Source organism: Pseudomonas chlororaphis subsp. piscium, from assembly GCF_003850345.1.
In the GTDB taxonomy this organism is placed as follows: Bacteria; Pseudomonadota; Gammaproteobacteria; order Pseudomonadales; family Pseudomonadaceae; genus Aquipseudomonas; species Aquipseudomonas piscium.
The window spans coordinates 3601415-3830062 of the sequence record NZ_CP027707.1 but is presented as its reverse complement, the minus strand read 5'-3'; the positions used below and the strand labels follow the sequence as shown (position 1 = coordinate 3830062).

Genomic DNA, 228648 nt, shown 5'->3' with positions numbered 1-228648 from the left:
TTGGCGCGGGGTTGAGCTGGGCGTTTGTAGGATGGCGACTGTCACTGGGTTCTTAGCCGCTAGGAACGCCTACGAAATCAGTTCCGCAATCAAAACCATGACCTGCGTAGACCGTGGGTCCCAGCCTTTCTAAAGAATGGCACTTGCGGAACGGATTTCTCATTAACTTATTGAAAGTATTGAGATTTTATCTGGATTGCAAATCCGCCTACGCCGGTTCGATTCCGACCTCGGCCTCCAAACTGAAAAGCCCGTAGATCAACGATCTACGGGCTTTTTTATTGGTTGGAGGAAATCATCGTTTCCGAATGTTGTGGCTATCGGGCGGGCTTTACGATCACTCTCACGCGCCGATAAATCTTCTTGGTGACGGCTTCTTTCGAGTGCCCACAAGAGGAAGTCCCGTAAGTATCAGTAGCAGTTAGTAGTTGTATTTCTTCCAGGGAATTTGCGAAGGGTGAAGTCCTGCAAGGAATTTGGCCAGATCTGGTCGACCGTGATAGCGGAAGGTTCCCCGAGCATCTTGTGACGCAAGAACAACGGGCACACCTGGAAAGTGTGGCTGGAACGCTTCGCGTGCTGCGTTAGCTGCGCTGGTGGATGAGGTGTGGTGATGCTTGACGATCACCACCGCAAAGGTCTGCCCTTGCTCTCGAATTAACGCACCTTCAAAACTACTCATGCTGACCTCCTAGGCCATAAGCGCGCCGAAATTAGCGCAATCCCAGTCCTTGGGCTTACAGGCAAAGGACCGGGAAATCCATTGTGTGTGGCAGGAGGCTACTATCCGGCGGGATAGGGGCGTTACTGGGGATTCGTACAGGTGGTGTGATCTAATGGTGGTAGTGCAGAACGGCATTTATGATGCTGATCCCCATCTTTCAGGGCGACACCAATTGAGATTTTTCACCGCGCTCATCCCCTTCACAATTCTGGCGATATCGATTGGCCTTGGGTTTTTCAAGGGCAACTGGTTCTTAGAGTTCGGTATGGTCATCGTGGCCATCTCTGCTCTTACCTCAATCGTCTTGGCATACTGCGGCGGGAAGAAAGCAGCCCTGGCAGAGAAAGTGAACTTTGATTCTTATTTGCCCGACATCGATGAGACGGAGTCGCACTCCTTCAAGTTCACAGCAGGAATGATGGGGGGAGATCCACGAAATCCAGCTAAGCATCTTCAAGACCAGATTGATGAAATCAAAAAAGTAGCGGCCATGGATGAGAAGGTCTTTAGGCAAGGCCTTAGATTCGCCGAGTCGCGCATTAATATCTGCTTGGCACAGATCAGGTATCACGAAGAGGTGACGCTCCCCAAAATCCTTGGGCAGGGTTCTGGCGTGATCATCCTTTCGTCTGCCCTCACTATCATCGGATCTGCCTATCTGGCCTTCCCGGTATGGCTGTACAACACCTTCTCATTGGTGGCGAATGTTCTTAGGGGCATGTTTCCAGTGGTTTAACACCCAAGAGCTCAGCCCGCCCGCTGAGCCTTTTTCTGAACTTCTACATCACCTTCAGGCCTCTTGCCTTGGGAAGGGTTACCGGTAATCCATAAACACGGTCATCGCCCCCTTTACCGTTCCCGGTTTGGCGACTGTGTCGGTTCTGATGTAGGACGCCTGCATCGGAATGACAAACGAGCCACCTTCCGCCTTTCTGTATCCATCGAGCGTTATCGAGGTAGCCATGGTTGCTGGAGTGCCCTGGGCGTTTTCGACCCGGATCTTTATGCCGCTCGCGGTCGAACCGCCAGCAAGCGGCAACACCCCTGGCGAGTTCACAATCACGCCGCCAATCGGGTCAAGGGTATAGCCAACCCGGTTATAGCCCTTGGGGCAGTTGTTGATCTGTATCTGGAAACTCTTGGTGCCGGCTGTCGAGCCGACGCGCTCCAGGCGCTGAATCAAGGTCTTGGGTAGCGTTACCGTCTGGCTCGGTACCGAGCAGGTGCCGTCGATAGGGGTGATAGTGCCCTTCAGGTAGATTCGAAAAGCGAAGCCCCCTACTGTTGAGATAGTGTAGTAGTACGGTGAGCCGTGGACGCCCGCAAGGGAGCCGCCTTTATTTTCTCGACCATCGCCGAGTAACTGTACTTCGATTGGCCGCGTGAACGTTTCCCCTGGATATGAACTTCCGTAGGCTCTTCCATTGATCAACAAACGAGTCGATATGCCCGAGACATTCGTGGTGAGTACTGTTGAGTTTGAGGAGGACCCGCCGCCATCTGGGTAGGCGAAAACTTGGGTGACTCTGCAGCTCGATCCACCGCATACCTCCTGCGGAGTCATGTAATGTCGAGCCACTACGGTGCCGTTGACTGTGTTTCTCGGGATCGAAATCTCCTGCCCGAATGCTGTTACATCCGCCTTCGCGGGCGGTGACACGGCGAGGGCTATGAATGCTATTACGCACAGTTGCGGCACGATGAATCTTGCGCTGAAAATTCTTTCTGCTGTGGTCTTCATTGCCTGTTTCTCCCTGATCGACCTTGAATGCAGTTCGTGGGTGAATCGCTCTCACACATCCTTGGCTCCATTCGTTCGGAAATGATTCTTTTGTTGGCTGCAGATCGTTGGCGAAGTGTGTACGTCACCAAGAAGTGATGTTCAGCCGATAACTAGATGTGGGGTTAAGCGACAAACAAAGCGTTCTGATCTTTAACCATGCTCAGCTGGAAATGTTGCTTGAGTGCTGTACAGCTAATCCATCGTCGTTGATGCTTTCGAACTCGATCTTTGTTGCTCCGCCTGGAGCCAAGGAAGAGGCCCCCTCGATCGCGAATGATTGGCTTGAGTAGGGGGGCAGCATTTCTGCGGGAATCGGATAGTTGTTCGAACCGTTCTTGAGGTTCACCGAGCTGAAAGATATGTGAAACGCTGAGTCATTCCTGACTTCCAGGCCCGGCTTACCATCCCTGGGCACCATGCGCCATTGCAACCTGGATGGGGCCTGGCCAACGTCGCCTGGCAAGTCGGCGGGCCGGTAGAACAATTTGATGCGCTGGCGCACGGCAATCTGCAGGATGTTTTCATCCTGCGACTTCTGGGGAACTTCCTGCACGCTCAACCAGAACACCGACTCCCTGTCCGTCGGTAGCCCCGTGCCTTGATACAGAACACGCAACTGCTGCCGAGCGTTTCCGTTCAGACGTTTCAGGGGAGGGGTAATAGCAAAGGGTACGTCCTGATCGGTGCTGGTGCTGAAGGGCTCGATCCAGGACTGGACCATGAAGGAGGTCGACTCATCGTTCAGCATTAAAACGGAAGCTTCCTTCTTCGGCGCAACCAGTACCACTCGGTTTACCCCCAATGAGATGTCGGCATGGGAGGGCACGGCAAACAACGACAGAAAACCAGCAAGCGCCGCACTCACGGCAAGGTACTTTTTCATGAAAATTCTCGAGAAAACTGAAAGAGACATCGATGCGCCTCTTCCTTGTGGAGTGTTCATAAGCCAGTGCGACGGGTTGTGGGACTTTCGCCGCATGTCCTGATAAGTGCCCGGGCATACTAGTGGCGTTGGATTTCCCCAGGTATCAGTCGATTCTTAAAACGCTTCCGGCCCCATCCAGGGGGCATAGGGATAGAAGTGCACAATCGGGGCGAGCTTGCCTTCAGCCGCACATCGTATTTAACGAACCTCTGAAGCTTGGTGCTTTCGACCGAATACAACCCTGGAGAAGCGATTTCGCCGGTTCGGTTCCAACCTCGACCTGCAAACTGAAAAGCCCGTAGATCAGCGATCTACCGGCTTTTTGTTGGTTGCAAGAAAGCATCCTCTAGCCGTTCAGGTTTCTTCAGAATTGTCTTCGAGACATGGGCGACCGCTCTGGATAGAGTTATCCCGCTTGCCCGGCCAGGTGTGTTTACGATGGAATGCTGAACGGCCAACAGCTGGTCAGGGTGGGCACCTATTTCGCTCCTTCGCAGTTTGGCCTATGGCCTGTCCCTTCGACTCCGCTGGCCCATGGGTTCAGTGATCCCACGATCCCTACGCCGGCTGGGCAAAATCTGTCTTCGCCTGTTCGTCCAGCTACAAGCCTTTTAAAATCAGATGGTTACGCTGTTTCTAGTGTGATAGCCTGTTGAAATATCTGGTTTTATCAGTGAAATGCAGATCCGTCTGCGCCGGTTCGATTCTGGCAGTTGCTCCCTCTGATAAAAATAGTTCTGTAGATCGATGATTTACGGAGCCTTTTTGTTTGTGGCCGCGTTCGATATCCAGTCTTGAATTTGACGCCAACGAACTTGCTTCAAGGGTAGGGGATGTATATATTTCACCCCCTTGCCGCAAGGCACTGAAACGGCTCAGGCAATTCAAGCCTTTCAGATTGCAACACCGCGCTACCGCCCGAATGGCGAAACTGGTAGACGCATGGGACTTAAAATCCCCCGCTCGTAAGGGCGTGCCGGTTCGATTCCGGCTTCGGGCACCATCTATCTCAAGGGTTTGCTGGCGAAAGCCGATGCAAACCCTTGTTCGTTTCCGGTCCGCAAATTTGAATCGCAGGTGGCGGTTCGCTTGCTTGGAGCGACTTTCTTGTCTTTCCGATTGCGGATGTATTTCTCTGCCGTTACGACAGGGGAAGAGTGACTAGCGAATTGCAGTGACGCCTGCGCAGTTCCGCAGATAGAAGTAATAAGGACATTAGGTGTTTCGGAAAGTGATTCTGTTGGTGTTGATCAACTGCTTGAGCGGCTGCGCCGCGGTAGCGATGCGCATGGACTACGACCACCCTTGCCCTTACAAGGGCGTGCGCCTGGACTGGTGGTTGGTAGGCACCTCCCATGGAAAACTGATTCCCTTTTTACTGATCGATGCACCGTTTTCCTTGGTGGTCGATACGGTGTTCTTCCCCTTCGAGTATCAGTACAGCTGCAACTTCTGACCTGTTTCGGCGTTCGTCCGTAGAGGGGGTTGTAAGCCCTGTGTCACTCGCCCATAGCCTTGGGTGATGCGCATTAGCCATTAGCACAACAGCCCTAATCGTCTGCTGCCGAGGCCAGGCTTATAGTGCGGATGACCATCCTCGTCAGGATGGCTCTCACAAGAAAGTGCCGACTCGAAAAGGGAGATTCACCATGTCATTCAAGAAAATCGTCTACGCCTCCGCAGTGGTCCTGGCCCTCACCGCCTCGAACGCCCATGCATTCGCCAGAGACTGTAACGACTCGCTGTGGAAGTTCAGCGGCATCGAAGCACTGACCTGCATCTTCTCGGGCCAATGGTAATTCGCCGTTTCCTGGGTTGAAGCTGTCCCAACGACAAGGCTGACTGTGAATTGCTGCGTAATCCGGTCAGCCTTGTCGCTTTTCCATTCGTGCGTATTCATCGCGCTGTTCTCAAATCCAGCCATTCGTCGATGTTTGCCGGCGTTGAGCGGCCTGATAGAGAAGGTTCTGCTGGCTGCTTGATGGGAGGGGGACAGTCGAAGGTCAATCGACTGGCTCCGCAATAAGCGATCTTTCGCTGCAACTTTGTCATCCGAACCAGACTAAAAGAAGCAAAGCGCTGAATCGACCTCACGGCTCGGTTTTATCGCGCCTGTTGGGCAGGGTTTTTCTGTTGAAGCGCGCCGAGATGTCTTGGTAGGTCTCGTTATCGGTTGCAGCCAGAAGTGTCTGACCGTTCTTCAAGGTGGCCAGAAATGTCACCTCGGTATTGTGGCCCGCCAGAAGATAGCCGGCGACGGCTCCCACCGGCCCAAGAAACATGGCGCCAACCACGCCAAGGCCTATGGCGCTCTTCATATTCTTGTTCGAGTCAGTATTTTCGACGGTTAGATCTTTAAACTCGGAGACGAAGAAACTTTTCCCCGTTCGAGGTTTATGGGGTGTTTTAAGCGTGATGGTTCCGCGCAGATACTCCGCGTCCCCCTGGGGGAAGTCACCGGCCAGCACTATGATCTTTGCCATCTGGAAAGGCCCCAAGGCGATCATTTTTAGTGGGCCATTGCGCGCCTTAAGGGGGAGGGCGTCAACGCTCCAACGACGACTGGCGGCACCATTGGTCTATGGCGGGGCGGAAATGGGCATGGACAGGCATGCGCGGCAAGGAAAGGCTGAGACGGCAAGGCTAAAGGCTGTGCTTGAACGGCTTGGCATTCGAGGTTTGGATCCGCCAGCTATCGACAAAAGCAAATATTGAATACCCATAGGCTCAAGTGCTGGCCGGGTGGGTTTGGATGAGCGCGGAACAGCGGATACACTTGCCGCCAGCCGCTAGTGGGCTGGGCGGATGAACCAAGGGAGAGCTTCAGTGATGATTATTCAAAACCCGGCACCCAAACTGTCTTATGCGGAACTTGCCAAGCTGGTTGAGCAGAAGAGGGCGGTAGAGCAGGTCAATCTGCTTGACGCCAAATTGAATCCAGCCTTCCTGACCAAACTTGAGGCCGCGATAGAAAGCGCGGATGTGCAGCAGAACGTTCAGCCGGTTTTCCCTATCGAAGTCTGACCGACCTGGCGCCGGGCGATGCTCGGCCAGATCCGACAACAGTGCTCAGTTTCAAGACAAGGACGAATGATGAGAATTTTTACCGGTGAGTGGGCTCGATGGCTGATGGCGGCTGGTATGGGCCTCTTGGCAATAGCGAGTAGCGCGCAGGCGCAAACGACGCCTCAGGCAGCCCAGGAGATAAAGGGCTTGCTGGACTTTGTCGAGCACAGCCAATGTCAGTTCGTGCGTAATGGCACCGAATACCCAGCCCCTCAGGCACGGCAGCACCTGGAGAAAAAGCTGAACTACCTCGAGGGCAAGAACATGGTGAGCAGCGCAGAGGACTTTATCGACCTCGCCGCCACTAAAAGCAGCATGAGTGGCAAGGCCTATGAGGTGCGCTGCCCTGCGGGCTCGCAACCGGCAAGCAGCTGGTTAAAGGCAGAGTTGCAGAGGCAGCGCCAGCCTCATTGATTCAGTCTTTGGCCAAGAAAGCCCAGCTCGTACGTTGGGCTTTTTGTTTTTTGGGGGGGCAATAAAAAGCCAGGGCTGGCTATACCGTGACGAGTTACATGGATCAGAGCGGGGCGCTGCTCATAAGGTATTCCTGCTGCCCTGTTTGCTCATCCGTCTGCTCGTGGGTCACGACAAAACCTTGTGCCAGGTAAAAGCCGCAACTGGCCGTATTGTCCTTGTATACCGCCAGGCTCAACACCGGGCGCTGTGCCCTGGCATGGGCGAGCAATTGCTTGCCAATCCCCTTGGCCTGGAATTCAGGTGCAACAAACAAAGCGGCAAGCTGGTCGTCGTGCAGCGAATAGAAACCCCGCACTCTGGATTGCCGCTCGATGACATAGGTCTCTGACGCCGGGAGGTACAGGTTGCGCATATTGTCGACTTGCGACTGCCAGAACGAGGCGTCGATAAAATCGTGGGCTTTCAGCGAAGCCTGCAGCCAGATGTCCAGCACGGCATCCATATCTTGCTGTTCAAATCTTCTGATCATTTCTTTTCCGCTTTTCCTGACAACGGGTTGCAGGCTAGAAGCAGACGCCGGCCAGTTCAAGAGCCAACGTATTGAGCGAAGCAGGAATGCGGCGGAGGAGGCGACCGACTGATCCAGGATCAGGCGGTCGCAGTCGGATATCAAGGCTCCACTGACTCAGTACGAATCAGTCAGGAGATGTGTGGGATTTTGTCGATATACGCGATTCGCTCATTGTTGTGGAAGATTTCAACCGCGGTGTAGAGCGCGGAGTTTGGCGGCAGCACCCGGGTGAATTTGACTTGCGTGCAGGTGATCATCTGAATCCATTGCCCTGGCCTTTGGTACAGGTGCAGATCCAGCAGAAGTATTGCCGGGTTGATACCCTGCGGGACTCGTACCGTCAGATAGGCCTTGACCCCAGGGTTGGCGACTTCAATGTCTCCTACTACATGAAGTTCGTCCGGTTTGGGTGGCATGGTGTCCAGCCAGGCATGCCAGTTCGTGCAGTTCGTGATCATTTTTCCGTTCCTTGAGAAATGAAACCCGAAGCTTGAGGTACTGCGGTTTCGCATGGCGCTTCGTGTGCCATCGAATCGAATGCCGGCTGCCCGATCCTCTCTATCCATATCCAAGCGCGGCGCTGAAGAGGTCGGATGAATACGACCGGAAGTCCATGGTTAAAGGTGTAGATGAGGAACGGGACAGGGCATCAGGGTCTGGACGAGCGGTACCCATTGGTTGTAACTGGACTGTCATTTTCCCCTGACTTTTGGCGCATATCGAACCTGATCTTTATTCGTTTGCGTGTCCTTATAGGCCGCTGAAGCACTGGCGTTTTGCCGCGCTCACAAGGAGGTTCCAAGTGATAGCAAAGCTGTTTGTGACGATCGGGATTATCTTCTACGCCGTGGTGGTGCCGGTGCTGGAGATCAATGAGACCCATGTTTTCAACCCGGCCTGGGAACCCCACGCACGGTTGCATGAGGTCTGGCAGCTGTTCACCAATACGGCGATCGGTGCATTCAGCCTGTGGCTGGTGTGGTTGAAGGGCAACCTTCGCTTGTCCAGCCTCCTGACGGTGTTCGTCACGGGCGGCTTCTTGGCGGCTTACGGGCTTCGGCAGTCTTACGGTGGGTCAATGGTGCTCACCGATGGCTCTGAGAAGTTGATCCTGGGCGTCAACCTCGGGCTGTTTGCCTACACCCTGGCAATCCTGCTGGCGGCTATCGCGGTTGTGATTGACCTGCGCAAACGGCCCGAGCGGCTCTGAGCCTGAGCTGAGGCTGATCGGCTGCGTAGAAAGCAGAAGCCCGGACATGGCCGGGCTTCGTTGGATGGGTGCCTGTTCAGCGCGAATAGGGCTTGCCTTCGCGCCCCGCATTTTCGACCGACAACCTGCGTCTGCGTCTTTGCATCCAGCTCCAGAGGGCATGTACAGGATGAATGAACATCGCCAGCACGCACAGCAGCAGGACAATGAAGATGGACATCAGACCGAGACCTTCATGGGAAAACATCGTGGGTTACTCCTGTAGTTCACGTTGTCGGTCCCTGCAGGGTAGGCATTCAGACGCTTCGCTTCATGAAGGTTAGTTAAAGATAGTTTCATCTGCGCCCGAGTCATGAGAGCAAAAGATAGCGGCGCCGGGCTGAGCAGATACTAAAAAGCCCGGCGCCGGGCCGGGCTTTTCATGAAGGGCTGTGCTGACTGGCTGGTGATTTTTAAAACCGACTCAGCTGGAGAGCAAAAAGCGGGGTCTATCGATCGTTTTTGCTCGAAGAGACGCCCGCGTTGCTCAAGCCTTTTGCATTGTGGTCCCCAGGCGTAGTGCTCGAGATTGCCGTCGCCTTCGACAGCCCGCGGGTATCTTTGGAATGAGCCACTCCAGAAGTGGTCGAGCCATGGCCGTTGCTGTCATTACGAATGCTGCCGTAATGGTTGCCATTTTCTCCGAGATTGCGAACCGACTTGCCAGCAGGGTCGCTTTTCAGGCCACCGTTATGGCCTTTGCTGCTAACCCCTCCGGAGTGGCCACCTGCCTGGCCACCATGACCACCACTATTGCCACCGCCATGACCCCCACCGTTACCACCGCCATTTCCGCCACCATGGCCACCACCGTCCTTTGCATAAGCGGACGTCATAGGGAGCAGAGGCGCCGCTGCCAGCATCAGTACGCAGGTCACGGCCGTCACGAGATTCTTTTTCTTTAAAAGCATGATTGCTTCCATAGATGAGGAGAGGTTTGCATGAACTAAGACGCAATCGGCTGTCTATAGTTCGGGTGTCATGACGAATGGCACCACGGCTGGATTCATGCAGAGGATTGCAGAGATGACTACTCGTTCGGTTGTAGCTGTTTTAGCAAGCGTTGCGTTTTTATTCGGCTCGACTGCCTTGTATGCGGACCCAGGGAATGGCAAGGGCAATCCCCATGGCAATCAGGGCGGGCACGGCAATAAAGACAACAAATCCCAGGACTACAAACAGGGCGGACGGTATGACGGACCTCAAGTGGATATCGGCGGTATTCGCGTAATCATCGGCGACAGTCGCGACTACTGGTCACCCGGTCCGGCCCTGCCACCGGGCATTCAGAAAAACCTGGCCCGAGGCAAACCCCTGCCGCCGGGTATCGCGAAAAAACTGGATGGCCGGATGCTGGGTCGGCTGCCGCACTATGACGGCTATGAATGGCAACAGGCCGGTACCGACTTGATCCTGGTGGCCATCGCGACAGGCATCATCTACGAAGTTCTGCACGACGCGCTCGACTGATTCAGTCCGGACCGACTCGCAAGCAAAGCCCGGTGCAAGACCGGGCTTTTGCCTGACACGCAGCTTCCCGTACTCCCGCCAATATTCCCTCCAGCATCCAGGCGCCGGTTCGATTCCGATGCCTTGCTGTTTTCGTTGGCTCAAATACCGGATAACCGCCTTGGCGGTGATTTGCCGAGCGTCCGGCAGCATTCCAGCGCGATCTGATAGTTGAGTGGAGTGTTTCGGAAGTGTCTTAGGGACGCCAATTGGGCGCCGTTCTAAGGTTTCAGCGTTCGCCGTGTGCGCTTTTTCGGCTGACACCGACTGTCGAGCCGACGGCGTTTCGCCCATTGGAAAAGCGCATGGCGACAGGCAGGAGGAGTGGCCTGGGTGGCGGCTCCGGACTGAACCGATCGCATGTTTGCATTCAATTAAAGGAATAAATAATGCCTACTCAAAATGTTGGTAAGTTCTTCGATTTTCGCGCCAGGGTCGCCGCTCCCGTGTGGACTATCGAGCCTGATAATGGCCGGGGTGTGAATGTTGCTGTTGGAGCTTCACGTCGGTGTTCCAGTGGTATGGCGCAGGTGGTCGAGCTGGGGGTGTTGAGCCTTGAAGCGCTACAGGCGGGTGGCAGTTTTCCGCAGCTTTTCAGCATCGAGCTGAACGAAGACAGGCTCAAGGACGCGAAAAAGGTCCAGGTCTACTTTGATGGCATCACCAGCGATGGTGTGATCTTGATGAATGACTATGAAGAGGCTGGCTCCGCACGCAATGTTGGCGTTCAACTGCTGGATAGCGAGGGGAAAGTTCTGCTGCTGGGGCACGAAGGCTGTGTCGAGTACCCGGCGGCACCGGGTTCCAGGTTGTCCTTCGCGGCAAGACTGGTCAGCACCAGCGGGCCTGTGGAAGCCGGTGAGTTTTCCTCGTTTGCCGAGTGCGTGATCCTTTATGCCTGACGGCAGGCAAGTGGTTCACGCAGGCGTTCAATAATGCGGAGAGAGGGGCAGCGGCCCTTTTTTACTGGCGTCAACAAGGTGACGAATCGGCCATATCCTGAAAAAACATGTGGTTATTTAAGGACTTAGGAGATATTTAGGGTAAAAATAACCTCAAAATATATTGTTACATGTTCTCAGGGACGTTAAGATAGCCCCGCGTTCACCTACCACGGTTTATGCATTTTTAGCCCCAAGTGTCCATCAGCTACTTGGGCTTTTTTTTGCCTGAAATTTGCCTTCGGCAATCCTTCTTGTCGCCCGACGCCACTTTGGGCTCCTTCCTAACGGGCTCCAGCAAGGCAAAAAAAAGCCCGCGGGGAGCGGGCCAATAGTTGAATGAGCAGGGTGAAATTTACCCGCCTGGCGCTCGGCTCACAGTGAAAGAAATTTCATCTGGCCGTACCCACCCGCAATCGCCGTCGACTCTGGCCAGCTCCGCTCAATAACCGCCACCCATATCCCCCGTGCCGCTGCCTGGAGCCCTGGCTTTTTGCTGGGCGTGGCTCCACTCGGCGCAGGTGAGGAAGCTGGTGTGATCGACTTTGCCGTTGCCGTCGAAGCTGACATTGAACGGCTGTTTATGGCCGGCCTGGGTCAACACATAGTCGAAGCAGGTCCCGAGTTCCACGGTGCGCGGGGTGACGGACAAGGGTTCGCCGCCGATCTGTCGGACTTGTTCCTGGGTCATGCCGGTCTCGACCTTCGCCACCAGCGGTTGATTGCGGTAGACGTGGGAGTCGCTGGTGCAACCGGCGACAGCTGACAGCAGGGTGAGCATGACGATAAGGATTTTGTTCATGGCAGGGCTCCCGATGGTAGGTGCCGTGAAGAGACGCCTGGGTGCATCAGTTGAAGTAAAGCCGAGCGACGAGGGCGACGAGCAGTATTCGCCAAGGATGGGACGAAGGGAGGGCGGATAGACAAAAAGCCCGCATGGGCGGGCTTTTTGCAGAGGGGGAGCTGATCCGTCAGCTGGGGCCAGTGTGCGCTTGCGCTGTGGCCCTAGCAACGACAGGGCGACGAAACGCAGGCCTCGCTGCGGGCTGATAACGCAGCTCATGATTCAGCTCTGGCAGACCTTCCAAAACGCCATAAGCGCGGTGGAAAAAGACCGCTTGATCGATTGCCATTCGTCAGCTGTTTTGCACCCCGCACCGGAATGGCCCTCTTATTGAAAGAACATTCCATCCTGGTCGGGAGGTATCCATGAATACGAACAGGCCCACAGGCCCGCGTTCATCCGAGCATGCCTCCGGCAAGGACGAACTGGGCTTCGACCCTGACTCTCCGGACCTGGCTGATCCGCAGGTGGACCCCATAGGTCCGGCGAGAGCGCCCAGGGATAACAAACCGGAGAAAGACCCCAAGTCCCGGGCGTATGACCCCCTGGGGAACCTCAAGCCCAAGTGAAACACGGGCAGGGCACTCCGGCCTTGTAGCGATGGATGGAACCCACGCCCGCGCGGACCGGGTGTAAGGTGTTCGCGACAACCTCGGACGATCTCTACCGAAAGGGAGGTGATTATGAGCGTTCCAATGCTGAACAAGATGCACATGAACGGCTATGACGTGGTCAGCGTCAACAGCGGCCCCTGGCGGGTCTGCACCAAGGGCGACCGTCTCGGCTCCTTTGGTACCCGGGAGGAGGCCCTGGCCTATGCGGCAGCCTTGCCGGCCTACCAGGCGAAGGCCAAGAAGGTTGCGCAAGGGGCCAACACCCGATAACCCCATCCACGACCCTGCCCGACAGCCAGGCTTGTTCCCTGGCTGTCGGGTTTTCTTTTGCCCTCAGGCCGGCGACTGGGCCTGGGCGGACTTCCAGCCCTTGAGCTCCTCTGCGATGAAGTGTTGCACCAGGTCGCTGTAGAGCTTTTCGATGGCGTCGGCGCTCAACCCCTCGGCCTGGGCCCATTCCCGGCGTTGCAGGAGCATGGCGCGAAAACGCTCGGGAGCCCGCACGGCGGTTTCCGAGGTCTTGAATTTCGATGCGGCCATGACGTAGCGGAAACGTTCGCCCAGCAGCTGGATGACAGCCTGGTCGAGGCGATCGATTTCGCGGCGGATGTCCTCCATGCCTGCGCATTGATCGGGGGCTCGCGACTGAATGACGTCCATGTGAATACTCCAATTGAGAAAGGATCTGCGGCCATCCGCTGGCGGATTTAATCACGGACAGGCTCGCCCTTGGCATTACCTTGCCGGCCGATGCGGCAACCTCGCGCGGCATGCTGCGCAGAGGGTCTGTTACCATCGCGTTTTTTTGCGACCACGCCCGGGTTCAGGACGCGGTCGCGCCGGTCAAAGGAGAATGCCGTGATTATCACTACCACCCACGCGATCGCGGGGCGAGAAATCGCCGAGTACCTGGATATCGTGAGCGCCGAGTCCGTGCAGGGGATCAACGTCGTACGTGATGTCTTCGCCGGGATGCGCGACTTTTTCGGTGGGCGTTCCCAGACCCTGGAGCGGGCGCTGAAAGAAGCCCGGGTGCAGGCGACCGACGAGATCAAGGAACGTGCCCGCGATATTCGCGCGGATGCGGTGATCGGCCTGGACTACGAGATCAGCATGCCCAGCGGCCGTGGCGGCATGGTGGTGGTTTTTGTCACCGGCACCGCTGTCAGGCTCAAGTAACCGACGTCTTGCCCGCGTCCTGCAGCCCCGCCCCTGTGCGGGGCTTTTTTATGCCCGGCATGACCTGCCAAGTCGTCGTCCGGCCCTTGGCGATCGCCCATAAAAAAGACCCACCGGGGGAGCGGTGGGCCAGTCGGGAGTCTTCAATAAGCGTGAGCCACTTTAGCGAAGCCTTGGCGGGTTCACAGTGAAAGAAATTTCATCATTGTCGGCGAGTGGCTGCACCACCCGATTGTCCAGGGTTTCAGGCGCGGCGGCTGGCGGCGTTGAGCCGGCGGCACTCGCGCACGGCGTCCTCTTCCAGGTCGTAGCCATCGCCGATGAAGCCGTCGGTGCGGGTGTCGGCGATGCGGTACCAGTGGGCGGCGATCGGCGCGCCGTGGGCGGTTTCCCCGGCGCGTCGACCCTGAATGATGATCTTGTTGCAGCGCTTTACGACAAAAATGTCTTCCATGGCGCTTCCCTGGTTGATAGCTGCTCAGAGCAACTATAGAAGCAACTCGGAAATTCGCGCAAAAGCCTGTTCATTGGTCGGCCTCGTCCAGTCTCCAGCCCGCTGCCGTCCATTGCAGCCGGTGGCTGGGCGCCATGGCGGCGAGGAACTCGCGGTCGTGGGACACCACCAGCATCGCGCCGGGGAAATCGCGCAGGGCGCTTTCGAAGGCTTCCACCGATTCCAGGTCCAGGTGGTTGGTCGGCTCGTCCAGGAGCAGCAGCTTGGCTGGCGTGTCGCGCCACAGGGCAATCGCCAGCGCGGCCTTGAGGCGTTCGCCGCCGCTGAGCCGGCCACAGGGCTGGGTCACGCGCTGGGCGTCCAGTTGCAGCCAGGCCAGGCGGCTGCGCAGCAGGCCTTCTTGCAGTGGTCGGTCAAGGGCTCCCAGGTGGTCGAGGATCGAACGCTCGGGATCGAGCAGCGACAGGCGCTGGTCAAGGCAGGCGCTGGCCAGCCGCACCTGGCACTGGCCGCTCAAGGGCTGGGCCTCGCCGGCCAGCATCTTCAGCAGCGTGGATTTTCCGCAGCCATTGGGCCCGCTGACCGCGATGCGCATGGGCCCGGTGACGGTCAGGTCGAGGTAGCTGGAGGCGGCCTCGGGCGGCAGCCAGGGCAATTGCGCTCGCGTCAGGCAGAACACCTGTTGCCCCTGGGGCACCGCGGTGCCAGGCAACGTCACCAGGGTCGGCGCCTCCGGCACCACCCGCGCATAGGCGTCGCGGACCTGTTGATCGAGGTTGTTCTTGTGGCCCTGCTGGCGGTTGCGCACCTGGCCCATGATGTCCCGCGCGGCGCCCTTTATCTTCATCCGTTCGAAGCTGGCGATGTTGGCGGTGTCGGCATAACGCCGGGCACCGGCGGCATGGCGCTGGATGGTGTCGTGCTCGCGTTGCAGGCGCTTCTGTTCGCGGCTGCGCTCGGTGCGGGCGTGTTCCAGGGCGGCCCGCGCCGCGCCGTGCTCGGCTTCACGCTGGGTGCGGAACGCCGCGTAGTTGCCGCCGTAGACTCGCGCGCCCTGAGGCGTGAGTTCGACGATGCGCTGCATCTGCGCCAGTAGCTGACGGTCATGGCTGATCAGCAGCAGTCCGCCGCGCCACTGTTGAAGCTGCGTCAGCAGCCACTGGCGACCGGGTTCGTCGAGGTGGTTGCTGGGCTCGTCGAGTATCAGCAGTTCGGCATCGCTGAGCAGGGCGCCGATCACCGCGATACGTGCCCGTTGCCCGCCGCTGAGGCTGGCGGCCGGATCGTCGAGGCCGACTGTGTCGAGACCGGCCTCGTCCAGTAGGCGGCGCAGGCGTTCGCCAAGGTCCCAGCGCTCGTCCACCTGCGCCAGGTCGGTTATCGAGGCCTGGCCCATGGCGAGGCGAGCGAGGGCGGCCAGGGCCTCAGCGATGCCGGCAATCTGGGCGACGCTCTGGCCCTCCTGCGCCAGATGTTCCTGGGCGACATAGGCCACGCGGGCAAAACGCGTGACGCTGCCCGAGGACGGTGAAAGCTCGCCGGCGATCAGGCGCGCGAGCAGGCTCTTGCCGGTGCCGTTACGTCCGACTATGCCGGTGGGCAAGGCATCGAATGTCAGGTCGAGTGAATCGAACAGGGTTTCGCCATGGGCGAACTGGAATGTCAGCTGGTTCAGGGAAACCAGCGCGGGCAGCCGTGTGACGCGAGTCATCAGCACCTCCGGAAAATGTCGAAAAGGCCAACAAGCGCTGCAAGGCGGCTTGTCGCGAATACATTTTTGGAAGGCTTAGTTGTTCACGTCGGCAATCGTCCGATGACGGGGAAGGGCGGCTAGCCTAACGCGCGGGTGGGCCGGATGACAACCCGCGGCGCGGCTATCGCGAGCAAGCTCGCTCCTACAGATCCAATGCTCGCCCTTGTAGGAGCGAGCTTGCTCGCGAGAAACGCTTGCGCCCGGCGCGCGGCTCAGGCGAGCACGGCCACCGCCTTGATCTGCGCCCAGAGTTGCTGGCCCGGATGCAGTTCCAGCTGGTCGCGGGAATAGCGGGTGATCCGCGCCAGCAGCGGGTTGCCGGCGACATCCAGGCGTACCAGGACATGGGCGGTGTTGTCGGCGGGGATTTCACCGCTGACCGTTACCGGCAGGCGGTTGAGGATGCTGCTGTGTTCGCCGGCCTGCAGGCTGAGGCTGACGTCCCGCGCCTGGACCTTGAAGCGCAGGTGTTTGCCGATGGCCATCGGGGCATGGGCGACCCGTACCCGCAACTGGCTGCCGGGCAGTTGCAGGGCGAGCAACTGGTAGCCGGCGTCGTAGTGGGTGACCTGGCCTTCGATCACCACCCCGGCGTCGTCGCCCAGGGCCAGGGGCAGATCGAGACGGGCCAGGGTTTCGCCGATCGGCCCGCTGGCCAGGGCGCGGCCGTTTTCCAGCAGCACGATATGGTCGGCCAGGCGCGCCACTTCATCCTGGGAATGGCTGACGTACAGCACCGGGATCTCCAGCTCGTCATGCAGGCGTTCGAGGTACGGCAGGATCTCGCTTTTGCGTTTGCTGTCGAGGGCCGCCAAGGGCTCGTCCATCAGCAGCAGCCGCGGGCTGGTGAGCAGCGCGCGGGCAATGCCGATGCGCTGGCGCTCGCCGCCGGACAGGTTGTGCGGATGGCGTTGCAGCAGGTGGCCGATGCCCAGCAGCTCGGTGGCCTGGGCCATGTCCACACGGCGTTGCGCGCGGGGGATGCGCTTGAGACCGAACTCCAGATTAGCCTGCACCGAGAGGTGGGCGAACAGGCTGGCTTCCTGAAACACATAACCCAGGGAGCGTTTGTGCGGTGGCATAAACAGCTGACGTTCGCTGTCCTGCCAGACCTCGTCGTTGATCCGCACCAGGCCCTGTTCGGCCTGCTCCAGGCCGGCGATGCAACGCAGGCAGGTGGTCTTGCCGGAACCGGAGTGCCCGTACAAGGCGGTGACGCCGCGGCCTGGCAGCTCCAGGTCGAGATCGAGGTCGAAGGCTTTGTAACTGCGCTTGAGGCGCACATGGATCGATGCACTCACGACTCAACTCCAGCCAGCGCGGGTTTTGCGGCTGGAGTACAGCGCCAGCAACACCAGGAACGAGAACACCAGCATGGCGGCGGCCAGCCAGTGGGCCTGGGCGTATTCCAGGGCTTCGACGTGGTCGTAGATCTGCACCGAGACCACTCGGGTCTTCTCGGGAATATTGCCGCCGATCATCAGCACCACGCCGAACTCGCCGACGGTGTGGGCGAACCCGAGGATGGCCGCGGTGATGAAGCCCGGCCTGGCCAGCGGCAGGATCACGCTGAAGAAGGTGGCCCAGGGATTGGCGCGCAAGGTCGCCGCCACTTCCAGTGGACGGGTGCCGATCGCGGTAAAGGCGTTCTGCAGCGGCTGCACCACAAAGGGCATGGAATAGATCACCGAGCCGATCACCAGGCCGCTGAAACTGAAGGTCAGGGTACCCAGGCCGAGGGCCTGGGTGAGCTGGCCGATGTAACCGTTGGGGCCGAGGGCGAGCAGCAGGTAGAAGCCGATCACCGTCGGCGGCAGGACCAGGGGCAGGGCGACGATGGCGCCGATCGGCCCCCGCAGCCACGAGCGAGTGCGCGACAGCCATAACGCAATCGGCGTACCGACGATCAGCAGGATCAGGGTCGTCAGCGACGCCAGTTGCAGGGTCAGCCAGATGGCGGAAAAGTCGGCACTCGATAGCGGCATTTAGAGTTGGTAACCGTAGGACTGGATGACGGCCGCGGCTTTCGGTCCCTTGAGGTAGTCAACCAGGGCCTTGGCCGCCGGGTTGTCCTTGCCCTTGTTGAGGATCACCGCGTCTTGTTTGATCGGGTCGTGCATCTCGGCCGGGACTATCCAGGCCGAGCCGCTGCTGACTTTGCCGTCTTTGTAGATCTGCGACAAGGCGACAAAGCCCAGTTCGGCGTTGCCGGTGGAGACGAACTGATAGGCCTGGGTGATGTTCTGGCCTTCGACGATCTTGCCCTTGACCTGGTCGGTCAGGCCCAGCTTGGCCAGGACCTGGGTGGCGGCCAGGCCGTAAGGCGCGGCTTTCGGGTTGGCGATGGACAGGTGCTGGTACTGGTTGTCCTTGAGCACCTGGCCCTTGCTGTCGACGTAGGCATCCTTGGCCGACCACAGCGCCAGGGTGCCGATGGCGTAGGTGAAGCGCGAGCCCTTGACGGTGGCGCCTTCGCTTTCGAGTTTTTCCGGAGTGCTGTCGTCGGCGGCGAGGAAGACTTCGAACGGCGCGCCGTTCTTGATCTGGGTATAGAACTGCCCGGTCGCGCCATAGGCGGCCACCAGCTTGTGCCCGGTGTCTTTCTCGAAATCGGCGGCGATGGCCTGGATCGGCGCGGTGAAGTTGGCGGCGACCGCCACCTGGACTTCATCGGCCTGGGCCGAGCCTAACGCGCAGGCGGCGAGCAAAGCGGCAAGGCAGGTTGGGGCAAAACCTGAGAGACGACGGTTCATGAACAGCTCCATTGGCGAAGGGACGTTGGGCAGTTGGGGGTATTGGAATGGACTGCGCCGGGGGTGGGTGAAACGCTATATACGGAAATATATAGCGAATCGCCAGCGAACGGAACTGTGGCAGGAACTGGAGTGGGAAGCGGGCCGCGAACGAGGTCGCGGCCCTGGGGCTTTTAGCCTCTGTTGAGCTTGGCCAGGGCTTGCTCGGCCAGCGTGCGGGTCAGCTCGAAGGCCGACAGCTCAAGCCCCAGGCGCAGGGCCTGACCGGCCCAGAGGCTGGCGAAGTCGGCGTCGTCCTTGGCGCGCAGCGGCATCAGCGCACCGCCCGCCAGAGGAAAGGCCGGGGCCAGCGGGCTGATTGGGCCGATCTCGCGCATCACCCGGTTGACGATGCCCCGCGCCGGGCGTCCGGTGAACAGGTTGGTCAGGGCGGTTTCGCTTTCCTTGGCGCTGCGCAGGGCATGGTGGTGGGCGGCACTGACCTTGGCTTCCGGGGTGAACAGGTAGGCGGTGCCCAGTTGCACCGCCGAGGCGCCGAGGGCGAAGGCGGCGACTATGCCGCGGGCGTCGCCGATCCCGCCGGCGGCGATCACCGGCACCTGCACCGCATCGACGATCTGCGGCACCAGGGCCATGGTGCCGACCTGGCTGTTGAGGTCCTCGCTGAGGAAAATCGCCCGATGGCCACCGGCCTCGTAACCCATGGCGATGATCGCGTCACAGCCGCGCTGTTCCAGCCAGATCGCTTCATCGACGGTGCTCGCCGACGACAGCACCTTCGCCCCGGTGGCCTTGACCCGCGCGAGCAGGGCCGGCTCCGGCAGGCCGAAGTGAAAGCTGACGATTTCCGGGTGCAACTCCTCCACCAGCTCGCAACTGAGGGCGTCGAAGGGCGCGCGGCTGCTGACCGGAGTTGGCGCATCGAAGTCGGCGCCGAGTTCGCGGTAGTAGGGTTCCAGGGCGTTTTTCCAGCGGGTTTCCCGTTCCGGATCGGGTGTCGGGTTCTGGTGGCAGAAAAAATTCAGGTTCAGCGGCGCGCGGGTCGCCTGGCGAATGCTCTGCACTTCCTGGCGAATCTGCTCGGGGCTGAGCATGGCGCAGGGCAGGGAGCCCAGGCCGCCGGCCTGGGCGGCGGCGATCACCATGGCAGTAGTGGTCGCGCCGGCCATGGGGGCCTGGATGATCGGCAATTCGATGCCCAGCAGGTCGAGAATACGGGTGTCAGGCCATTGGCTCATGTTGAATGATTCTCCGACGTCAAAAAGATAAGGACGGCAACCCGGGGTTTGTATCAGGAGATAGCCGATCAAGGCCAGTCGACTTTGGCCGCCACCTGGGTTGCCAGTGATAACGCTATCGCGGGCAAGCCTCGCTCCTGCAGACAGGACAGGGTGTGGGCGGTCTACGACGAAAAGAGCGTGGATTTTTCCCGCCCGGGCTGGGAAGGTGGGGGCTTTACAAGCTGAAGCTCAAGTTCGCGGCCCGGCCATGGGCCTATCGGGAGGCAGTGATGTTCAAGGGTATTTTGATCGAGAAAGACGACGCCGGTTATCGTGCGGCGCTGCGTGATATTGGCGAAGAGCAACTGCCCGAGGGCAACGTGACGGTGCGGGTGGCCTACAGCACCCTGAACTTCAAGGACGGCCTGGCCATCACCGGCAGCAGCCCGGTGGTGCGCAAGTTTCCCATGGTCCCGGGGATCGATCTGGCGGGCATCGTCGAAGACAGCAGCCACCCGGACTACCAGCCCGGCGACCAGGTGCTGCTCAACGGCTGGGGCGTGGGCGAAGGGCATTGGGGCGGCCTGGCGCAGAAGGCACGGCTGGACGGTGACTGGCTGATTCCCTTGCCCCAGGCGTTCAGCGCGGCCGAGGCCATGGCCATCGGCACGGCCGGGTACACGGCGATGCTCAGCATCCTGGCGCTGGAGCGCCACGGCCTGACGCCGAACCAGGGCGAGGTGCTGGTCACTGGGGCCAATGGCGGGGTCGGCAGCTTTGCCATCGCCCTGTTGGCCCGGCTCGGTTACCGGGTGGTGGCGTCCACCGGACGCACTGCCGAGCAGGACTACCTCAAGCGCCTGGGCGCCAACGAGATCATTGACCGCGCCAGCCTGTCCGCGCCGGGCAAGCCTTTGGCCAAGGAGCGCTGGGCGGCGGTGATCGACTCGGTGGGCAGCCATACCCTGGCCAATGCCTGCGCCAGCACCAAGGCCAATGGCACCGTGGCCGCTTGCGGGCTGGCCCAGGGCATGGATTTCCCGGCGTCGGTGGCGCCCTTCATTCTACGGGGCGTGACCCTGGTCGGGATCAACAGTGTGACCCAGCCCAAGGCCCGGCGAATCGAGGCCTGGCAACGCCTGGCCAGTAATCTGGACCCGGCCCTGTTGCCGTTGATCAGCCATGAGATCGGCCTCAGCGAAGCCATCGTCGCCGCGTCGCGCCTGTTGGCCGGCGAGTTGCGCGGGCGCGTGGTGGTGGATGTGAATCGCTGATACCGTGCGCGCCGGTCACCCAGATAAATGCCAGAAGGAGTGAGAAGCATGGATGTCAAACTGCGAGAGGTTCAGCCTTTCAGCGTTTCGGGCTTGCAGGTGCGTACCTGCAATGCCGACGAGCAACAAGCGGGCAGCGCGCGGATCGGGCCGATGTGGGAACGGTTTTTTGTCGAAGGCCTGTTCGACAGCATCGGCCACCGGCAGTCGGACTCGTTCATCTACGGCGTGTATTCCAACTATGAGTCCGATGCCTCGGGGCACTTCGATGTCACCGCCGGCGTGGCGGTGGGCGAAGGCAATGCCGACTATCCGTTGGTGCAGGTGCAGGGCGGCGAGTACCTGGCGTTCTCCGCCAAGGGGCCGATGCCCGACGTGGTGATCCAGACCTGGGGCCTGGTCTGGGCCTACTTCGAGGACAACCCGCAGGTCCGCCGGCGTTTCGCCACGGACTTCGAGGTGTACACCGGGCCGGAATCGGTGTCGGTGTACATCGGCATTCAAGCCTCGGACGAGCTCTCACGCTCGAGCAACTGACGCTTGCGCTCCACGCCCCAGCGGTAGCCGGACAGGTTGCCGTCGCTGCGCACCACCCGGTGGCACGGGATCACCACCGCCAGGCTGTTGGCGCCACAGGCCTGGGCCACGGCGCGAAAGGATTTCGGCGCGCCGATACGCTGGGCGATCTCGGCGTAGCTGGCGGTGCTGCCCGGCGGAATCTCCTTGAGGGCCAGCCAGACCCGCTCCTGGAACGCCGTGCCTTGCAGGTCCAGCGGCAGGTCGAGGCCAATGGCCGGCGCTTCGATAAACCCCACCACCTTGGCCACCAGTTGCTCGAAATCCTGGTCGGCGCCGATCAGGTTGGCCCGCGGGAATTTGTCCTGCAGATCCTGCACCAGGGCATTGGGATCGTCGCCCAGCAGGATCGCGCAGACCCCACGATTGCTCTGGGCGACCAGGATCGCGCCCAGGGAACACTGGCCGACGGCGAAGCGGATATCGGCGTTCAGGCCGCCGGCGCGGTAGTCGCTGGGTTTCATGCCCAGCAGTTGGTCGGCGGTTTCGTAGAAGCGGCTGTTGGAGTTGAAGCCGGCGTCGTACAGCGCATCGGTCACCGAGTGGCCGTGCTCCAGCTGGCGCCGCACCCGCCGCGAACGGTGGGCGCTGGCGTAGCCTTTCGGGGTCAGCCCGGTGGCGGCCTTGAATACCCGGTGAAAGTGGAAGCTGCTCATGCCGGCTTGCTCGGCCAGCTGTTTCAGGCTGGGCAGCGCTTCGGCCGACTCGATCTGCCGGCACGCGGCCGCTACCAGGCTGGCGTGATGCGCGGCCACCTGGGTCTGGTCGCTGGCGCTGCGTTTGCTTGGCCGGTAACCGGCGGCCTCGGCTTGTTCCGCGGTGTCGAAGAACTCGACATTCTCCGGCCGTGGCAGGCGCGACAGGCTGCTGGGGCGACAGTAGACCCCGGTGGTTTTCACCCCATAGACGAACTGGCCATCGGCGCTCGCATCACGGGCCAGGACGGCGAGCCAGCGGGGATCGCTTGCGGTGGTGGTGGGCTTGGGCTGGACCATGGTCATGGGCTCTATTCGGTGACGGATGTCGCTCAGATTAACCAAGGGCAGGGTGCCTGGCACTCCGAGTCTTGCGCTTGAATTCCCGCGGGATCAACCGGCCCGGCGAAAGGTCAGGTTGATGCGCCGTGGGCCCAGCAGTGGGTGCGTGCCTTCCTTGAGCGGCAACACGCCGTGATAACGCAGACGGTCGACGCCGCCCCAGACCACCACGTCGCCATGCAGCAGCGACACCCGCAACGGGCGATCGCTGCGTCGGTCGCCACCCAGCTGAAACACCGCCGGCAAGCCCAGGGAAACGGAGACGATCGGTGCGTGGTAGTCGCGCTCGTCCTTGTCCTGGTGCAGGGACATGCGGGCGCCGGGCACATAGTGATTGATCAGACAGGCGTCCGGGTCGAACCCGGCAAAACCGGCCTGGGTCGCGGCGGCCTGGGCCAGCTCGCGCAACACCTCGGGCATCGCCGGCCAGGGCTGGCCGCTCTGCGGATCGATGGCGGTATAACGGTAGCCGCTGCGGTCGGTGGTCCAGCCCAGCTGGCCGCAACTGCTCAGGCCCACCGACATGGTGAAGCCGCCCGGGGTGACCATCTGCCGGAACGGCGCGGCGCGCAGCACCCCACGCAGGGCTGGCAGCAGGCGTTCTACCCAGGGCAGGGCGAAGCCGCGAAGCACGAAGGATTGCGGGCCGATCTGCTCGGTACGGGGTGCCTGTTGCAGTTCGGGGTCGCCGAACAGTTCGGCGGTGAAGTTACTGTTACTGGGCATCGTGGAAGATCACTCCTAGCGTATGGCGGCGGCCGCTGTGCAGGCGGCTGACGCCATGGCGCAACGTCACCCGGTAATGGCCGCGCACGCCGGGTACAGGGCGATGATGCACGGCGAAGATCACTGCATCACCCTGCTTCAGACCAATGACCTGCGGCCGCGACTGCATGCGCGGGCGCTGTTCGGTGATGACGAATTCGCCGCCGCTGAAGTCGGTGCCGGGCTGTGACAGCAGGATCGCGACCTGCAGGGGAAATACGTTGTCGCCGTACAGGTCCTGGTGCAGGCAGTTGTAATCCTGCGGGCCGTACTGCAGCAACAAGGGCGTCGGCCGCTGCTGTCCGGTGGCGTGGCAGCGCTGGAGAAAATCCTCGTGTCGGGACGGGTACTGCACGGGGATATTCATCAGCTGGTTCCAGCGGTTGGCCAGCGGAACCAGGCGCGGATAGATCTGGCCACGCAATTCGGCGATCAGACTCGGCAAGGGGTAGGCGAAATACTGATACTCGCCGCGACCGAAACCGTGCCTGGCCATGACCACTCGCGAACGGAACAACTCGCTGTGGGGATACAAACTGCTGAGTTCATGACATTGGTCAGCGCTGAGCAGGTTGCCGATCACGGCGCTGCCGTCCTGGTCGAGCTGCTGCTCGATCGAGGGCCAGTCCAGGCAGGCGAGGCGTTGTTCGAGGGAGGGGGCGGACATGCTGGCGGTTCCCGGAGTAGAGACTGAGGTCCGCTATTCTGGGAAGCGCGCGGGCCGCTTACACTCCGCTGCTTGCGCTCGAATTCGTCACAGAAGCTGGGGCTTACAGCGCCTTGCTCACGCTGACGTCGCTGATGACGTCGTCGGTCTGGCCGTGCAGGGCTTCCAGCGCAGCCTTGGCTTCTTCCTGAGTGCCGTTTTCCAGCTGGGCGAACTCGAAACGGCGTTCGCCGTTGAGTTTGTATTTGATGACGTACTTGGTCGTTTGGGCCACGGTGATACCTGTTTGTCGCGGGCTGGGCGGGGTTCAGCGCAGTTTCGAGCTGGACCGGCGGATGATCTTGATCGAGTGGGTCAGGTTCGGCTTGCGGGTGACGCTGATGGGCCGGCGGTTGACGGTGTCGATGGTGATATTCCAGAAGCCGGTGCTCGGCGCGGTGATCTTGGCCGGGAACTTGTCGAACGCGCCGCCATGATAGGTGTGACGTCCGCCGTTCTTGAAGCTTCGGAAGTTGGCGTCGTTCATCAGGCGGATGTTGCAGACCTGGGAGCATTCGATGACGACGATATCGTCTTCGTTGAGGTGCTCGCGCTGGTGGATAAATTTCATGGGCGCCTCCAGAAGGGCTTTTGCTACAAAATCAAAACGATGGCGCAGTTTATCAGGCCGCGGCCGGCGGCTTTGACAATTTAAAACAGTTATTTGTCGATTATTCAGGATAAATCTGACTGATCCGGAGAAAAATGCCATTTCTGCGGTCGGACGGTCTTTAACGGAGGAAATGTATGAAGTGGGGTGTGTTGATTCTGGCCTTGGCGATCAGTGGTTGTGCGACGGTCTCGGACATTAACCAGACACTGCCCACCCTGAACGTGATTTCAGGGAAGAAGCCGCAGGAGTACGCCAAGTGCGTCAGCGACAAACTGGCTGACAGCCGTGGCCAGTTGCAGATCGAACCGCATAAGGACGGCATGCGCGTTATCGTTCCGCAGAAACTGTCGGCGGGGCCGACCGCGGTGTTCGATATCGAGGAGCGTTCCGGCGGCAGCAGTATCAAGCTGCATGAAAGCATGTCCAACGTGCCCATGCGTCCGGGCGATATTCGCAAGGCGGCGGAGGACTGCATTTCCGGCTGATAGCCGCGCGACTTTTCAACAGCCCGCCCTGGCCCGGATTTTCGTGGCGCAGGCGGGCTTTTTTGTGCCCGATGGCAAAGCAGGCTCGGTGGATTTCGCGTTGTAGCCAAAGGTCTATTGGCCTACTCTTTGTAGGCTTATATAAAATAAGCCTAAGCATATAACTAGAAAAATGGAGTTCGCCATGATCCCTATGGATCGAATACTGCTGAGCAGCCTGATGCTGTTTTTTGTCGCCAGTGCCCAGGCCGTGGATGGGCAGAAAGTGTTTACCCAGGGTGGGGCGCAGCCCGGTGCCACGGCGTGCCTGGCCTGTCATGGTGGTGATGGCCTGGGTTTGGCAGCCGCCGGATTTCCACGTCTGGCGGGATTGTCGGCGGGTTATCTGCGCAAGCAGCTGGAAGATTTTCGCAGTGGCGCGCGCAGCAACCCGGTCATGCAGCCACTGGCCAAGGCCCTGAGCGATGACGAGATCGACGCGGTCAGCCAGACCCTGGCGGCCATGCCGGCGCCCATTCCGGCACCGATCAACCGCAGTTCCGTGGCCGAAGGCGTGGGGGCGAGGTTGGCCCTGCGGGGTGCCTGGGAGCGGCAGGTTCCGGAGTGCGTGATCTGTCACGGACCGGGTGGCGTGGGTGTGGGAGACGCCTTTCCGCCGTTGGCCGGGCAGCCGGCGGCTTATCTGGTCGGGCAATTGAATGCCTGGCGCGACGGCACCCGTCGCAACGACCCGAACGATCTGATGGGACACATCGCCAAGGCCCTGAGCCCCGAGGAAATCGCCGCGGTGGCCGACTACTTCGCCAAGGCCGAAAGCCAGTTGGCCAAGGCCAATAAACAGGAGCCCAAGCCATGAACCGTGATCTTCTATTGGGCTTTTCCCTCGTATTACTGGCGACACAGGCTCATGGCGCTGCAGTCGCCATGGAGGACCAGTCGCAGTTGCGGGAGCCGGCGGTGGAGGCTGCCCATCCTCAGTATTTCCAGCCACCGGCGGAGAGCGAGCTGCCGGACAATGCCTACGGCAAGATGGTCCGCGACGGTTATGCGCTGTTCGTCGATACCAAGCGCCTGGCGCCGAAGTTCGTCGGCAATGGGCTCAATTGCAGCAACTGTCACTTGGATCAAGGGCGATTGGCCAACTCCGCGCCGCTGTGGGGCGCCTATCCGATGTACCCGGCGTACCGTAAGAAGAACAACAAGGTGAACACCTACGCCGAACGCTTGCAGGGCTGCTTCCAGTTCAGCATGAACGGCACGCCGCCGGCCGCCGACAGCTACGAGATCACCGCGCTGTCGGTGTATTCCTATTGGCTGGCGAGCAAGGCGCCGATCGGGGTCGAGTTGCCCGGGCGCGGTTACCCCGAGGTGCCGCCACCAGCCCAGGGCTATGACCTGGCCCGTGGCGAGCAGGTGTACCGGGCGCAATGCGCGGTCTGCCATGGCGATAACGGCCAGGGCCAGAAGGTCGGCGCGGACTATGTCATGCCGCCGCTCTGGGGCAAGGACTCGTACAACTGGGGCGCGGGCATGCACCGGATCAACACGGCCGCGTCCTTTATCAAATACAACATGCCCCTGGGCAAGGCCGGCAGCTTGAGCGACCAGCAGGCCTGGGACGTGGCGGCGTTCGTCAACCGCCATGAGCGGCCGCAGGACCCGCGCCTGGTGGAGGGCTCGATCGAGAAGACCCGGCTCAAGTTCCACGCCAACGACGGGGTCAATCTGTATGGCCAGACGGTAGATGGCGTGCTGATTGGCCAGGGCATCCGATAAACTGTCGGCCATTGTCAAAGATGCCGTCGAAATCCAGGTTTCGGCGGCATCGTTTTTTGGGAGAAAGCATGAAACGCGAAACAGTCCGGGAGAGGCATGCAGAGGGGCATATCTCTGCGACCCATGTGATTCAGAATCCGGCGAATTCCGGGGAATGGATAGTGTTCTTCAAGAAAAGCGCGGGGCGCAGCTACTTTCTTGTGGATGACAACGATGAAGTCGAGTCATTCGACCGGCTGGACGACCTGATCGAGACCATTCGCAACCTGGGCATCAAGTTTGCCGAGATTCATATGTAGGCAGGCCATGAGGGCCGCCTGCTATTTGCAAACCACCACTACGCTGCGGCTTTTGTAGTTGCCGACATCCGCCCCCAGGGTCTTGTCGCTTTCCTTGAGTGACGGCGTGCCATCGGTGCCGATGATTCGATAGCCGGTGCCGGCACAGGAAGCGTCGGCCTTTTCATAGCAGCTGGCCCAGGAGCTGGCTTCGCCGGAGCAATCGATGCTCAGGCCTTGCTCGCCGTTTTCCAGGTAGGTGTCGGAAACGGTGGCGCATCCGGTCAGGGCCAGTACCGCGGTCAGTGCCAGAAACTTGTGCATGGGTGTGGTCGTCGTCGAGAAGTTGAGCCCCGGGGGAGGGCTGGACACCCTTGGCGAGCGTCTGGGACGAGATGCTATAGCGAACTGCCACTGCGGTACAGATCAGCATGAAAAAGCCCTGCGCGGGGCAGGGCTCTTCGGTGCGGGGGCAGTCTCAGGCCTTGGGGCTGCGGCGCGCCGAGGCGTGGCCTGCCGAATCCTCGAACACCGATGCCACTTCGACCGCCATCGCCTCGCTGGCGAAAGGTCCGGCGACGTTTTCGCCCTGGGCACTGACCAGCCACCACTGGCCGTCTTTCAACTGCTTGATCTGGTAACCGTTTACGCTTTTTGTTGCCGACATCTATCTGCCTCGTTGGCGGGGTTCAAGGGCGCCATGATAGCGGGAAACGGGCCACAGCAAGAGTGCGGATCAGGGCTCAAGTGCAGAAAAGTTAAGGCCTTGCGGCCGGATGGCAGTTTACGGCGCGGGCTATCTGTACGATGCTGCGCAGCTATGTTCGCAGCCAGTGCGGAACTATCCGCGGCAATATTTCTCTTAGATGGCAGCGGTTAGCCAGCGCGGCCCATTGTAAGGTGCACGCGGCCTGATTAGACTGCGCCGAAATTCGTACGTACAGCCCTTTTAAGGACTCATATGATCAAGAAATGCTTGTTCCCAGCAGCCGGTTACGGTACTCGCTTCCTGCCAGCGACTAAAGCCATGCCCAAAGAAATGCTGCCGGTGGTGAACAAGCCACTGATCCAGTACGGCGTTGAAGAAGCCCTGGATGCCGGCCTGAACGAAATCTCCATCGTCACCGGTCGCGGCAAGCGCGCCCTGGAAGACCACTTCGACATCAGCTACGAGCTGGAAAACCAGATCAAGGGCACCGACAAGGAAAAATACCTGGTCGGCATCCGCAAGCTGCTGGACGAGTGCTCGTTCTCCTACACCCGCCAGACCGAGATGAAAGGCCTGGGCCACGCGATCCTGACCGGCCGCCCACTGATCGGCGACGAACCGTTCGCCGTGGTCCTGGCGGACGACCTGTGCGTGAACCTGGAAGGCGACGGCGTCCTGACCCAGATGGTCAAGCTGTACAAGCAGTATCGCTGCACCATCGTCGCGATCCAGGAAGTCGACCCGCAGGAAACCAACAAGTACGGGGTGATCGCCGGTGACCTGATCGGTGACGACCTCTACCGCGTGCGCAACATGGTCGAGAAACCGAAGCCGGAAGACGCTCCGTCGAACCTGGCGATCATCGGTCGTTACATCCTGACCCCGGACATCTTCAGCCTGATCGAACAGACCGAGCCAGGCAAAGGCGGCGAGATCCAGATCACTGACGCCCTGATGAAGCAGGCGCAGGACGGTTGCGTGATCGCCTACAAGTTCAAGGGCAAGCGTTTCGACTGCGGTGGCGCCGAAGGCTACATCGAAGCGACCAACTTCTGCTTCGAACACTTCTACAAGACTGGCAAAGCTTACTGATAGCCCGCTTCGTCCTTGTACTGAAAAGCCACCTTCGGGTGGCTTTTTCGTTTTATGCCCTTATGTAAATCCTCTAGCGCTGACCGCATGCGCATCTGCGGTTATGCTGTCAGCCTGCCTGGGAGAGTGAAATGGCCTACGATTTTGATCTTTATGTAATTGGCGCCGGTTCCGGCGGTGTGCGTTCGGCGCGGTTCGCCGCGGGTTTTGGCGCGAAAGTCGCGGTCGCCGAAAGCCGCTATCTGGGCGGTACCTGTGTCAACGTCGGCTGCGTGCCGAAAAAACTGCTGGTGTACGGCGCCCACTTCGCCGAGGACTTCGAGCAGTCCGCGGGCTTCGGATGGAGCCTGGGCGAAGCCGATTTCGACTGGGCCACGTTGATCGCCAACAAGGATCGCGAAATCAATCGCCTGAACGGCATCTATCGCAACCTGCTGGTCAACAGCGGCGTGACCCTGCACGAAGGTCACGCCAGGCTGATCGACCCGCATCAGGTGGAGGTCAATGGCCAGCGCTACACGGCCAAGCACATCCTGATCGCCACCGGCGGCTGGCCGCAGATCCCGGACATTCCGGGGCGCGAACATGCCATCAGCTCCAACGAAGCGTTTTTCCTCAAGGAGCTGCCCAAGCGCATCCTGGTGGTGGGCGGCGGTTATATCGCGGTGGAGTTCGCCGGGATCTTCCACGGCCTGGGCGCGGAGACCAAGCTGCTGTATCGCGGCGAGCTGTTCCTGCGTGGCTTCGATGGCGCAGTGCGCAAGCACTTGCAGGAGGAGTTGACCAAGCGTGGGCTCGACCTGCAGTTCAACGCCGATATCGAGCGCATCGAAAAACAGGCCGATGGCAGCCTGAACGTCACCCTCAAGGATGGGCGCGAGCTGGTCACCGATTGCGTGTTCTACGCCACCGGGCGGCGGCCGATGCTCGACAACCTGGGGCTGGAAAATACCGGGGTGAAGCTCGACAAGCGTGGCTTTATCGAGGTCGATGAGCAGTACCAGAGCGCCGAACCGTCGATCCTGGCGATTGGCGATGTGATCGGTCGTGTGCAGTTGACCCCGGTGGCCCTGGCCGAAGGCATGGCCGTGGCGCGGCGCCTGTTCAAGCCGGAGCAGTATCGTCCGGTGGACTACAACATGATCCCGACCGCGGTGTTCAGCCTGCCGAACATCGGCACCGTCGGCCTCACCGAAGAACAGGCGCGGGAAGCGGGGCACCAGGTGCAGATCTTCGAAAGCCGCTTCCGGCCGATGAAGCTGACCCTGACCGAATGCCAGGAGCGCACGCTGATGAAGCTGGTGGTGGATGCCGACACCGACAAGGTGCTGGGCTGCCATATGGTCGGCCCGGACGCCGGCGAGATCGTCCAGGGCCTGGCGATTGCCTTGAAGGCCGGCGCCACCAAGCGTGACTTCGACGAAACCATCGGGGTGCACCCGACGGCCGCCGAAGAGTTCGTCACCATGCGCACGCCGGTCGCCGGTTAAGCCTGCTCTGGCGGCTCCGGCCGCTGTTCTTCTGCCTCTGGCTCCGCCTCGGTCTTCGCGGCGGCAGCCAGTTGCAGGGCCTCCAGGCTAGCCTCGGCCTTGGCGGCGCGCAGTTCCAGTTGTCGATTGTCCTGCAGCTGTTGCTCCAGGTTCTGCTTGAACTCATGACTCTCCAGCAAGGCGACGCGCAGGCGTTCCTGGAGGAGGGTGTGTTCGCTGTTCAGGCGGCTGGATTGCTCCATCAGCTGGCCAAGCTTGCCGTCAGCCTTCTGTACCTGTTCCTGCGCCTGGCGCAATTCCTTCTGGGTGGCGCGCTGCTCGCTGGTCAGGCGCTCATTGTCGCGGTGCAACTGGGTGATCTCATCCTGGCGTACCAAGGCACTTTGCTGGGCCTGGCGCAGTTCCTGTTGCACTTGCTGCAGTTGGCCTTCATGGCGGCGCTGGTCCTGTTCGCGCTGCTCCTTGACCGCGCTGCGGTAGTGCTCGAGGGCGTCCCGGGCGTGCAGGTGCTTTTCTTCCAGCGAGCGAATCTGCTCGTCCTTGTCTTTCAGGCGCAACTCGAAGTCCGCCAGGGCCTGGTTCAGCCCGGCATTGCGGGTCTGTTCGCTCTGCAGCATGGAGCGGGTCTCCTGCAGCAGGGCGCTTTCGCCGGCCAGGGCTGACGCCTGGGTCTGTAGTTGCTGCCGCAACTGGGCCTGTGCCTGTTCGGCCGCGGCCTGCTGCGCCACCAGTTCCTGGTTCATTTCCTCCACTTGCGCCCGGGCCTGCTCCACCGGCTCCTGGGCCTGTTCGCGCAGGCGTTGGGCCATGCGCTGGACCAGTTCCGTCAGCTCTTCTTCCAGGGCTTCCTGGGGCGCGGCGCGGCGGGCTTCGCTCTGCTCCAGCTCCTTCAGGTAGCGGTGGATGGTGGTTTTCGAGCCGGTATTGCCCATTTCGATGCGCACCGCATCGATGCTGGGGTGTTCGCCGCGGGCGAGGATTGCCGAACGGGCGATTTGCACCACCGCCTTGTTAACGCCGCCACGAGCCATGGAATCTCCTACGATTACGTACTTTTTTACGTGGTATGTATAAAGTGTAATTGTACAATAAAAACAAAGATAAATATTCAAAATATTGACATGGGATATACTGGTATTACCCCGTGTCATAGCCAGGTTGCCCTGTTTCAACCCGCCATTTCCGTACCGCAACACGAGTCGAACACGCCATGAGTGAACTGGATCGTTATCTGCACGCCGCGACGCGTGACAACACCCGGCGCAGTTACCGGGCGGCCATCGAGCATTTCGAGGTGACCTGGGGCGGGTTTCTGCCGGCGACCAGCGACAGCGTGGCGCGTTATCTGGTGGCGTACGCGGGGGAGCTGTCGATCAACACCCTGAAGTTGCGGCTCTCGGCCCTGGCGCAGTGGCACAACAGCCAGGGGTTCGCCGATCCGACCAAGGCCCCGGTGGTGCGCCAGGTGTTCAAGGGCATTCGCGCGCTGCACCCGGCGCAGGAGAAACAGGCCGAGCCCTTGCAGTTGCAGCATCTGGAGCAGGTGGTGGCCTGGCTGGAGCAGGAAGCCGCACAGGCCCGGCTCGATGACAACCAGCCAGCGCTGCTGCGGGCGCGGCGTGACAGTGCGCTGATTCTCCTGGGGTTCTGGCGTGGCTTTCGCAGTGACGAATTGTGCCGGCTACGGATCGAGCATGTGCAGGCGGTGGCGGGCTCCGGCATCAGCCTGTATCTGCCCCGCAGCAAGAGCGATCGCGACAACCTCGGCAAGACCTGGCACACCCCGGCGCTGCGCCGGTTGTGCCCGGTCCAGGCCTATATCGAGTGGATCAACGTCGCCGCCCTGGTACGTGGCCCGGTGTTTCGTGGCATCGACCGCTGGGGCCATCTGAGCGAGGAGGGCCTGCACGCCAACAGCGTGATTCCGTTATTGCGCCAGGCCCTGGAGCGCGCCGGGGTCGCCGCCGAGCAATACACCAGCCACTCCCTGCGCCGCGGTTTTGCCACCTGGGCCCATCGCAGCGGCTGGGACCTCAAGTCGCTGATGAGCTACGTCGGCTGGAAGGACATCAAGTCGGCCATGCGTTACGTTGAGGCCAGCCCGTTTCTCGGCATGGCCCTGACCCAGGAAAAGCCGGTCGGCGAGTAAATACACATTTCTTCTATTAATACTGCGCGCTAATAGCCAAACCTAATCAGCAGCATCAGCTTTGCCAATGAGCCTTGGCTGGGAGCATTGGTTAGGATTCTCCCCATCAAGTTTTCAACCCAAGTTTTTACCCACTGATGGAGAATCACCGATGCCTATCATCAACAGCCAAGTCAAACCGTTCAAAGCAACCGCCTTCAAGAATGGCGAGTTCATCGAAGTGTCGGACGCCACCCTGAAAGGCAAATGGTCCGTCGTGTTCTTCTACCCGGCTGACTTCACCTTCGTTTGCCCAACCGAGCTGGAAGACCTGGCAGACAACTACGCCGAATTCCAGAAACTGGGCGTGGAAATCTACAGCGTTTCGACCGACACCCACTTCGCCCACGCTGCCTGGCACAACACTTCGCCAGCCATCGGCAAGATCCGCTACACCATGATCGGCGACCCGACCCTGGCCATCTCCCGCAACTTCGACGTGCTGATCGAAGAAGCCGGTCTGGCTGACCGTGGCACCTTCGTGATCAACCCTGAAGGCCAGATCAAGATCGTTGAAATCAACGACGGCGGTGTCGGCCGTGACGCTTCCGAGCTGCTGCGCAAGATCAAGGCCGCTCAATACGTCGCTGCCCACCCAGGCGAAGTCTGCCCAGCCAAGTGGAAAGAAGGCGAGGCTACCCTGGCTCCTTCCCTGGACCTGGTCGGCAAGATCTAAGTCTGTGACTCGCTACAGCAGGGCGGATCGCCGCACCTAAGTCAGCTGCACCGCCCTCAAGAACGCCCGGGCGAGATTCGCTCGGGCGTTTTTTTTCGATCTGAATAAAAGGAAATCGCCCGTATGTTGGACGCCAATCTTAAAGCCCAGTTGAAGTCATACCTGGAACGGGTCACCCAGCCGATCGAGATCGTTGCCTCTCTCGACGACGGTGCGAAATCCCAGGAAATGCTCGAATTGCTGAAAGACGTTGCCAGTCTTTCCAGCCAGATTACCTTGCTCGACAACGGTAACGATGTACGTAAACCATCGTTCTTGATCAATCGCCCGGGAAGCGACATCAGCCTGCGTTTCGCCGGTATCCCCATGGGCCACGAATTCACTTCCCTGGTGCTGGCCTTGCTGCAAGTCGGCGGCCACCCCTCGAAAGCCAGTGTCGAAGTGATCGAACAGATCCGCGCCCTCAAGGGCGAGTTCAACTTCGAGACTTACTTCTCGCTGTCCTGCCAGAACTGCCCGGACGTGGTCCAGGCGCTGAACCTGATGGCGGTGCTGAACCCGAACATCCGCCACGTCGCCATCGACGGCGCGCTGTTCCAGGACGAAGTCAACGATCGCAAAATCATGGCGGTCCCCAGTGTCTACCTCAATGGCGTGAACTTCGGCCAGGGCCGCATGGGCCTGGAAGAGATCCTCGGCAAGCTCGACACCGGGGCCATCGAGAAACAGGCGGAAAAAATCAGTGCCAAGGACGCCTTCGACGTGCTGGTGGTCGGCGGTGGCCCGGCCGGTGCTTCGGCGGCGATCTACGCGGCCCGCAAAGGCATCCGCACCGGTGTCGCGGCCGAACGTTTCGGCGGCCAGGTGCTGGACACCATGGCCATCGAGAACTTCATCTCGGTCCAGGAAACCGAAGGGCCGAAACTGGCCAGCGCCCTGGAAGAGCACGTTCGCCAGTACGACGTCGACATCATGAACCTGCAGCGTGCCAGCGCGCTGGTACCGGCCAAGGAAGTCGGCGGCCTGCACGAGGTACGTTTTGAAAGCGGCGCGAGCCTCAAGGCCAAGTCGCTGATCCTGGCCACCGGTGCCCGTTGGCGCGAGATGGGTGTGCCCGGCGAGCAGGAATACAAGGCCAAGGGCGTGTGCTTCTGCCCGCACTGCGACGGTCCGCTGTTCAAGGGCAAGCGCGTGGCGGTGATCGGTGGCGGCAACTCCGGCGTCGAAGCGGCCATCGACCTGGCGGGTATCGTCAGCCACGTGACCCTGCTGGAGTTCGACAGCAAGCTGCGCGCCGATGCCGTGCTGCAACGCAAGCTGTACAGCCTGCCGAACGTCAACGTGATCACCAGCGCGCTGACCAGTGAAGTCAAGGGCGACGGCCAGAAGGTCACCGGCCTGGTGTACAAGGACCGCGATTCGGGCGAGTTCAACACCGTCGACCTGGAAGGGATCTTCGTGCAGATCGGTCTGCTGCCGAACACCGACTGGCTCAAGGGCACTGTCGAGCTGTCGCCCCGTGGCGAGATCATTGTCGATGCCCGTGGCGAGACTTCGCTGCCCGGCGTGTTTGCCGCCGGTGACGTGACCACCGTGCCGTACAAGCAGATCGTGATCGCGGTAGGCGAGGGCGCCAAGGCCTCGCTGAGTGCCTTCGACCACCTGATCCGCACCTCCGCGCCGGCCTGAGCCGACAGCGGAAAAAACAAAACCCCATGAGCCTTGGCTCATGGGGTTTTTTATTTTTCTGTAGGAGCGAAGCTTGCTCGCGATCAACGATGACGCGGTGGGTCAGACAAACCGCGTTATGCCTATCGCGGGCAAGCCTCGCTCCTACAACATTGGGTGTGGGTTACAGCGGTGCAGGCTGGATGATCTCAACCCAGTAGCCATCCGGGTCCTTGATAAAGGCCAGGCTCTTCATGCGACCGTCGTTCAGACGCTTCTGGAAATCGCAGCCCAGGGCTTCGAAACGTTCGCAGGCGGCAACGATATCCGGCACCGAAATGCAGATATGGCCAAAGCCGCGCGGGTCGGTGTTGCCGTTGTGGTAGGCGAAGTTCGCGTCGTGCTCGGTACCGTGGTTGTGGGTCAGCTCGAGGATGCCGGGGATCGACTTCATCCACTCGGTGCGGGCCGCGGCGTCGGCCGGGATCTGCGCCTTGTTCACCAGGGCCAGGAAATACAGGCTGAATTCGGCTTCGGGGAAGTCGCGTTTTTCCACCAGTGAGAAACCCAGGACCCGGGTGTAGAAGTCCAGGGATTTAGTGATGTCCTTGACCCGCAGCATGGTGTGGTTGAACACGAAGTGGGCGGTGGCGGTGTCAGGCTGGGCAGTCACGCCGGGGAAAGTATTGAGTTCGTGCAGGCTCATGGGCCCTCCGGAAAAGAAGTGGGCAAGAATATTCATGCTAATGAGCCCCTTGGCTTGCGGGGCTTCGGGCGTCCTTGCGGTCGGGCAATGATACGCAAGAGCGGCTGGGCGCACCAAACACAAAGCTACGAATCTGTTGCTCGATACTCCTGCCAGCCTCAGACTTCAGGGCTCGTCCCTTACGTGTTCATGACCATGCGCTTATCGTTCAAAACCCTGTGTCTGCTTGCGCCCTGTCTTCTGGTTCCGGCCCTGGCAGAGGCGGCGGACCCGGTGATCACCTGGCCCAGCGGCTGGCAGATCGAAGAGTTGCCGCAGGCAGCGACAGAAGAGCCGGCCAAGGTATTTCGCCAGCGCGCAGTGAAGAACGATGCCGGCGGCACGCCGTTGATGGTCATGGAGTTGACCATGACTCAAGTGGAAAGAGGGCATCAGGTCAATCTGCAAGGAGTCTTGCTGGAGATGCGCAAGTCGGTGCAGAAGGACTTCGGGCGCGGTGGTTATCAAAGTGTGTGTACGCGTATTCACGACACGACATTGAGTCGTCTGGCGGCGCTGGAAACCACTTGCACCATTACCGAGAACGGCCGTCATGTGTTGTCGCAAACACTGGTGGCTGCTGTCGATGGCGATAAGGCCTATGTATTGTCTTATGCCGGACAGGCTGCGGTTTATGCCGAAAGTCAGGAGGAGATCCGCGAGGTGCGAAGTAGCCTGAAACTTTAGTGGAGGGGGGCGATTGTCCTACGTCAATCGGCGCGGTTCGCGCCTTTGAACTAAGTACAAAGTTGTAGGATCAAGCGGGGGGATTGCTACGCAGGTGCAGTTCCGGCTGGGTGTTTATTGCCGCTCAGGCAATCTATGGGTTGCAACTTATTCGATTTCGAAACAAACAACCTTGGCTTAAAGGTAAAGACCCTGCATGGGCAGGGTCTTTTATATACATCGGTTTCTTAACCGCGCAGCCAGGAATCTACAGTGGCGGCGCCGTACTGTTCTTTCCAGGCTTTAAGACCACGATGGTTGCCGCCCTTGGTTTCGATCAGCTCGCCGGTGTGCGGGTTCTGATAAACCTTGACCACGCGGGCACGACGGGTTTTCGGTGCGCCCGAGAGCGGCAGAGCGGATTTGCCCGGATGAGGATCGAGAATGGCGATAATGTCGCGCAGGCTTTTGCCGTAGGTCTTCATCAGGCCCTGGAGCTTTTCCTCGAACTCGATTTCTTTCTTGAGTCCGGCGTCGTTCTTCAGGGATTCCAGCTGGGCGAGCTGTTCTTGAAGGGCCTTTTCTGCTGCACGAAATTCAGCGAGTCTGGACAATATCTTTACTCCAATAGTGTATTTGGCTGATACCAACCGCAAACAAAGCTATAAGCCAAGAGCCTTAGAACGACTCGATTATAATGGCCCACCTGTGAATCTTGTACAGGCATGAAAAATTGTAGTAGTTAATCTGGCGCAAGTAAATCACGTCGTTGTTGATGCACACAATTTGTCATCTTCTGATTCAAATTGGTGCGCGAAACAATTGCCGAGTTCAATAAATTTTCATTAAAAATGGCTATTTAGTGGCGCGCCAATGCTTGTAGGAACTCTTCCCCGGGCATCGGCCTGCCGAATAAGTAGCCCTGCAGGAAGTCGACGCCATGGGCGGCCAGATAGTCCTGTTGTTCCACTGTTTCCACGCCCTCGGCGACTATCCCCAGTTCGAGTTTGCCCGAGAGTTCGATGATGCTGTCGAGTATGTGCCGGGACAGGGCGTCGACACCGATCATGGCCACGAAACTCTGGTCGATCTTCAGATAATCGACATTGAACTTGCGCAAGTAACCCAGGCTTGAATGGCCGGTACCGAAGTCGTCGATGGCGATCATCACCCCCAACTTGTGCAGCTCCTCGAACAGGCTATGGGTGATCGCCGTCGGTTCCACCAGTTCGCGTTCGGTCAGCTCCAGGACCAGTCTCACCTTGCCCGGCGGGAACATGCCGAGAAACTCCCGGCAGTCCTCCAGCAGTTCCAGGTCCTGGCAATGGCTGGCGGTGATGTTGATGCCGATATGAAAGTCGTCGATGAAGGTATGGGCGTGGGGCGCGAGCAACAGGGCGGTCTGCTGCATCAGCGAACGGGTCATGGGCACGATCAGGCCGGAATGCTCGGCGAAGGGAATGAACAGGTCCGGACGCACCAGGCCTTCCCGGGGGTGTTTCCAGCGCATCAGCACTTCGATACCGGCCCACTGTTTAGTGTCGCCACGCACCACGGGCTGGAAGTACGGGATGAACTCCGCCGCTTCCAGGGCGCGTTGCAGTTCATGGCTGGGTGACGACGAGCGCTTTTGCAGCCAGTGGCCAAGGACCGCCGCCAGCACCCCGAAGAAGATCAGCAGGCTGAACAGGGCAGGGTACTGGGACTTCATGTAGAGCCAGATATCGCCCTCGGGGAACCCCGAGTTGACGCTGTAGGGGTAGCGCGAAGAAACCATCTGATAAGGGGCGACCGGGGCTGGTGGCGCGATGGATTGATGGACCTGGCCATCGTCGGCCAGCCAGTAGGGGCCGACTTGCAGCTGCAGCTCGGCAAAACGACTGATCAGGCGCAAAGCGTTGCTCAGGTGATAACCGTCGATGGTAGCCAGGACCGCGCGTTCGCCCTCTTGCAGGCGATAGACCAGCAGCGCGGTGTTGGGCGTGACCGGGTTGCCGTTCATCAACCACAGCTTGCCGTCGACATAGTTGGCCGGGTCCAGCGCGAACGAGGATGGGCCGAGCAGCGAGCTGCAGTAATTGTCATTGCGCCACACCAGATTGGTCGAGCGTACGAACGGGCGGCGGGTCACCTGCTCGCGCAGGGCCAGTTGCCTGAAGTCGTCGCAGGGTTGGCCGACTTGCACCATCAGCGACCGGGCGGCGATGTCGGTGTTGTCGAGCATCAGGTCGAACTGACGGATCGCTTCCTCGGCGGTCTGCTGGCTGCTGTGGATCAGCGCGCGCTCGGCCTGCATATAGAGGATGACCACGCCCAGCAGAACCGGCAGCAAGCCGATCAGCAGGGTCCACAGGTTGCGGGTGGAGCGTTTCAACGGGCCTTTGGCGGTCAATGGCATGGAGGAAAAACCTGTGGCGAAGTGGGGGCCAGAGAACGCTCAACAGCCGGTGGACGGTACGGCGGCATCCGCTCCATGGGCATGATAGACGGCGCCTCCGGGTTGCGCTCAGTCATGGCGATACAGACCCCGCGCCTGCTCGATAAAGGCCAGGGTCGCCGGGGACGCCTGCCGCCGGTCCAGCACCGCCAGCCCTACCTGGCGCCGGACGGGGGGTGATAGTGCCTTGATCAGGTAACGCGGGTCGCTGGCCTCGGGCATCGACAACTGGGCGACCAGGGTCAGGGCATCGCCGCGGGCCACGGTCTCCAGGGTGCTGAGCAGTTGCGAGCTGCGATAGCGGATGTTGGGGCTGAGCCTGGCCGCGAGGAACAGCCGGGAAACCAGCTCGGCGGAACCGGCTTCGGTGAGGATGAACGGGTCGTCGCACAGCTCGGCGAGGCTCACCGAGTCCTTGCTGGCCAGCCCGTGCTGACTGGGGATCAGCGCCACCATCTGGTCTTCCACCAGGGCAAAGCAGTCGAAGCGCTCCTGGGGCAGCACTACAAAACCGACATCGATTCGACGTTCCTCCAGCCATTGCAGCACCTGGCGGTCGGGCCCTTCGTCGATGTGCACCTCGATCCCGGGATGGGCTTGGCGGTAGCGCTGGAGGATCGCCGGAAGCAGTTTCATCGACGAAGTCGGGCCGAACGAGCCGATGCGCAAGGTGCCGCGTTTCATGCCGCGGGCGTCGGCGGCTTCCTGTTCCATGGTGGCGGCCAGGCCAAGGATGGCGCGGGCTCGCAGTAGCAATTGCTGACCAATATCGGTGAGCTCCACCAGTGACTGATGCCGGCGGATCAGCTCGACCCCCAGTTCCTGTTCCAGGGACTTGAGCGCGTGGGATACCGCGGACTGGCTGATTCCCAGGCGGCTGGCGGCGCTGGTGAAGCCGCGCAGTTCGGCCACCAGGGAGAAGATCTGCAATTGGCTCAGGGTCATGAGTAAAAGCTCATTTTACGATGATCGGGCATTAGCCGAAGAATACCCGAACCTTCCTTCAGCCGCGCCTCGAGGCCTTATGAAAACTGTCGATCAAACCTGTGCCGGGCCTTCCGATATGCCGGTGTATTGCAAGCTGGCGGCGGTCACCATGATCTGGGGCGGCACCTTTGTCGCCGGGCGGCTATTGGCGGGTACCTTGGAGCCATTGTTAGCCGCCAGCCTGCGTTTTCTCCTGGCCAGCCTGGCCTTGCTGCTGTTCATGGCGATCGCCCGGATTGCCCTGGTGCGCCCGAGCCTGGCGCAGTTCGCCCAGTTGGCGGTGCTGGGGTTTTTCGGGATCTTTTTCTACAACCTGTGTTTCTTCGAGGGCCTGCAGTCGATCAATGCGTCCCGCGCCTCGCTGATTGTCGCCCTCAATCCGGCGGTGATTGCCCTGGCGTCCTGGGCGCTGTTCAAGGAGCGCTTGAGTGGCGCCAGGCTGTCCGGCATTGTCTTGTGCCTGGGTGGAGCAGGGGTGGTGATCCTCAGCCGCGATCCGGGGGCCTTGTCCAGCGGCCCGGGCAGTTGGCGCGGGGACCTGCTGATTTTCGGCTGTGTGCTGGGCTGGGGTGTCTATTCGTTGTTTTCGCGCAATCTGAACCAGAGCCTGGGCCCGTTGCAGACCGTGACCTATTCGATCCTGCTGGGCACGGCGATGCTCTGGAGCGCCGCGGCCCTGCGCGGCGAGGTGCGGATCGAGGCGCTGGCGAGCCTGGCCCTGGAGCAGGGCCTGAGCCTGCTGTACCTCGGCGTGCTGGGTTCGGCCCTGGCCTATATCTGGTACTACGAAGGCCTGCGAAAGATCGGCGCGACCCGCTCGGGGGTGTTTATCGCGCTCAATCCGCTGACCGCGGTGATCCTCGGCGCGCTGCTGCTGGACGAGCGCCTGAGCCTGGCCATGTGCCTGGGCGGCGGGCTGATCCTGTGGGGCATTTACCAGTGCAACAAACCCCTTGCGAGCCTGGAAAAAAAGCGGATTTTATAGAGAGTGCGGACAAACAGTTTTACGCTGTGTAGAATCTGGTTACGCATACAATAATAAAGTCTTCTGGCAGCAGAAGCCTCGCCCCCCAGCCGGTAAGACAGGGTCGACATGAAGATTCTCGGGTTCCAACTGATTTACGGTGACTTCCTCGCGCGCAGCGTGCGGGGCATCTCTTGCGCGCCACCTGCCTGCCTCAGCATTGCTAGCAACTAACGATCCGTTAATTTCTAAAAGCATGATGAGGCGCCAACCATGGCAGATATCTTCGAAAACCCGATGGGCCTGATGGGCTTTGAATTCATCGAATTCGCATCGCCTACCCCCAACACCCTCGAGCCGATCTTCGAGATCATGGGTTTCACCAAGGTCGCGACCCACAGGTCCAAAGACGTGCACCTGTATCGCCAGGGTGCGATCAACCTGATCCTCAACAACGAGCCCCACAGCGTCGCTTCGTACTTCGCCGCCGAGCACGGTCCGTCCGTGTGCGGCATGGCGTTCCGGGTCAAGGATTCGCAAAAGGCCTACAAGCGCGCCCTGGAGCTGGGTGCCCAGCCGATCCACATTGAAACCGGCCCGATGGAGCTGCATCTGCCGGCGATCAAAGGCATCGGCGGCGCACCGCTGTACCTGATCGACCGCTTCGGCGAAGGCAGCTCGATCTATGACATCGACTTCGTCTACCTCGAAGGCGTCGACCGTCATCCGCAGGGCGCCGGGCTGAAGATCATCGACCACCTGACCCACAACGTGTATCGCGGGCGCATGGCCTACTGGGCCGGCTTCTACGAGAAGCTGTTCAACTTCCGCGAGATCCGTTACTTCGACATCAAGGGCGAATACACCGGCCTGACCTCCAAGGCCATGACCGCGCCCGATGGCATGATCCGCATCCCGCTGAACGAAGAGTCGTCCAAGGGCGCCGGGCAGATCGAAGAGTTCCTGATGCAGTTCAACGGCGAGGGCATCCAGCACGTGGCCTTCCTCACCGACGACCTGGTCAAGACCTGGGATCAGTTGAAGAAGATCGGCATGCGCTTCATGACCGCGCCGCCGGACACCTACTACGAAATGCTCGAAGGCCGCCTGCCGAACCACGGCGAGCCGGTGAACGAGCTGCAGTCGCGGGGCATCCTGCTGGACGGTTCCTCGGAAGAGGGCGACAAGCGCCTGCTGCTGCAGATCTTCTCGGAAACCCTGATGGGCCCGGTGTTCTTCGAATTCATCCAGCGTAAAGGCGACGATGGTTTCGGCGAAGGCAACTTCAAGGCACTGTTCGAATCGATCGAACGCGACCAGGTCCGTCGTGGCGTGCTGTCCACCGACTAAGCCGCGGCCTGCCTGACAATCAAGCCCGGTCGGGGAATTCTCGACCGGGCTTTGTTTTGCCTGTCGGTTGGCGATTGTGAATGTGTTAATGTTCGGCCTTTGTGGCGCCGAGCGTCGCCATCCAGCCCTGTGAACGACCCGCACATGACCAATCCAAGACCTTCCCTGACATTGACCCTGCTTCAGGCCCGCGAAGCGGCCATGGCGTTCTTTCGCCCGTCCCTCAACCAGCACGACCTGACCGAGCAGCAGTGGCGGGTGATCCGCATCCTGCGCCAGAACGGCGAGCTGGAAAGCCATCAGATGGCGAAAATGGCCTGTATCCTGCCGCCGAGCATGACCGGCGTGCTGACCCGCCTGGAGCGCGACGAATACGTCAGCCGGCGCAAATCCCCCGAGGACCAGCGTCGCCTGTTCATCACCCTGACGGAAAAGGGCGAGGCCTGTTTCGAGTCCATGAGCGGCGACATGGAAATCAACTACCAACGCATCCAGCAGCAGTTCGGCGAAGAGAAGATGCAGGCCCTGCTGGCCCTGCTCAACGAGCTGAAGCAAATCAAACCCTGACCCGGATGCTTCTGTAGGAGCGAGGCTTGCCCGCGATGCCGACAACGCGGTGCAACAGGTGATACGCGTCGCATTCATCGCGAGCAAGCTTCGCTCCTACAACAGCAACAGCCGGTTCAGCTTCTGCGCTGGCGCATCAGATGCTTGAACCCCTCGTACACCAGCACCAGCACCGCCAGCCAGATCGGCAGGTAGGTCAGCCATTCCCCGGCCTTGATGCTTTCTCCCAGCAGCAGGGCCACGCCCAGCAGCAACACCGGTTCGACATAGCTCAACAAGCCGAACAGGCTGAAGGGCAGCAGGCGGCTGGCGATGATATAGGCCACCAGCGCCGAGGCACTGATCAACCCCAGCAACGGAATCAGCAGGTACAGCCAGGGGTGCTGATCGACCACGGCAAAACCCTGCTCGCCGCTTTGCACGAACCACAGCGCGATCGGCAGCAGCAGCGCCATATCGAGCCACAGGCCGCCCAGGTTGTCGGCGGCCAGGCGTTTGCGCAGCACGAAATAGACCGGATAACCGATGGCCACCAACAGGGTCGCCCAGGAAAAGCTGCCCACCTGATATAGCTCGTTGAGCACCCCCAGGGTCGCCAGGCCGGCGGCGATCTTCTGTAGCCGCGATAGTTGTTCGCCGTAGACGATGCGCCCGGTCAGGACCATGGTCAGCGGCAGCAGAAAATACCCCAGCGACACATCCAGGCTGTAGCCATTCAACGGCGCCCACATGAACAGCCACAGCTGCACCCCGAGCAGCGCCGCGGACAGTGGCAGCGCCAGCAGCAGAAGCGGTTGGCCCAGCAGTCTCTTGAGGATCGCCCCGACATGCCGCCATTCGCCGCTCAGCAGCATGAACACCGTCATGCATGGCGCGGTGAGCAGCATGCGCCAGCCGAAAATCTCCACCCCGGTCAGGGGCGCCAGCAGGGAGGTGTAGAAATACATGACGGCAAACAGCACCGACGCCAAGACCGATAGAGCAATACCTTTAGACAAGCTGTCCTCGTGTGACCTGAACCAGGCAAATGGGGTGGAAGGAAAAACTGCGGGGAATATAGAGGGTTTGGCGCGAGACGTTTACTCGGATTTAGCGCAGGTTACGGGAAAATATCCCGTTTGCCGCCTCTGGCAGGCAGCGCGACAGCGGGCGGCCCGCGGAAGGGGCCGCCACTGTGGGGGGCATCAGCGTGGCGTGCGTCCGGAGACGAAGTGGCTGACGTCGTTGAAGCCCGGGGTCGAGGCATGCCCCGGGGTGACCAGCGAATCGATGAAGGCTTCATCCTCGGCGCTGATCTTCACGTCCAGCGCCTTGGTGTAGGCGTCCCACTGTGCCTCGGTGCGCGGGCCGACGATCGCCGAGCTGACCGCGGCATTGTTCAGTACCCAGGCGATGGCGAACTCGACCATGCCGACCCCGCGGCCCTGGGTGTACTGCTGGATCTGCTGGGCGATGCGCAGCGACTCGACGCGCCATTCGGTTTCCAGGATGCGTTTGTCCTGGCGCCCGGCGCGGCTGTTGCTGTCGGGGGCGACATCCGGCGCGTACTTGCCGCTGAGCACGCCACGGGCCAGCGGGCTGTAGGGCACCACGCCGAGCCCATAGGCCTGGGCCGCGGTGATCTGTTCGGTCTCGGCCTGGCGGTTGACGATGTTGTACAGCGGCTGGCTGATCACCGGGCGGTCGACGCCAAGCCGGTCGGCGATGCGGATCACCTCGGCGATGCGCCAGCCGCGGTAGTTGGACAGGCCCCAGTAGCGGATCTTGCCCTGGCGCAGCAGGTCGCCGATGGCCGACACCGTGACTTCCAGCGGCGTGTTGTGGTCTTCGCGGTGCAGGTAGTAGATGTCGACGTAATCGGTGCCCAGGCGGGTCAGGCTGGCATCGATGCCGTTGAAGATGTGCTTGCGGCTCAGGCCGCTGCGGTTGGGCACGCCATCGGCGGGACCGAAGCCGACCTTGGTCGCCACCACCCATTGGTCACGCTGGCTGGCGATGGCTTCGCCGACGATTTCCTCGGAACGGCCGTTGGTGTAGACGTCGGCGGTGTCGATGAAGTTGATGCCCTGGTCCCAGGCCTTGTCGATGATGCGCAGGGAATCCTCGGTGCTGGTCTGTTCGCCGAACATCATGGTGCCGAGGGTCAGGGGGGACACGTGCAGCCCGGAATGGCCGAGGATGCGGTAGCTCATGTACGAAATCCTTGTGCGTGAGGTAAGGCCGGCGCGACAGCGGCCAGCGACCGGTCATGGGACGCCCATCAAATACCAGAACGGGCGCGCGGGGCAATCTGAATTATCCCGCCAGCAGCTGGCAGCGGGCCTGCAAAAAGCCTTGCAGCACCTTCACCCGTTCCGAGACCTGCAAACGGTGCGGGCACAGCAGGTTGAGCGGCACGCTTTCGCCTTGCCAATCGCCGAGCAGGGGCACCAGGCGCCCGGCGCGGATGTCGCTGGCCACATCCAGCCAGGCCTTGTAGGCGATGCCATGGCCGGCCAGGGCCCAGCGCCGCGCCACTTCGCCGTCGTCGCTGAGGTAGTCGCCGCGCACCTGGACTTCCTGCACCTCGCCATCCCGGCTGAAGTGCCAGCTGTTGTAGGGGCGGCCGTTGCGCAGGTAGATGAGGGCGCTGTGCTCGCTCAGCTCGGCGGGTGTTTGCGGGGTACCGTGGCGCGCCAGGTAGTCGGGGCTGGCGCAGGCCAGCCGGTGATGCCGGGGCAGGATCGGCAGGGCCACCAGGCTGGAATCGCTGGGTACGCCGAAGCGCAGGGCGACGTCCACGGTCTCGCGGAACAGGTCGCTGTGCCGGTCGTTGAGCAAGAGTTGCAGGCGGATATGCGGGTGTTCGCGCTTGAAGTCGTCCAGCCAGGGCAGCAGCAGGTTGCGCCCGAAGTCCGACGGCGCCGCCAGTTGCAGCACACCGCTGAGCCCCTGGCTCTGTTGCTTCAGGGCCTGTTCGCCCTCCGCCAGGGCCGCCAGCGCCACGCGCACGCTGTCCAGGTAACGCCGGCCTTCTTCGGTGAGGCGCATGCTGCGGGTCGAACGGGCCAGCAGGCGCATGCCCAGGCGAGTCTCCAGGCGCTTGAGGGCGATACTGGCGGCGGCGGGGGTCAGCTCCAGGCTGCGGGCGGCGGCGGAAATGCTGCCGGAGTCGGCGGTGCGGACGAAGACTTCAAGGTCGAGAATCGAGCTCATTGCTAAAAATCCTTTAAAGATCCTTGCGTTTTACCGGGATTTTTCCTCGATTATCAAGCTGTGAATATGCAGTCACTTCCATCGCACAGGGTTAACTCATGAAACCGCTCACTACATTCTTGCCGGATCGCACCGCTGTTATCGGTGGCGGAGGTGTGTCATGACCTGGAATTTTGATCATCTGGCCTTCAACACCTCCGAGGGCGACACCTTGCAGCGGGCCTTCCAGGCCTTGCTCGGGTTGCAGGCCGGACGGCGCCCGCCGTTTCCCTTTCCCGGGCGCTGGTTGTATCAGGACGGGCAGGCGCTGGTGCACGTGATCGAGCAACCGACCTTCGCCGAGACGGCGCTCAGCCATATTGCCTTCAGGACCGAGGAGGATGCCGCGCTGGTATTGCAGCGGGTCCGGGCCAGCGGCCTGCCGCATCAGGTGGCGCAGGTGCCGCAGGACGGCACCTGGCAGATCTTCGTACAGATACCGGGTGGCCTGGTGCTGGAACTGGATGCACCGGCGGGCGCCGACCTGCATCCTGGGTATCGCTATGCGGCGGATGGCGGCGCGCCTGACTGAAGCGCGGCGACCCCGATTGCCGGGGCCGCCGCCGACTCAGGCCGAGTGCAGCTGGTAGCGCACCGCGTAACCGCTCAGGCGTTGGTCCAGGGCCGCGCGGCGGCTCTCATCCAGGTCGGGCACATGGATATCCACCCGTTGCCCGTGGCGCTCGTCGCTGACGGCTTCGACGCGGATGCCCTCGGCAACCTGCCGGACCTCGTCCTCGAACACCCGGCGAATGGCGTCCAGGCGCAGGGCCGGCTTGAAGGTCTTGCCCACGGCCGTCAGGGGGATCTGCTCGAGCAGCCAGACGTCCTTGGGCAGCGCGGCCCGTTCATGGATATGGCGCGCGGCGTGCTCCAGCAGCTCGGCCGGATCGGCGCTGGCGCCGGACTTGAGCTGGATGTACACCACCGGCAGCTCGCCGGCCTTGATGTCCGGCTTGCCCACCGCCGCGGCCATGGCCACGGCCGGGTGGCGGTGCAGGGCTTCTTCGATCATCTGCGGGTCGATGTTGTGGCCGCCGCGGATGATCAGGTCCTTGCTGCGCCCGGTCAGCCAGATGTAGCCGTCCCGGTCGATGCGCCCCAGGTCGCCGGTGTTGAACCAGCCGCCGTCGAGCCACAGGCCCTGGTTCTTGTCGGCCTGCAGATAGCCCTTGAACACCGTCGGCCCGCGCAGGCAGACGTTACCGGGTTCGTCGCTGGCGGCGTCGCGCAGGTAGTGGCCATCGCTGTCGAGCACGGCGATCTTGACCTCGCAGTACGGCAGGCGCAGGCCGATGGAACCGACCCGGCGCTCGCCGTCCCGTGGGTTGCAGCTGGTGGCGCAGGTGCTTTCGGTGAGGCCATAGCCTTCGATGATCTTCAGCCCCGAGCGCGCCTCGAACTGACGGATCAGCTCCACCGGCATCGGCGCGGCGCCGCACACCGCAAAACGCAGGCTGGAGACATCGATCCCATCGTTGGGTACCTGTAGCAAGGCGGCAAAGATGGTCGGCACACCGCTGAAACAACTGATCCGGTAACGCTCCACCAGGTGCCAGAAATCCTTGATCAGCGTCGGGTTGCGGTAGCCCTGGGGCCCGGCCAGCAGCACCCGGGCGCCGCGGTGGAAGGCGGCGAGGCCAGTGAGTATCACCCCGTTGACGTGGAACAGCGGCAGCCCGCAGAGCAGCACGTCGTGGCTGCTGTAATCGCCGTGCAGGCCAATGATCTCGGCCATCGCCACTTCATTGAGGTGGCTGTGGGGCGCCAGTTTCGGCGTGCCGGTGGTGCCGCCGGTGTGGAAGTACGAGGCAATGTCGTCCGGCTGGATCACCCGGCCGCTTTCCAGGTGGTCGGCGGGGCAGGCGGCGAGCAGGGTGTCGAAGTCCAGCACGCCCTCCGGCATCGCCGGGCGCTGGCTCTTGATCGCGCTGCGTTGCGGCTCGGGCAGCAGGTTGGCCAGGTCGATGGTGACTATGGCTTCCAGCTCCGGCAGGCGTTCGCGCAGGTTGGCAACTTTCTGCCAGAGGTCGGTGCCGGGGAAGGGCGCCAGGGTCACCAGCACCGTGGTGCCGGATGCGCGGACCAGTTCGGCGATGTGCTCCGGCTCCAGCAGCGGGTTGATGGCGTTGACGATCCCGGCGGCCTCGCCGCCCCAGATCACGTAATGGGTCTGCGGCAGATTGGGCAGCAGGAAGGACACTGCCTTGCCCGGGCGGATGCCCAGCCGGTGCAGGGCGTTGGCGGTGCGGGTGACCTGGGCGAACAACTCGGCGTAGCTGATGTTCCAGGGCTGGTCCTGGAGGCTGCCCTGGGGCAGGAAGGTCAGGGCGGTGCGCTCGCCGAAACGGCTGGCCGAGCGTTGCAACAGTTCATAGGTGCTGGCGGGAAGATTGCGCTGGGCCAGGGGCTGCTGCTGTTCCAGGGCTTGGATATCGCTCAGGCGGGCGAGGGAGATGGGCGCGGTCATGATCCTGTGGGTCTTCCTTCGGTAAGGTCTGCGAGGGAGTCATCAATCGATCCAGCCAATGGAAAACTGCCGCGGCCGGATGTCTGTCCGATATACCACGGGGGCGCCCGGGCGGGCTGTTGCTTTTTGTAGCGAGGCGGTGACAACCCCGCAGCTTGTCCCAGGAAGCCGGGCCCGCCAGAGGGCAGGCCCGGTGGCAGGCTCGGAGGCGTGGCTCAGCGTTTCAGCGTGCGGGTCATGCGCAGGGCCAGCAGGCTGCCGCTGACGATCACCCCGGCCAGCAGGTACAGCGCGGCATCGGTGGAACCGGTGCTGTCCTTGACCCAGCCGACGATGTAGGGGCTGAGGAAACCGGCCATCTGGCCCATGGAGTTGATCAGCGCCAGGCCACCCGCGGCGGCGCCGGCGCTCAGCAGCGCGGTCGGTACCGGCCAGAACATCGGCAGGCCGGTGAGGGCGCCCATGGTGGCGATGGTCAAGCCGAGGATGGCAATGGTCGGGTTGGCGGCGAAGTTGACCGCGATCACCAGGCCGATGGCGCCCATCAGCATAGGTACCACCAAGTGCCAGCGGCGTTCCTGGCGCAGGTCGGCCGAGCGACCGACCATCAGCATGAACAGCGCCGCCAGCAGATAAGGAATGGCGCTGAGCCAGCCGATCACCAGGTTGTCGCTGAAGCCGAGGTTCTTGATGATCGACGGCAGCCAGAAGTTGATGGCGTACACGCCGCTCTGGATGCAGAAGTAGATCAGGCCGAAGGCCCAGATGGCTGGGTTCTTGAACACCGCCGCCAGGGAATCGCCGGTGGTCCGCGGCTTGCGCGCGGCGTCTTCGGCCTGGTCGGCTTCCAGCAGCGCGCGTTCCTGCGGGCTCAGCCACTTGGCGTGGGCGAAATTGTCATTGAGCAGGAAGTACGCCAGGGCGCCGAGGATCACGGTGGGGATGCCCTGCAGCAGGAACATCCACTGCCAGCCGGCCATGCCGCCCTGGCCCGCGGCGAAGTGGTTGAGGATCCAGCCGGAGAACGGGCTGCCGAGCAGGCCGGAGACCGGGATCGCCGACATGAACAGGGCCATGATGCGGCCGCGGCGGAAGCTCGGGAACCACTGCGAGAGGTACAGCACCACGCCGGGGAAGAAGCCGGCCTCGGCGGCGCCGGTGAACAGGCGCAGAGTGTAGAACTGGGTCGGGGTGGTGACGAACAGCAGGCAGGTCGACAGCGTGCCCCAGGTGATCATCATCAGCGCGATCCAGCGCCGCGGGCCGAATTTGTTCAGCGCCAGGTTGCTCGGCACGCCGCACAGCACGTAGCCGATGAAGAAGATCCCGGCGCCCAGGCCGTAGACGGTTTCGCTGAATTTCAGGGCATCGAGCATCTGCAGCTTGGCAAAGCCGACGTTCACCCGGTCGAGGTAGTTGAACAGGTAGCAGATGAAGATGAAGGGGATCAGGCGCAGGGTGATGCGCTTGTAGACGGCGTTTTTATCGTCATCGGTGGCCAGGGTGGCAGCGGCGCTCTGTGACATGGCGTGTCTCTCTTTATTATGATTTTTTGCGATGCGAGGTTAACGTTGATCGCCCCGAGAGTCTCGGTCACCCCATGGGCCGCTGTCTTTGTGCCGGCGCACAGGGTTTGCCGGCATCCCCTGTGCCGGTGAACAAGCCTTCGCCATCGCACCCGAGCCCGCTTTCTTAGGATCACGCCGCTATGTTCGAACTGGATCACGACCTGGCGCAGGATATCGTCGACCGGACGATGGCCATCCTGCCCTACAACGTCAACGTCATGGACAGCCAGGGTCTGATCCTTGGCAGCGGCGAGCCCGAGCGCATCAACACCCGCCACGAAGGCGCACAGCTGGTGCTGGCCAACGGCCGGGTGGTGGAGATCGACGCGCAGACCGCCAAGCACCTCAAGGGCGTGCAGCCGGGGATCAACCTGCCGCTGCTGCACGACCAGCGGCTGATCGGCGTGCTGGGCATCACCGGCGAGCCGGAACTGCTGCGCACCTATGCCGAGCTGGTGCGCATGACCGCCGAGATGTTGGTGGGCCAGCGTCACCAGCAGGCCGAACAGCAATGGCGCCGCCAGCGTTGCGACGACCTGCTGGCGCTGCTGCTCAGCGACAGTGGGGATTCGCCGCGGCTGGTGGACGAGGCGCAGCAGATGGGCCTCAAGCCGCAGCTGCCACGTACGCCTTATCTGTTCGAGCTGGGCCCGGAGCAAGGGGCGGGGCAGACCGTCGAGGCCTTGAGTGCCTGGCTGATGTCCCGTTACCCGGACAGCTGGTGCGTCAGCTCGGCCAAGTCCTCGTTGCTGTGGTGCCGGCCGGCGACCCTGAGCGTCGACAACCCGCGGCTGCTGGAAAAGCTCGACAGCCTGGGCTGGAACATCCTGCGCATCGCCGTGGGCGGCCAGGCCGACGGACTGGCAGGGCTGCGCCGCTGCTACCGGCGGGTCGGCGACTTGCTCGCCTATGGCCGTGACGTGCTGCCCCAATCGCGGCTGCTGACCCTCAATCGTTTCCGTTTGCCGGTGATGCTCTGGCGCCACCGCAATGACGATGCCCTGGACGAGTTGCTCAGCCCCTTGCGCAAGGTCATCGCCAAGGACAGCAATGGCCAGCTGCTGGCGACCCTGCGCAGCTGGTGCGACCACGACGGCCAGAGCCAGGCCTGCGCCGACGCCCTGGGCATCCACCGCAACAGCCTGCGCTACCGCATGGAGCGCATCGCCGAACTCAGCGGCGTCGACCCGCTCAAGCTCGACGGCATGCTGGCGCTGTACCTGGGGGTGCAGCTGTTGCCGCAGACCGACGCACCCGCCACCACGGCTTAAGCGATCCCCACGCGATTCTGTAGGAGCGAGGCTTGCCCGCGATGGCCACACCGCGGTGAGCCTGATACACCGCGGCGCCTTGATCGCGGGCAAGCCTCGCTCCTACAGGGCTGCGTCTGGCACCTATGATTGTGACAATGAACAATAAAGCCGCCCCACACTTGTGCAGCCGACCGGGGTCAAGGTCGCGGCCAACTGGCAGCATGGGCGCCATAAGAACCGGAGATAGCCCATGAAAATCATTATCGCCCCCGACTCCTTCAAGGACAGCCTGAGTGCCTCTGGCGTGGCCAGCGCCATCGCCGACGGGCTGGCGCGGGTGTGGCCGGACGCGCAGCTGATCCAGTGCCCAATGGCGGACGGCGGCGAGGGCACGGTGGAGTCGATCCTCGACGCCTGCGAGGGCCAGTTGCGCACCACCCGGGTCCAGGGGCCGCTGGGGGTGCCGGTGGACGCGCGCTGGGGCTGGCTGCCGCAGAGCCAGACCGCGATCATCGAAATGGCCGAGGCCAGCGGCCTGCAACTGGTGCCGCCAGGCCAGCGCGATGCCTGCACCAGCAGCACCATTGGCACCGGCGAGTTGATCCGCGCGGCCCTGGATGCCGGCGCGCAGCGGGTGATCCTGGCCATCGGCGGCAGCGCCACCAACGACGCCGGCAGCGGTGCCTTGCAGGCGCTGGGCGTGCGCCTGCTGGATCGCGATGGCCAGGCCTTGCCCTTGGGCGGCCTGGCCCTGGCACAGGTGGCGCGGGTCGACCTGAGTAACCTCGATCCACGGTTGGCCGAGGTGCGGTTCGAGATCGCCGCCGACGTCAACAATCCTCTCTGTGGTCCTCACGGCGCCTCGGCGATTTTCGGCCCGCAGAAGGGCGCGTCGCCACAGCAGGTCGAACAGCTGGACCGCGCCCTCGGCCAGTTCGCCGACCAGGCCGCCCAGGTGCTGGACAAGGACGTGCGCGACGAGCCGGGCAGCGGTGCCGCCGGCGGCCTGGGGTTCGCCGCCAAGGCGTTCCTTGGGGCGCGGTTTCGTCCAGGAGTGGAAGTGGTGGCCGAGCTGGTGGGGCTGGCCGAGGCCGTGCAGGGCGCGGACCTGGTGATTACCGGCGAAGGTCGCTTCGACGCCCAGACCCTGCGTGGCAAGACCCCCTTTGGCGTGGCGCGTATAGCCAAGCAGCACAATGTGCCGGTGATCGTGATCGCCGGGACCCTGGGCGAAGGCTACGAGCAGATATATGAGCACGGCGTGGATGCGGCCTTTGCCCTGGCCTCCGGCCCCATGACCCTGGAGCAGGCCTGCGCCGAGGCACCGCGCTTGCTGCGGGACAGGGCGGCGGACATCGCCCGGGTCTGGCGCCTGGCGGCACGCCAGGGCTGACGTCATCGCGGGCAATCGAGCGTCGACCGGCCGCTCCTACAGGATTGCGTCCTCCCCATTTCGCGGATCGACACAGGCTTCTGTAGGAGCGAGGCTTGCCCGCGATCAGCTCTACCTGACACCCCGCGCCGTCAGGGATCGCCCACAGAACTTCAGTAAACCCCACCACCCGAGGTAGGCGCCGCCACCTCCTTGTACTGCCCCAACAACCCCTGCAACCCCTTCATCAGCACCGTGGTATCCACCCCCACGGCGACGAAGTTCGCCCCCAGCTCGATATAGCGCTGCGCCAATGTGCGGTCGGCGCTGAGGATCCCGGCCGCCTTGCCGGCCTTGCGGATCCGCGCGATGGCGCCCTCGATCGCCGCGACCACCTCGGGATGTCCCGGGTTGCCGCGATGGCCCATGGACGCCGAGAGGTCGGCCGGGCCGATAAACACACCATCGACCCCCTCCAGGGCGGCGATGGCATCCAGGTTGGCCAGGCCTTCGAGGTTCTCGATCTGCACCAGCAGGCACATCTGCTCGTCGGCCTGGTCCAGGTAACCGGGAATGCTGTTCCAGCGCGAGGCCCGGGCCAGGGCGCTGCCGACGCCGCGAATGCCTGCCGGTGGATAACGCATGGCGCGCACCAATTGCCGCGCCTGCTCGACGCTCTCGACCATGGGAATCAGCAGCGTCTGGGCGCCGATATCCAGCAGTTGCTTGATCAGCGCGGTGTCGCCCACCGGCGGGCGGATGATGCCTTGCACCGGGTAGGGGGCGATGGCCTGCAACTGGCCAAGCAGGCTGTTGAGGTCGTTGGGCGCGTGTTCGCCGTCCAGCAGCAGCCAGTCGAAACCGGCGTTGGCCGCCAGCTCCGCGCAATAGGCATTGGCCAGGCCCAGCCACAGACCAATCTGCGGCGCGTCTTGGCGCAGGCGTTGCTTGAAATGGTTGATCGGCAGTTGCATGAGCGTCCTCCTCAGACAAAACGGCAGGCGATGCTGCCGAGTTGATCGTAGTCGACATGGAAGGTATCGCCGGGGCGGGCCGCCACCGGGCGGGTGAAGGAACCGCCGAGGATGATCTGCCCGGCTTCCAGGCCGACGTCGTAGGCCGCCAGCTTGTTGGCCAGCCAGGCAACGCCCTTGGCCGGGTGGTTGAGTACTGCGGCGGATACCCCGGATTCCTCGATCACCCCATTGCGGTACAGCACCGCCGGCACCTTGCGCAGGTCGATATCGCCAGGGCGCACCGCGCGGCCGCCCATGACCACCCCGGCGTTGGCGGCGTTGTCGGAAATGGTGTCGAACACCTTGCGCGTGACCTGGGTCCGCGGGTCGACCTGCTGGATGCGCGCGTCGATGATCTCCAGGGCCGGAATCACCCACTCGGTGGCGTCGAGCACATCGAACAGCGTGCAGTTCGGGCCCTTGAGCGGCTTGCCGAGGATGAACGCCAGCTCCACCTCGACCCGCGGCACGATAAAGCGCTGGAAGGGAATGTCGCTGCCTTCCTCGAACAGCATGTCGTCCAGCAGGGCACCGAAGTCCGGCTCGCTGATGTTCGACGACACCTGCATGGCCCGCGAGGTCAGGCCGATCTTGTGCCCGACCAGCTTGCGCCCGGCGCGGATCTTGTGTTCCACCCAGCTGCGCTGGATGGCGTAGGCGTCTTCGATGGTGATGCCGGGAAACTCCAGCGACAGCTGGGCGATCTGTTCCCGATTGCGTTCGGCGGCGTCGAGGCGGGCGGCGGCCTGCTGGATGTCCGAAGTGCTGAGCATGGTTACTTCTCCTGGGGATTGACGATAAGGGCCGGCACCCGCAGCACCAGCCAGGCGCCGCCGGCGATCAGCAGGGCCAGGGCATAGAGGGCGAGGCTGGCGCTCTGGGTGGCGTCGCGGACCACACCGATCAGGTAGGGCGCGAGGAAGGCGGCGATGCTGCCGAAGGAACTGATCAGGGCGATCCCCGCGGCCTGGGTGTTGCTGGCGAGAAAGGCCGGCGGCAGTTGCCAGAACATCGGCAGCGCGGCGCTGGCGCCCATGCCGGCCACCAGCAGCCCGGCCATCACCAGCCAGGCGTTGTCCGGGGCCAGGCCGGCGGCGATCAGGCCGAGGCTGGACATCAGCAGCGGCACGCTCAGGTGCCAGCGCCGTTCGCGCAGGCGGTCGGAAGAGCGACCGACGCCGATCATGAACAGGCAGCCGGCCAGGTACGGCAGGGCGCTGAGCATGCCGACGCGGCTGTCGCGGGCGATGCCGGCGTGGTGGATCAGGGTCGGCATCCAGAAGGCGATGGTGTTGACCGCCAGCATCACCGCGAAGTAGATGCACACCAGCAGCCAGATGTGTCTGTCCTGGAGGATGCCGGCGAAGTGGGTGATCGGCTTGTGCTGTTCTTCCTGGCTCAGGGCCGCGTGCAGTTGCTGCTTCTGCTGGTCGGTCAGCCAGGCGACGCTGTCGATGCTTTCCGGCAGCGCCTTGAGTACCACCAGGCCGAGGAACACCACCGGGAGGCCTTCGATCAGGAACATCCATTGCCAGCCGCGCATCCCGCCCAGGTCGTGGAAGCTTTCGAGAATCCAGCCCGACAGCGGCCCGCCGATCACCCCGGCCATGGGCACGGCGATGGCGAACAGCGCGGTCACCTGGCCCCGGCGGCTGGCCGGGAACCAGCGATTGAGCAGCACCAGGATGCCGGGGAAAAACCCGGCCTCGGCCACCCCCAGCAGAAAGCGCAACAGGTAGAAGCCGGCGGCGCTGTCCACCAGCAGCATGGCGCTGGACAGCAGGCCCCAGACCACCATCAGGCTGGCGATCCAGCGGCGCGGCCCGACCCGGTCCAGGGCCAGGTTGCTGGGCACGCCGAACAGCGCGTAGGCGATGAAGAACAGGCCGGCGCCAAAGCCGTAGACGCTGTCGCTGAAGCCCAGGTCCTGGGTCATCTGCAGCTTGGCGAAGCCGATATTGATGCGGTCCAGGTGGGCGAAGATGTAGCAGGTGAACAGCAGGGGCATCAGGCGCCAGGTGATCCGCCGATAGGTGTCGGACGTCTCCGCGGCGCTGGGCAGGGCTAGGGTTGAGCTGGACATGGGCGGGGCCTCTTTATTGTTCTTGTCGATAGGGCACGGACTCTGTAGCCGCTGCCGAAGGCTGCGATCGGCCGGGACGGCCGCAGCGACTTCAAGATCGCTGAAGGCCTTCGGCCTTATCGCAGCCTGCGGCAGCGGCTACAGGTCACGCTTGCCGCTTGAGAAACTCATGCACGTTGTTGTGCTTGAAGTTCAGCTCGGCATCCAATTCGCTCATCTCGAACGACAGTGCCAGCAGGCGCTGGGCCTGGAGTTCGGCGAAGTGCGCCTTGATGATCTCGAACAGTGCCTCGGCGACCTTGCGCCTGGTCGCCAGGTCGCGCCCGGCGCCGACCTGCAGGTGCATGTGGACGAAGGCGTAGTCGTGCTTGCCGTCGGCCATGCGCCAGGTGTCCAGGCGTACGCCGCGGCTGCGGATGCCGCCGAGCGGAAATACGCCGCTGGCCCCGAGGCAGTCGTGGACCTTCTCGAACAGCCCCGGCAGGTCGGCGGCCTGCTCGATGTTGTCGGTGTATTCAGCGATGAAGTGCGGCATGTGATCCTCCTTGCGGGCGAACCTTCGGCGGCCAGCCCTGGAATTCCAGGGCTGGGTTGGCGAGGCTGGCGCGGCGTCTAGAGTGGAAAAATGGCGTTGATCTGACCGGTGCCGGAGCTGCCGAAAGGCGCGGTGACGATCTCCGCCGGCCGGTTGTATTCAGGGCCGCCGAGCAGGCCCAGGAGCATGGCGGTGTCGTGCATCCGGCCTTCGCCGAAGCAGTGCTCGGCGTAGTCCGGGAGCATCGAGCAGAACTCGCGAAAGCGCCCCTGTTGCCAGAGCTCGACCACCCGCAGGTCCACCTGCTTGTCGAATTCGCGGGTCCAGTTATGGATGTTGGCTTCGGCCTCGCGGTCGTCGGAGAAACGGTGCGACAGCGAGCCGGAGGCCAGCACCAGGACCTTGCGGTCGCTCTTTTCGATGGCCCGGCGCACCGCGGCGCCGAAGGTGAAGCTGTCTTCGAGCTTGTGCCAGGCGCACCAGGCGGCGATGGAAATCACCTGGAAATGCTGCTCCGGCGGTACGTCCATGTGCATGTAGCGCATCGGCACCAGGGTGCCGTACTCCAGCTCCAGGCTGGGGATGTTGTGGGCGAGGGTGCGCACATCGGCGGCATTGGCTTCGGCGGCAATCAGCTCGCCCAGCGCCGGGCAGCCGCTGTAGTCGTAGTCCATGTTCTTGATGAAGTGCGGCAGTTCGTTGCTGGTGTAGGTGCCCTTGAAGTGCTCGCCGCAGTTGATGTGGTAACCGCTGTTGACCAGCCAGTGCACATCGAACACCACCGCGGTGTCGGCCCCCAGTTCACGGGCGCGGCGGGCGATTTCCTTGTGCCCGGCGATCGCCGCTTCGCGACAGCCGTGGTGCTTGCCCGGCAGTTCGGACAGGTACATCGATGGAACGTGGCAGACCTTGGCGGCCATGACGACTTCGCCCATGGTGCTTCTCCTGAAACATCTTATTGTTCGATCTTGTAGCCGCTGCCGAAGGCTGCGATCGACTGCGTAGCAGTCGTAACCGGGACACCTCGATCGACTGTGAACAAGGCGCCGGATCGCGGCCCGCGGCCACGGCTACAGCGGGTTTTTCAACCTTACACGCCCCAGCGCGGGATGTGGTGGCTGCCCATGGAGATACAGATGTTCTTGATCTCGGCAAACACCTCGAAGCTGTACTCGCCGCCTTCGCGGCCCGTGCCGGAGCCCTTGACCCCGCCGAACGGCTGGCGCAGGTCGCGCACGTTCTGGCTGTTGATGAACACCATGCCGGCCTCGATGCCACGGGCCAGGCGATGGGCCTTGCCGATGTCCTGGGTCCAGATGTAGGAGGCCAGGCCGTATTCGGTGTCGTTGGCCAGTCGCAGGGCCTCGGCCTCGTCCTTGAACGGGATCAGGCAGACCACCGGGCCGAAGATCTCTTCCTGGGCGATGCGCATCTTGTTGTTCACATCGGCGAATACCGTCGGCTGGATGAACTGGCCACGGGCGAGGTGCGCCGGCAGATTGGCCGGGCGCTCCAGGCCACCGGCGAGCAGGGTGGCGCCTTCCTCGATACCGATGCGGATATAGCCGGTGACCTTGTCGTAGTGGGCCTGGGTGATCATCGAGCCGACCTGGGTCTTGGGGTCGGTCGGATCACCGACGATCAGCCGCTTGGCGCGGGCGGCGAACTCGGCGACGAACTGCGGGTAGACGCTTTCCTGGATGAAGATCCGGCTGCCGGCGGTGCAGCGTTCGCCGTTGAGCGAGAAGATGGTGAACAGCGCGGCGTCCAGGGCGCGTTCCAGGTCGGCGTCTTCGAAGATCAGCACTGGCGACTTGCCGCCCAGTTCCATGGAGTACTTTTTCAGCCCCGCGGTCTGCATGATCTTCTTGCCGGTGGCGGTGCCGCCGGTGAAGGAAATCGCCCGCACGTCCGGGTGGCGTACCAGGGCATCGCCGGCGGTGGCGCCGTAGCCCTGGACGATGTTCAGCACGCCATTGGGAATGCCGGCTTCGAGGGCCAGGCGCCCCAGCTCGTTGGCGGTCAGCGGCGACAGCTCGGACATCTTCAGCACCGCCGTGTTGCCCAGGGCCAGGCACGGCGCGGTCTTCCAGGTGGCGGTCATGAACGGCACGTTCCACGGCGACACCAGGGCACAGACGCCGACCGGCTGGTACAGGGTGTAGTTGAGCATCTGGTCATCCACCGGATAGCTGTGGCCATCCATGCGGGTGCAGACCTCGGCGAAGAAGTCGAAGTTGTGCGAGGCGCGGGGGATCAGCACGTTACGGGTCTGGTGGATCGGCAGGCCGGTGTCGAGGGTTTCCAGTTCCGCCAGATGCGGCACGTTCTGGTCGATCAGCTCGCCCAGCTTGCGCATCAGGCGGGCACGTTCTTTCGCCGGAGTATTAGCCCATTTCGGAAAGGCTTCCTTGGCGGCCGCGACCGCCTGGGCGATTTCCTCGGCACCGCCGCTGGCCACTTCACCAATGGCTTCGCCGGTGGCCGGGTTGTAGTTGGTGAAGACGTCTTGGCTTTCGACCTCGCGGCCGTTGATCCAGTGTTTGATCATTTATGCGTGCTCCTTGGCCGCCAGTTGCGTGTCGTGTTGTGCCTTGATCCGGAAGAACTCCGCCTCGCCGACGATGCGGTTGACCAGCCGGCCGATGCCTTCGACCTCCACCACTACTTCATCGCCGGGCACCACGTCGGACAGGCCTTCGGGGGTACCGGTGGCGATCATGTCGCCGGGTTGCAGGGTCATGAAGCTGGACAGGTATTCGATCAGGTAGGGGATGTCGAAGATCATGTCGGCGGTAGTGCCTTCCTGGCGCAACTCGCCGTTGACCCAGGTGCGCAGCTTCAGCCGGTTCGGTTCGGGCACGTCGGCGACGTCGACTATCCAGGGACCCACCGGGGTGGTGGCGTCGCGGTTTTTCACCCGCAGGTTGGGCCGGTAGTAGTTTTCCAGGTAGTCGCGGATCGCGTAGTCGTTGCAAACCGTATAGCCGGCCAGGTAGTCCAGGGCGTCCTCGCGCTTGACGTTGCGCGCGGTCTTGCCGATCACCGCCACCAGTTCGCACTCGTAGTGCATGTAGGCGACGTTGTCCGGGCGCCAGGTGACCTGGTTGTGGCCGGTGTAGGTGCCGGGGGACTTGATGAACACCAGCGGCTCGGTCGGCGGCTTGAAGGCCAGTTCGGCGGCGTGGTCGGCGTAGTTCAGGCCCAGGGCGAACATGCTGCCGGTGGCCGGTGGCAGCCACTCGACCTGATCCTCGGCGAGCACACGGCCATCGGCCAGTTTCACGCTGTTGGGCGCGTTGACCACCACGTCGTGGACCTGGCCTTGATAACGGATGCGGGCGTGTTTCATGGCGGCTCCTTATTCGGCGGCTATTTCGGCGGCTGTTTCGGCAACAACGTGATTGGCGAGACGGCCCAGGCCGCTGATCTCCACTTCGACGCGGTCGCCGGGCTTGACGTCGACGCGGCCTTCGGGGGTGCCGGTGATCAGCACGTCGCCCTCGTGCAGGGTCATGAACTCGCTGAGTTCGGCGATCAACTGGGGGATGCCGCGTACGAAGTTGGCGGTGCTGTTGTGTTGGCGCAGCTCGCCGTTGACCCACAGCTTGAGTTCCAGCCCATGGGGATCGGCCACCTGTGCCGCCGGCACCAGTTCCGGGCCGAGGGCGCAGAAACCGTCGCGGCACTTGGCCTTGACGGCGGGGCGGTAGTAGCTGTCTTCCGGCAGGCTGAATTCGTTGACGATGGTGTAGCCGGCGACGTGCTGCAGGGCGTTTTCCGCGCTGACCCGGCTGGTGCTCTTGCCGATCACCACGCCCAGCGCCGGGCCCGGTTGCAGGCGCTCGACACCCTTCGGGTAGATCACGGCGCCGCCGTGGACGTTGCGGGTGTTGGGGGTCTTGATGAACAGCACCGGCTTGACCGGTGGCTTCTGGTAGGGCGGCTGGGTGAAGGATTCCAGGTGGCTGCGCAACAGGCCCTGATAGTTCAGCGCGACGCCGAACAGGGTGCCGGTGGCGACTTCATGCAGTGCACGGCTCATTGTGGTTTTCTCCTGAGCATCGCGGAAGACGAGGTGATTTCGTTAATGTGTTAACGTTATATTTAATATGTTAACGATCGTCAAGCGCCGGCCATGACCCGTTTGCCGTGTACTGGTGAACAGGCCGCGAATCACGCAGGATGTGGGCGCTTGCCGCGGGTAAAAATAAAAAAGCGCTGCGGCGAAATAAAAAGCGCCGCGAGCGAAAAAAAGAGACACGCCACCATGAGCGATCGCCAGCCGATCCCCAACATCAACATCGGCCAGGTCTACGACCAGCGTTACGCCGACTCGCAGGTGCATTACGACAAGCTGAGCAACCTGGCCGGGTTCTTCGGCCGCAACATGCCGGTGCACCGCCACGACCGGTTTTTCCAGGTGCACTACGTGAAAAGCGGCGCGGTGCGGGTCTACCTCGACGACCAGCAATACCTGGAATCGGGGCCGATGTTTTTCCTCACGCCGCCGACCATTGCCCATTCCTTTGTCACCGAGGCCGACAGCGAAGGCCACGTGCTGACCGTGCGCCAGCAGTTGGTGTGGGAGCTGATCGAAGCCGACAGCCGCCTCGCTAGCGGTCCGCAGGTAGCGCCGGCCTGCGTGGCCCTGGCGCGCCTGGGTCCGGGGTTCGCTGGCGAGGCACGGCGCCTGGCGCTGCTGTTCGATGAATTGCAGGAGGAGGTCGCCGGGCAGGGCGCCGGGCATGCGCCAGCGCTGGAGGCCCTGACCCGCTTGATCCTGATCAGCCTGCTCAGGCTCTCGGCCAATTCCCTCAAGGCGCGCCCGGCGCGCCACGAAGACCTGCACATCTTCCATCGCTTCAACGAACTGATCGAAGCCCAGTACCTGGAGCATTGGCCGCTGTCGCGCTATGCCGGGCAGATCGGCGTCACCGAGGCGCGCCTCAACGACGTCTGTCGGCGCATCGCCGACCTGCCGTCGAAACGCCTGGTGTACGAGCGCCTGATGCAGGAGTCCAAGCGCCTGCTGCTGTTCACCGCCAGTTCGGTGAATGAAATCTGCTACCAGCTGGGGTTCAAGGACCCGGCGTATTTCAGCCGGTTCTTCCAGCGCTACGCGAAGATGACGCCGGGGGAATATCGGGCGCGCCAGGGCGCGGTGAAACCCTCGTCCTGAAGGCAAAAAAACTGGGAGGGCAGGAGCGCGGCGTGGGACAATCGGCGCTTTTGCCCGACAAGGAAAGTCCCATGTTGCAGCGCACCCTGATGGTCCTTTTGCTGACGGCCAGCGCCGCCCAGGCGATGGCGCAGAACACCGCGGAAAAGGTGCCCTTGCTGCGCCAGACCAAGGAATGGATCACCGGCTGCGACAACCTGCGCAGCTGCCACGCCCTGAGCGCGCCCAACGGCGAGCACGGCGTGCAGTACAGCAGCCTGACCCTGCATATCCAGCGTCGCGCCGGCCCCGACGGCCCCCTGGAGATACGCCTGGACCAGCGCGGCGAACCCGCCGAGCTGTCGGCCTTGCGCCTCGACGGCCAGCCGCTGGAGCCACAGCTGCTGGACGCCCTGGTGCTGTTGCCGGAGAAGAAGGGCGCGCAAATCCAGGTCACCCGCTATGAAATCGCCGACCCGACCCGGGCCCGCCAATGGCTGGAACGCCTGCGCAATGCCGAGGAACTGAAACTGGCGGGGAACGACGAAGCCCGGGTGCCGTTGTCCGGTTTGTCGGCGGCGCTGCTGCTGATGGACTCGGTGCAGGGCCGGGTCGATGGCGTGACGGCGCTGTGGCGGCCAGGCCAGCGTCCGGCCAGCGAGGTACCGGCGAGGCCGCTGCCGGCCCAGCTGCGGGCTTATCCGGGGGCTCCGGAGCTGACGGCGGCGGAGCGCACGCGCATTTCGGCGGCCGCCGCGAAACTGGCCGCGCCGGGCACGCCGAACGACGATGAGGACTATGTGGCCGAGCCCCAGGTCGAGGTCTATCCGCTGACCGCGCGACGGGCGTTGACGGTGGTGCTGAGCGACTGCGCGGCCTACAACTGCGACTACCTGATCAGCAGCTGGTCGCGCGGCAACCCGCCGAAGTTCGAGGAGCTGCGCCGGCAAGCCTTGCCCATGAACAACGCGGACGGCTCGGGGGGCGCCCACTACGACCCCAAGACCGGGGTGCTGAGCACTTTCTATCTGGCCCGCGGTATCGGCGACTGCGGTGAAAGCGGGCGCTGGCTGTTCGACGGCGAAAGCTTCCAGCTCAGCGATTACCGAAAGATGCCGACTTGCAACGGCCTGTCCTCCGAAGACTGGCCACGGCTGTGGAACATCGCACCGCCGGTCAGACGCTGAGGCGTTTCAGGCCAGGCCTGGATGGCGGCGCTCGAACTTCTGCTCCAGCACGGTCTTGCCCCATTGCGCCGCCGGCTGTTCCTCCACCAGGTGGAAGCCGAAGGACTCGTACAGATGCCGGGCGGCGTCCAGGCCGCTGAAGGTCCACAGGTAGCAGGACGCTGCCCCCGCCTGATCGCAGTGCTCCAGCGCCGCCTTGAGCAGCAGGCGACCGGTGCCGGTGCCACGGGCCGCCTCGTCGAGGATGAACCAGCGCAGGTGGGCACTCTTGTCGGCCTGAGGGTGGTCCGGGGCGCCGCCGAGGTCGATGGCGATCGAACCGACGATCTGCTCGTCCAGCACGGCCAGCCAGATGCCGTTATCCGGGTGGTCCAGGCGCTCGCTGAACTCCGCCAGACCCGCCGCGACGCGCTGTTCAAAGAACTGCCCGAAACCCACCAGGCGTGAGTAGTAGTGTGCATGCAGCTCGGTGATGCGACCGATCATGCCCGGCCGATAGCCGCGCTGCACGCTAGGGATTGCCGCGGCGATCTGCCCATGGCCCAGGCGGCAGGCCTCCAGCGCCTGGGCATAACTGCGCATGCCAGCGACCAGCTGGCTTTGCTCCCGTGGCGCAAGCAGGCGCAGCGCCTGTTGCACTTGGGCGCTGCCAAAGGCATGAATGGCGGCGACCTGTTTGCGCCCGCTGTCGGTCAGGTCCAGGTGTTTTTCCCGGGCATCGGTGGGGCTGGGGCTTTCCTGGATATCGCCGCGTTCGATGAGCTTGGCCAGCAGGCGGCTGACCGAGGACTTTTCCAGGTTCAGGGTCTTGCCCAGCTGGGCGGCGGTGAGCGGGGCGTACAGATCGAGTTCGATCAGCGCATGCACCGCTGAAGGCGCAAGATCGGAGCCGGCCAGGGTGGCGCCCATGAAGCCCAGCTCGCGCACCAGCTTGCGCGATTCGTTACGGATCTGATCCACCAGCGGCGAAGGGGAGGACATGGCTAGGCTCCATATATGGTTGTATGGTGCAACTATATGTCCGCCCAACGGCAAAATCCATAGGGACGCGGGCTTCTGGGTCAACACCGATCAGTCGAGCGCAGGTGATCCCCTGTAGGAGCGAAGCTTGCTCGCGATGATCGTTAACGATAACGCGTACCGACTGGCTAAACGCGGCGCTCTCAAGTCCATCGCGAGCAAGCTTCGCTCCTACAAGTGGCCACCTTTCAGCCAATGGTCAGCGCGGATGCCTGTTCCTCCAGGCGAGCGGGAACCTGAATGCTCAGCGGTGCCTTACCCAGCAGCAGGTCCGCGGCCTTTTCGCCGATCATGATCGCCGCCGCGTTGGTATTGCCGGTGGTCAGGCTCGGCATGATCGACGCGTCGGCCACCCGCAGGCCCTGCACGCCGTGGACCCGCAGCTGGTCGTCGACCACCGCTTGCTCGTCGTGGCCCATCTTGCAGGTGCCGACCGGGTGGAACACGGTGCCCAGGTTGTCGCGAATCCACTGCTCGATCTGCGCCTGGCTCTCGACTTGCGGGCCGGGCACCAGCTCGCCCTTGAGGCGCCGGGCGAAGGCCTGGCTCGCCGCTAGCTTGCGCACCAGGCGCACGCCCGCCACCAGTTTGCGCAGGTCCTCCGGGTGGCTGAGGAAATTGCTGTCGATCAGTGGCTTGTCATGGGGATCGGCGGAATTGAGCCGGACCTGGCCACGGCTTTGCGGGTGCATCACCGCGATGTGCAGGCTGACGCCATGGCCCAGGGGCACCAGGCGCTGGGGCTGGTTCTTCAGCGCCGGGGCGACGATCAGGCCCAGTTCCGGCGCGGCGTCCTCGGCTTGCAGGCGCAGGAAGCCGCCGGACTCCACGGTATTGGAAGTCAGCGGACCGCTGCGCCGGCTCAGGTACTGCCAGGGCGAGCGGGCCAGGGGCAGCAGGCCCTTGGCCGACACGCCATAGGTCAGTTCGCTGTCGCAGCGGTACATCAGCACCACGTCCTGATGGTCCTGCAGGTTGTGGCCGACCCCCGGTAGTTCATGGCGCTGGGCGATGCCATGGCGCTCCAGCTCGGCGGCCGGGCCGATGCCGGAGAGCAGCAGCACCTGCGGCGAGTTGATCGCCCCGGCGCTGAGGATCACTTCGCGCCGGGCCTGGAGCTGGAACACCGCGCCATCCTGACTGACCTCGACGCCGCAGGCGCGGTTGCCTTCCAGCAGCACCCGGTGGGTCAGGGTCGAGCTCAGTACGCTGAGGTTGGGTCGCGACAGCGCCGGGTGCAGGAAGGCCCGCGCGGCGCTGCAACGCTCGCCGTTGATCTGGGTGACATGGAAGGGGCCGTAGCCTTCCTGTTCCTCGCCGTTGAAGTCCGGGTTGTAGCGCCAGCCCAGTTCCTGGGCGGCCTGGTAGAACACCTCATTGATCGGGCTCGGGCTGCGTTGCGCGGCGACGTTCAGTTCGCCGCCCTGGCCGTGCCAGGGCGAGGCGCCGGGCTCGAAGTGCTCCGAGCGCAGGAAGTACGGCAGCAGTTCGTCGTAGCTCCAGCCCTGGTTGCCGGCCGCGGCCCAGCGGTCGTAGTCGCTGCGGTGGCCGCGGATGTAGATCATGCCGTTGATCGCGCTGGAGCCGCCCCAGAGTCGGCCGCGGGGGCAGGGGATCGGGCGGTCGCCGCTGGCGGCCTGGGCGCTGAACTGGTGCATCCAGTTCCACTTCGGGTTGGCGATCAGCCGGATGATGCCCGCCGGGGTGCGCACATAGGCGCCGGGGAACAGGCTGCGGTCGCTGGGGCCGGCTTCGATCAGGCAGACGCTGAGCTGCGGATCGGCGGACAGCCGGTTGGCCAGCACGCAACCGGCCGAGCCGGCCCCGACCACTATGTAGTCGAACGAACGCGGGGCAGAGTCAGTCATGGGAGATACCTCGTTGGCAGTGAGAAGCAGGTTCACAACCCCAGCGCCGCGCCGACGTCGTACATGACTTGCAGGCCGACGACAAAACCGTTGCCGCTGAGCTCGCGGGCCTCGGGGTTGTAGAAGTTGTCCGGGTTGATCAGGTACTGCACGCTGGGTTCGAGCGCCAGGTGCCGGGTCAGGGCGAAATGGCCGTTGGCCTCGATGGCGTAGACATTGCGTTCGCCCAGGCTGGGGTCGCCGCCGTTGGCGATCCGCGCCTGCTGCTGGAAGCGCAACTGGTGGTCGTTGAGGCGCAGGTAGCTGGCCTTGAGGTTGAGCTTGTCCTGGGGGCGGTCGAAGGGCGCCAGGTAGGTCAGGCCGATTTCGGCGAAATGGCTGAAGGGCTGCTTGTCGTCGGCGGCCAGCGACAGCGAGCCGAACGCCAGCAAGGCCTGGGGCGCGGTGCCCTGGCCACCGTCGGCCCGCCAGAAGCCTTGCTGGAACTTGAAGAAGGCGCCGCCGGTGCCGTGTTCGCTGGCGCCGGTCAGCGGGTCGTACTGATTGGAGGTGTTGTAGTAGCCATTGAGTTCGTAGTGGGAGCTGTAGGCGCCGTCGTTCTTGCTGCCGATGCCCAGCAGCAGGCTGGTGCCGCTGGCGTCGTCGGTGCTGAAGTCCAGGCCCTTGCGTTTTTTCAGGTAGTCCACCGGGTTCGATTCGAAGGCGCCGGCATGCACATACAAGCCTGGCGTCGGCTGGTACTTCAGGTAGCCGCCCCAGCTGCCGTAGGGCGGCGGCAGGATGCCGGTGGACGAATCGATGATCGGGTCGTTGCAGGTGACCAGGGTTTCGCAGTTGTAGATATAGAAGTAGCGTCGGGCGTTGGTGCGCCCCAGGCTCATGTCGACCTGGCCGTCGAGCCAGGTCTGCTGGTAGGTCAGCAGGCTCAACTGGTTGCTGGTGATGTCGTTGTGGATCGGCGCGCCGGCGAAATAGCTGCCGGCGGCGCCTTGCCAGTTGCGCGAGGTCGGCTGGCCGGTGGCGGTGTCGAGGATGAAGAAGGTTTCCTCGAAATGAACGGCCGCGCCTTCGAGGCCGGCGAGGGTCTCGAGGTCGAAGTCGGCGCCGACGAACAGGTCGCCGCTGTTGCCGAAGCTGTGTTCCCGCGGACCGGTGTCGAGGTTGTTCATCGACAGGCTCCAGAACTGCACATGGGGTCGGATGCCGTAGCCGGCCAGTTGCTCGCCGAGCCCGGCCAGCGGGCCTTCGCGGCTGGGCGTGGGAGTTTCGGCCTGGCACAAAGGGGTGAACAGGACAGCCGCCAGCAGCGGGCACAGCAGGGGAGTGCTTTTCATGGTCGGTACTCGTTTCTTGTTGTTTTTGTGATGAGTCGTTCAGGTCTGTAGCCGCTGCCGCAGGCTGCGATCGGCCCGCAGGGCCGTTGCGGTCTCCAGATCGCCGAAGGCCTTCGGCCTTATCGCAGCCTGCGGCAGCGGCTACAGGGTCACGCCTTGGCCAGCTCGGGGTTGGGATTGACCAGCACCTTGATCTGGCTCTTGTCCCGCAGCAGCGCTTCGAAGCCATGCTCCACCGCCTGGTCCAGGGTCACGCAGCGGGTCACCGCGCGGGTCAGGTCGAGGCGGCCGCTGGCCAACAGCTCGATCAGCGGCGGATAGGCATTGCGATAACCCACGCTGCCGAGCAGGCGCAGTTCGTTGTTCACCAGGTGGAAGGCATCGACGCTGACCTCACCCATCAGCCCCACCAGCACCACCTCACCGCCCTTGCGCAGGGCATGCAGGGCCAGGCTCAGGGTCTGCTGGCTGCCGGCGGCCTCGAAGGCCGTATCGACTCCGCCGCCGCTCAATTCGTGCAAGCGTTGCGGCAGGTCGGCGGCGTGGCCATCGAGCACTTCCTGGGCGCCGAAGTCGCGGGCCAGGCGTCGGCGTTCCGGGCTGATGTCCACGGCGAAGATCCGCTCCACGCCGCGCAGCCGGGCCAGCAGGATCAGCAGCAGGCCGATCGGGCCGAGGCCGAATACCACGCAGCTGTCGCCCGCCAGCAGGCTGCTCTGGTTCAGCGCGTGAAAGGCCACCGCCGCCGGCTCCAGCACCGCGGCCTGCTTGAAGCTCACTGAATCCGGCAGCGGGTGCAGCATGTAGGCCGGCACCAGCACCTGTTCGGCGAAACCGCCGTCGCCCATCAGGCCGATGAAACCCATGGACTGGCAGAGGTTGTACTGGCCGGCGCGGCAGTACTGGCAATCGCCGCAGCGATACTCCGGCTCCACCGCCACCCGGCTGCCGACCTGGACCCGCTCGACGCCCGCGCCCACCGCCAGGACCTGGCCGCAGAATTCATGGCCGAGGGTCAGGGGCGCGCGGCAACCGGACAGCGAGTGGGGCTGCTGTTGCGGGATCGAGTGCGGACCGTCGGCGTATTCGTGCAGGTCGCTGCCGCAGATACCGCAGTAGGCCACCTGGACCAGCACCTCGCCCGGGCCGGGCTGTGGCAGTTGCAGATCGCTCAGGCGCAGGTCGCGGGCGGCATGCCAACGTAATGCTTTCATGGCTGGTTTCCTTGCAGGGCACAAGAGGGGGAAGGTTCAGCGCGGCGGCCGCGGGCCAGGACCGCCGGCGCGGTTTCCTTGAGGAACAGCGCCAACAGCGCGGCCAGCAGGGCGCCGCCGCAGGAGATCCACATCACGATGGACAGGCCGTAACGGTCGGCGGCGAAGCCGGCGATGGTCGGCGAGACGAAACCGCCCACCAGCTCGCCGATGCCCATGATCATGCCCAGCGCGGTGGCCATGACTTCCCGGGGCACGGTTTCCGCCGGGATGGTCGCCATGAACAGGGTGAAGCAACCCAGGCCGGTGTAGGTCAGCAGCATCAGCACGCCCATCAGCAGCGGGCTGTTGGCGTAGAGCAGGGCGATCGGGCAGCAGGCGGCGATCAGCGAGAACAGCACCAGGGTCGGGCGGCGGCCGAAGCGGTCGGAAATCGCCGCCACGCCGAAGCCCCACAACACCCAGGCGCCGCCCAGGCAACTCATCACCGTGCCCATGCTCGCCGGGCTGTAGCCGCGGACCTTGACCAGGAAGGTCGGGGTGAAGGAAATCAGGATCACGAACCAGGTGAGGAACACGCAGCTGATCAGGGTGCAGAGCACGATGTTGCGGCTTTTCAGCAGGGCCAGGCGATTGACCGGCGCAGCAGAACTGTTGTCCGTGATCGGTGCCGGCGGCGCGTCGTTGCGCACAAAGCGCCAGATCAGCAGGGCGATCAGCAATCCGGGGACCAGCGAGACGATAAAGGCATGGCGCCAGCCGTAGGCTTCGGCCAGGGCGATCAGCACCGGCGGGCCGATCACCGCGCCCAGCAGCCCGGCCGCCGAGCCTTGCAGCAGGCCCATGTTCAGGCCCCGGCGATGGGGCGAGGAGGCCTCCACCATCAGCGATTGCGAGAGCGGCAGGATCGGCCCTTCGGCCAGGCCCATGATGCCGCGGAACAGCAGCAGGCTGAGAAAGCCGGTGACCAGCCCCGACAGCGCCGAGCACAGGGAAAACAGGATCACCGCGACGATCAGCAGCGGCTTGCGCTTGCCGCGCCGGTCCGACCAGGCCCCGACCAGCGCGCCGGACACCGCCCAGGCCAGGGCCAGGACCGACGACAGCATGCCCAGGTGGCTGTTGCTCAGTTGCAGCTCGTCGGCCATGAAGGGGAACAGGAAGGACAGGGCCAAACGATCGAAAAAGACGAAACCGAACGTCAGGAACAGCACGCCCAGCAGGATGTTCTCGTAACCGGCTTTATTGTTGTTGTAAGCCATGGTCGTTCTCCGCGGGAGGGACAGGTGAGCTCAGCGAAACAGCGTGTCGATATAGGCCGCGCCGAGGCCGATCTTTTCGTAATGCGCGCGGCACATGGCGATGTAGGAGTGCACGTCGAAATAACCCTCCGGCTCGCCTTGTTCGTCGAGCCAGATCAGCGGGCCCTTGACGATGAAAAACGCGCGCATCGGTTGCTCGTGCTCGTAGGCCACCAGGGTGTGGCCTTCGCCCGGGGTCTCGTAGACGAAGTCGCCGGCGGTGGCGGTCCAGTCGTGCTCCAGGTAGCCCCACTTGCCGGACAGGGTGTAGGCGAACACTTCGTGGGGGTGGTAATGCCGGTTCACCAGCCCGGCGCTGCTGGCCATGAGGATGTCGCACCAGCGGTTCTCGCTCGGCGAGATCCACAGCGGCCGCGAAGACACGGTTTCGGTGAAGGGCACATAGAGCTTCAGGTCGTCGCTGGCGGCATTGGGCAGGTAGACCTCGGGCTTGGCGTCCGGCTTGAAGCAATTGGCGATCGGTTGCAGGTCTTTCCAGAATTCACGGCTGGCGGCTTCGGGCATGGTCGGCCTCTATTCGTTGTGGGAGTCGAGGCGACTTTAGGCGCGGCGCTCAGGCGGGGTTTTATCGAATCGGACGGGATTGTTGACTGGATCGGACGAGGCTTTTCCTACAGGCTTCAGGGACGCTGTTTACCCTGGAAATCGACTTGCACCCACAGCGTTTCACGTTGACAGGGTATAAGGTTCATATATTAATGAACGACCGCGGCCGGTGTGTGCTGCGGCCCCGGTATCCGGTCACTGCCTTGCCGACCGGCGAACTTTCTGCCCATGAGAAGAATAAAAATGTCTCCATGCGCCTTGCTCGAAACCCGGCATGCCTGCACCCAGAGCATCGCCCTGGATCAGCGGCTGGCCTTCTGGGAGGACTACAACGCCTCCACCCTGGTCGGCCTCAAATGCAGCTCTTTTTGTGAAAGCGGTTTTGCCGCCAGCCAGGACAACCTGCAGCTGGAGGGCATGCGCCTGGCGCAGATCGAGGGCAACGAGCACGTGGTCGAGCGTGACAACTCGATGATCCGCTCGGTGCCCAAGGAGTCGGTGTTCGTGTCCTTCGTCACCGGCAGCGGCTCGTTTTTCTATCAGGACGGCGCCTGCCAGTTGCTCGAACCGGGCGAGCTGATCGTCTACCGCACCGACAAACCCTACCTGTTCGGGTTCTCCGGGCCGATGCGCCAGTTCATTTTCGACATTCCCCAGGAACTGTTCGCCGAGCGCTGCCTCAAGCGCTTCGACCGCCCGCTGAAGATCGGCGGACAAAGCGGCGTGCAGCGCCTGTTGCTGCGTACCCTGGGCGAACGCACTCGGGGGTTTTTCCAGCAGCCTTTGAGCGAGGACGCCGATGATTATCAGAACCAGGCGTTGGAACTGTTGGGGAGCCTGATCGCCGGGCAGGTGGGAGAGCGGCGGATCAATGCGCTGAGCGCCTCCTATCTGCTGGCGGCCAAGCAGTGCATCAACGAACAACTGGCCGACCCGGACCTGAGCTGCGAACGGGTGGCCGCGCAAACCGGCATTTCGCCGCGGCACCTGAGCCGGCTGTTTGCCCTGGAGGACACCCAGCCCAGCCGCTTTATCCTGGAAAAACGCCTGCAGCAGGCCCATGACCTGCTGAGCAGCCCACGGGGAGCGGGCCTGGATATCGGCGAAATCGCCTACCGCCACGGCTTCACCAGCCAGGCCCACTTCGCCCGGGCCTTCAAGGCCCATTACGGCCAGACCCCAAGCGCAGTGCGCGCCTCCCAGGCATCCCCCTCCTCGTAGGAGCAGCCGGTCGACGCTCGATTGCTCGCGATAGCCGCGCAGCGGCGATGTACCTGCCACTGCGCGTTATCGTTGTAAATCCATCGCGAGCAAGCTTCGCTCCTACAAGGTCGCTACAGCGCCTCGGCCTGACGGTCGAGCAATTGGCGCTGAAACGCCTGGAACTCCGGGTTCGGTTGCTGGAGCCGGATGAATTCCAGCATCGGGTCGGTCACCGCGGTCTTGACGCCGGCCAGCTCCTCGACCGTTGCCAGCCCGCAGAAGGGCACATAGGCCTCGGAATAACCGCCTTCATGCACCAGCACCAGGCGCCCGTGGCACAGGCGCTCGGCGGCTTCGCGCACCTGGCGGGTCATGGCGCGGAACGAGTCGCTGTGCAGCAGCATGCGCGCCAGCGGGTCGACCGCGTTGGCGTCGTAGCCGCAGGCAACGATGATCAGCTCCGGCTGGAAGCGCTCCAGGGCCGGAATCACGATGCGTTGCAGGGCATGCAGGTAGGCATCGTGGCCGCTGCCGGGCAGCAGCGGGATATTGAGATTGGCCCCCAGCCCGGCGCCGCGGCCGCGGTCCAGCTCGCCGCCGTAGCCGGGCGGGAAGCAGCCGTCCTGGTGCAGGGAAATGGTCAGCACATCGCCGCGTTCCTCGAAGATCGACTGGGTGCCGTTGCCGTGGTGCACGTCCCAGTCGATCACTGCGACCTTGCCCAGGCCGCGCCTGGCCTTGGCCGCCTCGATGGCGATGGCGATATTGGCCAGGAAGCAGAAACCCATGGCGCCGTCGGCCAGGCAATGGTGTCCCGGCGGGCGGGACAGCGAGTAGGCATTGTCGGCTTCGCCGCCGAGCACCGCATCCACCGCGGCCATGGCCAGGCCGGCGGAAAGCCGGGCGATCTCGTAGCTGCCCGGGCCGATTGGCGCTTGCGGGCCGAGTTCGCCGCCACCGGCCTCGCTCAGGGACTTGAAGCGTTGCAGGTACTCGGCGCTGTGCACCCGCAGCAGGTCCTCTTCGCTGGCGGCCGTGGCGCTGCGCACCAGCAATTGGCGGGTCAGGCCGGAGACGTCCAGCAGGCTTTTCAGGCGGCGCTTGGTTTCCGGCGATTCGGCGTGCCCGGCCGCGGCGGGCGGTTGCACCCAGCCGCCCACCGGCAGCGTCAGCGCATGTGGCCCGGCGCTGTGCCAGAGGCTGAGTTCATCGAAGAAAAACGCGGTTTTGCGGGTCATGGGCATCTCCATCTATGAGGGAATCTGTAGCCGCTGCCGCAGGCTGCGATAAGGCCGAAGGCCTTCAGCGATCTGGAAACCGCAACGGCCCTGCGGGCCGATCGCAGCCTTCGGCAGCGGCTACAGGAGTCAGGTGTTCAGGGAATTCAGGGGATTCAGGGGATTCAGGTGTTGCGTCGGCAGCCGAGGATCAGCGCCAGCGACAGCAGGGTCAGGCAGGCGCCGCCGATCAGCAGTGGCTGGAAGCCGCCGCTGCTTTCGATCAGCCGGCCGGCCAGCGCGGGGCCGATGGCCAGGCCGCCGCCGATCACCAGGTTGGAGGCGTTCATCAGCTTGCCGGAGCGGTCGAGGTCGGCCAGGCAGGCGAGGATCAGCGGCAGGATGAAGGTCCAGGTGAACTTGAAGACCAGGGCGGCGAGGGCGAAGCGTGCCAGGGTCGGCGCCCCCAGCAGCAACAGCACCGAGCCGGCCATCAGGCTGTAGCCGAGCAGCAGCAACAGCAGGCGCGGCAGGCGATTGCCGATCAACGAGGCGCAACCGGCGCCGACGATGCCCATGACCGTGGCGACGGCCAGCAGCTCGCCGCTGGCTTGCGCGGAGATGCCGGCCTTGGCGCTGATCGAACCGATAAAGGTCCAGACCCCGCTGAGGCTGATATAGAAACCGAGGATGCCGAGAATGCCGCACAGCACCTTCCACTTCGGCACGGCGGCGGCCTGCTGCGCGGTTTTTTCCGTGGCCGGCGCGCCCTGGGGAAAGTAGCGCGCCAGGGGCAGGCACAGGGTCATCAGCAGCGCCAGCAGCAGGTAGCAGGCCGCCAGGCCGTAGTGCTCGAACAGCCGCGGCAGAATGCCCAGGCCCAGCGCCCCGACCACCAACTGGCCCATGACCCACAGGCCATAGGCCCGGCTGGGGTTGGCGGTGGAGGCGGCGCTGGACAGGCAGATGATCATCAGCGAACCGCCAGCCAGGGCGCTGCAGAAACGCAGGGCCAGCAGCGCGCCATAACCCTGGGCCCAGATCGACAGCAGGTTGGTGACTATGAACAACGCCCCGGCCAGCAGCGCCGCGCGGCGCCAGTCGACGCGCTTGAGCCACCAGAAGGCGGGCAGGGTGGCCAGGCTCATGGCCCCCAGCTCAGTGGAAAACAGGTCGCCGATCTGCGACGGGCTCAGTTGCCATTGGCTGGCCAGTTGCGCGGCCACCGCCGGGGCGGTCATGAGGATGGTCGGGGTGATGGCGGCGAACAGCACGATGGCCGCCAGCAAGGCCAGCGGCGATGCCGTACTCGGCTGATCGCCGGTGAATGCCTGGCTCTTGTCGATCATGGGGGTGTTCATGGTGGGATAGCTCCGGAAAAAGCGCTTCAGAACACGTGGACCAGACGCAACAAGGCGTCGGTGCCGTGGTAACCATTGCGGGTGGCGACGTTTTGCGAGAGGCCGAACATCAGCTGGTTCTGCTGGTCCAGCCAGTGACCGACCTCGAAGCCGACCTGGGTGTAGCGCTTGTGGGTGTCGTCGATGCGCTGGTCGTTGATCCGCAGCTCGCCACCGTCGGCATGGATCAGGCGCAGGGCGCCGTAGGTGCTGGCGGTGAAGTCGTAGGAGGCGAAGGCTTGCAGGCGGTACAGCGGGTCCTGTTTCAGGTCGCTGCCGAAATAGTCGTCGTTCTTGGCGTAGAGCTGGGCTTCCAGGTTGGCTTCCAGCACCCACTTCTCGCCGACGCCCTGGGTGTAGTTGTAAACGAAGGTCGCGCCCCAGCGGTTGGCGCCCGGCGAGACATCCGGATTCTCGCTGTGGTATTCGCCCACCGGCAGGGTGATCAGGGTCAGCAAGCCGCTGTAGGTGCGCGAGGCCGGGTCGTTGATAAAGAACAGGGTGCCGCCGACCTGCGGGTCACCGAAGCCGCTTTCCCCGGTGTGACGGGCGGCGCCGGGCAGGCGCGCGTCGATATCGGCAAAGGGCAGGATGAATTGCGGGGTGCACAGGGTGCCGCAGATATCGGTGAAAAAAACCTGGCGATAGGCCAGGGCGTTGACCTTCAGCTCGGCCTTGCCGGTGCTGTCGGCGGGGCCGTGGAAGTCGTCGGCGCGGGTCGCCGGCAGGTACAGCACACCGAGGCTGGTGCCCGAGGGCGCTCCGAAGAAGTCGCGGGCGTTGAGGTCGGCGGCGCTGGCGTTCAGGCTCAGCAGGGCGCCGGTGAAGGCCAGGGCGGTGCGGCGCGGAAGCGTTCTGGTCATGGGCGTCACGTCTCTTTTTTAAAGTTGTTGTGCGGCGAAAGGCTCGCCGGTACGCGGCAGTGGCTGGAAAAAGGGCAAAAGCGCCCCGTGGCCGTCAAAACGACAGCGCGAAAGTCAGTCAGGAAAGGGGCTAAGCGTCAGTCGGGCGGGGCGTGCAGCAGGTGGGCGATGCGGGTTTTGTCCTTGACCCCGAGCTTGTTGTAGATGGCGCGGATGTGATGGCGCACGGTGTTCGGCGACAGGCCCAGCTCGCGGGCGATTTCCTTGTAGGTCTTGCCTTCGCCGAAGCCCAGGGCCACGTCGTTTTCCCGTGGGCTCAGTTGGGTCAGCAGCGTGCGGCCGCGGGCGGCGAGCAGGAACAGGTCGCCCACCGGCGAGGCTTCGAACTGCAGGTGCCGGCCTTCATAACCGCCATCGACCACGGGCACGGGCAGGCAGGGGCCGCTCCAGTCCGGCCATTCGCCAAGCAGCAGGTCGACGAAGCCGCGTTCGGCGCAGTGCAGGGTGCCGCGCTGGTCGCACACCGCCAGCGCCAGGTTGCGCGGGCTGGTGAGGGTTTCGCGCATGGCCACCAGGGTGCGGATCTGGTTGGCCGACACCGCGGCCACCAGGTGCAGCATCAGGTTGTTCAGCAGCAGGCAGTCGTCGGCGTCGAAGCGCTTGGCGCCGGGGGCGCGATACAGCGCCAGGTGGTCGCTGAGGTGGGTCTGCGGGTCGATGTACACCACGCACAGCAGTTCGCCGATGTTGTAGGTCGTGCCCAGCCAGTTCAGGCCGGGACCGTTGGCCGGGTCGCGCATGTCGACTATCACCGCCTGGCCAGGGTGGGCATGGACCCGGCCGACGGTGACGTCGACGTGCTTGATCGACTGCCAGTCCGGCAGGTAGCTGGGGGGCAGGCGGTGGAGGTAGGAGCTGTGTTCTTCCGGCAGGCCGTCGATCAGCGCGGCGCGGCCCCACCAGGCGCTGTCGAAGGGCAGCAACTGGCCGATGCGGTTCAGCGCATGGCCATGGAAATGTTCGATGTCCTTGTGCTGCGCCAGGCGCTGCAACTCCAGGGTCAGCGAGCTGAAGGCTTGCAGCAGGCTGGCGTGACCATGTTCATGACGGCTCATGGGGTATTCCTCTGTGCGACTTTCTTATTGTTTTCGTCACGGAGTCAGTAGCGACCGGAACGTCCAGGGACGTGGGCAGGGCCTGGGCACGAGTATCGTCGGGTTGGTGGAGGATCGCTATCCTACAGATGCAGGATGAAGGGGGATGGTTTCTGTAGGAGCGAAGCTTGCTCGCGATAGCCGCGCAGCGGCGATACATCAGCCAACGCGCGTTATCGTTGCGGATTGATCGCGAGCAAGCTTCGCTCCTACAGAAGATCAGAAGATCAGAAGATCAGAAGATCAGAAGATCAGAAGATCAGGCCGCCTGGACGGCCCGCTGCAACCGATGGAAACCACGGCTGAAATACACCAGCGAATCGCCGTGTTCGCGCACGCAGATCTCATCCAGCTGCACCAGCATCACCGAGTGGGTGCCGATTTCCTGCACCTCGGTGATCCGCCCCTGCAGGCTGGCCAGGGCACCGTCGAGCACCGGCAGGGCGTCCTGGCCGTCGCGCCAGGGGTGCAGGCTGAAGCGCTGCTCCATCTCCACCCCGGTCATGCCGGCGAAGTGCCGGGCGACTTCTTCGTGTTCGCCGCACAGCACGTTGACGCAAAGTCGGCCGTTGCGCTTGAACACCGGATTCAGGGCGCTGTTGCGGTTGACGCAGACCATCAGGCTGGGCGGGCTGTCGGTGACCGAGCAGACCGCGGTGGCGGTGATGCCGCAGCGTCCGGCCGGGCCGTTGCTGGTGATGACATTGACCGCCGCGGTCATGTGCGCCATGGCATTGCGAAAGGCCTGTTGCTTGGGATCGAGTTGAGTCATGACAGATTCCTCGGGTGAACCCGCGGGCGCCGGCAAGCGCTGGTCGCCCCGCGGGTCATGCAGGTCGGGCGGCGCTTACTGGCGGATGCGGTCGAGCATGTTGATGTCGTCCGGGTTGGTCAGGTGCGGCACCGTCCAGCCGTCGAGGTCGTAGTCGCCGAGGCATTTGTCCACCAGCTCGGTCATGGCTTTCATCGAGCCGGTGGCTTGGGCATGGCGCAGGCACTGCATGCGGATTTCGTCCTGGCTACCGGCATAGTTGATTTCATACAGCTCGTGGCGGCCGCCGAACTCGGTGCCGATGGCATCCCACAGCAGCTTGAGGATCTTGATCCGCTCCTCGTGGCCCATGCCCGCCGAGCCCCGGCAATAGGTGCTCAGGTACTGGTTGAGGACCGGGTCCTTGAGGTCGCGGGAGCCGGACGGCAGGTAGATCAGGCCGCTGGCCACCACCTGTTCGATGATCTTCTTGATGTCGGTGTAGGCCTGGGGCGCCAGTACCCGGTAGGCCTGCAAGGCCTGGGCGCTGGGCAGGAAGGCGCCATTGAGCCATTCGCTGGCGTTGCCGTGCATGGCATCGGTCAGCGACCAGAACAGGTTGCGCCAGGCCACCACCTCGCCGACCTGCGCCTGCACCCCGCGAAACTCCAGGGAACCGGTGCATTGCAAGGCCTTGACCAGCAGGCCGGTGATGAAGTCGAGCTTGACCGCCAGGCGGGTGCAGCCCTGCATCGGGAACAGCCGGCCGAAACCGCCTTGGGGGAACCACTGCCGGCAGCGCTCGAAGTCGCGGTAGATCAGCACGTTTTCCCAGGGGATGAACACCTTGTCCATGATCAGGATCGCGTCGTTCTCGTCGAAGCGGCTGGACAGCGGGTAGTCGAACGGCGAGCCAGTCATGCCGGCCTGCAGTTCGTAGGACGGGCGGCAGATCAGCTTCATGCCGCGGGTGTTCATCGGCGCGATGAACATCAGGGCGAAGTCGGTGTTGTCCCCCAGCAGCTGCGCCGAGCCCTGGCCGACGAAGTTGTAGTGGGTCAGGGCCGAGTTGGTGGCCACCACCTTGGCGCCGCTGACGATGATCCCGCCCTCGACTTCCTCGTCCACCGAAATGAACACGTCCTTGACCTGGTCCACCGGTTTGTCGCGGTCGATCGGCGGGTTGACGATGGCGTGGTTGAGGTACAGGCAGGCTTCCTGGATGCGCTTGTACCAGGTGCGGGCGTTGTCCGCGAACTGGCCATAGAACTCCGGGTTGGCGCCCAGGGCGCTGCCGAAGGCGGCCTTGTAGTCCGGGCTGCGGCCCATCCAGCCGTAGGTCAGGCGCGACCACTCGGCGATGGCGTCGCGCTGCTGGCGCAGGTCGTCGGCGCTTTTCGCCGAACGGAAGAACTTGTGGGTGTAGCCGCCGTTGCCGGTGTCGGTGTCCCAGCACAGCTTGTCCTTGGTCTCGGGGTCGTGCAGGGCGTCGTAGAGGCGCGCCATGGAGGCGGCGGAGTTGCGGAACGCCGGGTGGCTGGTCACGTCCTTGACCCGGTCGCCATAGATGTAGATTTCGCGATCATCGCGCAGGCTGGCCAGGTATTCGGCGCCGGTCAGCGGGCGGTTGGTCTCGGCACGGAAGTCTTCGGGTTTCATCATCCACTCCAGTCATTGTTGTTATGGGTTGTCTTTATGAGCTGGGGCCCATGATGGGCAGGGCGGGGTGGCGACTGAATGGCTTTTCCGGCGAATGAATTGCACTTTTCATGGGGGGCTGGTCATGGGCCTGTTGTATCAGTCCTGAAACACCCACCTGTGAAGAAATTTTTTTTTACAAATACCTGCAAAAAACCTAAAGCGCTGCCGATATCGGTATTAGGGCCACAGACCAACTACAACAGTGGCGCCTACCTGTCAGGCCGCCAGCCGCCGCTGGTGACAGGGTTCAGTGCATGGATGCTCGCAGTCCTCAATTCCCGAGAGTCATCCTATGTCCCTACGTAATATGAATATCGCGCCTCGAGCCTTCCTCGGTTTTGCGTTCATCGCGTTGCTGGTCATCGCGCTGGGTGTGTTTGCCGTCAACCGCATGTCGGTCATCCGACAGGCCTCCCTGGAAATGGAAAGGAACCAACTGCCCAGCGTAGGGTTCCTCGGCAACGTCACCGAAAACGTGCTGCGCCTGCGGATTCTCTCGTTCCGGGTGCTGGTCAATCGTGAACCGGCCGGCCTGCAGGAAGCGCAGACACGCATCGGCGCCCTGGTGGACAAGCTCAAGCAGGCCCAGGCCAGCTACGCCGCCTTGCCGGCAGGGGAAGAGGAGGTGGCCCTGTACAAGACCTTCGCGGCCACCCTGGAAAAGTACCTGCAGGCGCAGAACGACATGATGGAGCTGTCGCGACAGAACAAGCTCGAGGAGCTGCGCACCCTGATCAATACGCGGATCAAGGACGGCACCGACCAGATGGGCGAACAGCTGAACAAACTGGTGGAGATCAACAAGGCCGGGGCCACCCAGGCGTCTAACCTGGCCGGTGAGCATTACCACAGTGCCATCACCGGCATCATCGTCGTGGCGGTGGTCGCGGCCCTGCTCACGGTGGTGCTGGCCCTGCTGCTGACCCGCAGCATCGTCACCCCGTTGAACCGCGCGGTGCTGGCCGCGCAGACCATCGCCGCGGGCAACCTGACCAAGGCCATCGAGATCGACGGCAAGGATGAGCCGGCCCGCTTGCTTGGCGCCCTGAGCGACATGCAGGGCAACCTGCGCAAGACCATCGAGCAGATCTCCGGTTCGGCGACCCAACTGGCCTCGGCCTCGGAAGAGCTCAGCGCGGTCACCGAGGAAGCCTCCCGTGGCTTGCAGCAGCAGAACAACGAAATCGAACAGGCGGCCACCGCGGTCAACGAAATGACCGCCGCCGTGGAAGAAGTGGCGCGCAACGCCGTGTCGACTTCCGAAGCCTCGAACCAGTCGACCCAGGCCGCCCGCGAAGGCCGCGACCGGGTGGTGGAAACCGTCGACGCGATCCAGACCATGACCCACGACGTGCAAAGCACTTCGGTGATGATCGAAGGCCTGGCCACCCAGGGCCGCGACATCGGCAAGGTGCTGGACGTGATCCGCGCCATCGCCGAGCAGACCAACCTGCTGGCCCTCAACGCGGCCATCGAGGCGGCCCGCGCCGGTGAGGCCGGGCGCGGGTTCGCGGTGGTGGCCGATGAAGTGCGGGCCCTGGCCCATCGCACCGCGCAATCGACCCAGGAAATCGAAAAGATGGTCGCTGGCATCCAGAACGGCACCGGCGAGGCGGTGCAGTCGATGCAGCAGAGCAACCAGCGCACCCAGAGCACCCTGGAAATGGCCCGCGCCGCCGGTGTGGCCCTGGAGCAGATCGCCGAATCGATCAACCTGATCAACGAGCGCAACCTGGTGATCGCCAGCGCCTCGGAAGAGCAGGCCCAGGTGTCCCGCGAGGTCGATCGCAACCTGGTGAACATCCGCGACCTGGCCACCCAGTCGGCCGCCGGGGCCAACCAGACCAGCGCCGCCAGCCATGAACTGTCGCGCCTGGCGGTGGATTTGAATGCGATGGTGGCGCGCTTTGTGATTTGAGTTAGGGTTGTTGGAATGCGTGCCCAAGGAGAGCGAGATGCGCTATTCAGCCTTGACCCAACGGATCGCCGGCGAAGGTGCCGCGGCCTGGCAGATTCACTACCGCGCCCTGGAGCTGCGCGAGCAGGGCGTCGATGTGGTGCTGCTGACCATCGGCGACCCGGATTTCGACACCCCCAGGCCGATCGTCCAGGCCGCCATCGATAGCCTGCTGGCGGGCGACACCCACTACTCGGAGGTGCGCGGCAACCGTTCGCTGCGCACCCGCATCGCCCACCGACATGCCACCCGCAGCGGCCAGGCGGTGAACGCCGAGCACGTGGTGGTGCTGCCGGGGGCGCAATGCGCGGTGTTCTCCGTGGCCCAGTGCCTGCTCGACCCCGGCGACGAGGTGCTGGTCGCCGAGCCCATGTACGTCACCTACGAAGGGGTGTTCGGCGCCTGCGGGGCCAAGGTGCTGCCGATTCCGGTGCGCCCGGAGAACGGCTTTCGCGTCGAGCCCTCCGCGGTCGCTGCGCGCATCACACCGAAGACCCGCGCGCTGATGCTCAACAGCCCGAACAACCCCTCCGGCGCCAGCCTGTCCCGGGAAACCTGGCGGGCCCTGGCGCGCCTGTGCGTCGAGCATGACCTGTGGCTGATCTCCGACGAGGTCTACAGCGACCTGCTGTTCGACGGCGAACACATCAGCCCCGGCAGCCTGCCGGGCATGGCCGAACGCACGGCGACCATCAACAGCCTGTCCAAGTCCCATGCCATGACCGGCTGGCGGGTCGGCTGGGTGGTGGCGCCCCAGGCCCTGGCCGGGCACCTGAGCGATCTGGCGCTGTGCATGCTGTACGGGCTACCGGACTTCGTGCAGAACGCCGCGGTGGTGGCGCTGGATGCCGACCTGCCGGAACTGGAACAGATGCGCGAGGAATATCGCCAGCGTCGCGACCTGGTGTGTGCGCAACTGAGCCAATGCCCGGGGCTGAAACCGGTCAAGCCCGATGGCGGCATGTTCGTCATGGTCGATGTGCGGGAAACCGGCCTGGGCGCCCAGCAATTCGCCGAGCTGCTGCTGGAAGGGCACGGCGTCTCGGTGCTCGCCGGCGAGGCCTTTGGCCCCAGCGCGGCGGGGCATATCCGTATCGGTCTGGTGGTGGATCAACAGCGCCTGGCCGATGCCTGCCAGCGGATCGTGCGTTGTACCCAGGATCTGCTCGAAGGCCGATCCTCAAAACGCCGCTGACAGTGTGGCCTCCAAGGAACCTGTAGGAGCGAGGCTTGCCCGCGATGGTCGTTAACGATTACGCGGACCCACTGGATAAACGCGGCGCTCTCAGGTTCATCGCGGGCAAGCCTCGCTCCTACAGGGGGGTGTCAGGCCCGGCGAATGCAGGGCTCAGACCGCAGCCTTGCGGCGTTCCCACGCCTGGGGATTCACCAGATTGGCCGGGCGCTGTCCGGCCAGGGCCGCCAGCAGATTGTCGACGGCGCAGCGGGCCATGGCCTCGCGGGTCTCGAAGGTCGCCGAGCCGATATGCGGGGTGGCCACCACATTGTTCAACTGCAACAGCGGTGAGTCGTGGCCCAGGGGTTCACGTTCGAACACATCCAGCCCGGCCGCGCGAATCCGCCGCTGCTGCAAAGCCTCGATCAGCGCCTGTTCGTCCACCACCTTGCCCCGGGAAATATTGATGAAGATGCTTTCCGGGCGCATCAGGGCGAACTCTTCGCGGCCGATCAGGCCCAGGGTCTGGTCCGTCAGCGGCAGGGTCAGGCAGATGAAGTCAGCCTGTTGCAGCAGTTCCGGCAGGCTGCAGTAGCGCGCGCCAAAACGCTGCTCCATCGCCGGCTTCGGGCTGTTGCTGTGGTAGATCACCGGCATGCCGAAGCCGAAATGACCGCGCTGGGCCAGGGCTTCGCCGATCCGCCCCATGCCAATGATGCCCAGGGTCTTGCCGTGCACGTCGCTGCCGAAATGCAGCGGGCCGATATTGCGGTTCCACTGGCCGGCGCGCACCAGGTTGGCCAGCTCCACCACGCGCCGGGCGCTGGCCAGGATCAGGGCGAAACCGGTGTCGGCGGTGGTTTCGGTGAGCACATCCGGGGTGTTGCTGAGCAGGATGTCGCGCCGGGTCAGGTAGTCGATGTCGTAGTTGTCGACACCCACCGACACGCTGGCCACGGCTTCCAGCTGCGGCGCCAGGTCCAGCAGTTCGGCATCCAGGCGCAGGCTGGCGCCGAGCAGGCCCTGGGCGGCGGGCAGGGCACCGCGCAGCTTGGCCAGGCCTTGGGCGCTGAGGTCCTCGATCAGGGTCACCTGGGCCTGCTCATGCAGGCGGGCCATCAAGGGTGGCGAGAGTTTCTTGTACAGCACGACCTGTTTTTTCATGGGGTTCACCTTGTTCGATTCAGGAATGCGCCAGGCGGCGACGTACCGGCAGCGCGGTGCGGCTGCGGTCGCTGGCGCCCGGGTTGAGAAAGATGGTCAGCACCACCGACAGCAGCAGCGCGCCGCTCATCAGCAGGTAGGAGGCGCCCGGCGAACCGGTGGCGCTGTTCAGGTAGCCCACCAGGTAGGAGCCGCCGAACGAGCCCAGGGCGCCCATGCTGTTGATCAGCGCCATGGCGCCGCCGGCGACGTTGGCCGGGAGGATCTCCGGGACGATGGCGAAGAACGGCCCGTAAGGCGCGTACATGCAGGCGCCGGCGATCACCAACAGGCTGTAGGACCACCAGAAGTGCTCGGTACCCAGCAGGTAGGAGCCGTAGAAGGCGAAGGAGGCGATCAGCAGCGGCGGCCAGACGAAACGCTTGCGCTTCTGGATCCGGTCCGAACCCCAGGACACCCCGAGCATGGCGATCACCGCGGCCAGGTAAGGCAGCGCCGACAGCCAGCCGGCCTCGACCATGTCCATCTGCGCGCCGTGCTTGAGGATCGACGGCAGCCACAGGACGAAGCCGTAGACGCCGATGCTCCAGCAGAAGAACTGCAGGGCGAGGATGATCACCTTGGGCGAGCGGAAGGCCTCGGCGTAGTTCTTCACCACCTTGATGCCCACCTGTTCGGCGGCCAGGGCGCTTTCCAGGTCGTGTTTTTCCTGGTCGCTGAGCCATTTCGCTGCGCTTGGGCGGTCATCGGCCAGGCGCCACCAGATAAAGGCCCAGAGCACCGCCGGCAGACCTTCGATGATGAACATCCAGCGCCAGCTGAAATGCTCCACCAGGTACCCCGAGACCACCGACATCCAGAGCATGGTCACCGGGTTGCCGAGGATCAGGAAGGTGTTGGCCCGCGAGCGTTCGGCCCGGGTGAACCAGTGGCACAGGTAGACCAGCATCGCCGGCATTACCGCGGCCTCGACCACCCCGAGCATGAAGCGGATGGCGATCAGCATGTAGGCGTTGGACACCACGCCGGTGAGGGTGGCCAGGCCGCCCCAGAGGATCAGGCTGACGAAAATCAGCTTCTTCACGCTGTGTTTTTGCGCGTAGATCGCCCCCGGTACCTGGAAGAAAAAGTAACCGAGGAAGAACAAGGCGCCGAGCAGGGACGACAGGCCCGGGGTGATCATCAGGTCGGCGGCCATCCCGGAGGCGGCGGCGAACCCGTAGTTGGCGCGGTCCAGGTACGCCAGGCTGTAGGTGATGAACACGATGGGCATGATGTACCACCAGCGGCGGGTGGCGAGTTTCAGCGTTTGCATAAGGGTGCTCCTGAGCTTGTTGTTTTTGTCGCAACAGGTAATGCAAGGGTTCAGTCGGGTTGAGGTGTCTTCACGGTTTTGTCGCTATAGCGTTTGTACGGTTTCTGGTGTGACGGGCCTGCTGGCGAGCGTTCGCGCGGCGGCCACGGGCAGTTCAGCGCGGGTCGGCAAACCTTCCATGTCGCCCCGGCTCTGCACGGCGCGGCTGCCGATCCAGTTGGCGCGCTGCACCGCCTCGGCGACGCTGTGGTTTTCCAGCAGGGCGCTGATCAGGCCGACGGCAAAACCGTCGCCGGCGCCCACGGTGTCGACCACCTGGGTCACCGGTACGGCCTCGACGAACCCTTCGTGCAACTGGGTGCGGTAGTAGGCGCCATGGGCACCGAGCTTGATCGCCACGGCCTCGACGCCCTGGTCCAGGTAAAACGCGGCGATGTCGGCCGGGTCTTCATAACCGGTCAGCAGGCGGCCTTCGCCCAGGCCCGGCAGCACCCAGTGGGCGAGCACGGCCAGGCGGTTGATCTCGTGGATCATCAGTTTTTCGCTGCCCCACAGGCTGGGCCGCAGGTTCGGGTCGAAAGAGACGCTGCGGCCGGCCGCGCGCATCTTGCTCATCAGGTTGTGGGACAGGTCACGGGCCGAGGTCGACAGCGCCGGGGGAATGCCGGTGGCGTGCAGGTGTCGGGCGCGCAGCAGTTCGGGGGCGATGTCGGCGACGCTCAGGTGGCTGGCCGCCGAACCGCGGCGGAAGTATTCCACCCGCGGATCGTCGCCGTGCTCCTCCAGGGACTTGAGCTGGAAACCGGTGGGATAGCGCGGATCGGTGGCAACGAAGCGGCAGTCCACGCCTTCGGCCTGCAGGCTGTCGACGACGAAGCGCCCCAGGGAATCGGCGCCGACCCGGCTCAGCCAGCCGACCTTGAAGCCCAGGCGTGACAGGCCGATGGCCACATTGCTGTCGGCGCCGGCGATGCGTTTGTGGAAGTGGCCGACCCGGGCCAGGTCGCCGCTCTGTTCGGCGACGAACATCGCCATGGTTTCACCGAACGACAGGATATCGAGCTCAGACATGGGCGTGCTCCAGGCGGGATTGGCCAAGGCGGGCGAGGGTGGCAACGTGTTCGCGGGTCAGCTGCACCAGGTCTTCGCCTTGCAGCGGATATTCCACGGCCCGGGTAACCCCTTGAGTCATGTGCCGCAGCAATTGTTCCCACAGATGCAGGTCGGCCATGCCCGGCGGTATCGCCACCAGCTTGCCGTCGGCGCGCCGGGCCACGGCCTTGCAGTGCACGTAGCCGACATGCCGGCCCAGCAGGCGCGCGGCGGCGGAGGCGGACTGGTCTTGCCACTGCCAGTTGCCGATGTCGAAGGTCATCTGCACCGGCAGGCGGTGGCGCTCGACTTCGGCGAAGAAGCGCTGGAAGGGTTCGATGCGCCCGCCGTGCAGGGTCTGGTCGTTTTCCACCAGCAGTTGCACCGGGGACTGCGCCAGCAGCTGGGCTAGTTGGGGCAGGTCGTTGTGCTCGGTGAAATAGCCCAGGGACACCTTGAGGCTTTTCGCGCCGAAGGCCTCGGCCCGTTGCAGCGCCTGTTCCAGCAACGGGTTGGCCCGGGAACGCCCGGCGACCCAGAGTTCCAGCGGCGAAGAAAACACGCTTTCCAGTTGTCGCTCGCGGGTGGCCTGGGCCAGCTGGGACGGGTCTTCGACGGTCAGCAGCTCTTCGCGCCATTCGATGCGCGACGCGCCGGCGGCGGCCAGCACCTCGATGAAACTGCCCTGGCCCTGCTCACGGACGCGGTCGGCGCCGTAGCTGGAAAGGCTGATGGAAACAGGCGATTTATTCATGGTCATGGCCTCTGAAACCGGTTTCATTTCTTCTCAAAAAAAAGCCCCCCAAAAGAAGCTCATTTCCCTATCTTCATGCCTGCGCCGTTCCCTGTAGCCAGCTGCCGCAGGCTGCGATCGGCGGTGTAGCCGTCGTAACCCGGCCGAAGCGTTTTCCAGGCAGATCGCGGACGCAGGTTTTGCGGCAACTGCGTTGCCAATCGCAACCTCGCTGGCTCGGCAGCGGCTACACCGGCACCGCGATTCCCGGGTCGATCCGTGGTTACAGAGACCCTCGCTGTCGGGTGGAGCCACGGACGATCAGCTCGGCCGGGAAGTCCAGCACCCGCAGCGGCTCGACATCACCGCGCAAACGCTTGAGCAGGCACTCGAAGGCGCTGGCGCCGATGCGCTCGGTGGGCTGGGCGAGGGCGGTGATGCCGGTGCCCACCAGCGGATACCAGTCGAGGTCGTCGAGGGCGATCAGGCCGATTTCGTCGAACAGCGGGCAGCCCAGCTCGCGCAAGGCCCGGGTCGCGGCCAGGGCGGCGACGCCGTTGGCGCAGAACAGGGCTTTCGGGCCAGGGCCGGGGGCGGCGAGGAACTGTTGCAGCTGCTGGTTCAGCGTGGCGCCGGTTTCCACTACCGCGCCTTGCAAGGCCGGGCGCTGCTGGATCTGCGCCTTGAAACTGTTGCTGCGTTCGAGCCGCGAGCTGGTGCCGTCATAGGGTTCGCTGACCAGCAGCAGGTCGCGATAGCCGCGCTCTTGCAGGTGTTCGATGGCGCTGCGCACGGCTTGCGGGTTGTCCAGGCCGACCAGGTCGCTGTGCAACTGCTCGACCTTGCGGTCCACCAGGACCATGGGCATTTCCCGATGCAGTTCGCGCAGTTCGTCCAGATGATGGCCCAGGGTGTTCACGATCAGGCCTTCGATGTTGTACGAGCGCAGGTTGGCCAGGTGCTGGCGCTCCTGCTCGTCGTCGCGGTCGGTGTTGCACACCACCAGGCTGTAGCCGTGCTGGCGGCAGGCGGTTTCCACGCCATGCATCACGGCAATCGAATAGGGGTTGCGGATATCGGCCACCAGCATGCCGATCAGGCGCGTGCGCCCGCGTTTCAGGCCGCGGGCCATCTGGTTCGGGCGGTAGCCCAGTTCGGCTATCGCCTGTTCGATGCGCTGGGCGATGGCATCGGAGAGCAGGGCGCGGTCTTCGCCGATAAAGCGCGAAACGCTGGCCTTGGAGACCCCGGCGCGTTCGGCGACATCGAGCATGGTGACGCGGCTGCGCTGGGCGGCGGAAAAACTGTTCACGGGCGGCGACCTGTCATTGGCGTTCTTGTTATGGGCGTATCCGGTTTCAGGTGCGACGTTCTGCCGCATCGCTGAAACCGGTTTCAGGAAACAGCAAAGCGCTTTCGCCGTCAAGCGCGATCAGCGCCAGCGGGATGAAAAAAATGTCATGCGGCCGACCGTTCGTAGTCTTTTTTTGAGGGACGGGGCGTCTGGCACCTGCGTTGCAGGTGATCGCGGGCAAGCCTCGCTCCTACAGGATTTTGCAAGCGCCTCTTCGGAATGAATTCGCTCCTGCGGGTATGCCGGCTTTTGTAGGAGCGAGGCTTGCCCGCGATAAGGAGCACGCGGTATCCGGATGAGACCTATTCGAGGGCGCGCCGCAGGTAATCGAGCAAGGCGCCATACAGCGCATCCACCTCCGGCGCCAGGCCCCGGGCCCGCAGGCAGCCATGCACCAGGCCGAGGCCAGGGTACAGCTGGCTGTGGCCGCCGGCGGCCAGCAGTCGCTGGTGATACAGCTCGCCGTCGTCGCGTAGCGGGTCGAACTGCGCCAGGGCGATAAAGGCCGCGGGCAGGCCACTGAAGTCCGTGGCCAGCAAGGGCCGGGCATAGGGCGAACGCTGGGCCGGGCCGGGCAGGTACAGGGCCTGGTAGGCATCCAGGTCGTTGCTGCCGAGCAGGGGCGCGTCGGCGCACTGGCTGCGCGAGGGCAAGTCGGCGGCGCCGCCGAGGCCGGGGTACAGCAGCACCTGGGCGGCGGGCAAGGGGTCGCCGGCATCGCGCAGGGCCAGGCACAAGGCCGCGGCGAGGTTGCCACCGGCGCTGTCTCCGATCACCAGTTGCCGCCGGGGATCCAGGGCAAAGGGGCTGGCGCCGGCCTGCAGGGCGCGCCAGACCGCCAGGCAATCGTCGAAGGCGGCGGGGAACGGATGCTCGGGCGCCAGGCGGTAATCCACGGCAATCACCAGCACCTGCAGCTGCGCCGCCAGGTAGGTGGTGATGAAATCGTGGGAATCCAGGTCGCCCACCACCCAGCCGCCTCCGTGCAGGTACAGCAGGCAGGGCCAGCCATCCGCGGGTGTCGGGCTGGTGGGGCAATAGGCGCGCACCGGGACCCCGGCCAGTTGTAGGTCGCTGACTTGCAGGCCGCTGGGGCGAGGTGGGGTGAATGCGCGACACATGCGGCTGTAGCTGTCGCGCCAGCCCTTTAAGCTGTTGTCGGGGCTGGTGAAGCTCTCCGTCCTGGCGACGAAGGCGACGAGTTCGGGGGAGAGCGGGTAGTGGCGCATGGGCGGGGGAGGTCCGTTGTCTGGAAGAGGGGCATCACGAGCAGTCGAGCATCGACCGGCTGCTCCTACAGGGAATGGCGCAAATATCTGTAGGAGCGAGCTTGCTCGCGATAAGGCCGGCAGGACGTCACTATTTCAGGCTGGCCTGCACGGAGGCCACGCCGTCCTTGCCGTCGAAGCTGCTGACTCCGGCCAGCCAGCGTTGCAGGTCTTCGGGGTGCTCGCGCAGCCATTGCCGCGCCACGTCCTGGGGCGTTTTGCGTTCCATGATCGGCACCATCAGCTGGCTTTCCTGGGCCGCGGTGAAGGTCAGGTTCTGCAGCAGCCGCTGGACGTTGGGGCAGCGCTCGGCGTAGTCCGGCGCGGTGACGGTGGACACGCTGGCCGCGCCTTCGTTGGGCCCGTAGACGTCTTCGCTGCCGGTCAGGTAGGCGATCCGCATATTGATGTTCATCGGGTGCGGGGTCCAGCCGACGAAGACCACGAACTCCTTGCGGTTGATCGCCCGTTGCACCGCCGCCAGCATGCCGGCCTCGCCGGACTCCACCAGCTTGAAGCCCTTGAGGCCGAAACGGTCGCTGTCGATCATCGTCTTGATGGTGGTGTTGGCGCCGCTGCCGGGCTCGATGCCATAGATCTTGCCGCCCAGTTGCTCCTTGAAGCGGGCGATGTCGGCAAAGGTCTTCAGCCCCGCGGCGGCGACATAGTCCGGCACGGCGAGGGTGGCCTGGGCGTCGGCCAGGCTCGGTTGATCCAGGATCTTGACCTGCCCGGCCTGGAGGAACGGCGCGATGTTCTTGTCCATCGCCGGTTTCCAGTAGCCGAGGAAGATGTCCAGGCGCTTGTCGCGGATGCCGGCGAAGATGATCTGCTGCACGGCGCTGGTCTGCTTGCTGTCGTAGCCCAGGCCGGTCAGCAGCACGTCGGCCATGCCACTGGTGGCGATGACATCGGTCCAGTTGACCACGCCCATGCGCACGGTCTTGCAGGAAGCGGGCTCGCTGGCCCAGGCATTGGCGCTGAGGAGCAGGGCGCCACAGAGAAGCGGGAGACAAGGCTTGAACAGGGTTTTCATCACAGGGTCTCGTCCGGCAGGTTGTTATTGTCGGGGCGGCGTCTTGTTGCGCCGTGGGGGTCTGTACGAAAAGTGGCTGCGCTCGGCCATGCTGCGTTAAAAACAGGCTCGGAATGCTCATTTAGGCCCCTAAACTCCGCTTCCTCGCCTGTTTTTGCCTTGCCTGGCCATCGCTCGCCGACTTTTCGTACAGATCCCAGCACCACTTTAGGTAACGCAGCCCCTTATGAAAGCGCCCTGAGGCGACCGGCTCTTGCACTGGGGCGACTCAGTTCAGGCCCACAAGCTCGCCCAGGCCGAGGCCAGCAGCAATAGCGCCATGCCCCGGTTGAAACGCTGCATGGCCCGCGGTGAGCGCAGCAGCCGGGCGGAGCCGGCACCGAGCAGCGCCCAGGCGCCCAGGCAAGGCAGGGACACCAGGAAAAACACCAGCGACAGGTACAGCACCTGGCCCTGGCGTTCGCTGCCGTTGCCGACGAACACACTGACCACGACCAGGGCCATCATCCAGGTTTTCGGGTTGACCAGTTGCAGGCTGGCGGCGCCGAGCAGGCCCAGGCGTCTGTGTTGGGTATCGGACTGTGGATCGAGGGACGGCGCCGGGGCGCGGAAGATCTGCCAGGCCAGGTAGCTCAGCCAGATCACCCCGGCCCAGCGCATGGCCGTCGGCAGGCCGGGCACCTCCATCAGCGTGCGGCCGAGGCCGCTGCCCACCAGCATGACGATGCCGGTGGCGGCCAGGCAGGCGCCGAGAACAATCGGCAGCGCGGCCTTGAAACCGTAGCGGGCGCTGTTGCTCAGCAGCAGGATATTGGTCGGCCCCGGGGTGATCGAGGCAACGAAGGCGAACAGCAGGAAGGGCAGCAGGGTGGACAGGGAAGGCAACATCGCAGGCAGGTTCCAGTGAAGATCGAGGAAGGCGATCTTCGCCGGCGCGGGTTCAGGCGTCTGGAAGGTTTGAGCAGCGCTTGCGATAGGCTGCCGGGGTCAGGCCGTAGGCGCGGACGAACCAGCGGCCCATATGGCTCTGGTCGGCGAACCCCAGGGCCATGGCCACGTCGGCCGGTTGCGCGCCGCGGGCCAGCAGGCGCCGGGCCTTGGCCAGGCGCAATTGCACCAGATAGGCGTGGGGCGGCAGGCCATAGGCGGCCTTGAAGGCGCGGGTCAGGCGGAAGCGATCGACGCCGCAGACCGCGCCCAGCTCGTCCAGGCTGATGTCCTGCTGGGCATGGGCATGCAGGTAGTCGCGGGCCTTGTGCGCCACCAGCGGCAGGCGCGGGTCCTGGTGGTAGCGCTGGCGCCAGCGCAGGTGGCCGGTGAGCTGGTCGAGCAACTGGTCCATGGCGCTCTGGCGGACGATGCGCAGCTCGCCGTGGTGCAGGCTGTGGAAGGCGGTGCTGGTGGCCTGGGCCAGGCGCTGGTCGCTGGCCAGGTTGTTGGCGAAACTCAGCTGGCTGTCGGCCGGCGCCTCCTCGAACAGCGCGCTCAGTTCGCGCTCCAGCCACTGCGGGTCGAGGTACAGCATGCGGTAGGTGAAGCCGCTGTCGGTGGGCGCGTCGCCGTCGTGGATTTCCCCGGGTTCGAGCAAAAACACCTTGCCCGGGGTGCTGTGAAAACGCTCGCGCCGGCAGTGGAATTGCTGCACGCCTTCCTCGGTCACGCCCACCAGGTAGCTGTCATGCCAGTGGGGGTCGTAGGCATGGCCGGTGAAATGGGCGCGCAGGGTTTCGATGCCGGTGTCGGCGTCCTGGGCCAGATCGATCCAGTTGTGCGCGTTCATGGAATGTCCGTGGCAAGGGCGAGAGTGACAGTTAGCGCCCGCCGGCCGGGGCGGATCTAGAACATTTGTGCGGCATCAACCGAACAGCCCGGCGGCGATGTTGATGGAAAACCCGAGGATCGCGGTATTGAACAGAAAACCGATCAGCGACTGGGCCAGGACGATCTTGCGCAGCTCGCGGGTGGCGACGCCGACGTCGGAGGTCTGCACCGCCACGCCGATGGTGAAGGAGAAATACAGGAAGTCCCAGTAATTGGGGGTGGTCAGGCCTTCGGCGAAACGCAGGGCCGGGTCCTTGCCGCCCCAGGTGTAATAGAGGCGGGCGTAGTGCACGCTGAAGATCACCCCGATCAGCAGCCAGGAGCCGATCACCGTCAGGCCGGTAAAGGCGTAGTGCAGCAGGCGCCGGCCGGTTTCCAGGTCCTTGCTGCCGGCCAGCGAGAGGGTGATGGCGGCGAGGCTGGCGATGGCCGCGATGCAGACCATGAACAGCACCAGCCCGGCGTTTTCGTCCTCGACCTCGGCGATGCGTTTCACATCGTCGGCCCTGGAGCGCGCGGTGAGCCAGCACATCAGCGCCAGGTAGCTCCAGACCCCGGCGTTCCAGCCGATGAGAATCTTGCTGATCAAGGTATCGGCCGGCGCCAGGATGCCCACCGCCAGGCCGATCAGGGCGCCGAGGGTCAGGCGAGGGTGGGTACGTACAAGAAGGGACATGACGGCTCGCGGTGGCGGATTTGCCGCAAACCTTAGCATGCCGGCCCCGTGGCCGCAGGGCCGGCGGCGCCCTGCGATCACATAGGTCTTCTGTAGGAGCGAAGCTTGCTCGCGATGAGTCCTCAACAATAACGCGCTGCGTTGAAGACCCGCCGCATGACTATTCGGCGGCTCCTGGCGCCGTGACGCTCGCTGCTTTTTTACCGCTGCGCCTGACCAGCCGCATCACCACCACGAAGAACACCGGCACGAACACCACCGCCAGGGTCGCGGTGATCATGCCGCCGATCACCCCGGTACCGATGGCCTGCTGGCTGGCCGAGCTGGCGCCGCTGGCGATGGCCAGGGGCACCACGCCGAGGATGAACGCCAGCGAGGTCATGACGATCGGCCGCAGGCGCAGGCGCGCGGCCTGCACCGTGGCGTCCACCAGGTCGTGGCCTTCGTCGTACAGGCTCTTGGCGAACTCGATGATCAGGATCGCGTTTTTCGCCGACAGGCCGATGATGGTGATCAGCCCGACCTTGAAGAACACGTCGTTGGGCATGCCGCGCAGGGTCACCGCGAGCACCGCGCCGAGCACGCCCAGGGGCACCACCAGCAGCACCGATGTGGGAATCGACCAGCTCTCGTACAGCGCCGCCAGGCACAGGAACACGATCAGCAGCGACAGCCCCAGGAGCAGTGGCGCCTGGCTGCCGGACAGACGTTCCTGCAGCGACAGGCCGGTCCATTCCTGGCCCAGGCCGGTCGGCAGCTGGCTGACCAGGCGCTCGATTTCCGCCATGGCCTCGCCGGTGCTGTGGCCCGCGGCCGGCTCGCCGGAAATGCTGATGGCCGGGTAGCCGTTGTAGCGGGTCAGCTGGGTCGGGCCCTGGGTCCAGCGCGCCTGGGCAAAGGCCGACAGCGGCACCATCTTGCCGAGGTTGTTGCGCACATGGATCTTCAGCAGGTCTTCCACCTGGCTGCGTCGATCGCCCTCGGCCTGGACCACCACCCGTTGCATCCGCCCCTGGTTGGGGAAGTCGTTGATGTAGCTGGAACCAACCGCGGTGGACAGCACATTGCCGATGTCGGCAAAGGACACGCCCAGGGCATTGGCCTGCTTGCGGTCGACTTCCAGGTGCACCTGCGGCGCCTCGGCCAGGGCGCTTTCGCGCACGTTGGTGAGGATCGGGCTCTTTTCCGCCGCAGCCAGCAGATCGGTGCGGGCCTGCATCAGCGCGGCATGGCCGAGGCCGCCGCGATCCTGCAGGCGGAACTCGAAGCCGCTGGAGGTGCCCAGGCCGTCCACCGGCGGTGGCAGCACGGCATAGGAAACCGCGTCCTTGATTTCACTGAAGGCGGCGTTGGCCCGGTCGGCGATGGATTGCGCCGAATCGTCGCTGCCGCGCTGTGACCAATCCTTGAGGGTGGTGAAGGTCAGCGCGGCGTTCTGCCCGCTGCCGGAGAAACTGAAGCCGAGAATCACCGTGCTGTCGCCGACCCCGGGCTCGCCGGCGTTGTGCGCCTCGATCTGCTCCACCACCTGGATCGTGCGGTTCTTGCTCGCGCCCGGTGGCAGCTGGATGTCGGTGATGGTGTAGCCCTGGTCCTCCACCGGCAGGAACGAAGAGGGCAGGCGGCTGAACAGCAGCCCCAGGCCCACCAGCAGCACGACGTACACCAGCAGGTAGCGGCCGCAGCGTTTCAGCGCATAGGCGACCCAGCGCTGGTAGCCGTCGCTGAGGTTTTCGAAGCGCCGGTTGAACCAGCCGAAGAAGCCGCCCTTTTCATGGTGCTCGCCCTTGGCGATCGGCTTGAGCAGGGTAGAGCACAGGGCCGGGGTCAGGGTCAGGGCGAGGAAGGCCGAGAACAGGATCGAGGTGGCCATCGACAGCGAGAACTGCTGGTAGATGACGCCCACCGAACCGGGCATGAAGGCCATCGGCAGGAACACCGCCACCAGCACCAGGGTGATGCCGACGATGGCGCCGGTGATCTGTTGCATCGCCTTGCGCGTGGCGTCCCGGGGCGACAGGCCTTCGCTGGCCATGATCCGCTCGACGTTCTCCACCACCACAATGGCGTCGTCCACCAGGATGCCGATGGCCAGCACCATGCCGAACATGGTCAGCACGTTGATCGAGAAGCCCAGCGCCAGCATGGTGGCGAAGGTGCCCATCAGCGCGACCGGCACCACCAGGGTCGGGATCAGGGTGTAGCGGATGTTCTGCAGGAACAGGAACATCACCGCGAACACCAGCAGCATGGCTTCGCCCAGGGTGTAGATCACCTTGGTGATCGAGACCTTGACGAAGGGCGAGGTGTCGTAGGGGATCTTGTATTCCACGCCGGCCGGGAAGTAGCGCGCCAGCTCGTCCATCTTCGCCCGGATCAGGGTCGCGGTGTTCAGGGCGTTGGCTCCTGGCGACAGCTGCACGCCGACCGCGGTGGAAGGCTTGCCGTTGAGGCGGGTGGAGAACTGGTATTCCTGGCTGCCGACTTCCACCCGGGCGACGTCGCCGACGCGCACGGTGGAGCCGTCCGGATTGGCCCGCAGGACAATGTCGGCGAACTCTTCCGGGGTCGACAGCTGGCCCTTGACCAGCACGGTGGCGGTGATTTCCTGGGTCGAGCTGCCCGGCAGGTCGCCGATGCTGCCGGCCGAGACCTGGGCGTTCTGCGCGACGATCGCCGCGTTGACGTCGGCCGGGGTCAGGTTGAAGCCGATCAGCTTCTGCGGGTCGATCCACACCCGCATGGCCCGCTCGGCGCCGTACAACTGGGCCTTGCCGACCCCGTCCAGACGGCGGATCTCGTTCATCACGTTACGCGCCAGGTAGTCGCTGAGCGCCACGTCGTCGAGCTTGCCGTCGTTGGAGGTGAGGGTGATCAGCAGCAGGAAGCCAGCGGATACCTTTTCCACCTGCAGGCCTTGCTGGGTCACCGCTTGCGGCAGGCGCGGCTCCACCACCTTGAGGCGGTTCTGCACGTCGACCTGGGCCATTTCCGGGTTGGTGCCCGGCTGGAAGGTGGCGGTGATGGTAGCGCTGCCCAGGCTGCTCTGGGACGAGAAGTACAGCAGGTGGTCGGCGCCGTTGAGCTCTTCCTCGATCAGGCTGACCACGCTTTCGTCCACGGTCTGCGCCGAGGCGCCCGGGTACACGGCGTAGATCTCGATGCTCGGCGGGGCGACGTTGGGGTACTGCGCCACCGGCAACTGCGGGATGGAGAGGGCGCCGGCCAGCAGGATAAACAGGGCGACCACCCAGGCGAACACCGGACGGTCGATAAAGAATTGCGGCATGAGGGTTCCTACCTACTGTCCAGTGGTCTGGGCAAGGGGAAGAGGGCTGTCGTCGATCTGCACCTTTTCGCCCGGACGGGCGTGCTGCAGGCCCTCGACGACGATACGGTCGCCGGCCTTGAGGCCTTCGCTGACGATCCAGCGGTCCTTTTGCGCGGCGCCCAGTTGCACCGGGCGCTGCACCACCCGCTGCTCGGCATCCACCAGCAGCACCTGGGCGATGCCGGCGCTGTCGCGCTGGATGGCGCGCTGCGGCACGCTGATGCCCTGGCTGTTCACCGCTTGCTCCAGGCGTACGCGAATGAAGCTGCCGGGCAACAGGTCGAGGTCCGGGTTGGGGAACTCGCTGCGCAGGATGATCTGGCCGGTGCTCGGGTCGACGCTGAGGTCGGCGAACAGCAGCTTGCCCGGCAGCGGGTAGAGGCTGCCGTCGTCCTGGATCAGCGTGGCCTTGGCCTGGTCCTGGCCGACCTGCTGCAACTGGCCGGCGCGGAAGGCGCGGCGCAGGTCGTTGAGCTCGCGGGTCGACTGGGTGAGGTCGGCGTGGATCGGGTCCAGCTGCTGGATCAGCGCCAGCGGCGTGGTTTCGTTCTGGCCCACCAGCGCGCCCTCGGTGACCAGGGCGCGGCCGACGCGCCCGGAAATCGGCGCGGTGACGGTGGCGTAGCCCAGGTTCAGCCGGGCGCGCTGCACGGCGGCCTGGTTGGCGGCCACGTCGGCGGCGGTCTGGCGCGCGTTGGCCCGGGCGTTGTCGTATTCCTGGGCGCTGATGGCCTTGTCTTCGATCAACTGGGCGTAGCGCTGTTCCTGCAAGCGGGCCTGGAAGGCGTTGGCCTCGGCCTTGCGCAGGCTGGCCAGGGCGCTGTCGAGGTCGGCCTTGAACGGCGCCGGGTCGATGCGAAACAGCACGTCGCCCTGTTTGACGTCGGTGCCTTCGCGGAAGGTGCGTTGCAACACCACGCCGGCCACCCGTGCGCGGACCTCGGCGACGCGCGGCGCGGCGATGCGCCCGCTCAGTTCGCTGCTGATCGACAGCGGGCGAGTCTCGATGGTTTCGATCCGGACCTTGGCCAACGGCGCCTGTTCCTCGGCGGTGGAGGCCTTGTCACAAGCGCTCAGCGCGGCTGCCAGCAACAACAGGCAGAACGGCGCAAACAGGTTTTTCGACATGCTGATACCCCAATGATGACTGCGGCATGCTAAGGGCAAGCCGCAAGAACCGCTGTGAAGCTGTGTAGGTGCTGTGTGAAAAAGTGTGAAGTGAATGCTCGGGCGCGCGTGAGGTTGTATATCCTTTGTGCCTCGCTGATCGGGCGACGGCTTCCCGGGGAACATCCTAAGGAACGTTGTCGCTGGGTTTTTCTTCACTCAAAGACTTTCAATCCATGCCCAACATTCTTCTGGTCGAAGACGACCCCGCGCTTTCTGAACTGATCGCCAGTTACCTGGAGCGCAACGGCTATCAGGTCAATGTCATCAGCCGCGGCGACCAGGTGCGTGAACGGGCGCGGGTCAATCCGCCGGACCTGGTGATTCTCGACCTGATGCTGCCCGGCCTGGACGGCCTGCAGGTCTGCCGCCTGCTGCGGGCCGACTCGGCGTCGCTGCCGATCCTGATGCTGACCGCCCGTGATGATAGCCATGATCAGGTGCTGGGTCTGGAAATGGGCGCCGACGATTATGTGACAAAGCCGTGCGAGCCGCGCGTGTTGTTGGCGCGGGTGCGCACCCTGTTGCGTCGCAGCAGCCTCGGCGAGCCGCAGACCGCCAGCGACCGGATCCTCATGGGCAACCTGTGCATCGACCTGTCGGAGCGTACGGTGAGCTGGCGCGATCAATTGGTGGAGCTGTCCAGCGGCGAATACAACCTGTTGGTGGTGCTGGCCCGGCATGCTGGCGAGGTGCTGAGCCGCGACCAGATCCTGCAACGCCTGCGGGGCATCGAGTTCAACGGCACCGACCGCTCGGTGGACGTGGCGATCTCCAAGCTGCGGCGCAAGTTCGACGACCACGCCGGCGAGGCGCGCAAGATCAAGACCGTGTGGGGCAAGGGCTACCTGTTCAGCCGTTCCGAATGGGAATGCTGAGTCGATGCTGAGAATCCTGATTCGCCTGTACCTGGTGACCATCGTCTCGTTCAGCGCGGCGATCTACCTGGTACCGGAGCTGGTGGTGAAGGTCTTCCACGAGCGTTTCGTCACCTACAACCTGGATTATTCCCGGGGCCTGCAAAGCCTGATCGTCAAACAGTTTCGCGGCGTACCCTCGGAGCAGTGGCCGGCCCTGGCCGCGCAAATGGACCAGGAGTTCCAGCCGCTGCACATCGTCCTGACCCGCAACGACGACGCCGATTTCACCCTGTACGAGCGCGAACGCCTGCAACGCGGCGAGAACGTGGTGCGGGTCGGCGACTGGGGCTGGCGCACCCTCGCGGTGGCGCCGCTGGACGAGCAGATGGCGGTGCAGATGGTAGTGCCGCCGGACCCGATCGACGTCAGCCTGCTGTACTGGAGCATCAACGTGCTGATCGGCGCGACCATGCTCGCCTGCCTGTTGCTCTGGCTGCGACCGCACTGGCGCGATCTGGAGCGCCTGAAACACGCCGCCGAGCGCTTCGGCAAGGGCCATCTGAGCGAGCGCACGCAGATTTCCGCAAGCTCCAACATCGGCAGCCTGGCCAATGTCTTCGACACCATGGCCGGCGACATCGAAAACCTGCTGAACCAGCAACGCGACCTGCTCAACGCGGTGTCCCACGAGCTGCGCACCCCCTTGACCCGGCTCGACTTCGGCCTGGCCCTGGCGCTCTCCGACGACCTGCCAGCGACCAGCCGCGAACGTCTGCAAGGGCTGGTGGCGCACATTCGCGAACTGGATGAACTGGTGCTCGAGCTGCTGTCCTACAGCCGTTTGCAGATCCCGGCGCAGTTGCCGGAGCAGGTGGAGGTGTCGCTGGACGAGTTCATCGACAGCATCCTCGGCAGCGTCGACGACGAGCTGGAATCCCCGGACATCGTCATCGATGTGTTGCTGCACGGCAGCCTGGAGCGTTTCACCCTCGATCCGCGGCTGACCGCCCGGGCGATCCAGAACCTGCTGCGCAACGCCACGCGTTATTGCGAAAAGCGCATTCAGGTCGGGGTGCATGTCAGCGACAGCGGCTGTGAAATCTGGGTCGACGACGATGGCATCGGCATTCCCGACGACGAGCGCGAGCGGGTGTTCGAACCCTTCTACCGCCTGGACCGCAGCCGCGATCGCGCCACCGGCGGCTTCGGCCTCGGCCTGGCGATCAGCCGCCGGGCCCTGGAAGCCCAGGGCGGGACCCTGACCGTCGAGGCCTCGCCGCTGGGCGGCGCGCGTTTCCGCCTGTGGCTGCCGACGCCGGCCTGAGCCATGCCGGGCATCCCCAGCGATGGGGAATGCCCGGCCAATCGACGTTATGGAAGCTGTTGCATCAGCACAGCGCGGTCGGCTGTAGCTCGCTGGCCTTGATCAGGTTCACGCCCGCCGCGCGCATTTGCCGGGTGGCCTTGTCCTGCGAGCCGTCCATATTGATGGCCCGGCAAGCGTCGACAATCACGAAGGTATTGAAGCCCGCCGCCCGCGCATCCAGCGCCGACCAGGCCACGCAATAGTCCAGGGCCAGCCCCACCAGGTACACCGTATCGATGCCGCGCTGGCTCAGGTAGCCGGCCAGGCCGGTCGTGGTGGTGCGGTCCGCCTCGACGAAGGCCGAGTAACTGTCGATATCCGGATTGCAGCCTTTGCGCAGGATCAACTGGGCGTGGGGCAGGTTGAGTTTCGGGTGCAGTTCGGCGCCACGGCTGGCCTGCACGCAATGGTCCGGCCACAGCACCTGCGGGCCATAGGGCAGCTGGATGAGGTCGTTCGGCGCGTGGCCTTCGTGGCTGGAGGCGAACGAGATATGCCCGGCCGGGTGCCAGTCCTGGGCGATCACCACCTGCTTGAAGTGGGCGCCCAGGCGATTGATCAAGGGCACGATCTGGTCGCCCTCCGGCACCGCCAGCGCGCCGCCGGGGATGAAGTCGTTCTGTACGTCGATGACCAGCAGCGCCTTGCGTGAGCGACGGCTGCTGGAGGTTTTGGCAATAGGCATGTGCAAGCTCCCTGAGGTTGAACGATCAGTCCATTCTCCGAGAGCATAGCGCGCCCCGTCCATGGCACCGCTCCGCCGGTCAGGGCATGGGCACCACCTGACGTCAGGTCTTGCGGCCAGCGGCAATGAGCTCTTCGTAGCGGCCCTGTTGGGTCAGGCCATTGGTGTAGCCGGCGCGCTCGGCGTCCGGCAGCCGGGTGGTGCGCTGGCTGACGCAGCGCTGGTTCTTGCTGTCCCAGACCTGGCCGTCCGGGCAGTTGGCGGCGGCCGCCAGCAAGGTTGTCAGCAGGCCGCCAGCGAGCAGCAGCGGGGCGCCGAAGGCGAGGGGACGGATGTTCATCGCGCAGTCTCCATTCGGATAGCGGTCCCCCCATTAAAGGTCCATCGCCCTGGCCGCGCAGCCCAGACCGAGCGTTTTTTCATGCCGTCAGTCGCCTCGGCGAGGCTATGCTGGGCAGCATTGGCCAATGATCTGGAGCCGACCGATGAAAGACCCGCAACCCTCGATCCATCACGCTGCCGCCGACGGCTATAAGGGGGCGGCCGACACCTACGTGCGTGGCCGTCCAGACTACCCGCCGGCGCTGGACCAGTGGCTGCGCACCCGCCTGGGCTTGCAGGCCGGCCAGGTGGTGGTCGATCTCGGCGCCGGCACCGGCAAGTTCACCGGGCGCCTGTTGGCCACCGGGGCGCGGGTGATTGCCGTGGAGCCGGTGGCGCAAATGCTCGCCAAACTCGACGCCAGCCATCCCCGGGCCGAAGCCCTGAGCGGCACTGCCACCGCTATTCCGCTGGCCGACGAGTCGGTGGATGTCGTGGTCTGCGCCCAGGCCTTTCACTGGTTCGCCAGCCATGAAGCCTTGAGCGAGATCGCCCGGGTGCTCAAGCCGGGCGGCCGCCTGGGCCTGGTGTGGAACCTGCGCGATGCGCGGGTGCCGTGGGTGCAGCGCCTGGACCGGATCGTCAACGCCCTGCAAGGCGACACTCCGCGCTATTACACAGGGGCCTGGCGCCAGGCCTTTCCCCATCCGCGGTTCACGCCCTTGCAGGAACAGCACTTCAGCAACAGCCACAGCGGCGCGCCGGAGAACGTGATTTTCGATCGGGTGCGCTCCACCAGCTTCATTGCCGCCTTGCCGGATGCGGAGCGGGCGCAGGTCGACCGGCAGATCGCCGACCTGATCGCCGCGGAGCCGGAGCTGCGGGACAGATGCGTGGTCAGCGTGCCTTACGAAACCGCGGCGTTCTGGGCCCAAAAAATCCCGTGATCCGGCAATCCGTAGGAGCGAGCAAGCTCGCTCCCACAAGGGGCCGCTGTGTTGCCAGTCCCGGTTTTGGCCGATGCGCTGCCTTACTGCGCCGCACGGGCCCTTGCTATAGTTCGGGCCTCATTTTTTTGCCCGGTAAGGAATGCTGCCATGTCCGAATATCAAGCCTTTCACGTCGAACTTGCTAACAACATCGCCCATGTGCAGATCAACCGTCCGGAAAAGATCAACTCGATGAACGCCGCGTTCTGGAGCGAGATCATCGAGATCTTCCGCTGGATCGACGACACCGACGCAGTCCGCGTGGTGGTGCTGAGCGGCGCCGGCAAGCACTTTTCCTCCGGCATCGACCTGATGATGCTGGCCGGGGTGGCCAACGAGCTGGGCAAGGACGTCGGGCGCAACGCGCGCCTGCTGCGGCGCAAGATCCTGCAGCTGCAGGCGTCCTTCAATGCCGTCGACAACTGTCGCAAGCCGGTGCTGGCGGCGATCCAGGGTTACTGCCTGGGCGGCGCCATCGACCTGATCGCCGCCTGCGACATGCGCTACGCCGCCGCGGACGCGCAATTCTCGATCAAGGAAATCGATATCGGCATGGCCGCCGATGTCGGCACTTTGCAACGTTTGCCGCGTATCATCGGTGACGGCATGCTGCGCGAACTGGCTTACACTGGACGCACCTTCGGCGCCGAGGAAGCGCGTAGCATCGGCCTGGTCAATCGCACCTACGCCGACAGCGAAAGCCTGCTCCACGGCGTGATGAGCATTGCCTGGGAAATCGCCAGCAAGTCGCCGATCGCCGTCAGCGGTACCAAGGAAATGATCAGCTACATGCGCGACCATCGCATCGACGACGGCCTGGAATACATCGCTACCTGGAACTCCGCCATGCTGCAATCCACCGACCTGCGCGTGGCCATGGCCGCCCATATGAGCAAACAGAAACCTGAATTTCTGGACTGATTGAACATGACTTCACGCTGGACCACCGCAGTACTGGATATCGACCTTCCCGGCGGCTGGGCCGTGGCCCGCGGCCCGCAGGGCTTTCTGTTCGACGACAACGGCGCGCTGTTCCCCCGCGAATGGCTCAAGCGCCAGGACCTGCCGATCCTTGCCGAGCACGGTATCGGCCACCTGGATGGCGAGCCGGTCTACCTGCTGGAGCTCAAGAGCGTTTCCGAGGTGCCGGGGTGCAATTGGAAAGGCCTGCGGGCGTTCATGCTCGACGGCGACCACACCCTGTACAAGGTCCTGGGCTATGCCGCGCAGATCGGCACCTGGGCTCGCGAGCACCGCTTCTGCGGCAATTGCGGCCAGCCCATGACCCAGGTGGTGCGCGAGCGGGCGATGTACTGCGAGCCCTGCGACCTGCGCAGCTACCCGCGGATTTCGCCGAGCATGATCGTGCTGATCACCCGTGGCGACGAGGTGCTGCTAGCGCGGTCGCCGCGTTTCGTCCCCGGGGTCTACAGCACCCTGGCCGGGTTCGCCGAGCCGGGCGAGTCGGCCGAGGACTGCCTGGTGCGTGAGGTGCGCGAAGAGGTGCAGATCGAGGTCAAGAATATCCAGTACATCGGCAGCCAGTGCTGGCCGTTCCCGCATTCGATGATGCTGGGTTTTCATGCCGAGTACGCTGGGGGCGAGATCGTGCCCCAGGAAGACGAGATCGAGGATGCGCAGTGGTTCAACGTGCATGCGTTGCCGCCGCTGCCGGCGTCGCGCTCGATTGCCCGTTACCTGATCGATCTGTATGTGGCCCGGCGCCTGGGGTTGGCGGAGCCTGTATTGCCGGGTTGAGCACCGGCTGGAAGGAAGCTGGAAGTAAAGAACGCGGGCGAATCCACTGGGTTCGCCCGTTGTCGTTTCAGGGGTCAGACGGCGCTGAACCAGTGCTGCCAGGCCAGGCGCACGGTCAGCCCAAGGACCACGGTGATGAACACCGGGCGAATGAATTTCGCGCCGCCGCTGATGGCGGTGCGGGCGCCGAAGAAGGCGCCGACCATCAACGACAGGCCCATGCTCAGGCCGATGGCCCAGTCCACCTGGCCCGAGAAGATGAAGATCGACAGCGCCGCGGCGTTGCTGACGAAGTTCATGCTGCGCGCCACGCCGCTGGCCTTGACCAGGTCGATGGGGTAGAGCAGCAGGCTGCTGACGGTCCAGAAGGCGCCCGTGCCCGGGCCGGCCACGCCGTCGTAGAAACCGAGGCTGAAGCCCTGGGTCGATTGCCACTTTTTCTTGATCGGCGCTTCGCTGTCCAGCGGTGCTTTTGGCGTGCCGCCGAACAGCAGGTACACACCACAGGCGAAGACGATCACCGGCAGCATCTTGTTCAGCCATTCGGCCGGCAGGTAATGGGCCACCACCGCGCCGGTCAGCGCACCCACCAGGGTACCGACTATGGCGTGGGTCCATTGCCGCGGGTGGAACAGCTTGCGCCGGTAGAAGGTGAAGCTGGCGGTGGCCGAGCCAAAGGTCGAACTCAGCTTGTTGGTGCCCAACACCAGGTGCGGCGGCAGGCCGGCGGTGAGCAGCGCCGGGGTGGTGAGCAGGCCGCCACCGCCGGCAATGGCATCGATAAAGCCGGCAATGAAGGCAACGAGGGCAAGAATGGCGAGGGTGGTCAAATCTACGCTGAGTTCGAAAGGCATGGGATCGACTTATTTCGGCGGGGCGCAGAAGAGCTGCGCGAAAGGTCGGTATCTTACCCATAACCTTTCACGCCCGCGACCGTCCCAACGCTGTAGGAGCGAGGCTTGCCCGCGATGAGGCCCTCACAAGCGCCACAACTCTTTCAGGATAGCGGCGCGGCCATTGACGCCATCGCGGGCAATCGAGCGTCGACCGGCCGCTCCTACATTGAGGGCGGCGGGGCTGCTATTGGCGCTCCGGCCCGTTGCCGATCTGCCACACGAAGGGTGGTTCGCTGCCATTGATCAGCCAATCGCCGACGATGCGCGCCTTGTAGATCACCGGGTTGTGCGACGACAGGGTGCGGGCGTTGCGCCAGTGGCGGTCGAGGGCCTTGCCCTGGCGGATATCCGAAGCGCCGAGGGCATTGAACAGTTCGCTGGTGGCGCGCTGGATCAGCTCGGTGACCACCACCTGGGCCGTGGCCGACTGGATTTCCGCCGCGACATTGGCCGCCCGTTCCGCCTCGTCATTACCGGCGAAACGCGCCAGGTACGCCTGCTGCGCCGGCTCAGCCGCGCGCACCGCGCTGGCCTCGGCGGCGTATACCAGGGCTGAGATCTCGCCGACCACCTGCTGCACCTGGGCATCCTCGCTGACCCGTGGCGCGTTGCCGTGGCTGTAGATACGCTTGCGGTTGCGCACCTCGTGGGCCACATCGCGCACGGCGGCGCGCCCAATGCCCGCCAACGTCGCCAGCAGCACCAACTGGTAGAAGGCAGTCTGGTATTTGAAGCGGGTGGCGAAGTCGATAAGGTTCTCGGCCTCCACCTCGGCATCGACAAAATGCGCGGTGCCGCTGCCAGTGGTGCGCTGGCCGAAGCCGTCCCAGTCGTCGCTCTGCACGATGCCCGGCTGGCGGGCGCGCACCGCGGCGATCACATCGCCACCGGTGTCGCTGCGCCGGGCGTAGACATCGATCCAGTCGGAGAAAATGCTCCCGGTGCTGTAGAACTTCTCGCCGTTGAGCCGCCATTTGTCGCCATCCGGCGAGACCTGGGTGATGACGTCGCCGATGGCCACGCTGCCGATCTCGGTCCAGGCGCAGCCGACGATGTCGCCGTCGACGAAACGCTTGAACCACAGGTCCCGCGCCGGCCCCGGAGCGGCGTTGAGCCGGTCCTCGGCAAAGGCGAAGTGCCCGCGCAAGGCTTGCGGCACGTTGGAATCGGCCTCGGCCAGTTCGATCAGCAGTTGGAACAACTGCGGCAGGGAAGCGCCGCCTCCGCCGTATTCCACCGGCACCCGCACCGCGCCAAAACCGGCTTCCTTGAGCCACAGGATCGCCTCGTACGGCAGGCTGCGCGATTGCTCGCGCGCCACCGCGCCGGCGGCGATCCGCTTGAAAATCGGTCGGAAGCGCCCGGCCAGGGCTTCGTAGTCGACGCCTACGGACAATGGGTTGATCACCTGGTGTTCGGTCATGGCACAGCTCCTTCTCAGCAATAAATTGGCTCGGCAGTGAAAGCCTGGTTTCTGCGGAGCGGATTGCAGGGTCCGTGCCGGGAGGCGGGTGACCGTAATCAGCGGGCCGTGCGCGGGGTGGCTTGCCGGCAACTGTTGCCCAGCCAACAGCGCATCAACAAATCGACCTGTTCGACGGCCTACCTGTAGCCGCTGCCGCAGGCTGCGAAAAGGCCCGAAGGGCCTTCCTGCGTCGGCAAAGACAGCGTCTGCTGCGCAGACAATCGCAGCCTGCGGCAGCGACTACAGGGGGCCGGCTGTCTGGTGCCATGTAGCTGGCACGGTTGCTGCTCTGTTCCCCGGACACTGTTATTCGAACACTTCAGTCGCGAGGACAAGCCAATGAGTCAGCAAGCCGTGAAATTTGCCTACTGGGTGCCGAACGTCAGTGGCGGGCTGGTGGTCAGCAAGATCGAGCAGCGCACCCACTGGGGCATCGACTACAACCGCAAGCTGGCGCAGCTGGCCGAGGCCGCCGGTTTCGAGTACGCCCTGACCCAGATCCGCTTCACCGCCGGCTACGGCGCCGAGTTCCAGCATGAGTCCGTGGCGTTCAGCCACGCGCTGCTGGCGGCCACCGAGAAGCTCAAGGTGATTGCCGCGATCCTGCCCGGCCCCTGGCAACCGGCGCTCGCGGCCAAGCAACTGGCGACCATCGACCAGCTGACCAATGGCCGGATCGCGGTGAACATCGTCAGCGGCTGGTTCAAGGGCGAATTCCAGGCCATCGGCGAACACTGGCTGGAGCACGACGAGCGTTATCGGCGTTCCGAAGAGTTCATCCGTTCCCTCAAGGGCATCTGGAGCCAGGACAACTTCACTTTTCGCGGCGATTTCTATCGCTTCGACAACTACAGCCTCAAGCCCAAGCCGCTGGGCCAGCCGGAAGTGTTCCAGGGTGGCAGCTCCCGTGCCGCGCGGGACATGGCGGCGCGGGTGTCCGACTGGTACTTCACCAACGGCAACACGCCGGAAGGCATCAAGGCCCAGGTCGACGACATTCGTGCCAAGGCCGCGGCGAACAATCATTCGGTGAAGGTCGGGGTCAATGCCTTCGTGATTGCCCGCGACACCGAGGAGGAAGCGCGCGCGGTGCTGGCCGAGATCATCGACCAGGCCGACCCGGAAGCGGTGAACGCCTTTGGCGACGCGGCGAAACAGGCGGGCAAGGCGTCGCCGGAAGGCGAGGGCAACTGGGCCAAATCCACCTTCGAGGACCTGGTGCAATACAACGACGGGTTCAAGACCAACCTGATCGGCACGCCGCAGCAGATCGCCGAGCGCATCGTCGCCTTGAAGGCGGTGGGGGTGGACCTGGTGCTGGCGGGGTTCCTGCATTTCCAGGAAGAGGTGGAGTACTTCGGCAAGCGCGTATTGCCACTGGTGCGCGAGCTGGAAGCCAAGGCGGCACTGAAGCGCCAGGATGCCGCGGCCTGAAGTGGACTGTAGGAGCGAAGCTTGCTCGCGATAGCGGTTTAGCGGACACACCGCGTCGCCAGCATCGCGCGCAAGCTGCGCTCCTACAGAAGAAGGTTACAGACCCAGGTCAGACAGCCCCGGATGGTCATCCGGGCGCCGGCCCAGCGGCCAGTGGAACTTGCGCTCGCTTTCCTTGATCGGCATGTCGTTGATGCAGGCGTAGCGGTTGGACATCAGGCCGTGTTCGTCGAACTCCCAGTTCTCGTTGCCGTAGGAACGGAACCAGTTGCCCGAGTCGTCGTGCCATTCGTAGGCATAACGCACGGCGATGCGGTTGTCGGTAAAGGCCCAGAGTTCCTTGATCAGGCGATAGTCCAGCTCCTTGGCCCATTTGCGGGTCAAAAAGCCCTTGGCTTCTTCGCGGTTGTGGGCGAACTCGGCGCGATTACGCCATTGGGTGTCCAGGGTATAGGCCAGGGACACTCGCTGCGGATCGCGGGAGTTCCAACCGTCTTCGGCCAGGCGGACCTTTTCAATGGCCGATTCGCGGGTGAAAGGGGGAAGTGGCGGACGAACTTCAGCGTTAGATGACATTTAAAGTCTCCAATGAAAGTTGAGGTTCAGCAGGGTGTCGAACTTGTTTTAAAGGATTACAGGCCCAATAACTTTCGCGCCATGCATTGCGCATTATCGGCAGCACTGCGATCACCCATCACAAGTGCAACGGTAATGGCGCCGTCGATCAGGATCAGCAGCTGTCTGGCTTGCTCCTCCGGATCCCCGGTGCCGGGTTTTTCAGCAATGTGTGCCTTGCAGAGCTCGACTACGTAGTCGAGCAGTTTCTGTTTGTGTTCCCTGGCCACCACCCGTACCGGGTCCTGCGGGTCGCCGGTCTCGCCGCTGGTATTGATGAAGGCGCAGCCGCGAAAGTCCTCCGAGGCGAACCAGTCGCCCAATACAGTGAACAGGTTGAGCAGCCGCGCGGCCGGCGTCGGGGCCTTGTCCACCTCGCTCCTGAACCAGTGCATCCAGCGCAGGTCGCGGCGTTGCAGGGCGGCCACCACTAGTTCGTCCTTGGTGGTGAAGTAGCGGTAGATGCTCTTTCTGGAGACGCCGGCGGTCTTCACCAGAAGATCCATGCCAGTGGCGGCGATGCCACTTTTGTAGATCAACTTTTCGGTGACATCCAGAATGATGTCGCGTGTGTCGTTGCTAGTGATTTCGTTCATGCGGCGTACAGTAGAACGATCGTTCTCCTTGGTCAATAAGTTATTTTTCCTCACGCAGGATTATTATCGTCGTTCACCCAGTTGCGAGCGGTTGTGCGGCGGGGACGAGGGACAGGCGACAAATCTTCACAGCGACCCGCAAGACCCGAACCGGCACCTTGGTGTAAGCTCTTGCGCTCTTTTGGATTCGACCTTCTGCGAGCCCTATGCCGTCGCTTTTCAAACGTTCCCTGCTGCCCAAATTGCGCAGCTTCCCGCTGGCTGCCGATGACCTGTCCATCCTCAATGGCGCCGCCGAATTCCGCCGTTGCCTGCTGGAGAAAATCGCCCAGGCTACCCGGCGCATCTATATCGTCGCCCTGTACCTGCAACAGGACGAGGCCGGCCAGGAAATTCTCGATGCCTTGCACGCCGCCAAGGCCGCGCGTCCGGAGCTGGACGTGGTGGTCGTGGTCGACTGGCTGCGCGCCCAGCGCGGGCTGATCGGCGCCGGCAAGCAGCCGGGCAACTCGGCCTGGTACCAGGAAATGACCCGCACCCATGAAAGCGTGGTGCCGGTGTACGGCGTGCCGGTGCAGACCCGCGAGCTGTTCGGCGTGCTGCACCTGAAAGGTTTCGTGATCGACGATTGCGTGATCTACAGCGGCGCCAGCCTGAACAATGTGTACCTGCACAAGTTCGACAAATACCGCTTCGACCGCTACCACCTGCTGCACAACCGCGAGCTGGCCGACTCCATGCAGCACCTGGTCCAGCATGGCCTGGTGGCGTCGCGGGCGGTGCATCGCCTGGACCTGCCGAACCTGCCGACCACCCGCAGCCTGCGCAACGACATCGGCGACCTGCGCAGCCGCCTCAAGCACGCGGTCTACGATACCAGTGCCGGCGGGGTGCTCAAGGACACACTGTCGGTCAGCCCGCTGCTCGGGGTGGGCAAGAACAACCCGCTGAGCCGGGTCATCTGCGAACTGATCGCCAGTGCCCAGCAGCAACTGACCATCTGCACGCCGTATTTCAACCTGCCGCTGGCGGTGACCCGGGAAATCAACCGCGCCCTGGCGCGCGGGGTGAAGATCGACATCATCGTCGGCGACAAGACCGCCAACGACTTCTACATTCCGCCGAGCGAGCCGTTCAAGGTCATCGCCGCGCTGCCGTACCTCTACGAGATCAGCCTGCGGCGCTTCGCCAAGCGGCATCAGAAGGCCATCGACAGCGGTCGCCTGAACCTGCATCTGTGGCGTGACGGCGACAACACTTATCACCTCAAGGGCATGTGGGTGGACCAGCGCTACACCTTGCTCACCGGCAACAACCTCAACCCGCGGGCCTTCCGCCTCGACCTGGAAAACGCCTTGCTGCTCGACGACCCCAAGGGCGAGTTGCTGGAGCCGCGGCGCCAGGAACTGGAAACGATCTTCCGCCACACCCAGCGCATCGAGCACTTCCAGCGCCTGGAAACCCTGGTGGACTACCCGGCGGCTGTCGGCAAGTTCCTGCGCCGGGTCAGCCGGGTACGGATCGAGCGGTTGCTGTATCGAATCCTGTAGAAGGGGGAGAGGGAGGTCAGCCGAAAAACTTGCGGACCTCTCTGCTCAGCGTTGTCAGGTTTTTCTTTTTTTCCTCTTCGGTGCCTGACATTTCGACTTCAATCAGCTTGGAATACTGCGTACGCATTAGTGGAATCTGCCGCTCCTTGCGCTCGCGGTACTCCGCATTTTTGAAGCCCATCACTTCAATGGCGAGAGTTTTATTGCTGACTGGGTCGGAAAGAATGAAGTCGCATCGGATGTTGCCGTTACCGACTTGAGTGTCCAGCAAAGGCTTATTCAAGGTCACCTCTACTTGGTATTCCTTGAGCAGCGAATACATAAGCCTTTTCAAGGTCTTCGCCACTTCGCGTTCCAAATTCGACTCTACTGGCATTGGCCAGTTTTTCTCGACAATGGGCATGGTCACGATTCGTGTCAGATAATAAAAACGATTATTCGGTTCGCTGGGTTTATTGGTGAATGTCGCCAGTACCAGGTAAGGCCCTGAGGTATGAGGGTGACCAAGAGAGGTTTTTGCTCCCTGATAATCAAGTTGCTCCAGAGAGTCGATAGTTCCGGCCATTAGGCCATAAGGGCGTGACCTTTGTGGCCAGTCGTTGGCTAGCGTCCTGAGAGTTTTTCCTAATTGCCCCTGCTCGAACACTGTCAGGGAGGTTGAGAAAACCTTGCTTAAGCTGATGCCTTCGGTGACCTCGAACTGGTCCGCAGCCTTGGTCAACCCAGAGAGCGAGATTTCATCATCATGACGATTCCGCTGGTTCAGCCCTGCATCATCCGCCAACGTCAGCAGAAGAGATCCGAGTGAGCTACGGCGTGCAGATTCAACACTGTCTTTTCCTGTTGAACGGCTTGTTTTCTCTTTGGAACTGGAATCAATCTCGGTGTTGATGGCGCTGTGAAAGTTCAGTACCCGGTTTTTGAATTTGGTACGAGCTGTGCCAACCGCAGGCGCTGAACTGTTGTTGTCGTGAAAAGCGCAGGACTCCATATGCAGTGGAGTGCTGCTGTTTCTAACGAAATCAAAGCTCCCGTTATCCTGTTTTCTCAGGTGTTCGATGCTCTGTGTAGTTTGTTGATCATCTGTTTCCGGGTGGCAGTCACATTTAAGCCAACGGCCATTGTCATACCATTCGATCAGCAAAGGTTGGAGAGGGATACCATCGGGATTGGCCTGCTCACCGAGTACATACTGAATGACTGCATCGCGCTCATCAGGTGTCAGCGTACGGATGAGGTTTTGAGTGGTCTTGCTGATAACGTCCATGTCAGGTCCGAGACAGAGAGGAAAGAGAGGGGCGCGAGCCCGGCGCATGAGTGTAAAAGCTGTTGGGTGAGGCAGCTACCTCAGGTATTGGCGGGTTTTGCTTGCGGCCAGCCCGCCACCAACAGCAGCAACAGCGCGGCAATCAGGTAGGGCAGGCGCGGTTCGAGGGCGTAGATCAGCGAGCCGGCCAGTGGGCCGATCACCACGCCGAATCCTTGGGCGGCGCCGATGGAGCCGGCGGTGGCGCCTTGTTCGGCGGCGTCCACGGCGTTGGCCGCCAGGGCGGAGAAGGAGGGGAAGATCGCGCCCATGCCCGCCGCCGAGACAAAAAAGCCCAGCCACAGCCCCCAGGCATTCTCCACCAGCATGCAGCCGGCAAAACCGCTGGCGGCCAGCAGCGCGCCGGCGCGGATCATCCGCAGCGGCGGCCATTCGAGTTTGCGTACCACCAGTTGCGAGCAGATCAGTGCCACGCCGACCATGGCCAGGGCGATGCCGGCGGCCTGGGCGGCGTCGGCGGTGTTCAGGCCCAGGCGGTCGAGGGCGTAGAAGCTTACGGTGATCTGCGCGATGGACACGCAGAGCATGGCGACGAAGGCCACCGCCATGGGCCGGCGCAGCCGCGGGTCGCTCAGGCGTACCGAGCGCGGCGCCTGCTTGAGGTGCAGCTCCTGGCCCGGCAGCTTGTACAGCAGCACCAGGAACGCCGCCAGCGGCAGCACGGCCATGGCGTACAGCGGCAGGCTCAGGCTGACGCGGGCGAGCAGCGCGGCCACGGCCGGCCCCAGCACCAGGCCGACGGCGTTGGCGGCGCCCAGGGTGGCCATGGCGCGGGCCCGATGTTCGGGCTCGACGTTGTCGGCGATCAGGGCAAAGCCGCCCACCGGAATGGCCGCGTAAAACACCCCGATCAGGCCGCGCCCGAGCATCAGGCCGATAAAGGCCAGCCACATGCCCGGCAGCAGGTGCAGCGAGACATCGATGAACAGGCACAGCGCCCAGTAGGAGAGGGTGAAGCCGGCCGTGCCGAGCAGCAGCACCCGACGGCGCCCGAAGCGGTCGCTGGCCTGGCCCCAGGGCCGCGCCAGGAGCATCCAGATCACCCCGGAGACGGTCACCGCCGCGCCGGCCTGCCAGGTGGCCAGGCCGAGCACGCGGACGATCGGGCCGATCAGCGAGACGAAGGCCATCATCGACATGGTGCAGGCCATGTAGGCGACCATCAGCGGCAAGAGTTTGAACGGGGCGGCGGTCTGCGGCGGTTGGGCCGTTGGGGTGGACATGCAAAATCTTCCATGAAAGTCAGGAGTGCGCGGGACGTTATAGATAAAACGCGCCGCCGCCCAGGGTTATCGGCGCAAGTGAGGGTAGACCAGCAGCCTGGGTGATGGGGCGAGTCATCGCCACGCCGACCGGACGCGTGCCTGTAGGAGCGAAGCTTGCTCGCGATAGCCGCGCAGCGGCGGTATTCGAATTTCACCGCGCTGTCCTGACGGATTTATCGCGAGCAAGCTTCGCTCCTACAGAGTCGGCCTGGATACCCGGAATTCAGTTCAGGCCCAGCTTGCCGCGCAGGGTCGAGAGGTCTTCGGCCAGGGTATTGACCGGGCCCACCAGCGCCTTGCGGTCGTTGTCCTTGACCTTGTCGTAGGTCTCGAAGCCGCCGTCGGCGGTTTTGTATTTGGCGAGGATCTTGTTCACCGTGGCGAAGTTCTTGTCGACCTTGGCGACGAAGGCCGAGTCCTGCTGCTCGATCTGCGGGCGGAACAGCTCGACGATTTTCTTCGCCCCGTCGATGTTGCCCTGGAAGTCGTAGAGGTCGGTGTGGCTGTAGCGGTCTTCCTCGCCGGAGATCTTGGTCGCGGCCACTTCCTCCAGCAGGGCGGCGGCGCCACCGACGACTTTCTCCGGCGGGAAGGTCAGGCCGGCGACGCGGGTTTGCAGGTCCTTGACGTCCTTGTTCAGGCGGTCGGCCAGGGCATCCAGGCCCTGGGTGGAGTTCTGGGCGAACAGCGAATACTCGATGCGGTGGAAGCCGGTGAAGTCTTCGGCCTCGACCCCTTGTTCGTGGTCATCGACCCGCGAGTCGATGGAGGCGTCGAGGTCGCTGAACAGCTCGGCGATCGGCTCGATCGATTCGTAGTAGACCCGGGTCGGGGCATAGAGCTTCCTGGCGGTGGCCAGGTCACCTTTCTTCACCGCGTCGGTGAAGGCCTGGGTGTGGCTGGCCAGCTCGTCGAGCTGTTCGGTGACGTAGATCTTGTAGTCGGAAATCGGCCCCACCAGCTCCAGCGGCGATGTGGCGGCAACCGCCGACAGCGGAACATGGAGCAAGCCAAGGGTCAGCAACACAGCGAGAGGCGACTTTTTCATGGGGCGTTTCCGTGGGGGTGTGTGAGTGGTGGTCAGGCATTGGCTTGCAGTTGGGTGGCCTCGAGCAGCGTGCGGCCGATGAAGTCGCGGTCGCCGGTGATGCCGGGCAGGGTGAAGAAATAACCGCCGCCCACCGGCTTGAGGTATTCCTCCAGGGGCTCGCCGTTGAGGCGGGTCTGCACCGCGATGAAACCTTGCTCCAGGTCGGCCTGGTAACAGATGAACAACAGGCCCATGTCCAGCTGGCCGTTCTTGTTCACGCCGTTGGAGTAGTTGAACGGCCGGCGCAGGATCAGGTTGCGCTGGGTCTCGGCGGTGCGCGGGTTGGCCAGGCGGATGTGAGCGTCGAGCTTGGTCAGCTGGCCGTGGGGATCCTTGCGGTAGTCCGGTACCTGCTGTTCCTGCTGGCCATCCATGGGCGCGCCCGAGGCCTTGACCCGGCCAATGATGCTTTGCTGTTCCTGCAAGGGCGTGCGGTCCCAACGCTCGACGAAGTTGCGGATGATGCGCACCGCCTGATAGCTGCCGTGGGCGGCCCAGGCCGGTTCGTCGCTGCCGGGCTGAACCCAGACGACCTGCTCCATGGCCTTGCGGTCGTTGGAGTCGGGGTTGGCCGAGCCGTCGCGAAAACCCAGGAAGTTGCGCGCGCTCTGCGCCGGCTCGCCAGGACGCGCCGGGGCTTGGGGCGGCACGCTGCCTTCCTGCTTCCAGCGCACCAACAGCAGGTCCGGCAGGTTTTTCACGATGTCGCGCAGGGCGTGGATATTGGTGTCGGCGGTGTTGGAGCAGAACTGCAGGCTCAGGTCGCCGTGGCAGCAGTCGGGCTCCAGCGCATCGTTGGGGAAACCGACCATGCGTATCAGGCGCTTGGGTTTGGCCGCGGCCAGGCCGAAGCGCTCGTCGAACAGCGAGGCGCCCACCGAGACGGTGATGGTCAGGTTGTCCGGCGTCACCACCGGGCCGAGGATGCCCGAGTCCAGCGGCGGCAGTTTCGGGTCGACCTGGGGGACCGGGCCGCCGGTCATCAGGAACCTGATGCGCTGGTCGAGGGTGCGCAGCAGCCGCTCCAGGTCTTCGCGATCGCTGGCCAGCACGTCGAACGACACCAGCATGCCGGCCGCCGGGCGCGGGGTGACGATGCCGCTTTGATGCTGGCCGTGGAAGTCGCGGCGGTCCTGGGTCTTGTCGCTGCTCGGTGCTTCTGTGACCTGGGCGGCGGCTTTCCCGGTCTGGGCTGCCAGCGCCGGGCAGCTCAGGCTGCTGCCGGCCAGGGCGACACCGGCGGCGCCCATGCCCAGCAGCACGCGGCGGCGTTGGGCGGAAAAAGCTGGATTGGATGGGTCTGAGTCGTTCATCGGGCGGGCGTCTTCTGCTTACAGGCCCCAAAGGCCAAGGGCGGGATCGATTCCATCGAGTGCATCGGCCAGAACCTTGGCCTGGTCGGCGATCCGCTTGCGCTGATCGGCGCCGACACTGTCGTAGGAGGCATAGCCCTCGGCGCTGCGCAAGGCGCCGTACTGGCTGTCGAGGGCGCCGAGGGCACTGTCGATCTGCGCCAGCAGCGGGGCGGCGGGCTTGGCCAGCAAGGGCCGCAGCAGGTCGACGACCTTGCGGGTGGTCTCCAGGTTGGCGGCAAAGCCGTTGAGGTCGCTGTGGCTGTAGCGTTCTTCTTCGCCGCTGCTGGCGCGCACCTCGGCGATGCTGCGCTGGCTGCGCGCGACCTGGCTGACCAGTTGCTCCGGTGGCAGCGACTGGGCCAGCAGTTGTTGCTTGAGCGTGCCGACATCGCTGAGCAGGCGCTGGGCGATCGGCGCCAGGCCGCTCAGGTCGCGTTGCTGGAACAGCGCGTATTCGAGGCGGTGGAAGCCGACGAAGCCGGGGTCCTGCTCGCGTTTTTCGAAGTAGTCGGCGCGGGCGTTGATGCTGTTGTCCAGCTCCCCTAGGCGCTGGGCGGCCGGGGCGAGGCGCTGGTAGGCCGCGCGCGCCGGCAGGTACAAGGCCTGGGCCTGGGCCAGGTCGCCGGCCTGGATGGCTTGCTCCAGGGCGCTCACGGCCTTGATCAGGGCTGTGCCCTGGCTGCTCAGGTAGACCCGGAACTCCGACAGCGGGCCGACAAAGGCGACCATCGACGGCCGGGCCTTGGCCTGGGCGTCGGACTCGGCGGTGGGGGTTACATGCAGGGTGCCGCGCGGGTTGCTCAGCAGGCCGCAGGTGATCGCATAGTCGCCGGGCTGCAACCTGGCGTTGATCACCTGGCTCAGGCCCGGCGCGATGTTTTCCCGTTCTTCGACCACCAGCACGCCGTCGAGGATTTCCCATTCCACGGCGCGGTCCGAACGGTTGACGATACGAAAGCTGGCCGGCCCGGCCGGTACGCTCAGGGCGTTCGGCTCGCAGCTGTGGGGGTGGATGGTCACGGTGATTTCGTCCTTGTGCGCCTGGCGCTTGCTGGTGGCCAACTGCGAGGCGTAATAGAACAGCCCGCCGGCGGCGATCATCACCATCACGGAACCCGCGAGCGCCCAGCGCAGGGCGCTCGGTGCCGGGGGCTGTGGGGAGGCTTGCTGGGTCATGGAAAGGCCTTAGTGGCTGGAAACGGAAGACGATGGGCTGGCGGCGGGGGCCGCGCCGGGCAGGAAGAACAGCACCAGGGTCACCAGCAGGTAGATCAGGTAGGCGCCCAGGGTGCTGACGGTGGGGGCGTCCTGGTAACCGAACATACCGGCCAGCACCGAGCCCAGCGGGCCGTCCATCGGCAGGCTGGCGCTGAAGTCGAACAGCACGCTCTGCAGGTGGTTCCAGACCCCGGCTTCATGCAGGGCCTGTACCGAGTTGGCGAGGATGCCGGCAGCCACCACCAGGATGAACAGGCCGGTCCAGCGAAAGAACGCGCCGAGGTTCAGGCGCATGCTGCCGGTGTAGATCAGCCAGCCGACAATGATCGCCAGCACCAGGCCGAGCAGGGCGCCGATCGGTGCGGCGGGGCCTTGGCTCTGCTGGAACACGGCGAGGAGGAAGAACACCGTCTCCAGGCCTTCGCGGGCCACGGCGAAGAACACCATGGCGATCAGCGCGGTGACCTGGTGCCGGGAGCCGGTCAGCGCCTGGTCCAGCGAGGTGTGCAGGGAGTGCTTGATCGAGCGCGCCACCTTGCGCATCCAGAACACCATGGAGCTGAGGATGCCCACGGCGACCAGGCCGACGATGCCTTCGAAGAGTTCCTGCTGCTTTTGCGGAAACTCGGCGCTCATCAGCTCCAGGCCGCCGCCCACCAGCAGGGCCAGGGCCGCGGCGAGAAACACGCCGATCCACACGGCCGGCATCCACTGGCCGCGCCCGGTCTGTTGCAGGTAACTGGCGATGATGCCAACGATGAGCGCGGCTTCGATCCCTTCGCGCAGCATGATCAGAAATGGAACGAGCATTCAGCACCGGCGGGCAGATAGATAGGGAGCTAAGTTGTAACATGATGATACATATTCGCAAATGACTATGGTTGCCATTTGCTGAACGCGAGCTGAACGGAGCGCGTTTCACGGGGGGAGTGGTATGGCTTCAGTAGGAGCGAGGCTTGCCCGCGATAGCCACGCCACACAATGCCTGACACACCGCAGTGCCTGCATCGCGGGCAAGCCTCGCTCCTACAAGGGGGCGGCGGTGTTTGTGGGCTTCAGGCCAGGTTCTGTTCGGTCAGGCGCTGCACGGCCAGGCGCCGGTAGTGGGAAGGGGTCATGCCTTTGAGTTGCTGGAAGCGCCGGTTGAAGTTGGAGATGTTGTTGAAGCCGGACTCGAAGCACACGTCGGTCACCGGCTTGTCGCCGTCGGCCAGCAGTTCGCAGGATTTGCTGATGCGCAGGCGGTTGACGAACTCGACGAAGCAGCGGCCGGTGGCCTGCTTGAACACCCGGGAGAAGTAGGTGGGTTTCATGCCCAGGTAGTCGGCGACTTCCTCCAGCGGCAGTTCGCGGGCGTAGTGGGCGAAGATGTAGTCCACCGCGCGGTTGGTGCGGTCGACGTTGTGCTCGTCCGCCAGTTGCACGTTGGTGGCGCCGGACAGCAGCTGGTAGTCGTCACAGGCGGCCAGCAGCTCCAGCAGGATGAAGAAGTGCCCGAGGCGGGTGATGCCGCTGGAGTCGGCGATGCGCTGCATCAGGTCCATGGCCTGGGCGATGGTGCGCTTGCAGCGGAACTCGATGCCGTACTGCGCGCGCTCCAGCAGCGGGGTCAGGCTCTTGAGTTCGGCGAACACCTGGTAGCCGCTTTCGAACAGCTCGTCGGTGAAGTTCACCAGCATGTCGCGCTTGGCCACCACTTCGTCCTCGGCCACCTGGCTGATCCAGTTATGGGGCAGGTTGGGGCCGGTGAGGAACAGCGATTCGGGGTAGAAGTTGCCGATGTAGTCGCCGATGAACACCTTGCCGGAGCTGGCGACGATCAGGTGCAGCTCGTACTCCTTGTGGAAGTGCCAGCGCACCAGGGGGCAGGGAAAGCCGTGCTGGCGATAGATGATCGACAGGCCGTTGTGGTCGTCCATCAATTCGTAGGAAGGGTCGGTGACTCTCGCTGATCGGCTCATGGCGCTGCGCTTTTTATCCTTGTTGCGCCAGATCATGCCTCCTTCAAACCCTCAGCACCAGCGCTGGAGCACATCCCTGTAGCCGCTGCCGAAGGCTGCGATCGCCCCGAAGGGGCGCGCTCTTGACGCCTGCAGCAGTGGCTACAGGTCCGGCCTCAGGCCAGGCGGTTTTTCGCCTCGATCCACTGCGCCATGTACTGGGTGCTCTTGTGGTGATGGTGACGCAGCATGCCGCCGGTGAAGTTGTCGCGGCGCAGTTGCGCCAGGTTCGCCCGGCAGTGCTGCAGGCGCTCGATCAAAGCCGGGCCGTGGACCTGTTGCCGATAGCGCGCAAGCAACAGTTGGCGACCCTGTTCCTGGGCCTCGCTCCACAGCGCCTGGTCCTGGTACAGGTGTACCGCCGCCGCGGCGATGGCGCTGGCCGACTCGGCCACCGCTCCCGGCCAGGGTGCGTCGCCGTGCATGGCTTCGGCGCCGACCGGGGTGGTGACGCTCGGCGTGCCACAGAGCATGGCGTCCAGCAGCTTGCCCTTGATGCCCGCGCCGAAACGCAGAGGGGCCAGGCAGATTCGCGCGGCGGACATGACTGCCAATGCATCCTCGGCCCAGTTCATTACCTGGAAACCCTGGGCCGGATTGTGCAGGGCCGCGGCCTTGGGCGGGGTGTAGGCGCCATAGATATGCAGCTGCGCGCCCGGCAACTGCTGGCGGATCAGCGGCCACACGGCGTTTTTCATCCAGAGCACCGCATCCCAGTTCGGCGCGTGGCGGAAGTTGCCGATGCTCAGGAAGTGCGCCCGTTCGGCGAAGGGCACATAGTTGTGCGGCATGTGTTCGGGCATCAGCGGGCACCAGTGCAGCAAGGCCGGCGGCAGGCCGAATTGCTTGACCAGCAGCTCGATCTCGAACTCGGAGATCATCAGGCTCAGGTCGCAGCGGTACAGCGCCGCGATCTCGCGCCGGGCCTGGTCGGTGTCGGCCATGCCGGCGAACTCCTGCTCGGCGGCGGGGGCGAACAGGGTGCTGAAGTCATCGTTGTCGTCGCTGGCTTTCAGGCGCTCCTTGAGGCGCTGATGGCGAGCGTGGCGCAGGCTCTGCAGGTCGGAAGTCTCCAGCACGCGCAGGGCGCCGGGGCACTGCTGCTCGACGCGCCAGCCGAACTGCTCCTCCATCATGAACTGGTCGAACAGCACGATATCCGGCGCCAGTTCGGCGATAAAGCGGTCGAAACTGCTGTTGTTCAGCTCGATCGGGCACTCGCGGATGCCCAGGACGCTCAGGTCCTCCTTGTGCTCGCCGGGGTTGGCCGGGCTGCTGAAGGTGATGTCCCAGCCTTGCCGGAGGAAGACCTGGAGGATCTGCATCAGGTGCCCGCTGGCCGCCGAGGAGCGGGGTTCGGGCCAGACGTAACCAATGACCAGGACTTTGGTGGCGGCGGTCGGACTCATGGGTGGGTATTCCTGAAAAAAGCGGGGGTGTCTGCGGGGGCGCCATTAAACCACAGCGGGGGGCTGGCGCGGCTGCCCTGACGCCCAGGGCCCAGGCGCTTGTCGGGTCAGCGGGGGTTACCGAGGGTTCAGCCGAGGAGGGTGCGGACCTTGTTGCGCAACTGGTCGATGGAGAAGGGTTTGCCGATCACCGCCATGCCGGCGGCCACCTCGATGTTTTCCGCGTAGCCGCTGGCGAACAGCACCGGCAACTGCGGGCGCAAGGCGCGGGCGCGGGCCGCCAGTTCCTTGCCGTCCATGCCGGGCAGGCCGACGTCGGTCATCATCAGGTCGATCCGCAGCGCGCTGTCCTGCAACCGGGTCAGGGCTTCCTCGCTGCCCGCGGCTTCCAGCACCTTGAATTCCAGCTCCTCCAGCACATCGACAATCAGCATGCGCACGATGGTGTCGTCTTCGACGACCAGGATGGTGGAATCGGTGGTGGGCATAGAAAGGCTCTCGAAAAAAGGGAGGGGGCGGCAGCAGCGGTAAAAAAATCGCCTCTTGCAGCAATAAATAACGCGCAATGACAAGTCGCTGAAGCTGTACAAAAAAATAATTCTGTACAAGCTGTGCCAGAATAACCTGTCTGATCGAGAGCGGGCAGTGCTGGATGGCAATTTGTGCCTAGAGTTGCCAGAAGAATAGATACGCCGCCCGCCTTTGGGGCAAACTCCATGGTTTTTGACACTTCACCAAGGCCTTTCAATGATCTCTTCGTCTTCGGTTGATGAACAGAGCTTTCGCAAGCTGCTAAGTCGCAACATCGCGCTCCCCCTGGGCGTTGGCGTGCTCAGTGCGGTGGTCTTCCTGTCCCTGATCAGCTATCTGCTCTCGGTGACCCAGTGGGTCCAGCACAGCGATCGGGTGATCAACAGCATCAACCAGGCCGCCAAGCTGACGGTCGACCTGGAAACCGGCATGCGCGGCTTCCTGATCACCGGCGACGAGCATTTCCTCGACCCTTATGAAGTGGCCAAGCCGCAGATCTTCAGCGAGTTGCGCGGGCTGCGCGAGCTGGTGGCGGACAATCCGCAGCAGGTCGATCGCTTCAAGCGCCTGGAAGCCTTGCAGGACGAGTGGAATCTCTACGCCAAAGGCATGATCGAGATGCGCCGCCAGGAGGGCGATTATCGCCGCTCGGTGCAGTCCGGCCGGGGCAAGCGCCTGACCGACCAGATGCGCAAGGAATACGACGAAGCGGTGGCGATGGAGCAGCAACTGCGGGTCGATCGCAACGAGAACGTCACCCGCACCACGGTCCGCAGCGTGGCCCTGTACCTGTTGTTCGTGGTGCTGATCAGCGGTCTGCTGGCCTATATGGGGCGCCGCGACCTGCTCAACCTGTCCAGAAACTACGGCGCCAACCTCGCCGCCCAGCAGAAAAGCGCCCGGGCCCTGGAGCAGCAGGCCTGGCTGCGCAGCGGTCAGACCGAACTGGCCGAGCAGTTGCTGGGGCAACTGACGCTGAACCTGTTGGGGCGCAATATCCTGCAGTTCTGTGCGCAGTACCTGGGCAGCGCCGTGGCGGCGATGTATGTGCGTGAGGAGCACGGCGGCCTCAAGCGCGTGGCCGCCTACGGTTTCTCCCGCGAGCAGGAAGAGCGCGAACAGTCGATTTTCATCGGTGAAGGCATGGTCGGCCAGGCGGCCCAGCAGGACCGGCTGATCCGTCTGGACGAGGTTCCCGCCGATTACTTCAAGGTCAGCTCCGGCCTCGGTGAAGGCGTGCCGCGCAGCGTGCTGGTGGTGCCGACCAGCGACGACGACCGGGTCAACGGGGTGATCGAGCTGGGCTTCCTGCGCGCCCTCAGCGAGCGCGATGTCGAGCTGCTGGAGCTGATCGCCGGCAATATCGGCACCGCCATCGAAGCCGCGCGTTATCGCCAGCGCCTGCAGGAAGTGCTGGCCGAAACCCAGCAACTCAACGAAGAGCTGCAGGTGCAGCAGGAAGAACTGAAGACCGCCAACGAAGAACTCGAGGAACAGTCGCGGGTGCTCAAGGAGTCCCAGGTACACTTGGAAGCCCAGCAGGTGGAGCTGGAGCAGACCAACGAGCAATTGGCCGAGCAGGCCCAGGCGCTGGCGCAGCAGCGCGACGCCATGGACCGCAAGAACGGTGAGCTGAACCTGGCCCAGGTGCAGTTGCAAGAGCGTGCCGAGGAGCTGCAGCGTTCGAGCAAGTACAAGTCGGAATTCCTCGCCAATATGTCCCACGAGCTGCGCACGCCGCTGAACAGCTCGCTGATCCTGGCCAAGCTGCTGGCGGAAAACCCCCAGGAAAACCTCAGCGCCGAACAGGTGCAGTTCGCCGAGTCGATCTATTCGGCGGGCAACGATCTACTCAACCTGATCAACGACATTCTCGATATTTCCAAGGTCGAAGCCGGCAAGCTCGAAGTGCGTCCGGAAAACACCAGCGTCGTGCGCCTGGTCGAGGGCCTGCGCGGGCTGTTCCAGCCGCTGACGGCGGACAAGGGCCTGGAGTTCCGTGTCGAGTTGCAGCCCGGCGTGCCGCAGAGGCTGTTCACCGACTGCCAGCGGGTCGAGCAGATTCTCAAGAACCTGCTGTCCAACGCGGTGAAGTTCACTGAGAAGGGCCAGGTCAGCCTGAGCGTGTCGTGCCAGCCCGAGGCGGGCATTGCTTTTGCCGTGCGCGACTCGGGCATCGGGATCGCCCCGGAGCAGCAGGAAAGTATCTTCGAAGCCTTCCGCCAGGCCGACGGCACCACCAATCGCCGTTACGGCGGCACTGGCCTGGGCTTGTCGATTTCCCGCGACCTGGCAGCATTGCTCGGCGGTTCGATCACGGTCGCCAGCGAGCCGGGGCAGGGCAGTGTCTTCACCCTGGTGCTGCCGGAGCAGTATGTCGAGCGCGTGGCAGAGGAACAGGACGAGCTCAAGCCGGTCGCGGCACCGGTGATCCAGGCACCGAGCAAACCGGCTCCGGCGCCGGCCCCCCTGGTGCCCGAGGTGGAGATTCCGCGTTTCGCCGACGATCGCGACAAGGCGCCGTTCACCACCCGCTGCATCCTGGTGGTGGAGGACGAAGCGAACTTTGCCCACATTCTGTATGACCTGGCCCACGAGCTGGGTTACCAGTGCCTGGTGGCCCACGGCGCCGACGAGGGTTACAGCCTGGCCGAACAGTTCGTGCCGGACGCGATCCTGCTGGACATGCGCCTGCCGGATCATTCCGGGCTGACGGTGTTGCAGCGCCTCAAGGCGCACGCCACCACCCGGCATATCCCGGTGCATGTGATTTCCGTGGAAGACCGGGTCGAGGCCGCCATGCACATGGGCGCCATCGGCTACGCGGTCAAGCCCACTACCCGCGAAGAGCTCAAGGACGTGTTCGCCCGCCTGGAAGCCAAGCTCACCCAGAAGGTCAAGCGCGTGCTGCTGGTGGAGGACGACGACCTGCAGCGCGACAGCATCGCCCGGCTGATCGGCGACGACGACATCGAGATCACCGCCGTCGGCCTGGCCCAGGAAGCACTGGAGCTGCTGCGCGACAACCTCTACGACTGCATGGTCATCGACCTGAAGCTGCCGGACATGCTCGGCAACGACCTGCTCAAGCGCATGTCCACCGAGGACATCTGCTCCTTCCCGCCGGTGATCGTCTATACAGGGCGCAACCTGACCCGCGATGAAGAGGCGGAGCTGCGCAAGTATTCGCGCTCGATCATCATCAAGGGCGCGCGTTCGCCCGAGCGCCTGCTGGACGAAGTGACGCTGTTTCTGCACAAAGTCGAGTCCCAGTTGTCCCATGAGCGGCAGAAGATGCTCAAGGCCGCCCGCAGCCGCGATAAGGTCTTCGAGGGGCGCAAGGTCCTGCTGGTGGACGACGATGTGCGTAACATCTTCGCCCTCACCAGCGCCCTGGAGCAGAAGGGGGCGATCGTGGTCATCGGCCGTAATGGCCATGAGGCGATCGCCAAGCTCAATGAAGTCGAGGATATCGACCTGGTGCTGATGGACGTGATGATGCCCGAGATGGATGGTTACGAAGCCACCCTCGAGATCCGCAAGGAGCCACGCTGGCGCAAGCTGCCGATCATTGCGGTGACCGCCAAGGCCATGAAGGACGATCAGGAGCGCTGCCTGCAGGCCGGCGCCAACGATTACCTGGCCAAGCCGATCGACCTCGACCGGCTGTTTTCCCTTATTCGAGTCTGGTTACCCAAGATGGAAAGAATCTAGTGGAGCGCAATACCGAGATCGAACTGCGTCTGTTGATCGAAGCTATCTACCTCAAGTACAGCTACGACTTCCGCGATTACTCCGGCGCCTCGATCAAGCGCCGGATCAACCATGCGCTGCGCCAGTTCGAATGCAAGACCATTTCCGCCCTGCAGGAGCGGGTGCTGCACGACCCGGGCGCGTTCATGCAGTTGCTGCAGTTCCTGACGATCCCGGTCAGCGAGATGTTTCGCGACCCGTCGCACTTCCTGGCGATTCGCCAGGAAGTGGTGCCGCTGCTCAAGACCTACCCCTCGATCAAGATCTGGATCGCCGGCTGCAGCACGGGCGAGGAGGTCTATTCGATGGCCATCCTGTTGCGCGAGGAAGGGCTGCTGGAGCGCACCATCATCTATGCCACCGACATCAACCCCAGCTCCCTGGAGAAGGCCAAGCAGGGCATCTTTTCCCTGGAGAACATTCGCGCCTATACCCAGAACTACCAGCAGGCCGGCGGTTTGCGCTCCTTTGCCGACTACTACACGGCGGCCTACGACTACGCGATCTTCGACAAGACCCTGCGCGAGAACGTGACCTTCGCCGACCACAGCCTGGCGACCGACAGCGTGTTCTCCGAAACCCAGCTGATTTCCTGTCGCAACGTGCTGATCTATTTCAACAAGAAGTTGCAGGACCGGGCCTTCGGCCTGTTCCACGAGTCGCTCTGCCACCGCGGTTTCCTGGTGCTGGGCAGCAAGGAAACCCTGGACTTCTCGGCCTACGGCGAGCATTTCGAGCCGTTGGTCAAACAAGAACGGGTCTACCGCAAATCATGAAGGACTACGCCATCGGGCAATCCGCCTTGCCGCGGGTCGAGGCCATAGTGATAGGCGCGTCGGCCGGCGGCGTCGAGGCGCTGCTGAAAATCTTCGCGGCCTTTCCCGAGGGCTTCCGCCTGCCGATAGTGGTGGTGCTGCACCTGCCCGAAGAGCATCGCAGCCAGCTGGCCGAGGTGTTCGCCCAGCGCCTGGCGCTGCCGGTGCAAGAGGCCCGCGACAAGCAGAGCATCGACCGCGGCACCCTGTATTTCGCCGTGCCCGGTTATCACTTGTCGGTGGAGCAGGACCGCAGCCTGTCCCTGAGCCAAGAGGAACGCGTGCATCATTCGCGTCCCGCCATCGATTACCTGTTCGACTCCGCCGCCGATGCCTATGGCCCGCGCCTGGCCGCGGTGCTGCTGACCGGGGCCAACCAGGACGGCGCCCATGGCCTGGCCCAGGTCAAGCGGCGCGGCGGCCTGAGCATCGTCCAGGACCCGGCCGAGGCCCAGGTGGCGACCATGCCCGAGGCGGCCATCGCGCTGCACCGACCGGATTACATTCTCCCTTTGCACGGCATCAGCCGTCTGCTTGTCGAGCTGGAACGAATCGCATGTTAAGTAATATCCAAGCCAAGCTGCTGATCGTCGACGATCTGCCAGAGAACCTGTTGGCCCTCGAAGCGCTGATCAAGCGCGAGGATCGCCAGGTGTACAAGGCGCTGTCGGCGGACGAGGCCTTGTCGCTGTTGCTCCAGCATGAGTTCGCCATGGCCATTCTCGATGTACAGATGCCCGGCATGAATGGCTTCGAGCTGGCCGAGCTGATGCGCGGCACCGAGAAGACCAAGAACATTCCCATCGTGTTCGTCAGCGCCGCCGGGCGCGAACTCGACTATGCCTTCAAGGGCTATGAAAGCGGCGCGGTGGACTTCCTGCACAAGCCGCTGGATACCCATGCGGTGAAGAGCAAGGTCAATGTGTTCGTCGACCTGTACCGGCAGAGCAAGGCCATGAAGCAGCAGGTCGAAGCCCTGGAGCAGAGCCGGCGCGAGCAGGAGGCGCTGCTCAAGCAGTTGCAGGCGACCCAGAACGAACTGGAGCAGGCGGTGCGCATGCGTGACGATTTCATGTCGATCGTCGCCCATGAGGTGCGCACGCCGTTGAACGGCCTGATCCTGGAAACCCAGCTGCGCAAGATGCACCTGGCCCGCGACAACGCCGCCGCCTTCACCCTGGACAAGATGCACGCCATGGTCGACCGCGACGAGCGCCAGATCAAAAGCCTGATCCGCCTGATCGAGGACATGCTGGACATCTCGCGGATCCGTACCGGCAAGCTGTCGATCCGCCCGAGCCGGGTCGACCTGGTGCAACTGGTGCGCGGCCTGCTGGAGAACTTCGCGCCCCAGGCCGAGGCCGCCGAGTCGTCGATCGCCCTGACCAGCGAAGACTCGGTGCTCGGCCAGTGGGACGAGTTCCGCATCGAGCAGGTGATCTCCAACCTGCTGACCAATGCCTTGCGTTATGGCGCCAAGAGCCCGATCGAAGTGCGGGTGTACAGTGCGGACGGGCAGGCGCGGGTCGAAGTGCGCGATCACGGGATCGGTATCAGCGAGGACAACCAGGCACGTATCTTCCAGCAGTTCGAGCGCGTCTCTGTCAATCATGCGGTGGCTGGGCTCGGGCTGGGGCTGTTCATTTCCGAGCAGATCGTCACCGCCCATGGCGGCACCATTGAAGTCGACAGCAGGATCGGCGAAGGTGCGCTGTTTCGCGTTTGTCTGCCGCTGTAGGAAAACACCGGCACCCACGCAACCTTCTGGATGACCGGATGGTCGTATCAGCAGCTATTGACCGAACAAAGGCTTCTCATGAGTGAAGATGCACAAGACGTCGTACTGATCGTCGAAGATGAACCGGTGATTCTGATGTTGCTCGCCGACTATCTGTCGGGCCTGGGCTACCGGGTGTTGCAGGCAGAGAACGGCGAGCAGGCGTTCGAGATCCTCGCCAGCAAACCGCACCTGGATGTGATGATCACCGACTACCGGCTGCCGGGCGGGATTACCGGGGTGATGATCGCCGAACCCGCGGTGAAGTTGCGTCCGGACCTCAAGGTGATTTTCATCAGCGGTTACCCCACCGAGATTCTCGAGTCCGGCAGCCCGATCGCGCGAAGCGCGCCGATCCTGGCCAAGCCCTTCGACCTCAACAGCCTGCAGGAACAGATCCAGCGCCTGCTGGCGTGACACCCCTGGGCCTTTACAGACCCTGCTGCAAGGCCGGATCGTCGGGGTTCTGCTGTTCCAGCTGGGCCAGGAGGATCTGCACGTTCTGCAGCTGGCCGCTTTCCTTCCAGTACTTGATCAGCAGCACCCGCGCCTTGCGGTTGGCGGGTTGGCGCTGGACGATTTCCTCAAGCTGTTTCTGCGCCGCCTCCAGCTCTTCCTGGCTGTGCAGGGTGGTGGCCAGGTCGTAGCGGTAGCCGGCGTTGTTCGGCTCCAGCTCCACGGCGCGGGACAGGCCGAGCAGGGCGAACTCGCTCTGGTCGTGGTGCAGCAGCCACATGCCCAGGGCGTGTTGCAGGTAGGCGGAATCCTGTTGCGCCTGCAGTTGTTTGGCCAGCAACTGGCGGGCATCTTCGCTCCGGCCCTGGCGGTCCAGCACCTCCAGTTGCAGGATCACCGCCTGCAGGTTGTCCGGTTGCAGGCTCAAGGCGTGCTCCAGCGTCTGCTGGGCCTGGACCAGGTTGGCGTTGTGCAGGTACAGGCGCGCCAGCTGGTATTGCGCCTCGACGTTCTCCGGCTGGGCCTTGAGCACCTGGGTGTACTCGTCGATCACTTGCTGCAGCGGCCCGAAATACAGGCCCTGTTCATCCGGCGACAGGCCGAGCAGGGCGGTGACGGCGGCAAAACGCACGGCTTGCACTTCATCGTCCAGCAGCGGGCCGATCAGCAGGCTGCGCTGGCGCGCCGGGACCAGGCCGAGCACCGCCTGGAGGGCGGCTTCGCGGACCTCGGGCGTGGTGTGGTGCAGGCCGGCGTCGGCCAGTTTCAGCGCCTGCGGGCTGGGGTAGTTGTGCAGCTCGGCGAGCAGGCGAATGCGCCGGCTGTCCGACAGGTCGGGACGCCCCAGCTGCTGATACAGCACCCGCGCCGCGCCGGGCTGGCCGTTGCGTGCCTGTTCCAGGGCCTTGCCATAACCGTGCTTGATCGCATCCGGCACCACTGGCGGCGTGGTGCGCAGGAACAGCCACGCCAGGCCCAGGGCCAGGACGACGAGGAGGCTGATCAGCAGGGTGCGGCGGGGCTTGGTCATGCAGGCATCCATGGCAGGGGCGGCTTTACGAAGGCGCAAGCTTCGGTCAGGTTCCCCTCGGAGTCAAACCCGGTTGCGGGTCGACGGGCACGACTCGGGTTTTCGCGGTGGGGCCAGGCTGGAAGAGCGGCCCCGGCTTGTCCCAGCACTCTGCTTGACGAAGGGATTGGCGCGAATGATCAAAAGTTCGGGAAAAATTGCCTTCCTGCCGGGAAGGCCGGGACGATAAGCTTTCCCGGCCGTCGATTGACTAGGCTAGCCGCAGGTGCCCTTTGTCCAGAACCCACTCATGCAGCCACTGATCAACTACTTCAAGATCGTCATCCACCCGGGAGGCGCGGTGCTGCGCTTCGCCCTGCGCACCATTGCCGCGGGCCTCTTGACCCTGTACCTGGCGTTCATCTTCGATCTCGACCAGCCCAAGTGGTCACTGATGGCGGTGATCATCGTCAGCCAGCCCCTGGCCGGCATGGCCCTGGCCCGCAGCTTCGGCCAGGTGATCGGCACCACCCTGGGGGCCGCGGTGGCGGTGCTGATCATGGCGATCTTCCCCCAGGCGCCGCTGCCGTTCCTGGTCACCCTGGGCCTGTGGCTGGCGTTGTGCACGGCCGGCGGCACCTTGCTGCGCTATACCAGTTCCCAGGCCTTTGTGCTCAGCGGCTACACCGCGGTGGTGGTGGCGATGCTGGCGATCCCCGAGCAGGGCAATACCCTGATGCTGGCGATTACCCGGGTCACCGAAACCCTGCTGGCGGTGGCCTGTGTCTGCGTGGTCAGCCTGCTGACGGCGCGTCCGGAGGCGGTAGCCCATGGTTACTTCGCCAAGATCGACCAGGTGCTCAAGCTGCTAGCGACCCACGCCGCGGCGGCGATTCGCACCGACGAAAGCGAGGCCGACTTCCACAAGCGGCAGATGCAGCTGCTGGGCGAGATCAGCGCGCTGGAAGGGTTGCGCCGCCACCTGTATTTCGATGCGCCGCGCCTGCGCAGCGCCGACGGCCTGGTGCAACTGCTGGGCAACCAACTGGTGCTGCTGACCTCGCGCCTCACCGTGCTGCGTCACCAGCGCGAACTGCTGCGGGCGCGCTGGGTCGGCGAGCTGCCGGAGGCGATCCAGCAACTGCGCGCCGACGAGCTGGCGTTTCTCGACGAACTGGCGCAGCACGGCCGCGCCTTGCCCACGGCCTCGCGGCAGCAGTTCGCGCAATTGCAGCAGCGCTTCGATGAACAAGCGCGGCGCGCCGAGCGTGAGGCCGATGCCTTGCCCGCCACCTTGCGCTCCCTGGCCTGGGCCCTGCGCTGGGAACAGGCGCGGATGCTCAAGCAGCTCGAAGATATTCTCGAATTCAGCGATGCCATCCAGGACGGGCGCCAGGCCAGTTGCCTGTACCGTCAGGGCCGGGCCAATCCGCTGCACCTGGACTGGCCGCTGGCGGCGATGAATGCGCTGCGGGCCTTTACCGCGCTGCTGGTCGCCGGGCTGATCTGGATCGAAACCGCCTGGGACGGCGCGCGTTCGAGCATGGTCCTGGTGGGCATTCTCTGTTCGCTGATGGCGACCTTTCCCCGGCCCTTGGCGGCGGCGCAAAGCTATATGCGCGGCCAGGCCCTGGCGCTGGTGATCTCGGCGGTCTACGTCTTCGCCCTGGTGCCCTTGATCGGCGATTTCGAGTGGCTGGCGCTGTTGCTGGTGCCGCTGCTGTATACGGTCGCGGTGGGCCTGGCCAGCCCGATGACCGCCGGCATCGGCATGGGCCTGGGGCTGTCGAGCCTGCTGATGATCGGCCCGCAGAACATCGGCGCCTGGCAGAACAGCGCCATCCAGTGGTTCGAGTTCGCCGGGGCCTATGTCAGCGGCGGGGTGCTGTCGTTGCTGGTCTACGCCTTCATTTTCCCGTTCAACCCGGTGCTGCGCATTCGCCGCTTGTTCCGCGACACCCGCGAGCAGGTGTACGCCTTGCAGAAAACCACGGCCAGCGACGAGGAGCAGTTTGTCTTCGAGAGCCGCATGGTCGACCGTCTGACCCAGATGATCGGACTGTTGCCCGCCGCCGGCGACCGGGCTTGCGCCGAGCATTTCGAAACCAGCCTGGCCTGCATGACCCTGGGCGTGGCGATGAACCAGCTCAAGCAGCAGAGCCTGGACAATCCCTGGCTGAGCGGCGCGGCCAACGCCGACCTGCAGCAGTTGCTACGACGGATCGGGCGTTATGTGGCGGGGCGCTCGGGGTTGGATGTGGACGAGCTGCTGGCGCGGCTGCGGCAGCTGGGCGATTACCTCGACCAGCTGCACACCGACGACCGGCCCCAGGCCCATGAACAGCTGTGGTCGGTGTTCCGCATGCGCGTCTCGCTGCTGATCGTCGGCGCCTTCCTGGAGCGTTATAGCCCCATGCTGCAACCCACGGAAATAGGAGCGCCAGCCCTTGCCCATTGATTTCGAATTCGGCGGCGTCTACCTGCCGCCCATCGCCCAGGCCCTGTTGCTGGCCTTGCCGATTTTCCTGCTGCTCGACTGGGGGCTGCGGCGCCTCGGTGTGTTGCGCTTCGTCTGGCACGAAGCTTTGTTCGAAGGGGCGCTGTATGCCTGCGTCTGCGCCATTGTCATTCTGCTGATGGGAAGCCTATGAATCTGAAAAACACCCTGGCCCGCTCGATCACCCTGGTGGCGGTACTGCTGGCGCTGGTGCTGGGCTGGTTCGCCTGGGAGCATTACACCCGCGCGCCCTGGACCCGCGACGCGCGGGTGCGGGCCGATGTGGTGACGCTGTCGGCGGACGTCGCCGGGCGCATCGTCAGCCTGCAGGTGCAGGACAACCAGCACGTGGACAAGGGCCAGCTGCTGCTGGAGATCGACCCGGCGCAATATGCCCTGGCCGTGGAGCATGCCAAGCGCTCGGTGGAAGTGGCGGTCGCCACCCTCGGCCAGTCCGAAGCGGCGATTGCCGCCAGCGCCGCGCAGCTCAAGCAGCGGCAAAGCGAAGAGCGCCGGCGCCGGAGCCTGAAACAGGGCTTCGCGATTTCCGGCGAGGAGTGGGAGAAGTCCAATACCGATGTGGCGGTGGCCCAGGCCGACCTGTTGCGCGACCAGGCCAACCTCGGCCTGGCCCAGGCCAACGTGCACCTGGCCCAGGCGGCGCTGAAACAGGCCGAGCTGGACCTGCAGCGCACCCGGGTCGAGGCCCCGGTCAGCGGCTACGTGACCAACCTGCAGACCCGCCAGGGCGACTACGCCAGTGCCGGCGCGGCCTTGCTGGCCCTGGTGGACAGCGACTCCTTTTATGTCAGCGGCTACTTCGAGGAAACCAAGCTGCCGCGGATCGAGGAGGGCAGCGCGGTGCGCATCCAGCTGATGAGCGGCGAGACCTTCGGCGGCAAGGTGCAGAGCATCGCCTTCGCCATTACCGACCGCGAGAACTCCCAGGGCAGCCGCCTGCTGGCCAACATCAACCCCAGCTACACCTGGGTCAAGCTGGCGCAGCGGGTGCCGGTGCGGATCGCCATCGACCCCGATTACCCGGGCAGGGACAGGTTGCGCGCCGGGACTACGGCGACGGTGACGGTGTTGGAGTAACCTGCGGCGATGCCGGGAAGGGCGCTATCGCGGGCAAGCCTCGCTCCTACAGATTCACGCGGTTCTGTAGGAGCGAGCGGGCGGCGATCCGACTTGCCCGCGATGCTTTTTACCAGGCAAAAAAAAGCCCCGCGACCGAATGAGAACACGGGGCAAAAATTTGGTTGGTTGCGGCCAACCAAAGGAGCTCGGTTGAAGCCTTACTTGCTGGCGACCGTCTCAGGCTGCCAGCCGCCACCCAGGGCTTTGTAGATGGCGACGATGCCACGGTACAGGTCAACCTCGGCCTGGGCCTGGGAGTCCTCGGCGGCTAGGCGTTCGCGCTGGGCGTCGAGCAGCACCAGGAAGTCGACGGTGCCTTCGCGGTAGCGGATTTCCGCCAGGTCGGCCGCGGCGCGGCTCGACTCGCTCTGGCGAATCAGCGAGATCAGCCGTTGCTGGCGCTTGCCGTAATCGCTGAAAGCGTTTTCCGACTCTTCCAGGGCCAGCAGCACTTGCTGCTCGTAGGTCGCCAGGGCGCCGTCGGCGTCGGCATTGGCGCCGCGCAGACGGGCGCGCACGCTACCCAGGTCGAAGGCGGCCCAGGTAATGCTCGGGCCCAGGGCCCAGGCGTTGGCGGCGGAGGAGCCGATCTGCGAACCACGGCCGGCAGTGAAGCCGAGGAAGCCGCTGAGGCTGACCCGGGGGAACAGGTCGGCCTTGGCCACGCCGATCCGCGCGTTGGCGGCGGCCAGCTGGCGTTCGGCGCTGAGAATGTCCGGACGGCGTTGCAGCAGTTCGCCCGGGTCACCGATCGGCAAGGCCTTGGCAATCGCCGGCAACTGCGCGGGTTTGAGGTCGACGCTGAGCTTGTCCGGGCGCTCGCCCAGCAGGGTGGCGATACGGTTGCGCTGGCGCACCTGTTCGGCCTGCAGTTGCGGCACGCTGGCTTCCACCGCGGCCAGGCGCGCATCGGCGCGGACCACGTCGAGCTGGTCGCCGACGCCGGCGTCGCGCAGGCTTTCGGTGATCTTGCGCGACTCCTGCTGGTTGCTCAGGTTGGCCAGGGCGATCTTCTCCCGCAGCTGGGCGCCGCGCAGCTGGCCGTAGGCATCCACCAGCTCGGCAATCATGGTGACTTGCAGCTGGTAGAGGTCGGCCTCGGCGGCCTGCTGGTCGGCTTCGCTGGCTTCCAGGTTGCGCTGGATGCGGCCGAACAGGTCCAGTTCCCAGGCCATGTCCAGGCCCAGGTCGTAGCGTTCGCTGTTGACCCGACTGGTGGTCTGGCCGGGGATCTGACCCTTGGCCAGGTCGCTGCTGGCGCGGCTGGTGATGGTCGGCATCGCATCGTTGCTGGCGTCGTCGCGAATCGCCCGGGCGGCCCGCAGACGGGCGAAGGCCACGCGCAACTCACGGTTGCCCTGCAGGGACTGGGTCACCAGCTGGTTGAGCACCGGGTCGTCGAACTGCTGCCACCAGATGCCTTCGAAACGCGCGCGGTCGAAATTCTTCTGGCCCGCGGCGCCATCGGTGGCGGCCGTGATGTTGGCCGCCTCGGTGGTCGGGGTCTGGTAGTCCGGGCCGACGGCACAGGCACTCAGGGCCAGTACCAGCAAGCTCGGCAGGAAGACTTTCACGCTCATTGTTGCGCCTCCAGTTTCAGGGCACGGGTCGCTTTGCGGGCTTCGCTGCGCTCCACATAGTTGCGGATCAGGACGTAGAACACCGGGGTCAGCAGCAGGCCGAAGAAGGTCACCCCGAGCATCCCGGAGAACACCGCGACACCCATGGCATGACGCATTTCCGCGCCGGCGCCGCTGGAGAACACCAGGGGCACCACACCCATGATGAAGGCGAACGAGGTCATCAGGATCGGCCGCAGACGCAGGCGGCAGGCTTCCAGCACCGCGGCCAGCGGGTCGAGGCCTTCTTCCTGTTTGTCCTTGGCGAACTCGACGATCAGGATCGCGTTCTTACACGCCAGGCCCACCAGTACTATCAGGCCGATCTGGGTAAAGATGTTGTTGTCGCCACCGGACAGGATCACCCCGGTGATGGCCGACAGCAGGGTCATGGGCACGATCAGGATCACCGCCAGCGGCAGGCTCCAGCTCTCGTATTGCGCCGCCAGTACCAGGAACGCCAGCAGTACGCAGAGCGGGAAGACGAACAGCGCGGTGTTACCGGCAAGGATCTGCTGGTAGGTCAGCTCGGTCCATTCGTAGGTCATGCCGTTGGGCAGTTCTTCCTTGAGCAGTTTCTCGATCGCCGCTTCTGCCTGGCCGGAGCTGTAGCCCGGTGCGGCCGCGCCGTTGATTTCCGCGGTGACGAAGCCGTTGTAGTGCATCACGCGGTCGGGGCCCGAGGTATCGCTGACCTTGATGAAGGTCGCCAGAGGGATCATCTCGCCCTTGTTGTTGCGCACTTTCAGCTGGCCGATCTGCTCGGCCTCGAGACGGAACTGCTGTTCGGCCTGGACGTTGACCTGGTAGGTACGGCCAAAACGGTTGAAGTCGTTGGCGTACAGCGAGCCCAGGTAGACCTGCAGGGTGTCGAAGATATCGCTGATGGCCACGCCGTGGGTCTTGGCCTTTTCCCGGTCGATAGCCGCATCGACCTGAGGCACGTTGACCTGATAGCTGGTGAACAGCCCGGCCAGTTCCGGCACGCTGCGACTCTTGGTGATGACGTTCTGCACTTCTTTATACAGCTCTTCGTAACCCATGCCGCTGCGGTCCTCGACCTGTAGGCGGAAGCCGCCAATGGTCCCCAGGCCCTGTACCGGCGGCGGTGGGAAGATCGCCATGTAGGCTTCCTGGATATCGGCGTACTTGCCGTTCAGGGCGCCGGCGATGGCTCCGGCGGACATGCTCGGGTCCTTGCGCTCGTCGAAAGGCTTGAGGGTCACGAACACGATGCCGTTGTTCGGGCTGTTGGTGAAACCGTTGATCGACAGGCCCGGGAAGGCCACCGCGCTTTCCACGCCCGGTTGCTTCAGGGCGATGTCGGACATGCGTTTGATCACGTCCTCGGTGCGGTCCAGGCTCGCGGCGTCCGGCAGTTGGGCGAAGGCCACCAGGTATTGCTTGTCCTGGGCCGGGACGAAGCCCATCGGCGTGTGGGCGAAGCCGAACCAGGTCAGTACCATCAGGCCCGCATAGAGGAACAGGGCGATGCCGCTGCCACGAATCACTCGGCGCACGGTGCCGACGTAGCCATGGCTGGCACGATCGAAGAAACGGTTGAAGGGTTTGAACAGCCAGCCACCCAGCAACTTGTCGAGGAACTTGGAGAAGCCGTCCTTCGGTGCGTGGTGATCCTTGAGCAAGACCGCGGCCAGGGCCGGCGACAGGGTCAGGGAGTTGAAGGCCGAGATCACCGTGGAGATCGCGATGGTCAGGGCGAACTGCTTGTAGAACTGCCCGGTCAGGCCGCTGATGAAGGCCGCCGGCACGAACACCGCGCAGAGCACCAGGGCGGTGGCGATGATCGGCCCGGTCACCTCGCGCATGGCGCGCTTGGTGGCTTCCACCGGGTTCAGGCCGAGGCCGATATTACGCTCGACGTTTTCCACCACCACGATGGCGTCGTCCACCACGATACCGATGGCCAGCACCAGCCCGAACAGTGACAGGGCGTTGAGCGAGAAGCCGAACAGGTGCATCACGGCGAAGGTACCGATCAGCGAGACCGGCACCGCCACCAGCGGGATGATCGAGGCGCGCCAGGTCTGCAGGAACAGGATCACCACCAGCACCACCAGGATCAGCGCTTCGAACAGGGTATGCACCACTGCCTCGATGGAACCACGCACGAAGATGGTCGGGTCGTAGACGATGCTGAAGTCCATGCCTTGCGGGAAGCTCTGCTTCAGCTCCGTCATCTTGGCCCGCACTTCGTTGGAGATCTGGATGGCGTTGGAGCCAGGGCGCTGGAAGATCGGGATCGCCACCGCCGGCTGGTTGTTCAGCAGCGAACGCAGGGCGTACTGGTTGGAACCCAGCTCGACCCGGGCGATGTCTTTCAGGCGAGTGATCTCGCCGTTACTGCCTGCGCGAATGATGATGTTCTCGAACTCTTCCTCGGTCACCAGGCGACCCTGGGTGTTGACCGACAGCTGGAAGCTGGTGGCGCTCGGCGCGGGCGGGGCGCCCAGGGTACCGGCGGCGACCTGGCGGTTCTGCTCGCGAATGGCGGTGACCACGTCGGTGGCGGTCAGGTTGCGCGAAGCGGTCTTGTTCGGATCGAGCCAGACCCGCAGCGAGTAGTCGCCCATGCCGAACAGCTGCACGTCGCCGACGCCGCCCAGGCGCGCCAGCTCATCCTTGATATTGAGGATGGCGTAGTTGGACAGGTAGAGCATGTCGTAGCGTTTGTCCGGCGAGGTCAAGTGCACGACCATGGTCAGGTCGGGCGATGCCTTGTCCACGGTGATACCGATGCGCGTCACCTCTTCAGGCAGCTTGGGCTCGGTCCGGGTCACGCGGTTCTGCACCTGCACCTGGGCGTTGTCCAGGTCGGTACCCAGGGCGAAGGTGATGGTCAGGGTGATCTTGCCGTCGGCGGTGGACTGCGAGGACATGTAGAGCATGTTCTCGACGCCGGTGATGGCCTGCTCCAGGGGGGCGGCCACGGTTTCGCCGATGACTTTCGGGTTGGCGCCCGGGAAGTTGGCGCGCACCACCACGGTCGGCGGTACCACTTCCGGGTATTCGCTGATGGGCAGCTGGAACAGCGAGATGGAGCCGGCGATCAGGATCATCAGCGAAAGCACCGCTGCGAAGATCGGCCGTGAAATGAAGAATTGGGAGAAATTCATCTTGAGTCTTTTCCCTTAACCGCGTGGAGTCGCAGCGCTGGCCAGTTTCGCAGCCGCTTCAGGCGCGCCCTTGGCGGGGGCGACTTGAGGCAGGTTGCTGGCTTCCAGGGCTTGTCGTTGTTGCGCCAGGGCGGCGAGGGTTTCCTTGCTGGCCATCGGCACCACTTCAGGGCTGACCGGCGCGCCCGGACGGGCTCGCTGCAGACCCTTGACGATGATGGTGTCGTCCTTGTTCAGGCCGTTGCGCACAATGCGCAGGCCTTCGATCTTCGGCCCCAGCTCGACGGCGCGGTACGCCGGCTTGTTGTCGGCGTCCATCACCAGCACGAACTTCTTGCCCAGGTCGGTACCCACCGCTTCGTCGTTGATCAGCATGGCGGAGTAGGTGCCGCTGCCCACCAGTTTCAGGCGCGCATAGAGGCCCGGGGTGTAGCTGCCGTCGCTGTTGTCGAACACCGCGCGACCACGGATGGTGCCGGTCTGCGGGTTGACCTGGTTGTCGACGAAGTTCATCTGGCCCAGGTGCGGGTGGCCATCTTCATTGGACAGGCCGAGGTAGACCGGAGTGGTCTGGCCACGTTGGCCCTGGCGGGCGAGCTGGGTGTACTTGAGGTACACACGCTCGTCGGCGTCGAAGTAGGCGTAGACCTTGTCGGTGGACACCACGCTGGTCAGCGGGGTGACGTCGGCGGTCACCAGGTTGCCGGCGGTGATTTCCGCGCGGCTGACGCGACCGCTGATGGGCGCGCTGACCCGGGTGAAGCTCAGGTTGAGCTTGGCCACGTCCAGTTGGGCCTGGATCGCGTCGACCCCGGCGCGGGCTTCCTGGGCGGCGCTGGTGCGGGTGTCGGCCAGTTCGGCGGAAATCGCGTTGCTGGTCAGCAGGCGCTGGCCACGCTGGGCTTCATTGGCACTGCGGGTGGCGGTGGCCCGGGCTTGTTGCAGCTGGGCTTCCAGGCGACGCACTTCGGCCTGGAACGGCCGTGGGTCGATCTGGAACAGCAGGTCGCCTTTTTTCACCAGGGCGCCTTCGGTGAAGGCCACCTGATCGATCTGGCCGGAAACCCGTGGGCGGATCTGTACGGTTTCGGGCGCCTCGAGGCGACCGGTGAACTCGTCCCATTCGTTGACCGGTTGTTCCAGCACCTTGGCCACGCTGACTTTGGCGGCGGGCATGTTGGCGGCTGTTTGCGGTGCCTTGCCACAGGCGCTCATCACCAGCACAGCCAATAATGCGAGAGGGAAGCGTAAGTGTTTGAGTGACTGTTCCATGGATCATCCGCCAATGTATTTGAGATGGGCGGATGATGCTCGGCAGGGGTTGTATCGCACGAATCGAATGAGCCGAAGGTAACTATCATTCGGAATGATATAAGCGCGATGAAAGCCCTCTAGCATGCACCTTTCGTTAGGGTGCTATCAATTACTTAAACGGAATTTCATTGTTTCCGCGATTGCAAGGGTGGGAGGGCGAAGCGTGGGGAGGGGAAGAGTCCTGGCGCCAGCCATCGAGGGTCGAACCACTGCTTCTGCAGCGGACTGAAAAGCACCCTTTGCCCCGCTGGAGCGAGCCTGTTCGCGGCACACCTGGGGTGCGGGGGAGAGGGCTTCGACAGGCGCGTTACGCCAGGGCTGTCTTTAAATGCAATTTTTGCATATTAAGTTATTCCTAAAATGAATTTTACAGAGCTCTTTGGTGTCGTTAGCTTATAGGTTGTGGTTTTTAAGGTGTCTCCTTATATAACCAAATAAATGACAGCCCCCGACTTTCGACTCCCTGGAGATTGCCTTGCGTACACTTCTGCAACTGGCCGCCGCCGCGCTGGCCGCGTCCATCAGCCTCGGTGCCTCGGCGCTCACCCTCACCATCGGCGACCAAAGCTACAACACCCGTGCGGTGATGGATGCCGCCGGTGTGCTCGACGACTTGCCTTACACCCTGGAATGGAAGCAGTTCACCGCCGGCTCGCCGGTGGCCGAAGCGCTGAACTCCGGCAGCCTCGACCTCGGGCTGCTGGGGGACGCGCCACCGCTGTTCCTCGGCGCCCTGGGGGCGCCGATCAAGGTGATCGCGGTCACCCAGCAGAATCTTTCCGGGGTGGCCATCGTGGTCAACCAGGATTCGCCGATCAAGACCGTCGCCGACATCCGCGGCAAGCGCGTGGCGATCTGGAAGGGTTCCTGGAGCCAGCAACTGCTGTTCAGCGCGTTGGACAAGGCCGGCGTGCCCCGTGACGCGGTGGACATCCGCTACCTCAGCGCCCTCGATGCCTTCCATGCGCTGGAAGGCGGTTCGGTGGATGTGATCGCCACCTGGGAACCCTACGTGACGCAACAGGAGCGGCGCGGCGGCCGGGTGATCGCCACGGCGCAAGGGCTGATCCCGGCGCAGAGTTTCGTGGTCGGCAACAACCGTTCCCTGGAAGAAAAACGCGCGGCCATCGGCGACTTCCTGCAACGGCTGAAAAAAGCCCGGGCCTGGAGCGTCAACGATCCTGCCCACAGCGAGGCCTATGCCGATGCCTGGGCCGAGCGCACCCGCGCCGATCGCGAGATCGCCCGTGCCTGGTTCCGTCGGGCGAAAACCGACGTGGGGCCGGTCAGCCCGCAGAACATCGCCGACGCGCAGAAGACCGTGGATTTCTTCAGTGGCATCGGCCTGATCAAGTCCTACCCGGCCGCCAGCCTGTTCGACACTTCCTTTAATGCCGCCTTGCAGAATCCTTCTGTGACGCTTCAGGCCGCGCCGTAACCACCAAGGACCTTCCATGAGCACACGACAACTGAAACTGGGCGCCCTGACCATGGGCGTCGGTGGTCCCGGCCGGCACAACCTGTGGCTGGACCCCGAATTGCCGGCCGACGCCAGCGTCAATATCGACTGGTACATCGACATTGCGCGCCAGGCCGAGGCGGCGTTGTTCGACCTGATCTTCATCGTCGACAGCCAGTTCATCACCCCGGGTTCGCCGCCCCATTACCTGAATCGCCTGGAGCCGCTGACGCTGCTCTCGGCCCTGGCGGTGAGCACGCGGCATATCGGCCTGGTGGGCACGGTCACCACTTCCTATAACGAGCCGTTCAACGTCGCCCGCCGCCTGGCCTCGCTGGACCTGATCAGCAAAGGCCGCGCCGGCTGGAACGTGGTCACCAGCGGCGACGCCGGCACCGCCGGCAACTACGGGCGTGACGAGCACTACGACTACGACACCCGCTATGGCCGGGCCCGGGAGCATGTGCAGGTGGTGCAGGGCTTGTGGCAGTCCTGGGAGGACGACGCCTTTGTCCGGGATCGTGCCAGCGGGCGTTATTTCGACCCGGCCAAGCTGCATGCGCTGAACCACAAGGGCGAGCATTTTTCCGTGGTCGGACCGCTCAATCTGCAACGCTCGCCACAAGGCCAGCCGGTGATCTTCCAGGCGGGTGACTCCGAACAGGGGCGTGAGCTGGGCGCGGCGATTGCCGATGTGGTCTTCACCCACGCGCCGAGCCTGGAGCAGGGCCAGGCGTTCTACCGGGAAATCAAGGAACGCGCGCTGCGCCAGGGTCGCGATCCGGAACAGGTGCTGGTGCTGCCGGGGGCCGAGGTGTTCGTCGGCGATAGCGACGAGCAGGCGCGGGAACTCGAACGCCATTACCACGCGACCGATCACAGCTTCGAGCAGGCCCTGCTGGAGTTCGGCCGTTCCTTTGGCTGGCACGACTTCAGCCAGTACGAACTGGATGCACCTTTCCCGGCCCAGGCCCTGGAGTTCGCCCGCAGCAGCTTTTTCACCGTGGCCAAGCGCATCACCGAGCGCGCGGTCAGCGAAGGGCTCAGCCTGCGCCAGGCGGTGCAGGCCTCCCGACAGCTGCGCCCCGGCGCCTTTGTCGGCAGCGCCGAAACCATCGCGGCGAAGATGAGTGAGTGGTTCGAGGCGCGGGCCGTGGACGGTTTCAATATCTATATCGGCCACCCGGGGCAGTTTCGCCGGTTCACCGAGGAAGTGGTGCCCTTGCTCCAGGAGCGTGGGGTGTACCGCCGCGAATACCCGGGCAGCACCTTGCGCGAAAACCTCGGGCTGAGGATTCCGCGCAATCTGCGCTGATGCACAGAAACCCCAGATAGCCAGAGAGTTTTTTGCTCTCTAGCAACCACAAAAATCATAATTTCGGCATTTCCTACCTTCTCCCAGAATGCGTCCTACACCTCCCACGGCTGCCTACGTGGGATCACTCAGTAGGGCGCAGACATGACAACCCATAAAACAACAATCGATACCCTTGTAGTGGGCGCCGGCCAAGCCGGCGTGGCCATGAGCGAACACCTGAGCCGCCTGGGCGTGCCGCACCTGGTGCTGGAACGCAACCGCATCGCCGAAGCCTGGCGCAGCGGCCGCTGGGATTCGCTGGTGGCCAACGGCCCAGCCTGGCACGACCGCTTTCCCGGCCTTGAATTCGCCGGCCTGGACCCCGATGCCTTTGCCGGCAAGGACCAGGTGGCCGACTACTTCGAAACCTACGCGCGCAAATTCAACGCACCGATCCGTACCGGCGTCGAAGTCAGGAAGGTGGTGCGTAACGCCGCCCGCCCGGGCTTCACCGTGGACACCAGTGAGGGTGTGATCGAAGCCCGGCAGGTGGTGGTGGCCACCGGTCCGTTCCAGTGCCCGGTGATCCCGCCGATCGCCCCGCAAGATCAGCGCGTGCTGCAGATGCATTCGGCCGCTTACCGCAATCCGCAACAGCTGCCCGAAGGCGCGGTGCTGGTGGTGGGGGCGGGCTCCTCGGGGGTGCAGATCGCCGATGAGCTGCAACGCGCCGGCAAGCAGGTCTACCTCTCGGTCGGGGCCCATGACCGTCCGCCGCGGGCCTACCGCAACCGTGATTTCTGCTGGTGGCTGGGGGTGCTCGGCGAGTGGGATGCCGAGACCATGCAGCCGGGCAAGGAGCACGTGACCATCGCCGTCAGCGGTGCCCGTGGCGGGCACACCGTGGACTTCCGTCGGCTGGCCCACCAGGGCATGACCCTGGTCGGCCTGACCAAGGCCTTCGATAACGGTGTGGTCAGCTTCGAGGCCAACCTGGCGGAGAACATTGCCCGCGGCGACGAAAACTACCTGGCGCTGCTCGACGCCGCCGATGCCTACATCGCCCGCAACGGTTTGGACCTGCCGGAGGAGCCCGAAGCCCGGGTAATGCTGCCGGACCCGCCGTGCCTGACCCAGCCGCTCCTCGAACTCGACCTGGCCAAGGCCGGCGTCGGCACCATCATCTGGGCCACCGGTTATTCGGTGGACTACAGCTGGCTGCAGGTCGATGCCTTCAAGGACAACGGCAAACCCCGCCACCAGCGCGGCGTGTCCAGCGAGCCCGGGGTCTATTTCGTCGGCCTGCCATGGCTGTCGCGCCGCGGCTCGGCGTTTATCTGGGGGGTGTGGCACGACGCCCGGCACATCGCCGAGCACATCGTCAAACAGCGGCTCTATTTCGATTACCGCGACGCCGCGCAGCGTCAAGCCGACCGTGAATCCTCCATTGAATCCACCAGCCTCATGGGAGCCCGCTGATGCCTACTCATACCCGCATCCGCATGTTCAACACCAAAGACACCTACCCGAACCAGAGCCTGGACAACGACCTGTGCCAGGCCGTGCGCGCCGGCAACACCCTGTATGTGCGCGGCCAGGTCGGTACCGATTTCAATGGCCAGCTGGTCGGTCTCGGCGATCCGCGGGCCCAGGCCGAACAGGCCATGCGCAACGTCAAGCAACTGTTGGAGGAGGCCGGCAGCGACCTCAGCCATATCGTCAAGACCACTACCTACCTGATCGACCCGCGTTACCGCGAGCCGGTCTACCAGGAGGTCGGCAAGTGGCTCAAGGGCGTGTTCCCGATCTCCACCGGGCTGGTGGTCAGCGCCCTGGGCCAGCCGCAGTGGCTGATGGAAATCGACGTGATCGCGGTTATCCCCGAATAAGGAGTTCGCCATGACTTTCTCCATCGTCGGCCGCTGCGCCGAAACCGGCCAGCTGGGCATTGCCATCAGCTCGTCGAGCATCGCCGTCGGGGCTCGTTGCCCCTGGCTGCGCAGCGGCGTGGGCGCAGTATCGAGCCAGAACATCACCTTGCCGGCCCTCGGCCCCCAGGTACTCGATGGCCTGGGCGAAGGCCTGGCGCCCGCGCAGGCCCTGGACCAGGCGCTGACCCGCAACGGCTACAGCCAGTACCGCCAGGTGGCGGTGGTGGATGCCCAGGGGCGCACGGCGGTGTTCAGCGGCAACCACGCGCTGGGCATCAACAATGCGGTGGCCGGTGAGCAATGCGTGGCGGCCGGCAACCTGCTGGCCAACAGCACAGTGATCGAGCGCATGGTCGAGGCCTTCGAAAGCAGCGAAGGCTGCCTGGCGGCGCGGCTGCTCAGCGCGCTGCAGGCCGGTCAGGACGCCGGGGGCGAGGCGGGCGCGGTGCATTCGGCGGCGCTGTCGGTGGTTGGCGAACTGGTCTGGCCGATCGTCGACCTGCGGGTGGACTGGGCCGAGGCCAATCCCATCGGCGAACTGCAGAAACTCTGGAGCGCCTACGAGCCGCAGTTGCAGGACTACCTGACCCGCGCCCTCAATCCGACCCTGGCGCCGAGCTACGGAGTGCCGGGCGATGAGTGAGCTGCGCAGCCGCGCCTTGCTGGCCCGGCTGGTGGGCTTTGCCACGGTCAGCCGCGATTCGAACCTGGCCTTGATCGAGTTCGTCCGCGACTACCTGCGCGGCCTGGGCGTGAGCTGCGAGCTGATCTACAACGCCGAGCGGACCAAGGCCAACCTGCTGGCCAGCATCGGCCCTGCGGTGGAAGGCGGCGTGGTGCTTTCCGGGCACACCGACGTGGTGCCGGTGGACGGCCAGCCCTGGACGCTCGAACCCTTCAGCCTGACCGAGCGCGACGGCAAGCTCTACGGCCGCGGCACCGCCGACATGAAAGGCTACCTGGCCTCGGTGCTGGCTGCGGTGCCGCTGTTTCTCGAAAGCCCACTGCGCCGGCCGGTGCACCTGGCGTTCTCCTATGACGAGGAGGTCGGCTGCCTCGGCGTGCGCAGCCTGTTGGAGCTGTTGCCGCAGCGCATTCCCCAGCCGGCGCTGTGCCTGATCGGCGAGCCTACCGAGCTCAAGCCCGTGCTCGGCCACAAGGGCAAGCTGGCCATGCGTTGCCATGTGCACGGCGCGCCGTGCCATTCGGCCTATGCGCCTTACGGGGTCAACGCCATCGAACAGGCGGCGCGGCTGATCGGCCGGCTGGGGGAGATCGGCCAGCGCCTGGCGGCCCCGGAACATCACGACGCTCGCTTCGACCCGGCGTTCTCCACCGTGCAGGTCGGGGTGATCCAGGGCGGCACGGCGCTGAACATAGTCCCGGCCGACTGCCGCTTCGACTTCGAGGTGCGCGCCTTGCCGGCCTTCGAGCCCCTGGCGGTGGTGGATGAACTGCAAGGCTACGCCGAACAGGAGCTGTTGCCGGCGATGCAGGCGATCAAGGCCGACACGGCGATCCGCTTCGAAGCGATCTCGGCTTACCCAGGTTTGGCCACCGCCCCTGAAAGCGCCGCCGCGCAACTGGTGGCGCAGCTGTGTGGCAGCGCGGCCTTCAGCACAGTGGCCTTTGGCACCGAAGGCGGGCTGTTCCATCAGGCCGGGATTGCGGCGGTGGTCTGCGGTCCCGGCAGCATGGACCAGGGCCACAAGCCGGACGAGTTCGTCAGCGTCGAGCAGATGGCGGCCTGTGACCGGCTGATGGACCGTCTGGCCGAATACCTCTGCAACCCTTCATGACAACTCATAAGAACAAGGAATCCGCGGTGAAAGATTTCAACGAGTGGACAGCCCTGGCGCAACGGCAACGCCTGATCGACAGCGCCTTTATCGAAGGCCAGGCGTGCCAGGCCGAGAGCGGCGCGCGCTTCGATGTGGTCAACCCGGCCACCGAGAAACGCTTGGCCCAGGTGGCTGCCTGCGGTGAGGTCGAGGTCGACCGGGCCGTGCGCAGCGCCCGTCGTGCGTTCGAGCAGGGCCCCTGGGCCAGGATGGCGCCGAGCGAGCGCAAGGCGATCCTGCTGCGCCTGTCGCGGCTGATGCTGGAGCACCGTGACGAACTGGCCTTGCTCGACTCCCTGAGCATGGGCAAGCCGGTGATGGATGCCTGGAACATCGACGTGCCGGGCGCCGCCCAGGTGTTCGCCTGGTACGGTGAAAGCCTCGACAAGCTCTATGACCAGGTGGCGCCGAGCGCCAGCAATGTCCTGGCGACCATCACCCGGGTGCCGCTGGGGGTGATCGGCGCGGTGGTGCCGTGGAACTTCCCGCTGGACATGGCTGCCTGGAAGCTGGCCCCGGCCCTGGCCGCCGGCAACAGCGTGGTGCTCAAGCCGGCCGAGCAGTCGCCGTTCTCGGCCCTGCGCCTGGCCGAACTTGCCATCGAAGCCGGCATTCCCAAAGGTGTACTCAACGTGGTGCCGGGCCTGGGCGAGGAGGCCGGTCGTGCCCTGGGCCTGCATATGGACGTGGATGCCCTGGTGTTCACCGGCTCCACCGAGGTGGGCAAGTACTTCATGCAATACGCCGCGCAATCAAACCTCAAGCAGGTCTGGCTGGAGTGCGGCGGCAAGAGCCCGAACCTGGTGTTTGCCGATTGCCAGGACCTGGACCTGGCGGCCGAGAAAGCCGCGTTCGGCATCTTCTTCAACCAGGGCGAAGTCTGCTCGGCCAACTCGCGCTTGCTGGTACAGCGCTCGATCGCCGACGCGTTCATTGAGCGCCTGGTGGCCAAGGCGCGCCAGTGGCAACCGGGCAATCCGCTTGACCCGGCGAGCCGGGCAGGGGCCATCGTCGATGCGCGGCAGGCGCAGCGCATCAAGCGGTACATCGAGCAGGCCCAGGCCGAGGGCGCGCAACGGGTGTGCGGCGGTCGGCAACTGAGCTTCGACGGCTCGAGCAACTTCATCGAACCGACCATCTTCACTGGCGTGACCGCCGACATGACCCTGGCCCGCGAAGAAGTGTTCGGCCCGGTGCTGGCGGTCACGCTGTTCGATGACGAAGACCAGGCGGTGGCCCTGGCCAACGAGCACATCTATGGCCTGGCCGCGTCGCTGTGGACCGACGATCTGAACCGCGCGCATCGAGTATCACGGCGGCTGAATGCCGGGACGGTGTCGGTGAATACCGTCGATGCGCTGGATGTGACGGTGCCCTTTGGCGGCGGCAAACAGTCGGGTTTTGGCCGCGACCTGTCGCTGCATTCGTTCGACAAGTACACCCAGCTGAAAACCACCTGGATTCAACTGCGGGGCTGAGGGCCGCAAGGCCGTCCCGAGAGCAGCACCGATCTTCAAAAAAATAGAACAACAAGACGGAGCAACCGATGAACAGCAATGCAAGCGTGCAAACCGGCGCCCTGGCGCCGCCCGCGAGTCGCAAGAAACTCGGCCTCACCGCGCTGTTGGCGGTGGCCATCGGCCTGGTGGTCTCACAGGGCGTGATGGTGCTGATGCTGCAAGGCGTCGGCATCGCCGGCCTGGGCTTTATCGTGCCCCTGGGCCTGGCCTACCTGCTGGCCCTGAGCTACGCCTGTTCGTTCTCCGAGCTGGCGCTGATGATCCCCCGTGCCGGTAGCCTGAGTACCTACACCGAGGTCGCCATCGGCCAGTTCCCGGCGATCCTGGCGACCTTTTCCGGCTACGTGGTGGTGGCGATGTTCGCCCTGTCGGCTGAGCTGTTGCTGATGGAGTTCATCATCGACAAGGTCTACCCGCACTCCATGCCACCTTTGACCGTGGCCCTGGGGGTACTGGCGCTGTTCACCCTGCTCAACCTGTTCAACATCGACATCTTCGCCCGCCTGCAGACGGTGCTGGCGGTGGTGATGACCCTGGTCTTGCTGGTGATGGGCCTGAGCGCGATGAACAGCGACATAGTCGCGCCCAACCCGACGCTGTTCGACAGCGCGCATTGGAATCCCCTGGGCCTGGGGGTGATCGCCCTGACGGCGATGGCGGTCTGGGGGTTTGTCGGCGCCGAGTTCGTCTGCCCGCTGGTGGAAGAAACCCGGCGCCCGGAGCGCAATATCCCCGGCTCGATGATGCTCGGCCTGACCATCATCTTCGTGATCATCAGCCTGTACGCCCTGGGTGCCTTGCTCACCGTGCCCCAGGCGGAACTGGCCAGCAACGGCCTGCCGCATTACCTGTTCGCCACCACGGTGTTCGGCGAGGCGGGCAAGGTGTTCCTGGTGACCGCGGCGATCACCGCCACCTGCAGCACCCTCAACAGTTCGCTGGCGGCGATCCCGCGCATGCTGTTCGGCATGGCCCGCAATGGCCAGGCGTTCGGTGTGTTCAAGCGCCAGGGCAAGCGCACCGGCGCGCCCTGGGTGGCGGTGCTGTTCATTGCCGCGGTCACCGGCCTGCCGTTGCTGTTGATGCACGACCATGCCGACGCGATCAACCAGCTGCTGCTCTCGGCGGCCCTGGCCTGGCTGCTGGCCTACATCATCACCCACGTCAACGTCATCGCCCTGCGTCGGCGCTACCCGCAGGTGGCGCGGCCGTTCCGCACGCCGTTCTACCCCTTGCCGCAGCTGTTCGGCATCGCCGGCATGCTGTTTGCGATCTGGAACGTGTCGCCCAGCCCGGAGATGACCTTTTCGATTTTTGCCTATGCCGGCCTGGTGCTGCTGATCGTCTCGATCATCGCCGTGCTGTGGATCAAGGGCGTGATGGGCAAGCCGCTGTTCAAGCCGGAGCCGCTGGCCAGCGTGCTCGGCACCCTCGATAAAAACCCGCAAGGAGACTCGCAATGACCGTTCAAGTGAAACCCGTCCGCAGCACCGGCGACTACCAGGCCGCGGATGCCGCGCACCACATTCATGCGTTCCTCGACCAGAAGGCGCTGAACGCCGAAGGGCCGCGGGTGATAGTGCGGGGTGAGGGCCTGGCGCTCTGGGACAACGACGGCAAGCGCTACCTGGACGGCATGTCGGGCCTGTGGTGCACCAACCTCGGCTACGGCCGCAAGGACCTGGCCGCCGCCGCCAGCCAGCAGCTCGAGCAGTTGCCGTACTACAACATGTTCTTCCACACCACCCACCCGGCGGTGGTCGAGTTGTCGGAACTGCTGTTCAGCCTGCTGCCCCAGCACTACAGCCACGCGATCTACACCAACTCCGGCTCCGAGGCCAACGAGGTGCTGATCCGTACCGTGCGCCGCTACTGGCAGATCCTCGGCAAGCCGCAGAAGAAGATCATGATCGGCCGCTGGAACGGCTACCACGGCTCGACCCTCGGCGCCACGGCGCTGGGCGGGATGAAGTTCATGCACGACATGGGCGGGGTGATCCCGGACGTGGCGCACATCGACGAGCCGTACTGGTTCGCCCATGAAGGCGACCTGACCCCGGCCGAATTCGGCCTGCGCGCGGCGCGGCAGCTGGAAGAGAAGATCCTCGAACTGGGCGCCGAGAATGTCGCCGCCTTTGTCGCCGAACCCTTCCAGGGCGCCGGCGGCATGATCTTCCCGCCGGAAAGCTACTGGCCGGAGATCCAGCGCATCTGCCGCCAGTACGACGTGCTGCTGTGCGCCGATGAAGTGATCGGCGGTTTCGGCCGTACCGGCGAATGGTTCGCCCACCAGCACTTCGGTTTCGAGCCCGACACCCTGTCGATCGCCAAGGGCCTGACCAGCGGCTACATCCCCATGGGCGGGCTGATCCTCTCCAGGCGCATGGCCGAGGTGCTGGTGGAGCAGGGCGGGGTGTTCGCCCACGGCCTGACCTATTCCGGTCACCCGGTGGCGGCGGCGGTGGCCATCGCCAACCTCAAGGCCCTGCGCGACGAAGGCATTGTCAGCCGGGTCAAGCAGGAGACCGGGCCTTACCTGCAGCGCTGCCTGCGCGAAGTCTTCGACAACCACCCGTTGATTGGCGAAGTGCAGGGCGCCGGGCTGGTGGCGGCCTTGCAGTTCGCCGAAGACAAGGCCAGCCGCAAGCGCTTCGCCAACGAGAACGACATGGCTTGGCGTTGCCGCACCATCGGCTTCGAAGAGGGCCTGATCATCCGCTCGACCCTGGGCCGGATGATCATGGCCCCGGCCCTGGTGGCCAGCCACGCCGACATCGATGAACTGGTCGACAAGACCCGTACCGCCGTAGACAGGACCGCCCGCGAATTCGGTCGTCTGTAAGCCCAGAAGCGGCCGGTGCGTGCGGGCGCGTCGGCCTATTAGAGGAACCGCTTCATGTCCAGATCCTTGCGTTGCTGTGTTCCCTTTGCCCTGGCCCTGTTGTGCAGCGCTGTTTCGGCTACGCCCCAGAGCCTCACCGTCATCTCCTTTGGCGGTGCCACCAAGCAGGCCCAGGACAAGGCCTACTTCCAACCTTTCACCGCCAGCGGCGCAGGACGCGTGGTCGCCGGCGAATACAACGGGGAGCTGTCGAAAATCAAGGCCATGGTCGATGTCGGCCATACCAGTTGGGACGTGGTCGAAGTCGAAAGCCCGGAGCTGCTGCGCGGCTGTGACGAAGGCTTGTTCGAACGCCTCGACCCGGCGCGCTTCGGCGACCCGGCGCAATTCGTGCCGGGGACCCTGAGCGAATGCGGAGTGGCCACCTATGTCTGGTCGATGGTCATGGCCTACGACCAGGACAAGCTGGCCAAGGCGCCGACCTCCTGGGCGGATTTCTGGAACGTCGCCGACTTCCCCGGCAAGCGCGGCTTGCGCAAGGGCGCCAAGTACACCCTGGAAATCGCCTTGCTCGCCGACGGGGTCAAGCCGGACCAGCTGTACCAGGTGCTGGGCACTCCCGAGGGCGTGACCCGGGCGTTCGCCAAGCTCGACCAGATCAAGGGCAATATCCAGTGGTGGGAGGCGGGCGCGCAGCCGCCGCAATGGCTGATCGCCGGCGATGTGGTGATGAGCGCGGCCTACAACGGCCGGATCGCCTCGGCGCAGAAGGAAGGCATGAAACTGAGCATCGTCTGGCCGCAGAGCCTGTACGACCCGGAGTACTGGGCGGTGGTCAAGGGCACGCCGAACAAGGCATTGGCCGAAGACTTCATCGCCTTCGCCAGCCAGCCGCAGACCCAGAAGGTGTTCTCCGAGGAGATCCCCTACGGGCCGGTGCACCGTGACGCGCTGGGGCTGCTGCCGGCGGCGGTGCAGCAGCAACTGCCCACCGCTGCAGCCAACCTGGCCGGGGCGCGGGCCGTGGACGCGGAGTTCTGGGTGGACCACGGCGAGGAACTGGAGCAGCGCTTCAACGCCTGGGCGGCGCGCTGAAACTGCGGCACCGCGAGTTTGCAGGAGCGGGTCAATCCGCTTCTGCAAGCTCGCTATTTCAGGCCAGCCAGGCCTTGAACTGCTCCTTGCAGTAATCGACGAACAACTGCGCGGGCTTGGTCAGCTGCGCCCGTTTCAGCCAGCCGGCCACCAGCGCGGAACCGGTGACATCCTCGGCCAGCTGCACACAGACCACTTCCTGGCCGTCATAGGTGCTGTTGCCATGGGGCCTGGTCACCAGCAAGGCAAAACCGAACCCCTGGCCGACCATGCCGCGCACCATCTCGATCGACGGCGAGCCGAAGACGATATTCGGCGTCAGTTGCAGTTCTTCGAAGATGCTCACGAAATAGGTACGGCTGGGCTGCACATCCAGCAGGATCATCGGCTCCAGGACCAGGTCGCGCAGCGACACCTGGGCCTGCCCGGCAAAACGGTGCCCGGCCGGCACCAGGGCATAAGGTCGTTGCGGCGCCATCAGCGCCTCAGTCTCGATGGTGCTGTCCAGGTCGTGTTCGTAGAAGATCGCCAGGTCGAAGCGCCCGCCGGTCAAACCCTGCACCAGCTCTTGCTGCTCGCCGTCCTGCAGGCGGATCTCTACCCCGGGAAAGCGCTCGCGAAAACCGGCGATCAGCCGTGGCAGGTAGAGCGGGGCGACCGTCTCGAAACAACCGATATCGATCTGCCCGCACACCACGTCGTTGTCGGCCAGGGCGTTCTGCTCGAACTCATGGGCCATGCGCAGCAGTTCCTGGGCCTTGCGGTAGAAACGCGCGCCACCGGGGGTTAGGGACACGCCCTGAGCGTGATGACGGATCAATAACTGCACGCCGAAGCTGTCTTCCAGGCCCTTGACCGCCGTGGAAATCGACGGCTGGGCGATATACAGCTTGCGCGACGCCTCGGCGACGCTGCCACATTCGACGGTGGTGACGAAGTACTTCAATTGACGCAAGGAATAGGACGCCACAGTGCACCTCTGGCTGATTGTTTGACTCCACGATACCTGCTCGGCAGGCAGGCGCTGCAGCGGATTTTGCTGGGTAGTGGGCATATTTTCCCTGGGTACCAGCAAGTGGTTTTCAGTGAGCCGGTGCCGTTGGCAGGCATGGGGTGGCTTGCTTTACCCATGACACTGACAAGCGCCGCCTAAACGTGTAGGACTTTTACTTCAAGGTGGGTAGGAGAACTACGGGTATACTGGTTATATATCCAGTGTTTTCTGGCGATTCCTCTACCTGCGCGATGCCGAACGAAAAATGGGTGCGTGGACAGAAAATCCAGCTCGGTTAATTTGAAGACCTCTCCTTTGGAAAGGGAGAGTTTCTTAAATCAATGGAGCAATAAACATGAACAAACCACAAACCCAATCGCCGCTTCGCCACGGTCGCGTCACATCCCCAGCCTCCCGCGGCGCAGTCGCCATCGACCTGGGCCTGCTGGGCGGCTGGCAGGTCAATGAAATGGAAGGCGGCAAGAACTTCCCGGCCCTGGCTGCGGGTCCGTTCCCCGCACCGTTCAACACGGACAACCCAAGCGACGTGCCGCCGGCCGATGGCTTCATCCTCAGCGGTGGCAAGACCGATGCCCGGGACTGCGTCAACTTCACCGATGAGGAGATGAGCAAGAAGCTCAGCCGCGCCTTCACCTGGCCGATGCTCAACGTCGACCCCGGCCAGATCTTCAAGGTGACCTGGCAGTACACCGCACCGCATACCACCCGTGGCTATCGCTGGCTGATCACCAAGGACGGCTGGGATCCGAAACAGCGCATCACCCGCGCGCAACTGGAGGCTCAACCTTTCGCCGAGGACTTCTATCCGCAGGTGCCTTACTACAGCCATGCCGGCGAATTGAAGGCCAAGGTCGATCACGAAGTGAAACTGCCTGCCAATAAAAAGGGTCGTCACGTGATTGTCCTGATGTGGATCGTGGCCAATACCGGCAACGCCTTCTATCAGGCCTTCGACGTCGACTTCAAATAAGTCTGCGGATCGTCCAAACGTTCTGAAGGATTAGAACATGTCAAAGATTGACTTTACCCAACTGAAAACGACGCAGGATGATGCCGCGTCGCGGATGCCGAGCCTGGATGGCAAGAAAATCCTCATGGGCTACTGGCACAACTGGCCGGCCGGCCCCTCGGACGGCTACCAGCGCGGGCAGTTTGCCAATATGAACCTGGAAGATGTGCCCCGGGACTACAACGTGGTGGCCGTGGCGTTCATGAAAGGCAGCGGCATTCCGACGTTCAAGCCGTACAACCTGTCCGATGCCGAGTTTCGTCGCCAGGTGGGCGTGCTGAACAGCCAGGGCAGGGCGGTGCTGATGTCCCTGGGGGGCGCTGACGCTCATATCGCATTGAACCCGGGCCACGAACAGCCCCTGGCCAATGAAATCATCCGTCTGGTGGAAACCTACGGCTTTGACGGGCTGGACATCGATCTTGAACAGAGCGCGATTGATTTCGCCAGCAACAAGACCGTCCTGCCTGCCGCGCTGAAGCTGGTCAAGGCTCACTATGCTGCCGAGGGCAAGCATTTCATCATCAGCATGGCACCGGAGTTCCCCTATCTGACCACTGCCGGTCGATACGTCGACTACCTCAAGGCGCTGGAGGGCTACTACGACTTCATCGCGCCGCAGTTCTACAATCAGGGCGGCGATGGCCTCTGGGTTCAGGAGGCCAACAACGGCAAGGGGGCCTGGATTGCCCAGAACAACGATGCCATGAAAGAGGACTTCCTCTATTACCTGACCGAAAGCCTGGTGAGTGGCACCCGCGGTTTCACCAAGATTGCGGCTGACAAATTCGTCATTGGCCTGCCCGCCAACGTCGATGCCGCTGCCACCGGATACGTGGTCAACCCGACGACCGTTTCCAATGCGTTCAAACGCCTCTATGCCAAAGGGTTGTCGATCAAGGGCCTGATGACCTGGTCGGTCAACTGGGACAGCGGGGTCAACAAGGACCACGTGCCCTACAACCAGGAATTCAGCCGGCGCTACGGGCCGTTGATCAACGGTGGCAAGCTGTCCCCCTCGACGCAGGAGGAGTCCCACCCGCAGAGCGCCCACTAGCGCAGGATCAAGGAGACATCCGGCAGACGTGCCTGATGCTCGACCGTCAAGTCGATTGACTTGATCGCTGAGGGTAAGCAATGAAAATCCGATGTCGGAAGGCATCGGATTTTTTGCGGATGAGGCCTTCAGAGACTATCCGGATCCCCTGACCCTGGCCGCGGGCGGCAGCGTGGAGGGGCCGAATATCGGGTCATTGCAGCCGCTGCGCAGCAGTGCCGGCGACAGGCTTGCGCAGGCGCTCAACTGATGAAGATGATCTTCGACACCAGCTCTGCGCTGTTCTTGGCCTGAAGCTTCTTCATCAACCGGGCGCGGTGGACTTCCACGGTGCGGTGGGAAATGCCCAGCTTGCGCGCCACTTCCTTGCAGGTCAGGCCATTGACGATATGCAGCGAGATCTCCCGTTCACGCGGGGTCAACTGGATCATCGGCGCTGGCTGGCGGTCCAGGCGCTCGAAATGCCAGACCATCAGCTTGAACGGATCCTCGGCCGTCAGGGAAAAGCCGTGGGCGCGGGCCCAGAACACCTCGCCGTTGCGATGCTGCATGAAGCGCTCGTCGGAGTAGAAGGCGCCGGGCCCGTTGCGCAGCCAGTGCTCGCTGCGTTCGCCGATGCTCTGGTAGTCGGCCTGGGAGGGGTACAACAGCAGGGTCAGGTGGCCCTGCAAGTGTTCGCGTTCGTAGCCGAACAGGCGAACGAAGGCCTGGTTGCAGTCGAGCATCCGGCGATGCCCGGTGATCATCTGTGGTGCGGGGGAAACCTGGAAGGCCAGGCGCTCGAGGTCCTGGAATTGCTGGGCGTATAGGGTCATCAGGCATCCTGCCTCGGGTTTATCGGTGCGTCCCTTTTTTTGGGGGCGGGTACTACTTACTGCCGTACGTAGTTGCCCCAACTAGCGTCTGATTCGGGTGCTGAATCATTGTATGGAATACCCGCTTCAAGGACAGAAGAAAATCACCATGACTCACGATTCCGTATCCATCGTCGCTGCCGCCCATAGTCCTTTCGGTCGTCTGGACGGCCTGAACCTCGAGGACCTGATCGTCCAGGTTACCCGCGAGGCCCTGGCAGACGCTGAGATCGACGCCGCAGAAATCGACGCGCTGTTTCTCGGGCACTTCAACTCCGGCCTGGTAGCGGATGGTTTCCCCGCCTCGCTGATGCTCCAGGCCGACCCGCAACTGCGCTTCAAGCCGGCCACTCGCTGCGAGAATGCCTGCGCCTCCGGCTCGGCGGCGATCCAGGCCGGGATCAACGCGATTCGCAGCGGCGCCGCCGAACTGGTACTGGTGGTCGGTGCGGAGAAAATGACCGGCAACAGCACCGTCGAAGTTACCCGGGCCTTGGCCGGCGCCGGCTACCAGAACGCCCTCCAGGAGGCCGGCCTGAGCTTCGCCCAGCTTTTTGGCCAAGTGGCGCAGCAGTACGCCGACCGGTACCACAGCCCATTGTCCTCGATGGCCATGATCGCGGTGAAGAACCACGCCAATGCCATGGCCAACCCCCTGGCGCAGATGCACCGAGTGATGGATTTCGAACACTGCAACAACGTTTCCCAGGGCAACCCGCTGATCGCACCGCCACTGCGCCTGACCGACTGTTCGCTGATCAGTGACGGTGCGGCGGCGATCATCCTGGCCTCGCCGCGGCGCGCCCGTTCGATGCGACGCCAGGTGGCGATCCGCGCCATGACCCAGGTGAACGACTTCCTGCCCTTGTCGCGCCGCGACGTGCTGGCCTTCGAGGGGCCGAAACGGGCGATCCACGGGGCCCTGCGCCAGGCCGGCGTGACCCTTGGCGACCTGAGTTTCGCTGAGGTACACGACTGCTTCACCATCGCTGAACTGCTGATCTACGAAGCCATGGGCCTGGCGCCCAGGGGCGAGGGGCACCGGGCCCTCGACGACGGCACCGTGCGCCAGGGCGGACGCCTGCCGGTGAACCTGTCCGGCGGGCTCAAGGCCAAGGGGCATCCGGTGGGGGCTACCGGGGTCTCGATGCATGCCCTGGGCTTTGCCCAACTGATCGGCAAACCCATTGGCCTGGGTGTGCCCGGTGCCGAGTTCGGCTTGCTGTTCAACATGGGCGGCATGGCGGTGGCCAACTACGCCAGTGTCCTGCAAGCGGTCAAGGTCTGAGGATGAACATCGCCCACTGGCTGCGCGATGCGGCCCAGCGCTGGCCTCGGCGGGCGGCTTTGTTCGAGGGACGCCGCCAGGTCGCCGACTACCAGGTGTTTGCCGCGCAGGCCCGGGCCCGCGCCCTGCAACTGCGCCACGCGTACGGCATTGTGCCTGGCGACCGGGTGGCGCTGCTGCTGAAGAACAGCTGCGGTTATCTCGAACTCTTGTATGCCATCTGGTGGAGCGGGGCGGTGGCGGTTCCGATCAACAGCAAGCTGCACGCCCTGGAAGCCGCCTGGATCGCCGGCAATGCCGGGGCCCGGCTGATCTACACCGATGAGGGCCAGAGCTTCGACGCCGCGGACCTGCCGGCCGGCTGCCGCGAACTGGCCGCGCCCGGGCTGGCCGTGCAAGACCGGGTGCCGGGCGATGAACTGGTGGAGCCGCACCTGAGGGAGGACGCCGACCTGGCCTGGCTGTTCTACACCTCCGGCACCACCGGGCGCCCCAAGGGCGTGATGCTGTCCCATGGCAACCTGATCGCCATGTCCTTGTGCTATCCGCTGGATGTGGATCCGGTGGCCGCTGATGACGCAGTGGTCTATGCCGCGCCGATGTCTCACGGCGCCGGCCTCTACAATTTCATCCATGTGCGATGTGGCGCCCGGCACGTGGTGCCGGCGTCCCAGGGGTTCCAGGCGGCGGAGTTGTTCGAGCTGGCGCAGGCGCTGGGCCAGGTCAGCCTGTTTGCCGCGCCGACCATGGTCAAGCGCATGGTGGAGCAGGCCCGGCAGCAGGGCTATTGCGGCGAAGGGATCAAGACCATCGTCTACGGCGGCGGCCCGATGTACCTGGCGGACCTTGCCCAGGCCCTGGACACCTTCGGCCCGCGTCTGGTGCAGATCTACGGCCAGGGCGAATGCCCGATGACCATCAGTGCCCTGTCCCGGGAGGCCATCGCCAACCGCGGGCATGCTGACTGGCCGGCCATTGCCGCCTCGGTCGGGCGTGCCCACGCCTGCGTCGAGGTGCGCGTGGTGAATGCCGCGGGCCAACCCCTGGCCCCCGGCGAACCTGGGGTGATCGCCGTGCGCGGGGCCGCGGTGATGCAGGGTTACTGGGACAATCCGCAAGCCACCCAGGAGGCCCTGGTGGACGGCTGGCTGCTTACCGGCGACATCGGTTTCCTGAATGAGCGGGGCTACCTGACCCTGACCGATCGCAGCAAGGACGTGATCATCTCCGGCGGCAGCAATATCTACCCGCGGGAAGTCGAGGAAGTGCTGATCCGGCACCCCGAGGTGTTCGAAGTGTGCGTGGTGGGGGAGGCCGACCCGCATTGGGGCGAATCGGTGGTGGCCTTCGTGGTCCTGCGCTCGCCCGGCAGCCTCGATGCGCAGGCGCTCGAGCACTGGTTCCTGGCGCGCATGGCCTCGTTCAAGAAACCGAAGAAGTACCTGTTTTGCGCCGAGCTGCCGAAGAACAGCTATGGCAAGATTCTCAAGACCCGGTTGCGCCAGTGGTTGCAGGACCCCTCCGGGTCCTTGAGCAACCTCTGAAACGCTGTATTTCATGGATAGCACCAAGACAGGAGTCCCCACCATGGGCGTGTCACCTTCCAACTCCCAGCGCCAGCGGCGCCGGGCCTTCATCGGCGCCACTTCCGGCCACTTGATCGAGTGGTACGACTATGGTGTCTACGGTTTCCTGGCCCTGTACATCGGCAAGGCCTTCTTCGTCTCTGACGATCCCTCCAGCAGCCTGCTGGCGAGCTTTGCGGCCTTTGCCCTGAGCTTCTTCATCCGGCCCCTGGGCGGCCTGTTCTTCGGCCCCCTGGCCGACAAGATCGGCCGACGCAAGACCCTGATCACGGTGCTGGTGATGATGGCCGGCTCCACTTTTCTGTTGGGCCTGTTGCCGACCTACGCCAGCATCGGCATCGCCGCGCCGGTGATCCTGGTGCTGATCCGCTGTGTGCAGGGTTTCTCCGCCGGTGGCGAGATCGGCACCATTACCAGCTTCATTTCCGAATACGCCAGCCCGGGGCGCCGAGGGTTCGCCACCTGCTGGCTGATGGTCACCGCCGTGCTCGGCCTGCTCCTGGGCGGCGCCGTGGCCAACGGCATGACCTGGGTCCTGGGCGCCGAGCTGATGCAGGAGTGGGGCTGGCGGATCCCGTTCCTGATCGCAGGTCCCCTGGGCTTCATCTCGCTGTATATCCGCCTGAAGCTGGAGGACAGCCCGGAGTTCCTGGCCCTGGTGCAGGCCGGGCAGACCTCCAAGGCGCCGCTGCGCGAAGTCTGGCAGTGGAAACGTTCGATCGCCCTGGTGTTCTTCATCATCACCCTGCACAGCTCGATCTTCTACCTGGTGCTGACCTTCGCCTCGACCTACATGTCCAACACCCTCAAGTTCGACAGCGGCACCACCTTGCTCTATGTGTTCGTCGCCAGCCTCTCGGCAGCGGTGGTCATGCCCTTCGGCGGCGCCTTCACCGATCGCTACGGGCGCAAGCCGTTCCTGATGGTGATCGGTACCCTGGCGACCCTGGCCATGTACTGGTTCTTCAAGGCAGCGCCCAACGCCACCCCGGCCACCTTGTTCTGGCCGCTGATGGCGGTGGCGATCCTGTTCGGGCTCTATGCGTCCTCGACCTACGCCCTGATGAGCGAACTGCTGCCGACCCGCATCCGCTCCACCGGCATCGCCGTGGCCTACAACATCCCGGTGGCGGTGTTCGGCGGCAGCGCGCCGCTGATTTCCACCTGGCTGATCAAGCTCACTGGCGACATCACCGCGCCCTGGTACTTCTACGTGGCGACCGGGGTCGCGTCGCTGCTGGCCCTGGCAGTGCTGCGCAAGGAGGACTTCGTCGCCTGTACCCACGACGCCCGGCACCAGGGCAGCGGGGCTGCGCAACTCCTGGTCAATCCGCAACCTTGAGCCCGCCTGTCGGCGCCGGCCCTGGCTGACTGGCGCCGCCCGGCCGTGCGCCGCGGCCTATCGGCAAGGACGTCGGTAGTGGTTAATGGTGGGCAATGGCACCGGGCGGGTCGGACAAGCGCATAGCTGCAACGCTCGGTGTCAGCCCGGAAACAGAAAGGTCCCGCGAGCGGCCAGTCAGGACTGGCCCCTTTTGCCTATGGCAGAGGATCCGGTTTATGGATCAAAGGCTGTCCGGGTCGCCGAAGAACATCTGAATCCGCGAGCGCAACCAGCGTTCGCCCGGGTCGTTGTCCTGGGAGCCGCGCCAGGCCATGTGCAGTTCGAAGGACTGCACCGGCAGGGGCGGGTCTTCGGCGCGCACGCCGCCGGCGGCGGTCAGGGCTTCGGCGGTGTAGTCCGGCACGGTAGCGACTATGTCGGTGCCGGTGAGCAGGGTGCTCAGGCCGTTGAACTGCGGCACCGCGAGCACCACGTGACGCTTGCGCCCGAGTTTTTCCAATTCTTCATCGATAAAGCCACTGAGGTCGCCGGCGAACGACACCAGGGCGTGGGGGCGGGCGCAGAAGTCGTCGAGGCTCAGGGAACCGGGCATGCTGTCGGCCCGCAGCAGCTTGGGCAGGCTGCGGCGCAGTACCTTGCGCTTGGCGTTGGCCGGCAGGTCCTGGGTGTAGCTGACGCCGATGGAAATCTCGCCGGAGGCCAGCAGGGCCGGCATCAGCAGGTAGTTGGCGCGGCGCACCACCAGCACGATCCCCGGCGCTTCGGCGCGCAGGCGCTTGAGCAGCATCGGCAGCAGGGCGAATTCGACGTCGTCGGACAGGCCGATACGGAACACCGCGGTGCTGGTCGCCGGGTCGAATTCGGCGGCGCGGCTGACCGCGGTGGAGATCGAGTCGAGGGCGGGCGAGAGCAGGGCGAAGATTTCCACCGCCCGGGCCGAGGGCTCCATGCTGCGCCCGGTGCGCACGAACAGCGGGTCGTCGAACAGGCTGCGCAGGCGCGACAGCGCCGCACTGATGGCCGGCTGGCCGAGGAAGAGTTTCTCCGCCGCCCGGGTCACACTGCGTTCATGCATTAATGTTTCGAACACGATCAACAGGTTCAGGTCGACACGACGCAGGTCATTACGATTCATCTTGAGTCCTGGCAGAGTCAGCAAACTTGACGAGAGCGACCATATGAGAACAATGGCCGGCATGAATCTTACGGGGAAAGGCTGCTACTCTGCACCGGCTAATTGTTTTTTCCTGTAAGGAAGCCTGCGCTCTGGCACGCTGTTTATCGTTGTTGCAGGTGCCGCGGAATCAATGACAGGCATGTCGACTATTAATAGCCACTGATGGTCTTGGCCAGAAAGCCCAGATAGAGTTCAGGGCATTAGAGGTTACTTTGACGAGGTTTGCGATGTCCCGCACGATCCGTTTTCACAAGTTTGGTCCGGCCGAGGTGCTCAAGTGCGAAGAGCATGCGGCCGCTCTGCCTGCGCCAGGCGAAGTGCAGGTGCGTGTCGAAGCGATCGGCATCAGTTGGTACGACGTACTCTGGCGCCAGAACCTGGCGTCCTCCCATGCCCGCCTGCCTTCCGGCCTTGGCCATGAGATGGCCGGCGTGGTGACTGCGGTCGGCGAAGGCGTCGACGACCTGGCCGTTGGCGACAAGGTGGCCAGCTTCCCGGCCGAAAGCCCGAACGATTATCCGGTCTACGGCGAGCTGATTGTCCTGCCACGCTCGGCGCTGACCCGCTACCCCGATGTGCTCAGCCCGATCGAAGCAGCGGTGCATTACACGCCGCTGCTGGTGGCCTACTTTGCCTATGTCGACCTGGCGCGGGTCAAGCCCGGGCAGTTCGCCCTGGTCACCGATGCCAGCCACTGCGCCGGTCCGTCCTTTGTCCAGCTGGGCAAGGCGCTCGGGGTACGGGTAATCGCCGCGACCAAGACCGCTGAAGAGCGTGAGTATCTGCTGTCCCTGGGTGCCGAGAAGGTCATCGTCACTGAAGAGCAGGACCTGCTCATGCAGATCAACAAGTACACCGACAACCGTGGCGTCGACGTGGTGTTCGATGGCCTCGGCGGCCCGCAGATGTCGATGCTCGGCGACGTCCTGGCGCCACGTGGCAGCCTGGTGCTGTACGGCCTGCAGGGCGGCAACCAGACGCCGTTCCCGGCCTGCGCGGCGTTCCAGAAGAACATCCAGTTCTTCGTGCACTGCATCGGCAACTTCACCGGCAAGCCCGAGCTGGGCATCATCCAGGACCAGGTAGCCTTGCAGCGTGCCTTGCGCGACATCAACCAGCTGACGGCGGATCGTGTGCTGCTGCCGCTGAAGACCCGGGTCTTCCCGTTCAACGAGTTCGTCGAAGCCCACCGCTACATGGACGAGTGTCCTTGTCGCGAACGGGTCGCACTGCAGGTCGAACCGGCCTGATCCTGACGCCAGGGTTCGCCATCGCGCACTCTGGCGTTTCTGTCTTCGCGGTCACTCCCTTCTTTAATTCCCGCCTCGATCCTGACTGTCTTCTGTGCAGCAGTCGGCCAGGGCCTAGTTGCGCCTGCTTATTGTGCAAGCCTCCACGGATAGATCCCGTCGCGTTGCGGTCAAACTGCCAGTAAACTGCGCAGCACTCACCGAACCACCCATTTCCCGAGGTTTTGCATGACACTCAGTCCTTTTGCGGGCAAACCGGCACCGACAGAATTGCTGGTCGATCTTCCGCGACTGGTAACGGCCTACTACACCGGCCAGCCCGATGCCGCCATCTCTACCCAGCGTGTCGCCTTCGGCACCTCGGGGCATCGTGGCAGCTCGTTCGATCTGAGTTTCAACGAATGGCACGTCCTGGCCATCAGCCAGGCGATCTGCCTGTATCGCCAGTCCCAGGGCATCGATGGCCCGCTGTTTGTCGGCATCGACACCCACGCGCTGTCCACCCCGGCCGGCGCCAGCGCCCTGGAAGTACTGGCCGCCAACGGCGTGACGGTGATGATCGCCGCGGGCGACGAGTACACCCCGACGCCGGCGGTGTCCCATGCGATTCTCTGCTACAACCGCGGTCGCACCAGCGGCCTGGCCGACGGCATCGTGATCACCCCGTCGCACAACCCGCCACAAAGCGGCGGCTACAAGTACAACCCTACCAACGGCGGCCCGGCCGACACCCACATCACCAAGTGGATCGAAGCCAAGGCCAACGAGCTGCTGGCCAACAAGCTGGCCGGCGTGAAGCGCATCAGCTACGAGCAGGCGCTGAAAGCCGACACCACCCACCGTCACGACTACGTCAACAGCTACGTCGCCGACCTGATCAACGTCATCGACCTGGACGCCATCCGCAACGCCAAGCTGCGCCTGGGCGTCGATCCGCTGGGCGGAGCAGGGGTGCGCTACTGGTCGGCGATTGCCGAGCACTATCGCCTGGACCTGGAAGTGGTCAATAAGGAAGTCGATGCGACTTTCCGTTTCATGTCCGTCGACTGGGATGGCCAGATCCGCATGGACCCGTCGTCCAGCTATGCGATGCAAGGCCTGATCGGCCTGAAGAATCGTTTCGACGTGGCCTTCGGCTGCGACCCGGACCACGACCGCCACGGTATCGTGACCCCGACTGGCGGCCTGCTGGCGCCGAACAACTACCTGGCGGTGTCCGTCGACTACCTGTTCCAGAACCGTCCGCACTGGCGCGCCGACGCGGCGGTGGGCAAGACCGTGGTCAGCAGTGGCCTGATCGACCGCGTGGCCGCGCGCCTGGGCCGTCGCCTGTACGAAGTACCGGTGGGCTTCAAGTGGTTCGCCGACGGCCTGTTCGACGGCTCCCTCGGCTTTGGTGGCGAAGAGAGCGCTGGCGCCTCGTTCCTGCGCAAGGACGGCGGCGTCTGGAGCACCGACAAGGACGGCCTGATCCCGGCCTTGCTGGCCGCGGAAATGACTGCCCGTACCGGTCGCGACCCGAGCCAGGCCTACCGCGCCTTGTGCGACGACTTGGGCGAGCCGTTCTCGGTGCGCGTCGATGCCAAGGCCAACCCGCAGCAGAAGGCGCTGCTGAGCAAGCTGTCGCCGGAGCAGGTGACCTCGACCCAGCTGGCCGGCGAGAGCATCCAGCAGATCCTCAGCCATGCGCCGGGCAACGACCAGGCGATCGGCGGCCTCAAGGTCATGACCGAGAACGGCTGGTTCGCCGCGCGTCCATCGGGCACCGAAGACATCTACAAGATCTACGCCGAGAGCTTTATCGGCGACGAGCACCTGAAGCAGTTGGTGCAGGAAGCCCAGACCCTGGTAGACGGCGCGATCAGCGGCTGATCCAGCGGCGTTTCGCGGCAGACAAAAAAGGGGCGACCAAGCGGTCGCCCCTTTTTATTGCTGCTGTGTCTTGTAGGAGCGAGGCTTGCCCGCGATGGCTGCCGTTTGAGCGACAACTATCTTCAGCTAGAACGGAAAGGGCTGCTTTGCAGCCCATCGCGAGCAAGCTTCGCTCCTACAGAAGCTGATTCTCAAGCCAGGTCCACCAGGACGATTTCGCTGTCCTCGAGGGCGGTGACCCGCAGCAGGCGTTCATCCTCGACCGCGACACCGTCTCGAGCTTCGGCGCGCAAGCCGTTGACTTCAATCACCCCGGTCGCCGGCACCAGGTAGGCCCGGCGCCCGTTGTCCAGCGAGTACTCGGCGGACTCGCCGGCCTTCAGGTTGGCCGCCACCAGCCGCGCGTCGGCACGAATCCGCAGGCTCTGGTCATCGCCTTGTTTGCCGCTGGCCAGGGTCACGAAACCTTCGCGCTGGCCTTTGGGGAACGGCTTGGCGCCCCAGGACGGCGCGGAGCCGGCCTCGTTGGGGATGATCCAGATCTGGAAGATCTTGGTTGCGCCGGCTTCCAGGTTGTATTCGCTGTGGGCGATCCCGGTACCGGCGCTCATCACCTGCACGTCGCCAGCCTCGGTGCGGCCCTTGTTGTCCAGGTTGTCCTGGTGGGTGATCGCGCCTTCACGGACGTAGGTGATGATCTCCATGTCCCGGTGCGGGTGCTGCGGGAAGCCGGTGCCGGGGGCGATCACGTCGTCGTTCCACACGCGCAGGTTGCCCCAGTTCATGCGTTTGGGGTCGTAGTACTCGGCGAACGAAAAGTGGTGGTGGGCATCCAACCAGCCATGATGGGCGCCGCCCAGGGATTTGAAGGGTCTGAGTTCAAGCATGATCCTCTCCTGTCAGGGTTCGTCATGGGCGCCTTGGTTGAGCCGCAGAACGAGACCGGTGGGTTGATGGCGCTCATCATCCATCAGCAAAGCATCGATAAAAAGCGCAAAAAATGCCGTGATCCGATCTAATAAGTAGATATGTTTTGTAGCCTTTCTTCTGCTTTCAAACATTCAGTTCATGGCTTAAGTGAATGACCTGTAAGCATTTCACTAGAAGTCAGCGGCGAATGAGGCGACCATAGGCGCCCTTGTTCCCGTGCAGTCCATACCGCCTCATACCTGGAGTCAGCGTGCCGCAACACAGCCCCGATCTTCCTCCCGAACTCTTGCCCCTGGCCGAAATGCCGCTGCTCAAGCGCTTGGCGGCCAGGTTCTTCGGTCACGGCCTCAGTCGCTTGCGTGCCCAGCATCGCGCGTCCTGGTTGCATGGCCAGGCGGACGGCTTTCGCAGCGGGCACACCGCCGGGGTGGAGTATGGTTACCAGGAGGGCAAGGCCGAAGGCCTGGAGCAGGGCCGTCAGGTGCTGCTGATTCGCGACAGCCGCTCCACCGAGCATCCGGCCCCCGGGGTAGACGACTATCTGTTCGATGACTGGCGCCTGCCGCTGGGCGCCGAGCTGAAGAAGCGCATCAAGGCCGACGTTGGCCGCCTGCTACCGGCCCATGCCCAGCCCAGCAGTGCGCAATGGAAGATGATCTTCAGCGAAACCCCGTCCACTTCGGTGATCGCCGGCGCTGGCGCGGGCAAGTCGACCTCCCTGGTCCTGCGCATCCTGCTGCTCAATCATTACCTGGGCTTCGAACTCGACTCGATGACCGTGGTGACCTTCACCCGCGAGTCGCGCAAGGACTTCATCAACAAGCTGATGGAGGTGTTCGCGCTCTGGGGCCGGCCCCTGGGCCTCAAGGAGGCGCGGGAGCTGGTGCGCACCTTTCACTCGCGCATCCTGCCGATGGTCCGTAGCCTGCCGGGCTTCGAGCGCCTGCAGGCGTTCGAGAACCTCAGCGATCGCCCGGCGGCGGGGGATCTGGAGGTCGACAGCAATCCCTTCGACCTGCGGATCAACGACGCCCAGCGCAAGCACCTGAATGCCTGTTACCACGCCTTGCACCGGCGTGACGGGCGTTTTCGCGAGGCGATCAAGCCGTTGCTGCGTCACGCCCTGCAACTCAAGGAGCTGGAGCGTGATCACCCGGACGTGCAGAAACGCATGGCCGTGACCGAACTGGCGGCCAAGCGCGACGAAGAGCTGTGCGACACCCTCGAAGATCTGTGGTTTCGCGCCGGGGCCTGGCCGATCAAGGGCATCGAGCCGAACCGGCAGACGGTGGAGATCAACGGCTCGCAGTTCCATTGCCATGGCTACGTCGCCGAACTGGATGCCTGGGTGGTGCTGGGGTTCGACCCTCGGGAGAACCCGCAGCTGAGTCGCCCCGGGTCGAAGCTTTCGGTGCGCGCGGAGTGGGCGGTGAAGCGCACCCTGTTTCAAGCTTTCTTCCGTAAGCCAATGATTTGGCTGGATAGTTACGAATCGGCAAAGCGCGTCCTGTCGTCCCTGGCCGGGGATGCCAGCGCCGGGCCGGGCTTCGATTACAAGGTCAAGGGCGAGCTGGCGTCGGCGCCGCTGCTGGACTGTTTTGTCGCCGCCGCCGGGTTTATCGAGAACCTGGGGCTGGATGTGTCGGTGGCCGTAGGGCAGATGGTATTTGCCCGGGACGACCCGGACCGCTTTTTCTTCGAGGCCCTGAGCCTGTTCTGGCGGGCGCTGGACGACCATCTGCTCGACCAGTCGCCGCCGATCATGAGCTACAACCGCATGTTCTCGCTGTTCGGCGAGAACACCCCGGAGAACTTCAAGCTGCTCAGCGATGAGCGGCTGCGGCCGATGTCGCACCTGATGATCGACGAGTTCCAGGACGTCTCGCCGCAGATCGTCTCGTGGATTCGCGCCAGCCTGCGCGAGATCCGCAGTCGCGGGCCGGCAATGCATGTCGGCCGTGGGGCGCAGCGCTCGTCGTTGCTCTGCGTGGGGGACGACTGGCAGTCGATCTACGGCTGGCGCGGCAGTTCGCCGAAGTACTTCATGGAGTTCAACAAGGAATTCCCGTCGCCGGCCACCAGTCGGGTGATGCTCAGCGAGAACTATCGCAGCCATCAGCACATCATCGACGCGGCGGAACATATCGTCCGCGCGGCGCCGGCGATAGCCGGGAAGAAGGCCAGGGCCAGCGGCGAGCCCAAGGAAGTGCTGCCGGTGAATGTGCTGGATCGGGACGACCAGGGACTGGCGGCGCGGCTGGCGGAACACTATCGCAACGGCGATTCAATCCTAATGTTGTTTCGAAAAAATAGCGATAAGTTATTGATTGAAGAGCATATTTTACCAATAGTTAATGTGGATTCTAGATTGCCGACCGAGGAGCGACGCCTCAAGCAACTGACCTACCACAGCTCCAAGGGCTTGCAGGCGGATGCGGTGTTCCTGCTCGGCGATTGCCAGCACCTGACCAGTTCGCCCTATAAGAACCAGGTCTATCGCATGGCCGGGCTGGGCAAGGATGGCGACAGCGAGCCCTACGACAATGCGCAGAAGGACGAGACCCTGCGCCTGGCCTATGTCGGTATCACCCGGGCGGTGAAACATTGCTACTGGTATGTGGACAGCCCGGACACCCAGGCGGCCAATGCGCCCAAGGCATCGGACCGGATTCCCCAGGGCAAGCCGTTCTTCGCCGACCTGCGGGCATGAAAAAGCCCGCGCAACGGCGGGCTTGAGAACAACCTGGGGCGGGTCAAGAAAAGAGAGCAGCCCTAGGCTTTCAGGGCGAGTGGCGGCATGAACGCTTCCAACTCGTCTTCCACCGCCTCGATTATTCGTTCGACATCGGCGGCGTTCATCACGGTGGCGCAGGGGATGCCGGCAATGGCGATCATGGTCTCGCCGCTGGCACGATCGAAGAGCCGGGCGATCATGCTGCCGGGTGCATCCATGCTGGCCTCGAAGCCCATGGGGTGAAAATGCCAGCGCATCAGCTGGCAGGCGTTGGGAAAGGTGACTTTGCTGGCGGAGACACTATTCATGAATTGCCCACCTTGTTCATTGAGCGCTTCCTTGTGCTCGCGGTAGGTACGGAAGGGCCGTCACTGGACCAACCTGTGGAGCTTTTAAAAATAGCACCGGGTCATGACATTCAAGGGTTTTTTTCAGGCCGTTTGGCGATTGCCCTGCACTTTTTTGATGCAGGTCATTTCCGGCAGCGGTTTCGGCAAAACGCCAGTATCCAGGGGCCATGCATTGGCCATTGAAGCGCCGGACAAACTTCGGCAAGCTGCGCCTTTCCGTCCCCCGAGTACCTTAATGTCTGCCCTTGATGATGGCCCGGCGCAAACCCAGGCCACCGGCGAGACCGTGCTGCGCTATCACCTGTGTTGGAAGCACCGCGACCTCGATGGCGTCATGGCGCTGTATCACCCGGAAATCCAGTACAACGACTTTTTCCAGAACCGCACCCTGGGCCTGGACGAGCTGCGCGAGTACGTGCGCAACAGCATGCCGCGCGCGCCCGACGAAGCCCTGGAGCACAGCGACCGCATCCGCCTGGATGGCAATACCGCGTTCATTCAATACCAGGTGACCCTGCGCGGCGGGCAAGGCCTGGTGTCGTTTCGCGCCAGCGAGGCGATCACCGTGCGCGACGGCCTGATCTGGCGCGTCAACGAATACGCCTCGCTGGTGCGCGAGGCGCCGCCGAGCAAGGCCGGTGGCGGCGCGCGGCCGGCGGCCAGCCGTCTGGGCCTGTCGCCGCGCCAGCTGAGCTTCATGGCCGAGGATCTGCAACAGTACTTCGAGCGCCAGCAGCCGTACCTCGACCCGGAGCTGGATTTGCAGCGAGTGGCGAAGGAGTGCGGCTACAGCCGCAACCAGATCTCCTACCTGCTCAACCAGGTGCTGGGGCAGAGTTTCTACCGCTATGTGAACCAGGCACGGCTGCAGCATCTGCTGGCGGCGCTGGACAAAGCCGCGCCGCCGCTGCGCATCGACGAGCTGGCGTTCGCCGCCGGCTTCAACTCGCTGTCGGCGTTCTACAGCTGTTTCCGCCAGCACACGGGCTTGTCGCCCAAGGCCTACGCCAAGCAAATTTCTTTGCGTGCACGCGCGCAAGACAGCCCCTGAGCCCAGGCACTAGGATCGCCGCATTAGAAGTTCGGGTGTCGGAGTCCGTATATGCCAGCGTGGCGCAACATCAGTTTGTGGATGGATCAGCTCGACGAGCCGCTGCTGGCCCGGCCGTCGCTGGAGCAGGACCTGGATGTCGACGTGGCGATCATCGGCGCCGGTTATACCGGGCTGTGGACCGCCTATTACCTCAAGCGCCTGGCGCCGACCCTGAACATCGCCATCGTCGAGGCGCAGACCGCCGGCTTCGGCGCCTCCGGGCGCAACGGCGGCTGGCTGATGGGCAACCTGCTGGGGGAGGACCGGCTGCTGGCCGGGCTCAGCGCGCAGCAGCGCCGCGCCTCCTTCGACTTGCTGCACGGCATTCCCGATGAAGTGGCCAGCGTCCTTGAACGTGAAGGCATCGACTGCGATTACCGCAAGGGCGGGGTGCTGTACTGCGCCGCGCGTTACCCCGAGCAGGAAATCACCCAGCGTCGCTACCTGGACAAGCTCTACAGCCAGGGCCTCGACGAGCGTGACTACCGCTGGCTGAGCCCCGAGCAACTGGCCCGGCAGATCCGCGTGGCCAAGGCCTACGGCGGTATCTACGCGCCCCACTGCGCGACCATCCAGCCGGCGAAGCTGGTGCGTGGCCTGGCGCGCGCCGTGGAGCGTCTGGGCGTGCCCATCTACGAAAACAGCCCGGTCAGCCACTGGCAGTCGGGCAGCCTGCAAACCGCCAGGGCCAGCGTGCGTTGCCGCTGGATAGTGCCGGCGGTGGAGGGCTATTCGGTGACCTTGCCGCCCCTGGGCCGTTACCAGCTGCCGGTGCAAAGCTTGCTGGTGGCCACCGAGCCCTTGCCGGCCGCGACCTGGGACGAGATTGGCCTGAGCCAGGGCCAGGCGTTCAGCGAAAGCAGCCGCCAGGTCACCTACGGCCAGCGCACCGCGGATAACCGCCTGGTGTTCGGCGCTCGCGGCGGTTACCAGTTCGCCGGCAAGTTGCGCCATGACTTCGACCTGACCCGCAGTGAAGTCGAGCTGCGGCGCTACCTGTTCAGCGAGCTTTTCCCGCAGCTGAAAAATGTGCGGATCACTCACTCCTGGGGCGGCAACCTGGGCATGTCCCGGCACTTCCGACCGCACATGCTTTGCGACCGTCGGCACGGCATCGCGCTGTCCGGCGGCTACGGCGGCGAAGGCGTGGGCGCCAGCAACCTGGGTGGGCGGACCCTGGCCGAGCTGATCCTCGAACGCGACAGCGAGCTGACCCGCCAGCCCTGGGTGATCACCGAGGGCGGCCTCGACGCCTTGCGCGCCTGGGAGCCGGAGCCGTGCCGCTGGCTGGGCTACAACGCGATCATTCGCAGCTTCGTCCATGAAGACCAGACCCTGGCCAACCCGGCCACGCCGCCCTGGCGCCGCCGGCTGGCCAGCCGGGTGGCTGGTTTCATGGAAGGCCTGATGCATTGAGGCTGCTTTTTCACAGAGGGTTTCACAGCGGTTTTTCCATCGACAGGTAGCGCCATGAGCATCACTCAATTCAAGAACACCGCCCACGTCACCCTGGAGCAATCGGCCCCGGTGGCCGTACCCCTGGGCAACCCGGTCGCCGTGACCTCGGTGACCTGCGTCGAGCGCAACGACGGCGTCGAAACCGGCATCTGGGAGTGCACGCCTGGGCGCTGGCGGCGGCAGATCGTCGCCCAGGAGTTCTGCCATTTCATCCAGGGGCGTTGCACCTTCACCCCAGACAATGGCGAACCCCTGCTGATAGAAGCCGGCGATGCACTGATGTTGCCGGCCAACAGCACCGGGACCTGGGACATCCAGGAAACCGTGCGCAAGACCTATGTGTTGATTTTCTGATCCTTTGATTGCCTGCCAATAAAAACAACCCACACAGGAATCGCCCCATGATCCGTAGAAAACCGGCTTTATCGCTGTGCGCGCCGTTGCTGCTGGTGGCTTCATTCAGCCAGGCGGCGGAGACCGTGAAGATCTACAACTGGTCGAGCTACATCGCCCCGGACACCCTGAAGAACTTCCAGAAGGAAACCGGCATCGGTTTCAGCTACGACGTCTATGACAGCAACGAAACCCTCGACGGCAAGCTGATGACCGGCCGCTCCGGTTATGACGTGGTGTTTCCCTCCAACCACTTCATGGCCCGGCAGATCGAGGGCGGGGCGCTGAAGAAGCTCGACAAGAGCCAGTTGCCGAACTGGAAGAACCTCAACCCGGTGTTGCTCAAGGCCTTGCAGACCAACGACCCGGGCAACGAACACGGCTTCCCGTACCTGTGGGGCAGCACCGGGATCGGCTACAACGTCGCCAAGGTCAAGGCGGTGCTGGGAGACAACGCGCCGGTGGACTCCTGGGACCTGATCTTCAAGCCCGAATACATGCAGAAGCTGCAGAAGTGCGGGGTGGCGATCCTCGACAACGGCCCCGAGCTGCTGCCGGCGGCGCTGAACTACCTGGGCCTGCCGCACCACAGCAAGAACCCCGAGGACTACAAGAAGGCCGAAGCGTTGCTGCTGAAGATCCGGCCTTACGTCAGCTACTTCCATTCCTCCAAGTACACCGGCGACCTGGCCAACGGCGATATCTGCGTGGCGGTGGGTTTCTCCGGCGACGTCCTGCAAGCGGAAAGCCGGGCCAAGGAGGCCAAGAACGGCGTGGAAATCGGCTACGCGATTCCCAAGGAAGGCGCGCCGATCTGGTTCGACATGGTGGCCATGCCCAACGACGCGCCGGACGAAAAGGCGGGGTACGCCTATATGAACTACCTGCTGCGCCCGGAGGTGATGGCCGAGATCACCAACCATGTGCACTACGCCAACGGCAACGAGCAGGCCGACAGCCTGGTCGACCCGGCCATCAAGAGCGATACCAAGGTCTACCCGAGCCCGGACATGATGGGCAAGCTGTTCGCCCTGGAAGCCATGCCGCTGAATATCGACCGGATCCGCACCCGGGTGTGGAACAAGATTCGCACCGGCAGCTGAGGCATTGCCGCCGTTCCCCGCTTTGGCGACCGCCGGCGGGGAGCGCGGCCTTCACTGGTTTATCTTCAGCCGTGCCGCCAGCAGCACCCCCAGAACCTCACGCCCATGGTCGGTAAGAAAAGCGCCGCCCGCGCCGATCAGGTGCGTCATCTCGGGGCGTTCGTCGCATCGACCTTTCTGTCAATTGTCCGCGGACAATGGCGGGGTACGAGGGGGGATCATGCGCTTCGTACCAGTCGATTCAAACGCTGAAGCCAAACGCAGCAGCGTCGAATCGTCATGGGCACGACCGGCAAAGGTCAGTCCAACCGGCATGCCTGTGTCCGGCATGACGCCCATCGGTACGGTGACGGTGGGCACGCCCAGGTGGCGGATGGCGAGGTTGCCGTTGGCGACCCAGATGCCATTGCTCCAGGCGATGTCCGCTGACTGCGGATCGACGTCGGCATTCGCCGGGCCAACGTTGGCAACTGTCGGGAATAGCACGGCATCGAGCTCAAGCCGATCCATCCAGTCTTCAAGGTCGATCCGACGCGTCTGTTCAAGCCCTCGAAGTCCGCCAGCAAGAGTGGCGATCTGGTCCCAAGGGGTAATGCCACGCTCGGCCATCTGCACGTACTCGCTCATGTCAATGGCAAAGGCACCCTGCTGACAGGGCAGAGTGCCTGGATCGTGTGGAAAAATCTGCTGCCCGTCGACGTCGACCAGACGGTGCAATTTCGGATCGTTGTTGGCCCGTAGAAAGTCATCGAATGCCCAGGCCGAAAGATCCCACAATTCATGGTGCTGGAACTCTTCAGGCACTAGTCCGCGATTGAACACCTTTGACGCGCCAGGGCGATCACCCTCGTAGTTGGAGACCAGAGGAAAGTCGACATCAAGCACTTCGGCGCCCGCGGCTTCGAGTGCCTGGCGAGCTTGTTCCCAAAGGCCGATCACCGAAGGATGAGTGTTGATGCGCTGACCGGTTGGCCCACCAATACCCGGCGCCTCGGAGGTGCCGGCTTGCGGATCGGCGTTAATGTACATGCACGGAACGCCGAAGCGCTTTCCAACGAGTGCTCCACTGTTCGCCGCCAGCGACACATAGGAGGCTGGACGCACCGAAGCCACGCTCGGGATCGGCACCCAGGGCTGCATCCGCCACAGATCGCCGCGTGTGTCGGGGTCTTCGGCGACCACCACGTCGAGCACCTCAAGGAGGTCCCCCATGGTTCTGGCATAGGGTACGACAACGTCCATCGTTGGTACCAATGGCCAGTTGCCGCGCACCGAAATCACCCCGCGCGAAGGTGTATAGGCACACAAACCGTTGTTCGAGGCAGGCCCCCGGCCGCTCGACCAGGTTTCTTCCGCCAGGCCGAAGGCGGCGAAGCTGGCGGCGGTGGCGCTACCCGCGCCGTTCGACGAACCCGAGGCGAAGGGCGCGGTGAGGTAGTCGGCGTTGTACGGGCTTTCCGCGCGGCCATAGACCCCGCGCTGCATGCCGCCGTTGGCCATGGGCGGCATGTTGGTCTTGCCCAGGCAGATCGCCCCGGCGGCGCGCAGCCGTTCGATGGTGAAGGCATCGCGATAGGCGATCAGCTTGGCGAAGGCGGGGCTGCCGGAGGCTGCGGTGAGGCCCTTGACCAGATAGCTGTCCTTGGCCGTGTAGGGAATGCCATCGAGCGGACCCAGGGTTTCGCCCTTGGCCCGGCGGGCATCGGAGGCCTGGGCTTCCTTGAGCGCGTCGGGGTTGCGCACCACTACCGCGTTGAGGGCGGTGGGGGTGTCGAGGCCATTGTAGGCATCGATCCTGGCGAGATAGGCCTGGACCAGTTCAACGGCCGTTGTCTGGCCGGATTCGAGTGCGACGCGCAGTTGGGCAATGGAAACTTCGGTGACCTCGATCATGCTGCCGCCGCCGACTGCTGATGGTTGAAAAGGTGATTGTTTCCATCACGCTGGAACTCGGACTTAAGGGCATCACTAAACTCAAAATGGACTTTCATAGTGGTTCTCGTTGCACTGAATTATGCGGCAGGTTCGGGACTTACAACCTGTGAGTTCTACTTAGCAATCAGCAGGGGAGGCGGAATTGATGTAAGGATTCGCACGCCGTTGTCGGCGCCTGACCGAACAGCGACGGTCTGAAGCAGACCGTCGCTGAACTAATCCAAACCTCTGATCGGGCGCCCCTGGGGCCCTTTAGCAACTGTGGCTTCGGCAACAGCCATAGAGTCTGTGCCAAGCCTCCATCTTGTCGGACTCAGACACCTGACTTGATTCTTGTCCAGGCCCGGGTTCGTGCGCGCTCCGCCTCTCGGGGCAGCGGTTTCACGCTGTAGAGCGTTTTCATGGTCGCTTCGGTCGGGTACAGGTTCGGGTTGTTGCGGATCGCCGGATCAACCAGTTCAGTGGCGTCCTTGTTCGGGTTCGGGTAGCCGACAAAGTCGCTGATTGGCGCGATGACTTTCGGTTCCAGCAAGTAGTTGATGAAGGCGTAGGCGTCTTCCGGATTTTTCGCTGATTTCGGGATCGAGAGCATGTCAAACCACACGGGTGCGCCTTCCTTGGGCAGGCGCATGTCGACCACCACGCCATTCTTGGCGTCCTTGGCACGGTTGTTGGCCTGGAAGAAGCTACCGGAATAACCGACTGCGACACAGATATCGCCGTTGGCGATGTCGGCCATGTACTTGGACGAGTGGAAGTAGGTGATAAACGGACGGACCTTCATCAACAGTTCTTCAGCCTTGGTGTAGTCGGCCGGGTTGGTGCTGTTGGGGTCCAGGCCGAGGTGTCGCAGGGCCAGCGGCAGAATCTCCGACGGCGAGTCGAGCAGGGCCACGCCGCACTGCTTGAGCTTGCTGATGTTCTCTTCCTTGAAGATCAGGTCCCAGCTGTCCACCGGTGCGTTATCCCCCAGCGCGGCTTTGACTTTTTCCGGGTTGAAACCTATCAGGACGGTGCCGTACATGTAGGGCACACCGAATTTATTGCCCGGGTCGTTGTCTTCGACCAGCTTCATCAGATTGGGATCGAGGTGTTTCCAGTTTGGCAGCTTGCTGCGGTCCAGTGGCTGGAACACGCCCGCCGAGATCTCTTTAGCGAAGAACATGTCGCCCGGGTTCACCACGTCATAACCGGAGTTGCCGGTGAGCAGCTTGGCTTCCAGGGTTTCGTTGGTGTCGTAGACGTCGTAGACCAGTTTGGTCTGCGTGTTCTGGGCCTTGAAGTCTTCCAGAGCCTTTGGGGTTATGTAGTCGAACCAGTTATAGACCCGCAAGGTGCGATCTTCGGCATGGGCGAGAGAGCTGAGCAGGCCGAGCCCGCAAAGGGCTTTACCAAGCAAGCGAAGGGGGCTGTTCTTGATCAATTTTAATCCAACCTTTGTAGGAACTATGTTTAAACGCAAACGTGCGTTAGATAAGTATTTTCTGGATGTCGAAAGTGTGTTCATACACAGCACTCTTCTTTCGGAACTGACAACAAGGGGTCTTGAAGTTCTGTCAGCAAATTGGCAATCCATTCGCGTTGATGGGGTTGCAGCGTTTCTCCTGTCATACCTTGCATATCAGCAAGATTGGGATCGGTAATAGCAGTGGACTGCTCGCTCAATGTCTCAATAACGGCTAGGCCCATGTAAATCTCATGCCGGATAAAACCGGTCTTCATTGCACAAACCCTCGCCGAACTGCCATCAAATCGACCAAAGAAAGTGATGAGCGAGTCAGTAGGGTAGGAGGAAGGTCAGGAGGGGGGAATGCCTCTATCGGGGTAGGTGAGTTCTTTGGCGTCGCCGCATTCCTCAACCATGACTATGGTCATCTCCAGCTACTGCGCCCTGTGCAGCGATGAGCCGCTCGGTGCGGTTTCGCATCGGGCGGATGTACGTCGTATCTTGAGCTTTCTACTGCCTGGAATGCAGTAGTCCGAAATAAGCACCCGGGGTAATAAAGTCCTGATCGACGTCCTTGGCGACCAGGGCGATTTATTACGAAATAGCCAGGCTGCTCTTGGCGGTGCTTTTCGTCTGAGGGGCGTCAATGAAGAGGTAGAGCTCATTCACCCTCTGGCGCTCTGCAGCATTGGCGGGGAAGAGCAGGGTGATGGTTACGTACACCACGAAGTTCACAGCTAAAGCAACCACTCCCGAGGTCAAACCCTCCAGTTGAGGCAGGGAGGTCGGAAAGTACCACTGTAGAACCCCGGCACACACGAATCCGCTGATCATCGAGCAGACCGCGGCTGCAGCAGTTCCACGTTTCCAGAAGATCCCGAGGAAAATGGTTGGAGCCAGTTGGACTATGCCCTGGTATGAGGTCATTGCAAGAGTGATCAGGTGACTGGATTTAGTGGTTGATACCGCGAAGACTGCTGCAAGGATGGTCAGTATTGCTACGGTCAATTGTCCAATGCGGTGGTTCTCAATCCGACGCTCTTGCAGGACCCCAACGATGTCATTCGCGGTCTGTGCGCCGAGTGCTTGCAGATTTGCGCCGACGTTACCCATGGTTGCTGCTACCACGCAGATGCCGGCCAGAGTCACCACGAGCACCCCACCGACTTCAGCTGCGATGAACCATACGGCGTCCGGAGACTCTTGAACCCCGGGAAGCGTCGAGGCGCTCAAGGCCAGCAGAGTGATCGAGGTGCCGAATATAAGCAGAATGGGTGCGACCTGAACTGCTGACTTCTGGATTGTCCTGGTGCTACGAGAAGCAAAGAGCCTGACGAAGATGTCCGGCCAGCACCATCCACCCAAAGCGCCAGTGACGATCAAGGAGAACAGGTACAGAGGCCCGAGCTCGCTACCAGGGCCTGGAATGGTGAACATGCTGGAACTGGATTGCCCGAATCCATGTCCATTGGTGGTCAGCCAGACCAGCAGACCAAGCGCGATAAGTGTCCCGATCAGGTAGGCTGCGATTCCTTGGATCATGTCGCTGACGATGACGCCCCGGGCGCCGAAGCGGATGGTCCAGATTTGACGAGCGACAATCAGGCCGATACCGATGAAGACTGCAGTGGTAGCACTTACAGCACCGAACGATAAGTGCGTGAAAACAAGTGTCAGAGATTGCATGCCCAGCACGATCCACGGGAAGGACGCGATGATGCCTATCGCCGCGGCGACCACCCGCACGGTCTTTGAGTTGTAGCGCAGGCCGAGAAGGTCGGCTTGCGTGCGAAGGTCAAACGCTTTGCCCCACATGTGTACTGGCTTGGCCAGGAGGAACATGAGCACTACCGCGAGAAGCGAGTAGGGGACGTAGTAGAATCCGATGATTCCCGAGGATGCCGCGAAACCCGCGAAAGAGATGAAAATTGTCCCCGGAAGCCAGGTGTTCACGAACGCCATGGTTGAGTAGAAGCTACCGAAGGAACGTCCACCCGTTGCGTATTCGCTGAAACTGCCCGATCCATCGGTTTTGTGGCTCTTTTCCAGAGCATAAATAATGATCAGGAAGAAAATTAATACCCCGCCGTAGCCAATGAGCATCTGCATTTTATTCACCCTCTTGTTTTGAGCATGCCGCGATCAGCGGAAGAGACAGTGCCACGAACAAGCTTGATCCCAGGAAGTAGGTAAGGGCTTGCGTTGGTGATCCGTTTCCGAAGTGCCAATGCAACGGCGCTGCTAGCATCAGAATAAAGTCCGCTAACACGATGAGTTTTATCAAGAGTGGTTGTGATGTGTTTGAATCACGCTCGGCAATAAGTTGCGACATGGCAAGACCTTAGGTTTATTATTTGAATGGACTGAAATGTGTCGATTACATATTTTGCGAGTGTTAGCTACGGCGTGCTGTTTCGGCAGGACATTGCAGTAGCTTCCTTATCTCCATGAGATGTTCGCGCTGGTAGCTCTGTGTCTCCTGGCCGAAAAGCCCCTTCATGTCATCGAGGTTGGGGTCTGAAATGCCGGTTTTGATGCCGCTCAAGGTTTCGATAACTACAAGCCCCATGTAGGGAACAGTGTTCTGTTCATAGCCACCCTCGTGGCACATCACCAACTTTCCTTTGCATGAAATATCCGCGGCCTCCATCACTCTTTGTGTCAAGTCTCGGAAGCTATCGCTATGCAGCAACATTCGACCCAAGGGGTCGTAAGCTCCGGCATCGAAGCCGCAGGAGACGATGATCAGCTGTGGGTCGAATTCCCTGAGCGCCGGCACGATGAGTGTGTCCATCGCTCCCAGATAAGCTCCGTGACCGGAACCTGGAAGCATGGGGATATTCAGGTTGTAGCCAGCTCCTGCGCCAAGGCCGCGCTCCTCGGCACACCCACTGTCACTGGGGTAATTTCCCTTTTGGTGAATGGAGATCGTCAGTACCTTGGACGATTCCCAGAAGATGTCTTGCGCGCCATTACCGTGGTGGACATCCCAATCCACGATGGCGACGCGTTCCAGGCCATGCTTTTCGATTGCATGTTTAGCGGCAAGAGATCCGTTTGCGAAAAGGCAGAAGCCCATCGCTGCATCGGCAACAGCATGGTGCCCTGGTGGGCGAACCAGGGCGTAGGCGTTTTTCACATCCCCACGCATCACTGCATCTACGGCCTCAATGACGCCGCCTGCGGACAGTGCCGCTATGTCATAGCTACCTGCACCAAAGGGCGTGTTAGCGCTGAAGGCTCCACCTCCGGCCTTTGACATTGCCTCAAGTTCATCCAGGTAGGCAGCCGAATGAACCATTTCGAGTTCATCTCGTCGTAACGCTCGGGGGCGAATGTGAAACAAATCGTCTGTTATGCCACTGACATCCAAAAGATTTTTGAAGCGTCGTTTCGTCTCCGCTTCTTCGAATGGAGTACCAGGCTGGATCGTCAACCCTGGTTTGTAGATTCCGGCATGGCACCCCGTCGAATGCCACATGAATAGCTCATGCCAAACGAACCCAGTCCCCATTTTCTACCTCGTCATCAAATCTGTTATTAGCGTTGCAATTGATTTGCCTCATCAGCTTATGCCCTGGGGGTAGGGGAGACCATGCCGCTATAGGGGTAGGCGGGTGGTTGTGATTGGGGGAGCATGCGGCCTGGCAGCCGATTAGTAGGGAGGACGCCCTGCCAAAGGGTGGTAGCGCAACACAATGTGTCATCCAGCGGTTCGCACGCTGCTGGGGTGTGTTTCCCCTGTACAGGCTTTGCTTGGGTTTTTTAGAGGCAATGCGCCTCACGAACTTGAATTCGATGAGGCGCTTGAGTGATCAGAAGAGGTAGGTGGCGTAGACTTGAAAGGCAGAGAAATCCTTATCTCCAAACACTTCTTTGGCCGCCGTCTTCGGCTTTACCAGATTGTACGAGAGAGTGATGTAGGCGTTCTTTGTAAGGGTGAGGTCAGCGAAAATAGCGGCTTCATCTGCAAACTCTTTGCTGCTTACAGCCGTGCCGTAATAATTTCTTTTGTCCAGGTCGAAGTCGTAATACGCGGCACCCAGGGTCACCTCGGGCGTTATAGGGAATGCTGCCTTCCACATTCCAACCACTTCGTTGCTGTTGTTTAGCAAGTAGTTGCCAGTGATGTCACCGATTACCCAAGCGCCACGCTCCATGTAGCCTTTGGCCAGAGGGTCCCAGCTTTCTCGCTTTCCGTCGGTAGCGTCGTCGTCTCCAGAAAATGCCGCATAGCGGTAAGTGATCTGTGGTGTCGCGGGCAAAGCAGAGAACGTGTATGCAGCCTGGGCATACCAAGCGTTCCCTTTGAACTCGACGCCTTCACCGCTTCCACGTTGGACTGCATATTCAGCGTCGAGAGTCAGATCATCAATGCCTGGCAACTTCATTGACATAAGTCTGAAGTCGTAGACGTTCATTCCGTTCTTCGGGGCTGTGCGCTGGAAATTTGAGTCGGTATCGCTCACATGGATGTACGCTGCACCCAGCTTGCCGTAGGTGGAGTTGTAATCCATGTTGATGCCCGACAGCTTTTGATGACCCATGTGCTTATCGGTCGTAACGGTAAATGCTTCTGCTGAGAAAGCTGATTTGCCCGCATAACGAAGGATGATGGTGTCTTCAAACGCTCGGCGCGGATCTCCCCAGTACGTTCCTTCGTCGAGCATCCCTAGATGCCCATCCGCGACGATGAAACCGTTGCCGATCACGTAGCTTTGACGGCCTGCACTTATACTCAGATCTTTGTATTGGGCGCCTAAATAAAGATCTTCCCAACTGGTCCTGCCATCTCCCCCACGCGTGTATCCGCCGGCATCACCGTCGCCACTGGTGTGGGTTGTGATGAATGATAGACCCGAGAAAAATTTCACGGAATCATTCAGGTCGTATTTAAGTTCAAGTTTTGGTTTTAGGAATGTTTCGAACCAGTCTGCACGATCTCCGTGATTCTCTCCGTTACGGTAATCAATCTGGCCAAGACCAAAGTTAACTCCTTTTGTTGAGAGTGCCGCTCCGCCTACCAACACGCTGGTGCTGCCACTCAGGTCGCCGTAAGTAAAGTTGTATTCGGCTTTCGCTACTGGAAGTTGTGTTGCTGCTATAGCGGTAAGTGTGACGCCACTAATATTTTTGAAAAAACTTGGCCACAGCCTGTTGCTGTTCCCCATAACACTCTCCGAACTTTTATTGGATGGGTAGCGATACCCTTTTTATGAGAAGTGCGAAGCGACCGTTGACGCTATTTTTAAGCCCTAGCATCTGCGAATAGCAGTTTCGTCTTTGGCGGTCGCACTAAATTACCTTACTGGAGAGATCTGGCACGAGACATACCCCTATTGGGGCAATTTGCTGGAAAAGCATCAGCTTGCGTCGGGTATTCGGGAAACCTTCAACGACGGCATTCAAGCAAAGTGCCGTGGTTTGATCATCTGGGTGCTCTGTGCAACTTCCAAAGCGTGTATCTGGGAAACTTCGACCACATGGCGGTACCGCTCTTCAAGGTAGCGCGGCTGGTGAGGCCAGAGGAGAGTATTGACTTGGGGGGGCTGGCGGGTCCGCTTGCTGGGCGTACGAACGCCCGCGCCTGCGGGCGTTCTCGCGCGCTTTCAGAACAAACGACGTAGTAGTTGTGCAGTAGTGCTGGCACGGAGATTGGCAAAGGGCAGACCCATCGTCCTTCGTCCAGGTCCCGGGCAGAGACCGTTTCATCGCTCAGTCCGTAACTCGCTTACGGCGTCATCGATTTCGCTTATGGCGATTGCTGCACGCTTTTGCAACTGACGGCCACTTGGGGGTGAGGACTAACTGCCGCCGATGTTTAGAGAAGAGCTCTACTCCCCAGACCGGACTGCAGGGCTTTGAGTTGTTGACTCACAGTGATATGTAGCTCTATCGGCACCAGAATCGGATCGTCAGCGCTCGCTCCATTGAGCAACATGTCTGGAGTTTCCCTCGTAAGGGGAAGGAAGTACCGTCGCGGCAAATCGGCTGCACAGTTGCAGTTCAGTATTGACTCCCAGCTTGGCATAAATATTTCTACGATGGACCTTGACGGTCTGTGCACTGATCTCCAGCAGGCGAGCAATTTCTTTGGTGCACTTGCCTTGTAACATCCATCGAGTGATTTCCCGCTCCCGCACGGTCAGCAGCTCCTCACCGAATCTGGCCAGACGTGTTTCGATGGAATGTGGCATAAGATGCGCGTCTTGCTTTACCGATCGCTGCTTCCAGAAATTTTTCAGCAAACACTCGATCAGCGGATATACGCTGCTCAAGGTTGCCAGTTCGTCTTCATGGGCAACACCGCCACGTCGGCCAATCGATAGCACCAGGGATTGGCGGGGCGCCACTGGCAACAAGATATCTATCTCGTCATTGAGGTGTAGATCCTCATAGTAGGTTCGGTAGTACGCAGAGTTTTTCAGCGAGCAAGTACTTGCATTGATTTGAATCACGCTACCCGTGCCGTCATATCGAAGCTTATCCAGCAGCGGGTCGTCTTTGTATGCCGATGCGAGGTAAATTTCGAAATACTGATAATGCCGATGCGCTGGGATGTCATGAGAAATGATTATCGGCAAATCGCTGCCATGGTCATACGCCTTGAGGATGAAAGTATCGTGTTCGATAAATTGTTTCATCGCATCGGAAAGCAATCCCGGAAGGCCATTCTCCAATTGTCTGTCAAACAGACTTGCAAGGACCATATTCCAGTTCACAACTTCCTGGAGCGACAATATCTGATTGAGTGCCATGTTCAATACCGCTTGTTCGAGAGCGATTGCAGGGAGAAATTAAGCAAAAAACGCGCCAGAGGCGCTGTGCACGAACCTTTGTGGACTGGACCGCCAGAGTTGCCCCATCAGGCAGGGGCCCTTGCTCACTCTGGGCCCAGCGAATCTGCCTAAATCACTTCAGGGCGTGTTGAAAACAGTGGGAATGGCTGTCCCGAATGTTACTCCACGTATCGCAACTCTTTCTAAACAGTTAGAGAGTGTCCCGATTTTCCACACCCGGTCAAACTATCGTGAGCGGTCAGTAGAGGGACTCTTTCATTGCCGACTGGTAATGGGTTAACGACCTACCCCAATAGTTGTATGTACAGCCACCGGTCTATTTTTTATTTTTCTCTCAGGCCTGCCCCAAACGCCTGATCGTACTAGGCGTGGGGCGATTTAAAACATAATTACAAGGGCACTATGGTTCCGCATATAAGTAACTGCTCTTGTCTTTCCTGAAGGTAGTAATTACAAAATTAGCTCGCTACTCATTCACATGTCATGGTGCCGTTGCTACAGACAATGCAAGTACCATGAAAAATGCTGGCAAACCTTTACCTTTCGGATGCGAATGCGGCGCCGCTAAAGGCGTTTTTACATAAAGGCATCGCTTTATTTGAATCAAAATCCCGATGTAAGAACGACCTCGGTCGGTCGAAAGTGTTCTTATGGCTATTCAAGCTAGCGCTTGGGAAATTTCCTACAAGTTGCTGGGATAAATCCTTCGCTTCTAATGAAATGGAATTGCCAGAATTTTCCCCTCAAGTCATTGGCAGAGTAACTGGCGAGATGTGCTCCCCTAGCGTCCTGGTTTTAGCAGAACAATCGTTTCAGCGTGGCGCGTTAGTTACGGCTCTCCAGCATCTGGGTGTCGAGGATATTTTGCAGGCGGATGACAGCGAGCGGGCCCTGACGCAAATATACCGGGCGGGAGGCGTTGACATTGTGCTTTGTGACCTGAGCAATACGACCGTCAACTGTCTGGACTTTCTGACTCAGGTCGGAGAGAACGGCATGGCGCGTGCGGTTGTACTGTGCAGCGAGCTGAAGCCGGAATTGCGCCGTGCAGTCGAACAGATGACCTGTCTTTCGGGGTTGCAGATGCTCGGCGTCATGAGCAAACCCACGCAGCTGTATAGGTTGCAGGAAATCCTCAGTCGCTATTCTCGCCGGCGGCCGGCACCGGACGTCGAGTCGGCGCCTCACTCCAGGCTCCCGAGCGAGGAGGACGTGCGGCGGGGACTGGCCCAGGGGGAGTTCAGGGCCTGGTTCCAACCCAAATTCGATTTGAAAACTTCCGCGGTGGCCGGGGCCGAGGCACTGGTGCGTTGGCAGCACCCGGTCAGAGGCCTGTTGTTGCCCAGGGACTTTCTGGCGGCCGTGCTGGCCTATGACCTGATCGACGAAATGCTCAAGCAGCTGCTGGAGCAAGGGATGACTTTGCTGAATGCCTTGCGCCGATCCGGTCTGGGCCTGGAGTTGGCGTTCAACCTTCACGCCTCGCAATTGGCCCGCAATGACCTGATCGAGCACATCGAGCAGCTGTTGAAGCGCCACGGTTTCCCAGGATGGACGTTGTTGTTCGAAGTGGCTGAAAACGGCTTGCTGGATGTTCCTCGCACGACGCGGGAAAACCTCCAACGCTTGCGCATGATGGGGTGCGGCCTGTCGATCGATGATTTCGGCATGGGCTTTTCATCGTTGACGTTGCTCTGCCAACTGCCGTTCAACCAGCTCAAGCTCGACGGCCAGCTTGTCCGCTCCATCGAGGATCCGCGGACTCATGCGATGGTCACCAGCACTGTGGCACTGGCCCGCGCGCTGAACATGAGCCTGGTGATCGAAGGCGTCGGCAGCCGCGTTATCCGCGACGGGCTGGTGGCGATGGGGTGTTCATTTGGCCAGGGCTTCTACCTGGCGCGTCCGATGGAGGCCCAGCGGTTCTTGCGGTGGTTGCAGGAGTCTGATTCACCCACTTGAAAGCGTCAGTCTCGGTTCCTCAAACAGCTCGATATAACTGCCTGATTACTGAGTGATCCGGGCGGCATAAACCGGTGATTTGTTCCATACTTTTTAAATGCATGGCCCATTCCGTCACTGGTATTTTCCTGTGCGTATTGCAGTGAGGTTCAAATGCATAAAGCGTTGATTGTAGACGATCATCCCTTCATTCGGGCGACGGTGAAAGTGTTGCTTGAGCGTGAGCAATTCGAAGTCGTTGGCGAGGCTGACAATGGTGCCGATGCCGTGCAAATGGCTCGCAAGTATCAGCCGGAACTGATTCTGCTGGACATCGCCATGCCCAGCCTCGACGGACTGGAAGTCATCAACCGGATAAGTGCGCTGAAACTGTCGAGCAAGATCCTGGTGTTGACCTCTCAGTCTGCAGCGTTCTATGCCATGCGCTGCATGAAGGCGGGCGCTGCCGGTTATATCTCGAAAACCGATGAATTGAGCGAGCTGAGCAAAGCGATCAAGGCGCTGATGGCCGGCTATACCTTTTTCCCCAACCTTGCAGGAAACTCTGTACGTCGCAGCGACATAGACTCCACCGAGCTGGAGATGATTCGCGGCCTGTCCGATCGAGAACTGGTCATCTTGCAGCAACTTGCCAGGGGCCTGAGCAACAAGGAAATCGGTGATGCCATGTTGTTGAGCAACAAGACCGTCAGCACTTATAAAACCCGCCTCATTGAAAAGCTCAATGTGAAGTCGGTGGTGTATCTGGCTGACTTTGCCAAGCGCAATAACCTGATCTAGATGAAAACTCTTCTGCGTTACTTTGGGCTGGCCGCCTGTCTGCTCGGTCAGTTGGGGAGTGTTTCGCCGGTACAGGCTGCGGTGCAAACCCTGAACCTCTTCGGTCGTTCGAATGGCGAACTGCCTTCGGTCGTTCTGGATGAGGCGGACTGGCGCTGGTTGCGCGATAAAGGATCACTGCGTCTGGGTGCATCGCTGCCGGACAGCGCGCCCTTCGGCATGATTACTGGAGGCCAGGACTACGAGGGCATCACGGCCGATTATGCCGCGCTGCTGGCCGGCATGTTGCACATCAAGATCGAAGTGCTTCGTTATGATTCCCAGGCCGAGGCAATGCGGGCGCTGAGGGACGGTGAGCTGGATCTGGTGGGTACCGTCAACAGTTTCGATGGGACAGATCCAGAGCTGGCGCTCACCAGTGCCTATGTGCAGGCCCCGTCGGTGCTGGTGACGCGCAGCGGCGCCGGCCAGGTGCTGGCGCCAGACCTGGCTGGCAACCGCCTTGCCATCGTTGATCACGTTCAGCCGACGGACGCGGTCACCGCGAACTACCCCAAGGCTGCGCTACAGCTGCACTCATCGGCCCAGAGCGCGATCGGCGCCGTGGCATTCAATCAGGCAGATGCGTATCTGGGCGATGCCGTCAGTACCCATTATCTGGTCGGCAAATACTTCCTCAATGACGTCTACCTGACGACGTTGTCGAGTGTGTTCAGCACGCATTTCTCGTTCGCCCTGAATCAGCGCAACGGTCAGCTCCTGCAGATCATCAATGCAGCGCTGGAGGTGATCCCGATCAGCGATCGCATGACGATCCTGCATCGGTGGGGGGCAGGGGACCTCAACGTTGCCGGCCTTGATTCTCTCCAGTTCACCGTAGCCGAACAACGCTGGATGCAAAAGCACCCTCGGCTGACCGTGGCCGTCAACGACAGTCTCCCGCCGGTCTCCTTTTTTGATGGGCAGGGCGAATTCCGGGGCATCGGCGCCGAGGTGCTGGCCAAGGTCAGCCAGCGCACCGGTCTGAAATTCGATGTCCTGCGCAGCAGCTCGATGGAGAAACTGGTCGAGCAGGTCCGGGCCGGCAATGCGGATCTGATCGCGGCCTTCACCCCCAGCACGGTCCGTGAAGGCGAACTGCGGTTCACCCGGCCTTATATGACCAGCCCGTTTGTCCTGATCACGCAGAACGAGGCGGGCAGCGCGCAATCCCTTGAGGGCATGGTTGGCAAGCGACTGGCGATGCGGCGCGGCAATGCGTTGCAGGAGTACATTCGTGAGACATTCCCGGGTATCCAATTGGTCGAGACAGCGACGTCGGCCGAGGCCTTGGCGTTGGTGGACAAAGGCGAGGCGGACGGTGCCCTCAATTCGCTGATCAACGGGCGCTACATGATTCTGCGTCAGTACCGCGACCGTCTGCGGGTGGCCGGTGTGGTCGGTCCGCTGTCGGCCCAGACGGGTTTCGCCACCGATCGTGGGGCGCTGGAACTGTATTCGATTCTGGACAAGGCCCTGCAAAGCATTCCTCCGGAGGAGCTGGATGAACTGACGAGCCGATGGCGCCACGACGTGGTGATTGATAACGACAGCTGGCTGCACCATCGCTCGGCGGTCATCCAGGGGTTTGTCATTTTCGCGCTGTTGCTGATTCTGGCGCTGTTCTGGATCGTTCATCTGCGCAAACTGGTGTCTATCCGTGAAAAGGCCGAACTGGCGCTCAACGATCAGATGGAGTTCATGAGGGCCTTGATCGATGGCACGCCCCATCCGATTTACGTACGCGACCGTGAAGGTCGACTGATCAGTTGCAACTCGGCCTACCTGGACGCGCTGGGCCTGCCGCGCGAAGCCGTGATGGGCAAGCGACTGATCGACAGCCCGGTGGTTGGGCATTCCGATGCTCAGACGTTCCAGGCCGAATACGTCAAGGTCATGGAGAGCGGCACGCGATGGATTAAGGATCGCACCTACACTCACAGCGATGGTGTGGTGCACACGGTGTATCACTGGATGCTGCCGTATCACACCAGTGAAGGCGTGGTGATGGGCATCATTGCCGGCTGGATCAACATCAGCGACCGCCAGCGTCTGATGGATCAACTGCAGAGCGCCAAGAAAAGCGCCGACGACGCCAACCGGGCGAAAACCACCTTTCTGGCGACCATGAGCCATGAAATCCGCACGCCGATGAATGCCGTGATCGGCATGCTCGAGTTGGCGATGAAGAAGGCCGACCAAGGCGTGATGGACCGGTTCGCCATCGAAGTGGCCTCAGGCGCGGCCCGGGGGTTGCTGGATCTGATCGGCGACATTCTCGACATTGCCCGTATCGAATCCGGCCGCCTGTCCCTGACCCCGGAACGGGCCAGCCTGCGTGAGCTGGTCGAGTCGGTGGTGCGCATGTTCGAAGGGGTGGCGCGGCAGAAGGGGGTGCGGCTGTTGCTGGATTTCGACCTCAAGGCCTGTCGCGATGTCCTGATCGATCCCCTGCGTTTCAAACAGATTCTGTCCAACCTTCTGAGCAACGCGATCAAGTTCACCGACGAAGGCGAAGTGCGTTTGAGCGTTCAGACTGTACTCGGCGTGTGCGGCGAGCGTCTGGCGATTCATGTCCAGGTGAAGGATTCCGGCATCGGCATTTCGGCCGAAGATCAGGCGCTGTTGTTCAACCCGTTCGGCCAGGCCCGCAATAATCATCAGTCGGCGCGGGGTGGTTCGGGGTTGGGGCTGGTCATCAGCCGTACCTTGTGCGAAATGATGGACGGGCACTTGCACCTGACCAGCGTGCCGGGCAAGGGCACACAGATCGATATCCGCCTCGATCTTCTGATCCTGCAACCTGTGCCCGCTGCCGAGTCGCCTGCGGCCGTGCTCACGGATCAGGCGAGTGTGTTGAACATTTTGGTGATCGACGATTACCCGGCCAACCGATTGCTGCTCTCTCAGCAATTGTCTTACCTCGGTCACAGCGTCAGCGACGCCGAGGACGGCGCCCATGGCCTGCGCGCCTGGCGCAACGGCCATTTCGATGTGGTGATCACTGACTGCAACATGCCGGTCATGAACGGTTATGAATTGACACGGGCCATCCGTGACGAAGAAAAGTCCTCGGGGGCCGAGCCTTGCTTGATCCTCGGTCTGACCGCCAATGCTCAGCCAGAGGAAAAAGACCGCTGTCTGGCAGAGGGGATGGATGACTGCCTCTTCAAACCGATCAGCCTGGGTGACCTGAGTGCCCGGCTTGCCTCGGTGCAGTCCGGGGCGGAGCCATCTACGGATGGCGCCCCGAGCCCTGTTTTCGAGGGCGACATCAATCTGAGCAGCCTGCAGCAACTGACCCATGGCGATCACAACGCGATCAGGAAATTGCTGGGGGATCTGGCCAGCAGTAATGAAGAGGATATGTTGCGGCTCATCAAGCTGTTCGGCGAGCATGACTTGTCGGGGCTTTCCAGTCTGGCCCATCGGGTCAAGGGCGGGGCGCGGCTCATCAAGGCAGGCAGTCTGATCCTGTGCTGCGAGCAGTTGGAAACCGTCTGTATGGGGGCTGACTCTGCCGCCCTGACAGAAGCGGTGGATGCGTTGCAACAAGCGATGGAGCAATTGGCGCATACGTTGGAGCGGCACATGGCTGATCCAGACGCTGTCGAGAGAGGGGCCGGCGTCGCCGTCGATTAGAAGTCGGTCTTTGGGAAAAATCCTACATTGACAAGGAAGTTTCCTAAAGATGCCCGCAGGCCAAGCCCGGACAATTGGCTCATTCCCTCTCTTGTGAGCTGCGTCCATGTCCATGCTCCCTTTGCGTATTCTGGTTCTTGGCGACACGGCATCCGGTGCTTCAGGGGTGGCCAACAGGCTGCGACAAGCCGGTTGCCAGGAAGTCTTTATTGCCACCGAGAGCGTGCAAGCCCTCGCGATCCTCGAACAGACCGGTCCAGTGGATATTACGCTGTGCGACTTGCGCATGGAGAATGCGGGCGTCCTGGACTTTCTGCAGGGGATGGACCGATTCGGGTTGGCAGGATCGATCATCGTCAGCAGCACACTATTGGCCGAAGCACGCAGTGTACTGGGGTCATTGGTGGCGCTTTTGGGCATGGCGCTGCAGGGCGATGTCAGCAAGCCTTTGCAACCCGGGGCATTACAGCTATTGCTGGCCAAACACTTGAACGAGCCCATCAACGAATCGGGTGTGCTGCCTGTCGTACCGGCCACTGAAGAAGAGGTTCGTCGGGCGCTCGCCGGCCATCAGTTGCACACCTACTTTCAGCCCAAGTTCAATCTGCAGACCGGCGAGGTGTGCAGCATCGAAGCGCTGGCGCGTTGGCACCATCCCTTCAAAGGTGTCTTGCCGCCCTTGGTGTTCATGCCGGTTATCGAGCGGTGCGGATTGATGGATGAGTTGCTGTTCCTTCAACTGGAACAAGGTCTGAGGCTCCAGCGCCAGGCACTCAATCAGGGATTTGCCCTGAACGTCGCGTTCAATCTGCATGCGGGGCAACTGGTCAACCCGGAACTCTCGGGCCGGATCCAGGCCATATTGGCGGCTCATGATCTGCCCGGTTCCGGGCTTACCTTCGAGCTGACCGAAACGGGGTTGCTCGAAGCTCCGGCGATCAGCCTGGAAAGCCTGGTGCGCCTGCGAATGATGGGCTGCAGTCTGTCAATCGATGATTTCGGTGCAGGCTTTTCTTCATTGCAGCGGTTGTGTCAGTTGCCGTTCAACGAAATCAAACTCGATGGCGAGTTCGTGCGTGGTCTCAAGCACGAGCCGCGTCGCCGCGCCGTGATCAGTAGCACTCTGGCCTTGGGCGAAGCGCTGGGCATGTCGGTGGTGGTCGAAGGGATTGAAACCGAAGAACAACGCACAGTGCTGTTGGAACTTGGCTGTACGCAAGGGCAGGGTTACTTGTGCGCGCGACCGATGTCGGCGGCAAGTTTATTGAACTGGCTGGACCTTCAACGAGGGATGACGGCCAGTTATTGAGCGGACCTCTCAAGTGCGCGACTTATTGGTTGTCAGTCATGCATGAACTTATTTAGAAATCGCATAACGCCAAAAACATTTATTACATGTTCTTTGGCGTTTTTTGCTTGGGCGTGTTGATGCACCTCACTGAAGTTGGCTGGGAAATTTCCTACAAACAGCAGGAAATTTCCTAACTGAATTCGCCATGCAAGTCGAGACAATAGGATGACTTGATTCCATTGCGATGCCTGTTTGCTACGTCAAACGAGGTTTGATTCTCGTCGTTTCCAGACGTGAGTCGATATTTGCCGGCAAGGTTTTATATACGCAATCGAATTAAACGCGAACGTTGTCACGCCATGGATGACGCGGATTTCGAGGTTGGCTCTCGCCAAATTAACAAAATGAACAAAATTTACTCTGTGGTTTGGAACTCTTCGATGCGCTGCTGACAAGTCGCATTTCCATTACTTTGGCGGAGAGCCAGTCATGAACAAAGTTTATCGTACAGTCTATAACCATGCCCTCGACACCTGGGTTGCAGTTTCTGAATTGGTTGCGGCCAAAGGCAAGAGATCGGGATCCAGGTGCGTCGCCGGCGTGGGCATTGCGTCGGGGGATTCGGTATGGGGGAATTCCCTCGGGGGCGGATTTTTGCTGAAAAGTTTAGTGGCGGCGTTAGTCTTGGTGCTGCCGTTAACGGGACATGCCTCATACTCACCTCCAAGTAACGGATCAGGCTGCGGCAGCGGTGCCGTTAACTATACGGGTGTAGACGGTTCCACCCAAACTCGAACTTTTGGGGATGGGAGTGGAAATACTTCGATACTTTCCGGCTGTGACAGCAATGCAACTGGCTTAGTCGGCGCAACCTTGATCGGCACAGGTTTGGTCGCGAATGGAAAGTACGCCACCGCGGTTGGCTATCTGAGTGTGGCAGGAATACAGGCTACCGCTCTGGGCACGCAAGCCACCGCAGCCAACTACAGCATCGCCATTGGCGCTTTGAGTAAGACTTCCGCAGATGGAGCTATTGCAATCGGCGGGTACCCTGCTGCGGGTGTTGCGAACGCTGTGGGCGCGCAAGCGGCTGCGACGAATGCAATTGCAGTCGGCAGCGGGTCATCTGTCGTCTCGACGGCTACTTCAGGCATCGCCGTTGGCAATGGCGCCACAGTCAATGGCGCTTTCGGTATTGCACAGGGTGACGGGATTATCAGTGGCGCGACCGGCCAGAACGTTGCGATCGGTTCGTCCGGCACCACTGCTAATTCCAGCACGGCTGCCGGCGGTGCAGTGGCCATCGGACGCGGACAGAAAGCCACGGGCAACGGCGCAGTTGCGATCGGCGATCCGAACGTAGCGAACGGTACCGGCGCGGTGACGATGGGGGCGGACAATACGGCGGCAGGCAATCTGGCCGGTACGATCGCTGCCAATGGCGCGGTTGCCATCGGCAATGCCAATAGCGCGATCGGTCAAGGTTCGGTGGCACTGGGTAATGCCAGCAATGCGGCTGCAGCAGGCGCCGTGGCGCTGGGCGATACCGCAGTGGCTAACAATACCAACGATGTGGCGATAGGTTCGAAGTCAACTACAGCTGCTCCGCATACCGGCACGACTGCGCAATTCGGTGCTACTGCAGCGGGCGTGCAAGCAGCGGCTTCGACCAATGGTGTGGTGTCGGTGGGGGCGGCAGGTACTGAGCGTCAGATCCAGAACGTTGCGGCAGGCGTGATTTCTGCCACCAGCACCGACGCAATTAACGGCTCTCAGCTGAATTCGGTCGTCACCGGCGTCAACAACCTGGGCACAACAACAGCCAGCACGCTGGGCGGCGGCGCGACCTACAGTTCGGCGACTGGCAATATCACCGGCTTCAGCCAGCCGATCAATAGTGTCAGCGCTACCGGTGCAGTGACTGGGCCTACAGGGCAGACGACAGTTGCGGCTGCCTTGACAGCGCTCAACACCAATGTCAATAACACGGCCAATATCGCCGTCAAATACGATGCCGCCGGCGGCACCAAGATCACTTTGGGGGCGACTGGCGGCGCCGGTGCAGGTGCTCCGGTAACGATCACCAATCTGGCACCGGCGACGTTGAATGCCACTAGTACGGATGCGGTGAACGGGTCGCAGCTGTTTGCCACCAACACTACCGTTAATAACATCAACAACGGCGCGGGTATCAAATACTTCCACACCAACTCGACCTTGGCCGACAGCACCGCCACCGGTACCGACAGCGTCGCAGTGGGACCTACCGCCAACGCCACTGCTACTAACGCTGTAGCCCTGGGCAATGGCGCTACGGCAGGATCGGCTAACTCTGTGGCCCTGGGCAGCGGCGCTTCCGCCACTGGCACGACGCTGGGCACCGCTGCCTATGGGGTCGGCGGCACTGCCACCACAGGCGGGGAAGTTAACGTGGCTAATGGTGCTAATGGTCGTCGCATCACCGGTCTTGCCGCCGGTTCCAGTGCTACCGATGCAGTCAACGTCAGCCAACTGAATAAGGTGGGGCAGGACACGGCAACGGCCCTGGGCGGCGGTGCCGCACTCGATGCGAACACCGGAGCATGGACGGCGCCCAGCTATTCCACTAACAGCATCAGCGTGACCGGCAGCAACACCGGCCCTCTGGTCAGCACCAACGTGGGCGTGGCGCTGAACAACCTCAATACGAGCGTGACCAACACCGCTGCTGTGGCGGTGAAATACGACGATGCCTCCACCAAAACTCAGGTGACCTTCAACCCGGCAGGCACCTCGGTGAAGTTGACCAATGTCGCGGCCGGTGCCTTGAACGCTTCCAGCACCGACGCAGTGAATGGCTCGCAGTTGTTCGCCACCAACCAGACCGTCGACAACATCGTCAACAACGGTGCGGGCATCAAGTATTTCCACAGCAACTCGACCCTGGCCGACAGCAGCGCGACGGGCCAGGACAGCGTGGCCATCGGCCCGCTCGCGAGTGCAACCATTGCCAACGGTGTGGCGCTGGGCGCCAACTCGTCCGCCACGGGCACAACATTGGCCAATGCGGCTTATGGGGTCGGCGGTGCAGCGACGGCGGGTGGCGAAGTCAACATCGCCAACGGCGCCAATGGTCGTCGTATCACCGGTCTTGCCGCCGGTTCCAGCGCGACGGATGCCGTCAACGTCAGCCAACTGAATAAAACGGGTCAGGACACAGCGACCGCCCTGGGCGGCGGTGCGGCACTCGATGCGAGTACCGGAGCATGGACGGCGCCGAGTTATTCGACCAACAGCATCAGTGTGACCGGCAGCGACACCGGGCCTTTGGTCAGTAATAACGTTGGCGCGGCGCTGAACAACCTCAATACCAGCGTGACCAACACCGCTGCCGTGGCGGTGAAATACGACGATGCCACGACTAAAAACCAGGTGACCTTCAACCCGGCCGGAACCGCGGTGAAGTTGACCAATGTTGCGGTCGGAACCCTGAATGCCACCAGCACCGACGCGGTAAACGGTTCGCAGCTGTTCGCGACTAATCAAACCGTCGACGGTCTCGTCAATAACGGTGCAGGGATCAAGTATTTCCATAGCAACTCGACCCTGGCCGACAGCAGCGCAACCGGCCAAGACAGCGTGGCCATCGGCCCGCTCGCAAGTGCGACCGTTGCCAACGGTGTGGCGCTGGGTTCCAACTCGTCGGCCACGGGCGCGACACTGGCCAATGCAGCTTATGGTGTAGGCGGGGCGGCGACTGGGGGTGAAGTCAATATCGCCAACGGCGCCGATGGTCGTCGCATCACGGGTCTCGCCGCCGGCTCCAGCGCGACGGATGCGGTCAACGTCAGCCAACTGAATAAAACCGGGCAGGACACAGTGACTGCTCTGGGCGGAGGCGCGGCGCTTGATGCGAATACCGGAGCATGGACGGCCCCCAGCTATTCCACCAACAGCATCAGCACAACTGGCAGCAACACTGGGCCTTTGGTCAGCAACAACGTGGGCGCGGCGTTGAACAACCTCAATACCAGCGTGACCAACACCGCAGCGGTTGCGGTGAAATACGACGATGCTTCCACCAAAACCCAGGTGACCTTTAACCCAGCAGGCACCGCTGTGAAGTTGACCAACGTTGCGGCCGGTGCCTTGAACGGCACCAGCACCGACGTGGTGAACGGTTCGCAGTTGTTCGCGACCAACCAGACCGTCGATAACATTGTGAATAACGGCGCTGGCATTAAATACTTCCACAGCAACTCGGTGCTCGCCGACAGCAGCGCAACCGGCTTGGACAGCGTGGCCATCGGCCCGGTAGCAAGTTCGACCGTTGCCAACGGCGTAGCGCTGGGTTCCAACTCATCCGCCACCGGCACGACGTTGACCAATGCAGCTTACGGTGTGGGTGGTGCAGCAACCGGTGGCGAAGTGAACATCGCCAATGGCGCTGATGGCCGTCGCATTACTGGCCTTGCCGCCGGCTCCAGCGCAACGGATGCGGTCAATGTCAGCCAACTGAACAAAGCAGGCCAAGACACGGCGGCCGCCTTGGGCGGTGGCGCGGCACTTGATGCGAGCACCGGGGCATGGACGGCGCCCAGTTATTCCACCAACAGCATCAGCGCAACCGGTGCCAACACCGGCCCATTGGTCAGCAGCGACGTTGGTGCGGCACTGAGCAACCTCAACACCAGCGTGACCAACACCGCTGCCGTGGCGGTGAAGTACGACGATGCTTCCACCAAAACCCAGGTGACCTTCAATCCGGCAGGTGCGGCGGTGAAGTTGACCAATGTCGCGGCCGGAACCTTGAACGCCAGCAGCACCGACGCAGTGAACGGCTCACAGCTATTCACGACCAACCAGACTGTCGACAACATCGTCAACAACGGCACCGGAATCAAGTACTTCCACAGCAATTCGGTTCTCGCCGACAGCAGTGCTACGGGCCAGGACAGCGTGGCCATCGGCCCGCTCGCGAGCGCGACCATTGCCAACGGCGTGGCGCTGGGTTCCAACTCGTCCGCCACCGGCACGACGTTGGCCAATGCAGCTTATGGTGTCGGCGGGGCGGCGATCGGGGGCGAGGTCAACATTGGCAATGGTGCTGATGGTCGTCGCATTACCGGTTTGGCGGCGGGCAGTTCGGCGACCGACGCCGTCAACGTCGGCCAACTGAACAAAGCAGGCCAAGACACGGCGACTGCCCTGGGCGGCGGTGCGGCGCTTGATGCGACCACCGGGGCATGGACAGCGCCCAGTTATTCCACCAACAGCATCAGCGCAACCGGCAGCAACACTGGGCCTTTGGTCAGCAATAACGTTGGCGCAGCGTTGACCAATCTGAATACCAGCTTGACCAACACCGCTGCTGTAGCGGTGAAATACGACGATGCGTCCACCAAAACACAGGTGACCTTCAACCCGGCGGGAACCGCGGTGAAGTTGACCAATGTTGCGGCCGGTGCGCTGAACGCCACCAGCACCGATGCAGTTAACGGCTCGCAGCTGTTCGCAACCAACCAGACCGTCGACAACCTCGTCAACAACGGCGCGGGCATCAAGTATTTCCACAGCAACTCGACCCTTGCCGATAGCAGCGCAACCGGTCAGGACAGCGTGGCGATGGGTCCGACGGCCGTTTCCGGTGGTGCCAACAGCGTTGCGCTGGGCAATGGCGCCACCGCCAACTTCGACAACAGCGTTGCCTTGGGCTCGGGCTCTTCTGCCGCGGGCGCGACGTTGGCCAATGCGGCTTATGGTGTCGGCGGGGCGGCGACCGGGGGTGAAGTGAACATCGCCAACGGCGCCGATGGACGGCGTATTACCGGTTTGGCGGCGGGCAGTTCGGCGACCGATGCGGTTAACGTCAGTCAACTGAATAAGGTGGGGCAGGACACGGCTACGGCCCTGGGCGGCGGTGCGGCGCCTGATGCGAACACCGGAGCATGGACGGCGCCCAGTTACTCCACCAACAGCATCAACGCGGTTGGTACCAACACCGGTCCGCTGGTCAGCACAAACGTTGGCGCAGCACTGACCAATCTAAACACCAGCCTGACCAACACCGCCGCTGTGGCAGTGAAATACGACGATGCCGCGACTAGAAATCAGGTGACCTTCAACCCGGCAGGGGCTGCGGTGAAGTTGACCAACATCGCTGTCGGTGCCTTGAACGCCACCAGCACCGATGCAGTTAACGGCTCGCAGTTGTTCGCAACCAACCAAACCGTCGACAACCTCGTCAACAACGGCGCGGGCATCAAGTATTTCCACAGCAACTCGACCCTTGTCGATAGCAGCGCGACGGGGCAGGACAGCGTGGCAATGGGCCCGACGGCCGTTTCCGGTGGTGCCAACAGTGTCGCGCTGGGCAATGGTGCCACGGCCGGTGTCGACAACAGTGTTGCTTTGGGCGCGGGCTCATCCGCCACAGGCGCGACGTTGGCCAATGCGGCCTATGGTGTCGGCGGGGCGGCGACAGGTGGTGAAGTGAACATCGCCAATGGCGCTGATGGCCGTCGCATTACTGGCCTTGTCGCCGGCTCCAGCGCAACGGATGCCGTCAACGTCAGCCAACTGAACAAAGCAGGCCAAGATACGGCGACTGCCCTGGGCGGTGGTGCAGCGCTTGATGCGAACATCGGAGCATGGACGGCGCCCAGTTACTCGACCAACAGCATCAGCGCAACCGGTGCCAACACCGGCCCATTGGTCAGCAACAACGTCGGCGCAGCGCTGAGCAACCTCAACACCAGCGTGACCAACACAGCCGCCGTGGCGGTGAAATACGACGATGCCACGACTAAAACTCAGGTGACCTTCAACCCGGCAGGCACCGCAGTGAAGTTGACCAATGTCGCGGCCGGAACCCTGAACGCCACCAGCACCGATGCAGTTAACGGCTCGCAGCTGTTCGCAACCAACCAGACCGTCGACAATCTCGTCAATAACGGCACCGGCATCAAGTACTTCCACAGCAATTCGGTACTGGCCGACGCGCAAGCCACAGGTCAGGACAGTGTGGCCATCGGGCCACAGTCCATTGCTGCAGGCGCCCATTCGCTCGCCGTCGGTTCGGGTGCCAACGTGGCGGCTGATGGCGGTCTCGCGCTGGGGCATCTGAGCCAGGCTCAGGTGGCGGGTGGTATCGCACTGGGCGACGGTTCGGTTGCCGACCGTGTCCTGGCACCGACGACGGGTTCGATTGCCGCCGGCGGTGGGACGATCATCTATGACACCTCGGACGCCACCTTGCTCGGCTCGGTTTCGGTGGGCAAGGCCGGCAGCTACCGACAAATCACCAATGTGGCGGACGCCACCGAAGATCACGACGCCGTGACCCTGCGTCAATTGACTGGAGCGATGGGCTCGTTGAGCTCAACCGGCACGCTGTTCTTCCATGCCAATTCGACGAACCCGGTGGACTCACTCGCCAGCGGCGCGGAGTCAATTGCTGTCGGTCCGGGCACCGTGGTCAATGGTGACAACGGCATTGGTCTGGGCAATCAGGCCAGTGTCGGCCAGGCCGCCGCGGGTGGCATCGCCATCGGTCGCAATACCCAGGTGTTACTGGCGTCCGGCATTGCCTTGGGCAGCGCGGCCCAGGCAGCGGCGGAGCAGTCGGTTGCGTTGGGCGCCGGGGCCAATGCCAGCCACGCCATGAGCGTGGCGCTGGGTTCGAGTTCGCTGACCAGGGTCGGCGCCGAGACGGGTTACAGCGCCTATCGACTGGCAGCACCGCAGACGTCAGTCGGTGAGATCGGCATCGGCACGGCACTGGGCAATCGCAAGCTCACCGGGCTGGCGGCTGGCTCGCAAGACAACGACGCGGTCAACGTGGCTCAACTGAAGCTGGTCGGCGATCAAGTGGATCAAAACACCACGGACATCACCCACCTGGGCGGTCGGATCGGCGGGCTTGAAACCCTGATCGGCGCGGGGGGTGGCATCAAGTATCTGCACGTCAACTCGACCAAGGCCGACTCCGCTGCCACCGGTACCGACGCAATGGTGTTGGGTGCCCAGGCCCAGGCGTCGGGCAATGGCTCGGTGGCGATGGGCAGCGGCGCCACGGCTGCCGCCGACGGCAGTGTTGCCGTGGGCAGTGGCTCGAGCGATGACGGACGCGGTGCAGAAACCTACAGCGGCAAGTATTCGGGGGCGAATAACGCAACCTCGGGCACCGTGTCGGTGGGCAACGCCAGCACCGGCGCAACCCGAACGGTCAGCAACGTTGCCGACGGCAAGAACGCCAATGATGCGGTCAATGTGCGCCAACTCGACGGTGCGGTGGTTGAAGCCAAGCAATACACGGATACCTCGATTGCCAATCTGGGGGCGAATGCGGGTCAGCAGGATGGTCGCATCACCACCGTTGAAAGTGATGTCGCCAACATCAAGAACGGCACCGACGGCATGTTCCAGGTGAACAACCGCAGCGCGGCGGCCAAACCGAAAGCCACGGGTGTCGACTCGATCGCCGGAGGTGCGGGGGCTGTAGCGTCGGGCAACAACAGCGCGGCGGTCGGCACAAGGTCTCAGGCCACCGGGGAAAACTCGGCTGCTCTGGGTAACGGGGCCAAGGCTTCGGCCAGGAATGCTACGGCTCTGGGCACCAACTCGGTGGCTGATCGTGAGAACAGTGTCTCGGTGGGCAGTGCTGGCAACGAGCGGCAGATAACCAACCTCGCGGCGGGTACCCACGGCACGGATGCGGTGAACCTCGACCAGTTGACCCGAAGCGTGGCGGACATCACCAGCAGTGCCAATGCCTACACCGACCAGCGCTATATGGAGCTGAAAAACGACCTCAAGCAGCAAGACGAAATTCTCAGTGCGGGGATTGCCGGTGCGATGGCCATGGCCAGTCTGCCGCAGTCGTATTCGCCAGGTTCCAGCATGACGACGGCGGCTGCGAGCACCTATCGCGGTCAAGCGTCGCTTGCCTTCGGTGTGTCGCATATGTCCAGCAATGGCCGGTGGGTGACCAAATTGCAGGGCAGCACCGACACCCAGCGCAAAGTGGGGCTGGCGGTGGGTATCGGTTATCAGTGGTGACCCGTTGATGGGTCTTGTGCAGGTCTCAATCCAATTTTTTCAGGCAGAAAACCATGAACATGAAATCCATTTCCGTCGCTCTCCTGATCACGCTGGTGGCGCTGGCCGGTTACGACATATTTCTGAAAGACAGACCGACGGATAACCCGCGTATCTGGCTGCGCATCCCTGCGTTACCCGTGATTCAGGATGCGATTTTCCAGCTGTCGCCCAGGTTCGACGAGCCGCGTAAAACACTGATGATGGAACAGCTTTGCGCGTTGGCGCGAGGCGAAGTGAAACAGGAACAGGTCAACGCCTCTCTCAAGCAGCAGGGGATCGACGCGCAGACTTTGCCTCGACAGGGCAGTCCGTTCTCGTTGTTGGTCAATGGTGATCAGCCTGGGCAAGCTTCGGCCTGTGCGGCGTATCTGGCGACGACGGTACTGTCGACTGTCAATGTGGCCGAGTTCATGCGCCCCGTCACCGTACCCGCCGCCAACGGCCAGCCAGAGAAATCGTCGTTGCAGATTGATAACGCTTTGCTGACGTCGGCGCTGTCGGTCAAGTTGGCCGTGGCGCGTGCCAACGCCGATGTATTCGCCTTGATCGCCGTCGAGTTGCAGCGCAGTCCAGGTCTGACGATACCGCAGTACCGTGAACAGGCCGGGCAGTTGTTTACCCGTCTGGCCCCGACTTACCTGCAGCGCATCAAGGAACAACTGCCACCCGCGAACACGCAGTACAAGCTGCTGCAAATGGACGACAGCCGCTTCCTCTTCAGCAGTTCCGTCGGCAGCGTATTCGAGTTCGGCCGCAACGGTCTGGTCCTGAGTCAGGGCGGTATCGTCTGGTATGGCAAAGGCCGGTTGATGGGGCAGGAATACCCGCTGCAGGTGGAGTGTTTTTCGGCGGCCGTCAAAGGGTTGCTGACATCGCCTGCGCCGCAACTGACCACCTCGATCCAGTGAAGGTGTGATGACCCATATCAACTGTCGAAACCTGAGTTATCCGCAGGTGGGTGGTGGCTGAAGCAGTCGATTGATTTTCTATTTCACATAAACGTCAACGGCAACGAGCAGGTCGACAGCCTGGTCGACCCGGCCATCAAGAGCGACACCAAGGTCTACCCGAGCCCGGACATGATGGGCAAGCTGTTCGCCCTGGAAGCCATGCCGCTGAATATCGAGCGGATCCGCACCGGCAACTGAGGCATTGCCGCCGCTCCCCGCTCTGGCGACCGCCAGCGGGGAGCGCGGCCTTCAGGGTCTTATCTTCAGTCGCATCGCCAGCACCATGCCCAGCAGCGCGGCAGCCAGCACCAGCGCCGCCGGGGCGGACCAGCCGGCGTAGGCGACGGCGGCACTCAGGGCGATGGGCGCGAGCACCTGGCCCAGGTAGTTGCCTTGCATCACCAGGCCCAGGCACAGCGGGACCAGCGCGGGCTGCGGCGAAGTCAGCGAAGTGCTGGCGAGGATGGTGGCGGGGAGCATGCCGGCCACCGCGCAAAAGAAGAAGCACAGAGGGATCACCAGGTCGGTCGGAGTGGCCGAGAGGAAGATGCCCATCCCGGAAAACCCCATGACGATACTGGTGCCGGCGAGCAGGACTTGCGGGCGGACGCCGCGCGACAGCAGCAGGCCGGCGCCGATGTTGCCGATGATATTGACCGCCACCACCGCGGCGCTGACCAGCCCGGCGCTGGTGATCGACAGCCCGACACGCTGCATGAGGAACACCGGCAGGAAGGCCATCACCGCAAAGAACTGCAGGTTGTAGGCGGTGAACATCAGCGCCATCAGCAGCGGCTGGCGGGCCCGCAGCACGCTGCTCAGCGAGTGGCGCAAGCCGGATTGCGTTTGGTGACGTAGCGCCAGCGGGTCCCTGGGTGTGGTCAGCGGCAACAGCAGGGCCGCCAGCAGAGTCAGGGCCGCGCCCGCGATCCAGCTCTGTTGCCAGCCCCCCAGCAATGGCCCGATAAGCATCGAGGTGCCGATACCGAACGCCATGAAGGTGCTCCAGATGCCGAACACCAGGTGGCGTTTGTGCGGTGGGACCAAGCGATTGAGCACCGCCGGCGCCGCGACCACCACCATGACGAAGCCCAAACCTTCGACAAAACGTGTGGCCAGCAGCCCGTGGAAGTCATGCAGGCTGGCACCCAATGCACTGGCGGCGCACATGATCAGCAGGCCCAGCGCCAGCAGATAACGATCGCCCCAGCGCTGGACGAGGATGCCGGCGGCGATGCCGCCGAACACCCCGACCAAGGGGAAGGCCGACATGATCCAGCTCAGGGACTCCAAGGAGCGACCGAATTCCTGCTGCAACTCGGGCAGGGCGATGGTGGCCTTGCCGATATGCAGCGCCGCGGCAATACCGGCAAACAGCACGTTGAACACGGCGGGCCAATACCCGGTATCGGCAACGGCGTAGCTGAGGCTGTCTGGCTTGGTTGAGGTCATGGGCTTCTCCGAAAGCAGGCGCGCGAGGATGGCCGGGGGGCGGCGCGCCAATGGGTCGGAGCCGACTGTAAAAGTTAAAGTTGACTTCAAGTCAATCGACAAAAACGGGATGTTGCGTTCTACCCATGAAGTCATTCAGCGGCCGAGCCCGCTGGGTGCAATGCCCAGGCGGAACGGTGTCGGAAACGAGCAGATTAAAGTGTCGGCGCCCGGACAGGCGCCGTGGGCGAGGCGTCAGGCTTCAGCTGAACTGGGCGTTTTCCGGCAGCAGGGCGCCGCCATCGACGATCAGGGTCTGCCCAGTGATATAGCCGGCCTGCTCGGACGCGAGGAACAGCATGGCGTGGGCGATGTCCTGCGGGCTGCCCAGGCGCTTGAGCGGGATGCCGGCGGCCAGGGCCGGGGAGTCGCCAAGGTTGGCCATGGCCTGGGTGGCGATCAGGCCGGGTTCGACACCGTTGACGGTGACCCGGTGTTCGGCCAGTTCCAGGGCCGCCGCGCGAATGAAGCCGTTGACCCCGGCCTTGGACGCGGCGTAGTGGGACAGCCCGGGAATCGCCGTGCGCGGCCCGGTCACCGAAGAGGTGATGACGATGCGCGGATGCTCGGCCCGGCACAACGCCGGCAGCGCCGCCTGGGTCAGCCAGAAACAGCTCTTGAGGTTCACCGCCAGGGTCGACTCGAGGATTTCGTCCCTCAGGTCGCGCAGGTTCTCCATCGGAAACACCGCGGCGTTGTGCAACAGTAAGTCCAGCCCGCCAAAGGCCCTGAGGGTGGCGGCCACCGCCTGGTTCGCCGCGGGCCGGGTGCTGAGGTCCACGGTCAGCAGCTCGGCGCTGCCGCCGGCCGCGCGGATCAGGCGCAGGGTTTCGGCGCCCGAGGCTTCGCTGCGGGTGGCGAGCAGCACCTTGGCGCCCTGGGCGGCGAAGACTTGCGCGATGGCGCGACCAATGCCCTGGCCGGAGCCGGTGACCAGGGCGATACGGCCAGTGAGGTCGAGCATCATGGGGTTTCTCCTTGAGTGACGGTGCCCAGGCATTCGTCCAGCAGACGGTTGTGCAGGTCGACGTCGTCGCTGCTGGCCGCCGGGCACAGCAGCGCCATGTTGTGGAACGGGGTCAGCAACACCCCGCGGTTGAGCAGGTAGAGATGCAGGTAGGCCTCGATCAGGCCATGGCGGGCATGGTGGGCTTCGCCGCCGTTGCGCGGCGCGTGGTCCATGAACAGGTATTCGACCCGGGCGCCGATCCGCGTCACGTGCCAGGGCAGGCGATGCTTGGCGATCAGCGCCTGGACCCCGGCCCGCAGGCGTTCGGCCAGGGCGATCATGTGGGCGTAGTTGGCCGCGCTCATGACCTCGCTGAAGGTGGCGCGCATGGCCGCCATCTGCAGGGCGTTGCCGGCCAGGGTGCCGCCGAAGCCGAAGTGGTTGATCGCCTGGCCGGGCTGGAAGTGCGGCAGCACCTGCCAGATGCGCTCGGCCATGGCCTGGCTGGCGCCCCAGACCGCGGTGGGGATGCCGCCGGCGATGCATTTGCCGAGCACGAAGAAGTCCGGTTGCAGGCCGTGTTCGCCGCTGTAACCGGCCGGGCCGCAGGAAATGGTGTGGGTTTCGTCGATGATCAGCGGCACATCGAAACGTCGGGTCAGCTCGCGCAAACCATCGTGGAAGCCGGGAGCGGGTGGAACCATGCCGACGTTGGTCATGAAGGGTTCGGTCAGCACCGCGGCCACGTCGCCATGGGCCAGGGCCGCCTCCAGCGCCGGCAGGTCGTTGAACTCCACCAGCCGGGTGGTGGCGTCGTGCCGCAGGCCATTGGCGTGCACGCCTTCACGGGGAATCATCTGGCCGCCGGCGTCGAACTCGACCTGGGACTCGTCGACGCTGCCGTGGTAGTTGCAGTTGAACACCAGCACTTTCTCCCGGCCGGTGATCATCCGGCACAGGCGCAGCACAAAGCGGTTGGCGTCGGTGGCGGAGGTGGTGACCTGCCAGAACGGCAGGCCGAAGCGCCGCACCAGTTCCTGGCCGACCCACAGGCTGTCGGCGGTCGGCAGCATCAGGGTCGAGCCGTGCCGTGCCTGATGGGCGATGGCCTCGGCCACGGCGGGCTGGCCATGGCCGAACATGGCACCGGTGTCGCCCAGGGCGAAGTCGACGTAGCGGTTGCCGTCGCAGTCGGTCAGCGTCGCGCCCTGGGCGTCGGCCACCAGGATCGGGTACAGCCCCGGCCATTGCTGCATCCAGTGCAGCGGCGCGCCGTACAGCCAGTGCTTGAGGTTTTCCCGATAGAAACCGGCGGAGCGCGGGTGGCGTTCGGCGAACAGTTGCAGCTCGGATTGGTAACAACGGGCGACGCGGTCGAGGTTGAGGCCGAGGGTCATGATCGAGGTCCTGTGGGATCTAAAGGAGGAAGGCGATGCCTGGGTAGCCGCTGCCGAGCAACGCGAGGCTGCGATCGGCAACGCAGTTGCCGCGAAACCTGAGCGTGCGGTGCATCAGGCGGAACATGCTGGCCGGATTGCGACCGCTGCGCGGTCGTACGCAGCCTCGCTGGCGCTCGGCAGCGGCTACAGGCGGCTCAGATGTACGCGGTACGGTTCAGCACATGGGCGAGGGCGCCCACCGGGAAGTTGCTGGGGCTGGCGAAGTCCGTGCCCTGGTAGCCGAAGATCTTGCCGTCGGTCCTGCCCGCTTGCAGGTCGATCAGCACCAGGCCCAGGGTCGGCACGATCTTTTCGCGCCAGACGAACAGGTACAGCTGTTCGGCGATCTTGTAGTAATGGCAGCGGTCGGTGTCCGCCAGGCCTTGCTCGACGCCCTTGAGGCACTGCCAGCTGTAGAAGTTGCGGTTCAGGTAGAGGTGCTCGTAGGCCTCAGTGGCGCTGTAGATGTACTGGTTGCGCAGGCCGACCAGCTCTTCGGTCAGCGCGTGTTGCGCGCTGCTGGCGCTGTGCGGCGCGTCGATGCTGCCGTGGATGAACTGGGCCTGGACGCTGGTCAGCTCGCGGCCGGACAGGGCGCGACTGAACAGGTCGACCCGGGTCTCGGCCTGGCTCGGCATCTGCCCGATCACCGCGGTGAAGATGTTCCGGCCCAGGTCGAGGATCAGGCTCACCGAGTGGGCCTGGCCGTTCTCCGACTTGAGAAAGTCCACCAGGTAAATGCCGGAACATATTGAAGTGGCTCGATAAACAGCCTCACCGCGGGCGTCGCTTTCAGCGTCCTGCCAATGCAGCGACTGTGAGCCGAACAGGTGTTCGATGCGCCAGCCGTTGGCGAAATGCAGGGTCAGGCTGCGGCCGTTGAGGTCATCCAGGCTGGGCAGGATATGGTTGTCGGCGGCAAAGCCTTCGGCCAGGGCGCCAACGGTAATCCATTCGGGTTGCAGGTTCATGAGGGCGGTTCTTGTCGATGAAGGAGAACCTCATGTTCATCATGCAAGCCCTTGTTGCCCATCAACCGAATGGTTGAGGCGCGGCGATTTTTTACAGGAACAGCGCGCTCACCAACTCGGTGCGGTTGTTCACCCCGACCTTGCGGAACAGGTTGATCAGGTGGGTCTTGACCGTCGGCAGGCCCAGCGCCAGCTGCTGGGCAATGGTCTTGTTGCAGGCGCCGTCGCGCAGCAGCCAGGCGATCTGCCGTTCCCGGGGCGTGAGGGCCTCCAGGCGTTCGTCGTGGCGCGAGTAGGGCGCCTGGGCGGCGATTTCCAGCAGGCCTTGCAGCGCCTGCAGAGTGCTCAGTTCGTCAGGCCGGAACGGGCCCAGGCTGGCATCGCGCAGCAGGGACAGGCCGGCGATCGGGCTGCCGCTGGCATTGCACGCAAGGATCTCCACCACATCCCGCACCCCGTGGCGTTGCAGGAAACCCTGGTAGACCTCGGTTTCATGCCGCCCCTGCTGGGCCATGCCCATGTTCAGCGACAGCACCGGGCGGCCCGCCGCCACGCAGTTGCGCGGGCGCAGCGGGTCGTAGTGCCGGTAGCGTTGCAGGTAGGCCTCATGCATCTGCGGGCTCATGTGGTACAGCGAGAAATGCTCGGCCTGCAACTGCGCGTCGATGCGGTAGAAGGCGCACAGGGTCGCCGGCACCACCCGGGTAAAGGCGCCGATGCAGCGCTGGCCGAGTTCATGGGCGTTGGGCAGGGGGCTGTTGAGGCTATGGGTACTGATCATCGAAGGGCTCCTGGCGAATACTGACGGCTTCGCGTCAATGGGCAGAAGAAGCGGGCAAGTAGCGATGCAGTATGGACATTGTCGGGATTGCCGGAGGGCAAAAAACCGCTGCCGGTTCACGCGCCTGGGAGGCGAGGAACACGGCAGCGGCTATCACAGTCTCAGCGGCGGGCCTGGGTGAAGCCCAGCTCCAGGGCGGAGACTATGGCGTCGATCTGCGGCGGCTGGATCACCAGCGGCGGCGACAGGATGATCTTGGTCCCCACCGGACGCACCATTACCCCGTTGTCGCGGGCAATCTGCGCCACCTGGTTGGCATAACCGCCCATGGGGTCGATCGGCTCGCGGCTGGTCTTGTCGGCCACCAGGTCGAGGGCAATCATCAGGCCCTTGCCGCGTACCTCACCGACGCTGTCGAAGCGTTCGGCGAACGGCAGCAGCTTATTGAGCATGTAGTCGCCCATCTTCGCGGCGTTGGCCGGCAGGTCTTCCTTGACCACGATGTCGAGGCTGGCCAGGGCCGCCGCGCACGCCACCGGGTGCCCGGAGTAGGTGTAGCCGTGCATGATCGCGCCGGTGAAGTTGCCGTTCTTGCTGAACGCCGACTCGATCCGCTCGTTGACCACCGTGGCGCCCAGCGGGATGTAGCCGGAGGTGATGCCCTTGGCCAGGCACATGATGTCGGGTTTCACGCCCCACAGGCGGCTGCCGAACATCGAGCCGCTGCGGCCGAAACCGGTTACCACTTCGTCGGCGATCAGCAGCACGCCGTACTTGTCGCAGACCTCGCGGATCAGCGGCCAGTAGTTGGCCGGCGGCACTATCACGCCGCCAGCGCCCTGGATCGGCTCGGCGATAAAGGCCGCCACGGTGTCGGGGCTCTGGAACTGGATTTCCCGCTCGAGCAGGTCGGCGCAGATCTTGCCGAGCTCTTCCGGGTCCTGGCTGTAGGGGTTGCGGTACAGCCACGGGGTATCGACGTGGAAGCAGCCGGGGAGCAGGGGCTCGTAGTTGCGCCGGAACACCGTGTTGCCGTTGACCGAGGCACCGCCGAAGTGGGTGCCGTGGTAGCCCTGGCGCAGCGAGATGAACTTGGTGCGGTCGGCCTGGCCTTCGAGTTTCCAGTACTGGCGGGCCAGTTTCAGCGCGGTCTCGATGGCGTCCGAGCCGCCGGAGCTGAAGGCCACGCGGCGCATGCCCTCGGGTTCCAGCAGGTTCATCACCACCCGTGACAGCTCTTCGGCGCGCGGATGGCTGACGCCGTCGAACAGCTGGAAGTATTCCAGTTCGTCCAGCTGGGCGGTGATCGCCGCCTTCACTTCCTTGCGGTTGTGGCCGACGTTGACGTTCCACAACCCGGCGACGCCATCCACCAGTTGGTGGCCCTGGTCGTCGTACACATAGCAGCCATCGCCACGGACAATACGAATCGGCTCGCGTTGTTGCATTTCGTTGGGGTGCAGCATGGGATGCCAGAAGCGGCTTGGTTCGCTCACGTTGAGTCTCCTGAAAACGCACGGACAGCGTGGGACATAGTAGTGCGCCCTTTGCCGGTTGCCTGCTTGCCTCTGTGTGCCAGGTTCTTGATCGCCACTGCCAGGAGGATGGCACCGTCCCTGTAGGAGCGAGGCTTGCCCGCGATGGGCTGCGCAGCAGCCCCAAAGCCAGCCACCGTATTCCATCTGCGATACATAGTCGTCCGGGCAGCCGCCATCGCGGGCAAGCCTCGCTCCTAGGGTCCGTGGGGCTGGCAGCCAGTGGCAAGTTTCGCGGCAGCCAGGATCAAGACGCTGGCCGGCATTGGTCTCAGAGTTCGATCCATGAGGCCAACTAGCGAGGATTGCCCATGAGTATTGCCATCGACCCACGTGTCGCCGCCTTTATCGACAGCCAGCACGGCCTGTTGATCGACGGGCGCAGCCAGCCGGCCTTGTCCGGCGCGCAGATGCCGGTGTTCAACCCGGCCACCGGCGAAGAACTGACCCGAGTCGCCGCCGGCGCCGATGCCGATATCGACCTGGCCGTGGCCGCGGCGCGGCGGGCCTTCGAGGGGCCCTGGGCGGCGCAGCGCCCGGCGGATCGCGAGCGCCTGCTGCTGAAGCTGGCGGATCTGCTGGAAGCCCACGGCGAGGAACTGGCGCAGTTGGAAACCCTCAACAACGGCCAGTCGATCCACCTGGCCCGAGCCCTGGAAGTCGGCGCCGCCGCCGAGTTCACCCGCTACATGGCGGGCTGGGCGACCAAGATCGAAGGCAAGAGCCTGGACCTGTCCATCGCCGCTGTCCCGGGCGCCCGGTACCGCGCCTACACGGTGCCGGAGCCGGTGGGCGTGGTCGGCGCCATAGTGCCGTGGAATTTCCCCTTGCTGATGGCCATCTGGAAGATAGTGCCGGCCCTGGCCTGCGGCTGCACCGTTGTGCTCAAGCCGGCCGACGAAACCCCGCTGACCGCCTTGCGCCTGGGCCAGTTGTGCCTGGACGCCGGGATCGCCCCGGGGGTGGTCAATGTGGTCACCGGCAGCGGCGCCCAGGCCGGCGCGGCCCTGGCTGCGCACAAGGGCATCGACAAGCTGGCGTTCACCGGCTCGACCCAAATCGGCAAGGTCATCGGCCATGCGGCGGTGGACAACATGACCCGGTTTTCCCTGGAGCTGGGCGGCAAGTCGCCAGTGATCGTGCTCGATGACTGCGACCCCCAGGCCGCGGCCGCCGGCGCCGCCGGGGCGATCTTCTTCAACCAGGGCCAGGTCTGCACCGCCGGTTCGCGCCTGTATATCCAGCGGGCAATCTTCGACCAGGTGCTGGAACGCTTGTCGGCCATCGCCGGCTCCCTGAGCATCGGCCCCGGGCTGGACGAACAGGCGCAGATCAACCCGCTGATTTCCGCCAAGCAGCAGAAGCGCGTGCTGGATATGATCGGTCAGGGCGTGGCCGACGGCGCCCGGGTGCTGTGCGGCGGGGTCGCCTATGGCGAGCAGGGCTTCTACGTGCGCCCGACGGTACTGGCCGACGTGCGCGCGGGCATGCAGGTGGTGCGCGAGGAAATCTTCGGCCCGGTGGTGGTGGCCACGCCTTTCGACGATATCGACGAGGTGGTGGCGTTGGCCAACGACAATCAGTACGGGCTGGGGGCGAGCATCTGGTCCAACGACCTGGCCAAGGTCATGGACCTGATCCCGCGGATCAAGGCCGGCACGGTCTGGGTCAATACCCACAACATGCTCGACCCGTCGATGCCGTTTGGCGGCTACAAGCAATCGGGCATCGGTCGTGAGATGGGCCATGCGGCGATCGAGGCGTATACCGAGAACAAGTCGGTGTGCATCGCGTTCTGACCTGTAGCCGCTGCCGCAGGCTGCGATCGGCCCGGGCCGCGTTCGGAGAACGGCCGTAGCGTACTTAAGGTCGCTGAAGGTCCTGCGGACCTTATCGCAGCCTGCGGCAGCGGCTACAGTCGGACACAACCGGCCAGGCTGCGCAGACAGCCAGGTAAAACACGCCCGCCTGGCGTGCCCTTGAAATGCCTAAAACAACAACATCACCCATGCTTTCGAGGTTTAGCACCATGTCTTTCAACGACAGACTCACCCGCCACCTGAACCAGGGCGTGGTCGGCTTTCCCACGGCCCTGGCCAGCGCCGTCGGCCTGATCATGGCCAGCCCGGTGATCCTCACCGCCACCACCGGCTTCGGCATCGGTGGCGGCGCGTTCGCCGCGGCCATGCTGATCGCCATGCTGATGATGCTTGCGCAATCGACGACTTTCGCCGAAGCGGCCTGCATGATTCCCACCACTGGTTCGGTGTATGACTACCTGGCCTGCGGCCTGGGGCGCTTCTTCGCGATCACCGGGACCATTTCCGCCTACCTGATCGTGCATGTGTTCGCCGGCACGGCGGAAACCATCCTCAGCGGCGTCATGGCCCTGGTGAACTTCGAGTCCCTCAACACCCTGCTCGAACAGAGCGGCAGCGCCTGGCTGGTGGGTGTCGGGCTGGTGATCTTCTTCGGCCTGCTGAACGCCGTGGGCATCACCGCGTTCAGCCGCGCCGAGGTGATCCTGACCTTCGGCATGTGGACCACCCTGATCATCTTCGGCGTGGTCGGGGTGTTCAAGGCGCCGGCGGTGGAACTGAGCGGCTGGTTCGGCGAGTCGATGGTCGGCACCGACCTGACCACCATTCTTTCGCTGGTGGGCATGGCCATGTTCATGTTCGTCGGCTGCGAGTTCGTCACGCCGCTGACGCCGGAGGTGCGCAAGGCGGCGAAAACCATTCCCCGGGCCATGGCCTTGGGCCTGGTGGGGGTGGCCACCTGCATGTTCATCTACGGCGCGGCGATGAAGCGCCAGGTGGCGAACATTGCGCTGAGCGAGGACGGCAGCGTGCACCTGCTGGATACGCCCATGGCCATTCCGCAGTTCGCCGAACAGGTGATGGGGCCCTACGGGCGGATCTGGCTGGGTGTCGGCCTGCTGTTCGCCGGGGCGGCGACCATCAATACGCTGATGGCCGGGTTGCCGCGCATTCTCTACGGCATGGCGCTGGACGGTGCGCTGCCCAAGGCCTTCACTTACCTGCACCCGCGCTTCAAGACGCCGCTGCTGTGCATCGCTGTGGCCGTGCTGATTCCCTGCCTGCACGCCTGGTGGCTGGGCGGCAGCACCGACAACATCATGCACCTGGTGCTGGCCGCGGTCTGTGCCTGGAGCACCGCCTACCTGCTGGTGACCCTGTCGGTGGTGGTGCTGCGCATCCGCCGCCCGGATTTGCCACGGGCCTACAAGTCGCCCTGGTTCCCGCTGCCGCAGATCGTCTCGTCCATCGGCATCCTCCTGGGCATGTGGTTCATCACGCCGCCGGGGATGAACCCGCGGGACATCTACGTGCCCTTTGGCAGCATGCTCGGCCTGACGGCGATCTATGCGCTGGTCTGGACGGTCTTCGTGCAGAAGGTCAACCCGTTCCGCCCGGTGCCGGTGGAAGAGGTGCTGGAGAACGCCTTCAATCTGGAGTCTCCAGCTGAAACCCAAGCGCAAGCCTTGCCTGGAGCCAAGCCCGATGAACAGTACAAGCTGGCGGCAAAACCTCTCTGAGTTCTGGCGGCGGCCACCCTCGGGCTATCGTCCGGGGGTGACCCTGAACCAGTTGCGCCGCGACTTGTCGGGGCTCGACTGTGCCGCGCAGGCACCCGGGCTAGCGCGCTTCACCTGGGCCGAGGAGGGCCTCGATTTCGAGGTCCAGGAGCTGCCACAGGCGCAGTTCCTGATGCACCTGGTGGTCTGCGAGTTTCGCCTGCGCGTCCCCGGCTTGCCGGGGCCACCGGCGCGGATCGATATCCGCCATACCGGCGCGATCCGTCGCCAGGGCGTCGCTGCTGGCCTGAAACAGGGCGCGAAGCAAGAGTGGGCAGGGCTGTTGCAGCAGTTGCACAGCGACCCGCAACTGCTGGCGGCGCTGTTGCCGCTGGACTTCAAACGCCTGCAATTGCAGCGCGACGAGCAGGGCTGGCTGGTGCGCCTGGAGCATTTCGGCGCCAGCGAGGTGGTCAACCGGCTGCCTGGTTTCCGCCGTTATATCCGCCTGAGCGCCGAGCAGCGCGGCGCCTTGCTGGCGGCTTTCCAGCGCCTGCATTCACTGTTGAGCGATCACTGAAGTATTCCCACCCGTGCTGGCATATCCCGTGCTTAGGCTATAACAGACTATCCATTGCGCCGGGCTTCCTTGCCCGGCAAATAGATAACATGTTAATGATATCGCCATAACAACAAAGGCGGTCTCAACCGGCTTCTGGAGGTGCACAGTGCTTGCTTCGCATAGTTTCGGTTCCTGGGTCGGCGCATTGCAGGGGGTTTGCGGTCGGTTCGACGCTCGCCAGGCGCTGAATTCGGCGTTGTTCATCGGCGAGGTCGGCTTGCGCGACTACGCCGGCCTCGAGGTGGCGCAGATCCGCACCAATGCCGGACTGATCTCGCGCAAAAGCACCAGCGTCGATCATGAAGACGACCGGCACTGTTTCCTGATCATGCAGCGCAGCGGCCATGCCCAGATTAGCCAGGGCGGCGAGCGCGTCGAGCTGGCGCCCGGGGAAATGGCCTTGCTGGACTCGGCCGGGGCCTGCGAAATCGTCCCTCACGGGCTGATCGAACATGCCTCGCTGCATTTGTCCCGGGACGAGGTGTATCGCCATCTGCCGGTGCAGCAGCGCAAGTTCGGCAAGCTCTCGCAGAATTGCGCCAGTGGCCGCTTGATGCGCCTGCTGGTGGAGCAGATCTGCGGCGACGAACTGCAAGGTTGCGCCGCCCAGCAGGAAGGCCAGGCGTTGCAGGAAGCGTTGATCGCCTTGCTCGGCCCGACCCTGCGCCAGACTCCCGGCGCGAGCCTCGACGGCTACGACAGCCAGCACGGCGGTTGCCTGCGCAGCCAGGCCCGGCAGTTGATCAACCAATCCCTCACCGAGCCCGGCCTGACCCCGGTGTCATTGGCCAGCCAGATGAATATTTCGGTGCGCCAGCTATACCGGTTGTTCGAAGAGCAGGGCGACAGCGTCTGCCGTTTCATCCAGCGCGCGCGCCTCGACCGCAGCGCGGCGGACCTGAGTAACCCGCGCCTGCGCCATGAGTCGATCACCGACATTGCCTTCAAGTGGGGGTTCACCGACTCGGCGCACTTCAGCCGTACCTTCAAGAAGCATTTCGAGCAGTCGCCACGGGATTACCGGGCCCATTCGCTGAACGCCTGAGGGGCATTCAGGGGTTTTCCAGGTCGTGCCCCAGGGACTGGATAAACAGCGAGAACAGTTCTGGCTGTGAGGAGATGTCCAGCTTGGCGTAGAGATGGCGCCGGTGCACCTTGATGGTGTCCGGCGAGATCTTCAGCCGCTCGGCCATGGCCTTGGAGGAAAACCCACGGAGGATCAGCCGGGCGATTTCCACTTCCCGGTCCGACAGCACACCACAGCCGAAATGGCTCAGGGCGTCGCGGATCTGGCTGGCCATTTCTTCCGCGGCGGGCGCTGGCGGGCGCTGGTGGCTCTGCTGCCAATGCTGCTGCATCAGCGGCAGGACCCAGGCCGAGAAGGTGGTGAGCTGGCCGATTTCTTCGGCGCTGAACGGCCGCTGCATGCCCAGGGACAGGGACAGGGTGCCGGCCTCCGGGACCTGCAGGATGAACTGCAGCTCGTCCTCCAGCACATTGTCGTGGAAGTAGCTGGAAAAATACTCGGTCTGCCGGAAATGGTCCGGCGCCACTTCTTCCAGGCGGTACAGACCGCTGGGGTAGCCCTCGCGGCAGGCCTGGAAAAACGGGTCCAGCAGGTACAGGCCGTTGAGGTAGGTGAGCATCGACGCCGGCTTGTCCGAAGGCTCGGCATCGTATTCCTCGAGGGCAATGGGCAGGCCGTTATGGGGATAGAAGATCGCCAGGGCGTTATCGAACGGCAAGGCCTGGTGCAGCAACAGCACCAGTTGCTTCCAGAAGCGCTCGCCGCCGATCTGCGAGAGGGTGCGCCCGAGTCCGGCATGCATGCCGATTTCCCTGAACAGAGTGATCAAATAAGTGGCTCCGCGTCGATGCCGTTGTGATCTGGCGTGCTGCTTTTCGCCAGGTGGAAGCACGGTTTCGGCGATTTGCCCGGCCACGTCAAGGGGGAGTACTCCAATAGGGGAATTGGCCCTGTGCCCCCGGCTGCCTAAAGTGGCCTCCATCAAGTGCGACCCAGAGCGCATCTGCCTGACGTTCTTCGTTTCTGCCTCAAACCAAAAATAACCACGAGGATAACGACATGAGCTCTCCCTGCGCGCCGGAAGGCGCCCTGAAACCCACGCTGAGCGTGTTCGATGTAGTGGCCATTACCGTGTCGGGCGTGACTCCGGCCAGTTCGGTCTTCGTCATCGCGCCGTTCGCCATTCACCAGGCCGGCAGCGGGGTATTCCTGGCCTTTGTCATGGCGGGGCTGCTGGCCTTGATGTTCGCCTTCTGCTACGCCGAACTGGGCCGCGCCCACAACAGCGCCGGCGGCGAGTATGTGTACGCCAAGCGGGTATTCGGCGGCATGGCCGGGTACGCGACCTTTCTCACGGTGCTGGTGATGCTGCTGTTCATTCCGCCGGTGCTGGCTACTGGCGCCGCGACTTACCTGAACAATGCCCTGGGCACGCGCTTCGATTCGCAGACCGTGGCCCTGGTGATAGTGATCTGCAGCTATGCGCTGGGCATCCTTAATATCAAGCTCAACGCCTGGATCACCGGCACCTGCCTGCTGCTGGAGATCGCTGCCTTGCTGGTGATCGTCTTCCTGGGCTTCGGCAATGCCTCGCAGCCGGCGAGCATCCTGCTGCAGCCGCAGATCGTCGAAAACGGCGTGTTGCAGCTGGCGCCCTGGGCCCTGGTGATCGGCGCGGTGGGCATCGGCCTGTTTTCCTACAACGGTTACGGCCCGGCGGTGCTGCTGGCCGAAGACATGAAATGCAAGGGGCAGGGCGTACACAAGGCGGTGCTCTGGTCGCTGGCGCTGGTGGTGATCATCGAGCTGGTGCCGCTGACCGCGCTGCTGATCGGCGCGCCGTCCCTCAGCGCGATGCTCGCCAGCCCCGATCCCATCGGCTACCTGCTCACCAGCCACGGCAACGAAACCCTGTCGCGGGTGGTCAGCGCCGGGATCTTCCTGTCGGTGTTCAACGCCATTGTCGCCATCGTGATCCAGATCGGCCGGGTGGTGTTCTCCAGCGGCCGCGATGCCTTGTGGACGCCGGGCATCAACCGCCTGTTCACGCGGATTCATCCGCGCTGGGATTCGCCGTGGCTGGCCACGCTGTTCCTGGCCATTCCCTCGGCGGTACTCAGTTTCAGCTCGAACCTGGCCGACCTGACCTCGTTCAGCGTGCTGCTGATCATGCTGGTGTACCTGATCGTCGCCCTCAGCGCGCTGATGAGCCGGGTGCTGCTGCGCGATCGCGAGCATCCGTACCGCATGCCGCTGTGGCCGTTGCCGGCGCTGCTGGCAGTGATCGGCGCTGGTTATCTGTTGTTCAATCTGTTCCTGGACGCTTCGCTCAGGGACATCATGGTGATCGTCGGCCTGCTGGCGCTGTCGGTGATCCTGTATGGCACCAACGGCCGGTTCAGCCCGGCGTTCCAGAAACTCTAAGGAGAAGTCATGCGCGCACGTCAATTGGGGATCAGCCTGGGCCTGGGTACTCCCGGCCCCTTCAATGCCATCACCGATGTTCCGGGGGTACGGGTGGGCCACAGCACCCTCAGGACCACGGTTGACGGCAAGCAGGTGCGTACCGGGGTGACCCTGATCCAGCCCCGCGAAGGGTTTGCCCGGCTGCAACCCTGTTTCGCCGGCTGCCATGTGCTCAACGGCAACGGCGATGCCACCGGGCTGGAGTGGATCCGCGAAGCGGGCCTGCTGACCACACCGCTGGCCATCACCAACACCCACAGCGTCGGCGTGGTGCGCGATGCGCTGATCGCCGAGGAACACCGGAGCCTGGCGGACCCCTCGGAGTACTGGTGCATGCCGGTGGTGATGGAGACCTACGACGGTCTGCTCAACGATATCTGGGGCCAGCATGTCGGCCCGCAGCAGGTGCGCGAGGCCCTGGACAATGCCGAGTCCGGGCCGGTGCGCGAGGGCGCGGTGGGCGGCGGCACCGGAATGATCTGCCATGAGTTCAAGGGCGGGATCGGCACGGCTTCGCGCCAGGTGCCGGGGGAGCAGGGCGGCTACACGGTCGGCGCGCTGGTCCAGGCCAACCACGGCAAGCGCGAGGAGTTGCGGGTCGACGGCTATCCGGTGGGACGGCAATTGACCGGTCTCCCGTCGCCCTTCGCCCAGCGCGGCACGCCGGGCATGGGCTCGATCGTGGTGATCCTGGCCACCGACGCGCCCTTGCTGCCGCACCAGTGCCAGCGCCTGGCGCAGCGCGCGTCGATCGGCATCGCCCGCACCGGCGGCGGTACCGAAGATTCCAGCGGCGATATCTTCCTGGCCTTCGCCACCGGCAACCGCGACCTGCCGCCTTCCGCCTACGGGCGCCAGGGCGTGCCCTTCAGCACACCCCTGGCGATGCTCAACAACGATTACATCTCGGCCCTGTTCAGCGCCGCCGCCGAAGCGGTGGAGGAGGCCATCGTCAATGCCTTGCTGGCGGGCGAGCCGATGACCGCGGACAGTGGCGCGAGCGTTCCGGCACTGACCGGGGAAACCTTGTTAGAAGCCATGAAACTAACTGGATGGAACAAGCCTTGATGAACTAAAAACTGCGACGCAGTCTGCAAAACTATCTGTACTGTTATTTAATATTTAAATTCGAGATTGTCGGACAATTACCAGGGGGCATTGAGGCTTAAAGAATATTTCGACTCACCAGTCATTGTTTTCGGGAGTTTGCTGGAACAGCGAAAATCAGGCGTCAAAAAGTAGTGGACGCCTGATTTCAAATTGTGTCAGGTTGCTTACGCCCGGATAGGGCGAGTGATAGGACGATCTCGCCAGGGATTGTCGCTATCGGACAAAAACTGTTCCATTGATTACAAGGAAGTGTGTTTATGTCGAAAGTTAAATCGAAAGCTATTGTGACCGCCGAACAAGAACTCGTGCCCTTGGCCGCGGCAAGTTCGGCTTACAACCAGATCAATAGCTTCAGCCATCAGTATGACCGGGGTGGCAATCTGACGGTCAATGGCAAACCCTCCTACTCGGTCGATCAGGCAGCCACCCAGCTGCTGCGCGACGGTGCCGCGTACCAGGATCTCAACGGCAACGGCAAGATCGAACTGACCTATACTTTCCTCACCTCAGCCTCCTCGAGCACCATGTACAAGCATGGCATCTCCGGGTTCAGCCAGTTCAGCGCCCAGCAGAAAGCCCAGGCCGTGCTGTCCATGCAATCCTGGGCCGACGTGGCCAACGTCACCTTCACCGAAAAGGCTTCCGGTGGTGACGGTCACATGACCTTCGGCAACTACAGCGGCGGTCAGGATGGCGCGGCGGCCTTCGCCTACCTGCCGGGCACTGGTGCTGGCTACGACGGTACTTCCTGGTACCTGATCAACAGCGGCTATACCCAGAACAAGAACCCCGATCTGAACAACTACGGCCGGCAGACGCTGACCCACGAGATCGGCCACACCCTGGGCCTGGCTCACCCTGGCGACTACAACGCCGGGAATGGCAACCCGACCTATAACGACGCGGTCTATGGACAGGACACGCGCGGTTACAGCGTCATGAGCTACTGGAGCGAAAGCAATACCAGCCAGAACTTCAGCAAGGCCGGCGTCGAAGCCTATTCGTCCGGCCCGCTGATGGACGATATCGCGGCGATCCAGAAGCTCTACGGGGCTAACACCAGCATCCGTACCGGCGACACCACCTACGGCTTCAACTCCAACACCGGTCGCGATTTCCTCAGCGCGACCTCGTCGGCGGACAAGCTGGTGTTCTCGGTATGGGACGCGGGCGGCAAGGACACCCTGGACTTCTCCGGTTTTACCCAAAACCAGAAGATCAACCTCAATGAGACCTCGTTCTCCGACGTTGGCGGCCTGGTGGGCAACGTGTCCATCGCCAAGGGCGTCACTGTCGAGAATGCCATCGGCGGTTCGGGCAACGACCTGCTGATCGGCAACAACGTGGCCAACGAGCTCAAGGGCGGTGCCGGCAACGACATCCTCTACGGCGCTGGCGGGGCGGACAAACTCTGGGGTGGCGCGGGTGCCGATACCTTCGTCTTCGGTGCCAGCTCGGACTCCGCTCCGGGCGCGGCCGACCAGATCCTGGATTTTGTCAGCGGCCTGGACAAGATCGATCTGACTGGCATCACCAAAGGCACTGGGCTGCACTTCGTGAGCGCGTTCACCGGTAACGCCGGCGACGCGATCCTCAGCACCTCGGCTGGCAACAGCACCTTGTCGGTGGACTTCTCCGGGCACGGCGTGGCGGACTTCCTGGTCAGCACCGTCGGCCAGGCGGCCTACACCGACATCGTCGCCTGAGTCATTGCGGTAAGGTAAAAGGAGGAGGGTGGCGCTCAGGCGTCGCCCTCTGACCTTGCATTGACTGGCGAACTGCCTGAGGCTGTGGCCCGGAGCGACCCCCTTATGATTCGAACTGCCTTGATCGCTAAGGCCGGCGCGTACCTGATCGCGACGCTGATGATGTTTTATGGAGAGACAAGCATGGCAAGCAGCCTGAGATTGGCGGACCCCGCGGAACTGGCCGGACACTGGCAACTGTCGCAGCCGGCACAACCTGCCAACCACTGTGCCCTGGACCTCGAGCTGAACGGCACCCTGGGCGCCGGTGCCGAGTGTTTTTCCGCCTGGTTGGGCGATTCGGCCATCGGCTGGTTTCCCGAGCCGGACGGTATTGCCGTGACCGGCAAAGAAGGCTCGAAGATCATCTTTTTAAGTCGTCAGAAAGAAGGCTTATATCAAGGCACTTTGAAATCAGGCATAACCATTATATTGCAGCGTACACCCTGAATAATCGCGGCTGTATGCATCTTTAAATGTATCTGTATGGATAAGCGTATAAGGCAGTGCCATATACGCGATGTCCTTCGTTCGATTAAAGACAACTAAATAACTAGAACTCCGTTTCGTCTGGCGGTAGAGTCCTTTCGCCTGTCCGTCACAATAATCCAATAATGTCCCGACTCAAGTACGGGCGGTTTATTTGTCCTGCGCCCCTGGCACGGGATATACAGCTCAGGAAAGACCAATGAAGATGGCGAAGACCACTGCACCGCTGTTCAAGGCACTGGGCGATTACAAAGGCATTCTGATCAGCGTCGGGTGTTTCACCGCCCTGATCAACGTGCTGATGCTGGTCCCCTCGATCTACATGCTCCAGGTCTACGACCGGGTACTTTCCTCGCAGAACGAAACCACCCTGGCGATGCTGTCGCTGATGGTGGTCGGGTTCTTCGCGTTCATCGGCCTGCTGGAGGTGGTGCGCAGCTTCATCGTCATCCGCATCGGCAGCCAGCTGGAGCGGCGTTTCAACCTGCGGGTCTACCAGGCGGCGTTCGAACGCAACCTGTTTCGCGGCGAAGGGCATGCCGGGCAGTCCCTGGGCGACCTGACCCATATCCGCCAGTTCGTCACCGGGCCGGCGCTGTTCGCCTTCTTCGACGCGCCCTGGTTCCCCATCTACCTGTTCGTGATCTTTCTGTTCAATACCTGGCTGGGGGTGTTCGCCACCGCGGGCGCGGTATTGCTGATCGCCCTGGCGTACCTCAACGAGGCGATGACCAAGAAGCCTTTGGGCGAGGCCAGCGGTTATTCGCAGAAGTCCACGCAACTGGCCACCAGCCACCTGCACAACGCCGAGACCATCCAGGCCATGGGCATGCTCGGCGCGCTGCGCAAGCGCTGGTTCGAGGTGCATTCGCGCTTTCTCGGCCTGCAGAACCAGGCCAGCGACACCGGCGCGGTCATCAGCTCGCTGAGCAAGACCCTGCGCCTGTGCCTGCAATCGCTGGTGCTGGGCCTGGGCGCCTTGCTGGTGATCAAGGGCGACATGACCGCCGGCATGATGATCGCCGGCTCGATCCTGATGGGCCGGGTACTGAGCCCGATCGACCAGTTGATCGCCGTGTGGAAGCAGTGGAGCTCCGCGAAGCTGGCCTACCAGCGCCTGGACTCGCTGCTGCAAGCCTTCCCGCCGAGCGACACGGCGATGTCGCTGCCCGCGCCCAAGGGCCAGGTGAGCTTCGAGCAGGTCAGCGCCGGTCCGCCGGGCAAGCGCATGGCGACCTTGCAGCAGGTCAGCTTCAACCTCGGGGCGGGGGAGGTGCTGGGGGTGCTCGGCGCTTCCGGCTCCGGCAAGTCCACGCTGGCCCGGGTGCTGGTGGGCGTATGGCCGACCCTGGCTGGCACGGTGCGCCTGGACGGCGCCGATATCCATCGCTGGAACCGCAACGAGCTGGGGCCTCACATCGGTTACCTGCCCCAGGACATCGAGCTGTTTTCCGGGAGCATCGCCGAGAACATCGCGCGCTTTCAGGAGGCCGACCCGCAGAAGGTGGTGCAGGCCGCGCAACAGGCTGGCGTGCACGAGCTGATCCTGCGCCTGCCCCAGGGCTACGACACCTTGCTGGGGGATGACGGCAGCGGCCTGTCCGGCGGCCAGAAGCAGCGCGTGGCCCTGGCCCGGGCGCTGTATGGCCAGCCGCGCCTGGTGGTGCTCGACGAGCCGAACTCCAACCTCGACACCGTGGGCGAAAGCGCCCTGGCGTCGGCCATCGCGCAGATGAAGGCCCAGGGCACCAGCGTGATCCTGGTGACCCATCGCTCCTCGGCGCTGGCCCAGGCCGACAAGCTGCTGGTGCTGAACGAAGGGCGCCTGCAGGCCTTCGGCCCGAGCCAGGAAGTGCTCAAGGCACTGTCCAGCGGTGCCCAGGCTCAGGCGCAAAATCAAAACCAGGCCCAGCCCCAGGAACAGCAGCAGCGGGAAAAAACCTCGGCCCCGACGGCCCCGGGCGGCTTGAGCATGAGCCGCCAGTATCAGGCCCCGACACGGAACCCAGGCGCATGAGCAAGGACAGCGAAATGATGATCGAACAAGGTTACGCGCCGGAGCGTCCCGAGCGCGATGCGCGGTTTTTCGCGCGTATGGGTTGGGTGCTGGCGTTGGCCGGCGCCGGCAGCTTTTTTCTCTGGGCGGCCCTGGCGCCGCTGGACCAGGGCATCCCGGTGCAGGGCACTGTGGTGGTCTCGGGCAAGCGCAAGGCCGTGCAATCCATGAGCGGCGGGGTGGTCAGCCGGATCCTGGTGCGTGAAGGCGAGGCGGTGAAGCAGGGCCAGCCGCTGTTCCGCCTGGACCAGACCCAGGTCGAAGCCGATGTGCAGTCGCTGCAAGCGCAGTACCGCATGGCCTGGGCCAGCCTGGCGCGCTGGCAGAGCGAGCGTGACAACCTCAAGCAGGTGAGCTTTCCCGAGGCCCTGAGCGCCGATCCCGACCCGCGCCTGGCCCTGGTACTGGAAGGCCAGCGGCAGTTGTTCAGCAGCCGGCGCGAGGCCTTCGCCCGCGAGCAGGCGGGGATTCGCGCCAGCATCGAAGGCGCCACCGCGCAACTGGCCGGGATGCGCCGGGCGCGTACCGACCTCAACAACCAGGCCGAGTCCTTGCGCCAGCAGCTGGCCAACCTGCAGCCCCTGGCGGACAACGGCTACATCCCGCGCAACCGCCTGATGGAGTACCAGCGCCAGCTGTCCCAGGTGCAGCAGGAACAGGCGCAGAACACCGGCGAAAGCGGGCGGGTGGAGCAGGGCATTCTCGAGTCGCGGCTCAAATTGCAGCAGCACAGCGAGGAGTACCAGAAGGAAGTGCGCAGCCAGCTGGCCGACGCCCAACTGAAAAGCCTGACCCTGGAGCAGCAGCTGACCTCGGCCGGTTTCGACCTGCAGCACAGCGAGATCCTCGCGCCCGCCGACGGCATTGCGGTCAACCTTGGGGTGCACACCGAAGGCGCCGTGGTCCGCCCCGGGGAAAACCTGCTGGAGATCGTGCCCCAGGGCACTCGCCTGGAAGTGGAAGGGCACCTGCCGGTGAACCTGATCGACAAGGTCGGCAGCCACTTGCCGGTGGACATTCTCTTCACTGCCTTCAACCAGAGCCGCACGCCACGGGTTTCCGGCGAGGTCAGCCTGATCTCCGCCGACCAGATGGTCGATGAAAAGACCGGCGTGCCTTATTACGTGCTGCGCAGCAGCGTCAGCGACCAGGCCATGGAAAAGCTCAACGGCCTGGTGATCAAGCCGGGCATGCCGGCGGAGATGTTCGTCCGCACCGGCGAGCGCTCGCTGCTCAACTACCTGTTCAAACCCCTGCTCGACCGGGCGGGTTCCGCATTGACCGAGGAATAAGGATGTTCCGTCGCATGAGTCAGCTTTCCATCTTCGGAGCCACAGTCGCTTTGCTGGTATGCGCCAACGCCCAGGCCATGGGGCCGTTCCAGGTCTACGAACAGGCCCTGCGCAACGACCCAGTGTTCCTCGGGGCGATCAAGGAGCGCGATGCCGGCCTGGAGAACCGCATCATCGGTCGCGCCGGGCTGCTGCCGAAACTCAACTACAGCTACAACAAGGGCCGCAACAACTCCCAGGCCACAGTGCCCGACGGTCGCGGCGGCACCAGCCACGATGACCGCAACTACGACAGCTACGGCTCGACCTTCACCCTGCAACAGCCGCTGATCGACTACGAGGCCTATGCCTCCTACCGCAAGGGCGTGGCCCAGGCGCTGTTCGCCGACGAGAACTTTCGCGGCAAGAGCCAGGAACTGCTGGTGCGGGTGCTGACCTTCTACACCCAGGCGCTGTTCGCTCAGGATCAGATCGAGATCGCCCAGGCCAAGAAGAAGGCCTTCGAGCAGCAGTTCCAGCAGAACGAGCACATGTTTCGCCAGGGCGAGGGCACCCGCACCGACATTCTCGAAGCGGAATCGCGCTACGAGCTGGCCACCGCCGAGGAGATCGAGGCCCGCGACGAGCAGGACGCGGCGCTGCGTGAGCTGGGGGCGTTGATCGGCGTGCCGACCGTGGACATCCGCGACCTCGACCCGCTGCGCGAACGCTTCGAGTCCTTCGCCCTGTCGCCGGCCAACTACGACGCCTGGCATGAGCTGGCGATCAGCAACAACCCGAACCTGGCCTCCCAGCGCCAGGCGGTAGAAGTGGCGCGTTACGAAATCGAGCGCAACCGCGCCGGCCACCTGCCGCGGCTCAGTGCCTATGCCACCTCGCGCCGGGTCGAGTCGGAAAGCGGCAACACCTACAACCAGCGCTACGACACCAACACCATCGGCATCGAAATCAGCATGCCGCTGTACGCCGGTGGCGGGGTCTCGGCGGCCACCCGCCAGGCCAGCCGGACCATGGAGCAGGCCGAGTACGAACTGGACTCGCAGACCCGCACCACCCTGATCGAGCTGCGGCGCCAGTTCAGCGCCTGCCTGTCCGGGGTCAGCAAGCTGCGGGCTTATCAGAAGGCGCTGACCTCGGCCGAGGCCCTGGTGATCTCGACCAAGCAGAGCATCCTCGGCGGCGAACGGGTCAACCTCGACGCGCTGAACGCTGAGCAACAGCTGTACACCACACGCCGCGACCTGGCGCAGGCCCGTTACGACTACCTGATGGCCTGGACCAAGTTGCACTACTACGCAGGCACCCTGCGTGAAGATGACCTGGCCCGGGTCGACGAAGCCTTCAGGCCCGGCTCATGAACTGACAAAAAGGCGGCCGAGGGCGGCCCGACCTGACATTTTCGACAAAAACAAAAAACGAGAAGTCATCACATGGATAGACGCTTTTATCAGCTCAAGGCGCTGAGTCGCCGCTCGTTGCTGGCATGTTCCACGCTATCGGCGGTAGCACTGCCCGGCGTGGTCCAGGCGCAGTACCAGGAAACCGGCCAGTTGGGGGTGCCGGCCAGCTGGCAATCGGCCGAATACACCCAGGACTGGGGCCTGGAACGCATGCGCGCCAGTTCCGCCTATGCCGCCGGCATCACCGGCAGCGGGGTGAAGATCGGCGCCCTCGACTCGGGTTTCGACGCCAGCCATGGCGAAGCATCGCCCGAGCGCTTCCACGGGGTCACCGCCAGCGGCACCTACGTCGACGGCACGCCGTTCAGCGTCTCCGGGGTGCTCAACGGCAACAACGACAGCCATGGCACCCATGTCACCGGCACCATGGGCGCGGCCCGCGACGGCGTTGGCATGCACGGCGTGGCCTTCAATGCCCAGGTCTACGTGGGCAACACCAACAAGAACGACAGCTTCCTGTTCGGCCCGACTCCGGACCCGCAGTATTTCAAGGCGGTGTACGGCGCTCTGGCGGATGCCGGGGTGCGCGCCATCAACAACAGCTGGGGCAGCCAGCCGCCCGGTGTCAGCTACCAGACCCTGGGCGACCTGCACGCCGCCTATGCCCAGCACTATGGTCAGGGCACCTGGCTGGACGCGGCGGCCGATATATCGCGCCAGGGCGTGATCAACGTGTTCAGCGCCGGCAACAGTGGTTACGCCAACGCCAGCGTGCGCGCGGCGCTGCCGTACTTCCAGCCGGAGCTGGAAGGGCACTGGCTGGCGGTGTCCGGCCTGGATGCCAATAACCAGCAGCGCTACAACCAGTGCGGCATCGCCAAGTACTGGTGCGTGGCCGCGCCCGGGCGGCTGATCTCCAGCACCGTGCCCGGCGGCGGTTACGCCACCAAGTCCGGCACCTCGATGGCCGCGCCCCATGCCACGGGCGCACTGGCCCTGGTGATGGAGCGTTATCCCTATATGAACAACCAGCAGGCCCTGGAGGTGCTGCTGACCACCGCCACCCAGCTGGACGGTTCGATCACCGAGGCGCCCACCCGCCTGGTCGGCTGGGGTGTGCCCAACCTGGAACGGGCCATGCACGGTCCCGGGCAGTTGCTGGGGGCGTTCGACGCCAACCTGGGCGCCCGGCAGGGTGATGTCTGGAGCAACGATATCTCGGACAAGGCGCTGCTGCAGCGCCAGGGCGAAGACGCCGCCGAACACGCGGCCTGGCAACAGACCCTGAAGGACAAGGGCTGGGAAAACGGCCTGGGCGCCGGCGCCAGCCAGCAGGACAAGACCGACTACGCCGTCGGCATGGCCCGCGACGCGGCCGCGGCGCAACGGGTGTACGAAGGCAGCCTGATCAAGTCCGGCGCCGGCTGGCTGGTGCTCGGCGGCAACAACAGCTATCGCGGCGCGACCAGGGTCAATGGCGGCTTGCTGACAGTCAATGGCTCGCTGGCCTCCAGCGTTACGGTCAATGACGGCGGCACCCTCGGCGGTTCCGGCCGCATCGGCGCGCTGCTGGCCAACAGTGGCGCTACGGTGGCCCCGGGCAACTCCATCGGCACCTTGCAGGTGGCGGGGGACGTGACCTTCCAGCCGGGCTCGACCTATGCGGTGGAGCTGTCGCCCACCAGCAGCGACCGTATCGTCGCCGGCGGCAAGGCCACCCTGAATGGCGCCGGGGTCACCCTGGCCCTGGAAAACAGCCCGCAGCTGCTCAGCCTCGAACAGACGCAAAGCCTGATCGGCAGCCAGTACCAGATCCTCCAGGCGGCGAACGGTATCGACGGCCGCTTCGGCTCGGTGGAGCCGAACTACCTGTTCCTTGGTGGCAGTCTCGATTATTCGGCCAGTGGCGTGCAACTGAGCATCGGGCGTAACGCCACCTCGTTCGCCAGTGTCGGCCTGACCCCGAACCAGCGCTCGGTGGCGGCCGCCGCCGAGCAGTTGGGGGCGGGCAACCCGGTGTATGAAAGCCTGCTGCGCTCGCCGAGCGCCGGCGCGGCGCAACAGGCGTTCCAGCAGCTGTCCGGGGAAATCTACCCGGCGCTGGGCTCGATGCTGCTCAACGACAGCCGTCAGCTGCGCGATGCGGTCGGCGAGCGTCTGCAGGTCCCGGGCGCGGTGGTACAGAGCGAGGGCAACCTGTGGCTCAAGGTGCTGGGCGCCTGGGGCAAGAACGACGGCGACCACGACACCGAGGCCTACAACACGTCCATCGGCGGATTGCTGCTGGGGGCCGACGGCGCGCTCAGCGACAGCACGCGCCTGGGCGCCTTCGCCGGCTACAGCGACAGCTCCCTGAGCATGGGCGGCGGCACCCATTCCAAGGCCTCCGTGGACAGCTATCACCTGGGCACCTACCTCGGCCACGAACTGGGCGCCTGGCGCCTGAGCGCGGGCGCGGCCCACAGCTGGCACCGCGCCGACGTCAAGCGCGACCTGCAGTTCGGCGAAGTCAGCGGCAAGCAGAAGGCCAAGGTCGACGCCCGCACCAGCCAGGTCTTCGGCGAGGCGGCTTATCGCCTGGACCTGCCGGCGCTGGCCCTGGAGCCGTTCGCCAACCTGGCCTACGTGCACCTGCATCGCGACAGCTTCAGCGAGAAGGGCGATGCCGCCGCGTTGAAAGGCGGCAGCGACAGCCGCGAAGCCGCACTCAGCACCCTCGGCCTGCGCGCCCTGAAAAGCCTCGAGCTGTCCGGGCAAACCCGCCTGGACCTTTCCGGCTCCCTGGGCTGGCAGCACAACCTGAGCAACCCTCGGGCCGAAGAACACCTGGCCTTTGCTTCCGGCGGCACGCCGTTCAGCGTCGAAAGCACTTCGCTGCCGCGCAATGCCGCGCTGGTCGGCGCCCATGCCAGCCTGGCGTTGAGCCGCGACCTGCGCCTGAGCCTGGACTACAACGGCCAACTGGCCAGCCGCGAGAAGATCCACGGGGCAGGGCTGAGCCTGAACTGGCAGTTCTGACCCGGATTTTGACAGCGCCGTGCTGACGCAAGGTCGCGTCGGCACGGCAGCAGCTATCGGCACAGCACGGCTCGCCGTTGGCGGGCCGGCTGTTCGGTAAAACCACCCGCGTCGGGTCTGACGCGGTGTTTCTAGCAAGGCAACTATTTCCAGCAAGGCAACTAAGGAAGGTACCGATGAAATACAGCTTTACGGGGGCTGCTCCGGCAGCCAATAGCCTGGTGCGCGCCTCCTGTGGCGCTTTGATCTGTGGCCTGGCCGCGGCGGGTAGCGCCCAGGCCGCGCCTTATGTGGAAAGCGGCCAGCCGGGCGATCCCGGCAGTTGGCGCAGTGCCGAGTTCAATGCCGAGTGGGGCCTGGGGGCGATCCATGCCGAGCAGGCCTATGCCGCCGGTTATACCGGCAAAGGCGTCAAGCTGGGGATCTTCGACCAGCCGGTGTATGCCCAGCACCCGGAATTCAGCGGCAGCGACAAGGTGATCACCCTGGTCACCAGCGGCATCCGCGAATACACCGACCCCTACATTCCGGTCAAAGCCGGCGATGCCTTCCGTTACGACGGCACGCCGTCGGTGGGTTCCGACGGCAAGCTCGGCTCCCACGGCACCCACGTCGGCGGGATCGCCGCCGGCAGTCGCGATGGCGGGCCTATGCATGGCGTGGCCTTCGACGCGCAGATCATCACAGCCGAGAACGGCGACCCAGGCCCCGAGGACGGGATCATTCTCGGCAACGACGGCGCGGTCTACCGGGCCGGCTGGGACGCCCTGGTGAACAGTGGCGCGCGGATCATCAACAACAGCTGGGGCATCGGCATCACCGACCGCTTCGACCAGGGCGGTCGCGACCCGGCCTTTCCGCACTTCACCGTGCAGGACGCCCAGTTGCAGTTCGACCAGATCCAGCCGCTGCTGGGCACCCGCCAGGGTGGCGCCTACAGTGGGGCGATCGACGCCGCTCGCGGTGGCGTGCTGACCATCTTCGCCGCCGGTAACGACTACAACCTGAACAACCCGGACGCCATCGCCGGCCTGGCCTATTTCGTGCCGGAAATCGCACCGAACTGGATGACGGTAGCGGCCCTGCAGAAGAACCCGGACACCGCCAGCCCCAATCCCTACACCCTCAGCACCTTCTCCTCGCGCTGCGGCTACACCGCGAGCTTCTGCGTCTCGGCGCCGGGTACGCGGATCTACAGTGCGGTGATCGGCGGCACCAACCTGGACGACATGACCATCGGCTACGCCAACAAGAGCGGCACCTCCATGGCCGCTCCCCACGTGGCGGGCGCGGCGGCGGTGCTGATGGAGCGCTTTCCCTACATGAGCGCTTCGCAGATCGCCACGGTGCTGAGAACCACCGCCACCGACATGGGCGATCCGGGCATCGACGCGCTGTACGGCTGGGGCATGATCAACCTGCAAAAGGGCATCGACGGCCCGGGCATGTTCGTCACCGAAGCAGACATTCCCCAGGAGTTCCGTGTCGAAGGCGCCTATGGCTCCGGCCAGTTCGTCGTCGATCTGCCCGGCATCGGCGCCGTGGTGGATGCCGGCAAGCCCACCCAGCGCCTGTGCAACGGTCTGTCTTGCGGCCTGGATGTCTGGCGCAACGATATTTCCGGACACGGCGGCCTGACCAAGCAGGGTATCGGCACCCTGGTGCTGACCGGCAACAACAGCTACAGCGGCCCGACCCTGGTCAATCAGGGACGCCTGGCCATCAATGGCTCGCTGGCGTCTGCCGTGACGGTCAATGACAGCGGCATTCTCGGCGGCAATGGGCGCATCGCCGCCCTGACCGCCAACCGTGGCGGTACCGTGGCGCCGGGCAACTCCATCGGCACCTTGCAGGTGGCGGGCGATGTGACTCTGCAACCGGGCTCGACCTACGCGGTGGAGCTGTCGCCGACCAGCAGCGACCAGATAGTCGCTGGCGGCAAGGCCACCGTCGAAGGGGCCAACGTGACCCTGGCCCTGGAGAACAGCCCGACCCTGCTCAGCGCCAGCGAGGCGCGGAGCCTGCTGGGCCGGCAATACAACATCCTGCAGGCGGCCGGTGGCATCGACGGTCGTTTCGCTTCGATCGCGCCGAACTACCTGTTCCTCGGTGGCAACCTCGATTACACCGCCGGCGGCGTGCAGTTGCAGGTGGTGCGTAACGCGACCGCCTTCAGCGATGTCGGCCTGACCCCGAACCAGCGCTCCGTGGGCGCCGCCGCCGAACAATTGGGGGCGGGCAATGCGGTGTACGAAAGCCTGCTGCTGTCGGAGAACGCCGCCAGCGCGCAACAAGCCTTGGAGCAACTGACCGGGGAGATTCATCCAGCCATCGGCACGCTGCTGATCAACGACAGCCGCCAGCTGCGCGATGCGGTGGGCGACCGTCTGCGCCAGGACGGCCTGCTCGATTCATCGGCACCCTCGGCCAGCGACAACAATCTGTGGTTCAAGGCGCTGGGGGCCTGGGGTAAATCCGACGGCGGTTATGACCATGCCGACTACACCAGCTCGATCGGCGGTCTGCTGATCGGTGTCGATGGCCTGGTCGCCGAGGACACCCGTCTCGGCCTGTTCACCGGCTACAGCGACAGCTCCCTGAGCATGGGCGACGGCACCCATTCCTCGGCTTCGGTGGACAGCTATCACCTGGGTGCCTACCTGGGTCACCAGCTGGATGCCGTGCGCCTGAGCGTCGGCGGTTCCTACAGCTGGCATCGCATCGATGTGAAGCGCGACCTGCAATACGGCGAGCTCTCCGACCGGCAGAAGGTCAAGCGCGACGCCCAGACCGCCCAGCTGTTCACCGAAGCGGCGTGGCAAGTCGCGTTGCCAGGCGTGGCCCTGGAGCCCTTCGTCAATCTGGCCTACGTGCATGTGGGCAGCGACAGCTTCCGCGAAAAAGGCGGGGCCACCGCGCTGCGCAGCGGCGACGACAACCGCGACGCGGTGCTCTCCACCCTCGGCCTGCGGGCCAGCAAACGCTTCGCCCTGTCCGATGCCCGGCAGCTGGAACTGGCCGGCACCCTCGGCTGGCAGCACAACCTGAGCGACACCAATTCGGATCAGCACCTGGCTTTTGCCAATGGTGGTTCGTTCAACATACAGAGCGTTGCGCTGGATCGTAACGCCGCTGTGGTCGGGGCTCGCGCCGGCCTGTTGCTGGGGCGCGATACCCGGGTAAACCTGGACTACAACGGCCTGCTGGGTTCTCGGGACAAGAGTCACGGGGTCGGCCTGACCCTGGACTGGCAGTTCTGAGGCCTGCGGGCCAATGACCATAAGAGTGAGACACAACATGGGTGTATTCGATTACCGGAATTTCAAGGGCGAGGCGGGCAAGGCGTTGTACAGCGATGCGCTGGCGTTGACCCTCTACGCCTACACGCCCACCGGGCAGCCGCTGGCGTCGGGCTGGACGGCGATTGGTGCCGAGCGGCTGGGGTATCAGGGCAAGGTCGGGCCCCAGGGCACCTTCTTCGGCGAGCAGCCAGGCTTTACCAGCGCCGAAGTGGAAGTGCTGGGGCGTTACGACGAGGCCGGCAAGCTGCTGTCGATCGGCATCGCCTTTCGCGGCACCGGCGGGCTGGGCTTCAGCGATACCCTGGGCGACATCAAGAACAACCTGCTGGCGGCGGTCGGGCCGGTGGGCTACGCGGCGAACTACAGCAAGAATGCCTTCGACAAGCTGTTCGCCAGCGTCGCCGAGTTCGCCAAGGCCCAGGGCCTGAGCGGCCAGGATGTGCTGGTCAGCGGCCACAGCCTGGGCGGCCTGGGGGTCAACAGCCTGGCGGAGCTGAGCGGCGAACACTGGGGCGGTTTCTACGCCGACGCCCGTTATGTGGCGTTCGCCTCGCCGACCCAGAGCCCGGGGGGCAAGGTGCTGAACATCGGCTACGAAAACGACCCGGTGTTCAGGGTGCTCGACGGCACCACCTTCAACGCCTCGTCCCTGGGCAGCCATGACAAGGTCCAGGCGTCGGCGACCAACAACATCGTCAACTTCAACGAGCACTACGCGTCGACCCTGGAGAACCTGCTGCCGCAGAGCATCCTCAACCCGCTGTCGTGGAAGGCCCACGGCTCCGCGGGTTACGCCGATGGCTTGAACCGGGTGGTCGATTCGGCGTTCTACGACCTGACGAGCAAGGATTCGACCCTGATCGTTTCCACCTTGTCCGAGGGCAGTCGGAGCAAGACCTGGGTCGAGGACCTCAACCGCAATGCCGAACCGCACAAGGGCAGTACCTTTATCTTCGGCACCGATGGCAATGATCTGCTCAAGGGCGGGCGCGGCAACGACTTCATCGAAGGCCGCGACGGCAACGACACCTTCCGCGACGAGGGTGGCTACAACATCCTGCTGGGCGGCAAGGGGCATAACTTCTTCGACCTGCAGCAGTCGTTGAGCAAGTTCAGCGTGGTCAACGATGGCGACGGCAGCCTGTATGTGCGCGATGCCTATGGCGGCATCAGCATGACCCGCGACATCGGCGCGCTGGTGAGCAAGGAGCCGGGTTTTGCCTGGGGCCTGTTCAGCAAGGAGGTGACCCACAGCGTGACCGACCAGGGCCTGCTGGCCGGTAACCAGTTGACTCACTACAACCACTCGCTCAATGGCGATGCCTACGGCAATGCGCTGGTGGCCAGCGTCGATGGCGACTGGTTGTTCGGTCACGGGGGTGACGATGTGCTGCGCAGCGACAAGAGCGACGTGACCTTTGTCGGCGGCGCCGGCAACGATGTCATGTACTCCAGCGGCGGCGGGGCCAACACCTTCCTGTTCAGCGGCGCCTTCGGCTTCGACGCGATCCATGGCTACCAGGGCAGCGACAAACTGGTGTTCATGGGCGTGGCGGGCGCGGGGCAGGGCTACGACTACACGCAGCACCTGTCGCAGAGCGGTCAGGACACCTTGCTCAGCGTCGGCGACTACGCCGTGACGCTGGTCGGGGTCGCGCCGGACAGCCTTTCTGCAGGGGGGATCGTCTTTGCATAGATAAGTAGCAAAAAGCATTGCACTAAGGATGGGGCGCCAGCGGAGGGCGCTCCGTCCGCGTGAGCTATCTCGAGGATCTGTCCAAAAAGTCGGCGAGCGAAGGTCAGGCAAGGCAAAAACAGGCGAGGAAGCGGAGTGTAGGGACCTACATGAGCATTCCGAGCCTGTTTTTAACGCAGCATGACCGAGCGCAGCCACTTTTTGGGCAGAGCCTAACAAGTTCAACAACAAAGAGAGGCGATACCATGGGTGTGTATGACTACAAAAACCTCGGCACAGAAGATTCAAAGGCGCTGTTTTCCGATGCGCTGGCGATCACGCTGTATTCCTACCACAACCTCGACAACGGCTTTTCCGCCGGTTATCAGCAATACGGCTTCGGCCTAGGCCTACCGGCGACCCTGGTGACGGCGCTGATCGGCAGCAGCGATTCG

General features: G+C 63.3%; 199 protein-coding genes, 1 tRNA gene and 4 pseudogenes (1 of these 204 running past the window's edge). 98 read left to right on the top strand and 106 right to left on the bottom strand.

Going from position 1 to position 228648, the window contains the following annotated elements; all coding sequences use genetic code 11:
* Positions 1-421 precede the first annotated feature (421 nt).
* On the bottom strand, positions 422-682 hold the full coding sequence (locus C4K38_RS17535) for a hypothetical protein (protein ID WP_081001522.1): 261 nt from the start codon (positions 680-682) through the stop codon (positions 422-424).
* 154 nt (positions 683-836) lie between these two features.
* Here C4K38_RS17535 and C4K38_RS17530 point away from each other — a divergent pair, with 154 nt between their 5' ends.
* Positions 837-1460, top strand: coding sequence for a hypothetical protein (locus tag C4K38_RS17530; protein ID WP_053279472.1), 624 nt, complete (start codon positions 837-839; stop codon positions 1458-1460).
* A 78-nt stretch (positions 1461-1538) separates the two neighbouring features.
* On the opposite strand, the gene C4K38_RS17525 is transcribed toward C4K38_RS17530, so the two are convergent.
* On the bottom strand, positions 1539-2465 hold the full coding sequence (locus C4K38_RS17525; RefSeq protein WP_053279471.1) for a fimbrial protein: 927 nt from the start codon (positions 2463-2465) through the stop codon (positions 1539-1541).
* A gap of 202 nt (positions 2466-2667) precedes the next feature.
* Complete coding sequence (locus tag C4K38_RS17520) at positions 2668-3390, bottom strand: fimbrial biogenesis chaperone (RefSeq protein WP_053279620.1); 723 nt, start codon at positions 3388-3390, stop codon at positions 2668-2670.
* 958 nt (positions 3391-4348) lie between these two features.
* Here C4K38_RS17520 and C4K38_RS17515 point away from each other — a divergent pair.
* From C4K38_RS17515 to C4K38_RS32335, 3 genes are all read left to right on the top strand, one after another.
* A tRNA-Leu gene (locus C4K38_RS17515) sits at positions 4349-4435 on the top strand.
* A 216-nt stretch (positions 4436-4651) separates the two neighbouring features.
* Positions 4652-4888: a YceK/YidQ family lipoprotein gene (locus tag C4K38_RS17510; protein WP_053279470.1), complete on the top strand. Its 237-nt coding sequence runs from the start codon at positions 4652-4654 to the stop codon at positions 4886-4888.
* 193 nt (positions 4889-5081) lie between these two features.
* Positions 5082-5231 carry a hypothetical protein gene (locus C4K38_RS32335; RefSeq protein WP_007921689.1) on the top strand — a complete coding sequence of 50 codons (150 nt, stop codon included), beginning with the start codon at positions 5082-5084 and terminating at the stop codon, positions 5229-5231.
* 291 nt (positions 5232-5522) lie between these two features.
* Here the strand turns inward: C4K38_RS32335 and C4K38_RS17505 are convergent, their stop codons facing one another.
* Positions 5523-5915 (bottom strand): hypothetical protein, encoded by a 393-nt coding sequence (locus C4K38_RS17505; protein WP_053279619.1) that lies wholly within the window; start codon positions 5913-5915, stop codon positions 5523-5525.
* 346 nt (positions 5916-6261) lie between these two features.
* Here C4K38_RS17505 and C4K38_RS32580 point away from each other — a divergent pair, with 346 nt between their 5' ends.
* Together C4K38_RS32580 and C4K38_RS17495 are read left to right on the top strand one after the other, a co-directional pair.
* A complete protein-coding gene (locus C4K38_RS32580) occupies positions 6262-6456 on the top strand; it encodes a hypothetical protein (RefSeq protein ID WP_053279469.1) in 195 nt (64 codons plus the stop codon).
* Between the two features lie 69 nt (positions 6457-6525).
* Positions 6526-6912, top strand: a complete 387-nt coding sequence (locus tag C4K38_RS17495; protein WP_053279468.1) for a YfeK family protein — start codon at positions 6526-6528, stop codon at positions 6910-6912.
* Positions 6913-7015: 103 nt separating this feature from the next.
* On the opposite strand, the gene C4K38_RS17490 is transcribed toward C4K38_RS17495, so the two are convergent.
* Both C4K38_RS17490 and C4K38_RS17485 read right to left on the bottom strand, forming a co-directional pair.
* Positions 7016-7444 carry an N-acetyltransferase gene (locus tag C4K38_RS17490; protein ID WP_053279467.1) on the bottom strand — a complete coding sequence of 143 codons (429 nt, stop codon included), beginning with the start codon at positions 7442-7444 and terminating at the stop codon, positions 7016-7018.
* Positions 7445-7614: 170 nt separating this feature from the next.
* Positions 7615-7944: a hypothetical protein gene (locus tag C4K38_RS17485; RefSeq protein WP_053279466.1), complete on the bottom strand. Its 330-nt coding sequence runs from the start codon at positions 7942-7944 to the stop codon at positions 7615-7617.
* A 344-nt stretch (positions 7945-8288) separates the two neighbouring features.
* On the opposite strand from C4K38_RS17485, the gene C4K38_RS17480 reads away from it, so the two are divergent.
* Positions 8289-8696: a hypothetical protein gene (locus C4K38_RS17480; RefSeq protein ID WP_053279465.1), complete on the top strand. Its 408-nt coding sequence runs from the start codon at positions 8289-8291 to the stop codon at positions 8694-8696.
* A 76-nt stretch (positions 8697-8772) separates the two neighbouring features.
* Here C4K38_RS17480 and C4K38_RS32330 read toward each other — a convergent pair whose 3' ends face one another.
* Together C4K38_RS32330 and C4K38_RS17475 are read right to left on the bottom strand one after the other, a co-directional pair.
* On the bottom strand, positions 8773-8943 hold the full coding sequence (locus C4K38_RS32330) for a hypothetical protein (protein WP_164487011.1): 171 nt from the start codon (positions 8941-8943) through the stop codon (positions 8773-8775).
* A 241-nt stretch (positions 8944-9184) separates the two neighbouring features.
* Positions 9185-9646 carry a hypothetical protein gene (locus C4K38_RS17475; protein ID WP_081001521.1) on the bottom strand — a complete coding sequence of 154 codons (462 nt, stop codon included), beginning with the start codon at positions 9644-9646 and terminating at the stop codon, positions 9185-9187.
* 115 nt (positions 9647-9761) lie between these two features.
* Here C4K38_RS17475 and C4K38_RS17470 point away from each other — a divergent pair, with 115 nt between their 5' ends.
* Positions 9762-10205, top strand: coding sequence for an anti-virulence regulator CigR family protein (locus tag C4K38_RS17470; RefSeq protein WP_053279463.1), 444 nt, complete (start codon positions 9762-9764; stop codon positions 10203-10205).
* Between the two features lie 428 nt (positions 10206-10633).
* Positions 10634-11146 carry a fimbrial protein gene (locus tag C4K38_RS17465; RefSeq protein ID WP_053279462.1) on the top strand — a complete coding sequence of 171 codons (513 nt, stop codon included), beginning with the start codon at positions 10634-10636 and terminating at the stop codon, positions 11144-11146.
* 481 nt (positions 11147-11627) lie between these two features.
* Here C4K38_RS17465 and osmE read toward each other — a convergent pair whose 3' ends face one another.
* Complete coding sequence (osmE, locus tag C4K38_RS17460; protein WP_053279461.1) at positions 11628-11987, bottom strand: osmotically-inducible lipoprotein OsmE; 360 nt, start codon at positions 11985-11987, stop codon at positions 11628-11630.
* 407 nt (positions 11988-12394) lie between these two features.
* Between osmE and C4K38_RS17455 the strand changes: the two genes are divergently transcribed.
* A complete protein-coding gene (locus C4K38_RS17455) occupies positions 12395-12598 on the top strand; it encodes a DUF6021 family protein (RefSeq protein ID WP_053279460.1) in 204 nt (67 codons plus the stop codon).
* 114 nt (positions 12599-12712) lie between these two features.
* On the top strand, positions 12713-12913 hold the full coding sequence (locus tag C4K38_RS17450) for a hypothetical protein (protein WP_053279459.1): 201 nt from the start codon (positions 12713-12715) through the stop codon (positions 12911-12913).
* Between the two features lie 63 nt (positions 12914-12976).
* Here the strand turns inward: C4K38_RS17450 and C4K38_RS17445 are convergent, their stop codons facing one another.
* Complete coding sequence (locus tag C4K38_RS17445) at positions 12977-13303, bottom strand: isochorismate lyase (protein WP_053279458.1); 327 nt, start codon at positions 13301-13303, stop codon at positions 12977-12979.
* A 198-nt stretch (positions 13304-13501) separates the two neighbouring features.
* Between C4K38_RS17445 and C4K38_RS17440 the strand changes: the two genes are divergently transcribed.
* A complete protein-coding gene (locus tag C4K38_RS17440; protein ID WP_009049358.1) occupies positions 13502-13822 on the top strand; it encodes a YbjQ family protein in 321 nt (106 codons plus the stop codon).
* A gap of 244 nt (positions 13823-14066) precedes the next feature.
* Here C4K38_RS17440 and C4K38_RS17435 read toward each other — a convergent pair whose 3' ends face one another.
* The 6 genes from C4K38_RS17435 to C4K38_RS17410 all read right to left on the bottom strand — a co-directional run bounded on the left by C4K38_RS17435 (position 14067) and on the right by C4K38_RS17410 (position 20020).
* Complete coding sequence (locus C4K38_RS17435; protein ID WP_053279457.1) at positions 14067-14276, bottom strand: hypothetical protein; 210 nt, start codon at positions 14274-14276, stop codon at positions 14067-14069.
* A gap of 70 nt (positions 14277-14346) precedes the next feature.
* Positions 14347-15987, bottom strand: a complete 1641-nt coding sequence (locus tag C4K38_RS17430) for an ABC-F family ATP-binding cassette domain-containing protein (protein ID WP_053279456.1) — start codon at positions 15985-15987, stop codon at positions 14347-14349.
* Positions 15988-16241: 254 nt separating this feature from the next.
* The gene (modC, locus tag C4K38_RS17425; protein ID WP_053279455.1) at positions 16242-17330 is read right to left on the bottom strand and encodes a molybdenum ABC transporter ATP-binding protein; all 1089 of its coding nucleotides are present in this window, start codon (positions 17328-17330) and stop codon (positions 16242-16244) included.
* Between the two features lie 3 nt (positions 17331-17333).
* The gene (modB, locus tag C4K38_RS17420) at positions 17334-18014 is read right to left on the bottom strand and encodes a molybdate ABC transporter permease subunit (RefSeq protein WP_053279454.1); all 681 of its coding nucleotides are present in this window, start codon (positions 18012-18014) and stop codon (positions 17334-17336) included.
* Positions 18015-18782: a molybdate ABC transporter substrate-binding protein gene (modA, locus tag C4K38_RS17415; RefSeq protein ID WP_053279453.1), complete on the bottom strand. Its 768-nt coding sequence runs from the start codon at positions 18780-18782 to the stop codon at positions 18015-18017.
* Positions 18783-18955: 173 nt separating this feature from the next.
* Complete coding sequence (locus C4K38_RS17410; protein ID WP_053279452.1) at positions 18956-20020, bottom strand: NAD(P)H-dependent flavin oxidoreductase; 1065 nt, start codon at positions 20018-20020, stop codon at positions 18956-18958.
* A 272-nt stretch (positions 20021-20292) separates the two neighbouring features.
* Here C4K38_RS17410 and acuI point away from each other — a divergent pair, with 272 nt between their 5' ends.
* Together acuI and C4K38_RS17400 are read left to right on the top strand one after the other, a co-directional pair.
* The gene (acuI, locus tag C4K38_RS17405) at positions 20293-21276 is read left to right on the top strand and encodes an acrylyl-CoA reductase (NADPH) (RefSeq protein WP_053279451.1); all 984 of its coding nucleotides are present in this window, start codon (positions 20293-20295) and stop codon (positions 21274-21276) included.
* Positions 21277-21324: 48 nt separating this feature from the next.
* Entirely contained in the window at positions 21325-21813 is a 489-nt protein-coding gene (locus C4K38_RS17400) for a GyrI-like domain-containing protein (protein WP_053279450.1), read from the top strand.
* Here the strand turns inward: C4K38_RS17400 and ada are convergent.
* From ada to C4K38_RS17380, 5 genes are all read right to left on the bottom strand, one after another.
* Positions 21777-22853, bottom strand: a complete 1077-nt coding sequence (gene ada / locus C4K38_RS17395; RefSeq protein ID WP_053279449.1) for a bifunctional DNA-binding transcriptional regulator/O6-methylguanine-DNA methyltransferase Ada — start codon at positions 22851-22853, stop codon at positions 21777-21779. The two genes, C4K38_RS17400 and ada, sit on opposite strands and share 37 nt — an antisense overlap.
* An 87-nt stretch (positions 22854-22940) precedes the next feature.
* Complete coding sequence (gene alkB, locus C4K38_RS17390; protein WP_053279448.1) at positions 22941-23615, bottom strand: DNA oxidative demethylase AlkB; 675 nt, start codon at positions 23613-23615, stop codon at positions 22941-22943.
* Positions 23605-24321: a 2OG-Fe(II) oxygenase gene (locus tag C4K38_RS17385; protein WP_053279447.1), complete on the bottom strand. Its 717-nt coding sequence runs from the start codon at positions 24319-24321 to the stop codon at positions 23605-23607. The genes alkB and C4K38_RS17385 overlap by 11 nt, the downstream gene beginning before the upstream one ends.
* Before the next feature lie 103 nt (positions 24322-24424).
* Entirely contained in the window at positions 24425-24595 is a 171-nt protein-coding gene (locus C4K38_RS32325) for a hypothetical protein (protein WP_164487010.1), read from the bottom strand.
* Between the two features lie 33 nt (positions 24596-24628).
* The gene (locus C4K38_RS17380) at positions 24629-24931 is read right to left on the bottom strand and encodes a DUF1883 domain-containing protein (RefSeq protein WP_007921735.1); all 303 of its coding nucleotides are present in this window, start codon (positions 24929-24931) and stop codon (positions 24629-24631) included.
* 176 nt (positions 24932-25107) lie between these two features.
* Here C4K38_RS17380 and C4K38_RS17375 point away from each other — a divergent pair, with 176 nt between their 5' ends.
* From C4K38_RS17375 to C4K38_RS17360, 4 genes are all read left to right on the top strand, one after another.
* Positions 25108-25458, top strand: coding sequence for a hypothetical protein (locus tag C4K38_RS17375; protein ID WP_053279446.1), 351 nt, complete (start codon positions 25108-25110; stop codon positions 25456-25458).
* A gap of 184 nt (positions 25459-25642) precedes the next feature.
* A complete protein-coding gene (locus C4K38_RS17370) occupies positions 25643-26314 on the top strand; it encodes a c-type cytochrome (RefSeq protein WP_053279445.1) in 672 nt (223 codons plus the stop codon).
* Positions 26315-26382: 68 nt separating this feature from the next.
* Positions 26383-27234, top strand: coding sequence for a c-type cytochrome (locus C4K38_RS17365; RefSeq protein ID WP_231998617.1), 852 nt, complete (start codon positions 26383-26385; stop codon positions 27232-27234).
* Between the two features lie 68 nt (positions 27235-27302).
* On the top strand, positions 27303-27533 hold the full coding sequence (locus tag C4K38_RS17360; protein WP_007921740.1) for a hypothetical protein: 231 nt from the start codon (positions 27303-27305) through the stop codon (positions 27531-27533).
* A 21-nt stretch (positions 27534-27554) separates the two neighbouring features.
* Here the strand turns inward: C4K38_RS17360 and C4K38_RS17355 are convergent, their stop codons facing one another.
* Both C4K38_RS17355 and C4K38_RS17350 read right to left on the bottom strand, forming a co-directional pair.
* Positions 27555-27836, bottom strand: coding sequence for a hypothetical protein (locus C4K38_RS17355; RefSeq protein ID WP_025808615.1), 282 nt, complete (start codon positions 27834-27836; stop codon positions 27555-27557).
* Between the two features lie 154 nt (positions 27837-27990).
* Positions 27991-28179, bottom strand: a complete 189-nt coding sequence (locus tag C4K38_RS17350) for a hypothetical protein (protein ID WP_025808616.1) — start codon at positions 28177-28179, stop codon at positions 27991-27993.
* A 294-nt stretch (positions 28180-28473) separates the two neighbouring features.
* Between C4K38_RS17350 and galU the strand changes: the two genes are divergently transcribed.
* Both galU and gorA read left to right on the top strand, forming a co-directional pair.
* Positions 28474-29313: a UTP--glucose-1-phosphate uridylyltransferase GalU gene (galU, locus tag C4K38_RS17345; RefSeq protein ID WP_009049342.1), complete on the top strand. Its 840-nt coding sequence runs from the start codon at positions 28474-28476 to the stop codon at positions 29311-29313.
* Between the two features lie 131 nt (positions 29314-29444).
* The gene (gene gorA, locus C4K38_RS17340) at positions 29445-30803 is read left to right on the top strand and encodes a glutathione-disulfide reductase (RefSeq protein ID WP_053279443.1); all 1359 of its coding nucleotides are present in this window, start codon (positions 29445-29447) and stop codon (positions 30801-30803) included.
* Here gorA and C4K38_RS17335 read toward each other — a convergent pair.
* Positions 30800-31834 carry a DNA-binding protein gene (locus C4K38_RS17335; protein WP_053279442.1) on the bottom strand — a complete coding sequence of 345 codons (1035 nt, stop codon included), beginning with the start codon at positions 31832-31834 and terminating at the stop codon, positions 30800-30802. The two genes, gorA and C4K38_RS17335, sit on opposite strands and share 4 nt — an antisense overlap.
* A gap of 179 nt (positions 31835-32013) precedes the next feature.
* On the opposite strand from C4K38_RS17335, the gene C4K38_RS17330 reads away from it, so the two are divergent.
* The 3 genes from C4K38_RS17330 (at position 32014) to ahpF (ending at position 35356) form a co-directional block, all read left to right on the top strand.
* Positions 32014-32952, top strand: a complete 939-nt coding sequence (locus C4K38_RS17330) for a site-specific integrase (RefSeq protein ID WP_053279441.1) — start codon at positions 32014-32016, stop codon at positions 32950-32952.
* Between the two features lie 151 nt (positions 32953-33103).
* Complete coding sequence (ahpC, locus tag C4K38_RS17325; protein WP_007921754.1) at positions 33104-33667, top strand: alkyl hydroperoxide reductase subunit C; 564 nt, start codon at positions 33104-33106, stop codon at positions 33665-33667.
* A 123-nt stretch (positions 33668-33790) separates the two neighbouring features.
* A complete protein-coding gene (gene ahpF, locus C4K38_RS17320; RefSeq protein ID WP_053279440.1) occupies positions 33791-35356 on the top strand; it encodes an alkyl hydroperoxide reductase subunit F in 1566 nt (521 codons plus the stop codon).
* Between the two features lie 163 nt (positions 35357-35519).
* Here the strand turns inward: ahpF and gloA are convergent, their stop codons facing one another.
* Positions 35520-36041, bottom strand: a complete 522-nt coding sequence (gene gloA, locus C4K38_RS17315; RefSeq protein WP_053279439.1) for a lactoylglutathione lyase — start codon at positions 36039-36041, stop codon at positions 35520-35522.
* A gap of 195 nt (positions 36042-36236) precedes the next feature.
* On the opposite strand from gloA, the gene C4K38_RS17310 reads away from it, so the two are divergent.
* Entirely contained in the window at positions 36237-36767 is a 531-nt protein-coding gene (locus C4K38_RS17310) for a DUF4946 domain-containing protein (protein ID WP_053279618.1), read from the top strand.
* Between the two features lie 227 nt (positions 36768-36994).
* Here C4K38_RS17310 and C4K38_RS17305 read toward each other — a convergent pair whose 3' ends face one another.
* The 3 genes from C4K38_RS17305 to C4K38_RS17295 form a co-directional block, all read right to left on the bottom strand.
* Positions 36995-37360, bottom strand: coding sequence for a histone-like nucleoid-structuring protein, MvaT/MvaU family (locus tag C4K38_RS17305; RefSeq protein ID WP_009044214.1), 366 nt, complete (start codon positions 37358-37360; stop codon positions 36995-36997).
* 245 nt (positions 37361-37605) lie between these two features.
* Entirely contained in the window at positions 37606-39144 is a 1539-nt protein-coding gene (locus tag C4K38_RS17300) for an EAL domain-containing protein (RefSeq protein WP_053279438.1), read from the bottom strand.
* Positions 39145-39252: 108 nt separating this feature from the next.
* Positions 39253-40128 carry a LysR family transcriptional regulator gene (locus tag C4K38_RS17295; RefSeq protein WP_053279437.1) on the bottom strand — a complete coding sequence of 292 codons (876 nt, stop codon included), beginning with the start codon at positions 40126-40128 and terminating at the stop codon, positions 39253-39255.
* Between the two features lie 79 nt (positions 40129-40207).
* Between C4K38_RS17295 and C4K38_RS17290 the strand changes: the two genes are divergently transcribed.
* From C4K38_RS17290 to hpaR, 3 genes are all read left to right on the top strand, one after another.
* The gene (locus C4K38_RS17290) at positions 40208-41155 is read left to right on the top strand and encodes a DMT family transporter (protein WP_053279436.1); all 948 of its coding nucleotides are present in this window, start codon (positions 40208-40210) and stop codon (positions 41153-41155) included.
* A gap of 252 nt (positions 41156-41407) precedes the next feature.
* On the top strand, positions 41408-42484 hold the full coding sequence (hppD, locus tag C4K38_RS17285) for a 4-hydroxyphenylpyruvate dioxygenase (protein WP_016702457.1): 1077 nt from the start codon (positions 41408-41410) through the stop codon (positions 42482-42484).
* Positions 42485-42628: 144 nt separating this feature from the next.
* The gene (gene hpaR / locus C4K38_RS17280; RefSeq protein WP_053279435.1) at positions 42629-43051 is read left to right on the top strand and encodes a homoprotocatechuate degradation operon regulator HpaR; all 423 of its coding nucleotides are present in this window, start codon (positions 42629-42631) and stop codon (positions 43049-43051) included.
* 116 nt (positions 43052-43167) lie between these two features.
* Here the strand turns inward: hpaR and rarD are convergent, their stop codons facing one another.
* The 3 genes from rarD to C4K38_RS17265 all read right to left on the bottom strand — a co-directional run bounded on the left by rarD (position 43168) and on the right by C4K38_RS17265 (position 46246).
* Positions 43168-44049 carry an EamA family transporter RarD gene (rarD, locus tag C4K38_RS17275; RefSeq protein WP_053279434.1) on the bottom strand — a complete coding sequence of 294 codons (882 nt, stop codon included), beginning with the start codon at positions 44047-44049 and terminating at the stop codon, positions 43168-43170.
* Positions 44050-44235: 186 nt separating this feature from the next.
* Positions 44236-45243 (bottom strand): aldo/keto reductase, encoded by a 1008-nt coding sequence (locus C4K38_RS17270; RefSeq protein ID WP_053279433.1) that lies wholly within the window; start codon positions 45241-45243, stop codon positions 44236-44238.
* Between the two features lie 103 nt (positions 45244-45346).
* Positions 45347-46246, bottom strand: coding sequence for a LysR family transcriptional regulator (locus C4K38_RS17265; protein ID WP_038578565.1), 900 nt, complete (start codon positions 46244-46246; stop codon positions 45347-45349).
* Positions 46247-46406: 160 nt separating this feature from the next.
* On the opposite strand from C4K38_RS17265, the gene C4K38_RS17260 reads away from it, so the two are divergent.
* Positions 46407-46817, top strand: a complete 411-nt coding sequence (locus tag C4K38_RS17260; RefSeq protein WP_053279432.1) for a VOC family protein — start codon at positions 46407-46409, stop codon at positions 46815-46817.
* A gap of 36 nt (positions 46818-46853) precedes the next feature.
* On the opposite strand, the gene C4K38_RS17255 is transcribed toward C4K38_RS17260, so the two are convergent.
* Positions 46854-48755, bottom strand: coding sequence for an acyl-CoA synthetase (locus tag C4K38_RS17255; RefSeq protein WP_053279431.1), 1902 nt, complete (start codon positions 48753-48755; stop codon positions 46854-46856).
* A 215-nt stretch (positions 48756-48970) separates the two neighbouring features.
* A complete protein-coding gene (locus tag C4K38_RS17250) occupies positions 48971-50281 on the bottom strand; it encodes an MFS transporter (RefSeq protein ID WP_053279430.1) in 1311 nt (436 codons plus the stop codon).
* Between the two features lie 182 nt (positions 50282-50463).
* Between C4K38_RS17250 and C4K38_RS17245 the strand changes: the two genes are divergently transcribed.
* Positions 50464-51594, top strand: coding sequence for a sugar diacid recognition domain-containing protein (locus tag C4K38_RS17245; protein ID WP_053279429.1), 1131 nt, complete (start codon positions 50464-50466; stop codon positions 51592-51594).
* A 232-nt stretch (positions 51595-51826) separates the two neighbouring features.
* Entirely contained in the window at positions 51827-52969 is a 1143-nt protein-coding gene (locus C4K38_RS17240) for a glycerate kinase (protein WP_053279428.1), read from the top strand.
* A gap of 152 nt (positions 52970-53121) precedes the next feature.
* Here the strand turns inward: C4K38_RS17240 and hpaI are convergent, their stop codons facing one another.
* From hpaI to C4K38_RS17200, 8 genes are all read right to left on the bottom strand, one after another.
* A complete protein-coding gene (hpaI, locus tag C4K38_RS17235; RefSeq protein WP_053279427.1) occupies positions 53122-53922 on the bottom strand; it encodes a 4-hydroxy-2-oxoheptanedioate aldolase in 801 nt (266 codons plus the stop codon).
* A gap of 11 nt (positions 53923-53933) precedes the next feature.
* Positions 53934-54737, bottom strand: coding sequence for a 2-oxo-hept-4-ene-1,7-dioate hydratase (gene hpaH, locus C4K38_RS17230; RefSeq protein ID WP_053279426.1), 804 nt, complete (start codon positions 54735-54737; stop codon positions 53934-53936).
* Between the two features lie 2 nt (positions 54738-54739).
* The gene (locus C4K38_RS17225; protein WP_053279425.1) at positions 54740-56047 is read right to left on the bottom strand and encodes an MFS transporter; all 1308 of its coding nucleotides are present in this window, start codon (positions 56045-56047) and stop codon (positions 54740-54742) included.
* Between the two features lie 145 nt (positions 56048-56192).
* Entirely contained in the window at positions 56193-56582 is a 390-nt protein-coding gene (locus C4K38_RS17220; RefSeq protein ID WP_053279424.1) for a 5-carboxymethyl-2-hydroxymuconate Delta-isomerase, read from the bottom strand.
* Positions 56583-56659: 77 nt separating this feature from the next.
* Entirely contained in the window at positions 56660-57517 is an 858-nt protein-coding gene (gene hpaD, locus C4K38_RS17215; RefSeq protein ID WP_025808637.1) for a 3,4-dihydroxyphenylacetate 2,3-dioxygenase, read from the bottom strand.
* Positions 57518-57672: 155 nt separating this feature from the next.
* A complete protein-coding gene (gene hpaE / locus C4K38_RS17210) occupies positions 57673-59133 on the bottom strand; it encodes a 5-carboxymethyl-2-hydroxymuconate semialdehyde dehydrogenase (RefSeq protein WP_053279423.1) in 1461 nt (486 codons plus the stop codon).
* Positions 59134-59934, bottom strand: coding sequence for a fumarylacetoacetate hydrolase family protein (locus C4K38_RS17205; protein WP_053279422.1), 801 nt, complete (start codon positions 59932-59934; stop codon positions 59134-59136).
* Positions 59935-59943: 9 nt separating this feature from the next.
* Positions 59944-60627 (bottom strand): fumarylacetoacetate hydrolase family protein, encoded by a 684-nt coding sequence (locus C4K38_RS17200; RefSeq protein WP_053279421.1) that lies wholly within the window; start codon positions 60625-60627, stop codon positions 59944-59946.
* A 225-nt stretch (positions 60628-60852) separates the two neighbouring features.
* On the opposite strand from C4K38_RS17200, the gene hpaA reads away from it, so the two are divergent.
* Positions 60853-61764, top strand: coding sequence for a 4-hydroxyphenylacetate catabolism regulatory protein HpaA (gene hpaA / locus C4K38_RS17195; protein WP_053279420.1), 912 nt, complete (start codon positions 60853-60855; stop codon positions 61762-61764).
* Positions 61765-61835: 71 nt separating this feature from the next.
* Positions 61836-62930 carry a DUF1176 domain-containing protein gene (locus C4K38_RS17190; RefSeq protein ID WP_053279419.1) on the top strand — a complete coding sequence of 365 codons (1095 nt, stop codon included), beginning with the start codon at positions 61836-61838 and terminating at the stop codon, positions 62928-62930.
* Positions 62931-62936: 6 nt separating this feature from the next.
* On the opposite strand, the gene C4K38_RS17185 is transcribed toward C4K38_RS17190, so the two are convergent.
* From C4K38_RS17185 to C4K38_RS17155, 6 genes are all read right to left on the bottom strand, one after another.
* Positions 62937-63911, bottom strand: a complete 975-nt coding sequence (locus C4K38_RS17185) for a bifunctional helix-turn-helix transcriptional regulator/GNAT family N-acetyltransferase (protein WP_053279418.1) — start codon at positions 63909-63911, stop codon at positions 62937-62939.
* 227 nt (positions 63912-64138) lie between these two features.
* Positions 64139-65818 carry a GMC family oxidoreductase gene (locus C4K38_RS17175; RefSeq protein ID WP_053279417.1) on the bottom strand — a complete coding sequence of 560 codons (1680 nt, stop codon included), beginning with the start codon at positions 65816-65818 and terminating at the stop codon, positions 64139-64141.
* A 32-nt stretch (positions 65819-65850) separates the two neighbouring features.
* Entirely contained in the window at positions 65851-67152 is a 1302-nt protein-coding gene (locus C4K38_RS17170; protein ID WP_053279416.1) for a carbohydrate porin, read from the bottom strand.
* 149 nt (positions 67153-67301) lie between these two features.
* On the bottom strand, positions 67302-68366 hold the full coding sequence (locus C4K38_RS17165; RefSeq protein WP_053279415.1) for a 2,3-butanediol dehydrogenase: 1065 nt from the start codon (positions 68364-68366) through the stop codon (positions 67302-67304).
* Positions 68363-69628 (bottom strand): MFS transporter, encoded by a 1266-nt coding sequence (locus tag C4K38_RS17160; RefSeq protein WP_053279414.1) that lies wholly within the window; start codon positions 69626-69628, stop codon positions 68363-68365. Before C4K38_RS17160 ends, C4K38_RS17165 begins: the two co-directional genes overlap by 4 nt.
* Positions 69629-69658: 30 nt before the next feature.
* Positions 69659-70192, bottom strand: a complete 534-nt coding sequence (locus C4K38_RS17155) for a 2,4'-dihydroxyacetophenone dioxygenase family protein (protein ID WP_053279413.1) — start codon at positions 70190-70192, stop codon at positions 69659-69661.
* 285 nt (positions 70193-70477) lie between these two features.
* Between C4K38_RS17155 and C4K38_RS17150 the strand changes: the two genes are divergently transcribed.
* Positions 70478-71455, top strand: coding sequence for a helix-turn-helix domain-containing protein (locus C4K38_RS17150; RefSeq protein ID WP_053279412.1), 978 nt, complete (start codon positions 70478-70480; stop codon positions 71453-71455).
* 113 nt (positions 71456-71568) lie between these two features.
* Here C4K38_RS17150 and C4K38_RS17145 read toward each other — a convergent pair whose 3' ends face one another.
* From C4K38_RS17145 to hpaB, 6 genes are all read right to left on the bottom strand, one after another.
* Positions 71569-72675, bottom strand: coding sequence for a class II histone deacetylase (locus tag C4K38_RS17145; protein WP_053279411.1), 1107 nt, complete (start codon positions 72673-72675; stop codon positions 71569-71571).
* A gap of 164 nt (positions 72676-72839) precedes the next feature.
* Positions 72840-74003: an MFS transporter gene (locus C4K38_RS17140; protein WP_414860349.1), complete on the bottom strand. Its 1164-nt coding sequence runs from the start codon at positions 74001-74003 to the stop codon at positions 72840-72842.
* 38 nt (positions 74004-74041) lie between these two features.
* A complete protein-coding gene (locus tag C4K38_RS17135; RefSeq protein WP_053279409.1) occupies positions 74042-74917 on the bottom strand; it encodes a transporter in 876 nt (291 codons plus the stop codon).
* Between the two features lie 137 nt (positions 74918-75054).
* The gene (locus C4K38_RS17130; protein ID WP_053279408.1) at positions 75055-76032 is read right to left on the bottom strand and encodes a helix-turn-helix transcriptional regulator; all 978 of its coding nucleotides are present in this window, start codon (positions 76030-76032) and stop codon (positions 75055-75057) included.
* 298 nt (positions 76033-76330) lie between these two features.
* Positions 76331-76843 (bottom strand): 4-hydroxyphenylacetate 3-monooxygenase, reductase component, encoded by a 513-nt coding sequence (hpaC, locus tag C4K38_RS17125; RefSeq protein WP_053279407.1) that lies wholly within the window; start codon positions 76841-76843, stop codon positions 76331-76333.
* 75 nt (positions 76844-76918) lie between these two features.
* Positions 76919-78481: a 4-hydroxyphenylacetate 3-monooxygenase, oxygenase component gene (gene hpaB, locus C4K38_RS17120; protein ID WP_053279406.1), complete on the bottom strand. Its 1563-nt coding sequence runs from the start codon at positions 78479-78481 to the stop codon at positions 76919-76921.
* Positions 78482-78815: 334 nt separating this feature from the next.
* On the opposite strand from hpaB, the pseudogene C4K38_RS32925 reads away from it, so the two are divergent.
* The 3 genes and pseudogenes from C4K38_RS32925 to C4K38_RS17110 form a co-directional block, all read left to right on the top strand.
* Positions 78816-79535: pseudogene (locus C4K38_RS32925) on the top strand (MCP four helix bundle domain-containing protein); the annotation flags it as partial.
* A gap of 42 nt (positions 79536-79577) precedes the next feature.
* On the top strand, positions 79578-80441 hold the full coding sequence (locus tag C4K38_RS32920) for a methyl-accepting chemotaxis protein (RefSeq protein WP_394327674.1): 864 nt from the start codon (positions 79578-79580) through the stop codon (positions 80439-80441).
* Positions 80442-80478: 37 nt separating this feature from the next.
* The gene (locus C4K38_RS17110) at positions 80479-81675 is read left to right on the top strand and encodes a pyridoxal phosphate-dependent aminotransferase (RefSeq protein ID WP_053279404.1); all 1197 of its coding nucleotides are present in this window, start codon (positions 80479-80481) and stop codon (positions 81673-81675) included.
* A 153-nt stretch (positions 81676-81828) separates the two neighbouring features.
* Here the strand turns inward: C4K38_RS17110 and C4K38_RS17105 are convergent, their stop codons facing one another.
* The 13 genes from C4K38_RS17105 to C4K38_RS17045 form a co-directional block, all read right to left on the bottom strand.
* A complete protein-coding gene (locus C4K38_RS17105; protein ID WP_053279403.1) occupies positions 81829-82821 on the bottom strand; it encodes a 2-hydroxyacid dehydrogenase in 993 nt (330 codons plus the stop codon).
* 19 nt (positions 82822-82840) lie between these two features.
* The gene (locus tag C4K38_RS17100) at positions 82841-84136 is read right to left on the bottom strand and encodes an MFS transporter (RefSeq protein WP_053279402.1); all 1296 of its coding nucleotides are present in this window, start codon (positions 84134-84136) and stop codon (positions 82841-82843) included.
* 84 nt (positions 84137-84220) lie between these two features.
* Positions 84221-85207, bottom strand: coding sequence for a sugar kinase (locus C4K38_RS17095; protein ID WP_053279401.1), 987 nt, complete (start codon positions 85205-85207; stop codon positions 84221-84223).
* Positions 85200-85982: a sugar phosphate isomerase/epimerase family protein gene (locus C4K38_RS17090; RefSeq protein ID WP_053279617.1), complete on the bottom strand. Its 783-nt coding sequence runs from the start codon at positions 85980-85982 to the stop codon at positions 85200-85202. Before C4K38_RS17090 ends, C4K38_RS17095 begins: the two co-directional genes overlap by 8 nt.
* Positions 85983-86244: 262 nt before the next feature.
* Complete coding sequence (locus C4K38_RS17085) at positions 86245-87273, bottom strand: LacI family DNA-binding transcriptional regulator (RefSeq protein WP_053279400.1); 1029 nt, start codon at positions 87271-87273, stop codon at positions 86245-86247.
* A gap of 46 nt (positions 87274-87319) precedes the next feature.
* The gene (locus tag C4K38_RS32320; RefSeq protein ID WP_155772914.1) at positions 87320-87496 is read right to left on the bottom strand and encodes a hypothetical protein; all 177 of its coding nucleotides are present in this window, start codon (positions 87494-87496) and stop codon (positions 87320-87322) included.
* Between the two features lie 121 nt (positions 87497-87617).
* Entirely contained in the window at positions 87618-88544 is a 927-nt protein-coding gene (locus tag C4K38_RS17080; protein WP_053279399.1) for an alpha/beta hydrolase, read from the bottom strand.
* A 130-nt stretch (positions 88545-88674) separates the two neighbouring features.
* Positions 88675-89619, bottom strand: a complete 945-nt coding sequence (locus tag C4K38_RS17075; protein ID WP_053279398.1) for a choline ABC transporter substrate-binding protein — start codon at positions 89617-89619, stop codon at positions 88675-88677.
* A gap of 273 nt (positions 89620-89892) precedes the next feature.
* Positions 89893-90507 (bottom strand): LysE family translocator, encoded by a 615-nt coding sequence (locus tag C4K38_RS17065; protein WP_053279397.1) that lies wholly within the window; start codon positions 90505-90507, stop codon positions 89893-89895.
* Between the two features lie 52 nt (positions 90508-90559).
* Positions 90560-91399, bottom strand: coding sequence for an AraC family transcriptional regulator (locus tag C4K38_RS17060; protein ID WP_053279396.1), 840 nt, complete (start codon positions 91397-91399; stop codon positions 90560-90562).
* Positions 91400-91474: 75 nt separating this feature from the next.
* The gene (locus tag C4K38_RS17055; protein WP_053279395.1) at positions 91475-92116 is read right to left on the bottom strand and encodes a DUF1345 domain-containing protein; all 642 of its coding nucleotides are present in this window, start codon (positions 92114-92116) and stop codon (positions 91475-91477) included.
* 160 nt (positions 92117-92276) lie between these two features.
* Positions 92277-95405, bottom strand: coding sequence for an efflux RND transporter permease subunit (locus C4K38_RS17050; RefSeq protein ID WP_053279394.1), 3129 nt, complete (start codon positions 95403-95405; stop codon positions 92277-92279).
* A 12-nt stretch (positions 95406-95417) separates the two neighbouring features.
* Positions 95418-96575: an efflux RND transporter periplasmic adaptor subunit gene (locus C4K38_RS17045; protein WP_053279393.1), complete on the bottom strand. Its 1158-nt coding sequence runs from the start codon at positions 96573-96575 to the stop codon at positions 95418-95420.
* Between the two features lie 215 nt (positions 96576-96790).
* Here C4K38_RS17045 and C4K38_RS17040 point away from each other — a divergent pair, with 215 nt between their 5' ends.
* Both C4K38_RS17040 and C4K38_RS17035 read left to right on the top strand, forming a co-directional pair.
* Positions 96791-97492 (top strand): response regulator, encoded by a 702-nt coding sequence (locus C4K38_RS17040; protein ID WP_007926528.1) that lies wholly within the window; start codon positions 96791-96793, stop codon positions 97490-97492.
* Positions 97493-97496: 4 nt separating this feature from the next.
* On the top strand, positions 97497-98798 hold the full coding sequence (locus C4K38_RS17035; RefSeq protein WP_053279392.1) for an ATP-binding protein: 1302 nt from the start codon (positions 97497-97499) through the stop codon (positions 98796-98798).
* A gap of 64 nt (positions 98799-98862) precedes the next feature.
* On the opposite strand, the gene pncA is transcribed toward C4K38_RS17035, so the two are convergent.
* Both pncA and C4K38_RS17025 read right to left on the bottom strand, forming a co-directional pair.
* Complete coding sequence (gene pncA / locus C4K38_RS17030) at positions 98863-99525, bottom strand: bifunctional nicotinamidase/pyrazinamidase (protein ID WP_053279391.1); 663 nt, start codon at positions 99523-99525, stop codon at positions 98863-98865.
* Positions 99526-99628: 103 nt separating this feature from the next.
* Positions 99629-99865 carry a hypothetical protein gene (locus C4K38_RS17025; protein ID WP_053279390.1) on the bottom strand — a complete coding sequence of 79 codons (237 nt, stop codon included), beginning with the start codon at positions 99863-99865 and terminating at the stop codon, positions 99629-99631.
* A 145-nt stretch (positions 99866-100010) separates the two neighbouring features.
* On the opposite strand from C4K38_RS17025, the gene C4K38_RS17020 reads away from it, so the two are divergent.
* From C4K38_RS17020 to nudC, 3 genes are all read left to right on the top strand, one after another.
* Positions 100011-100793 carry a class I SAM-dependent methyltransferase gene (locus C4K38_RS17020; RefSeq protein WP_053279389.1) on the top strand — a complete coding sequence of 261 codons (783 nt, stop codon included), beginning with the start codon at positions 100011-100013 and terminating at the stop codon, positions 100791-100793.
* A 150-nt stretch (positions 100794-100943) separates the two neighbouring features.
* Positions 100944-101756: a crotonase/enoyl-CoA hydratase family protein gene (locus tag C4K38_RS17015; protein WP_053279388.1), complete on the top strand. Its 813-nt coding sequence runs from the start codon at positions 100944-100946 to the stop codon at positions 101754-101756.
* 6 nt (positions 101757-101762) lie between these two features.
* The gene (gene nudC, locus C4K38_RS17010; protein WP_025808674.1) at positions 101763-102593 is read left to right on the top strand and encodes an NAD(+) diphosphatase; all 831 of its coding nucleotides are present in this window, start codon (positions 101763-101765) and stop codon (positions 102591-102593) included.
* Between the two features lie 74 nt (positions 102594-102667).
* Here nudC and C4K38_RS17005 read toward each other — a convergent pair whose 3' ends face one another.
* Both C4K38_RS17005 and C4K38_RS17000 read right to left on the bottom strand, forming a co-directional pair.
* Complete coding sequence (locus C4K38_RS17005) at positions 102668-103447, bottom strand: TSUP family transporter (protein WP_009044159.1); 780 nt, start codon at positions 103445-103447, stop codon at positions 102668-102670.
* A gap of 226 nt (positions 103448-103673) precedes the next feature.
* Positions 103674-104912, bottom strand: coding sequence for an acyl-CoA dehydrogenase family protein (locus C4K38_RS17000; RefSeq protein WP_053279387.1), 1239 nt, complete (start codon positions 104910-104912; stop codon positions 103674-103676).
* Between the two features lie 381 nt (positions 104913-105293).
* Between C4K38_RS17000 and sfnG the strand changes: the two genes are divergently transcribed.
* Entirely contained in the window at positions 105294-106388 is a 1095-nt protein-coding gene (gene sfnG, locus C4K38_RS16995) for a dimethylsulfone monooxygenase SfnG (protein ID WP_053279386.1), read from the top strand.
* A 96-nt stretch (positions 106389-106484) separates the two neighbouring features.
* Here sfnG and C4K38_RS16990 read toward each other — a convergent pair whose 3' ends face one another.
* Positions 106485-106964: a nuclear transport factor 2 family protein gene (locus C4K38_RS16990; protein WP_007932923.1), complete on the bottom strand. Its 480-nt coding sequence runs from the start codon at positions 106962-106964 to the stop codon at positions 106485-106487.
* Between the two features lie 56 nt (positions 106965-107020).
* A complete protein-coding gene (locus C4K38_RS16985) occupies positions 107021-107599 on the bottom strand; it encodes a TetR/AcrR family transcriptional regulator (protein WP_053279385.1) in 579 nt (192 codons plus the stop codon).
* Between the two features lie 206 nt (positions 107600-107805).
* On the opposite strand from C4K38_RS16985, the gene pssA reads away from it, so the two are divergent.
* Positions 107806-109149 carry a CDP-diacylglycerol--serine O-phosphatidyltransferase gene (gene pssA / locus C4K38_RS16980; protein ID WP_053279384.1) on the top strand — a complete coding sequence of 448 codons (1344 nt, stop codon included), beginning with the start codon at positions 107806-107808 and terminating at the stop codon, positions 109147-109149.
* Positions 109150-109165: 16 nt separating this feature from the next.
* Here pssA and C4K38_RS16975 read toward each other — a convergent pair whose 3' ends face one another.
* The 9 genes from C4K38_RS16975 to C4K38_RS16935 all read right to left on the bottom strand — a co-directional run bounded on the left by C4K38_RS16975 (position 109166) and on the right by C4K38_RS16935 (position 119301).
* On the bottom strand, positions 109166-110416 hold the full coding sequence (locus C4K38_RS16975) for a DUF8535 domain-containing protein (protein ID WP_053279383.1): 1251 nt from the start codon (positions 110414-110416) through the stop codon (positions 109166-109168).
* Positions 110417-110496: 80 nt separating this feature from the next.
* On the bottom strand, positions 110497-111699 hold the full coding sequence (locus C4K38_RS16970) for an MFS transporter (protein ID WP_053279382.1): 1203 nt from the start codon (positions 111697-111699) through the stop codon (positions 110497-110499).
* Between the two features lie 265 nt (positions 111700-111964).
* Positions 111965-112789 (bottom strand): iron uptake system protein EfeO, encoded by an 825-nt coding sequence (gene efeO, locus C4K38_RS16965; RefSeq protein WP_053279381.1) that lies wholly within the window; start codon positions 112787-112789, stop codon positions 111965-111967.
* Positions 112790-112821: 32 nt separating this feature from the next.
* Positions 112822-114144 carry an iron uptake transporter deferrochelatase/peroxidase subunit gene (gene efeB / locus C4K38_RS16960; protein WP_053279380.1) on the bottom strand — a complete coding sequence of 441 codons (1323 nt, stop codon included), beginning with the start codon at positions 114142-114144 and terminating at the stop codon, positions 112822-112824.
* Positions 114145-114162: 18 nt separating this feature from the next.
* Complete coding sequence (gene efeO, locus C4K38_RS16955; protein WP_053279379.1) at positions 114163-115362, bottom strand: iron uptake system protein EfeO; 1200 nt, start codon at positions 115360-115362, stop codon at positions 114163-114165.
* Positions 115363-115371: 9 nt separating this feature from the next.
* The gene (efeU, locus tag C4K38_RS16950) at positions 115372-116214 is read right to left on the bottom strand and encodes an iron uptake transporter permease EfeU (RefSeq protein ID WP_053279378.1); all 843 of its coding nucleotides are present in this window, start codon (positions 116212-116214) and stop codon (positions 115372-115374) included.
* Positions 116215-116459: 245 nt separating this feature from the next.
* The gene (locus C4K38_RS16945; protein ID WP_009049268.1) at positions 116460-117365 is read right to left on the bottom strand and encodes an AraC family transcriptional regulator; all 906 of its coding nucleotides are present in this window, start codon (positions 117363-117365) and stop codon (positions 116460-116462) included.
* Between the two features lie 155 nt (positions 117366-117520).
* On the bottom strand, positions 117521-118813 hold the full coding sequence (locus tag C4K38_RS16940; protein ID WP_053279377.1) for a glycosyltransferase: 1293 nt from the start codon (positions 118811-118813) through the stop codon (positions 117521-117523).
* 128 nt (positions 118814-118941) lie between these two features.
* A complete protein-coding gene (locus tag C4K38_RS16935; RefSeq protein ID WP_053279376.1) occupies positions 118942-119301 on the bottom strand; it encodes a response regulator in 360 nt (119 codons plus the stop codon).
* A gap of 259 nt (positions 119302-119560) precedes the next feature.
* Here C4K38_RS16935 and C4K38_RS16930 point away from each other — a divergent pair, with 259 nt between their 5' ends.
* The 5 genes from C4K38_RS16930 (at position 119561) to C4K38_RS16910 (ending at position 126106) form a co-directional block, all read left to right on the top strand.
* The gene (locus tag C4K38_RS16930) at positions 119561-123058 is read left to right on the top strand and encodes a response regulator (protein ID WP_053279375.1); all 3498 of its coding nucleotides are present in this window, start codon (positions 119561-119563) and stop codon (positions 123056-123058) included.
* Positions 123058-123873: a CheR family methyltransferase gene (locus tag C4K38_RS16925; RefSeq protein WP_025808689.1), complete on the top strand. Its 816-nt coding sequence runs from the start codon at positions 123058-123060 to the stop codon at positions 123871-123873. Before C4K38_RS16930 ends, C4K38_RS16925 begins: the two co-directional genes overlap by 1 nt.
* Positions 123870-124475 (top strand): chemotaxis protein CheB, encoded by a 606-nt coding sequence (locus C4K38_RS16920; protein WP_053279374.1) that lies wholly within the window; start codon positions 123870-123872, stop codon positions 124473-124475. The genes C4K38_RS16925 and C4K38_RS16920 overlap by 4 nt, the downstream gene beginning before the upstream one ends.
* Positions 124469-125650 (top strand): hybrid sensor histidine kinase/response regulator, encoded by a 1182-nt coding sequence (locus C4K38_RS16915; RefSeq protein WP_053279373.1) that lies wholly within the window; start codon positions 124469-124471, stop codon positions 125648-125650. Before C4K38_RS16920 ends, C4K38_RS16915 begins: the two co-directional genes overlap by 7 nt.
* A gap of 78 nt (positions 125651-125728) precedes the next feature.
* Entirely contained in the window at positions 125729-126106 is a 378-nt protein-coding gene (locus C4K38_RS16910; RefSeq protein WP_009049261.1) for a response regulator, read from the top strand.
* Positions 126107-126119: 13 nt separating this feature from the next.
* Here the strand turns inward: C4K38_RS16910 and C4K38_RS16905 are convergent, their stop codons facing one another.
* Positions 126120-127175, bottom strand: coding sequence for a tetratricopeptide repeat protein (locus tag C4K38_RS16905; RefSeq protein ID WP_053279372.1), 1056 nt, complete (start codon positions 127173-127175; stop codon positions 126120-126122).
* Between the two features lie 289 nt (positions 127176-127464).
* Here C4K38_RS16905 and C4K38_RS16900 point away from each other — a divergent pair, with 289 nt between their 5' ends.
* The 3 genes from C4K38_RS16900 to C4K38_RS16890 are packed head-to-tail and all read left to right on the top strand — an operon-like array spanning position 127465 to position 130749.
* On the top strand, positions 127465-129612 hold the full coding sequence (locus tag C4K38_RS16900; RefSeq protein WP_053279371.1) for an FUSC family protein: 2148 nt from the start codon (positions 127465-127467) through the stop codon (positions 129610-129612).
* On the top strand, positions 129602-129805 hold the full coding sequence (locus tag C4K38_RS16895; RefSeq protein WP_025808694.1) for a DUF1656 domain-containing protein: 204 nt from the start codon (positions 129602-129604) through the stop codon (positions 129803-129805). The genes C4K38_RS16900 and C4K38_RS16895 overlap by 11 nt, the downstream gene beginning before the upstream one ends.
* Positions 129802-130749, top strand: a complete 948-nt coding sequence (locus C4K38_RS16890) for an HlyD family secretion protein (RefSeq protein ID WP_053279370.1) — start codon at positions 129802-129804, stop codon at positions 130747-130749. Before C4K38_RS16895 ends, C4K38_RS16890 begins: the two co-directional genes overlap by 4 nt.
* 200 nt (positions 130750-130949) lie before the next feature.
* Here the strand turns inward: C4K38_RS16890 and C4K38_RS16885 are convergent, their stop codons facing one another.
* Genes C4K38_RS16885 through mexE form a run of 3 tightly spaced genes read right to left on the bottom strand, consistent with a single transcriptional unit; the run spans position 130950 to position 136819 of the window.
* Positions 130950-132371 (bottom strand): efflux transporter outer membrane subunit, encoded by a 1422-nt coding sequence (locus C4K38_RS16885; RefSeq protein ID WP_053279369.1) that lies wholly within the window; start codon positions 132369-132371, stop codon positions 130950-130952.
* Positions 132368-135547, bottom strand: a complete 3180-nt coding sequence (locus C4K38_RS16880) for an efflux RND transporter permease subunit (RefSeq protein WP_053279368.1) — start codon at positions 135545-135547, stop codon at positions 132368-132370. Before C4K38_RS16880 ends, C4K38_RS16885 begins: the two co-directional genes overlap by 4 nt.
* A gap of 15 nt (positions 135548-135562) precedes the next feature.
* The gene (mexE, locus tag C4K38_RS16875; RefSeq protein ID WP_053279367.1) at positions 135563-136819 is read right to left on the bottom strand and encodes a multidrug efflux RND transporter periplasmic adaptor subunit MexE; all 1257 of its coding nucleotides are present in this window, start codon (positions 136817-136819) and stop codon (positions 135563-135565) included.
* 517 nt (positions 136820-137336) lie between these two features.
* On the opposite strand from mexE, the gene C4K38_RS16870 reads away from it, so the two are divergent.
* The 10 genes from C4K38_RS16870 (at position 137337) to C4K38_RS16825 (ending at position 148846) form a co-directional block, all read left to right on the top strand.
* The gene (locus tag C4K38_RS16870; protein ID WP_053279366.1) at positions 137337-138299 is read left to right on the top strand and encodes an ABC transporter substrate-binding protein; all 963 of its coding nucleotides are present in this window, start codon (positions 137337-137339) and stop codon (positions 138297-138299) included.
* 16 nt (positions 138300-138315) lie between these two features.
* Positions 138316-139635 carry an LLM class flavin-dependent oxidoreductase gene (locus tag C4K38_RS16865; RefSeq protein WP_053279365.1) on the top strand — a complete coding sequence of 440 codons (1320 nt, stop codon included), beginning with the start codon at positions 138316-138318 and terminating at the stop codon, positions 139633-139635.
* 144 nt (positions 139636-139779) lie between these two features.
* A complete protein-coding gene (locus C4K38_RS16860; RefSeq protein ID WP_053279364.1) occupies positions 139780-141096 on the top strand; it encodes a flavin-containing monooxygenase in 1317 nt (438 codons plus the stop codon).
* The gene (locus C4K38_RS16855; protein ID WP_053279363.1) at positions 141096-141506 is read left to right on the top strand and encodes a RidA family protein; all 411 of its coding nucleotides are present in this window, start codon (positions 141096-141098) and stop codon (positions 141504-141506) included. Before C4K38_RS16860 ends, C4K38_RS16855 begins: the two co-directional genes overlap by 1 nt.
* A 10-nt stretch (positions 141507-141516) precedes the next feature.
* On the top strand, positions 141517-142191 hold the full coding sequence (locus tag C4K38_RS16850; protein WP_053279362.1) for a DUF1028 domain-containing protein: 675 nt from the start codon (positions 141517-141519) through the stop codon (positions 142189-142191).
* Positions 142184-143347 (top strand): acetylornithine deacetylase, encoded by a 1164-nt coding sequence (argE, locus tag C4K38_RS16845; protein ID WP_053279361.1) that lies wholly within the window; start codon positions 142184-142186, stop codon positions 143345-143347. Before C4K38_RS16850 ends, argE begins: the two co-directional genes overlap by 8 nt.
* A 26-nt stretch (positions 143348-143373) precedes the next feature.
* Complete coding sequence (locus C4K38_RS16840) at positions 143374-144867, top strand: aldehyde dehydrogenase (RefSeq protein WP_053279360.1); 1494 nt, start codon at positions 143374-143376, stop codon at positions 144865-144867.
* Positions 144868-144935: 68 nt separating this feature from the next.
* Entirely contained in the window at positions 144936-146372 is a 1437-nt protein-coding gene (locus tag C4K38_RS16835; protein ID WP_053279359.1) for an APC family permease, read from the top strand.
* Positions 146369-147751 carry an aspartate aminotransferase family protein gene (locus tag C4K38_RS16830; protein WP_053279358.1) on the top strand — a complete coding sequence of 461 codons (1383 nt, stop codon included), beginning with the start codon at positions 146369-146371 and terminating at the stop codon, positions 147749-147751. The genes C4K38_RS16835 and C4K38_RS16830 overlap by 4 nt, the downstream gene beginning before the upstream one ends.
* A 54-nt stretch (positions 147752-147805) precedes the next feature.
* Positions 147806-148846, top strand: coding sequence for a gamma-aminobutyric acid-binding protein (locus tag C4K38_RS16825; RefSeq protein WP_053279357.1), 1041 nt, complete (start codon positions 147806-147808; stop codon positions 148844-148846).
* A 58-nt stretch (positions 148847-148904) separates the two neighbouring features.
* Here C4K38_RS16825 and C4K38_RS16820 read toward each other — a convergent pair whose 3' ends face one another.
* Entirely contained in the window at positions 148905-149816 is a 912-nt protein-coding gene (locus C4K38_RS16820; RefSeq protein WP_053279356.1) for a LysR substrate-binding domain-containing protein, read from the bottom strand.
* Positions 149817-150195: 379 nt separating this feature from the next.
* Here C4K38_RS16820 and C4K38_RS16815 point away from each other — a divergent pair, with 379 nt between their 5' ends.
* The 3 genes from C4K38_RS16815 to C4K38_RS32315 all read left to right on the top strand — a co-directional run bounded on the left by C4K38_RS16815 (position 150196) and on the right by C4K38_RS32315 (position 152177).
* Positions 150196-150831, top strand: coding sequence for a lytic polysaccharide monooxygenase auxiliary activity family 9 protein (locus C4K38_RS16815; RefSeq protein WP_053279355.1), 636 nt, complete (start codon positions 150196-150198; stop codon positions 150829-150831).
* A 37-nt stretch (positions 150832-150868) separates the two neighbouring features.
* A complete protein-coding gene (locus C4K38_RS16810; protein WP_053279354.1) occupies positions 150869-151927 on the top strand; it encodes a chitinase in 1059 nt (352 codons plus the stop codon).
* A 91-nt stretch (positions 151928-152018) separates the two neighbouring features.
* Entirely contained in the window at positions 152019-152177 is a 159-nt protein-coding gene (locus tag C4K38_RS32315) for a hypothetical protein (RefSeq protein ID WP_155772915.1), read from the top strand.
* On the opposite strand, the gene C4K38_RS16805 is transcribed toward C4K38_RS32315, so the two are convergent.
* Positions 152170-152742 carry a LuxR C-terminal-related transcriptional regulator gene (locus C4K38_RS16805; protein WP_025808711.1) on the bottom strand — a complete coding sequence of 191 codons (573 nt, stop codon included), beginning with the start codon at positions 152740-152742 and terminating at the stop codon, positions 152170-152172. The two genes, C4K38_RS32315 and C4K38_RS16805, sit on opposite strands and share 8 nt — an antisense overlap.
* 148 nt (positions 152743-152890) lie before the next feature.
* Between C4K38_RS16805 and C4K38_RS16800 the strand changes: the two genes are divergently transcribed.
* The 3 genes from C4K38_RS16800 to C4K38_RS16790 are packed head-to-tail and all read left to right on the top strand — an operon-like array spanning position 152891 to position 156997.
* Positions 152891-154069 carry an acetyl-CoA acetyltransferase gene (locus C4K38_RS16800; RefSeq protein WP_053279353.1) on the top strand — a complete coding sequence of 393 codons (1179 nt, stop codon included), beginning with the start codon at positions 152891-152893 and terminating at the stop codon, positions 154067-154069.
* A gap of 2 nt (positions 154070-154071) precedes the next feature.
* Positions 154072-155613 carry a class I adenylate-forming enzyme family protein gene (locus C4K38_RS16795; protein ID WP_053279352.1) on the top strand — a complete coding sequence of 514 codons (1542 nt, stop codon included), beginning with the start codon at positions 154072-154074 and terminating at the stop codon, positions 155611-155613.
* A 43-nt stretch (positions 155614-155656) separates the two neighbouring features.
* The gene (locus C4K38_RS16790; RefSeq protein WP_053279351.1) at positions 155657-156997 is read left to right on the top strand and encodes an MFS transporter; all 1341 of its coding nucleotides are present in this window, start codon (positions 155657-155659) and stop codon (positions 156995-156997) included.
* A gap of 223 nt (positions 156998-157220) precedes the next feature.
* Here C4K38_RS16790 and C4K38_RS16785 read toward each other — a convergent pair whose 3' ends face one another.
* Complete coding sequence (locus C4K38_RS16785) at positions 157221-158135, bottom strand: LysR family transcriptional regulator (protein WP_053279350.1); 915 nt, start codon at positions 158133-158135, stop codon at positions 157221-157223.
* Between the two features lie 269 nt (positions 158136-158404).
* Here C4K38_RS16785 and C4K38_RS16780 point away from each other — a divergent pair, with 269 nt between their 5' ends.
* Positions 158405-159427, top strand: a complete 1023-nt coding sequence (locus C4K38_RS16780) for a zinc-dependent alcohol dehydrogenase family protein (protein WP_009049241.1) — start codon at positions 158405-158407, stop codon at positions 159425-159427.
* Positions 159428-159655: 228 nt separating this feature from the next.
* Entirely contained in the window at positions 159656-161299 is a 1644-nt protein-coding gene (gene pgm / locus C4K38_RS16775; protein ID WP_053279349.1) for a phosphoglucomutase (alpha-D-glucose-1,6-bisphosphate-dependent), read from the top strand.
* 191 nt (positions 161300-161490) lie between these two features.
* Here the strand turns inward: pgm and C4K38_RS16770 are convergent, their stop codons facing one another.
* The gene (locus tag C4K38_RS16770) at positions 161491-162186 is read right to left on the bottom strand and encodes a pirin family protein (RefSeq protein ID WP_053279348.1); all 696 of its coding nucleotides are present in this window, start codon (positions 162184-162186) and stop codon (positions 161491-161493) included.
* A gap of 12 nt (positions 162187-162198) precedes the next feature.
* Entirely contained in the window at positions 162199-162360 is a 162-nt protein-coding gene (locus tag C4K38_RS32310) for a hypothetical protein (protein ID WP_155772916.1), read from the bottom strand.
* Positions 162361-162479: 119 nt separating this feature from the next.
* On the opposite strand from C4K38_RS32310, the gene C4K38_RS16765 reads away from it, so the two are divergent.
* Positions 162480-164939, top strand: a complete 2460-nt coding sequence (locus tag C4K38_RS16765; protein WP_053279347.1) for a UvrD-helicase domain-containing protein — start codon at positions 162480-162482, stop codon at positions 164937-164939.
* Positions 164940-165001: 62 nt separating this feature from the next.
* Here C4K38_RS16765 and C4K38_RS16760 read toward each other — a convergent pair whose 3' ends face one another.
* Positions 165002-165271, bottom strand: a complete 270-nt coding sequence (locus C4K38_RS16760) for a DUF1652 domain-containing protein (RefSeq protein WP_025808720.1) — start codon at positions 165269-165271, stop codon at positions 165002-165004.
* 277 nt (positions 165272-165548) lie between these two features.
* Between C4K38_RS16760 and C4K38_RS16755 the strand changes: the two genes are divergently transcribed.
* The 4 genes from C4K38_RS16755 to C4K38_RS16740 are packed head-to-tail and all read left to right on the top strand — an operon-like array spanning position 165549 to position 169360.
* The gene (locus C4K38_RS16755; protein WP_053279346.1) at positions 165549-166364 is read left to right on the top strand and encodes a helix-turn-helix domain-containing protein; all 816 of its coding nucleotides are present in this window, start codon (positions 165549-165551) and stop codon (positions 166362-166364) included.
* A 51-nt stretch (positions 166365-166415) separates the two neighbouring features.
* Entirely contained in the window at positions 166416-167822 is a 1407-nt protein-coding gene (locus tag C4K38_RS16750) for an NAD(P)/FAD-dependent oxidoreductase (RefSeq protein WP_053279345.1), read from the top strand.
* A 54-nt stretch (positions 167823-167876) separates the two neighbouring features.
* On the top strand, positions 167877-168218 hold the full coding sequence (locus C4K38_RS16745; RefSeq protein WP_025808723.1) for a cupin domain-containing protein: 342 nt from the start codon (positions 167877-167879) through the stop codon (positions 168216-168218).
* Between the two features lie 47 nt (positions 168219-168265).
* Positions 168266-169360: a polyamine ABC transporter substrate-binding protein gene (locus C4K38_RS16740; RefSeq protein WP_053279344.1), complete on the top strand. Its 1095-nt coding sequence runs from the start codon at positions 168266-168268 to the stop codon at positions 169358-169360.
* A 180-nt stretch (positions 169361-169540) separates the two neighbouring features.
* On the opposite strand, the gene C4K38_RS16735 is transcribed toward C4K38_RS16740, so the two are convergent.
* The 8 genes from C4K38_RS16735 to C4K38_RS16685 all read right to left on the bottom strand — a co-directional run bounded on the left by C4K38_RS16735 (position 169541) and on the right by C4K38_RS16685 (position 179500).
* Positions 169541-171253 carry an amidase gene (locus C4K38_RS16735; protein WP_053279343.1) on the bottom strand — a complete coding sequence of 571 codons (1713 nt, stop codon included), beginning with the start codon at positions 171251-171253 and terminating at the stop codon, positions 169541-169543.
* 355 nt (positions 171254-171608) lie between these two features.
* Positions 171609-172715, bottom strand: coding sequence for a polyamine ABC transporter substrate-binding protein (locus tag C4K38_RS16730; protein WP_053279616.1), 1107 nt, complete (start codon positions 172713-172715; stop codon positions 171609-171611).
* A gap of 83 nt (positions 172716-172798) precedes the next feature.
* Positions 172799-173017: a hypothetical protein gene (locus C4K38_RS16725; protein WP_155274289.1), complete on the bottom strand. Its 219-nt coding sequence runs from the start codon at positions 173015-173017 to the stop codon at positions 172799-172801.
* Between the two features lie 319 nt (positions 173018-173336).
* Entirely contained in the window at positions 173337-174851 is a 1515-nt protein-coding gene (locus C4K38_RS16715) for a sodium:solute symporter family protein (RefSeq protein WP_053279342.1), read from the bottom strand.
* Between the two features lies 1 nt (position 174852).
* Complete coding sequence (locus C4K38_RS16710) at positions 174853-175074, bottom strand: hypothetical protein (RefSeq protein WP_124345290.1); 222 nt, start codon at positions 175072-175074, stop codon at positions 174853-174855.
* Positions 175075-175137: 63 nt separating this feature from the next.
* Complete coding sequence (locus C4K38_RS16705; protein ID WP_197678036.1) at positions 175138-176223, bottom strand: class II histone deacetylase; 1086 nt, start codon at positions 176221-176223, stop codon at positions 175138-175140.
* Between the two features lie 334 nt (positions 176224-176557).
* On the bottom strand, positions 176558-177913 hold the full coding sequence (locus tag C4K38_RS16700) for an alginate export family protein (protein ID WP_081001519.1): 1356 nt from the start codon (positions 177911-177913) through the stop codon (positions 176558-176560).
* A 744-nt stretch (positions 177914-178657) separates the two neighbouring features.
* Positions 178658-179500, bottom strand: a complete 843-nt coding sequence (locus C4K38_RS16685; protein WP_053279339.1) for a helix-turn-helix transcriptional regulator — start codon at positions 179498-179500, stop codon at positions 178658-178660.
* Positions 179501-180064: 564 nt separating this feature from the next.
* Between C4K38_RS16685 and C4K38_RS16680 the strand changes: the two genes are divergently transcribed.
* From C4K38_RS16680 to C4K38_RS16650, 9 genes and pseudogenes are all read left to right on the top strand, one after another.
* Positions 180065-181504 (top strand): EAL domain-containing response regulator, encoded by a 1440-nt coding sequence (locus C4K38_RS16680; protein WP_231998532.1) that lies wholly within the window; start codon positions 180065-180067, stop codon positions 181502-181504.
* 153 nt (positions 181505-181657) lie between these two features.
* The gene (locus tag C4K38_RS16675) at positions 181658-182284 is read left to right on the top strand and encodes a response regulator transcription factor (protein ID WP_025808732.1); all 627 of its coding nucleotides are present in this window, start codon (positions 181658-181660) and stop codon (positions 182282-182284) included.
* Positions 182285-185965, top strand: coding sequence for a transporter substrate-binding domain-containing protein (locus C4K38_RS16670; RefSeq protein WP_053279338.1), 3681 nt, complete (start codon positions 182285-182287; stop codon positions 185963-185965).
* A gap of 106 nt (positions 185966-186071) precedes the next feature.
* Positions 186072-187274, top strand: coding sequence for an EAL domain-containing response regulator (locus C4K38_RS16665; RefSeq protein ID WP_053279337.1), 1203 nt, complete (start codon positions 186072-186074; stop codon positions 187272-187274).
* Between the two features lie 471 nt (positions 187275-187745).
* Positions 187746-192410 (top strand): annotated as a pseudogene (locus C4K38_RS32915) (ESPR-type extended signal peptide-containing protein); the annotation flags it as partial.
* Positions 192411-192674: 264 nt separating this feature from the next.
* Positions 192675-192770, top strand: a pseudogene (locus tag C4K38_RS32910) (hypothetical protein); the annotation flags it as partial.
* A 90-nt stretch (positions 192771-192860) separates the two neighbouring features.
* The gene (locus C4K38_RS32905) at positions 192861-196295 is read left to right on the top strand and encodes a YadA family autotransporter adhesin (protein ID WP_428842115.1); all 3435 of its coding nucleotides are present in this window, start codon (positions 192861-192863) and stop codon (positions 196293-196295) included.
* Positions 196296-196348: 53 nt separating this feature from the next.
* The gene (locus C4K38_RS16655) at positions 196349-197245 is read left to right on the top strand and encodes a hypothetical protein (protein ID WP_053279334.1); all 897 of its coding nucleotides are present in this window, start codon (positions 196349-196351) and stop codon (positions 197243-197245) included.
* A 96-nt stretch (positions 197246-197341) separates the two neighbouring features.
* A pseudogene (locus C4K38_RS16650) lies at positions 197342-197485 on the top strand (spermidine/putrescine ABC transporter substrate-binding protein PotF); the annotation flags it as partial.
* 51 nt (positions 197486-197536) lie between these two features.
* Here the strand turns inward: C4K38_RS16650 and C4K38_RS16645 are convergent.
* From C4K38_RS16645 to C4K38_RS16620, 6 genes are all read right to left on the bottom strand, one after another.
* Positions 197537-198739 (bottom strand): MFS transporter, encoded by a 1203-nt coding sequence (locus C4K38_RS16645; protein WP_053279614.1) that lies wholly within the window; start codon positions 198737-198739, stop codon positions 197537-197539.
* A 241-nt stretch (positions 198740-198980) separates the two neighbouring features.
* Positions 198981-199745, bottom strand: a complete 765-nt coding sequence (locus C4K38_RS16640; RefSeq protein ID WP_053279333.1) for an SDR family oxidoreductase — start codon at positions 199743-199745, stop codon at positions 198981-198983.
* On the bottom strand, positions 199742-201124 hold the full coding sequence (locus C4K38_RS16635; protein ID WP_053279332.1) for an aspartate aminotransferase family protein: 1383 nt from the start codon (positions 201122-201124) through the stop codon (positions 199742-199744). Before C4K38_RS16635 ends, C4K38_RS16640 begins: the two co-directional genes overlap by 4 nt.
* A gap of 197 nt (positions 201125-201321) precedes the next feature.
* Positions 201322-202137 carry a molybdenum cofactor biosynthesis F family protein gene (locus tag C4K38_RS16630; protein ID WP_053279331.1) on the bottom strand — a complete coding sequence of 272 codons (816 nt, stop codon included), beginning with the start codon at positions 202135-202137 and terminating at the stop codon, positions 201322-201324.
* Positions 202138-202228: 91 nt separating this feature from the next.
* Positions 202229-202918 (bottom strand): helix-turn-helix transcriptional regulator, encoded by a 690-nt coding sequence (locus tag C4K38_RS16625; protein ID WP_053279330.1) that lies wholly within the window; start codon positions 202916-202918, stop codon positions 202229-202231.
* 161 nt (positions 202919-203079) lie between these two features.
* Positions 203080-204414, bottom strand: coding sequence for an aspartate aminotransferase family protein (locus C4K38_RS16620; protein WP_053279329.1), 1335 nt, complete (start codon positions 204412-204414; stop codon positions 203080-203082).
* 350 nt (positions 204415-204764) lie between these two features.
* Here C4K38_RS16620 and C4K38_RS16615 point away from each other — a divergent pair, with 350 nt between their 5' ends.
* The 4 genes from C4K38_RS16615 (at position 204765) to feaR (ending at position 209658) form a co-directional block, all read left to right on the top strand.
* Complete coding sequence (locus C4K38_RS16615; RefSeq protein WP_053279327.1) at positions 204765-206252, top strand: aldehyde dehydrogenase family protein; 1488 nt, start codon at positions 204765-204767, stop codon at positions 206250-206252.
* 230 nt (positions 206253-206482) lie between these two features.
* Positions 206483-208012 carry an APC family permease gene (locus C4K38_RS16610; protein ID WP_053279326.1) on the top strand — a complete coding sequence of 510 codons (1530 nt, stop codon included), beginning with the start codon at positions 206483-206485 and terminating at the stop codon, positions 208010-208012.
* Entirely contained in the window at positions 207978-208571 is a 594-nt protein-coding gene (locus C4K38_RS16605; RefSeq protein ID WP_053279325.1) for a DUF3156 family protein, read from the top strand. Before C4K38_RS16610 ends, C4K38_RS16605 begins: the two co-directional genes overlap by 35 nt.
* A gap of 148 nt (positions 208572-208719) precedes the next feature.
* Positions 208720-209658 carry a transcriptional regulator FeaR gene (feaR, locus tag C4K38_RS16600; RefSeq protein ID WP_053279324.1) on the top strand — a complete coding sequence of 313 codons (939 nt, stop codon included), beginning with the start codon at positions 208720-208722 and terminating at the stop codon, positions 209656-209658.
* 7 nt (positions 209659-209665) lie between these two features.
* Here feaR and C4K38_RS16595 read toward each other — a convergent pair whose 3' ends face one another.
* The gene (locus C4K38_RS16595; RefSeq protein ID WP_025808747.1) at positions 209666-210469 is read right to left on the bottom strand and encodes a helix-turn-helix transcriptional regulator; all 804 of its coding nucleotides are present in this window, start codon (positions 210467-210469) and stop codon (positions 209666-209668) included.
* 230 nt (positions 210470-210699) lie between these two features.
* On the opposite strand from C4K38_RS16595, the gene C4K38_RS16590 reads away from it, so the two are divergent.
* The 11 genes from C4K38_RS16590 to C4K38_RS16540 form a co-directional block, all read left to right on the top strand.
* A complete protein-coding gene (locus C4K38_RS16590; RefSeq protein ID WP_053279323.1) occupies positions 210700-212064 on the top strand; it encodes an APC family permease in 1365 nt (454 codons plus the stop codon).
* Positions 212065-212073: 9 nt separating this feature from the next.
* Complete coding sequence (locus tag C4K38_RS16585; protein ID WP_053279322.1) at positions 212074-213174, top strand: DmpA family aminopeptidase; 1101 nt, start codon at positions 212074-212076, stop codon at positions 213172-213174.
* A gap of 299 nt (positions 213175-213473) precedes the next feature.
* Positions 213474-214922, top strand: coding sequence for a serralysin family metalloprotease (locus C4K38_RS16580; protein WP_053279321.1), 1449 nt, complete (start codon positions 213474-213476; stop codon positions 214920-214922).
* 105 nt (positions 214923-215027) lie between these two features.
* Entirely contained in the window at positions 215028-215411 is a 384-nt protein-coding gene (locus tag C4K38_RS16575) for an AprI/Inh family metalloprotease inhibitor (protein WP_007922782.1), read from the top strand.
* Positions 215412-215649: 238 nt separating this feature from the next.
* Positions 215650-217467 carry a type I secretion system permease/ATPase gene (locus tag C4K38_RS16570; protein WP_053279320.1) on the top strand — a complete coding sequence of 606 codons (1818 nt, stop codon included), beginning with the start codon at positions 215650-215652 and terminating at the stop codon, positions 217465-217467.
* A 14-nt stretch (positions 217468-217481) separates the two neighbouring features.
* Complete coding sequence (locus C4K38_RS16565; protein ID WP_414860348.1) at positions 217482-218798, top strand: HlyD family type I secretion periplasmic adaptor subunit; 1317 nt, start codon at positions 217482-217484, stop codon at positions 218796-218798.
* A 2-nt stretch (positions 218799-218800) separates the two neighbouring features.
* The gene (locus C4K38_RS16560; RefSeq protein ID WP_053279318.1) at positions 218801-220156 is read left to right on the top strand and encodes a TolC family outer membrane protein; all 1356 of its coding nucleotides are present in this window, start codon (positions 218801-218803) and stop codon (positions 220154-220156) included.
* 117 nt (positions 220157-220273) lie between these two features.
* Positions 220274-223216: an autotransporter serine peptidase EprS gene (eprS, locus tag C4K38_RS16555; protein ID WP_414860347.1), complete on the top strand. Its 2943-nt coding sequence runs from the start codon at positions 220274-220276 to the stop codon at positions 223214-223216.
* Positions 223217-223392: 176 nt separating this feature from the next.
* Positions 223393-226476, top strand: a complete 3084-nt coding sequence (locus C4K38_RS16550) for an autotransporter serine protease (protein ID WP_053279316.1) — start codon at positions 223393-223395, stop codon at positions 226474-226476.
* A gap of 37 nt (positions 226477-226513) precedes the next feature.
* The gene (locus tag C4K38_RS16545) at positions 226514-228214 is read left to right on the top strand and encodes a polyurethane esterase (RefSeq protein WP_053279315.1); all 1701 of its coding nucleotides are present in this window, start codon (positions 226514-226516) and stop codon (positions 228212-228214) included.
* Positions 228215-228459: 245 nt separating this feature from the next.
* A protein-coding gene (locus C4K38_RS16540; RefSeq protein WP_053279314.1) for a polyurethane esterase crosses the window boundary here: on the top strand, positions 228460-228648 show its 5' end (the start). It continues 1665 nt past the right edge of the window; only the first 189 of its 1854 coding nucleotides appear in the window; its start codon is at positions 228460-228462; the stop codon falls past the right edge of the window.

Bases quoted from the DNA above. Each gene is read 5' to 3' on its own strand.
- C4K38_RS17535 (WP_081001522.1), bottom strand. From the start codon at position 682: ATGAGTAGTTTTGAAGGTGCGTTAATTCGAGAGCAAGGGCAGACCTTT.
- C4K38_RS17530 (WP_053279472.1), top strand. From the start codon at position 837: ATGGTGGTAGTGCAGAACGGCATTTATGATGCTGATCCCCATCTTTCA.
- C4K38_RS17525 (WP_053279471.1), bottom strand. From the start codon at position 2,465: ATGAAGACCACAGCAGAAAGAATTTTCAGCGCAAGATTCATCGTGCCG.
- C4K38_RS17520 (WP_053279620.1), bottom strand. From the start codon at position 3,390: ATGAAAAAGTACCTTGCCGTGAGTGCGGCGCTTGCTGGTTTTCTGTCG.
- C4K38_RS32335 (WP_007921689.1), top strand. From the start codon at position 5,082: ATGTCATTCAAGAAAATCGTCTACGCCTCCGCAGTGGTCCTGGCCCTC.
- C4K38_RS17505 (WP_053279619.1), bottom strand. From the start codon at position 5,915: ATGGCAAAGATCATAGTGCTGGCCGGTGACTTCCCCCAGGGGGACGCG.
- C4K38_RS32580 (WP_053279469.1), top strand. From the start codon at position 6,262: ATGATTATTCAAAACCCGGCACCCAAACTGTCTTATGCGGAACTTGCC.
- C4K38_RS17495 (WP_053279468.1), top strand. From the start codon at position 6,526: ATGAGAATTTTTACCGGTGAGTGGGCTCGATGGCTGATGGCGGCTGGT.
- C4K38_RS17490 (WP_053279467.1), bottom strand. From the start codon at position 7,444: ATGATCAGAAGATTTGAACAGCAAGATATGGATGCCGTGCTGGACATC.
- C4K38_RS17485 (WP_053279466.1), bottom strand. From the start codon at position 7,944: ATGATCACGAACTGCACGAACTGGCATGCCTGGCTGGACACCATGCCA.
- C4K38_RS32330 (WP_164487011.1), bottom strand. From the start codon at position 8,943: ATGTTTTCCCATGAAGGTCTCGGTCTGATGTCCATCTTCATTGTCCTG.
- C4K38_RS17475 (WP_081001521.1), bottom strand. From the start codon at position 9,646: ATGCTTTTAAAGAAAAAGAATCTCGTGACGGCCGTGACCTGCGTACTG.
- C4K38_RS17470 (WP_053279463.1), top strand. From the start codon at position 9,762: ATGACTACTCGTTCGGTTGTAGCTGTTTTAGCAAGCGTTGCGTTTTTA.
- C4K38_RS17465 (WP_053279462.1), top strand. From the start codon at position 10,634: ATGCCTACTCAAAATGTTGGTAAGTTCTTCGATTTTCGCGCCAGGGTC.
- osmE (WP_053279461.1), bottom strand. From the start codon at position 11,987: ATGAACAAAATCCTTATCGTCATGCTCACCCTGCTGTCAGCTGTCGCC.
- C4K38_RS17455 (WP_053279460.1), top strand. From the start codon at position 12,395: ATGAATACGAACAGGCCCACAGGCCCGCGTTCATCCGAGCATGCCTCC.
- C4K38_RS17450 (WP_053279459.1), top strand. From the start codon at position 12,713: ATGAGCGTTCCAATGCTGAACAAGATGCACATGAACGGCTATGACGTG.
- C4K38_RS17445 (WP_053279458.1), bottom strand. From the start codon at position 13,303: ATGGACGTCATTCAGTCGCGAGCCCCCGATCAATGCGCAGGCATGGAG.
- C4K38_RS17435 (WP_053279457.1), bottom strand. From the start codon at position 14,276: ATGGAAGACATTTTTGTCGTAAAGCGCTGCAACAAGATCATCATTCAG.
- C4K38_RS17430 (WP_053279456.1), bottom strand. From the start codon at position 15,987: ATGACTCGCGTCACACGGCTGCCCGCGCTGGTTTCCCTGAACCAGCTG.
- modB (WP_053279454.1), bottom strand. From the start codon at position 18,014: ATGCCGCTATCGAGTGCCGACTTTTCCGCCATCTGGCTGACCCTGCAA.
- modA (WP_053279453.1), bottom strand. From the start codon at position 18,782: ATGAACCGTCGTCTCTCAGGTTTTGCCCCAACCTGCCTTGCCGCTTTG.
- C4K38_RS17410 (WP_053279452.1), bottom strand. From the start codon at position 20,020: ATGAGCCAATGGCCTGACACCCGTATTCTCGACCTGCTGGGCATCGAA.
- acuI (WP_053279451.1), top strand. From the start codon at position 20,293: ATGTTCAAGGGTATTTTGATCGAGAAAGACGACGCCGGTTATCGTGCG.
- C4K38_RS17400 (WP_053279450.1), top strand. From the start codon at position 21,325: ATGGATGTCAAACTGCGAGAGGTTCAGCCTTTCAGCGTTTCGGGCTTG.
- ada (WP_053279449.1), bottom strand. From the start codon at position 22,853: ATGACCATGGTCCAGCCCAAGCCCACCACCACCGCAAGCGATCCCCGC.
- alkB (WP_053279448.1), bottom strand. From the start codon at position 23,615: ATGCCCAGTAACAGTAACTTCACCGCCGAACTGTTCGGCGACCCCGAA.
- C4K38_RS17385 (WP_053279447.1), bottom strand. From the start codon at position 24,321: ATGTCCGCCCCCTCCCTCGAACAACGCCTCGCCTGCCTGGACTGGCCC.
- C4K38_RS17380 (WP_007921735.1), bottom strand. From the start codon at position 24,931: ATGAAATTTATCCACCAGCGCGAGCACCTCAACGAAGACGATATCGTC.
- C4K38_RS17375 (WP_053279446.1), top strand. From the start codon at position 25,108: ATGAAGTGGGGTGTGTTGATTCTGGCCTTGGCGATCAGTGGTTGTGCG.
- C4K38_RS17370 (WP_053279445.1), top strand. From the start codon at position 25,643: ATGATCCCTATGGATCGAATACTGCTGAGCAGCCTGATGCTGTTTTTT.
- C4K38_RS17365 (WP_231998617.1), top strand. From the start codon at position 26,383: ATGGAGGACCAGTCGCAGTTGCGGGAGCCGGCGGTGGAGGCTGCCCAT.
- C4K38_RS17360 (WP_007921740.1), top strand. From the start codon at position 27,303: ATGAAACGCGAAACAGTCCGGGAGAGGCATGCAGAGGGGCATATCTCT.
- C4K38_RS17355 (WP_025808615.1), bottom strand. From the start codon at position 27,836: ATGCACAAGTTTCTGGCACTGACCGCGGTACTGGCCCTGACCGGATGC.
- C4K38_RS17350 (WP_025808616.1), bottom strand. From the start codon at position 28,179: ATGTCGGCAACAAAAAGCGTAAACGGTTACCAGATCAAGCAGTTGAAA.
- galU (WP_009049342.1), top strand. From the start codon at position 28,474: ATGATCAAGAAATGCTTGTTCCCAGCAGCCGGTTACGGTACTCGCTTC.
- gorA (WP_053279443.1), top strand. From the start codon at position 29,445: ATGGCCTACGATTTTGATCTTTATGTAATTGGCGCCGGTTCCGGCGGT.
- C4K38_RS17335 (WP_053279442.1), bottom strand. From the start codon at position 31,834: ATGGCTCGTGGCGGCGTTAACAAGGCGGTGGTGCAAATCGCCCGTTCG.
- C4K38_RS17330 (WP_053279441.1), top strand. From the start codon at position 32,014: ATGAGTGAACTGGATCGTTATCTGCACGCCGCGACGCGTGACAACACC.
- ahpC (WP_007921754.1), top strand. From the start codon at position 33,104: ATGCCTATCATCAACAGCCAAGTCAAACCGTTCAAAGCAACCGCCTTC.
- ahpF (WP_053279440.1), top strand. From the start codon at position 33,791: ATGTTGGACGCCAATCTTAAAGCCCAGTTGAAGTCATACCTGGAACGG.
- gloA (WP_053279439.1), bottom strand. From the start codon at position 36,041: ATGAGCCTGCACGAACTCAATACTTTCCCCGGCGTGACTGCCCAGCCT.
- C4K38_RS17310 (WP_053279618.1), top strand. From the start codon at position 36,237: ATGCGCTTATCGTTCAAAACCCTGTGTCTGCTTGCGCCCTGTCTTCTG.
- C4K38_RS17300 (WP_053279438.1), bottom strand. From the start codon at position 39,144: ATGCCATTGACCGCCAAAGGCCCGTTGAAACGCTCCACCCGCAACCTG.
- C4K38_RS17295 (WP_053279437.1), bottom strand. From the start codon at position 40,128: ATGACCCTGAGCCAATTGCAGATCTTCTCCCTGGTGGCCGAACTGCGC.
- C4K38_RS17290 (WP_053279436.1), top strand. From the start codon at position 40,208: ATGAAAACTGTCGATCAAACCTGTGCCGGGCCTTCCGATATGCCGGTG.
- hppD (WP_016702457.1), top strand. From the start codon at position 41,408: ATGGCAGATATCTTCGAAAACCCGATGGGCCTGATGGGCTTTGAATTC.
- hpaR (WP_053279435.1), top strand. From the start codon at position 42,629: ATGACCAATCCAAGACCTTCCCTGACATTGACCCTGCTTCAGGCCCGC.
- C4K38_RS17270 (WP_053279433.1), bottom strand. From the start codon at position 45,243: ATGAGCTACCGCATCCTCGGCCATTCCGGGCTGCACGTGTCCCCCCTG.
- C4K38_RS17265 (WP_038578565.1), bottom strand. From the start codon at position 46,246: ATGAGCTCGATTCTCGACCTTGAAGTCTTCGTCCGCACCGCCGACTCC.
- C4K38_RS17260 (WP_053279432.1), top strand. From the start codon at position 46,407: ATGACCTGGAATTTTGATCATCTGGCCTTCAACACCTCCGAGGGCGAC.
- C4K38_RS17255 (WP_053279431.1), bottom strand. From the start codon at position 48,755: ATGACCGCGCCCATCTCCCTCGCCCGCCTGAGCGATATCCAAGCCCTG.
- C4K38_RS17250 (WP_053279430.1), bottom strand. From the start codon at position 50,281: ATGTCACAGAGCGCCGCTGCCACCCTGGCCACCGATGACGATAAAAAC.
- C4K38_RS17245 (WP_053279429.1), top strand. From the start codon at position 50,464: ATGTTCGAACTGGATCACGACCTGGCGCAGGATATCGTCGACCGGACG.
- C4K38_RS17240 (WP_053279428.1), top strand. From the start codon at position 51,827: ATGAAAATCATTATCGCCCCCGACTCCTTCAAGGACAGCCTGAGTGCC.
- hpaI (WP_053279427.1), bottom strand. From the start codon at position 53,922: ATGCAACTGCCGATCAACCATTTCAAGCAACGCCTGCGCCAAGACGCG.
- hpaH (WP_053279426.1), bottom strand. From the start codon at position 54,737: ATGCTCAGCACTTCGGACATCCAGCAGGCCGCCGCCCGCCTCGACGCC.
- C4K38_RS17225 (WP_053279425.1), bottom strand. From the start codon at position 56,047: ATGTCCAGCTCAACCCTAGCCCTGCCCAGCGCCGCGGAGACGTCCGAC.
- C4K38_RS17220 (WP_053279424.1), bottom strand. From the start codon at position 56,582: ATGCCGCACTTCATCGCTGAATACACCGACAACATCGAGCAGGCCGCC.
- hpaD (WP_025808637.1), bottom strand. From the start codon at position 57,517: ATGGGCGAAGTCGTCATGGCCGCCAAGGTCTGCCACGTTCCATCGATG.
- hpaE (WP_053279423.1), bottom strand. From the start codon at position 59,133: ATGATCAAACACTGGATCAACGGCCGCGAGGTCGAAAGCCAAGACGTC.
- C4K38_RS17205 (WP_053279422.1), bottom strand. From the start codon at position 59,934: ATGAAACACGCCCGCATCCGTTATCAAGGCCAGGTCCACGACGTGGTG.
- C4K38_RS17200 (WP_053279421.1), bottom strand. From the start codon at position 60,627: ATGAGCCGTGCACTGCATGAAGTCGCCACCGGCACCCTGTTCGGCGTC.
- hpaA (WP_053279420.1), top strand. From the start codon at position 60,853: ATGAGCGATCGCCAGCCGATCCCCAACATCAACATCGGCCAGGTCTAC.
- C4K38_RS17190 (WP_053279419.1), top strand. From the start codon at position 61,836: ATGTTGCAGCGCACCCTGATGGTCCTTTTGCTGACGGCCAGCGCCGCC.
- C4K38_RS17185 (WP_053279418.1), bottom strand. From the start codon at position 63,911: ATGTCCTCCCCTTCGCCGCTGGTGGATCAGATCCGTAACGAATCGCGC.
- C4K38_RS17175 (WP_053279417.1), bottom strand. From the start codon at position 65,818: ATGACTGACTCTGCCCCGCGTTCGTTCGACTACATAGTGGTCGGGGCC.
- C4K38_RS17170 (WP_053279416.1), bottom strand. From the start codon at position 67,152: ATGAAAAGCACTCCCCTGCTGTGCCCGCTGCTGGCGGCTGTCCTGTTC.
- C4K38_RS17165 (WP_053279415.1), bottom strand. From the start codon at position 68,366: ATGAAAGCATTACGTTGGCATGCCGCCCGCGACCTGCGCCTGAGCGAT.
- C4K38_RS17160 (WP_053279414.1), bottom strand. From the start codon at position 69,628: ATGGCTTACAACAACAATAAAGCCGGTTACGAGAACATCCTGCTGGGC.
- C4K38_RS17155 (WP_053279413.1), bottom strand. From the start codon at position 70,192: ATGCCCGAAGCCGCCAGCCGTGAATTCTGGAAAGACCTGCAACCGATC.
- C4K38_RS17150 (WP_053279412.1), top strand. From the start codon at position 70,478: ATGTCTCCATGCGCCTTGCTCGAAACCCGGCATGCCTGCACCCAGAGC.
- C4K38_RS17145 (WP_053279411.1), bottom strand. From the start codon at position 72,675: ATGACCCGCAAAACCGCGTTTTTCTTCGATGAACTCAGCCTCTGGCAC.
- C4K38_RS17140 (WP_414860349.1), bottom strand. From the start codon at position 74,003: ATGATCGACAAGAGCCAGGCATTCACCGGCGATCAGCCGAGTACGGCA.
- C4K38_RS17135 (WP_053279409.1), bottom strand. From the start codon at position 74,917: ATGACCAGAACGCTTCCGCGCCGCACCGCCCTGGCCTTCACCGGCGCC.
- C4K38_RS17130 (WP_053279408.1), bottom strand. From the start codon at position 76,032: ATGAGCCGTCATGAACATGGTCACGCCAGCCTGCTGCAAGCCTTCAGC.
- hpaC (WP_053279407.1), bottom strand. From the start codon at position 76,843: ATGACTCAACTCGATCCCAAGCAACAGGCCTTTCGCAATGCCATGGCG.
- hpaB (WP_053279406.1), bottom strand. From the start codon at position 78,481: ATGAAACCCGAAGACTTCCGTGCCGAGACCAACCGCCCGCTGACCGGC.
- C4K38_RS32920 (WP_394327674.1), top strand. From the start codon at position 79,578: ATGCAGGGCAACCTGCGCAAGACCATCGAGCAGATCTCCGGTTCGGCG.
- C4K38_RS17110 (WP_053279404.1), top strand. From the start codon at position 80,479: ATGCGCTATTCAGCCTTGACCCAACGGATCGCCGGCGAAGGTGCCGCG.
- C4K38_RS17105 (WP_053279403.1), bottom strand. From the start codon at position 82,821: ATGAAAAAACAGGTCGTGCTGTACAAGAAACTCTCGCCACCCTTGATG.
- C4K38_RS17100 (WP_053279402.1), bottom strand. From the start codon at position 84,136: ATGCAAACGCTGAAACTCGCCACCCGCCGCTGGTGGTACATCATGCCC.
- C4K38_RS17095 (WP_053279401.1), bottom strand. From the start codon at position 85,207: ATGTCTGAGCTCGATATCCTGTCGTTCGGTGAAACCATGGCGATGTTC.
- C4K38_RS17090 (WP_053279617.1), bottom strand. From the start codon at position 85,982: ATGAATAAATCGCCTGTTTCCATCAGCCTTTCCAGCTACGGCGCCGAC.
- C4K38_RS17080 (WP_053279399.1), bottom strand. From the start codon at position 88,544: ATGCGCCACTACCCGCTCTCCCCCGAACTCGTCGCCTTCGTCGCCAGG.
- C4K38_RS17075 (WP_053279398.1), bottom strand. From the start codon at position 89,619: ATGAAAACCCTGTTCAAGCCTTGTCTCCCGCTTCTCTGTGGCGCCCTG.
- C4K38_RS17065 (WP_053279397.1), bottom strand. From the start codon at position 90,507: ATGTTGCCTTCCCTGTCCACCCTGCTGCCCTTCCTGCTGTTCGCCTTC.
- C4K38_RS17060 (WP_053279396.1), bottom strand. From the start codon at position 91,399: ATGAACGCGCACAACTGGATCGATCTGGCCCAGGACGCCGACACCGGC.
- C4K38_RS17055 (WP_053279395.1), bottom strand. From the start codon at position 92,116: ATGTCCCTTCTTGTACGTACCCACCCTCGCCTGACCCTCGGCGCCCTG.
- C4K38_RS17050 (WP_053279394.1), bottom strand. From the start codon at position 95,405: ATGCCGCAATTCTTTATCGACCGTCCGGTGTTCGCCTGGGTGGTCGCC.
- C4K38_RS17045 (WP_053279393.1), bottom strand. From the start codon at position 96,575: ATGTCGAAAAACCTGTTTGCGCCGTTCTGCCTGTTGTTGCTGGCAGCC.
- C4K38_RS17040 (WP_007926528.1), top strand. From the start codon at position 96,791: ATGCCCAACATTCTTCTGGTCGAAGACGACCCCGCGCTTTCTGAACTG.
- C4K38_RS17035 (WP_053279392.1), top strand. From the start codon at position 97,497: ATGCTGAGAATCCTGATTCGCCTGTACCTGGTGACCATCGTCTCGTTC.
- pncA (WP_053279391.1), bottom strand. From the start codon at position 99,525: ATGCCTATTGCCAAAACCTCCAGCAGCCGTCGCTCACGCAAGGCGCTG.
- C4K38_RS17025 (WP_053279390.1), bottom strand. From the start codon at position 99,865: ATGAACATCCGTCCCCTCGCCTTCGGCGCCCCGCTGCTGCTCGCTGGC.
- C4K38_RS17020 (WP_053279389.1), top strand. From the start codon at position 100,011: ATGAAAGACCCGCAACCCTCGATCCATCACGCTGCCGCCGACGGCTAT.
- C4K38_RS17015 (WP_053279388.1), top strand. From the start codon at position 100,944: ATGTCCGAATATCAAGCCTTTCACGTCGAACTTGCTAACAACATCGCC.
- nudC (WP_025808674.1), top strand. From the start codon at position 101,763: ATGACTTCACGCTGGACCACCGCAGTACTGGATATCGACCTTCCCGGC.
- C4K38_RS17005 (WP_009044159.1), bottom strand. From the start codon at position 103,447: ATGCCTTTCGAACTCAGCGTAGATTTGACCACCCTCGCCATTCTTGCC.
- C4K38_RS17000 (WP_053279387.1), bottom strand. From the start codon at position 104,912: ATGACCGAACACCAGGTGATCAACCCATTGTCCGTAGGCGTCGACTAC.
- sfnG (WP_053279386.1), top strand. From the start codon at position 105,294: ATGAGTCAGCAAGCCGTGAAATTTGCCTACTGGGTGCCGAACGTCAGT.
- C4K38_RS16990 (WP_007932923.1), bottom strand. From the start codon at position 106,964: ATGTCATCTAACGCTGAAGTTCGTCCGCCACTTCCCCCTTTCACCCGC.
- C4K38_RS16985 (WP_053279385.1), bottom strand. From the start codon at position 107,599: ATGAACGAAATCACTAGCAACGACACACGCGACATCATTCTGGATGTC.
- pssA (WP_053279384.1), top strand. From the start codon at position 107,806: ATGCCGTCGCTTTTCAAACGTTCCCTGCTGCCCAAATTGCGCAGCTTC.
- C4K38_RS16975 (WP_053279383.1), bottom strand. From the start codon at position 110,416: ATGGACGTTATCAGCAAGACCACTCAAAACCTCATCCGTACGCTGACA.
- C4K38_RS16970 (WP_053279382.1), bottom strand. From the start codon at position 111,699: ATGTCCACCCCAACGGCCCAACCGCCGCAGACCGCCGCCCCGTTCAAA.
- efeO (WP_053279381.1), bottom strand. From the start codon at position 112,789: ATGAAAAAGTCGCCTCTCGCTGTGTTGCTGACCCTTGGCTTGCTCCAT.
- efeB (WP_053279380.1), bottom strand. From the start codon at position 114,144: ATGAACGACTCAGACCCATCCAATCCAGCTTTTTCCGCCCAACGCCGC.
- efeO (WP_053279379.1), bottom strand. From the start codon at position 115,362: ATGACCCAGCAAGCCTCCCCACAGCCCCCGGCACCGAGCGCCCTGCGC.
- efeU (WP_053279378.1), bottom strand. From the start codon at position 116,214: ATGCTCGTTCCATTTCTGATCATGCTGCGCGAAGGGATCGAAGCCGCG.
- C4K38_RS16945 (WP_009049268.1), bottom strand. From the start codon at position 117,365: ATGAGCCGATCAGCGAGAGTCACCGACCCTTCCTACGAATTGATGGAC.
- C4K38_RS16940 (WP_053279377.1), bottom strand. From the start codon at position 118,813: ATGAGTCCGACCGCCGCCACCAAAGTCCTGGTCATTGGTTACGTCTGG.
- C4K38_RS16935 (WP_053279376.1), bottom strand. From the start codon at position 119,301: ATGCCCACCACCGATTCCACCATCCTGGTCGTCGAAGACGACACCATC.
- C4K38_RS16930 (WP_053279375.1), top strand. From the start codon at position 119,561: ATGATCTCTTCGTCTTCGGTTGATGAACAGAGCTTTCGCAAGCTGCTA.
- C4K38_RS16920 (WP_053279374.1), top strand. From the start codon at position 123,870: ATGAAGGACTACGCCATCGGGCAATCCGCCTTGCCGCGGGTCGAGGCC.
- C4K38_RS16915 (WP_053279373.1), top strand. From the start codon at position 124,469: ATGTTAAGTAATATCCAAGCCAAGCTGCTGATCGTCGACGATCTGCCA.
- C4K38_RS16910 (WP_009049261.1), top strand. From the start codon at position 125,729: ATGAGTGAAGATGCACAAGACGTCGTACTGATCGTCGAAGATGAACCG.
- C4K38_RS16905 (WP_053279372.1), bottom strand. From the start codon at position 127,175: ATGACCAAGCCCCGCCGCACCCTGCTGATCAGCCTCCTCGTCGTCCTG.
- C4K38_RS16900 (WP_053279371.1), top strand. From the start codon at position 127,465: ATGCAGCCACTGATCAACTACTTCAAGATCGTCATCCACCCGGGAGGC.
- C4K38_RS16890 (WP_053279370.1), top strand. From the start codon at position 129,802: ATGAATCTGAAAAACACCCTGGCCCGCTCGATCACCCTGGTGGCGGTA.
- C4K38_RS16885 (WP_053279369.1), bottom strand. From the start codon at position 132,371: ATGAGCGTGAAAGTCTTCCTGCCGAGCTTGCTGGTACTGGCCCTGAGT.
- C4K38_RS16880 (WP_053279368.1), bottom strand. From the start codon at position 135,547: ATGAATTTCTCCCAATTCTTCATTTCACGGCCGATCTTCGCAGCGGTG.
- mexE (WP_053279367.1), bottom strand. From the start codon at position 136,819: ATGGAACAGTCACTCAAACACTTACGCTTCCCTCTCGCATTATTGGCT.
- C4K38_RS16865 (WP_053279365.1), top strand. From the start codon at position 138,316: ATGAGCACACGACAACTGAAACTGGGCGCCCTGACCATGGGCGTCGGT.
- C4K38_RS16860 (WP_053279364.1), top strand. From the start codon at position 139,780: ATGACAACCCATAAAACAACAATCGATACCCTTGTAGTGGGCGCCGGC.
- C4K38_RS16855 (WP_053279363.1), top strand. From the start codon at position 141,096: ATGCCTACTCATACCCGCATCCGCATGTTCAACACCAAAGACACCTAC.
- C4K38_RS16850 (WP_053279362.1), top strand. From the start codon at position 141,517: ATGACTTTCTCCATCGTCGGCCGCTGCGCCGAAACCGGCCAGCTGGGC.
- argE (WP_053279361.1), top strand. From the start codon at position 142,184: ATGAGTGAGCTGCGCAGCCGCGCCTTGCTGGCCCGGCTGGTGGGCTTT.
- C4K38_RS16835 (WP_053279359.1), top strand. From the start codon at position 144,936: ATGAACAGCAATGCAAGCGTGCAAACCGGCGCCCTGGCGCCGCCCGCG.
- C4K38_RS16830 (WP_053279358.1), top strand. From the start codon at position 146,369: ATGACCGTTCAAGTGAAACCCGTCCGCAGCACCGGCGACTACCAGGCC.
- C4K38_RS16825 (WP_053279357.1), top strand. From the start codon at position 147,806: ATGTCCAGATCCTTGCGTTGCTGTGTTCCCTTTGCCCTGGCCCTGTTG.
- C4K38_RS16815 (WP_053279355.1), top strand. From the start codon at position 150,196: ATGAACAAACCACAAACCCAATCGCCGCTTCGCCACGGTCGCGTCACA.
- C4K38_RS16810 (WP_053279354.1), top strand. From the start codon at position 150,869: ATGTCAAAGATTGACTTTACCCAACTGAAAACGACGCAGGATGATGCC.
- C4K38_RS32315 (WP_155772915.1), top strand. From the start codon at position 152,019: ATGTCGGAAGGCATCGGATTTTTTGCGGATGAGGCCTTCAGAGACTAT.
- C4K38_RS16805 (WP_025808711.1), bottom strand. From the start codon at position 152,742: ATGACCCTATACGCCCAGCAATTCCAGGACCTCGAGCGCCTGGCCTTC.
- C4K38_RS16800 (WP_053279353.1), top strand. From the start codon at position 152,891: ATGACTCACGATTCCGTATCCATCGTCGCTGCCGCCCATAGTCCTTTC.
- C4K38_RS16795 (WP_053279352.1), top strand. From the start codon at position 154,072: ATGAACATCGCCCACTGGCTGCGCGATGCGGCCCAGCGCTGGCCTCGG.
- C4K38_RS16790 (WP_053279351.1), top strand. From the start codon at position 155,657: ATGGGCGTGTCACCTTCCAACTCCCAGCGCCAGCGGCGCCGGGCCTTC.
- C4K38_RS16785 (WP_053279350.1), bottom strand. From the start codon at position 158,135: ATGAATCGTAATGACCTGCGTCGTGTCGACCTGAACCTGTTGATCGTG.
- C4K38_RS16780 (WP_009049241.1), top strand. From the start codon at position 158,405: ATGTCCCGCACGATCCGTTTTCACAAGTTTGGTCCGGCCGAGGTGCTC.
- pgm (WP_053279349.1), top strand. From the start codon at position 159,656: ATGACACTCAGTCCTTTTGCGGGCAAACCGGCACCGACAGAATTGCTG.
- C4K38_RS16770 (WP_053279348.1), bottom strand. From the start codon at position 162,186: ATGCTTGAACTCAGACCCTTCAAATCCCTGGGCGGCGCCCATCATGGC.
- C4K38_RS32310 (WP_155772916.1), bottom strand. From the start codon at position 162,360: ATGTTTGAAAGCAGAAGAAAGGCTACAAAACATATCTACTTATTAGAT.
- C4K38_RS16760 (WP_025808720.1), bottom strand. From the start codon at position 165,271: ATGAATAGTGTCTCCGCCAGCAAAGTCACCTTTCCCAACGCCTGCCAG.
- C4K38_RS16755 (WP_053279346.1), top strand. From the start codon at position 165,549: ATGTCTGCCCTTGATGATGGCCCGGCGCAAACCCAGGCCACCGGCGAG.
- C4K38_RS16750 (WP_053279345.1), top strand. From the start codon at position 166,416: ATGCCAGCGTGGCGCAACATCAGTTTGTGGATGGATCAGCTCGACGAG.
- C4K38_RS16745 (WP_025808723.1), top strand. From the start codon at position 167,877: ATGAGCATCACTCAATTCAAGAACACCGCCCACGTCACCCTGGAGCAA.
- C4K38_RS16740 (WP_053279344.1), top strand. From the start codon at position 168,266: ATGATCCGTAGAAAACCGGCTTTATCGCTGTGCGCGCCGTTGCTGCTG.
- C4K38_RS16735 (WP_053279343.1), bottom strand. From the start codon at position 171,253: ATGATCGAGGTCACCGAAGTTTCCATTGCCCAACTGCGCGTCGCACTC.
- C4K38_RS16725 (WP_155274289.1), bottom strand. From the start codon at position 173,017: ATGAAGACCGGTTTTATCCGGCATGAGATTTACATGGGCCTAGCCGTT.
- C4K38_RS16715 (WP_053279342.1), bottom strand. From the start codon at position 174,851: ATGCAGATGCTCATTGGCTACGGCGGGGTATTAATTTTCTTCCTGATC.
- C4K38_RS16710 (WP_124345290.1), bottom strand. From the start codon at position 175,074: ATGTCGCAACTTATTGCCGAGCGTGATTCAAACACATCACAACCACTC.
- C4K38_RS16705 (WP_197678036.1), bottom strand. From the start codon at position 176,223: ATGTGGCATTCGACGGGGTGCCATGCCGGAATCTACAAACCAGGGTTG.
- C4K38_RS16700 (WP_081001519.1), bottom strand. From the start codon at position 177,913: ATGGGGAACAGCAACAGGCTGTGGCCAAGTTTTTTCAAAAATATTAGT.
- C4K38_RS16685 (WP_053279339.1), bottom strand. From the start codon at position 179,500: ATGGCACTCAATCAGATATTGTCGCTCCAGGAAGTTGTGAACTGGAAT.
- C4K38_RS16680 (WP_231998532.1), top strand. From the start codon at position 180,065: ATGCTGGCAAACCTTTACCTTTCGGATGCGAATGCGGCGCCGCTAAAG.
- C4K38_RS16675 (WP_025808732.1), top strand. From the start codon at position 181,658: ATGCATAAAGCGTTGATTGTAGACGATCATCCCTTCATTCGGGCGACG.
- C4K38_RS16670 (WP_053279338.1), top strand. From the start codon at position 182,285: ATGAAAACTCTTCTGCGTTACTTTGGGCTGGCCGCCTGTCTGCTCGGT.
- C4K38_RS16665 (WP_053279337.1), top strand. From the start codon at position 186,072: ATGTCCATGCTCCCTTTGCGTATTCTGGTTCTTGGCGACACGGCATCC.
- C4K38_RS32905 (WP_428842115.1), top strand. From the start codon at position 192,861: ATGGGTCCGACGGCCGTTTCCGGTGGTGCCAACAGCGTTGCGCTGGGC.
- C4K38_RS16655 (WP_053279334.1), top strand. From the start codon at position 196,349: ATGAACATGAAATCCATTTCCGTCGCTCTCCTGATCACGCTGGTGGCG.
- C4K38_RS16645 (WP_053279614.1), bottom strand. From the start codon at position 198,739: ATGACCTCAACCAAGCCAGACAGCCTCAGCTACGCCGTTGCCGATACC.
- C4K38_RS16640 (WP_053279333.1), bottom strand. From the start codon at position 199,745: ATGATGCTCGACCTCACTGGCCGTATCGCCCTGGTCACCGGCTCCGGC.
- C4K38_RS16635 (WP_053279332.1), bottom strand. From the start codon at position 201,124: ATGACCCTCGGCCTCAACCTCGACCGCGTCGCCCGTTGTTACCAATCC.
- C4K38_RS16630 (WP_053279331.1), bottom strand. From the start codon at position 202,137: ATGAACCTGCAACCCGAATGGATTACCGTTGGCGCCCTGGCCGAAGGC.
- C4K38_RS16625 (WP_053279330.1), bottom strand. From the start codon at position 202,918: ATGATCAGTACCCATAGCCTCAACAGCCCCCTGCCCAACGCCCATGAA.
- C4K38_RS16615 (WP_053279327.1), top strand. From the start codon at position 204,765: ATGAGTATTGCCATCGACCCACGTGTCGCCGCCTTTATCGACAGCCAG.
- C4K38_RS16610 (WP_053279326.1), top strand. From the start codon at position 206,483: ATGTCTTTCAACGACAGACTCACCCGCCACCTGAACCAGGGCGTGGTC.
- C4K38_RS16605 (WP_053279325.1), top strand. From the start codon at position 207,978: ATGAACAGTACAAGCTGGCGGCAAAACCTCTCTGAGTTCTGGCGGCGG.
- C4K38_RS16590 (WP_053279323.1), top strand. From the start codon at position 210,700: ATGAGCTCTCCCTGCGCGCCGGAAGGCGCCCTGAAACCCACGCTGAGC.
- C4K38_RS16585 (WP_053279322.1), top strand. From the start codon at position 212,074: ATGCGCGCACGTCAATTGGGGATCAGCCTGGGCCTGGGTACTCCCGGC.
- C4K38_RS16580 (WP_053279321.1), top strand. From the start codon at position 213,474: ATGTCGAAAGTTAAATCGAAAGCTATTGTGACCGCCGAACAAGAACTC.
- C4K38_RS16575 (WP_007922782.1), top strand. From the start codon at position 215,028: ATGATTCGAACTGCCTTGATCGCTAAGGCCGGCGCGTACCTGATCGCG.
- C4K38_RS16570 (WP_053279320.1), top strand. From the start codon at position 215,650: ATGAAGATGGCGAAGACCACTGCACCGCTGTTCAAGGCACTGGGCGAT.
- C4K38_RS16565 (WP_414860348.1), top strand. From the start codon at position 217,482: ATGATGATCGAACAAGGTTACGCGCCGGAGCGTCCCGAGCGCGATGCG.
- C4K38_RS16560 (WP_053279318.1), top strand. From the start codon at position 218,801: ATGTTCCGTCGCATGAGTCAGCTTTCCATCTTCGGAGCCACAGTCGCT.
- C4K38_RS16550 (WP_053279316.1), top strand. From the start codon at position 223,393: ATGAAATACAGCTTTACGGGGGCTGCTCCGGCAGCCAATAGCCTGGTG.
- C4K38_RS16545 (WP_053279315.1), top strand. From the start codon at position 226,514: ATGGGTGTATTCGATTACCGGAATTTCAAGGGCGAGGCGGGCAAGGCG.